The sequence below is a fragment of the Phocaeicola abscessus CCUG 55929 genome (assembly GCF_000312445.1).
GTDB lineage: Bacteria > Bacteroidota > Bacteroidia > Bacteroidales > Bacteroidaceae > Phocaeicola > Phocaeicola abscessus.
Genome location: NZ_HE997184.1, coordinates 67017 through 297702, shown reverse-complemented (window position 1 = coordinate 297702; position 230686 = coordinate 67017). Strand labels below are relative to the sequence as shown.

The 230686-nt window shown below is 48.2% G+C and carries 184 protein-coding genes, 7 tRNA genes and 3 pseudogenes (2 of these 194 only partly in view); 81 read left to right on the top strand and 113 right to left on the bottom strand.

The window, feature by feature from the left end:
* The 3 genes in view from BN102_RS07700 to BN102_RS07690 are tightly spaced (at most 4 nt apart) and all read right to left on the bottom strand, a layout consistent with a single transcriptional unit that may run on beyond the window.
* Nucleotides 1-120: the 5' end (the start) of an acyl-CoA dehydrogenase family protein gene (locus tag BN102_RS07700; RefSeq protein ID WP_019208544.1), read on the bottom strand. Its footprint begins 1587 nt before the window's first position; only the first 120 of its 1707 coding nucleotides appear in the window; the start codon lies at nt 118-120; its stop codon lies beyond the left edge, outside the window.
* The gene (locus BN102_RS07695) at nt 120-1139 is read right to left on the bottom strand and encodes an electron transfer flavoprotein subunit alpha/FixB family protein (protein ID WP_019208543.1); all 1020 of its coding nucleotides are present in this window, start codon (nt 1137-1139) and stop codon (nt 120-122) included. Before BN102_RS07695 ends, BN102_RS07700 begins: the two co-directional genes overlap by 1 nt.
* Before the next feature lie 4 nt (nt 1140-1143).
* Nucleotides 1144-2037 carry an electron transfer flavoprotein subunit beta/FixA family protein gene (locus BN102_RS07690; RefSeq protein WP_036787621.1) on the bottom strand — a complete coding sequence of 298 codons (894 nt, stop codon included), beginning with the start codon at nt 2035-2037 and terminating at the stop codon, nt 1144-1146.
* Between the two features lie 361 nt (nt 2038-2398).
* Here BN102_RS07690 and BN102_RS07685 point away from each other — a divergent pair, with 361 nt between their 5' ends.
* From BN102_RS07685 to BN102_RS07665, 5 genes are read left to right on the top strand one after another with little or no spacing between them, the layout of a single operon-like run.
* On the top strand, nt 2399-3028 hold the full coding sequence (locus tag BN102_RS07685; protein ID WP_035456318.1) for a PASTA domain-containing protein: 630 nt from the start codon (nt 2399-2401) through the stop codon (nt 3026-3028).
* Nucleotides 3029-3039: 11 nt separating this feature from the next.
* Nucleotides 3040-4116, top strand: coding sequence for an RluA family pseudouridine synthase (locus tag BN102_RS07680; RefSeq protein WP_019208540.1), 1077 nt, complete (start codon nt 3040-3042; stop codon nt 4114-4116).
* On the top strand, nt 4113-5102 hold the full coding sequence (locus BN102_RS07675) for a D-alanine--D-alanine ligase (RefSeq protein WP_019208539.1): 990 nt from the start codon (nt 4113-4115) through the stop codon (nt 5100-5102). Before BN102_RS07680 ends, BN102_RS07675 begins: the two co-directional genes overlap by 4 nt.
* Entirely contained in the window at nt 5102-6256 is a 1155-nt protein-coding gene (locus tag BN102_RS07670) for a 1-acyl-sn-glycerol-3-phosphate acyltransferase (RefSeq protein ID WP_036787729.1), read from the top strand. The genes BN102_RS07675 and BN102_RS07670 overlap by 1 nt, the downstream gene beginning before the upstream one ends.
* A 3-nt stretch (nt 6257-6259) precedes the next feature.
* On the top strand, nt 6260-6925 hold the full coding sequence (locus BN102_RS07665; RefSeq protein ID WP_019208537.1) for a NigD1/NigD2 family lipoprotein: 666 nt from the start codon (nt 6260-6262) through the stop codon (nt 6923-6925).
* Here the strand turns inward: BN102_RS07665 and ccsA are convergent.
* From ccsA to BN102_RS07640, 6 genes are all read right to left on the bottom strand, one after another.
* On the bottom strand, nt 6910-7698 hold the full coding sequence (ccsA, locus tag BN102_RS07660) for a cytochrome c biogenesis protein CcsA (protein ID WP_019208536.1): 789 nt from the start codon (nt 7696-7698) through the stop codon (nt 6910-6912). The genes BN102_RS07665 and ccsA overlap by 16 nt on opposite strands.
* Nucleotides 7695-8921 carry a cytochrome c biogenesis ResB family protein gene (locus tag BN102_RS07655; RefSeq protein ID WP_036787727.1) on the bottom strand — a complete coding sequence of 409 codons (1227 nt, stop codon included), beginning with the start codon at nt 8919-8921 and terminating at the stop codon, nt 7695-7697. Before BN102_RS07655 ends, ccsA begins: the two co-directional genes overlap by 4 nt.
* Before the next feature lie 306 nt (nt 8922-9227).
* Nucleotides 9228-10790 (bottom strand): RagB/SusD family nutrient uptake outer membrane protein, encoded by a 1563-nt coding sequence (locus tag BN102_RS07650; protein WP_021311705.1) that lies wholly within the window; start codon nt 10788-10790, stop codon nt 9228-9230.
* Nucleotides 10791-10805: 15 nt separating this feature from the next.
* A complete protein-coding gene (locus BN102_RS07645) occupies nt 10806-13253 on the bottom strand; it encodes a SusC/RagA family TonB-linked outer membrane protein (protein WP_245545351.1) in 2448 nt (815 codons plus the stop codon).
* 71 nt (nt 13254-13324) lie between these two features.
* Complete coding sequence (locus BN102_RS11170; protein WP_245545348.1) at nt 13325-14047, bottom strand: TonB-dependent receptor plug domain-containing protein; 723 nt, start codon at nt 14045-14047, stop codon at nt 13325-13327.
* Nucleotides 14048-14147: 100 nt separating this feature from the next.
* Nucleotides 14148-14927 (bottom strand): DUF6261 family protein, encoded by a 780-nt coding sequence (locus BN102_RS07640; RefSeq protein WP_019208533.1) that lies wholly within the window; start codon nt 14925-14927, stop codon nt 14148-14150.
* Between the two features lie 765 nt (nt 14928-15692).
* Between BN102_RS07640 and BN102_RS07635 the strand changes: the two genes are divergently transcribed.
* On the top strand, nt 15693-16457 hold the full coding sequence (locus tag BN102_RS07635) for a nitrilase-related carbon-nitrogen hydrolase (protein WP_245545346.1): 765 nt from the start codon (nt 15693-15695) through the stop codon (nt 16455-16457).
* A gap of 13 nt (nt 16458-16470) precedes the next feature.
* Here BN102_RS07635 and BN102_RS07630 read toward each other — a convergent pair whose 3' ends face one another.
* From BN102_RS07630 to BN102_RS07620, 3 genes are all read right to left on the bottom strand, one after another.
* Nucleotides 16471-16773: a DUF8442 family protein gene (locus BN102_RS07630; protein ID WP_019208531.1), complete on the bottom strand. Its 303-nt coding sequence runs from the start codon at nt 16771-16773 to the stop codon at nt 16471-16473.
* 61 nt (nt 16774-16834) lie between these two features.
* Complete coding sequence (locus tag BN102_RS07625; RefSeq protein WP_019208530.1) at nt 16835-17380, bottom strand: 1-acyl-sn-glycerol-3-phosphate acyltransferase; 546 nt, start codon at nt 17378-17380, stop codon at nt 16835-16837.
* Nucleotides 17377-17634 carry a hypothetical protein gene (locus tag BN102_RS07620; protein WP_035455511.1) on the bottom strand — a complete coding sequence of 86 codons (258 nt, stop codon included), beginning with the start codon at nt 17632-17634 and terminating at the stop codon, nt 17377-17379. Before BN102_RS07620 ends, BN102_RS07625 begins: the two co-directional genes overlap by 4 nt.
* Before the next feature lie 148 nt (nt 17635-17782).
* Between BN102_RS07620 and BN102_RS07615 the strand changes: the two genes are divergently transcribed.
* The 3 genes from BN102_RS07615 to BN102_RS07605 all read left to right on the top strand — a co-directional run bounded on the left by BN102_RS07615 (nt 17783) and on the right by BN102_RS07605 (nt 21303).
* Nucleotides 17783-19429 (top strand): diphosphate--fructose-6-phosphate 1-phosphotransferase, encoded by a 1647-nt coding sequence (locus BN102_RS07615; protein ID WP_036787718.1) that lies wholly within the window; start codon nt 17783-17785, stop codon nt 19427-19429.
* 135 nt (nt 19430-19564) lie between these two features.
* On the top strand, nt 19565-20458 hold the full coding sequence (locus BN102_RS07610) for a glycoside hydrolase family 25 protein (protein WP_019208527.1): 894 nt from the start codon (nt 19565-19567) through the stop codon (nt 20456-20458).
* 158 nt (nt 20459-20616) lie between these two features.
* Nucleotides 20617-21303, top strand: a complete 687-nt coding sequence (locus tag BN102_RS07605) for a porin family protein (RefSeq protein WP_019208526.1) — start codon at nt 20617-20619, stop codon at nt 21301-21303.
* Between the two features lie 6 nt (nt 21304-21309).
* Here BN102_RS07605 and BN102_RS07600 read toward each other — a convergent pair whose 3' ends face one another.
* From BN102_RS07600 to sppA, 5 genes are all read right to left on the bottom strand, one after another.
* Nucleotides 21310-22326, bottom strand: coding sequence for a Rid family hydrolase (locus tag BN102_RS07600; protein ID WP_019208525.1), 1017 nt, complete (start codon nt 22324-22326; stop codon nt 21310-21312).
* 242 nt (nt 22327-22568) lie between these two features.
* Entirely contained in the window at nt 22569-23612 is a 1044-nt protein-coding gene (thiL, locus tag BN102_RS07595) for a thiamine-phosphate kinase (RefSeq protein ID WP_019208524.1), read from the bottom strand.
* Nucleotides 23596-24423, bottom strand: a complete 828-nt coding sequence (locus tag BN102_RS07590; RefSeq protein ID WP_019208523.1) for a purine-nucleoside phosphorylase — start codon at nt 24421-24423, stop codon at nt 23596-23598. The genes thiL and BN102_RS07590 overlap by 17 nt, the downstream gene beginning before the upstream one ends.
* Nucleotides 24368-25486, bottom strand: coding sequence for a tetraacyldisaccharide 4'-kinase (gene lpxK, locus BN102_RS07585; RefSeq protein WP_019208522.1), 1119 nt, complete (start codon nt 25484-25486; stop codon nt 24368-24370). The genes BN102_RS07590 and lpxK overlap by 56 nt, the downstream gene beginning before the upstream one ends.
* 3 nt (nt 25487-25489) lie before the next feature.
* A complete protein-coding gene (gene sppA / locus BN102_RS07580) occupies nt 25490-27265 on the bottom strand; it encodes a signal peptide peptidase SppA (protein ID WP_019208521.1) in 1776 nt (591 codons plus the stop codon).
* 400 nt (nt 27266-27665) lie between these two features.
* Between sppA and fkp the strand changes: the two are divergent.
* Nucleotides 27666-28133: pseudogene (fkp, locus tag BN102_RS07575) on the top strand (bifunctional fucokinase/fucose-1-phosphate guanylyltransferase); the annotation flags it as partial.
* A 124-nt stretch (nt 28134-28257) separates the two neighbouring features.
* On the opposite strand, the gene BN102_RS07570 reads toward fkp, so the two are convergent.
* The 12 genes from BN102_RS07570 to BN102_RS07515 all read right to left on the bottom strand — a co-directional run bounded on the left by BN102_RS07570 (nt 28258) and on the right by BN102_RS07515 (nt 38019).
* Entirely contained in the window at nt 28258-29634 is a 1377-nt protein-coding gene (locus tag BN102_RS07570) for an aminopeptidase P family protein (protein WP_019208519.1), read from the bottom strand.
* 11 nt (nt 29635-29645) lie between these two features.
* Nucleotides 29646-30278, bottom strand: coding sequence for a cytidylate kinase-like family protein (locus tag BN102_RS07565; RefSeq protein WP_036787715.1), 633 nt, complete (start codon nt 30276-30278; stop codon nt 29646-29648).
* 213 nt (nt 30279-30491) lie between these two features.
* Nucleotides 30492-30809, bottom strand: a complete 318-nt coding sequence (locus BN102_RS07560) for a TfoX/Sxy family protein (RefSeq protein ID WP_019208516.1) — start codon at nt 30807-30809, stop codon at nt 30492-30494.
* A 29-nt stretch (nt 30810-30838) separates the two neighbouring features.
* On the bottom strand, nt 30839-31627 hold the full coding sequence (locus tag BN102_RS07555) for a class I SAM-dependent methyltransferase (RefSeq protein ID WP_019208515.1): 789 nt from the start codon (nt 31625-31627) through the stop codon (nt 30839-30841).
* 25 nt (nt 31628-31652) lie between these two features.
* Nucleotides 31653-32183 (bottom strand): HXXEE domain-containing protein, encoded by a 531-nt coding sequence (locus tag BN102_RS07550; RefSeq protein ID WP_019208514.1) that lies wholly within the window; start codon nt 32181-32183, stop codon nt 31653-31655.
* A 15-nt stretch (nt 32184-32198) separates the two neighbouring features.
* Entirely contained in the window at nt 32199-32759 is a 561-nt protein-coding gene (locus tag BN102_RS07545; protein WP_019208513.1) for a GNAT family N-acetyltransferase, read from the bottom strand.
* A gap of 36 nt (nt 32760-32795) precedes the next feature.
* Nucleotides 32796-33665: a DNA damage-inducible protein D gene (gene dinD / locus BN102_RS07540; protein WP_036787711.1), complete on the bottom strand. Its 870-nt coding sequence runs from the start codon at nt 33663-33665 to the stop codon at nt 32796-32798.
* Entirely contained in the window at nt 33652-33936 is a 285-nt protein-coding gene (locus BN102_RS07535; RefSeq protein WP_019208511.1) for a hypothetical protein, read from the bottom strand. The genes dinD and BN102_RS07535 overlap by 14 nt, the downstream gene beginning before the upstream one ends.
* A gap of 143 nt (nt 33937-34079) precedes the next feature.
* A complete protein-coding gene (locus BN102_RS07530) occupies nt 34080-35072 on the bottom strand; it encodes an Acg family FMN-binding oxidoreductase (RefSeq protein WP_425357568.1) in 993 nt (330 codons plus the stop codon).
* A gap of 38 nt (nt 35073-35110) precedes the next feature.
* A complete protein-coding gene (locus BN102_RS07525; RefSeq protein WP_036787705.1) occupies nt 35111-35704 on the bottom strand; it encodes a TetR/AcrR family transcriptional regulator in 594 nt (197 codons plus the stop codon).
* Between the two features lie 228 nt (nt 35705-35932).
* Nucleotides 35933-36316, bottom strand: coding sequence for a VOC family protein (locus BN102_RS07520; protein ID WP_036787702.1), 384 nt, complete (start codon nt 36314-36316; stop codon nt 35933-35935).
* Nucleotides 36317-36645: 329 nt separating this feature from the next.
* Nucleotides 36646-38019: an MATE family efflux transporter gene (locus BN102_RS07515; protein ID WP_019208506.1), complete on the bottom strand. Its 1374-nt coding sequence runs from the start codon at nt 38017-38019 to the stop codon at nt 36646-36648.
* Between the two features lie 112 nt (nt 38020-38131).
* On the opposite strand from BN102_RS07515, the gene BN102_RS07510 reads away from it, so the two are divergent.
* The 8 genes and pseudogenes from BN102_RS07510 (at nt 38132) to BN102_RS07475 (ending at nt 45686) form a co-directional block, all read left to right on the top strand.
* Nucleotides 38132-39493 carry a S8 family peptidase gene (locus tag BN102_RS07510; protein WP_019208505.1) on the top strand — a complete coding sequence of 454 codons (1362 nt, stop codon included), beginning with the start codon at nt 38132-38134 and terminating at the stop codon, nt 39491-39493.
* 6 nt (nt 39494-39499) lie between these two features.
* Nucleotides 39500-40804, top strand: coding sequence for an exodeoxyribonuclease VII large subunit (gene xseA, locus BN102_RS07505; protein WP_019208504.1), 1305 nt, complete (start codon nt 39500-39502; stop codon nt 40802-40804).
* Nucleotides 40804-41019 (top strand): exodeoxyribonuclease VII small subunit, encoded by a 216-nt coding sequence (xseB, locus tag BN102_RS07500; RefSeq protein ID WP_019208503.1) that lies wholly within the window; start codon nt 40804-40806, stop codon nt 41017-41019. The genes xseA and xseB overlap by 1 nt, the downstream gene beginning before the upstream one ends.
* A gap of 69 nt (nt 41020-41088) precedes the next feature.
* Entirely contained in the window at nt 41089-42114 is a 1026-nt protein-coding gene (locus BN102_RS07495) for a branched-chain amino acid aminotransferase (protein WP_019208502.1), read from the top strand.
* A 71-nt stretch (nt 42115-42185) separates the two neighbouring features.
* The gene (gene trmB / locus BN102_RS07490) at nt 42186-42944 is read left to right on the top strand and encodes a tRNA (guanosine(46)-N7)-methyltransferase TrmB (RefSeq protein ID WP_019208501.1); all 759 of its coding nucleotides are present in this window, start codon (nt 42186-42188) and stop codon (nt 42942-42944) included.
* A 49-nt stretch (nt 42945-42993) separates the two neighbouring features.
* Entirely contained in the window at nt 42994-44097 is a 1104-nt protein-coding gene (locus BN102_RS07485) for an Mrp/NBP35 family ATP-binding protein (RefSeq protein WP_019208500.1), read from the top strand.
* A gap of 172 nt (nt 44098-44269) precedes the next feature.
* Complete coding sequence (locus BN102_RS07480) at nt 44270-44884, top strand: glutathione peroxidase (RefSeq protein WP_019208499.1); 615 nt, start codon at nt 44270-44272, stop codon at nt 44882-44884.
* Between the two features lie 3 nt (nt 44885-44887).
* Nucleotides 44888-45686, top strand: a pseudogene (locus BN102_RS07475) (TerB family tellurite resistance protein).
* 276 nt (nt 45687-45962) lie between these two features.
* On the opposite strand, the gene rlmH reads toward BN102_RS07475, so the two are convergent.
* From rlmH to BN102_RS07460, 3 genes are all read right to left on the bottom strand, one after another.
* Nucleotides 45963-46436, bottom strand: coding sequence for a 23S rRNA (pseudouridine(1915)-N(3))-methyltransferase RlmH (rlmH, locus tag BN102_RS07470; RefSeq protein WP_019208497.1), 474 nt, complete (start codon nt 46434-46436; stop codon nt 45963-45965).
* A gap of 262 nt (nt 46437-46698) precedes the next feature.
* A complete protein-coding gene (gene recA / locus BN102_RS07465; RefSeq protein ID WP_019208495.1) occupies nt 46699-47727 on the bottom strand; it encodes a recombinase RecA in 1029 nt (342 codons plus the stop codon).
* Between the two features lie 29 nt (nt 47728-47756).
* Nucleotides 47757-48950 carry a saccharopine dehydrogenase family protein gene (locus BN102_RS07460; protein WP_021311220.1) on the bottom strand — a complete coding sequence of 398 codons (1194 nt, stop codon included), beginning with the start codon at nt 48948-48950 and terminating at the stop codon, nt 47757-47759.
* A gap of 378 nt (nt 48951-49328) precedes the next feature.
* Here BN102_RS07460 and BN102_RS07455 point away from each other — a divergent pair, with 378 nt between their 5' ends.
* From BN102_RS07455 to BN102_RS07420, 8 genes are all read left to right on the top strand, one after another.
* Nucleotides 49329-49898, top strand: a complete 570-nt coding sequence (locus BN102_RS07455; RefSeq protein WP_019208493.1) for an RNA polymerase sigma factor — start codon at nt 49329-49331, stop codon at nt 49896-49898.
* Nucleotides 49899-49980: 82 nt separating this feature from the next.
* Nucleotides 49981-51198 (top strand): FecR family protein, encoded by a 1218-nt coding sequence (locus BN102_RS07450; protein ID WP_019208492.1) that lies wholly within the window; start codon nt 49981-49983, stop codon nt 51196-51198.
* Nucleotides 51199-51316: 118 nt separating this feature from the next.
* On the top strand, nt 51317-54949 hold the full coding sequence (locus tag BN102_RS07445) for a TonB-dependent receptor (protein WP_019208491.1): 3633 nt from the start codon (nt 51317-51319) through the stop codon (nt 54947-54949).
* Nucleotides 54950-55067: 118 nt separating this feature from the next.
* Nucleotides 55068-56798 (top strand): RagB/SusD family nutrient uptake outer membrane protein, encoded by a 1731-nt coding sequence (locus BN102_RS07440; protein ID WP_019208490.1) that lies wholly within the window; start codon nt 55068-55070, stop codon nt 56796-56798.
* A 24-nt stretch (nt 56799-56822) separates the two neighbouring features.
* Nucleotides 56823-57746, top strand: a complete 924-nt coding sequence (locus tag BN102_RS07435) for an endonuclease/exonuclease/phosphatase family protein (RefSeq protein WP_036787611.1) — start codon at nt 56823-56825, stop codon at nt 57744-57746.
* Between the two features lie 360 nt (nt 57747-58106).
* A complete protein-coding gene (locus BN102_RS07430) occupies nt 58107-61259 on the top strand; it encodes a SusC/RagA family TonB-linked outer membrane protein (RefSeq protein WP_245545345.1) in 3153 nt (1050 codons plus the stop codon).
* 11 nt (nt 61260-61270) lie between these two features.
* Nucleotides 61271-62854 carry a RagB/SusD family nutrient uptake outer membrane protein gene (locus BN102_RS07425; RefSeq protein ID WP_019208487.1) on the top strand — a complete coding sequence of 528 codons (1584 nt, stop codon included), beginning with the start codon at nt 61271-61273 and terminating at the stop codon, nt 62852-62854.
* Between the two features lie 76 nt (nt 62855-62930).
* Complete coding sequence (locus BN102_RS07420; protein WP_019208486.1) at nt 62931-66041, top strand: glycosyl hydrolase; 3111 nt, start codon at nt 62931-62933, stop codon at nt 66039-66041.
* A 61-nt stretch (nt 66042-66102) separates the two neighbouring features.
* Here BN102_RS07420 and BN102_RS07415 read toward each other — a convergent pair whose 3' ends face one another.
* The 10 genes from BN102_RS07415 to BN102_RS11295 form a co-directional block, all read right to left on the bottom strand.
* A complete protein-coding gene (locus BN102_RS07415) occupies nt 66103-68820 on the bottom strand; it encodes a family 78 glycoside hydrolase catalytic domain (protein WP_019208485.1) in 2718 nt (905 codons plus the stop codon).
* 88 nt (nt 68821-68908) lie between these two features.
* Nucleotides 68909-69463: a helix-turn-helix domain-containing protein gene (locus BN102_RS07410; RefSeq protein ID WP_019208484.1), complete on the bottom strand. Its 555-nt coding sequence runs from the start codon at nt 69461-69463 to the stop codon at nt 68909-68911.
* 210 nt (nt 69464-69673) lie between these two features.
* Complete coding sequence (gene dnaK, locus BN102_RS07405; protein WP_019208483.1) at nt 69674-71593, bottom strand: molecular chaperone DnaK; 1920 nt, start codon at nt 71591-71593, stop codon at nt 69674-69676.
* Between the two features lie 177 nt (nt 71594-71770).
* Nucleotides 71771-73888, bottom strand: a complete 2118-nt coding sequence (locus tag BN102_RS07400) for a KamA family radical SAM protein (RefSeq protein WP_019208482.1) — start codon at nt 73886-73888, stop codon at nt 71771-71773.
* Nucleotides 73889-74357: 469 nt separating this feature from the next.
* On the bottom strand, nt 74358-75995 hold the full coding sequence (locus tag BN102_RS07395; RefSeq protein WP_036787690.1) for a RagB/SusD family nutrient uptake outer membrane protein: 1638 nt from the start codon (nt 75993-75995) through the stop codon (nt 74358-74360).
* Between the two features lie 20 nt (nt 75996-76015).
* The gene (locus BN102_RS07390; protein ID WP_019208480.1) at nt 76016-79273 is read right to left on the bottom strand and encodes a SusC/RagA family TonB-linked outer membrane protein; all 3258 of its coding nucleotides are present in this window, start codon (nt 79271-79273) and stop codon (nt 76016-76018) included.
* Between the two features lie 495 nt (nt 79274-79768).
* A complete protein-coding gene (locus tag BN102_RS07385) occupies nt 79769-80026 on the bottom strand; it encodes a hypothetical protein (protein WP_019208479.1) in 258 nt (85 codons plus the stop codon).
* A gap of 221 nt (nt 80027-80247) precedes the next feature.
* Nucleotides 80248-80934 (bottom strand): class I SAM-dependent methyltransferase, encoded by a 687-nt coding sequence (locus BN102_RS07380; protein WP_019208478.1) that lies wholly within the window; start codon nt 80932-80934, stop codon nt 80248-80250.
* 150 nt (nt 80935-81084) lie between these two features.
* Nucleotides 81085-82053 carry a ketopantoate reductase family protein gene (locus BN102_RS07375; protein ID WP_019208477.1) on the bottom strand — a complete coding sequence of 323 codons (969 nt, stop codon included), beginning with the start codon at nt 82051-82053 and terminating at the stop codon, nt 81085-81087.
* Nucleotides 82054-82346: 293 nt separating this feature from the next.
* The gene (locus tag BN102_RS11295) at nt 82347-82526 is read right to left on the bottom strand and encodes a FecR domain-containing protein (RefSeq protein ID WP_412102415.1); all 180 of its coding nucleotides are present in this window, start codon (nt 82524-82526) and stop codon (nt 82347-82349) included.
* A 16-nt stretch (nt 82527-82542) separates the two neighbouring features.
* Here BN102_RS11295 and BN102_RS07370 point away from each other — a divergent pair, with 16 nt between their 5' ends.
* The gene (locus BN102_RS07370; protein WP_198006554.1) at nt 82543-83121 is read left to right on the top strand and encodes an RNA polymerase sigma-70 factor; all 579 of its coding nucleotides are present in this window, start codon (nt 82543-82545) and stop codon (nt 83119-83121) included.
* Between the two features lie 111 nt (nt 83122-83232).
* On the opposite strand, the gene BN102_RS10570 is transcribed toward BN102_RS07370, so the two are convergent.
* From BN102_RS10570 to BN102_RS07355, 3 genes are read right to left on the bottom strand one after another with little or no spacing between them, the layout of a single operon-like run.
* Nucleotides 83233-84759 carry a DUF3857 domain-containing protein gene (locus BN102_RS10570; RefSeq protein WP_019208474.1) on the bottom strand — a complete coding sequence of 509 codons (1527 nt, stop codon included), beginning with the start codon at nt 84757-84759 and terminating at the stop codon, nt 83233-83235.
* 7 nt (nt 84760-84766) lie between these two features.
* Nucleotides 84767-86752 (bottom strand): DUF3857 domain-containing protein, encoded by a 1986-nt coding sequence (locus tag BN102_RS07360; RefSeq protein WP_019208473.1) that lies wholly within the window; start codon nt 86750-86752, stop codon nt 84767-84769.
* A gap of 43 nt (nt 86753-86795) precedes the next feature.
* A complete protein-coding gene (locus BN102_RS07355; RefSeq protein WP_019208472.1) occupies nt 86796-87356 on the bottom strand; it encodes an FKBP-type peptidyl-prolyl cis-trans isomerase in 561 nt (186 codons plus the stop codon).
* Nucleotides 87357-87829: 473 nt separating this feature from the next.
* Here BN102_RS07355 and ilvD point away from each other — a divergent pair, with 473 nt between their 5' ends.
* The 5 genes from ilvD to ilvC all read left to right on the top strand — a co-directional run bounded on the left by ilvD (nt 87830) and on the right by ilvC (nt 93787).
* Nucleotides 87830-89635 (top strand): dihydroxy-acid dehydratase, encoded by a 1806-nt coding sequence (gene ilvD, locus BN102_RS07350; RefSeq protein WP_036787607.1) that lies wholly within the window; start codon nt 87830-87832, stop codon nt 89633-89635.
* A 16-nt stretch (nt 89636-89651) separates the two neighbouring features.
* Entirely contained in the window at nt 89652-91349 is a 1698-nt protein-coding gene (gene ilvB / locus BN102_RS07345) for a biosynthetic-type acetolactate synthase large subunit (protein WP_019208470.1), read from the top strand.
* Nucleotides 91350-91362: 13 nt separating this feature from the next.
* Entirely contained in the window at nt 91363-91935 is a 573-nt protein-coding gene (gene ilvN / locus BN102_RS07340) for an acetolactate synthase small subunit (protein WP_019208469.1), read from the top strand.
* The gene (locus tag BN102_RS07335; RefSeq protein ID WP_019208468.1) at nt 91919-92671 is read left to right on the top strand and encodes an acyl-[acyl-carrier-protein] thioesterase; all 753 of its coding nucleotides are present in this window, start codon (nt 91919-91921) and stop codon (nt 92669-92671) included. Before ilvN ends, BN102_RS07335 begins: the two co-directional genes overlap by 17 nt.
* 72 nt (nt 92672-92743) lie before the next feature.
* Complete coding sequence (gene ilvC, locus BN102_RS07330) at nt 92744-93787, top strand: ketol-acid reductoisomerase (protein ID WP_019208467.1); 1044 nt, start codon at nt 92744-92746, stop codon at nt 93785-93787.
* A gap of 415 nt (nt 93788-94202) precedes the next feature.
* On the opposite strand, the gene BN102_RS07325 is transcribed toward ilvC, so the two are convergent.
* On the bottom strand, nt 94203-97838 hold the full coding sequence (locus BN102_RS07325) for a glycosyl hydrolase 2 galactose-binding domain-containing protein (RefSeq protein ID WP_019208466.1): 3636 nt from the start codon (nt 97836-97838) through the stop codon (nt 94203-94205).
* Nucleotides 97839-98917: 1079 nt separating this feature from the next.
* Between BN102_RS07325 and BN102_RS07315 the strand changes: the two genes are divergently transcribed.
* The 4 genes from BN102_RS07315 (at nt 98918) to BN102_RS07300 (ending at nt 103125) form a co-directional block, all read left to right on the top strand.
* On the top strand, nt 98918-99538 hold the full coding sequence (locus tag BN102_RS07315; protein WP_036787604.1) for a hypothetical protein: 621 nt from the start codon (nt 98918-98920) through the stop codon (nt 99536-99538).
* The gene (locus BN102_RS07310; protein WP_019208462.1) at nt 99535-99834 is read left to right on the top strand and encodes a winged helix-turn-helix domain-containing protein; all 300 of its coding nucleotides are present in this window, start codon (nt 99535-99537) and stop codon (nt 99832-99834) included. The genes BN102_RS07315 and BN102_RS07310 overlap by 4 nt, the downstream gene beginning before the upstream one ends.
* 187 nt (nt 99835-100021) lie before the next feature.
* Nucleotides 100022-101416, top strand: a complete 1395-nt coding sequence (locus BN102_RS07305; RefSeq protein WP_019208461.1) for a hypothetical protein — start codon at nt 100022-100024, stop codon at nt 101414-101416.
* Nucleotides 101417-101484: 68 nt separating this feature from the next.
* A complete protein-coding gene (locus BN102_RS07300; protein WP_035456359.1) occupies nt 101485-103125 on the top strand; it encodes an OmpP1/FadL family transporter in 1641 nt (546 codons plus the stop codon).
* 200 nt (nt 103126-103325) lie between these two features.
* On the opposite strand, the gene BN102_RS07295 is transcribed toward BN102_RS07300, so the two are convergent.
* The 14 genes from BN102_RS07295 to BN102_RS07240 all read right to left on the bottom strand — a co-directional run bounded on the left by BN102_RS07295 (nt 103326) and on the right by BN102_RS07240 (nt 116841).
* Nucleotides 103326-104528, bottom strand: a complete 1203-nt coding sequence (locus BN102_RS07295) for a DUF4421 domain-containing protein (protein ID WP_390939957.1) — start codon at nt 104526-104528, stop codon at nt 103326-103328.
* Between the two features lie 12 nt (nt 104529-104540).
* Entirely contained in the window at nt 104541-105530 is a 990-nt protein-coding gene (locus tag BN102_RS07290; RefSeq protein WP_019208458.1) for a Gfo/Idh/MocA family protein, read from the bottom strand.
* 70 nt (nt 105531-105600) lie between these two features.
* Complete coding sequence (locus tag BN102_RS07285) at nt 105601-106461, bottom strand: transporter substrate-binding domain-containing protein (RefSeq protein ID WP_019208457.1); 861 nt, start codon at nt 106459-106461, stop codon at nt 105601-105603.
* An 11-nt stretch (nt 106462-106472) separates the two neighbouring features.
* Entirely contained in the window at nt 106473-108566 is a 2094-nt protein-coding gene (locus BN102_RS07280; RefSeq protein ID WP_019208456.1) for a putative porin, read from the bottom strand.
* A 23-nt stretch (nt 108567-108589) separates the two neighbouring features.
* The gene (locus BN102_RS07275; protein WP_019208455.1) at nt 108590-109135 is read right to left on the bottom strand and encodes a 2-oxoacid:ferredoxin oxidoreductase subunit gamma family protein; all 546 of its coding nucleotides are present in this window, start codon (nt 109133-109135) and stop codon (nt 108590-108592) included.
* 5 nt (nt 109136-109140) lie between these two features.
* On the bottom strand, nt 109141-109953 hold the full coding sequence (locus BN102_RS07270) for a thiamine pyrophosphate-dependent enzyme (RefSeq protein WP_019208454.1): 813 nt from the start codon (nt 109951-109953) through the stop codon (nt 109141-109143).
* Between the two features lie 18 nt (nt 109954-109971).
* Complete coding sequence (locus BN102_RS11030) at nt 109972-110136, bottom strand: hypothetical protein (RefSeq protein ID WP_019208453.1); 165 nt, start codon at nt 110134-110136, stop codon at nt 109972-109974.
* A 10-nt stretch (nt 110137-110146) separates the two neighbouring features.
* Nucleotides 110147-111232 carry a 3-methyl-2-oxobutanoate dehydrogenase subunit VorB gene (locus BN102_RS07265; RefSeq protein WP_019208452.1) on the bottom strand — a complete coding sequence of 362 codons (1086 nt, stop codon included), beginning with the start codon at nt 111230-111232 and terminating at the stop codon, nt 110147-110149.
* Nucleotides 111233-111243: 11 nt separating this feature from the next.
* A complete protein-coding gene (locus tag BN102_RS10745) occupies nt 111244-111474 on the bottom strand; it encodes a 4Fe-4S dicluster domain-containing protein (protein ID WP_083867216.1) in 231 nt (76 codons plus the stop codon).
* 10 nt (nt 111475-111484) lie between these two features.
* Nucleotides 111485-111760, bottom strand: a complete 276-nt coding sequence (locus tag BN102_RS07260; protein WP_019208451.1) for a tetratricopeptide repeat protein — start codon at nt 111758-111760, stop codon at nt 111485-111487.
* A 115-nt stretch (nt 111761-111875) separates the two neighbouring features.
* On the bottom strand, nt 111876-112976 hold the full coding sequence (locus BN102_RS07255; RefSeq protein WP_019208450.1) for a DUF4468 domain-containing protein: 1101 nt from the start codon (nt 112974-112976) through the stop codon (nt 111876-111878).
* A gap of 136 nt (nt 112977-113112) precedes the next feature.
* On the bottom strand, nt 113113-113556 hold the full coding sequence (rpiB, locus tag BN102_RS07250) for a ribose 5-phosphate isomerase B (protein WP_019208449.1): 444 nt from the start codon (nt 113554-113556) through the stop codon (nt 113113-113115).
* Nucleotides 113553-115571 (bottom strand): transketolase family protein, encoded by a 2019-nt coding sequence (locus BN102_RS07245; protein ID WP_019208448.1) that lies wholly within the window; start codon nt 115569-115571, stop codon nt 113553-113555. The genes rpiB and BN102_RS07245 overlap by 4 nt, the downstream gene beginning before the upstream one ends.
* Nucleotides 115572-115698: 127 nt before the next feature.
* On the bottom strand, nt 115699-116841 hold the full coding sequence (locus BN102_RS07240; RefSeq protein WP_019208447.1) for an aldose epimerase family protein: 1143 nt from the start codon (nt 116839-116841) through the stop codon (nt 115699-115701).
* A 553-nt stretch (nt 116842-117394) separates the two neighbouring features.
* Between BN102_RS07240 and BN102_RS07235 the strand changes: the two genes are divergently transcribed.
* Nucleotides 117395-118096, top strand: coding sequence for a DNA alkylation repair protein (locus BN102_RS07235; RefSeq protein ID WP_019208445.1), 702 nt, complete (start codon nt 117395-117397; stop codon nt 118094-118096).
* A 128-nt stretch (nt 118097-118224) separates the two neighbouring features.
* Here BN102_RS07235 and BN102_RS07230 read toward each other — a convergent pair whose 3' ends face one another.
* Nucleotides 118225-119406 (bottom strand): beta-galactosidase, encoded by a 1182-nt coding sequence (locus tag BN102_RS07230; RefSeq protein ID WP_019208444.1) that lies wholly within the window; start codon nt 119404-119406, stop codon nt 118225-118227.
* A gap of 392 nt (nt 119407-119798) precedes the next feature.
* On the opposite strand from BN102_RS07230, the gene BN102_RS07225 reads away from it, so the two are divergent.
* From BN102_RS07225 to BN102_RS07195, 7 genes are all read left to right on the top strand, one after another.
* Nucleotides 119799-121052 (top strand): site-specific integrase, encoded by a 1254-nt coding sequence (locus BN102_RS07225; RefSeq protein ID WP_004352001.1) that lies wholly within the window; start codon nt 119799-119801, stop codon nt 121050-121052.
* Nucleotides 121053-121064: 12 nt separating this feature from the next.
* Nucleotides 121065-122348 carry a site-specific integrase gene (locus BN102_RS07220; protein WP_004351954.1) on the top strand — a complete coding sequence of 428 codons (1284 nt, stop codon included), beginning with the start codon at nt 121065-121067 and terminating at the stop codon, nt 122346-122348.
* Nucleotides 122349-122402: 54 nt separating this feature from the next.
* On the top strand, nt 122403-122888 hold the full coding sequence (locus BN102_RS07215) for a DUF1896 domain-containing protein (RefSeq protein WP_019208443.1): 486 nt from the start codon (nt 122403-122405) through the stop codon (nt 122886-122888).
* A 659-nt stretch (nt 122889-123547) separates the two neighbouring features.
* Complete coding sequence (locus BN102_RS07210; RefSeq protein WP_004351902.1) at nt 123548-123817, top strand: helix-turn-helix domain-containing protein; 270 nt, start codon at nt 123548-123550, stop codon at nt 123815-123817.
* Nucleotides 123818-123820: 3 nt separating this feature from the next.
* Nucleotides 123821-124135, top strand: coding sequence for a helix-turn-helix domain-containing protein (locus BN102_RS07205; RefSeq protein WP_004352047.1), 315 nt, complete (start codon nt 123821-123823; stop codon nt 124133-124135).
* Nucleotides 124123-124758, top strand: coding sequence for a DUF3408 domain-containing protein (locus tag BN102_RS07200; protein ID WP_006950437.1), 636 nt, complete (start codon nt 124123-124125; stop codon nt 124756-124758). Before BN102_RS07205 ends, BN102_RS07200 begins: the two co-directional genes overlap by 13 nt.
* Before the next feature lie 201 nt (nt 124759-124959).
* On the top strand, nt 124960-125379 hold the full coding sequence (locus tag BN102_RS07195) for a plasmid mobilization protein (RefSeq protein WP_006950436.1): 420 nt from the start codon (nt 124960-124962) through the stop codon (nt 125377-125379).
* A 163-nt stretch (nt 125380-125542) separates the two neighbouring features.
* Here the strand turns inward: BN102_RS07195 and BN102_RS07190 are convergent, their stop codons facing one another.
* The 7 genes from BN102_RS07190 to BN102_RS07160 form a co-directional block, all read right to left on the bottom strand.
* Nucleotides 125543-126100, bottom strand: a complete 558-nt coding sequence (locus BN102_RS07190) for a hypothetical protein (protein ID WP_023925222.1) — start codon at nt 126098-126100, stop codon at nt 125543-125545.
* A 5-nt stretch (nt 126101-126105) separates the two neighbouring features.
* On the bottom strand, nt 126106-127725 hold the full coding sequence (locus tag BN102_RS07185; RefSeq protein ID WP_004351965.1) for a hypothetical protein: 1620 nt from the start codon (nt 127723-127725) through the stop codon (nt 126106-126108).
* Between the two features lie 161 nt (nt 127726-127886).
* Nucleotides 127887-128237, bottom strand: a complete 351-nt coding sequence (locus BN102_RS07180) for a hypothetical protein (RefSeq protein ID WP_004351919.1) — start codon at nt 128235-128237, stop codon at nt 127887-127889.
* 11 nt (nt 128238-128248) lie between these two features.
* Nucleotides 128249-128998, bottom strand: coding sequence for a LytR/AlgR family response regulator transcription factor (locus BN102_RS07175; protein WP_004351945.1), 750 nt, complete (start codon nt 128996-128998; stop codon nt 128249-128251).
* The gene (locus BN102_RS07170) at nt 128995-130011 is read right to left on the bottom strand and encodes a sensor histidine kinase (protein ID WP_004351949.1); all 1017 of its coding nucleotides are present in this window, start codon (nt 130009-130011) and stop codon (nt 128995-128997) included. Before BN102_RS07170 ends, BN102_RS07175 begins: the two co-directional genes overlap by 4 nt.
* Nucleotides 130012-130214: 203 nt before the next feature.
* Nucleotides 130215-130409 carry a helix-turn-helix transcriptional regulator gene (locus BN102_RS07165; protein ID WP_004351958.1) on the bottom strand — a complete coding sequence of 65 codons (195 nt, stop codon included), beginning with the start codon at nt 130407-130409 and terminating at the stop codon, nt 130215-130217.
* A 312-nt stretch (nt 130410-130721) separates the two neighbouring features.
* On the bottom strand, nt 130722-131588 hold the full coding sequence (locus BN102_RS07160) for a hypothetical protein (protein WP_156810954.1): 867 nt from the start codon (nt 131586-131588) through the stop codon (nt 130722-130724).
* Nucleotides 131589-131867: 279 nt separating this feature from the next.
* On the opposite strand from BN102_RS07160, the gene BN102_RS07155 reads away from it, so the two are divergent.
* Nucleotides 131868-134330 (top strand): S9 family peptidase, encoded by a 2463-nt coding sequence (locus BN102_RS07155; RefSeq protein WP_019208439.1) that lies wholly within the window; start codon nt 131868-131870, stop codon nt 134328-134330.
* Between the two features lie 99 nt (nt 134331-134429).
* Complete coding sequence (feoB, locus tag BN102_RS07150) at nt 134430-136790, top strand: ferrous iron transport protein B (RefSeq protein ID WP_019208438.1); 2361 nt, start codon at nt 134430-134432, stop codon at nt 136788-136790.
* A 277-nt stretch (nt 136791-137067) separates the two neighbouring features.
* Here the strand turns inward: feoB and BN102_RS07145 are convergent, their stop codons facing one another.
* Genes BN102_RS07145 through BN102_RS07125 form a run of 5 tightly spaced genes read right to left on the bottom strand, consistent with a single transcriptional unit; the run spans nt 137068 to nt 142741 of the window.
* A complete protein-coding gene (locus BN102_RS07145) occupies nt 137068-138387 on the bottom strand; it encodes a TolC family protein (RefSeq protein ID WP_035456343.1) in 1320 nt (439 codons plus the stop codon).
* A 2-nt stretch (nt 138388-138389) separates the two neighbouring features.
* A complete protein-coding gene (locus BN102_RS07140) occupies nt 138390-139487 on the bottom strand; it encodes an efflux RND transporter periplasmic adaptor subunit (RefSeq protein WP_019208436.1) in 1098 nt (365 codons plus the stop codon).
* A gap of 29 nt (nt 139488-139516) precedes the next feature.
* Nucleotides 139517-140758 (bottom strand): ABC transporter permease, encoded by a 1242-nt coding sequence (locus tag BN102_RS07135; protein ID WP_019208435.1) that lies wholly within the window; start codon nt 140756-140758, stop codon nt 139517-139519.
* 1 nt (nt 140759) lies between these two features.
* On the bottom strand, nt 140760-142019 hold the full coding sequence (locus BN102_RS07130; RefSeq protein WP_019208434.1) for an ABC transporter permease: 1260 nt from the start codon (nt 142017-142019) through the stop codon (nt 140760-140762).
* A 5-nt stretch (nt 142020-142024) separates the two neighbouring features.
* A complete protein-coding gene (locus tag BN102_RS07125; protein ID WP_019208433.1) occupies nt 142025-142741 on the bottom strand; it encodes an ABC transporter ATP-binding protein in 717 nt (238 codons plus the stop codon).
* 143 nt (nt 142742-142884) lie between these two features.
* Here BN102_RS07125 and BN102_RS07120 point away from each other — a divergent pair, with 143 nt between their 5' ends.
* The 3 genes from BN102_RS07120 to BN102_RS07105 all read left to right on the top strand — a co-directional run bounded on the left by BN102_RS07120 (nt 142885) and on the right by BN102_RS07105 (nt 146629).
* A complete protein-coding gene (locus BN102_RS07120; RefSeq protein ID WP_019208432.1) occupies nt 142885-143862 on the top strand; it encodes an ROK family protein in 978 nt (325 codons plus the stop codon).
* Nucleotides 143863-144065: 203 nt separating this feature from the next.
* Nucleotides 144066-145367, top strand: coding sequence for a FimB/Mfa2 family fimbrial subunit (locus tag BN102_RS07115; protein ID WP_036787667.1), 1302 nt, complete (start codon nt 144066-144068; stop codon nt 145365-145367).
* A gap of 494 nt (nt 145368-145861) precedes the next feature.
* A complete protein-coding gene (locus tag BN102_RS07105) occupies nt 145862-146629 on the top strand; it encodes a DUF6261 family protein (RefSeq protein ID WP_019208429.1) in 768 nt (255 codons plus the stop codon).
* Between the two features lie 174 nt (nt 146630-146803).
* Here BN102_RS07105 and BN102_RS07100 read toward each other — a convergent pair whose 3' ends face one another.
* Nucleotides 146804-147901 carry a TlpA disulfide reductase family protein gene (locus tag BN102_RS07100; RefSeq protein ID WP_019208428.1) on the bottom strand — a complete coding sequence of 366 codons (1098 nt, stop codon included), beginning with the start codon at nt 147899-147901 and terminating at the stop codon, nt 146804-146806.
* Between the two features lie 157 nt (nt 147902-148058).
* A complete protein-coding gene (locus tag BN102_RS07095; RefSeq protein WP_019208427.1) occupies nt 148059-149000 on the bottom strand; it encodes a ribose-phosphate pyrophosphokinase in 942 nt (313 codons plus the stop codon).
* A gap of 474 nt (nt 149001-149474) precedes the next feature.
* On the opposite strand from BN102_RS07095, the gene BN102_RS10935 reads away from it, so the two are divergent.
* The 10 genes from BN102_RS10935 to BN102_RS07050 all read left to right on the top strand — a co-directional run bounded on the left by BN102_RS10935 (nt 149475) and on the right by BN102_RS07050 (nt 156386).
* A complete protein-coding gene (locus BN102_RS10935; RefSeq protein ID WP_019208424.1) occupies nt 149475-149621 on the top strand; it encodes a hypothetical protein in 147 nt (48 codons plus the stop codon).
* 28 nt (nt 149622-149649) lie between these two features.
* On the top strand, nt 149650-150720 hold the full coding sequence (locus tag BN102_RS07090) for a hypothetical protein (RefSeq protein ID WP_019208423.1): 1071 nt from the start codon (nt 149650-149652) through the stop codon (nt 150718-150720).
* A 324-nt stretch (nt 150721-151044) separates the two neighbouring features.
* Nucleotides 151045-153369, top strand: coding sequence for an ATP-dependent helicase (locus BN102_RS07085; RefSeq protein WP_021311742.1), 2325 nt, complete (start codon nt 151045-151047; stop codon nt 153367-153369).
* A 14-nt stretch (nt 153370-153383) separates the two neighbouring features.
* Complete coding sequence (gene nspC / locus BN102_RS07080) at nt 153384-154547, top strand: carboxynorspermidine decarboxylase (protein ID WP_019208421.1); 1164 nt, start codon at nt 153384-153386, stop codon at nt 154545-154547.
* Between the two features lie 157 nt (nt 154548-154704).
* Nucleotides 154705-154777: transfer RNA gene (locus BN102_RS07075), tRNA-Gly, on the top strand.
* 5 nt (nt 154778-154782) lie between these two features.
* Nucleotides 154783-154863: transfer RNA gene (locus BN102_RS07070), tRNA-Leu, on the top strand.
* Between the two features lie 9 nt (nt 154864-154872).
* Nucleotides 154873-154945 (top strand) — tRNA-Gly (locus BN102_RS07065).
* 9 nt (nt 154946-154954) lie between these two features.
* Nucleotides 154955-155038, top strand: a tRNA-Leu gene (locus BN102_RS07060).
* A 9-nt stretch (nt 155039-155047) separates the two neighbouring features.
* A tRNA-Gly gene (locus BN102_RS07055) sits at nt 155048-155120 on the top strand.
* A gap of 255 nt (nt 155121-155375) precedes the next feature.
* Nucleotides 155376-156386 carry a YitT family protein gene (locus tag BN102_RS07050; RefSeq protein ID WP_019208420.1) on the top strand — a complete coding sequence of 337 codons (1011 nt, stop codon included), beginning with the start codon at nt 155376-155378 and terminating at the stop codon, nt 156384-156386.
* Nucleotides 156387-156432: 46 nt separating this feature from the next.
* On the opposite strand, the gene BN102_RS07045 is transcribed toward BN102_RS07050, so the two are convergent.
* A complete protein-coding gene (locus BN102_RS07045) occupies nt 156433-157809 on the bottom strand; it encodes an amidohydrolase family protein (protein ID WP_019208419.1) in 1377 nt (458 codons plus the stop codon).
* Between the two features lie 380 nt (nt 157810-158189).
* Here BN102_RS07045 and msrB point away from each other — a divergent pair, with 380 nt between their 5' ends.
* A complete protein-coding gene (gene msrB, locus BN102_RS07040; protein WP_019208417.1) occupies nt 158190-159236 on the top strand; it encodes a peptide-methionine (R)-S-oxide reductase MsrB in 1047 nt (348 codons plus the stop codon).
* 38 nt (nt 159237-159274) lie between these two features.
* Here msrB and BN102_RS07035 read toward each other — a convergent pair whose 3' ends face one another.
* The 7 genes from BN102_RS07035 to BN102_RS07005 all read right to left on the bottom strand — a co-directional run bounded on the left by BN102_RS07035 (nt 159275) and on the right by BN102_RS07005 (nt 168435).
* The gene (locus tag BN102_RS07035; RefSeq protein WP_019208416.1) at nt 159275-160057 is read right to left on the bottom strand and encodes a ZIP family metal transporter; all 783 of its coding nucleotides are present in this window, start codon (nt 160055-160057) and stop codon (nt 159275-159277) included.
* Nucleotides 160058-160237: 180 nt separating this feature from the next.
* Nucleotides 160238-160834 (bottom strand): hypothetical protein, encoded by a 597-nt coding sequence (locus BN102_RS07030; protein WP_019208415.1) that lies wholly within the window; start codon nt 160832-160834, stop codon nt 160238-160240.
* Complete coding sequence (gene murQ, locus BN102_RS07025; RefSeq protein WP_035456216.1) at nt 160831-161664, bottom strand: N-acetylmuramic acid 6-phosphate etherase; 834 nt, start codon at nt 161662-161664, stop codon at nt 160831-160833. Before murQ ends, BN102_RS07030 begins: the two co-directional genes overlap by 4 nt.
* Before the next feature lie 71 nt (nt 161665-161735).
* The gene (locus tag BN102_RS07020; protein WP_019208413.1) at nt 161736-163070 is read right to left on the bottom strand and encodes an MFS transporter; all 1335 of its coding nucleotides are present in this window, start codon (nt 163068-163070) and stop codon (nt 161736-161738) included.
* A gap of 10 nt (nt 163071-163080) precedes the next feature.
* Entirely contained in the window at nt 163081-166011 is a 2931-nt protein-coding gene (locus BN102_RS07015) for a golvesin C-terminal-like domain-containing protein (protein ID WP_019208412.1), read from the bottom strand.
* A 377-nt stretch (nt 166012-166388) separates the two neighbouring features.
* A complete protein-coding gene (gene yihA, locus BN102_RS07010) occupies nt 166389-166988 on the bottom strand; it encodes a ribosome biogenesis GTP-binding protein YihA/YsxC (RefSeq protein ID WP_019208411.1) in 600 nt (199 codons plus the stop codon).
* The gene (locus BN102_RS07005; protein WP_019208410.1) at nt 166954-168435 is read right to left on the bottom strand and encodes a sodium:solute symporter; all 1482 of its coding nucleotides are present in this window, start codon (nt 168433-168435) and stop codon (nt 166954-166956) included. Before BN102_RS07005 ends, yihA begins: the two co-directional genes overlap by 35 nt.
* Nucleotides 168436-168536: 101 nt before the next feature.
* Here BN102_RS07005 and recR point away from each other — a divergent pair, with 101 nt between their 5' ends.
* From recR to BN102_RS06990, 3 genes are read left to right on the top strand one after another with little or no spacing between them, the layout of a single operon-like run.
* On the top strand, nt 168537-169151 hold the full coding sequence (recR, locus tag BN102_RS07000; RefSeq protein ID WP_021311613.1) for a recombination mediator RecR: 615 nt from the start codon (nt 168537-168539) through the stop codon (nt 169149-169151).
* A gap of 10 nt (nt 169152-169161) precedes the next feature.
* Nucleotides 169162-169620 carry a hypothetical protein gene (locus tag BN102_RS06995; protein ID WP_019208408.1) on the top strand — a complete coding sequence of 153 codons (459 nt, stop codon included), beginning with the start codon at nt 169162-169164 and terminating at the stop codon, nt 169618-169620.
* Nucleotides 169617-170150, top strand: a complete 534-nt coding sequence (locus BN102_RS06990; RefSeq protein ID WP_019208407.1) for a GNAT family N-acetyltransferase — start codon at nt 169617-169619, stop codon at nt 170148-170150. Before BN102_RS06995 ends, BN102_RS06990 begins: the two co-directional genes overlap by 4 nt.
* 7 nt (nt 170151-170157) lie before the next feature.
* Here BN102_RS06990 and BN102_RS06985 read toward each other — a convergent pair whose 3' ends face one another.
* Nucleotides 170158-170748 carry a YqgE/AlgH family protein gene (locus BN102_RS06985; RefSeq protein ID WP_019208406.1) on the bottom strand — a complete coding sequence of 197 codons (591 nt, stop codon included), beginning with the start codon at nt 170746-170748 and terminating at the stop codon, nt 170158-170160.
* Nucleotides 170749-171456: 708 nt separating this feature from the next.
* Here BN102_RS06985 and BN102_RS06980 point away from each other — a divergent pair.
* The gene (locus BN102_RS06980; RefSeq protein ID WP_019208405.1) at nt 171457-172965 is read left to right on the top strand and encodes a butyryl-CoA:acetate CoA transferase; all 1509 of its coding nucleotides are present in this window, start codon (nt 171457-171459) and stop codon (nt 172963-172965) included.
* 232 nt (nt 172966-173197) lie between these two features.
* Here the strand turns inward: BN102_RS06980 and BN102_RS06975 are convergent, their stop codons facing one another.
* From BN102_RS06975 to BN102_RS06960, 4 genes and pseudogenes are all read right to left on the bottom strand, one after another.
* Entirely contained in the window at nt 173198-174463 is a 1266-nt protein-coding gene (locus BN102_RS06975) for a sugar MFS transporter (protein ID WP_425357567.1), read from the bottom strand.
* Between the two features lie 51 nt (nt 174464-174514).
* A pseudogene (locus tag BN102_RS11290) lies at nt 174515-175126 on the bottom strand (3-keto-disaccharide hydrolase); the annotation flags it as partial.
* Between the two features lie 756 nt (nt 175127-175882).
* Entirely contained in the window at nt 175883-176818 is a 936-nt protein-coding gene (locus BN102_RS06965) for an NAD(P)H-dependent flavin oxidoreductase (RefSeq protein ID WP_035455748.1), read from the bottom strand.
* A gap of 682 nt (nt 176819-177500) precedes the next feature.
* Nucleotides 177501-177576 (bottom strand) — tRNA-Pro (locus BN102_RS06960).
* A gap of 294 nt (nt 177577-177870) precedes the next feature.
* Between BN102_RS06960 and BN102_RS06955 the strand changes: the two genes are divergently transcribed.
* Nucleotides 177871-178215 carry a hypothetical protein gene (locus tag BN102_RS06955; RefSeq protein ID WP_019208401.1) on the top strand — a complete coding sequence of 115 codons (345 nt, stop codon included), beginning with the start codon at nt 177871-177873 and terminating at the stop codon, nt 178213-178215.
* Nucleotides 178216-178232: 17 nt separating this feature from the next.
* On the opposite strand, the gene aroB is transcribed toward BN102_RS06955, so the two are convergent.
* Nucleotides 178233-179291, bottom strand: coding sequence for a 3-dehydroquinate synthase (gene aroB / locus BN102_RS06950; RefSeq protein ID WP_019208400.1), 1059 nt, complete (start codon nt 179289-179291; stop codon nt 178233-178235).
* Between the two features lie 137 nt (nt 179292-179428).
* On the opposite strand from aroB, the gene BN102_RS06945 reads away from it, so the two are divergent.
* The gene (locus BN102_RS06945) at nt 179429-179839 is read left to right on the top strand and encodes a hypothetical protein (RefSeq protein WP_019208399.1); all 411 of its coding nucleotides are present in this window, start codon (nt 179429-179431) and stop codon (nt 179837-179839) included.
* A gap of 73 nt (nt 179840-179912) precedes the next feature.
* Nucleotides 179913-182816 carry a TonB-dependent receptor gene (locus BN102_RS06940; protein ID WP_019208398.1) on the top strand — a complete coding sequence of 968 codons (2904 nt, stop codon included), beginning with the start codon at nt 179913-179915 and terminating at the stop codon, nt 182814-182816.
* 265 nt (nt 182817-183081) lie between these two features.
* Here the strand turns inward: BN102_RS06940 and BN102_RS06935 are convergent, their stop codons facing one another.
* Entirely contained in the window at nt 183082-184269 is a 1188-nt protein-coding gene (locus tag BN102_RS06935) for a hypothetical protein (RefSeq protein ID WP_019208397.1), read from the bottom strand.
* 91 nt (nt 184270-184360) lie between these two features.
* A complete protein-coding gene (gene alaS, locus BN102_RS06930) occupies nt 184361-186979 on the bottom strand; it encodes an alanine--tRNA ligase (protein ID WP_019208396.1) in 2619 nt (872 codons plus the stop codon).
* A 128-nt stretch (nt 186980-187107) separates the two neighbouring features.
* Between alaS and BN102_RS06925 the strand changes: the two genes are divergently transcribed.
* A complete protein-coding gene (locus tag BN102_RS06925; protein WP_019208394.1) occupies nt 187108-188076 on the top strand; it encodes a M23 family metallopeptidase in 969 nt (322 codons plus the stop codon).
* Nucleotides 188077-188089: 13 nt separating this feature from the next.
* Nucleotides 188090-188440 (top strand): MerR family transcriptional regulator, encoded by a 351-nt coding sequence (locus tag BN102_RS06920; RefSeq protein ID WP_019208393.1) that lies wholly within the window; start codon nt 188090-188092, stop codon nt 188438-188440.
* Here the strand turns inward: BN102_RS06920 and BN102_RS06915 are convergent, their stop codons facing one another.
* From BN102_RS06915 to BN102_RS06895, 5 genes are all read right to left on the bottom strand, one after another.
* Nucleotides 188441-190723 (bottom strand): RelA/SpoT family protein, encoded by a 2283-nt coding sequence (locus tag BN102_RS06915; RefSeq protein WP_019208392.1) that lies wholly within the window; start codon nt 190721-190723, stop codon nt 188441-188443.
* Between the two features lie 82 nt (nt 190724-190805).
* Entirely contained in the window at nt 190806-192083 is a 1278-nt protein-coding gene (locus BN102_RS06910) for a lytic transglycosylase domain-containing protein (RefSeq protein WP_019208391.1), read from the bottom strand.
* Nucleotides 192084-192092: 9 nt separating this feature from the next.
* Entirely contained in the window at nt 192093-192905 is an 813-nt protein-coding gene (locus BN102_RS06905) for a DUF5683 domain-containing protein (RefSeq protein ID WP_019208390.1), read from the bottom strand.
* 3 nt (nt 192906-192908) lie between these two features.
* Complete coding sequence (locus BN102_RS06900) at nt 192909-193793, bottom strand: ParB/RepB/Spo0J family partition protein (RefSeq protein WP_019208389.1); 885 nt, start codon at nt 193791-193793, stop codon at nt 192909-192911.
* A gap of 1 nt (nt 193794) precedes the next feature.
* Nucleotides 193795-194562, bottom strand: a complete 768-nt coding sequence (locus BN102_RS06895) for a ParA family protein (protein WP_019208388.1) — start codon at nt 194560-194562, stop codon at nt 193795-193797.
* 252 nt (nt 194563-194814) lie between these two features.
* On the opposite strand from BN102_RS06895, the gene surE reads away from it, so the two are divergent.
* The gene (gene surE, locus BN102_RS06890; protein WP_019208387.1) at nt 194815-195582 is read left to right on the top strand and encodes a 5'/3'-nucleotidase SurE; all 768 of its coding nucleotides are present in this window, start codon (nt 194815-194817) and stop codon (nt 195580-195582) included.
* Nucleotides 195582-196730 carry a lipid-A-disaccharide synthase gene (gene lpxB, locus BN102_RS06885; protein WP_019208386.1) on the top strand — a complete coding sequence of 383 codons (1149 nt, stop codon included), beginning with the start codon at nt 195582-195584 and terminating at the stop codon, nt 196728-196730. The genes surE and lpxB overlap by 1 nt, the downstream gene beginning before the upstream one ends.
* On the opposite strand, the gene BN102_RS06880 is transcribed toward lpxB, so the two are convergent.
* The 7 genes from BN102_RS06880 to rsmA all read right to left on the bottom strand — a co-directional run bounded on the left by BN102_RS06880 (nt 196710) and on the right by rsmA (nt 204802).
* Nucleotides 196710-197549, bottom strand: a complete 840-nt coding sequence (locus BN102_RS06880) for a phosphatidate cytidylyltransferase (RefSeq protein WP_021311256.1) — start codon at nt 197547-197549, stop codon at nt 196710-196712. The genes lpxB and BN102_RS06880 overlap by 21 nt on opposite strands.
* Nucleotides 197539-199536, bottom strand: coding sequence for an ATP-dependent zinc metalloprotease FtsH (gene ftsH, locus BN102_RS06875; RefSeq protein WP_019208384.1), 1998 nt, complete (start codon nt 199534-199536; stop codon nt 197539-197541). The genes BN102_RS06880 and ftsH overlap by 11 nt, the downstream gene beginning before the upstream one ends.
* 17 nt (nt 199537-199553) lie before the next feature.
* Nucleotides 199554-199913 (bottom strand): ribosome silencing factor, encoded by a 360-nt coding sequence (gene rsfS, locus BN102_RS06870; RefSeq protein WP_019208383.1) that lies wholly within the window; start codon nt 199911-199913, stop codon nt 199554-199556.
* Between the two features lie 499 nt (nt 199914-200412).
* Nucleotides 200413-200483: transfer RNA gene (locus tag BN102_RS06865), tRNA-Gln, on the bottom strand.
* Nucleotides 200484-200588: 105 nt separating this feature from the next.
* The gene (locus BN102_RS06860) at nt 200589-202520 is read right to left on the bottom strand and encodes a DUF349 domain-containing protein (protein ID WP_019208381.1); all 1932 of its coding nucleotides are present in this window, start codon (nt 202518-202520) and stop codon (nt 200589-200591) included.
* Nucleotides 202521-202634: 114 nt separating this feature from the next.
* Nucleotides 202635-203975 (bottom strand): magnesium transporter, encoded by a 1341-nt coding sequence (gene mgtE / locus BN102_RS06855; RefSeq protein ID WP_019208380.1) that lies wholly within the window; start codon nt 203973-203975, stop codon nt 202635-202637.
* Nucleotides 203972-204802 (bottom strand): 16S rRNA (adenine(1518)-N(6)/adenine(1519)-N(6))-dimethyltransferase RsmA, encoded by an 831-nt coding sequence (gene rsmA / locus BN102_RS06850; protein ID WP_019208379.1) that lies wholly within the window; start codon nt 204800-204802, stop codon nt 203972-203974. The genes mgtE and rsmA overlap by 4 nt, the downstream gene beginning before the upstream one ends.
* 150 nt (nt 204803-204952) lie before the next feature.
* On the opposite strand from rsmA, the gene BN102_RS06845 reads away from it, so the two are divergent.
* A complete protein-coding gene (locus BN102_RS06845) occupies nt 204953-205972 on the top strand; it encodes a lysylphosphatidylglycerol synthase transmembrane domain-containing protein (protein WP_036787584.1) in 1020 nt (339 codons plus the stop codon).
* Nucleotides 205956-207413 carry an aminoacyl-histidine dipeptidase gene (locus tag BN102_RS06840; RefSeq protein WP_036787660.1) on the top strand — a complete coding sequence of 486 codons (1458 nt, stop codon included), beginning with the start codon at nt 205956-205958 and terminating at the stop codon, nt 207411-207413. Before BN102_RS06845 ends, BN102_RS06840 begins: the two co-directional genes overlap by 17 nt.
* 312 nt (nt 207414-207725) lie before the next feature.
* On the opposite strand, the gene BN102_RS06835 is transcribed toward BN102_RS06840, so the two are convergent.
* The 3 genes from BN102_RS06835 to rpmH form a co-directional block, all read right to left on the bottom strand.
* Nucleotides 207726-208619 (bottom strand): carbohydrate kinase family protein, encoded by an 894-nt coding sequence (locus tag BN102_RS06835; protein WP_019208376.1) that lies wholly within the window; start codon nt 208617-208619, stop codon nt 207726-207728.
* A 2-nt stretch (nt 208620-208621) separates the two neighbouring features.
* On the bottom strand, nt 208622-209779 hold the full coding sequence (locus tag BN102_RS06830; RefSeq protein WP_019208375.1) for an MFS transporter: 1158 nt from the start codon (nt 209777-209779) through the stop codon (nt 208622-208624).
* A gap of 164 nt (nt 209780-209943) precedes the next feature.
* Nucleotides 209944-210099 (bottom strand): 50S ribosomal protein L34, encoded by a 156-nt coding sequence (gene rpmH, locus BN102_RS06825; RefSeq protein ID WP_019208374.1) that lies wholly within the window; start codon nt 210097-210099, stop codon nt 209944-209946.
* Between the two features lie 272 nt (nt 210100-210371).
* Between rpmH and efp the strand changes: the two genes are divergently transcribed.
* From efp to BN102_RS06800, 5 genes are all read left to right on the top strand, one after another.
* Complete coding sequence (efp, locus tag BN102_RS06820) at nt 210372-210935, top strand: elongation factor P (RefSeq protein WP_019208372.1); 564 nt, start codon at nt 210372-210374, stop codon at nt 210933-210935.
* Nucleotides 210936-211050: 115 nt separating this feature from the next.
* Complete coding sequence (locus BN102_RS06815; RefSeq protein WP_019208371.1) at nt 211051-212040, top strand: glycosyltransferase family 2 protein; 990 nt, start codon at nt 211051-211053, stop codon at nt 212038-212040.
* A 50-nt stretch (nt 212041-212090) separates the two neighbouring features.
* Nucleotides 212091-212777 (top strand): RadC family protein, encoded by a 687-nt coding sequence (radC, locus tag BN102_RS06810; protein ID WP_019208370.1) that lies wholly within the window; start codon nt 212091-212093, stop codon nt 212775-212777.
* Nucleotides 212778-212812: 35 nt separating this feature from the next.
* A complete protein-coding gene (locus tag BN102_RS06805) occupies nt 212813-213133 on the top strand; it encodes an iron-sulfur cluster assembly protein (RefSeq protein ID WP_019208369.1) in 321 nt (106 codons plus the stop codon).
* A 6-nt stretch (nt 213134-213139) separates the two neighbouring features.
* Nucleotides 213140-213907: a UDP-2,3-diacylglucosamine diphosphatase gene (locus BN102_RS06800; protein WP_019208368.1), complete on the top strand. Its 768-nt coding sequence runs from the start codon at nt 213140-213142 to the stop codon at nt 213905-213907.
* 95 nt (nt 213908-214002) lie between these two features.
* On the opposite strand, the gene carB is transcribed toward BN102_RS06800, so the two are convergent.
* Nucleotides 214003-217224: a carbamoyl-phosphate synthase (glutamine-hydrolyzing) large subunit gene (gene carB, locus BN102_RS06795; protein ID WP_019208367.1), complete on the bottom strand. Its 3222-nt coding sequence runs from the start codon at nt 217222-217224 to the stop codon at nt 214003-214005.
* 288 nt (nt 217225-217512) lie between these two features.
* On the opposite strand from carB, the gene trpS reads away from it, so the two are divergent.
* From trpS to glgP, 3 genes are all read left to right on the top strand, one after another.
* Complete coding sequence (gene trpS / locus BN102_RS06790) at nt 217513-218607, top strand: tryptophan--tRNA ligase (protein ID WP_019208365.1); 1095 nt, start codon at nt 217513-217515, stop codon at nt 218605-218607.
* A gap of 162 nt (nt 218608-218769) precedes the next feature.
* Nucleotides 218770-220443 carry a glycogen/starch synthase gene (locus tag BN102_RS06785; RefSeq protein WP_019208364.1) on the top strand — a complete coding sequence of 558 codons (1674 nt, stop codon included), beginning with the start codon at nt 218770-218772 and terminating at the stop codon, nt 220441-220443.
* Between the two features lie 25 nt (nt 220444-220468).
* Complete coding sequence (glgP, locus tag BN102_RS06780; RefSeq protein ID WP_019208363.1) at nt 220469-223033, top strand: alpha-glucan family phosphorylase; 2565 nt, start codon at nt 220469-220471, stop codon at nt 223031-223033.
* A 246-nt stretch (nt 223034-223279) separates the two neighbouring features.
* Here the strand turns inward: glgP and BN102_RS06775 are convergent, their stop codons facing one another.
* The 6 genes from BN102_RS06775 to BN102_RS06750 form a co-directional block, all read right to left on the bottom strand.
* Nucleotides 223280-225046, bottom strand: coding sequence for an SGNH/GDSL hydrolase family protein (locus BN102_RS06775; protein ID WP_036787576.1), 1767 nt, complete (start codon nt 225044-225046; stop codon nt 223280-223282).
* Nucleotides 225047-225073: 27 nt separating this feature from the next.
* Entirely contained in the window at nt 225074-226906 is a 1833-nt protein-coding gene (locus BN102_RS06770; protein ID WP_019208360.1) for an ABC transporter ATP-binding protein, read from the bottom strand.
* An 81-nt stretch (nt 226907-226987) separates the two neighbouring features.
* Nucleotides 226988-228226, bottom strand: coding sequence for an ABC transporter permease (locus BN102_RS06765; protein WP_019208359.1), 1239 nt, complete (start codon nt 228224-228226; stop codon nt 226988-226990).
* An 11-nt stretch (nt 228227-228237) separates the two neighbouring features.
* Nucleotides 228238-229413 carry an ABC transporter permease gene (locus BN102_RS06760; RefSeq protein WP_021311241.1) on the bottom strand — a complete coding sequence of 392 codons (1176 nt, stop codon included), beginning with the start codon at nt 229411-229413 and terminating at the stop codon, nt 228238-228240.
* A 6-nt stretch (nt 229414-229419) separates the two neighbouring features.
* On the bottom strand, nt 229420-230406 hold the full coding sequence (locus BN102_RS06755) for an HlyD family secretion protein (protein ID WP_035455742.1): 987 nt from the start codon (nt 230404-230406) through the stop codon (nt 229420-229422).
* Between the two features lie 6 nt (nt 230407-230412).
* Nucleotides 230413-230686 carry the end of a TolC family protein gene (locus tag BN102_RS06750; protein ID WP_036787571.1) on the bottom strand. 1193 nt of this gene lie beyond the right edge of the window, so 274 of the gene's 1467 nt are visible here — the last part of the coding sequence; the start codon falls outside the window, past its right edge; its stop codon occupies nt 230413-230415.

The following is a 230686-nucleotide window of genomic DNA, read 5'->3' as shown; positions in this document are numbered from 1 at the left end:
GGCGTCGGCATATTTCTCCTTGTCGCTGTAATCGCGTTCTTTCAATTGACAGATACGCTCCATCATCGGATGATTCAAATGATATTTGAGTTCCGGGATTTCTGTATAAAAGTTTTCCATTATTTGCTGTTCTTTTTGTAATACTTAATAAGTTTGGGGATCACTTCTTCGACGGTGCCGTCGATGACGTAGTCGGCGATGGCATTGATCGGGGCGTTCGGGTCGTTGTTGATCGAAATGACTATGCCTGCGTCCTGCATGCCGGCGATGTGTTGAATCTGTCCGCTGATGCCGCAGGCGATATACATTTTCGGATGAACAGTCACACCGGTCTGTCCCACTTGCCGGTCGGCTTCGCAAAAGCCGGCATCGACGGCGGCGCGGCTGGCGCCCACTTCTGCATGGAGTTCTTTCGCCAGAGCGAAGAGTTGATCGAAACCCTCCTTCGACCCCATACCGTAACCGCCGGCGACGACGATCGACGCCCCCTTCAGGTTGTTCTTCGACTGCTGTACCTGCCGGTCGATGACCTTTACAACGTAATCTGTTGCGGGTACGTATTTTGCTACGTCGTGCTCGACAATCTCTCCTCGGTAGTGCTCGTCCAGAACTTCCATCTTCATCACGCCCGGCCGTACCGTCGCCATCTGCGGACGATGTTCCGGGTTGACGATGGTAGCGATGATATTACCGCCGAAAGCGGGACGGATCTGATACAACAGGTTCTCGTACATTTTCCCCTGTTTCTTGTCTTCGTGATGGCCGATTTCCAGCTGGGTGCAATCAGCAGTCAGGCCGCTCGTCAATGAAGAAGAGACACGGGGCCCGAGATCGCGGCCGATGACGGTAGCACCCATCAGGCAAATCTGCGGTTTCTCTTCTTTGAAGAGGTTGACCAAGATCGCCGTGTGAGGAAGCGAAGTATAGGGGAACAATCCCGGTGCATCGAATACGTGCAGACGGTCGACGCCGTATTTCATGATTTGCTGTTCGACGCCTTTCATATCGGTGCCGGCGGCGACGGCTTCCAACCCGCAATGCAATTGATCGGCTAATTTCCGACCTTTGGTTAGTAGTTCGAGACTTACTTCGGCTACCGTTCGGCCTTCGATCTCGCAATATACAAATACGTTATTCATGATCTTATCCTATTTCGTGGTTGGCTATCAGTTCAACAATCAAACTTTCGATATCGGTGTCCGAAGCTGTCAGCGCCTTGCTCTCTTTCGCTTGGAAGCTGATGCTTTCGACGGTTTTTACCTTCGTCGGAGAACCGGCTAGCCCGCATTGGCTCAAGTCTGCGTCTACATCCGCGGCCGACCATTCCGTCAGGTTTAGATACGGGCGTTTCGCGTACAAATCGGCGTAAGGCAGGGCGGATCCGTCTTTAGTCATCGCATTCTTTTCCTGAGCGCCCAAAGCGCGTTTGTATTTCATGACCAATTTCGCTTGGCGGGGACGGCAGGGAGCGGCGCTCCCGTTGACGGTTAACACGATGGGCAAGGGACCTTCGACCATTTCGACTCCGCCGTCGATCCGACGGCGACAGGTGATGCGACGCTTCTTTTCGTCCACCTTCAGAATTTCTTCCGTATAAGTAATCTGAGTGAGTCCTAACTTCTGTGCCACCTGCGGGCCTACCTGAGCCGTATCGCCGTCGATAGCCTGACGCCCGCCGATGATCAGATCGCAGTCGCCTATTTTTCGGATAGCCGTGGCTAATGCGTAGGAGGTAGCCAAGGTGTCGGCGCCGGCAAAGGCGCGGTCGGTTAACAGGTAACCGTTATCTGCACCGCGATAGAGCCCTTCGCGGATAATTTCCGCCGCCCGTCCTGGTCCCATGGTCAGAATGGTAATTGTCGATCCAGGGTGCGTATTTTTTAACCTGAGAGCCTGTTCCAACGCATTCAAGTCTTCCGGGTTAAACACTGCCGGAAGTGCAGCACGGTTCACCGTACCGTCGGCGTTCATCGCATCCTTACCCACCTGACGGGTATCCGGTACCTGTTTCGCCAAAACTACAATTTTTAAACTCATATACCTATTCTTTTTCTTTATATTATTGAATCACGTTCATGAATTCTGCTTTCCCTTCGAGGGGTGGAAATTCGCGGCAAAGGTAGACAAAGTATTTTATTGACGAAAGAATAAACTTAAAAATCTGCACAATTCAAACGGATTTGCGCAATGTAAAGCGTCCCGACAACAGAGGTAAAGTCGTGCCGTTTATTTGGAGAATTCGATTCTCGCCGATCGGGATGACCTTACTCTGCTATGATACGTATAACAGATTGCTTCCCGTGCCGCGATGTTTTTAATTCTGTTTTCGAACCGTCGCGGAATGTTGGCGGAAATGAAAAAATATCGTATCTTTGAACGCAAATATAAGCAAGTAGTTATGATTTCGCTGAAAGATTTTTTTTCGTTCAGGCATAACCGTTCGTTCTGGATGAATATCATCGGAATGGTCGTGGTCGTGATTGCGACGGTGTGGGGAATCCTTTGGGGGCTCGATGTTTATACCCGTCATGGAAATGCCGTCGTCGTCCCCGATGTGAAAGGAACGTTGTTAAACGAAGCGGCGCTCCATGTCTCCCGGCAGCAGCTGAAAGTGGCAGTCGTCGACTCCAATTATGTCAAAGGATTAGAACCGAATACGGTTCTCGATCAGCATCCCGCCGGCGGAATGAAAGTTAAGCAAGGACGCATCGTCTACCTCACGATCAACTCAGCCAGCGAACCCTTGATCACCGTTCCCGATGTGGTGAACAACAGTTCGTATCGGCAGGCCGAAGCTCGCTTGAAAGCGTTGGGATTCAGGTTGACCGAACCGAAATTGATCGCGGGAGAACGTGACTGGGTCTACGGACTTAAGATGGGCACGCATGCGTTGGCGGCCGGGAACAAGATTTCCAGCGAATCGGTACTTACGCTGGAAATAGGAAACGGTCTGGATTACGTGCCGGAGGATTCGCTGGCGAACGATTCCGTGAAAAGGAAGCTGGACACGGATGATTCTTGGTTCTAATTGCGGAAAAGATGAAACGGGAAGAGGATTTTGACGAGATGGCAGACGATTCGATAGACGATATAGAACCTGTCCGTAAAAACTCGACGGAACTTTATGAACATTTCAGAGTTGTCGTCGATAAGGGGCAGTATCCGGTGCGGATAGACAGGTATTTGTCCGATCGGTTTGCCGCTGTTTCGAGAAACCGTATTCAATTGGCTGCCGAGGCGGGCTATGTGATGGCCGACGGCAACCCCGTCAAATCCAGTTATAAGGTGAAAGGCGGCGATGTACTGACCGTCCTGATGAACCGTCCGCGTTACGACCACGATGTCAAGCCCGAAAATATCCCCTTGGAGGTGGTCTATGAAGATGGGGACATTATGGTGGTCAATAAGCCTGCGGGAATGGTCGTTCATCCTGGATGCGGGAACTACTCCGGAACGCTGGTGAATGCCATCGCCTGGCATCTGAGAGATAACCCCCGCTATGATCCGAACGATCCCGATATCGGGTTGGTTCACCGTATCGACAAAGACACCTCAGGTTTATTAGTGGTGGCCAAGACGCCGGAAGCGAAAACCCTCTTAGGATTGCAGTTCTTTAACAAAACGACCGAGAGGAAGTACGTAGCTTTGGTGTGGGGCCTTGTCGATAAAGACGACGGAACGATAGCAGGAAACATCGGTCGGAATCCTAAAGACCGGATGCAAATGATGGTGTTGAACGATCCGGAACAGGGCAAATACGCCGTCACCCATTATCATGTATTGGAGCGGTTGGGCTACGTTACCCTCGTAGCATGTGTTCTCGAGACGGGACGGACTCATCAGATAAGGGTACACATGAAACACGTCGGGCACGTGCTTTTCAACGATGCCCGTTACGGAGGAGACCTGCCGTTGAAAGGAACGAACTTCAGCAGATATAAACAATTTATAGAAAACTGTTTCAAGACTTGTCCGAGGCAGGCTTTGCACGCCATGACCTTAGGGTTCGTCCATCCGCGCACGAAAGAGGAAATGTTCTTTACCGCCCCTCTTCCGCAGGATATGGTGGGTCTCATCGACAAGTGGAGAAACTATATCAGTCACAGAGAGGTATGAAACGAACCATAGCCATCGTTGCCGGAGGAGATTCGAGTGAACTTCCCGTTTCGCTGCGCAGTGCGCAGGGGCTTTACACTTTTATGGACAAAGCACGTTATCAGTTGTATATCGTCGAAATGAAGGGGCACCGTTGGACGGTTCATTTGCTCGACGGATCGCTGACTCCTATCGACCGGAATGATTTCGGTTTCATAGAAAACGGAGAAAAGAAACATTTTGACTTCGCCTACATTACCATTCACGGCACGCCGGGAGAGAATGGTCTGTTGCAAGGTTATTTCGACATGATGGGCATTCCCTATTCCAGCTGTAATGTATTGGCCTCGGCCCTTACCTTTAATAAGTTCTCTTGTAATCAGTACCTGAAAAGTTTTGGCGTAAAAGCGGCGGATGCCATCCTGCTCCGAAAAGGGCAGTCGATCAGCGATCAGGAGGTCATAAATAAAATCGGCCTTCCCTGTTTCGTTAAACCGAATGCCGGCGGATCGAGTTACGGCATTACGAAAGTGAAGCGCAAAGAACAGATCCGACCGGCCATCGAGAAAGCCGCCCGAGAAAGTCCGGAGGTCGTTATCGAAGCGTTTATGCAAGGGACGGAGATCACCTGTGGTTGTTATAAGACGACGAAAAAACAGACCGTTTTCCCTATCACCGAAGTCGTTTCGCATAACGAATTCTTCGATACCGATGCCAAATATAACGGAGAGGTCGAAGAAATCACTCCCGCTCGTATCCAGGAGGAGACGGCGGAGCGGATTCGTAAACTGACCTCTTCCATTTACGATATTCTCGGTTGTTCCGGCATCATCCGCATCGACTATATCCTTACCGAGGGAGATGTTATCAACCTGTTGGAAATCAATACTACTCCAGGCATGACGACTACCAGTTTCATTCCGCAACAGGTTCGTGCGGCCGGTTTAGACCTCGGAGACGTGCTCACCGATATTATAGAAGATAAATTCAACGAATGTAGAAAATGATGAATATACCTGCAGAATTCGATTCGATCCGCCCGTATTCGCCGGAAGAATTGCCTCAGGCGTACGAGGAATTGATTGCGGATACTGATTTTCGCCAAGCGGCTGTCGCTATGATGTCGCTTCCTTTTGAAATGATCGCAGCGAAAATGCGTCGATGCAAGACGAATCTGGAATTCCAGAAAACGTTCTTCTACGATCTGATCAAACAACTGCTGCGTAAAAATTCGGAAGGTTTGACCGAAGACTTTTCCGCTTTGACCGACTGGTCGAGGCGTTATACGTTCGTATCCAACCATCGGGATATCGTGATGGATCCTGCCCTCCTATCGATTGCGCTCATCGATGCGCAATGGTCTGATACCACGGAAATCGCTATCGGCGATAACCTGTTGGTTTATCCATGGATCAGGCGATTGGTGCGTATACTGAAAGCATTCATCGTGGTTCGTGGCTTAACGGGACGGAAACAGTTGGAAACGTTGAATACCCTGTCGCGTTATATTCATTTCGCCATTTCTGAAAAACATGAAAACGTTTGGATTGCGCAACGGCAGGGAAGAGCGAAAGATGCGAACGACACGACGCAGGAAAGCATTCTGAAAATGTTAAGCATCGCTGGTGAAGGGACGCCGGAAGATCGGTTGGCCGAGCTGAATATCGTTCCGCTGGCCTTCTCGTACGAATACGATCCTTGCGATTTCCTGAAAGCGGGGGAATTGCAACGACGACGGGACGAAGCCGATTTTCATAAGGCAGAAGGAGAAGATATGATCAGTATGAAAACGGGAATCTTCGGTTATAAAGGCCGTGTGCACGTGAAGGCTGCGCCTTGCATCAATACCGAGATGAAGGAACTGGCGTCGAAATATCCGAGGAAGACCGATTTTTTCCCAGCTCTCAAAAGGTGTATAGACAAACACATATTCAGCAATTACAAGTTGTATGCGGTGAATTATATCGCGCTCGACTGCCTGGAGGATTCTCGTCGGTTCGAGAAACACTACACCGACGCCGAACGGGAGAAGTTCGAACAGTATCTTCGCAATCGCTTGGACAAGATCGAATTGCCCGACAAGGATGAACCTTTCCTTTCGGAAATGCTATTGAAGATGTATGCGAACCCGCTTATTAACTACCTTGCAGTTAAAGAATAAAGTATGAAAAGACAGATCGTACATCCCTTCATCGCGTATTGGTTCATCCTGACGGCTATCGCCTGCGGCGGCGATCGTGATTTCGAATATCCCGACATGCGGACGGAGTTGGCGGAAATGCGGACGGACAAGGAGGGCAATGCACAAACCTTGATTACCGACCGAGGGCAGGAATGGACCATCCGCAATGAGAAGAAGATCGGTGGATTGGTGCCGGATAGCCTGTATCGGGTCTTGGCCAGGTATGCGCAGGCCGGCGAAGGTACTTCCACTGCGACGGTTTATTCCGTTGCACGGACCGTTTCGGCGATCCCTATTCCCCGAGCACATTTTAAAGCGGTGCCCACCGATCCGGTAAAGTTTCAAAGCATGTGGATGTCCGACCGTTACCTGAATGTAAGCGTTGTTGTGCAGGTAAAGGATTTGCCGCATGTTTATTCCTTCGTTCAAGACAGCATTACCATGCAGGTCGGCGGATGCAGATCCCTGTATCTCACCCTGCTTCATGATCGCAATAATGATGTGGAAGGGTATGGTCGGACGGTTTACCTGTCGGTTCCGCTTTGGATTTATAAACTGAAAGCGGGCGATCGGGTGATTTTCTCTCTGAACACTTACAAAGAAGGCAAGATCAGCCGCACCTTCGACTTTCCTCAGCCCACATTGTAAGTGTGAATGCTTACACCTTGCGCAGCGGGCAAGTAGTTGACGCCCCACCAACACATTTGTAATAGTAGAAAGCAGCCTATCAGGCCCCAGAGAGCTATTCGCACATTTTTTCTGTTATTCAACCGGTAATGGATGTAGGCGAGGTAGCCGAGCCATGTAGCGGCCGCCCAAGTCTCCTTCGGATCCCACGCCCAATAATGTCCCCACGCCTCCTTCGCCCATAAGGCGCCGAAGAGCATGCCTATCGTCAGGAACGAGAGGCCTACATACACTAAATTATCCGATATTTCCATTTCGTGAACGGTCGGACTTCCCTTTTTGAAGAAAAGCAAATATACCGCCATCACGGTAGCCGCTCCCAGCAATGCATAGGCAAACATGTAAACGATCACGTGTGGAGCGAACCAAGGGCTCTGTAACGCGGGCATCAAGGTCTTGCTATGAATCTCCGGCCGGAGGATGTTGATGACGATGAAGATGACGGCGAGGAGTGTGCTGAAACTCAAAATCCATTTATAATGCCAACGACTGTATATCATCAGCCCGGCGAAAGGGAGGAAGAAGCTGTACCAAAGGCGTGTTTCGCCCATGGTGCGCAGCGGTGGACGTTCCAGCGTTATCCACATCGTCAGTATATAGCTGAAAAATACGGCGAGACCAGCGAGGGTTGATATGTATGTCGTTCGGCGGTTTCCTTTCCATGCGGCGATAGCGCCTGTGATCCAACCGATAGTCGCCACCGCGGCGAATAGGATAAAATAATTCCAACTCATCGTTTCCCTCTCTTCCTTTTCTGTGCAGTAATGAATAGCAGCACGGCGCCGAGGAGCATCAGGCATATCCCGGTGTAAACGACAGGTTGCCAAGGGGCGGTCACCAATTGAAAGACGCTGGTATCGCTCCATCTGCCCATCTGTTCGTTATAACTAAGTTGATAGATCTTCCAGCCTTCCACCTTTGCCGGCTTGTTGACCTCGATCGTCGTTTCGATATGCGCACCCTTCGCGGTCATGATCTCTACTTTCGAAGTGAAGCGTTCGGGGTCGCGATTCGGCATTACGATATTTTTGTCGTCTAAAGCGAGTGCTTGATAAGGGAAATAATAGCTGCCGCAGGTGATCCATCCTTGTCGGACCAATCGACGATCAGGCGAGGTGGCCTCGATCAGCACGGCGCATACCGCTCCCAAGGATGGCCATTCCACGTAATAAACGGTGTCTTTGGTCATCACCGGCGCGGCGAGTTCCAATTTCTGTTTCAAGGTTATGTTCCAGCCTAAGAGTTTGCCTTCTTTAAAAGTGTCGTCGAGCAGTAGCGTAACGGGTTTTTTCTCCGGCAGGGGAATGCCGATGCTATCGATTATCATCAGTTTCGGAGGGTATTCGTCGATGGTGAACGCATTGAGCTGGATCGCCAAGGGAAGTTCGTGGAGCTTTCCTTTTTCGTCGTATGCCCGCCATTCCGGAGTACCTACTTTAGTCGTCATGGTCAGCTTCTGTATGTCGGCACTGCCTAAAGTGGCGGCGACCAGAACCGAGAGCAATCCGATGTGGCTGACGAGCGAGGGAAGCGATCGCCACTTGAAATGGTGCAGCTGGGAAAGTGCGACTTGCGCTACGATCACCGCTATCCATAGGTATATTATCACGAATGGCCAGAACGAAAGCATTTTCGTGAAGCCTATCTTATCGGCAGCAGGCTGTGTGTCGCCTACCTGACGGATCAGTCCCATGAATGCCGTCAATGCGACTGCATACACCAAGGCGGAGACGGTGGCCGCCCCTGTGGTCAGGAAACGAAAGGCATAGACTTTTTTGCGCATCGCGTAGAGGATCGATACGCCGATTATCCATACGACGAGCACGATCAGATTGACCGGCCATGCGAATGCTTGCCAGTCGACGGGGCCGACGCTCAACTGCAACAATTCTCCGGTAATGAGCAGGCCTGCGCCCATTACGAATCCTTCCTTAACGGTCCATGGTTTCTCCCACATAAAGATATAATTTCGGCCGATTTCCTTGCCCTCTCTCCGCATGGTACCACACGAACTTTCGCCCGAGAACGAGAAGCGCTTTATGCGATGAGCGGCAAATTTTCATAGCATTCGATTTAGTGCAAATATAAGCGTTTTATCGTCATAACCCATTGAATGGAATGGAATTTTCCGCTTCGTTCATCAATTTTGAAGTAATCTAATTAACGACGAGGAAAACGGATTAAAAAATCCCGCCCGGCGCATGCTTGACGGCATAGCGCCCGGCAGGATCGCATGGACCCATTCAAAATCCGTATCGTAATGTTACAATTCGTTTTGTTCGCACAGATTATTCCCTTTGATTTCATCGTAAGGGATCACGAATTGCCATTCTTTCGCATCCTCTGTCTTAGCGATTGACTTGGCGTTTTCTCCCGAATTACGTGAAATCAGTTGTTCTAAATCTTTACCTTTCAAATAATTGGCATTCGCTGCGTGGAGGCGATCGGGTACGATCCCGAGCCGTTTCATGTCATAGAAGCGGAGGCCTTCCATGTAAAAATCCAATCGCTTATTTCGGAAGATTTCCTCAATCAGTTCGTCGCCGGAAAGATTCGATGCGTCGTACTCGGGATCTCGGGTGATCATAACGGTATGGAGCGTTTGGATCGCTTCCTCGAACTTTCCCTGTCTGGCTTGGGCTTCGGCTTTGTTGTAATACATTTCGCTCAGTCTCATCAACACGTTATCCCCTACCGTCGTCTTGTTGTTGATGGATTTGAATTTGATGCATTGCCCGGTTATTTCCCAATTGGGGCGGGTCATACCTCCTTCGAAATAACCCGAATACGCGTCTTCGGGAATCTTATCGCCCTGATCGAGGCACACCCACCAGTTTCGTCGGGCGTCTTTTTGGCCCATTTTATCGTATAATCCGCGATTGATCGCATATCTTAACGACTTGTTATATCCGGCGAAATTGTATGAGTAGTTGGCATTGAATCCATGGAAATAAATATTTTGGTCGGCCGCCTGATGATAGCCCCACATCCATTCGGATGCGCCGTAATCGTTGAATCCGTCGCACAACTTTTGTCCCTGCTGAAGGGCGATGCCCATCGAGGCGGATTTGGTAATGGCCCAATCGGCATATGTTTCCGCCTTGGTCCAATCGGATTGTGCCAAAGCGATTCGGGAAGCGATGCCGCACGCCGTATTGTAATTGATCCAATTCTTTTTCCTTACTGTCGAAGCTTTCGATAAATAGGCCAACCCTTCGGACAGATCCTTATTGATTTGGTCATAGCATTGCGCTACCGACGAACGAGCCATCGGGTCGTAGTTCGGCTCCAACCTCAGAATAACTCCCAGGCTGTTGTTATCCTCTCCTTTTACATACCGTTTGCCAAAAAGTTGCACGAGTTTCGCATAGCAGTAAGCTCGGAAGAGTTGCGCTTCTCCGGCTATCAAAGCTTTGTCTTCTTCGGAGACATCCAATTTTTGCACTCCCTGCAACACGGCATTGGCATGTTGGATGACTGTGTAGTAGAAGTCCCACGCTTTATAGTTGATGCTGCCATACGGATCGCGATGTTCCTCCCAACGATAAACGCCCATGAAAAAGGCCGGTTTGGTGTTAATCATATCGTCGCCCAACATATCGATTTGGGCATTCAGCGATGCTTCGCCGTTGCCGAAGAAATGGCCGAACGTATACAGGTACATCATGTTGTGCATTCCTTCCAAAATGGTCTTAAGCCCATCCACGCTCTGCGAAGCTTGATCTAAAGAGATTTTGTCCGAGGGTTCGGTCTCCAAAAAGTCGCTCGAGCAGCCTGCGCTCCCAAGCAGCATTATTGCTAAAAATAATATATTAATCTTTTTCATCGTATTTCCGTATTGTTAGAATGAAATTGAAACACTTGCCGTAATTACTTTTTGATAGTCGTAAAAAGCGCTGCCCGTAGTTCCCGCATAGTTCATCATCGGATTCAACCCTTTGCGCTTCGAGAGCAAGAAGAGGTTTTCGCAGGCGATGCTGCATCTCAATCCCGAAAGGGCGAACGGGCTAATCCATTCTTGGGGGAAGGAATAGCCTATGCTCAGCGATTTCAACATCAGCGCGGAGGACGAAATCAGATAGCGGTCTGAGGTAAGATTGTCGTATCGTCCGCTGCTTCCCGAATCGAGTCGGGGGATGTTCGTGATGTCTCCGGGTTTTCTCCATGCTTTTTTCATATCGCTGTGCATGGCGAGTCCGCTTGACAGGGAACGCCCCATGAGGATTTGGTAAGCGCCGTCGTACGTTTTGCCGCCTAACTGGTAGGCGAACAGCATATTTAGGTCGAAGCCTTTAAAGGATACGTTCGTGCCGAAGCCTCCGTACAGATCGGGGATGGAAGAGCCGCAAAAATGTTTTTTGGCGAAACGGCCGTCTTTGGTCCACGTGGCTTTCTCGCCTTCTTTTTCCATGCCTACGAAGTTGGGATTGGACGGATCCGCCTGTTTGGGATAATTGATGTCGTCGATACGATAGATAGCCAAGCCGTCGTCCGGATCGACGCCGATGTATTCGTTCAGATAGAAATCTTGGATGCTGCCTCCTTCGACGTATTTCTTATAAGTCAGTTCGATTCCCTTTTCTCTGTTTTCTTCGGGGAGTCTGATGATTTTATTCTTGTACGTCGTGCCGTTTACGTTCACATCCCAAGAGAGCGTGCGACGACGGATGATTTCGTATTTCAGATCGAATTCGAAACCGTAATTCCTGACTTTCCCGATATTTCGGAATACGGAACTGACTCCGGTCGAGATCGGCAGGGGGAAGGAGAAGATCAGATCTTTGGATTCCTTGTTGAAGAATTCCACCGAGCCTCTTAGCCGGCCGAAGAGGCCGAATTCGACGGCGAAGTCGTAACTGGTTTGGGTTTCCCATTTCAAATCGGGGTTCCCCAGGGAGGAGAATCGGGCTCCGAGCGTTTCGAAGTTGTTGTTCCCCAGGATGTACAGCGATTGATAGGCGTAGTATGTTCCGATACGATCGTTCCCCGTTTGTCCGATGGAGAAGCGGAGCTTGAGCTCGTTCAGCCAGGAAGCGGCACCTTTCATGAAGGATTCGTTCGCCAGATGCCAGCCCGCACCTACCGACCAGAAATCTCCCCAGCGATTATCCTTATGGAAGCGGGACGAACCGTCGCGGCGATACGAAGCCGACAGGTTGTAGCGGTCGCCGTAATCGTAATTCAAACGGGCGAAGTAACCTTCTTTGGTATAGGTATCGGTCTTCGAATTGATATCCGACATCTTCGAGAGGTTGGGCATTTCGTCGATACCCAAAATGGCCATGTTTTCCTTGTTCATCGTCGAAACCGCCTGTTTCATTTCGTAGCTTTCATGTCCCAGCAAGGCTTCGAGACGATGGGCGTCGAAGTTCCGGCGATAGGTCACCAGTTGGTTGAACGTCACGGTGGTGATGCGTTGGTTTTCGATTTCCAACATCCCCTGCGGCTGATCGCCCATGGAGTTGTTGTAGCGTATTTTCTCGGTCGCCCGATACAGGTCGTACGAGAGATTGGTGCGGAAGGTCAGTTCCGGCAACGCTTTTATTTCCGCGAAGTTTCTGCTGGTAATGGCGTCGCGTTCCGCGTACGATTTATCCAGATAGGACTCTTCGATGGGATTGAATTTCCCGTTGTAGGGTCTGGTCGAAGCGTGGTCGTAGATCTTTTCTCCGTTTTTCAGCACGTAGTTGCCTTGGGCGTCGTGCACGTGAATGGGGTAAATGGGAGCGATGTTCCTGACGAAATGGAACGAGTTGCTCGAGTAATTTCCCTCTGCCCGTTTGGGCGATTCGATATGCGTCTTGGTGAATTGAGAATTGCTTCCCACCGTGAGGTATTTGTTGATCTCGTAGGTAAGGTTGGCGCGCGAGGAGAATCGGGTTAAATTCGTTTTGATTTTGTAACCGTCTTCATCCAACCAGCCCACTGAGATATAACTCTTCGATTTGTCGGTGTTCAGGCCTCCGCTGAGAATATATTCCTGCCGGTAACCGGTTTTGAACAGATCTTTTTCCCAGTCCAAATCGTCTCCCCACAACAAACCGTTGACTTCGGCATTCAGCGTGCCGTCAGGCATCACGAATTGCGGAAAGGAGAAGGCTTGCGGATTGGGGGTTTGCGTGAGATGGATTTCTCCCGTTTCGGGATCTTCTTCGTAATACGACTTGATGCCCGCATAGGGATTGTATTTCAGGTCGTTGAATACCAGATAATTGGCGTACAGCGCCGATTCGTCGTCGCTCTTCTTTTTGTCGTATTTATATTCGTTGAACCATTGCAGCCATCTCATCGGGTAGAAATCGTAGATCCCTACTTTGTCGTAATCCTTTTGCCCTTTGCGGCTCGTACCTTGATTGATGGTCAGGTTGAAGGACGGTTTCCCCCCCCCCCCCGGGTAGCTCCGCTCTTGGTCGTAATCATGATGACGCCGTTGCCGGCGCTCGATCCGTAGAGGGCGGTAGAGGCGGCATCTTTCAAGATGCTGATGCTTTGAATGTCTTGCGGAGCGATGTCCGAAATCGCACCGTTGTAAATGCTGCCATCCACGATGTACAGGGGCGACGAAGATGCGTTGATGGAACCGAAACCGCGAATGCGGATGCTGCTGCTGGCTCCAGGCTGACCGGTGGAGGTGGTGACTTGAACGCCGGGAGCGAGCGCACTCAGCGCGTTCGACACGTTGGTAATCGGTCTTTTCTCCAATTGTCGAGCGCTGACGGACGCCTGGGCGCCTACCAGCGACTGTTTCTTGGCCGTGCCGTAGGCGATGACTACCACCTCGTCCAACGCTTTCGTGTCCGGTTCGAGTACGATGCGCATGACCGGTTCGATCGCCACCGTCTGCGTCGTCATACCTACGTAGGAGACTTTTAGGAATTTGGCATTCGCCGGCACTTTGAGTACGAAATTTCCGTCGCGATCGGTCGAGGTGCCGATGGTACGTTGGCCGCTCACCACTACAGAGGCCTGAATAACCGGGGCATTGTCCGTGGATAGGACGACGCCTCTCACTTCTCGCTCTTGGGCAAAGATCCCTACGATGCCTGTAAACAGGCAGTAAAGGATTGGAAATAGTTTTTTCATAGATATTTTTTTAAGTGTTTTATGTTATAAATATAAGGTTCTTTCCAACATGGATGTACGAGCCGGGCTTTTCCGGGCCCGGCTCGGTATGGACGCCGCTTTAAAGTTCGTCGGCGAGCGGGGGTTGAGGCGTTTCGCCGCTGCCCCGCTTTTTCTGTCCCATACTCAGGTTGTAGGCGGTCTTCGCCTCGCCGATGAGCTGGTTCATGCGGAGGATGAGCGACTCGATCGCGGTTCGTACCTCGGGCGTGCCGAGCACGTAGCTGCCGTCGATGTAACGGCACACCAGGTAGTAGGCGGCGTCGGTTTGGGGGCGGATTTCGCGCGCGGAGGGCAGCTTGCTTTCCACGCGGAGGGTCATGCGTTCCGTCTGCAAGTCTTGGTACTCCTTGTTCACCGTTTTCAGTCGGGCTACCGTGGGCGCCAGGCCCAATTTCTGCACGTCGGGCTTCGCCTCCGTTTTGTCCAGATCCTCCAAGAGTCCGATGATGTGCAACGTTTCGGCATCGTAGGCCTCACCTTGCAAGCCTCTGTAGGGGTCGACGGCGTAGCCGATGCGTTCGGCGGCCTCTCTGGCCTCGTTATCGACGCTGTTGAGCCGTTCGTTGCTCACCGTGTTGAAGAGGTAGCTCAACAGTTTGTCGCGCTCCCCGTCTTTTTCCAGCATTCGTTTGGAGAGGATGCTCGCCTCCGCCTCTCGGTTGATGGAGACTTCGGTGTCGATGTACTCGCGCCATTCTTTCAGCAGCGCGTCGCTGAGATGCAGGGTGGCAAGCTCTTCGCCCGCGATGAGGGCGTGCATGCGGTTGTGGAACTGTGCGTGCAGCGCATTGGGGTACCTGCCGCAATTGCTTCGGTCAATTTTCAGTAAATTTTCCATGACAGTTAGTTTTTATGGTTAATAATAGTCGGCGAATCGCTCGCCGGAAATCAAACATCGGGTTCGGCGTTGCCGATCGGCTCGACGGGATCTAAAATCCATTTTAGGCGTTGTCGATCCGCTCGGCGGGACCTAAAATCCGTTTTAGGCGTTGTCGATCCGCTCGGCGGGACCTAAAATCCATTTTAGGTGTTGTCGATCCACTCGGCGGGACCTAAAATCCGTTTTAGATGTTGTCGATCCACTCGGCGGGACCTAAAATCCGTTTTAGGCGTTATCGATCCGCTCGGCGGGACCTAAAATCCGTTTTAGGCGTTGTCGATCCACTCGGCGGGATCTAAAATCCGTTTTAGGCGTTGTCGATCCACTCGGCAGGATCTAAAATCCGTTTTAGGTATTGCTGCTTCGTGTTGCAAAAGTAAAACTTCCGTTTTGGTGTCAGTACATAATGCGCGGGAGTAATGTTCCCCGCTCGCTTTTGTCGGCTGGCCGGTTGGGTATCAATCAGGCAATCGGTGTAGCCGGGCGTCTATTTTTTCATTTGTGCAGTTGCAAATATAGTCAATCTTTATAAAGAACCAAATAAAAAAGGAAGAATTTTGAAAAAAAAATCGTGCGGCGAAAAACGGTTGGTCGGCGGAGGATGTGGATGTAGGGAACGGGAAGGGAGGGAATAATCTCTGCGATTCGGTTGCGGTTCCGGCGAAATCTTCATAGTTTTGTAACCCGAAGGGCCTCGAGATTTACTTTTTAATGAACGGAAAGATGATTCCTTACCGAATGAACGTAACCCTGCTGCAGCGGGATATCGTCGCAGCCGCTCCGGCGGAGAACCGCCGACGGATGGAAGGGCTTTTGGAGGGCTTGCCCGAAACAGACCTGGTGGTCTTGCCGGAGATGTTCTCTACCGGCTTTTGTACCCTCGATCGTCGAGACACGATTGTCTACGATGACGGAGAAACTTTGCCCTGGATGCAACGGATGGCGGAGAAATATCGGTTTGCGTTGGCGGGAAGCCTCGCCTGTCGGGTAACGGAGGCGGTGCGCCGTAACCGTTTCTTTTTCGTCATGCCGGACGGTGCCGTTCGGTTTTACGATAAGAAACACCTGTTCTCCTATGCCGGCGAAGAGAGGTATTTTACGGCGGGGGATCGGCGCGTGGTGGTCGAGTATAAGGGTTTTCGCTTCCTTCTGCAAGTGTGCTACGATATCCGTTTTCCCGTCTGGTCGAGGTATCGCGGCGATTACGATGCCATCATTTACGTAGCGAATTTCCCCGCTTTGCGGATCGAGGCTTGGCGAACTTTAGTGAGGGCGCGGGCGATAGAAAATCAGTGTTATGTGATCGCAGTCAACCGGGTAGGGTCCGATCAGGCGACGAGCTACAACGGATACAGCGCCGTGATCGATGCGTACGGAGAGCCCTTGACGGCATGCGCCGACGAAGCGTGTATCGCCTCCGCCGACCTGGACAAACGGCGGCTCGACGTGTTCCGCCGGCAATTTCCCGTCTGGAGAGATGCCGATTGAGCGTCGCCATGCGTCAAGTTGGTTGTCGGCCTTTCCAGTCAGTATAAAGAGCGATTAAGTTCTTTAATCCGAAAACTTTCATGTTGTCGTGGTAGACCACATCGATGCAGAGGTCGAGCAAATCCTTGCAATTGCCTTCGGCTCCTGCGATGAGCGAACGAATATTCAATTTCAGCTTCTCTAAAACCGATTCGTCGATGATGCCGTTACTGTCTATCAATTGGTCGAACAGGGCGTACTTGCCGATGGTTTGAAGATTTTCTTCCGAAATGCGGATACTCCTTGTGCCGGAAGCATTGGATAGTATGGTATACATGGTGTTCAAAAATGTTATGTTTCTTTTATTGATGGTGCAAGCGTTTCTCACCGGCCGGCATTTAAACGGCGAAATTCTCCGGGTGTTTCCCTGTGAATCGGGAGAAATACCGTTTGATTTTCCGCATGTCGGCTGTGGCGTCTCCGCCGGGTTGTAAAATCATCTCCGCCACGATGCTTTTTGTTCTGTAGTCGATGGCCACCGGAACGATGGGAATTTTTGCCCCTAAGGCTATGTAATAAAAGCCGTGTTTCCAGTTCGGGTTGGGCTTTCGCGTACCTTCCGGCGTGATGCCGAGGTGAAAGGTCTTGGTGTTTTTCGCCATCTCGACGGTTTGTTCCACGGTGGAGGTCTTGCGGCCGCGATCGATCGGAATCCCTCCCATTTTCTTGAGAAGAGGTCTCAAGGGCCAGAAAAACCACTCTTTTTTCATCATGAATTTCGATTTCCATCCGTAGGTATGCGCAAAGAGTTCCCCGATCAGAAAGTCCCAGTTCGACGTATGTGGTGCAATCGCGATGATACATTTGTCGGGAAGCGCGACGGAGATCCTGCCCGTCCATCCCATGAGCTTATGAAAGATAAATCCGAAAAAGACTTTCTTCATGGTTCCGTTCGGTTGCCCGCTTTCTCCAATTCGTCGATTACGATTTTTATCTCTTTATCCAAGTCGGCAGTCAGGGCTTTGTAGAAATCTTTGACATTGCCCGGTTCGGTATGACTGACGCGCGGAATGAGCTTCAATACGCGGTCGACGGCATCGACTATCTTTTGGCGGTCGACACCCGCTACCAAACTCGCAGTCAATAATTCTCCCGCCATGTAGGAGAGTTTCTTTTTAAGCGCTCTTCTCGTTGCCATAATCAATCGATCTAAAGGTGATTACTATATTTCGGCGTAAAGGTAGTATTTTTTTTACAGTCTTCCTTTTCATATTTCCGAAAAAAAAGCGAAATTTGCCGTTGCTTAACGAGAAGAATATTTTTTTCAAAAGATTGATTGTAAAATGATAACGAAAAGTGCATTACAAATGGCGAGAGCCGCTTATCAGCCGAAGCTTCCCAAAGCTTTGCAGGGGGCGGTAAAAGTAAGAGAAGAAGAAGCTACACAGGCTGTTGCCGATCGGGAGGAAATCAAGTCGCTCTTTCCCAATACTTATGGGATGCCTCTAATCCGCTTCGTGGAAGGTGAGAAGAGGGAATCGCCCACTTTTAACGTGGGCGTAATCTTGTCGGGAGGACAGGCTCCCGGTGGGCACAATGTGATTTCCGGCTTGTTTGACGGCATCAAACGATTGAATAAGGACAACCGCCTTTACGGCTTCCTGATGGGGCCGAGCGGTTTGATCGAACATCGTTATACGGAATTGACCGCTGATATCATTGACGATTATCGGAATACCGGCGGTTTCGATATGATCGGCTCGGGGCGCACCAAATTGGAAACGGAAGATCAGTTTGAAAGCGGTTTAAAGATAATTCGTAAATTGGATATCCAGGCGATTGTCATTATCGGTGGCGACGATTCGAATACCAATGCTTGTGTGTTGGCCGAATATTATGCGGCGAAGAAATACGGTGTCCAGGTGATCGGTTGTCCTAAAACCATCGATGGCGATTTGAAGAATGCCATGATCGAGGCCTCTTTCGGTTTCGATACGGCCACCAAGACTTATTCCGAGGTAATCGGCAATATCTTGCGCGATTGTAACTCCGCCCGCAAATACTGGCATTTTATCAAACTGATGGGGCGATCGGCATCGCATATTGCCTTGGAATGCGCGCTGCAGGTTCAACCGAACGTCTGTTTGATTTCTGAAGAAATTCAGGAAAAGGATATGACTTTGGACGACGTGGTGACCTACATCGCCGAGATTGTCGCCCTGCGTGCCGCCGAAGGTAAAAATTTCGGTACGGTACTGGTTCCGGAAGGCTTGATTGAATTCATTCCCGTCGTGAAACGGCTGATCAGCGAGTTGAACGATTTTTTGGCGAAGAACGGCGAAGAGTTCGCTGCCATCGAACGTGCCCGACAACGGGAATACATCGTGTCCCGGTTGTCGCAGGAAAACGCCGAACTTTATGCCTCCCTTCCAGAAGAAGTCGCCCGGCAACTTTCTCTGGATCGCGATCCTCACGGCAATGTCCAAGTTTCTTTGATCGAAACGGAGAAATTGTTGAGCGATATGGTCGGCTCGAAATTGGCCGAATGGAAACGGGAAGGGAAATTTGTCGGTAAATTCGCTGCCCAGCATCACTTCTTCGGTTACGAAGGACGTTGCGCAGCTCCTTCCAATTTCGATTCCGATTACTGTTATTCGTTAGGGTATACGGCTTCCGTATTGATTGCGAACGGTAAGACCGGCTATATGGCTTCCGTCCGGAACTTAACCGCCCCTGCTGCGGAATGGATTGCCGGCGGTATCCCCATTACGGCGATGATGAATATGGAGCGTCGCAACGGAAAGATGAAACCGGTTATCCAAAAGGCGCTGGTCGAGTTGGAGGGAGAACCGTTCAAAAAGTTTGCCGCTCAGCGCGACGTGTGGGCGAAGGAAACTGCTTACGTCTATCCGGGCCCGATTCAATATTTCGGCCCGAAAGAAGTTTGCGATCAGCCTACGAAGACTTTGCAGTTCGAGCAAGGTAAACCATAGGTGTCGCCTGCCGACGGGAACGTATGAAAAGATATTCGATCGGCGCTGAACTTCGCGAAAGTGAACGAGGTGTATCAAAGGTATCGGGGATGAAAAGACGAGGCTTGATACACCTTTGTCTTTTATAGTAAGAATATGAAACGGATGATCAAATCGACCGAGAACATCGGGCCCAAAACGCTCCGAAAGAAGATGAAGCGGAAGGTCGTTGCCGGAAAACGGAAAAGTGCTTCCCGACAAAGGAAAAAGCCGCCTCGTCGGGATCTTCCACCGGGATTGTTTTATCTGGTGTCGATCGGGATTGCCGTACTCTTTCTATACTTTTTCTATGCCTTTTTCATCCGTCCCTATTCCTATCGGTGGAAACCTTGTTATGGAGTAAAAAGCTACGGTGTCTGCATGCCTGCCGGCGACTATGTACATGGAATGGATTTGTCGCATTATCAAGGAGAGATAGATTGGCGCAGGTTGGACGATGCCCGAACGGGATCGTTCCCTATTCGGTTTATCTTTATGAAAGCGTCGGAGGGAGGCGATTTGGAAGACAAAACGTTTAAGGCGAACTTCGATTCTGCACGAGCGCATGGATTTATCCGCGGCGCCTATCATTTTTATAATCCCAAGACCGATCCCCGCAGACAGGCCGATTTCTTTATTCGGCACGTAGAGTTGGATTCCTTGGATTTGCCTCCCGTATTGGACATAGAACAGAAACCGGAGGATAGAGCACGATTTGAATCGGATGTGAAAGTTTGGCTCCGCAGAATCGAAGCGTACTATGGAGTAAAACCCATTATTTACGCTTCTTATCGGTATAAGACGAAGTATCTGAACGATTCCGTCTTCGATGCTTATCCTTATTGGATCGCCCATTATTACGTGGATTCAGTAGCATATAAAGGGGCATGGAAATTCTGGCAGCATACCGATGTCGGCACTCTGCCCGGCATTGAGGAGAAGGTCGATCTGAATGTATTCAATGGAACTTGGGAGGAACTCATGGCTATGACCGTTCGGCGTCGACCTTGATTATGGACTGAGTTTCGCTGTACGGCTCGATGGTAAGTTACTTCGGTATATTTTAGCAATTTGCGGATGATATTGCAAAGTTGGATTTAAATTCGTATTTTTAGGCGATTTGCAGGCAGCCTTTCGCCTACTTTAATAACATACATAAAGAAAAGATCATGAAAAAGTTATGGGTAATAGGCATAGTGCTGATTAGCACGCTCGGCGTTTCGGCGCAGGTTGAATTCGGTGTCAAGGCGGGGGTGGGATTCAGTACGCTTTCGGGGCCTTCGGAGATGAGGCTGGCGTATAAAGTCGGCGTAGAGAGTTACATCCCTCTTACCCGACAGGACAATTGGACTTTCAACCCGGGACTTTTCTTCGCTGCAAAGGGGATGAACTTCAAAGGCTTTTACGGTAAGGAACAAATCGTCAGGGCGAATCTGGGGACTTATTTGGATTACCTTGAGATGCCGCTTTACATTGCTTATTCGTTGAAGTTCGGTCGGAGGATGCCTGCGGGAATCTTTTTCAAGGCGGGACCCTATATTGCTTACGGGCTGATCGGAAAAACACAGATAGAAGTTCCCGATTTTGAAAACTTCCGAGGAACTTTCGGCACGAATCATTTTGCAGGAGCATGCGATTACGATCGTCTCGTTCGTTACAAAGAGACTGAAACGGTGACGATGCCGCCCTTGCATCGGTTCGATGCGGGACTGGGCGTAGCTGTCGACTTCGTTGTCCGTCATCTGACGATGGGGATGGAGTGCACTTACGGCTTGACGCCGCTTTGCGCCGACATGTTCTTAGGCGCTCATCCCCGCAATGTGATGTGCATCTTTAACGTCGGATATCGATTCTGATTGCTGCTATTTCTCCGCAATGCACTCCATCTCAATCAACCACTCCGGCCGACAAACTTTTGCGCCGACTATCACGTGCGGAACGGTCGGGTAACGGTTGCGCATGTAGGCTTCGGTAGCCGAATAGTCGGATACATCGCGTAGATAGATGATGAAATACCGGATGTCGTCCATGCTCGCTTCTCCCTCTTTAAGCAAGGCTTCGATATTCTCTAACAAACGGTTTGTTTGTTTTTCCAAATCGCCCAAGTAGAGTACGTGTCCGTATTTGTCTATGCTGGCCGTACCCGAGATGTAATATATCTTTTTGCCGGGCAGCGAGAGGCGCGTGCCACGCTCGAACGATACGCCGTAGTCGTGCGTGGGGCTCAGGTGGTCTAATGCTTTCAAATAGAATTTGTCTTCTTCCCGGATGTTCGGATAGGTCAGGAAGTCCATCGCCACGAAAGCATTCCGCACGCAGGAGTTCCCTCCGATGCCGGTGCTGGCTATGAAGTGGGTGTCCACCGATAGGCCGTATCGTTTGAATACGTCATTCCGCGCTTTGACTACTCCGTTGTAATTATTATCGATGTCGTTCACGTAAATCCATGTGCGCACCAGGTTGCGATCCATCGGCGAATCCTGATCCTTTTGCGATTTCAGGTATTTCTCGAATAAGATCATGGTTTCCAAGTAAGAGTTGTTGCAGCTGGCTTCCTCTTCCGTCAGGCGGAAAGGCTGGAAAACGAACGGACACACTTCATCCGAAGTCTTCAACAGGAGGGTTATCTTAGAGCCGTCCAGCGGCACTTGTTCGACGATGGTGGGAGCCGCATCGGAAAGAATCTCCTGATATAGTTTGGATTCGATTAATTGCCGATATTGATTTTGAATATCGCTGAGGAATACCTTGCAGTATTGAAGTCGACGATGGTGCTTTTGTTCTTCGGTGAGGTATGAAATGGTTCTGGCGCTTATCTCTTCCATGCGTTCTGCAAAAGAATCCCTGCTTCGGCACGCTATTATTTCGTATTTATCCATAAGAGTTATATTTCCGGGTCGCAAAGATACTGTTTTTTTTCTGTACAGGAAAGGTTCGAAAGAAAATACCTATAAAAGGGGATACATCTCCTTTGCTTTCGGTCAAAGTCTGTTCCGGGCGAGGGCAAACGAATCGATTGCTATTTCTCTCTACACTCTTCTTCGCTAAGTCTCAAGCTTCCGATTTAACAACTCCCACGGTTTTCTATGTAAAGGAGGAGACGGAGTACTTTTGCGCCATCTTAGCTGGTTTCTTTCAGGGGATTCCACCCTTGTGCTTTCAATTCCAGCTCCTGGCCGTCTCGCGTAATGAGCGCACGCCCGAGCTCAGGTTCCGTGATGTATCCGATCTCCTTTACTCCCGACATGTCTTGGATTTTCTCGTGCAAGACGAGAGGAACGGTAAAGAGCAATTCGTAATCTTCACCTCCGTTCAGCGCGCAGGTGGTTACGTTCATGTTGAACTCTTCTGCCATGACTGCGGTTTGGTAGTCGATGGGGAGGCGATCTTCGTAGATGCGGCACCCCGTGTTGCTTTGCGAACAGATATGCATCAGTTCGGAGGAGAGCCCGTCGGAGATATCCATCATAGCGGTAGGCTTTATGCCTGCCTGGGCTAATGCTGCGACGATGTCCTTGCGGGCTTCGGGCTTCAGTTGACGTTCGAGGATGTATTCTTTTCCGGAGAAATCGGGGTCGATCTCCTGTTTCCCTCGGAATACTGCTTTTTCCCTTTCCAATAATTGCAATCCCATGTAAGCGGCTCCCAAGTCGCCGCTCACGCAAATCAGGTCGGTGGTCCGGGCACCGTTGCGATAAACCACTCGTCCTGGCTCCGCTTCGCCGATGCAAGTGATGCTGATGGCCAGTCCCGTGACCGAAGGCGCAGTGTCCCCGCCCACCAAGTCAACGTTGTACGCTCGGCACGCCAATCGGATTCCGGCATACAGCTCTTCCATATCCTCTACGCAGAAACGTTTGGAGATGGCGATGGAGACGGTCATTTGCTTCGGAGTTCCGTTCATGGCGTAGATATCGGAGAAATTGATGATGGCCGCCTTGTATCCCAGATGTTTCAGTGGAGTGTATTGCAGGTCGAAATGAATCCCCTCCATGAGCAGGTCGGTGGTTACCAGGACTGGTTTGTCGGGGTAGGAGAGGACGGCGGCATCATCTCCGATACCGTATCGGGTTTCTGGATGAACGGGTTCGATACCTGTTGTCAGACGTTTGATGAGTCCGAATTCGCCGAGGGTGGAAATTTCCGTTCTATTGATTTGTTGCATCTCCGCTTCGCTTTATCATTTCGCGCATGAGTTCGGTCATCTTTTCCTGAGAAGCGTCCGCCGCTTTCTGAACGTCTTCGTGAGAGATTTTTTGAATTCGGTTTTCGACTCCCATGTCCGTCACGACCGACACGCCGAATACTTTCATACCGCAATGGTTGGCCACAATCACTTCGGGGACGGTCGACATACCTACGGCGTCGGCACCCCATAAGCGAAACATTTTGTATTCGGCTGGTGTTTCGTACGTAGGACCTTGTGTTCCCAAATAAACGCCTTGCTGTACGTGTATGCGCTTTTCTGCTGCAATCTTCAAGGCGAGGGCGATCAAATCTTTCGAATAGGCTTCGCTCATATCGGGAAAACGGGGCCCGTCGCCTACGTTCGGGCCGTGCAGCGGGTGTTGCGGAAAGAAGTTGATGTGGTCGGTGATGATCATCAGGTCGCCCACGTCGAACAGCGGATTGGTACCGCCTGAAGCGTTGGATACGAACAGCGTCCGGATTCCCACCTCGTTCATCACTCTGACAGGGAAGGTCACTTCGTGCATATCATATCCCTCGTAGTAGTGAAAACGGCCTTGCATGGCTATGATGTCTTGCCCACCCAACTTGCCGAAAATAAGTCGGCCGCTGTGGCCTTCCACCGTCGAAACGGGGAAGTGCGGAATGTCTTTATAGTCAATGCAATAGGGAGCGACGATCTCATCGGTTAAACGTCCCAATCCCGTACCTAAGATAATGGCGATTCGGGGATTAGAACGTATGCGCTGCTTGAGAAAAGCGGCTGTTTCTTTGATTCTTTCTAACATAGTCTGATATATTTGAATTAAATGATTCTGCTTGGTTCTGAAGAAAAGCAATTTCGATCGGGAGCACGTAGATGTAAGGCTTAAGCTGTTCGTCCAAAAGCGGATGATGTTCCAAACGAGCGGCATCTTTTTCTGTGGTAATGATCATGCGCCTCTTTTCGGGCAGTTTCAAGAAACGTTCTTTGAGCATGCTCAAATCGGCTGCTGTAAAGTCGTGGTGATCGTGAAAAGCTAACAGTGAGGTGTGCTTATTATATACCTTCAGATCTTTGACCATCTTTTCGGGGGATGCGATACCCGTAAGCAGGAGTATGTGTACATCCTTGTTGACACAACTCAACGGATAGGTTTTTCCGATCTTGGAGAGCGGATAGAGCTTCCCGTAGTTCAGCATGGTGAAATATAACTGCTGGTAGCGGAAAAGATCCATCTTTTTGGTGAGGATGCGGAATTCCATCGGGTTGATTTCCTTGTGGCATTTGGTAATGATCACGATGTTCGCCCTCGTTTTTCCCGATTCCGGCTCGCGCAGCCTGCCGGCGGGAAGTAGGGCATCGTCGCAAATCAGTCTGTGATAGTCGACTAACAGAATGTTCAGCCCGGGTTTGACGTACCGATGCTGAAAAGCGTCGTCGAGCAGAATTACGTCCAGATTTGGAGCGACGGATTCCTTCATCAGCATTTCGATCCCCTGCCTGCGATCGGTATCCACGGCGATGTAGGTCTCGGGAAACTTTTGTTTCATCTGGTAGGGCTCGTCGCCGATTGTCGAATGGGGAGTATCGGATTTTGCCAGGATAAATCCTTTCGATTGGCGTTTATATCCCCGGCTGAGGACTGCTACTTTCCACTGGCGACTCAATAGCTTTATCAAATATTCCGTATGAGGTGTCTTGCCTGTTCCGCCGACCGTGAGGTTTCCGATGGAGATGATGGGTATCGGGTAGCTGCGTTCTTCCAGCACTCCCCAATCGAAGAGTTTGTTGCGCAGCTTGACGCCCAGCCCATATAACCACGCAGCTGGTAAGAGCCATTTGTTTATTTCGATAAAGTTATCTTCCATGCCTCATCTGATGTTCGGCTCGAAAGACAATCTGGCCTGAATAGGATATGCGTTATCCAGGTGTTTCAAGAATTGGAACCCACTGTAGAATTCTCCCAAGTATTCTTTCAGTTCGCTTTGAACCATTCTGTCTTTTTGATTGGTTATCAAACTGCTCCAGAATCCTTTTTTCCCCGGATAACTCAGTATCGTATAACTTTCGAGGTTTGCTTTTTTCGCTGCTATCTCCAATGCCTTATCCAAGCCGCCGATTTCGTCTACTAAGCCCAATTCCTTGGCGCGAAGTCCAGTCCAAACCCGGCCTTCCGCAATTCGTTCGATCGCTTCGGGCGACATACCTCTGCCTTCGGCGCATCGTTTCACGAAAAGGGCGTATCCGAGGTCAACATAGTGCTGAATGACAGCTCTTTCGCTTTCGTTGAAAGGTCGTTCGGGGGAGCCGAAATCGCTCATGCGGTTCGTCTTCACCACGTCGAAGCGGATGCCTAATTTATCCTTCAACAGCTTGCTTGCATCGGGGAACATGCCGAAGACTCCGATAGAGCCTGTCAGGGTGGTTGTTTCCGCCACGATGGTATCTGCGGCGCACGAAATGTAATAACCACCGGAGGCGGCGTAATCTCCCATGGAGACTATGATCGGTTTGACGCCTTTCGTCTTTTCTACTTCGCTCCATATCTGTTCCGACCCGTAGGCGCTGCCGCCGGGAGAGTTTACCCGAAGCACGATAGCCCGGATGTTTTTATCTTCGCGCAATCTTCTCAAATCCTTTGCCACTTTCTTGGAATCGATATCTCCCGCACCTGCAAAGGGCAATCCTCCGTTCAGATCGATTTCGCCACAGGCATAATAGACGGCGATGACATTGCCGCTTTTGTCTTTCGGAACGTTCCGCCTCACATTCACCATGTCTTCCAGCAGGAGCGTACGCAAGTTCTCGTCTTCCGATCTGCCCGACAATTGTTTCAGATAGTTGCGGACTTCATCTCTGTAGAGTAGCGTATCTACCAGGCCGCATGTTACATATTCCTGCGCCGGCTGAAGATCCATTAGCCTGTCGGCGTATGCATTCAGCGAGTCGACAGGGAGATTCCTGCTTTCGGAGACCTCGTCGATCATCTTTCCCCACAAGTCGTTGAGGAGCAAGGTAACCTGCTCGCGATTCGCATCGCTCATCTGTGTGGAGGTGAAAGGTTCCACCGCCGATTTATAAGTCCCGACTTTGAAGACCTGCATCTGAATGCCAATCTTATCTAGCAACTCCTTGTAAAAGACGGGTTGAGAAGCCAAACCGTGCCAACTCAACGAACCTTGCGGATTGGCGATCACCTTGTCCGCCACGCTCGAGAGGTAATAGTTCGCCTGATTGTATTGATCCGCGTAGGCTACGATGAACTTGCCGCTTTCTTTGAAATCGAGCAAGGCCCTGCGGATCTCCTCGTTTGTGGCATAGGAAGAATAACCGAGAATCGAGGATTCCAGATAAATTCCTTTGATGTTTTCGTTTTCTTTCGCTTTTTTGATAGACGTCAGGATATCGTCCAAGCCGTACGTGGGGTAATTTTCCTCCAGCAGCGTCGACAGCGGATTATGTTGCGACCGTTCTGTAATGATACCGTTCAACTGCAACTCGAATATCGAATTTTCTCTTACTTTCGTTTCCGAATCAGACGAAGTGAATATCCCGACAAACGATACAATTCCTATGATACAAAAGACGATTCCTGCCAACACAATGCCGACCAGTGTAGCAAGTGTATACTTTAGAAAATCTTTCATTATAACGAAGAATTAAATTAATGATATGCCTAATTTGCAAACAAAAATAAGATATTGTATTCGGAAATGCAAAGAAAATGTCTGATTTCGTATGTAAATTTAGCTGTGTATGATTTAAACTATATTTTGTACGGTGAAAATTTAAATCGGAATGAGAAAGTCATTGTCTCTTCCACTTAATTTGCTGGGTAAGTTGACTCAAACGCACCTGTTTTTAGTGGACGTAGGTATCTGACTGTTGAGTGATAGGGCGGTGGAGTTGCTGGTGAAACAGACTGAGAAGGACGGCAAGATTTCCTATTATGATATGTATGCTCAGTTCGGCCTTGCCTTAGGCGAACATCTGCAGATCGAAGACGAAGTACTGAACCGGTTGAGCGTTGCCATATTGTCGTTGCCCGGCGACGTATTGCGAGGCGTCAAGTGGTTGGAAACGGCTTCCGGAATGGAACAGCATCCGCAGGTGCGCTGGCTACCGGATTATCTATTTACCAATCCTGAATATCAAAAGTGCCATTTGCTCTATTATACCGGTATTACGTGTACGGCAAAAGGAATTTTGACGGAGGTCGTCCGAAACATGTTTCTCAATGTCACCCAACATCTCGACTTGCTGGCCCGGATGAAGCGTCATACCTTGGATGTGTACGAAGCGATTCAGCGGGGAGACTTGGAAGAGACAGGTCGACTGGTTCGGAAGATGTGGGAACAGGACAAGAGATTGGATGTAGGCACCGATCCGCCTCAGGTCGAGGCCATCATCCGGTTGATCGACGATTATTGTTTGGGATACAAGTTGCCGGGTGCCGGTGGCGGCGGATTCCTGTACATGATAGCGAAGGATACGGAAGCATCGGCGCGCATTCGGTAAGTGTTGCCCCGGCAACCGAAGGTTCAAGGAATCGTTGGTTTATTGACTTTACGATGGATAACCATGCCTGCGCATTCCGATTTTCTCCTGTCACGGGGATCTGTGGGACGATTTAGGGCGATTATCTCAGCGCTTCCACTTCGTCGGCGGCGAGGGGAACATAGATGTGTCCCAACCGTCTGGCTCCAGTTTCGGTGATCAGATAATCTTCCTCGTTACGCAGACCGGTAAAATCTTTGTACGTTTCCAACTTCTCGTAATTGATAAAGTCGGCGAAGCGATGTTCGGATTTCCAGTAATCAATCAACTCCGGGATGAAGTAGATTCCCGGTTCGATGGTCAGCACGAATCCCGGTTCCAAAGGTCGGGCGAGGCGCAACGACTTCAGACCGAATACGGTGCTTTTGGGTTGTCCGTTATAGCCTACCCATACCTCACCCAAATTTTCCATGTCGTGCACGTCCAGTCCCATCATGTGCCCTAGTCCGCAGGGGAAGAACATCGCATGGGCTCCGGCTTCGACCGCCTCGTGAGTGTCGCCTTTCGTGAGGCCCACAGCTTTCAACCCGTCGAAAAGAGTACGGCAGGCCAGTTTATGAATGTCTTCAAAAGGAACGCCCGGTTTTAAGGCGGTCACGGCCGCTTGATGGGCGGCCACCTGAATGTCGTAGATTTCTCGCTGGCGGTCGGAGAACTGTTTGCCGGCGGGGATTGTCGACGACATGTCGCCCGCGTATCCCATCGATGTCTCGGCTCCGGCGTCTACCAGTAACATGTCGCCTTCTTTGACAGAGTGAATATGGACGTGATTATGCAGGGTCTGACCGCATACTGTAGCGATCGTCGGAAAAGCGAGCGGACATCCGTTTTGCTGGGCGGCGGCTTCGATAACTGCGGTCACTTCGTATTCCTTCATGCCGACTTGCAGCGTCTTCATCGCGGCCGTGTGCATTTGGGCGGTCACGTCGCAGGCGCGATCGATCTCGGCGATTTCTTCCGCACGCTTGTGGTTTCGCATCTCAACGATGGCTCGGATGAACGGCACGGACGGTCGTTCCGTACCGGGCTTCACATTTAATAAGTGGAAGAGTTTCACCTGATGCTCGGGGCGGTAAGTCGGCAGGTAATGTACGGGCTGCCTTTTATCGATCGCTTTTTTTACATACTTTTTCAACTCGGCGGTAGGGAGCGTATGATCGACTCCTATCCGTTGCGCTTTCTCGTGCAGGGTGGGTTGCGTTCCCATCCAAACGATGTCGTCGATGGTGAGTTCATGGCCAAAGACGATTTCTTTATCCTCGTCGATATCGATCACGGCGCTCAGGCCTGCGAAATTCAGTCCGAAGAAATAAAGAAAGGATGAGTCTTGACGGAACCGGTAAGTATTGTCCGCGTAGTTCATTCCGCTTTCTTCATTGCCTAAAAACAGCAACAGTCCGCTGCCCATTGTTTTTTTGAGTTGAGTGCGGCGATCGATATAAATTTCTTTTGCAAACATGATATGGAGATTTAATGAATGTGCAGTTTCACTTTGACGAACTCTTGGACGAAATCGACGGTCTGGTCGATTCCCAATGCAGAAGAGTCGATGCAGAGGTGGTAAGTGGCGGCCGCTCCCCACGTTTTATAGCTGTAGTAATTGTAGAAGTCGGCTCGTTTTTTGTCCGTTTCTTCCATCAGTCTTTCGGCTTCCTCTTTCGGAATGTGATGCATGCCGGTCAGTCGTTCGATGCGGGCTGCTTTGGACGCCGAAATGAACACGTTGACGCAACGCGGGAAATCCCGTAATACATAGTCGGCGCAACGTCCTACGAAGAGACACGACTGTTTTTCCGCCAATCTGCGGATGACGTCGCTTTGAATCTTGAATAGGGAATCGTTACTCAGACAATTGGTGTAAGGGATCGTTCCTTCGCCGATGAAGGGGAAGCGGGTTCCGAACATGCTCCCGAGGATATGTTGTTGGGCTTTCTCGTCGGCTTTTTCAAAGAATTCCTTGCATAGACCGCTTTCGTCGGAGGCTAACTGGATGAGTTCCCTGTCGTAATAGGCGATATCGAATGCTTTCGACAGTTTCCGGCCGATCTCTCGCCCGCCGCTACCTAGTTGGCGTCCTAAGTTGATTACAAAATGTTCGTTCATGAGGCTTCTGCTTTTATTCATAAAGCAAAGATAAAATAAATTCGCGGAAAAGCATCGAAAAGTAGCGCGTAAACTTTCCTGTAATCCCGATTTGTGGAATCCCCGTGAGAGCAGGATGGACGGCAAGAGCCTTCACCAAGACGGTTGAGTCAATGTACTCCATAAAGAAAGCCACAGCCACGAGGGCAATGACAATTCGTGAGATATGATTTTTTATCTTTTCTTTGGTTTCGGTTCGGGCAAATCGTTGTAGGTGGCCCGAACGAGGGAGACGAGGTATTCGCGGTCGTCAACGTCGGAAATATGGAAATAGTCCTTTGCGCCGGGGTATGGCGGATGCATATCCTCGTCGCGCAGCAATCCTCTCGCAGCCTCTGTCGGCTTGATGTAGAGTCGGTCATCGCAAATGAGTCCGAAGATTTTACCGTTGCAATAAATGCCGTAGTCGCCGAACATTTTCCTGACGGTTATTTCGCCCGCACCAGCACATTGGTCGGCAACGTATTGTACAAAATCACTGTTGCATGCCATAGTCTATCGGTTTAATTCATTCTCAATAATTATTTCACCACTGCAACAGAAAACAGCATCGGTATCTCGCCATTCTTTCCTGCGATTTTGAACGTTCCGTTCTTTTCAACTGTCATATTCCCAAATAGGTTGAAAGGCGAGTAATCATACTCTCCGAAAGACTTTATCTGCAAACCATTACAGAGCAAACCATTCAGCACTACAGCCAGCCCGTGATTCCACGTAACGGTCTTTTGCCGATTGTCATTTTCCGAATCTGTGTAGGTTGCTTCTTCCACAACGTAAGGTTCTTTGCGCGAATAAGCATATCGGACTTGAGAAAAATCTTCATTGAACATCCATAATACGGGGTGAAATTCCACGATAACGAACCTTCCACAGTCTTTCAGCATTTGTGAAATTACATGTCCCCATTGGATTAAGTCGGGCAACCAATTGACAACACCGTAAGACGTATAAACGATGTCAAACTGTTGCCCTTGCAGCACGACAGGCGCATCGTATATGTTGCAGCAGCAGAATTGTGCATTCAGTCCTAATTCCTCATTCAAAGACTTTGCCGTTTGTATAGCTTCTTCTGAGAAATCTACCCCCACAATGTCAGCTCCCATCTTTGACAGGGACAGCGTATCCATGCCGAAATGACATTGAAGATGCAGAATAGACTTTCCCCGAATGTCTCCCAACAAAGACAAATCCAAGTCGGGAACAGACTTTACCTCTTTCTTGAATTTATCCAAGTCGTAAAACGAGGAATGCAGGTGTATCTTTGTCCTTGCATTCCACGCCTCTTTGTTTGTTTTATAATAATCTTCCATTGTTTGTTTCTTGTTGATTTGCTATTTATCTTTCCTTTTCCCATCGTTGAAATTTGTCCATACAAAAGAATGCAGAAAACAAACTTAATACGGTTAGAACAATGCCAATAGCTGCCCATAAAACCATTTGGGAGGAGGATAGAACTGTGATTTTTGAAAATTCAGCAAAAGCATAGATGCAATAAGGTAATGTTAGGAGGCTGGTAATGATAACCGGCACATACTTTCGATACACAATCCATTGCACGATATGTATTAAAAGGTGAACGGAATACCCTGCCAAGGCGGCAAACCACCATTGATACTCCCCTGTCCAAACGGAGTAAAACGAAACAACAGAAATAAGTATGAACTCGTGAGCAGTGCCAACAGCGAAGGTAGAAGTGGAATAATCGAAAACTCCTTGTCGGGTAAAGAACGATTCGATTTTAGGGAATCGTTTTCTTAACTCTTCCCTGTTCCTGTCAATCCAACGTCTAAACATCATAATTTCCTCGTATTCGTGAACCATGAATACGACAGGGAGAAGCATCATTATTAAGTTTATTTTTGTCATAACCTCCCTTGTTATTTATTTCAAGTTACCGATGTTGTTTTTCCAATCTTCTAAAGTGATTTTGGTGAAGTGCGCTGTGCGAGTATCGTTCATCAATGGTACGGGGTTATTATGTTCGGTGTGATGGTATATGAACCCGCATTTCTCTTGTGCACGATGCGATTTTTCATTGCCGTCGTAATAACCGCACCAAACGGAAGAAAGATGCAAATCCTCGAAGGCGTGACGAAGTATTTCGCGTATGGCTTCGGGAATCAATCCTTGTCCCCAGTAGGGTTCGCCAATCCAATAACCAATCTCGCATTCAGTGTCTGAAATCTTCACAGTGTGAATTTCGCTTCTTGCGGTCATTATTCCAATGCTGCCAATGGGTTCGCCGGTTTCTTTCAATACAACTGCGTAGGATTCTTCGCCCGAGAGGACGGTTTTGATTATTTCTCGGCTGTTTTCAACGCTTGTGTGTGGCGGCCAGCCTGCAATCGGCCCAACGTTGGGATTGCAGGCATAACGATAAAGTGCCTCGGCATCATCTTCGTGCCAGGGGCGCAGCAAGAGGCGTTCTGTTTGTAGTTCCATATTTTATCTACTGTTTGTACTCATCTACTTAACTTTTTACTTTTTATTCTTCGGAAGTTTCCGTGAGGCTCGCTCTATCTTTCTCTCATCTCGCGCAACCTTGCGTTCCAGTTTCTTAATATCTTCGGCAGGTGGAAGTTCTTCAGGTTTGATGCCGCGCTGTCCCAACATATCGCGCACACTTTGGTTGTTCTGTATGTGTTCGCGCGTAATGGGCTGTTCTCCGTACAGGTTTTTGTTTTCTACGTTGTAATTGGTCATTTCCGTAGCAAGGTTCTTGGCAGCTACGGTAAGTGTGGGCAGAAAGTCTGCCAACGGCCTGTTGGATTTTACGCCCAGTCGGTTCTTCATATCTTCGGTGGTGTGTCCTCCGAAAAGTGCCGTGTCGCCTTTAGATCGTATGCGCCCAAAGCCTTTGTCGTCAACGCCTCGCTGATATATGTTCTGTGACAATTGTTTTTCTGCCATTCTTAATTTATCGCGGGTTTCTAAGCGAGACAGCAGGTTTAGTCGTTCTTCTATTAATTCTGCTTTTCGTGTTTGTACGGCAAAGTAGCTTTGAGCGAAGGCAATTTCTTCTTTCTTTGGGTCGCCGTTTTGAGCGATGAGGTAGCAGGCATAGCGGGTAAGCATAAAGTCGGATACTTCTCGCTTGGCTCCACTACCTAATTCGACCATTTTCGTGACCTCACGAAAATGGTCATCAACGTTGATACCTTGCGCTTTACACGAATCTACTGCCCGTCGTATGGCAACAAGAAAGTTCTCCCAGCGCGCATAGCCCAATATCGTTTGTAGTTCGCGTGCAAACCACACTTCTACTTGTTCTTTTGCATCGTCGCTTTCAATATATCGGACGATGTTGTCGAACGATGATTTGTATTGTAATATGCTATTTTTGTCCATTGTCTTTTTCCTCAATCCATTTTGTATATTTATTATATTCATTATCCTGCAAAGTTTTCTTATCTTCTTTGCTCATTATTCCTTTTTTAGTTTCTTCTCTCATTCCATACCATTCAAGAGCAAGCCATGTTTGCATTAGTGTTATTAACTTATCAATATCTTCTGCTTTATTTTCTGCTTGGACTATTTTATCAATCATTTCAATTTTAAAAGTATAGTTAAATCCATCTTGCTGTGCACCCTCTCGAAATTGTCTTATAGGACTCTTCAAAAAGTCTTATAAGACAATTTTAATTCTCTTATAAGACAATTTTGGCTTCTTGCTAAGCATTGATTATCAGCGAGTTATGAAATCGCATTTTTAAGCCTTGAAAACGGTGTTCCCGACACATGGAAAGACAGAAAGAGACATACTCATGGTAAATGCTCAATTGGTAAGATACAGGATTCTATATTTCTTCTCAATGAATACGGCATCTTTTTCCCATAACCGATACGTATGAGTATGGTAGGATATTCATTTGAGATGCCCAGTTTCTGTGCCATTTCCAAAGACAAATCGCTTACTTCATTAGGTTGATTCAGGTAGGCATGCGAAATTCCCATTTCCGTAGTCCTCAGTAATATGCGTTCCAATACCCTGCCTAAGTTTATCCACTGCTCAATCGTGTTGTTTAAAGTAGTAAGCAGAATAAAATGAGAGGAGGATTCTATCTTTTTCCTATCATTTTTGTTTTGGGATTTTTCATTGATGACTCCACTGATAATCGGTTTAGCAATAAAACGAGGAATATTGGGAGCTCCAAATACGGCATAGCTCAAACCGTCTTTCGTTGTATCCTGATGCTTTTTGTTATAGCGCATCCATTGCTGCAATTCACTCTTAAATTCTCTATTGTTCATTTGTATGCTATTACCCGTATAAACCATTTTTGAGATGATTTCATATTCTGGTGTACCATTCTTGAAAAAGTGTACCCCTATACAAGGCCCTGTATCAATACCCTTTAATATGGCTATACTGTCATCAGGTACGATTTTCCCATTATAGACGCTTCGGTTTGTTTGTCTTATAGGTATTTGAGGAAATAAGGATGATGCTATATTTAGGTTTTCTTGCGAAAGTCTGATTTTTATAACACCATTTTCCGTAATCGTCACATTTGTCCCATATCCTTTATGGCTCGCCGCAATACAGAGGTTTTCGGCAGCACAACCAAGACTGACAAACAATTCTCGGTTGTTTGGATCCACGGCCGGCAGCGATTTTGTGAAGTCTGGATAAATGTCTATCTCCGATTTAAATATCTTAAACAACCACGGCTGAGTGTTATGTCCGGATGGAGCTTTTACCGCATGTTCTATCATAAACAGATAATCTGTGTTTTGGGCGAATATGTTGCTCATTGTTCCTATGAATATAATAAATGTTATAAATATTTTTCTCATTGTTGAATTTCTTTTATCCATAAGTCTATTATTAAATCTATCCCCTTTATTATCTGTTCCCATCCGTTATCGCTTCGCAAGTCGATACCGTTATATATCGGATTTCGTTCTTCCATCAGAGCCAGATAACTGATAGATGCGGAAATGATACTTGCCAAAGAAGCCACTTCCGAATTCTGAGAACATGTCAGTTGACTTATTCTTTTTATCAAATTACAGCCATTCTGTTCTCTTTTTTCACGTAAACAGCGAATATTTTCATTTTCAGTGGAGAGTTCCCATCTGCACAATCGCTTTAATGTAATATCATTCCTCAGCCGTATGACTTGCTCTCTGAACAGGCGTTTAAGGCTTCCTCCGATGTCAGACGGTTTGATTATGTCCATATCCGTATTCGCCCAATAATCTTTTTGGAAGAGGTATTGTGCAATCAATTCATCAATCCCTCCGAAATATCTGTATATAAGCACTTTGGAAACTCCTGCCCTTTGAGCTATTGCATTCACGCCTAATTTCTCAAAACCATCGTTTTCGATAATATTCCCGACCGCTTCAAGTATTATCTTTTCTGTAAGTTCTCTGTCTTTCATTTCTTTCTTAAATAAAATGTTACCATTAAGTAACGGCAAAGATACGTTACTTGTCGGTAACACGCAAAGAAATATACGAAAAATCACTCTTTTTGTATAAAATTTAACATTTGGTCAAAGCGATGATTGAAAGGAATTAGAGATTATCCATATCGAACTTGGCTACCTCATTATAAGTCGCGTTTTTGAGCCTTGAAAACGGTGTTTCCGGCATATGAAAAATTTCATTTAAACGGTAATCTCTATCAAATTACCTTCAAAGCCCACAATACAGCTCTCGTAATAACCATCACCGGTAGTTCTTGGTCCATCGGCCACTTCGAAGCCATCTGTCTTTAATTGAGCCGTTAGCGTATCCACTTGTTCTTTACTTCCTACGCTGAAAGAAAGGTGAATAAAGCCCGTTCTGTTCCTCTCTTTTTCACCGTCTGTCATTTGCGGTTTGGTCATCACCTCCAATCGTACATTATCGTCGAAAGACAAGAAGAAAGAGCGGAAACCTGTCTGTACATTATGGTAGCCGGCATTGGGCTTTGCCCCGAAATATCGTACGAAGAAATCCCTTGCACCTTCGAGGTCGCATACATACATTGCAATATGGTCTATTTTTATTTTCATAAATTATGTTTGAGAATTATTCTATCTTTTTTCTACCGTTACAATTGCAAAGATAAAATAAAAGGCAGAGTTCACAATATATAGTTTAAGAGCTTTTAATATCGAAATGAAAATATCTACTTTGTATTTTATCAAAAACAGCACTTGAAGCAGATGTATCTCTGCCCAAGTGCCACATTTCAGCATGACAAATCGAATGCTGTCTACCATTTTAGTATGGCTACCGCAGAAGTGTCTATTGATTCAGTTAATGAACAGAAATAGTGGCTTGTATAAGTCGGCTTCTTTTAAAACAGCATATGCCTTCGCCCGATACACTCTCTTTATCCGTTGATCGAAGTCGCCTTATGGGCGTTGAATGTTCGGAACTGGTGGATGAGGAGGAAGGACGCTACGACACTGGCCAACAAATCCGATACGGGCATGCTCCACCAAATGCCGTCTCCTCCCATGAATAGCGGAAGGACAATCAGGCAGGGTAGCAGAAATAACAGCTGGCGGGTGAGAGAAAGGAATATGGCCTTCCCTGCCATGCCGATGCTCTGGAAGAAGTTTGACGTGACCATCTGGAACCCAATGATGGGGAAGAAAGTAAAGGCGATGCGCATGCCTTTCGTCGAGATACGGATCAATTCGTCGGTGGAAGTAAAGGCTTTCGATGCTAATTCGGGAAGAAACTCTCCGATAAAGAATCCCGTCGTCATGACAAGAGTGGCATAACAGATGGTCAGTTTCAGCACTCGATCGACACGGTCGTATTGCTTCGCCCCAAAGTTGAAGCCGGCGATAGGCTGCATCCCCTGATTCAGCCCCATGACGAACATGGTGAAGATGAATGCGATCCGGTTCACGATTCCGAAAGCCCCGATGGCCAAATCTCCTCCGTACAACTTCAGGCCTCTGTTGATGAAGATGACGATCAGGCAGCTGGCCAAGTTCATCAAAAAAGGCGATAGGCCGATGGCGAGGATGCGTTTGACGATATCTTTCTTTAACATATAAATACCCTTGCTGAAATATACTATTTCGTTCTTGTTGGTGAAGATCTTTATCTGCCAGCACAAAGAGATCACCTGAGCCAATACGGTGGCGACGGCGGCTCCTCTGATTCCCCAACCTAAGCCGAAGATGAAGACAGGATCGAGGATGGTATTGATTACGACGGTGTTGATCGTGGCGATCATGGCTTCTTTGGGATGGCCGGATGCCCTCAATACGGCGTTTAGCCCGAAATACATGTGAGTAAAAATGTTGCCTGCCAGAATGATCACCATGTATTCTCTTGCATAACGGATCGTGCCCTCGCTGGCTCCGAAAAAGTAAAGAATAGGATCTAAGAATAGCACTGCGAGGACAGCAAATCCGGTGCCGATGAGCAGATTTAAGGATACGACGTTCCCCAGCACTTTCTTGGCTGTATCGTAATCTTTCTGACCCAGCCTGACGGAAATGAGCGTCGAGGCTCCCACGCCTACTAACGTTCCGAATGCCGTCGACAGATTCATGAAGGGAAACGTGACGGCCAGTCCGGAAAAGGCCAATGATCCGACACCGTGCCCGATGAAGATGCTGTCGATCATGTTATACAACGAAGCAGCCGTCATAGCGATAATAGAAGGCAGTGCATACTGTGCCAAGAGTTTGCTGACCGATTTGGTGCCGAGTTCTTGGGCCCTGCTCAATCCTGTTTTCGTCATATCCGTCTTTCGTCTGATGAATCGTCTGCAAAGTTAATAAAATATGTCGTCTCATCAGCGGTTTGAATATCTTTTTCGTATCTTTGCCCTGTAATTGTTAGGGTAGGGCAAGATGAGTTTGAGAAGAGTTTTGGGCATGGCGTTCATCGCACTGAGCATATACCCTTTGTTGGCGCAGAAAGTTTCGCGATATCGCATTTATTTGCGCGATAAAGTGGGGACGTCTTATACTTTGGATCATCCGCAGGCTTTTCTGTCGATGAAAGCCTTGGAAAGAAGGGCAAGACAGCAATTGTCGGTCGACAGTACCGATCTCCCATTGAATAAGGCCTATGTGGATGAGATTAAGCAGGTAGGCGTCGACATTGTCACCCGAAGTAAATGGAATAATACCGTCCTCATTCAAACGGCCGATTCCATCCTGGTGGATCGGATCGCAAGTCTCCCTTTCGTACTGAAAACCCGCCGGGTTTGGGTCGAACCGGATAGTGTTCCCGAACGGAATAGTCGGCGGAAAGAGCAAGTCAAGAAGCAAGTCGAAAAGACGGGGAATTATTACGGAGACGCTTTCCGGCAGATCGCCCTCCACCATGGCGATAGTCTCCATGCCGCCGGTTTTAAAGGGAAGGGGATGGAAATCGCTGTGATCGATGCCGGTTTTTATAATGCGGATGTGATACCGGCGTTTAAGGATATCGACTTGTTGGGAACTCGTGATTTCGTGAATCCTCGTTCGGATATCTATGCCGAACATGCTCACGGCATGATGGTGTTCTCTTGTATGGCAGCCCGTATGCCCCATAGGATGGTGGGTACGGCGCCGGAAGCATCTTATTGGTTGCTTCGCAGCGAGGATAATGATACGGAACAACCTGTCGAGGAGGATTATTGGGCGACTGCAGTCGAATTCGCGGATAGTGCGGGTGTCGATGTGATTAACACTTCCTTAGGATACGATGCGTTCGATGACCCGGCGGACACGTATCGATATCAGGATTTAGACGGGCATTGCTCCTTGATGTCGAATACTGCCTCCATGGTGGCGCAGAAAGGGATGGTACTGGTTTGCAGCGCAGGCAACTCCGGTTCCAAACCTTGGAAAAAGATTACTCCACCTGGTGACGCCGAAGAGATCGTTACGGTTGGCGCAGTGGATGGGAAAGGCATCAATGCAAACTTCTCTTCCGTAGGAAATACGGCCGATGGAAGGATAAAACCGGATGTAATGGCCTTAGGCGTTTATGCATGTGTGCTGGGAGCCGACGGGCAGCCCTCGCACGGAAACGGCACATCCTTTGCTACACCTACGTTGTGTGGGCTGATTGCTTGTTTTTGGCAAGCTTGTCCCTATTTGACGGCCAAACAGGTGATCGAAGCCATTCGCCGAAGCGGCGACCGGAAAGATTATCCCGATAATATCTACGGCTACGGCGTCGCTGATATTTGGAAAGCTTATCGGGAGAACAGAAGATAACCGTTTATGAAGCAATCGCCATTCTCTTTATACGAACTGAATTCGTTGGTAAAACAGACGTTGAAAGAAACTCTGCACACTCCTTGTTGGGTGCAGGCCGAGTTGAGCGAGGTGCGTATCAATTATGCAGGACATTGCTATGTGGAGTTCATTCAGAAGGAGGAGGGAAGCAACGCTTTGCTGGCTAAGGCCAGAGGGAATATTTGGAAGAATGTGTTTCAACTGCTGAAACCATATTTCGAACAGGAGACAGGGCAACCTTTTGTGGCGGGGATCAAGGTGTTGGTCGAAGTCGTGGTGGACTTTCATGAATTGTACGGTTATTCGCTGACGATAGTCGATATCGATCCTACGTACACCTTGGGCGATATGGCCCGGCAGAGGCGGGAAATTCTCCGGAGATTGGAAGAGGAAGGCGTCTTGCACCTTAATAAGGAGTTGGATTTTCCGTTGTTTGCCCAGCGGATAGCTGTGATTTCTTCGGCTACGGCGGCGGGTTACGGTGATTTTTGTCATCAGTTGCGGAATAATCCTTATGGATTCGTCTTTTATCCTCGACTGTTTCCGGCCGTCATGCAGGGTGATTCGGTGGAAATATCCGTGATCGATGCCTTGAATACCATCTATGCCCAGGCGGACAATTGGGATGCGGTCGTCATCATTCGTGGTGGCGGAGCGACCTCCGATTTGAGCGGTTTCGATACTTACGATTTGGCGGTGAACTGTGCGCAGTTCCCCTTACCCATCATTACGGGTATCGGGCACGAACGAGACGATACGGTATTGGACAGCGTAGCCCATACCAAGATGAAAACTCCGACGGCTGCCGCCGAGTTCCTGATCGAACATCTTCGTGAGGTTGCCGAGAATTTGGAGAATGTTGCCGCTGCCCTCGTCCGCTCGATTTCGGAGAGAATTCGGGAAGAAAAGGAGCGTCTTTTCCGTTTGACAGAGCGTATTCCGATTCAGGTGTCGAAACGATTGGATCGGGAACTCTTTCGACAGGAACGCTTGGCTCGGCGGATGCTGACTTCCGTCAAAGTTCGCTTGGAAAAAGAGGAACACGCGCTTCTGCAAATAGATCAGCGATTGGATGCCGTTATCCGCTCGGGAATGGAAAAGGAAAGACATCGACTCGATCTGTGGGAACAGCAGGTGAAAGCTGCATCGCCGGAGCTCCTGTTCAAACGTGGGTATAGCATTACCCTGTGGAACGGGAAGGCGGTTACGGATGCCGCTCGGGTGAAGCCGGGAGATCGGTTAGAGACTCGTGTGATGTATGGAAAGATAACAAGTACGGTAACAGAATAATGGAGAAGAAAAAACAAACGTATGAAGAAGCGATGCGACGATTGGAAGCGATCGTATCGAGCATCGACGATGGAGAGTTAGACATAGATGTTATCGGCGAAAACCTGAAAGAAGCACAGGCTTTGATTAAGTTTTGCCGGGATAAGCTATACCGGACGGACAGCGAAATCCGGAAACTGTTGGAGGAACACGAAACAATTGAAAATGATGCCTGAAAAATAACGGCGATTTGGTTGCTTTATGAAAATATTCACTGTATTTTTGTAGAAGATCGGAAAAAAGGAATGTATATGAAAGAAATTGATTGGAAAAATCTGGCTTTTGGTTATATGAGGACAGATTACAACGTGCGTTGTTATTATCGTGACGGAAAATGGGGGGAATTGGAACTCTGCTCCGAAGAGACTATCAACGTGCACATGGCAGCGGTTTGTTTGCACTACGGTCAGGAAGCTTTCGAAGGACTGAAGGCCTATCGCGGCAAGGACGGAAAGATCAGAGTCTTCCGTCCGGAAGAAAATGCCGCTCGCCTCCAAAGTACGTGCCGCGGCATCCTGATGCCCGAACTCCCGACGGACACTTTCGTGAAAGCCGTGAAGATGGTCGTTAAAGCCAATGAACGTTTCATTCCTCCTTACGAGAGCGGTGCCACCTTGTATATCCGTCCGTTGTTGATCGGCACCAGCGCGCAGGTGGGTGTCCATCCTTCGAAGGAATACTTGTTCGTGGTTTTCGTCACACCTGTCGGTCCATATTTTAAAGGCGGCTTTGCGGCAAATCCTTACGTTATCATCCGCGAATACGATCGTTCCGCTCCGCTGGGAACGGGCATGTACAAGGTCGGCGGTAACTATGCAGCCAGCTTGAAGGCGAATAAGATGGCTCACGACCTGGGCTATAGCAGCGAGTTCTATTTGGATGCTAAAGAGAAGAAATACATGGACGAGTGCGGTGCCGCCAACTTTTTCGGGATCAAGAATAACACGTACGTGACACCGAAGTCTACGTCCATCCTCCCGTCAATTACCAACAAGAGCCTGATGCAGTTGGCCGAAGACCTCGGAATGAAAGTCGAACGCCGGCAAATTCCTGAAGACGAATTGGCGACCTTCGAAGAGGCGGGTGCGTGCGGTACCGCTGCCGTGATCAGTCCTATCGCGAGGATTGACGACTTGGAAATGCAGAAGTCGTTCGTCATTTCGAAAGATGGGAACCCAGGCCCTGTCAGCACGAAGCTGTACAACAAGCTGCGAGCCATTCAATATGGCGACGAACCGGACGTGCATCATTGGGTGACGATGGTGGACTGACAGATCGAATCTTTCGCTCGGATGCGGCAGAGTTGCCGTGCCTTGGGCGAAACGTTGATACCGTTGCTTTTATGGGAAAAGGAAAGTTAGCGAAGTTCGCCGATATGAAAACGTATCCTCACGTTTTCGAATGTCCTTATTCGGTGGTAGAGGCAGCCCCTTTCGAACTGAAAGGGTGCTGGAGTGAAGATTTTTTTCATAACGATCACCCTCTTGTACTCGAGTTGGGCTGTGGAAAAGGGGAATATGCCGTTGGGTTGGCCCGGCTCCATCCTGAAAAGAACTTTATCGGTGTCGATATTAAGGGGGCGCGAATGTGGACCGGCGCTACCGAGTCTCTTGCAGGAGGTTTAACGAACGTCGCCTTTCTGCGGACCGACATCTCGATAATCGACCGTTTCTTCGCAGCGCGCGAGGTGAGTGAGATATGGTTGACTTTCTCCGATCCCCAGATGAAGAAGGAGACCAAGCGACTGACCTCGACTTTTTTTATGGAGCGATATCGGAAATTTCTCATCCCCGACGGCCTCATTCATCTGAAAACAGATAGCAACTTCTTGTTTACCTATACCCGATGTATGGCGGAGGCGAATCGCTTCCACATGGAGGCCTGCACCGACGACCTCTACCGGTCGGGTGCGGCGGAGGAAGCGCTGCATATCCGTACCTGTTATGAGCAGCAATGGTTAGACAGAGGGCTGAAGATAAAGTACCTCCGATTCCGTTTACCCGAAACGGTCGACTTGCACGAACCGGAGGTGGAAATCCCTCTGGACGATTATCGCAGTTATAACCGGCACAAACGAAACGGATTGTTGACGAGTAAATAGCAGCCATGTACCGTATTAGGAATGTTGATTCTTTTAAAAAGATAAAATCATGACATTATATCCGAAATTAATCGTTGATGCATTGGCAACCGTCCGTTATCCGGGTTCTGGAAAGAACTTGGTTGAGGCGGGAATGGTGGCGGACAACATTCGTATCGAGGGGATGTCGGTTAGTTTTTCATTACTGTTTGAAAAGCCGACCGATCCCTTCAGAAACTCTATGGTGAAAGCTGCCGAAACGGCTATTCGTACGTACGTATCGCCCGATGTGCGGGTTGATATCCGCGTTGAGAGTCTTCAGGAAGCCCGCCCCGAGCCGGGAAAGTTATTGCCCCAGGTGAAGAATATCATTGCCGTATCGTCGGGTAAAGGCGGTGTAGGAAAATCGACTGTAGCTGCCAATCTGGCCGTAGCTTTAGCCGGAGCGGGATACAAGGTGGGGCTGCTTGACGCCGACATCTTCGGGCCTTCCATGCCGAAGATGTTTCAGGTAGAAGAAGCTCGTCCCTATGCTGAGAAGATTGGCGGGCGAGATCTCATCGTCCCGATCGAAAAGTATGGCGTCAAGCTCTTGTCGATCGGTTTCTTCGTCGATCCCGACCAGCCTACGTTGTGGCGCGGCGGAATGGCCAGCAATGCCCTCAAACAACTGATCGGGGATGCCCAATGGGGGGCGTTGGATTATTTCATTATCGATACTCCCCCCGGAACGAGTGATGTTCATCTCACGTTGGTACAGACGTTGGCCATCACGGGGGCAGTGATTGTCAGCACTCCGCAGGAGGTGGCTTTAGCGGACGCTAGAAAAGGTATCCACATGTATACGGCCGACAAGGTGAATGTACCGATCCTCGGCTTGGTGGAGAATATGGCCTGGTTTACGCCGGCGGAATTGCCTGAGAACAGGTATTACATCTTTGGTCGCGAGGGCGTGAAGAAGTTGGCCGAGGCGATGGATGTGCCGTTGTTGGGGCAGATTCCTATCGTACAGTGTATCTGCGAGAGCGGGGATCGAGGCGCACCTACTGCTTTGGACAGGAATTCTGTTGTCGGGAAGGCGTTTCTCCGATTAGCGGAGAACGTAGTGAGGCAGACCGAACTCCGTAACCTCACTGAACCTCCTACCCGCATCGTGGAGGTAAAGAGAGATTGAACGTCTCTTTTGTCAGTAAGCTCAACGACTTACCAGCGTTTCCGAAACAGCGATGGCTCTCCCGTTACGGAGAGCAATGAAAGGAAAAGTTACGGATCTATAAAAGAAACGGCGGTGAAAAGGGAAGATTTGTTTTTATTCGTATCTTTACGGGCGATAAATAATACACGATATGAAAAAGTTTATTTTAATGTGGCTGATCTGGTTTCCCTTTACGATGTCCGCACAGACCGACATTTACAGCTTCACGGCAAAGGATATCGAAGGTAAAGATGTGTCGTTCGGTCGCTACAAAGGGCAGGTGCTGCTCATTGTCAACACGGCTACCAGGTGTGGATTTACGTCGCAGTACAAAGAGCTTCAGGCCTTATACGAAAAGTACGGACCGATGGGATTCATCATCTTGGATTTTCCCTGTAACCAGTTCGGAGAGCAGGCTCCAGGCTCGATCGCCGAGATTCATGCGTACTGTACGGCGAACTTTGACATCCGCTTTCCGCAATTTGACAAGATCGATGTAAACGGCAAGAACGAGCTCCCACTTTACACCTACCTCAAACGTCAGAAAGGGTTCGAGGGGTTCGATATCTCCGATCCGATCGGTAAATTCCTCGATGAGAATCTTCGAAAAAAGGATCCTGATTATCGGAAAAATCCCGATATTAAGTGGAATTTTACCAAATTCCTTATCGATAAGCAAGGGAAGGTGGTAAAACGCTTTGAGCCGACAGCCAAGATGATCGATGTAGAAGTGGAAGTGAAGAAACTCTTATCGCAAGGAGGTTGATCGATGGGTGCGGCGAAGTGGATCGGCGGCATTTTCGGCTTTGTTACCCTTGGTCCTTTGGGAGCATTGCTGGGTTATTTCATCGGTTCTCTTGTCGACGAAGAGACGATTTCCGTCGGTTCCGGCGGCGCTTCGTCCGGCAGGACGACAAGCGGATATTCCCGACAACAACGCACTTATCAGGGTGAACGGAACAACTTTCTGTTTTCCATGTTGGTGTTGGCTTCGTACATCATCAAGGCCGATGGAAAGGTGATGCATAGCGAAATGGAATACGTACGCAATTTCCTCCGCATGAATTTCGGGGAATACGCCGTGCAGCAAGGCGAGCAGATATTGTTGACGCTGTTCGAGCGACAGAAAGAGATGAACCGTCGTAATCCCGAAGCGTTTAAAAATACTATTCGCGACTGTAGCGCCCAGATTGCTGCCAATATGGACTACGGGCAGCGCCTTCAACTATTGGATTTCCTCGTGCGCATCGCCCGAAGCGATGGGATTGTTGCGCTCGAAGAGCTCGTCGCCCTGAGAGAAATCGCTGGTTACCTGCAACTCTTGCAAACGGAGATCGATTCACTGTTGAACCTTAAGGGCGACTCGTTGGAAGAGGCGTATAAAGTGCTTGAAATCTCATCGAACGTTACGGACAGCGAGGTGCGGGCGGCATATCGCCAGATGGCGTTGAAACATCATCCCGATAAGGTGGCGACATTAGGCGAGGATATCCGTAAGGCGGCGGAAGAAAAATTTCAGGAAATCAACAGCGCGCGCGCGTATCTACCAAGCTAGGGGGATGAAATGAACTATCGGTATTCCCGTCAAAACGAATGACGTTCCATAATGCCTTCATTGCAAGTGTTCCAAACGTTTCAGATGGAGGAGGGAAGACTTGTTTATCATCGATCATTATAATCGGCGATCTTATCTGATTAATTAATAAAAACTCGTAAAATGTTAACCGATCACCTCTTCGGTTGACGGAAAACGTGGAAAATCTTATCCGTGGAAGTCTCATATCCTCTCCGCGTGTTCTGTTGGAAAAAATTGGCAACATTTTAGCGGACGGACACTGCTCTGATCATTCATGATGATAAGGTTCGCCTTTTAGAATGGTCATCGCCCGGTACAGTTGCTCTATGAAGATCAAGCGGGTCATCTGGTGTGAGAAGGTCATTTTCGATAAGGCGATTTTTTCCTGTGCCGCAGCATATACTTTTTCCGAAAAGCCGTAAGGGCCTCCGACGATGAATACCAACCGTTTGTTGGTAGTCTGCATTTGTCGGTTGATCCATGCGGCGAATTCGACGGAACGAAATTCTTTTCCGCGTTCATCTAATAGGATGGGAACGTCTCCCTGTCGTAGGACTTTCAGGATCGAATTCCCTTCTTTTTCCTTCTGTTGATCTTCGTGGAGGTGTTTCGCGCTTTTGGGTTCGGGGATGATTTCCGTTTCGAAGGGAATGTAGTGCTTGATGCGTTCCGTATAGTCGGAGACTCCCCTCAGGAAATGTTTTTGTAGCGTGCGTCCGACGACGAGTAATGTAAATTTCATTTGCGTATGAATTATTTCGTTCTCGGTGCAAAAATAGGAATTGGTCGACAGAAAATGCCCGTTCGTCGATTTTATTTTTTAGGAGGATCGTTTAAGCCTATTTTTGTATGCAAAGATGAAACAAGGGAGATGCTTAATCAATAGGTTGTATACTGGATGTGGATAAAAATGTAATATAATAGGGTGGTTAAGTGTAGGATAATAACATTGGTTAAATGAAAGAGGAAAGCGATCCGAGAGGACCGCTTTCCTCTTTCATTTTTCATTCTTTATCCTTCAGCGCGGCGAATAGTTGAGTCTCCAATTCTTCTGCCAGTTCTGGATTATCTTGTATTACTTGTTTGGCTGCATCGCGTCCCTGCGCGAGCTTCGTGTCCTGATAACTGAACCACGAGCCGCTCTTCTTGATAATGCCCAGTTCCGCTCCCAAGTCAATGATCTCTCCTGATTTGGATATGCCTTCGCCAAACATGATATCGAATTCCGCTTTGCGAAACGGTGGGGCAACTTTGTTCTTCACCACCTTTACGCGTACTTGGTTTCCAATCACTTCGTCGCCGTCTTTCAATTGTCCGATACGACGAATATCCAAGCGTACCGACGCATAAAATTTCAGGGCGTTGCCGCCGGTAGTGGTTTCTGGGTTGCCAAACATGATGCCTATCTTCTCACGTAGCTGGTTGATGAAGATGCAGGTCGTATTGGTCTTGCTGATGGACGAAGTGAGCTTGCGTAAAGCTTGTGACATTAGACGAGCTTGCAGTCCGACCTTATTTTCGCCCATGTCACCTTCGATCTCCGCTTTTGGAGTCAATGCCGCCACTGAATCGATCACGATGATATCGATGGCTGACGAACGGATCAACTGTTCGGCTATCTCCAAGGCCTGCTCACCGTTATCCGGTTGGGAGATCCATATATTATCGACGTCGACACCCAATTTGGCGGCGTAAAAGCGGTCGAATGCATGTTCGGCATCGATAAAGGCGGCGATACCACCCTTTTTCTGCGCTTCGGCAATGGCATGAATGGCCAAGGTTGTCTTGCCCGACGATTCGGGACCGTAGATTTCAATGATTCGTCCTTTCGGATAACCGCCTACGCCTAATGCTGCATTCAACGAGATGGAACCGGTAGGGATCACGTCGACCTGTTCCACATTATTGTCACCCAATTTCATGATCGAGCCTTTTCCGTAGTTCTTCTCGATCTTATCCATAGCGGCTTGCAACGCTTTTAATTTTTCCGAGTTATCGGATTTCTTTTCTGTTTCTGTCTTTTCTTTTACCATGATTGAAATTTTAATAGTTGAATAGTCAGTTATAATTCCAAATTGCCATCGAATACTTCCTGCCAGGGCAACCCCTGCCGGTTCAGTTGTTCCATGAATGGATCCGGGTCGAAATCTTCTACGTTCCATACGCCCGGTTTTTTCCACAGGCCTTGTAAGCATAGCATTGCGCCGATCATGGCTGGTACGCCGGTGGTATAGCTGACCGCCTGCATGCCTGTCTCCTTGTAGGCGGCCTGATGACTGCAATTGTTGTAGATATAATAAGTATGTTCTTCGCCGTTCTTCAAACCGCGGATCCGGCAACCGATGGATGTTTCGCCTTCGTAGTTCTTTCCTAAATCCTGCGGATTGGGCAGCACGGCCTTTAAGAATTGCAGGGGAACGATATCCATGCCATTGTATCGAATCGGTTCGATACTGGCCATGCCTATATGTTGAATTACACGTAAGTGAGTGAGGTATTCCTCGCCGAAAGTCATCCAGAATCGTGCTCGTTTGATGGTTGGATAATGCTTTACCAACGATTCGAGTTCTTCGTGATGCAGTAAGTAACTTTCCCGAGGACCGATATTCGGATAGGTGAGTGGTCTGTGGATTTCCAAGGGGGCTGTCTCGATCCATTTGCCGTCTTCATAATATTGCCCTTTTTGAGTAATTTCACGGATATTGATTTCCGGGTTGAAGTTCGTGGCGAAGGCTTGGTGATGGTCGCCCGCATTGCAATCGACGATATCCAAATAGTGTATCTCGTCGAAATAATGTTTGGCTGCATACGCTGTATACACTCCGCTCACTCCAGGGTCAAAACCGCATCCCAGAATGGCGGTCAATCCTGCTTCTTCGAAACGTTTCTTGTAAGCCCATTGCCAGCTGTATTCGAAGTGAGCGACATCCTTCGGCTCATAGTTGGCCGTATCCTCATAATTCACGCCGCATTTGAGACACGCTTCCATGATGGTCAGGTCTTGATAGGGCAAGGCTAAGTTGATGACTATTTCAGGTTTATAACTGTTCAAGAGCTTCGCTAATTCGTCGACGTGGTCCGCATCTACCTGTGCCGTTTTAATGGCGGGATTTCCGATCGCTTTTACAATGGCATCACATTTTGCTTTAGTACGGCTGGCAATCATAATGTCGGTAAAAACGTCGGGGTTCTGATTCACCTTGTGTGCAGCGACGGTCGCTACGCCACCGGCACCGATAATTAATACTTTGCCCATTTCTTGTTTTTCAAAATTATGCATGAAGAATCGCAGTATTTCTGCTTGACAAGCAAAGGTAGCATTTTCTTTTTACTTCCGTAAAATTTCTTCAGATATTTTTTATTCGCTACGCAAAGTAAGGAGAGAATTGCTGCATGTCATTTCTTTGAAAACATCTGAAAAATGATGAGTGGGGTATATCTGGGACAGGTTTATCCATCTTTTATCTTCCGTTATTTGCTTTTTAGTATCGTATCTGCCATACGGATCGGTGTAAATTTCAATTCTTCCAAAGTGATTGAAGAAATAAAAATGTTGAAGCCGATGTTTTGAAATCGAGAAATAAGATGTTAGTTTTGTGAATCATAAAGAAACTAATATTTTCTCAAAATAGGCATGGAGGATGAGAGTCAGAAGAAGTGGAAGGCATTTATATCCGGCGATGATGATGCTTTTGGTTGGATATATTCCACTTATGTAAAAAGACTCTTTCAATACGGTACTTGCCTTTGTACGGATAAAGAGTCGGTAAAAGATTGCATCCAGTCTTTATTCACTGATTTGTTCCGAAATCGAACTCGCGTCGATCGACTGCAAAATGTAAAGGTTTATCTGTTTTCTGCTTTGAAGCATAATCTTGTCAAAGCGATACGACGAAAATCAATGGTAGAGGATTTGACGGAAGACATGCCTTTTCTGTTAGCCCTTTCCACGGAAGAACAGTTTATCGCGGATGAGAAATATCGTCGGGAAAAAGAAGAAGTCGCTCAATTATTGACTTTACTGACACCTCGCCAGAAAGAAATCATCTATTTCCGCTTTATTCAGGAAATGAGTATGGAGGATATCTGTTCTATCATGAAGATGAATTATCAGTCGGCCCAGAATCTGATACAACGCTCGTTGAGAAAACTTCGCGAACGGCGAAGCAGTCTTTCTATTCTTTTCGTACTCTTTCTTTGCTGAAAGTTGAAATTATTGGAAATAAATTCCATTCAATGAGTATATTTTCGAAACGAATGACTCTTATAATTGAATAAGAGAAATTATGCTTTCAGAAAAAGATCATAAGGGATATAAAGCGGAAGAGCTTTTAAACGATGATAATTTCGTGCGGTGGTGTCTATCGCCGACGAGTGAGAGTGACGCCTATTGGGTGACCATGAAGGAAAATGATCTGTCGTTAAGCGAAGAGATCGTTAAGGCGCGTACCTTCATTATGTATTTACGTCGGGATTTGCATACTCCTGAGTTTACCGAAAGGGATGAACAAGAATTGTGGCGACGTATTCGACATAAAAATGAATGGTACTTATCGCGAAAAAAAATTGTTCATAACTTTAGATGGGTGGCTGTAGCCGTCCTGGTTGTATGTGTCTGGGGATTGTGGAAGTATAAATCCGTCAGTGTATTGGAACCGAACTACTTGGCGGTTATGGAATCGATAGAGAACGTGACAAATGCTTCGAATGATGTACAATTGGTATTGGGCGAAGGTAAAAAGGTTTGTATTCAGGAGAAGGAGAGCCGGGTGGAATATACTTCGGACGGTGAGGTGACAGTAAACTCCAAAGCGGTAAACAGCATGAAAGAAAGTGCGGCGGCGTACGCACCGTCCTCATTGAGTCAACTCATTGTTCCGTACGGAAAACGTTCTTCCATTATCTTTTCGGATGGCACGATGATTTGGGTGAATTCCGGATCGAAGGTGATTTATCCGACTCATTTCAATCGAAAGAGACGGGAAATATTTATCGAAGGAGAGGCTTACTTGAAGGTAGCCCATGATTCGTCGATTCCTTTCGTCGTCAAAACACGATTATTGGACGTATTGGTCCATGGCACCACCTTTAACGTTTCTGCTTATAAAAATGATGCCAATTTACAAGTTACCTTGGTAGAAGGGAAGGTAGAAATTAGTGCTAAAGGTATTTCGACAGAACTGAAACCGAGTCAGCAATTCGCATTGAATACGGCGGATGGAAAAGCAAAGGTCAGGACTGTCGATATCAATAATTATATAGCGTGGAAGAAAGGTTATTATATTTTTGAAAAGGAACCACTATCGCAAGTGTTTAAACGATTGAGTAGGTATTATGACGTGCAAATTGAATGTGATGAGCAGGTGGGTAGGATGACCTGTAGCGGTAAATTGGATTTGAAAACTCAAATCGACGACGTGCTCGGATATCTGCAGAAGGCTGCACCTATTCAGGTAAACGAGAAGGGAGAAAAACTAATTGTAAGTCGAATCTATAAAAAGTGAGGAAGTAGCCTATGGAGTAAGTGTGGATTGAAAAATGAGCCGAAAGGTACTGGTACTATCCTTCGGCTCGATGAATTATAAGTTAACCCAATTATTAACCTACAATTTTTACAAATGTATGAATTTTAAATCTAAACTCAGTGCTAAAAGTGCTGAAGAAAAACAATTCTTTCGAAAAATGAAGTCATTCGTATTGTTCTGGTTTATGGGAATGAGTGTTTGTTTCGCTTCGAGTATCTATTCACAAGGAACGCTTATGTCTATAAAAGCTTATGATCAGACAGTCAAAGAGGTCTTTAACTTGATAGAACAAAACAGCGAATATATTATTTTCTATATGGATAATACGGTTGATCTGAACAGAAAAGTGAAAATCCATGTCAAGAATCAGCAGATAGAAAAAATTCTGGATGAGCTCTTCAAGGGAACCGATACGGCTTATGCAATCAATGATCGTCAAATTGTAATTTATAAGAAAGAGCTTTCTCCGATAGTAAGAGAAGTAACCGAGATAGAACAAACCTATAAAATCTCTGGTAAAGTAGTTGACAGTCAAGGAGAACCGATCATCGGCGCTAATATCTTAGAAAAAGGTACTACGAACGGAACCATCACCGATACGGACGGAAACTTCTCTTTGAATGTTAAGAGTATCACTGCCACGTTAGTCGTATCTTATATTGGTTATAAAACCAACGAGGTTAAGGTGGTTGGCGGAAAGTCGACAATCATCGCCCTGAATGAAGATAGCGAAGCATTGGACGAAGTGGTGGTGGTAGGGTATGGGACACAAAAGAAGGTGAACTTGACAGGATCGGTAGATCAGGTAACAAGTGATGTTTTCGAAGGACGCCCATCTTCTAATGTTACTCAAATGTTAGAAGGTGTTGTCCCTAACTTAAATATATTATTATCAGATGGTAAACCTGGGCGTACTGCTGATTTTAACGTTCGCGGTACAGGATCTATTAATGGAGGTAGTGCTTTAGTTCTAATTGATGGCGTAGAGGGTGATCCTTCTTTGTTGAACCCAAATGATATTGAGAGTGTTTCTGTTTTAAAGGATGCAGCAGCTTCTGCAATATACGGAGCACGTGCACCTTTTGGTGTGGTTTTGATCACAACGAAAAATGCGAAAGAAGGAAAACCTAAAATAATCTATTCTTCAAATTATACATTACAGTCTCCTCAGAATGTTCCTGATATCGTAGCTGATGGTTATGTTTGGGCTGAACATTTTTATGAAGCTTATTATAATTATAATCATTCAAATCCTTCAGGTATCAATAAAACTCAACAATTTTCAGTAGCTTGGTTAGAAGAGTATAAACGCCGTCATGATACGGGTGATTTCGGTACTATCATTTCAGATGGTACTATAGGGACGAAGGGTCGTTACATTTATTATCCCAAAGGAACAGATTACTATGATTTGTTATATAAAGATCATGTCTTTAGTCAAAGCCAAAATTTGTCGATTTCAGGTTCTGACGGAAAATTCGATTATTATTTATCTGGTCGTTTCTTTTCTTATAATGGGTTATTTGACAGTAAAGAACAAACCGATAAGTATAAAACTTACAATCTACGCTTTAAAGGTGGGTATCAGTTAACATCTTGGTTGAAGGTAAATAATAATTTTGAGTTATCAGATAATAAATATTATAATCCTATTACTTATTCTGAAGGTTCTGGTGTTATATGGAGAAACATTGCCGATGAGGCTCATCCTTCTTCACCGATGTTTAATCCTGATGGAACTTTGAGTTATTCTGCTGTTTATACAGTCGGTGATTTGTTGTATGGAAAAAGTGGTATCACTACAAAAAATATAGCATTGAAAAATACAACTTCTTTTAACGCTATTTTTTTTAATGATAAATTGCGTATTAACGGCGATTTTACCTACAAAAGAACATCTATTGAAAGAACACGCAAAAATGTTCGTTCTCCATATGCCAGATCTGTAGATGATGATGGTAATAGTATTATAGAATATATAACAGGGACACGTTCTTCTTTATCAGAGACCGTTAGTCGTCAAAATTATTTGGCTACAAATATTTATGCAGAATACGAAGAGTTATTTAAAGAAAGACATAGTTTTAAAGCAATGGCTGGTTGGAATTACGAGAAATCTAATTATAAAAGTATTTATGCTAAGAATGACAATTTGTTAACCGACGGTGTTGAGAATATTAATTTAGCTATGGGTACTGATAATAAAAGTATTACTTCCAATTGGACAGCTTATCAGTTTGGTGGTGCATTCTTTCGCTTAAATTATGCATATGATGAACGTTATTTATTAGAATTTAATGGGCGTTATGATGCTTCTTCACGTTTTCCGAATGATCAACGTTGGGCATTTTTTCCATCTGCCTCTATCGGGTGGAGGATCTCTCAGGAACCTTGGTTTAAAATTGATCCTAAATATATTTCAAATGCAAAATTACGTGCTTCTTGGGGAGAATTGGGTAACGCTGTAGGATTAGGTAATTATCAATATAAACAGGTATTATCTGTATCAACTTCTGATTATATATTGAATGGATTAAGGCAAAGTTATATGTCGTCTCCTCTGGCTTTACCAAGTGGTTTAACATGGGAAACGGCAACGACATACGATATTGGGACTGATTTGGTTTTTTTCGATAATCGATTGACTTTAAATGCAGATTATTATGTTCGCAAAACAACGGATATGATAGTAGCGGGTCCAACGGTTCCAGATGTTTTTGGTGCTTCTTCGCCTAGAGGCAATTATGCAGATATGTCAACTTATGGTTATGAAGTATCGTTGGAATGGCGCGATCATTTTGAGTTGGCGGGGAAACGACTCAATTATAGTATCAAAGGGACATTGGCTGATTATTATTCGAAAATTGATAAATATAATAATATAAATAAATCTTTAAATACACATGCTAACCAGTCTCTATATGGTAACTACTATGAAGGTATGCGGATTGGAGAATTGTGGGGATTTGTATCTAATGGCTTATGGCAGGATCAAAGTAGCATAGATGCTGCGGAAATGAAAGCGCAAGCGGCGGGGCAGAAATATTATAATCCTTTAATGTCTACTTCGAAAACCTATAAATTATATCCTGGTGATATAAAGTTCGAGGATTTAAATGGGAATGGCTATATAGATAGAGGACAGAATACCGTAGATGATTCTGGTGACCGAATCATTATTGGAAATGAGGAGCCTCGCTATATCTATAGCTTTATGTTCTCTGCTGATTGGAATAATATTTGGTTTAGTGCTTTTTTTCAAGGTGTAGGTAAGCAAGATTGGTATCCATCAAATGAAGCATCAATCTTTTGGGGACAATATAATCGTCCTTACAATCAAATGCCAAGTTGGCATCTAAATAACTATTGGACGGAAGACAAACCTAATGCATTTTTGCCTCGTTATACGGGATATTATTCTCCGTTCTTTAATGGGCATTATAATGCAAATACTCGTTATTTGATGGATGTATCCTATTTACGTTTAAAAAATCTTCAAATCGGTTATAATTTGCCAACTTCATGGATGAAAAAAATACGCTTAAGTAATATTGGGATTTATATCTCTTGTGAAAATTTATTTACGTGGTCACCTCTTTATAAATATACTAAAGATATAAATGTGTCAAATATAGGCCCTTCTGATATCGATTTGAACAGTGGTTCGGGTGATGGTTATAATTATCCTATGATGAAGTCGATAAGTTTAGGTTTAAATATGACGTTTTAATTAATAAGAGCTTTAAGATATGAAAAATATATATTTTTTAGGTACATTATTCGTATTTGGATCGCTGTTAACAAGTTGTGATTTTGATGAAGATCCTCAGTCTTCAGCTTCTGTTTCAATGGTGTTTAGTTCAGAGAAAGGTTTGGAAACATATGCTTATTCTTTTTATAATGTTTTGCCAGGAAGAAGTAGCGCATTTAAGAGAAATTCTACTATAGACTATGGAGTTAAAAACACGTTGGGAGGCATGGAAGTAGGTGCGTATACTGTAAATACTTCAACAAGTTGGTCATGGACGGAGTTGAGAAACATTAATTTCTTTTTAGGAAATAACATCGATAAATCGTTAAGTGAAAGTATACGTAATAATTATACTGGTATAGCACGATTATTTCGTGCACGTTTCTATTTTGACAAGTTAGTTACCTACGGACCTGTACCTTGGATAGATAAAGTATTTAATGATTCAGATGATCCGGATTTGTATAATTCTCAAAATACGCGTGATGTGATAATTCGTTATATTATTGAAGATTTAGATTATGCGTACAATAATATTACTCAATATAGTACTACCTATAATTCCACTACTGTAAATAAATGGACGGCAATCGCATTTAAGTCGAGGGTCTGTTTATTTGAAGCGGCATGGAGGAAATATCATGCTAATGATGAATTGGACGTTGCCCGTACAGGCTGTACTGAATATACAATTGAAAAATTGTATCAATTAGCTGCTGATGCAGCTAAAGAAGTAATGGATAAAGGTCCATATAAACTTTATACTATAGGTGATTATGAAAATGGACGCGGTGCTTATCGTGCATTATTTATTTCTAATAAAACTATTACAACAGAAGTTATGATGGCAATTGAGACGGACAAAGAATTAGGGTTGGGAGAACAAAACTGGTGGTATAATTCTTCAACATTCGGCCCTCATTTATGTATGAGTCGTAAATTCGCAAAAACTTATTTGAATATTGATGGATCCCCATATAATGAAAAGAAATTAGATGGGACTTATAAGTCTTTTGTAGAGGAAACGACAGGACGTGACACGCGTTTAAATCAGACAATTCGTGGAGCTGATTATACTCGTAAAAATGCGTCTGGAGTATATGAGAGAACTTCAGCAAACTTTACAGGACATTCTTTAACCGGATATCAATTTACAAAGTATGTTATGGATGATGTAGCTTATGACGATGCTGCAACTAATGATAATGACATCCCTATTATGCGATATGCTGAAGTTTTATTAAATTATGCAGAGGCAAAAGCCGAATTAGGAAGTTTCTCTGATAATGATTGGGCTATAACTATTGGAGCTCTACGGGCACGTGCCGGTATTACGGGAGGGACGGATGAAACTGGTACATTAACTACTAAGCCAACAGCAATGGAACCGTATATAGCTTCTTACTATCCAGGCATAACTGATCCTACCATTTTGGAAATTCGTCGTGAGAGGGAAATAGAATTGTGTTTGGAAGGATTTCGGCTGAATGACTTGAAACGATGGAATTGTTGTGATCTATGGGTTAATGACCCATGGGAAGGAGTATTTATCCCTACGTTGAATACTCCATTAGATATGAATGGTGACGGTGTTGATGATGCATATTTCTACAATACAGATAATATTGATGATCCTAATTATTCAGTAATAGGCGTATATGTCGGAACGAATAAAAATAATGTACTAAATGTTGTGGAAGTAAATGGTGGTTATTTGATGAAATATAATTATTCGGGAAGAAGTTGGCCTATTCGACAATATTTGTATCCTATTCCAGAAGTAGTTATCCAATTGAATAGTAATTTGAAACAGAATCCAGGGTGGTAATATTAAACTTAGAAAATAAAATGTATGAAAAAAATGCGATTATTCAATATTTTATTATTGACGCTTATTTTTATGGGATGTAGATCTGTAGAGAGAATTAAATGTTGGCAACCATCTTCTTTCTCAATAGCAACCTATAATGTTCGGTATGAAAATATTGGAGACTCTATTAATGGTAATGGTTGGAGACAACGCTATCCATATATTGCTAAATTAATACAGTTTCATGGTTTCGATATTTTTGGTACAGAAGAAGGCAAATATAATCAATTACAAGATTTAAAAGGATCCATGAGTAATTATGATTATATAGGTGTGGGACGTGACGACGGACAAAAAGGGGGAGAGTTTTCAGCAATCTTCTATCGAACAGATAAGTTTGAAGTTTTAGAACACGGAAATTTTTGGTTATCAACTATAACGGATAGACCCAATAAAGGATGGGATGCTGCATTGCCTCGTATTTGTACATGGGGGAAATTTCGTTTAAAGTCGACAGGTTTCATTTTTATGTATTTCAATTTACATATGGATCATATAGGTAAACAGGCTCGGATTGAGAGCGCTAAGTTGATTTTGCAAAGGATTAGAGAATTACCGAAAAAGTTCCCTGTCATATTATCTGGGGATTTTAATGTGGATCAGTTTAGTGATTCTTATAAACTGTTGGTTAACTCTGATATTTTTAAAGATGCTTATCAAGAAGCAGAGTTTATTTATGAACCTAATGGAACATTTAATAATTTTAATCCTAATTTGAAGACAGATAAAAGAATTGATCATATTTTTTTAACGGATGAATTTGTCGTTAAAAAATACGGTATATTAACTGATACCTATTGGTCTGAATCAAATGTCAAAGATAATCTAATCACTTATCAGGCAAGAATGCCATCAGATCATTTTCCTGTTATGATTGTAGTTGAAATAAAGATTAAATTAAAGTGAGACTTGAGCTATAACATTAGTTATCCGCCATTGATGATGGATACTTCAATGGCGGTTTTCTGTTCACTATATAGGTATCTTTGATCTTTAAGCCTGAAATTAATATCCATTAAAGAATCACAATAGTTCGTAAACGATGATGTTCCCCCAATCTCAACGACGGGATATTTGCCCTTGCTGGATCTATCTTTAACCTCGTCGGCGGTATCTTTTCCCTGTTCGGTTTAGGGGTCGAAACTTCTCGATCGTATTACTAGCATAACCAGGCTGTCGCCCGAACAGTAACCGAAACGAGAAACCGAAGTACGTCACTGTATATCCATCACACGAATGTCGAACCTTAAAATTATATGTAAAAGTATGAACGTTCTATCTGGTTACAAAACGTGGAAACATTTCTTGCGCGGTATGAAAATGACCGCTTTGCTGCTATTCCTTTGCGTCGGTTCGGCTTCGCCATCTGGAAGGTATTCGGATGGCGTGCTCACTTCCCGAGCGGAGGAATCGTGCGATGCGAACGGGAGGGAATCCGTCGATCAGCATCGCCGCATACGTGGGAAAGTCGTAGATTCTTCGGGCGATCCCGTCATCGGTGCCAATGTGCTGGAGAAAGGCACTGCGAACGGTACCGTCACCGACGTGGAGGGCAACTTTGTCTTGACAGTTTCCGACCACCCGACCCTGGTGGTTTCTTATATCGGTTATACCACCGTTGAAATCAGACTCGGAGATCGGCAAATCGTAAACATCGTCTTGAAAGAAGATGCGGAAGCATTGGACGAAGTGGTGGTAGTGGCTTACGGTACGCAGAAAGCCAGATCAGTGACGGCAGCGATGAGTAAAATTAATGCTGATGAGTTTAAAGATATGCCTGTGTCAAATTTATCACAGAAACTCCAAGGTAAAATTTCTGGTGTACAAATTCTCCAAAACTCAGGAGAACCAAATGGTAATCTTTCAATCAGAATAAGAGGTCAGGTTTCTATCAATGGTGGTAATAGTCCTCTTGTTGTTATTGATGGATTCCCAACAACTTCAGGTTTGGAGAGTCTTTCTCCAGATGAAATAGAGTCTATATCAGTGTTAAAAGATGCGGCATCTACTTCCCTTTATGGTTCTCGTGCTGCAAATGGTGTAATTTTAGTTACAACAAAACAAGGTAAAGCAGGAAAAACAGTAATTAACCTGACTGCTGATTATGGTATTTCTTCTGTTTCAAGTAGAGGAATGCCTGATGTAATGAACGCGCAGGAATTCGCACAGTTCAAGAAAGAGTTTTATGAAGATGCTCAGCGTTATGAAGGGTCCACTACACCAGTACCAGAATGCTATGCTCATCCAGAATCAGTGAAAGAGGGTACAGATTGGTTTAAGATATTATTACGTACAGCTCATATGCAAAATTATAATCTGGCATTGCAGACAGGAAATGATTTTGCTAAGTCATCTGTAAACGTTAACTATCATGATCAAGAAGGTGTCATTGTTAATTCTTATGCAAAACGTTTGTCAGTTCGTTCAAATAATATATTTAATGTAGGTCCAAGGTTGACGTTTGGATTGAATCTTTCTGGTTCTTATATCAAGCGTCAATTGCAGGAAGGCTTAGGAGATGGACGCAATATTATTGAAAGCTCATTTTTGATGGATCCGCAGTTGAAATATAAGAATGATGATGGAACTTATCCTATTGCTTATAATCCTCCTGGTATGTTTGCCAATGCTAATTATTATTTGGTTTTACGCGATAGAAAGAATCCAAGAAAGACGATTCGAGGAACAGCATCAGGATATGTTAAAGTGAAATTAATTGATGGATTGGAGTATCAGCTTAGTGCAAACGGTGATGTTGGAAATTTTTCTCAAGATCGTTGGGTTCCTTCTTATGTAAATGGAGGTATGTTTTCTGCGCCACCTAATCCTGCTTATGGTAGGCATTCCTCTTTTAACTATTATACTTGGATGGTCGAGAATTTGTTTATGTATAAGAAAACTTTCTTTGGTATACATAATATAGATGCTTTAATTGGATATTCAGCCCAGCGTTCAGATGATATCAGTTCCACTATCAAAGCGTCGGACTATGCGGACGATTCCATCGGCTTTTTCAATGCGGCCGTGACGAAGGTTGGTAGGGGTAGCAAATCTGCATGGTCAATGGCATCATGGCTGGCGCGTTTAAATTATGATTATAAGAATAAATATATACTTTCATTAGCTTTTAGACGAGATGGTTGCTCTCGTTTTGGATCGAATGCCAGATGGGCAAGTTTCCCTTCTATTTCTGTAGGATGGGTCTTGACAGAAGAAAAATTTATGAAAAATATTTCTCAAATTAATTTTCTGAAATTGCGTGGTAGCTGGGGCAAGGTGGGTAATAATAACATTGGTAACTATTCCTCTTTATCTACAATGTCTATCAGTAATTATGTCAATAGTGGTGCCATTGTTCCTGGACGTGCATTAAGTGGCATTAGTAATTCTAGTTTGACTTGGGAAACAACTAAGTCATGGGATATTGGTTTGGATTTGAGTTTTCTTAAAGGTAGAATTTTCTTGATGTATGACTATTATTTTAAGAATACAGACGGTTTGTTATATCAAGTTGATCTTCCTTATACTTCAGGTTTCTCTAGTATCATGTCAAATGTAGGAGAATTCCATTTTTGGGGTCATGAATTTACGTTACAAACAAAAAATTTAATTGGTTCATTTAAGTGGAATACAGATTTTAATATTTCATTTGATAGGAATAAAGCCGTTAAATTAGGAACGAACAATAGTCCTATTGGTGGGTATAATAATCAAAATGATTATAATCGTACAGCTGTTGGACATCAAATAGGATTATTCTATGGGTATGTTTTTGATGGAGTATATATGACGCCAGAAGAACTCGAAAGCCAACCTAAACATGAGACCTCTGAAGTTGGAACAGCAAGAATGAAGGATATAAATAATGATGGTAAGATTGATGTTAGCGATAGAACTTTTATTGGTAATCCGAATCCGGATTTCTTATTTGGTATTACTAATACATTTAAGTGGGGAAACTTTGATGCTAGTATGGTTATATCAGGTTCAGTCGGTAATGATATTCTGGATGAGACTTATGAATCTACGGAGAACATTGATGGCGTGTTCAATGTACGCAAGTGCGTGAAAGATCGTTGGCGTTCTTTGGAAAATCCAGGGAAAGGTGAGATCCCACGAACAAAAGCTGGTACAACGGAATTGTTTAGGTTTACAAATTCTCGTTGGGTTTATGACGGGTCATACCTTATGCTTAAAAATTTAACAATAGGATATACATTTTCTTTGAGACATAATCCTTTTGTAAAAGATTTGCGTTTATATGTTTCTGGACAAAATTTATTAACTTTTACTAATTATCCAGGAATGAATCCAGAGGTAAGTACAGGCGGTACAAATGGATGGAATGGCTATGGTGTTGATTATACCTCATATCCTGTTTCACGTATTTATACTGTTGGTTTGAATGTAACATTTTAAATGGTAGAAAGATGAAAAAAGTTCTATTTATATTCTTATTAAGTATAGTTTGGTTATTGGTTCCTTCATGTTCTGATTCTTTCTTGGAATTGTATCCAGAAGCAAATCAGGTAGCTAATGAATTTTACCAAACGAAAGATCAATTTGACCAAGCACTGAATTCTGCTTATCGTGGTCTCAGAGACATTGCATATTATGGTATGTTTATGGATGAACAACGCTCGGATAATGCTTTTTTTGACCGATATATGGGTGATAGAGGTCCTTTTAATTGTCGCGAAAAACTTGCATTATTTATAGATGATGCTGTTTCAGCAAATGGTACTACTCATGCCTCTATAAGAGAAAGATGGATTCAAGATTGGGCTAATGTAGCGAGAATAAATGCTATATTGGATAGGGTAGACAATGCAACAGAGATGGTCGAAGCAGATAAATTGGCAGTCAAAGCAGAAGCTTCGTTTCTAAGAGCATATTATTATTTTGATTTAGTAAAAAACTGGGGTGGAATGCCATTAAATATTCATGAGATACATGCGCCTAATGAAGCTTTTATTCCACGTTCCTCCGTAGAAGAAACTTATAATCAGATTTTGTCAGATCTAGATACTGCTATTTCTATAGGGCTACCTATTCCTTCAAATTTTCCTGTGGATAATGGTGGTCGTGTTACTATGGGAGCTGCAAAGATGCTAAGAGCTGAAGTGAATATGACTAAACCAAATCCGGATTATAGTATAGCGGAAAAGGATTTGAAAGATATTACGAATATGCATTATGATTTATTATCTAATTATGCTGATTGCTTTGATCCTTCGAAAAAGAATATGGAAGAGACGATCTTTGAAGTACAATATACAGAGGATGGTTCTTCTGATCAATATAGTGTTTTCGCTTATAAAATGGCCCCCAAGTGTTCTAATTTAGAGGAAATGATGGGAGTAGGTGGGACTAACTATGCTGGAGAAAGTGGCGGTTGGGTAGTTCCAACTCAGAAAATGATAGATTCATATGAAGATGGTGATTTAAGATTGCCAGCATCCATTGCTATTGTAGAAGGACATTCTGACGGAGATCTTTTCTATTTTGAAAAACTAATTCATCAGCCGAAAGGATATGTATGTCCTGAGGGGAAAGATTTTAGAATGATGGTAATTAAATATTATCATCCGCCCTATGCTTATAGTGTACGAACAAAAGAGAATTTCCCTATTTATCGTTATGCAGGTGCTTTACTTCTTTTATCAGAATGCTTAGTTCAAGAAGGAAAAAGTGCAGAGGCTTTACCATACATTAATAAAGTCCGTGCTCGTGCTGGACTAGATGATTTGGTGACTTGTTCCTTGGAGGATGTCTCTAATGAGCAGAAGCATGAGTTAGCTTTCGAGAATCATCGTTGGAGTGATTTGAAGCGACAGGGGATGGCTAAGGAAGTTATGACTGAATACGGAAAATATATAAAAGAAAGCTATCCATGGGTGAAAGCAACTAATAATGATGGATGTTTTAAAATAGAAGATTTCAGAATGATTTATGCGATTCCTACGAGAGATATTGAACTCTTTCCTGACTTGACGCAGAATCCGGGTTATTAAGAAAATAAGTTGTTTTGTTGTCCTTGTAGCATGGAATATATAATTCCTGCTATAAGGACTTTTTTATGGTAAAGTTATGGAGACATTTAAAAGAAAGAAGCGACTGTTGTTGTTTATCGCATTTGCATTGATAGGTGTCATGTCCACTTTTGGACAAACGGAAAGGACATTAGATTTTAATGCATTGCTTTCCAATTTTGCCGATCCCCCTTCTGAATACCGTACTGCACCATTTATGGTGTGGAACTACAAGGTGACGAAGAGCGACATTGCCCGTATGATTGACGAATATAAGTCGCAGGGATCGGGGGCAATTATCATCCATCCGCGTCCAGGACTGATAACGGAATATCTCTCTGACGAGTGGTTTGACTTATATGCTTATGCCATAGAGAAGGCAAAGGAGAAAGGAATGACGGTTTGGATTTATGACGAGAATTCCTATCCTAGTGGATTTGGAGGCGGGCATGTTCCTGCCGATATGCCAGAATCTTTTAATCAGGGACAAGGACTGAAGTTGGAGAAAGTCATGTTGTTACCAGAAGATATTGACAGTTATTTTCTTTGCTTACGAAAAGAGGAGGATAAATGGATTGATATTACGGGAGATAAGGCTTCTTATAAAGGGGAAACAGGTGATTATTATCTCTATAAGAAAACTTATTATAGCAATTCCGATTGGTATGGTGGTTATTCGTATGTTGACTTAATGATTCCCGGCGTAACAGAAAAATTCAACGCGGTTACGATGGATGGTTATCAAAAAAGATTCGGTCAGGAATTTGGTCGATCAATACTGGGTGTGTTTACCGATGAACCGGAAATTCCATCTTCTGGAGGGATAAGATGGACTCCTTTATTATTTGATACGTTTAAAACTCAATGGGGGTATGATTTAAAAACTCTTTTGCCTTTACTTGATGAGGAAATTGGTGATTGGAAAAGAGTACGACACGATTATTTCTCAACCTTGCTTAGCTTGTTCATTAAGCATTGGTCGAAGCCTTACCATGACTATTGTGAGAAGCATAACCTAAAATGGACAGGGCATTATTGGGAACATGATTGGCCGAATATCGATTCCGGTCCGGACAACATGGCTATGTACGAGTGGCATCAGATGCCTGCTATCGATATGTTGTTCAATCAACTGAACGAGGACAGTCTCCAAGGGCAGTTCGGCAATATTCGCAGCGTGAAGGAGCTTGGTAGCGTAGCCAACCAGAAAGGATTCAAGCGCGTGTTGAGTGAGACGTATGGCGGAGGCGGCTGGGACGAATCTCTACGCGACTTCAAGCGGTTGGGCGACTGGGAATATGTGCTGGGAGTCAACTTTATGAATCAGCATCTTTCCCATATGACTTTGACAGGAGCTAGAAAATATGATTACCCACCAGAGTTCTCTTCTGTCTCTCCTTGGTGGAATGATTATTATGTTGTGAATGATTATTTTGGTCGGCTGTCCATGTTATTAAGCAATGGGATCCAAAAGAATAAGATACTTGTTATTGAACCTACTACTACCATTTGGTGCCATTATTCCGTGAACAACTGTTCTTCGATTATATGGGACATTGGTGTTGCTTTTCAACGCTTCGTGACCAAATTGGAGATGGCGCAAGTGGAGTATGACTTAGGTTCTGAGGCTATCATAAGAGGTAACGGCAGTGTAATGAACGGAACACTGAAAGTGGGTGAGGCATCCTACACTACCGTGGTGCTTCCTCCTATGATGGAGTCAGTCGACGTATCCACATTTTGGCTACTGAAGGATTTTGTTGCACAGGGAGGTCAATTGATCGCTTTTTCTCAGCCGAAAGAGGTGGGAGGTAAAGCGAGTTCTGAACTTTCCTCGCTCTTAGACGAACCGTCGGTAATCCATCTGACAGAATTGGAGCCCGATGTCGTAAGGCGATACTTATCAGACAAAGACTTCGGCATTTCTTATCATAACGGAGACTTGTATCATCAGCGAAGAGAATACAAGGGTGGCGAACTTGTATTCATGGTCAATTCATCATTAGATCAACCAACAAGAGGTATTATTCGAATGAAAGGTACTGCTTTACTGAAGTTGGATGCCTTGGAAGGAAAAGTCTACGGTTATCCGAGCCATGTTTCCGATAGAGGTTTAGAGGCTTCCTTTGAGATTGAGCCTTGTGGAAGTTTGATCCTGTATGTCTCGCATAAACCGTTGGAAAAGGAATATCCGACAGAAGTCAAATTTGAGAGAGGAACGAAGCTGGAAGCATCGTTCCCTGTAAAGGTTACGCGTTTACAGGACAATGTGCTGCCGATAGATTTTTGCAATTTGAGTCTGAAAGGCAAGGATTACCGGAACATCTACTTCTACAAGGCGGCGGATTTGGCATACAAAGCGTACGGGTTCAGGAGCGGGAACCCGTGGAACCATTCCATTCAGTACAAGCGGAATGTGATGGACAAGGACACGGTGCGGAGCGGTGGATTTGTGACCACTTATCACTTTAACGTTGTCGGAGCCGCCGACTTTGAAAACATCCAGTTAGTGATAGAGAATTCCGGTTTGTTTACGGTTAAGATGAACGGAATGGAAATCAAGTCCATTCCTGGAACATGGTGGTTGGATCGTCATTTCGGAGTGTATGATATTCAGAAGAGTGTTCGATCGGGGATGAATGATGTGGAAGTGAGTATCAATTCGATGAGTGTGTATGCCGAAATTGAACAGATATATGTGGTAGGTGACTTTTCTGTCATCCCTGGCAGTGACAGATGGAGCATCAGTCAAGTTGTTCCGACGTTTGGTCTTGGAAGTTGGAAAGATCAGAAGTTGCCGTTTTATTCTTGGGGTATGAGTTACTCGAAATCCTATCGTGTGGACAAGGGCAACGTTCATTATTTCATACAGTTGAATAAGTGGAACGGAACAGCTACAGAAGTGTTTGTCAATGGAGAAAAGGCTGGTGTCATATTTAAAGAGCCCAATAATCTAAATATTACACCGTATTTGAAATCGGGAGAAAATATGATTGACGTTCATGTGATTGGTAGTTTGTATAATCTCTACGGGCCGCATTATAACAATCCGTCCAAAGGATTAGCTTCTCCATGGAATTGGAGGAACGTTGAGAAACCTATTGATCCTTCAGCTTATAACTTCATAGATTACGGTTTGATGGAAGATTTTGATGTATATTCCGATTAAGTTGGATATGGTTATAGAAAGAGGAAAAGGCATCCTTTTGATTCGGTAGGATGCCTTTTTGTTATAAGCAATCTATGATATAGTTGCCGCTTTTCAATTGTCGTGTATTTGCTACGCCGTCCTTTCCGGGAGGTATAACAGTTGCCGTACAACCCACTGGCACAATTATTTGCAGTTTATATCCTGTAGTGATCTTGTCCCATCTTACGGCTACTTTGCCGTATGGGGTCTCGTTGCTATATTCTGCCCAGCTTACATTCTTCGGCGGATAGGGCTTGATGACAAAGTGGCGGTCACCATTTTTGATGAAATCAATGTCGATACCTACCAAACAGCGATAAAACCATGTCAGCCCACCGCCGAACATCGGGTGGTTATGCGATGCACCGCCGTTCCACTGTTCCCATGTTGTCGTTGCTCCCTGTCTGATCCAGTTGCCGAAACTGGGGAAGTCGATCTTGGTCATGGCTTCATAGGCCTCCTCGTTAAGACCATAACGGGTGAGTACTTCGAAGAACAGTTTCGTTCCGAAGATTCCAGTATTGAGGTGTCCGTTGTTCCGTTTCAATTCATCTTTCAGGGTATTCAGTACGTCAGCCAACTGATTCCTATTGTCAATGCCCATGTCGAGAGCGAAGATGTTGCTTCCGGCTTCGCCGTAGGTGCGCAGGTCACGGTCGTAGAACCGCTTGTGAAATGCTTTGCGTGTATGTTCCGCCAGTTCTTCATATTGCTTTGCATCCTCGTATTTGCCTATGGCGGCGGCGATTCTTGAGATGTTGCGGGCACATAGCCAATAATAATAGGTATGGATAAGAGCTTTTCGAGGCAGTACGGATGTTGGGGCACACCATTCGCCTAAGTTCAGCCATTGTGCCATAGGATTGTCCCAGTCCCAATAGTTATGTAGCATGATACCATCTTCGTCTACCCAGTTGCGAAAATACTTCATCAGTTCAACCATACCTTTATAGTTATTGTTTAGTATATCGGCATCGTGATACATTTGATAGAAAGTGTAGGGGATAATGATCATGGCTGCTCCCCATTCCGGACCGCCTCCTGCTCCCGATTCCCAAGGTGCAGCGTTGGGCGCGTATCCGGTAGTAGGGTTTTGAGCAAGTAGAATATCGCGCATCCATTTGGTGTAGACGGCTCGTCCGTCATAGTTGTACATCACGGTCTCACATGCTACTTGCCCGTCACCAGTGTAGCCGATGCGTTCGCGGTGTGGACAATCGCTGAATATACCTCCATGCGTATTGTCAAGGAGACTGCGACACCAGATTTTTTGTATCTTGTTAATCAGCGTGTCGGAACAAGCAAAGTGTGCGGTTTGTGGCAATTCTGTATGTATATCCTCTGCTGTTATCTGATCTGCTTTCAGCTCACCTTCCCATCCGTTGATTATGACTTTACTAAACACAAACCAAGCGAAATGTGCGTGATAATCCTCATTTTTGTTTCCATTTAGAGTATAGCTGTTAGTGCCTTGCGGCGGTACATTCTCGTTCCCAGGAGATGCGTTTGAATTTTTGTTTGGTATAGGGCTGTTAGTTTCATATATATAATGTATGTCTATCCTTTGTCCTGGTTTACCATTCATCTTTTTCAGATGTATCCAGCCGGCAATCTCTTCGCCGAAATCGACGAACCATTTGTCACTGCTAATCTTTTGGATGCTCAAGGGTTTCATTTCCTTATTCACTCTGTCTGAATATGCCATCTGTGCTTCAAGCTGTCCATCAGGTGACTTGCGTTCCACGGCTTGTTGCCAGCCTTCAGTGGAGCAGCACCAGTTACGGTCAATAAGTCGTCCGTCAGCGTGCTCACCCGTATAGATACCGTTCGAGACGATAAAGCTCTTTTTGACTTCCCACGATGTGTTAGAACATATAGTTTCTTTAGTTCCGTCGTTGTATTCAATCTCCATTTGGGCTATTATGCGTGGGGAGGCGTATGGAATGATGAAGTCGCCAGGATTGAAGGAGTTAAAGAACCCGCATCCGAGCAGGCATCCGATGGCATTGTTTCCCTTACGTAGATATGGCTTCACATCGTAACACAGATACAATACGCGGTAACCTTTGAATTTGTTGTCTATCCTGACTCGTTTCCGTTCTATGTCGGGACGGTGCGTGTAGTCAGTTTGGTTGGGCACCAGCACGTCGTCTCCCACTTTCTTACCATTCATGTAAAGTTCGAAATATCCTAAGCCGCTAACGTAGATGTGTGCTTTCTCTACGCTTTTGCTGATATCAAAGCGTTTCCGCAGTAATGGCGCAGGCTTGTCATTTTTGTCTATCGAGCGCACCGTGGCATCTTCCTCATCCCACGGCGCACCAATCCATTGGGCTTTCCAGTCGCTTTTGTCGAGCAGTCCCATGTGCCAGTTTGCCGTATTGCTCCATGCTGATGCCTTACCGTTTTTGTCCCATACGCGTACACGCCAGTAGCAGTCTTGTCCTGACCGTAATGCTTTGCCAATGTATGGGATGATAGTGGACGTGTTACCGTCAGTCCGTCCGGAGTCCCACAGATCAGCTTTTCCCTGTGCAAGCGATTGGGGCAACGAGGCTACCTGTATCTGCCAGGCGGTTTGCCATTGGTCATTCTCATTCTTGTCGGCGATGTTAATCCATGAAAGACGTGGATGCTGTGCGTCAATGGTCATGGGATTCTCTAAATATTCGCAAGTCAGTTTTATAGGCCTGATAGCTGCTGTTGCCGTGATGTAGCTTACTGTGAGTAAGGCAATAATAATATTTCTTGGTTTCATAGTTTTTGAAAATTGATTTTATACAAAGTTACTGAAAATAAACGATGATAACCCCCAACAAAATGAATTTTCTCCTGTATGTCGTAGGTTAGTGCTTATACAAATTATCAATCTCAGATTTTGGGGCATAGACATAGTTGCCAATCTGCCTTATGGGAATGGAAAATTTCCTGATATGCTTATATACTGTCCCTTCCGTAACACCAAACTTGGCTGTTATTTCACCAATCGTGTAACAATACTCTGGCTCAAGGTTGTAGAGTTTAGCCCCATTTCTTCTCGGCTTTTGCTCACCAACAGGCCTCAGATTAAAGTTGCGTTCTAAATCCTCTCTACAGATGCGAGTCATCCTTTTTCCTAAGTTATAACTTCGGAGAGCCTTACTTCTAACGAGTCGGTATAACGTATCTCTGCAAACATCGTATAGAGCAATAGCATCGGAGATAGAGAGGTAGGGTTGATCCTTGGGAACCTTTGCGGCCTTCTCTCGCCGCAGCTCTTCCAACTTTTCCTCTCGCTTTTTTTGTGAATACGCAGACCTTGAGCATTGTATAGAACAATATCTCGATGTGATTGTCTTGGCAAGAAAGGTCTCCCCACACAATTCGCACTTTCGCTCAATCTGAAATTTTGCAGCTGGCATATGCTTTTTTTATCTGTCTGATAATCAATTACTATTTTTATTTAAGTCGCACGTTATACACTAATAAGTCGCGGCACAAATATGGTACAAATATAAGACTAAAATCGATGAAAAACGAAGAAATACGAGAAACTATAGAAAATAAAAATAGCAGTAAGTTGTTATCTTACTGCTATTTACTATTTGTTTGATGCTCGTTTGTGAGCGTAATTATTTCACTTCCTCGAAGTCGGCATCTTGGATATTCTCGCCGTTCGTGTTATTGGTTGTGCTCTCTTGATTATTAGTCTGCTGTTGACCTTGTTGGGCCTCTTCTTGAGAGCCTTGAGCACCGCTCTGCGAATACATCTGAGCACTTGCGGCCTGCCATGCGGCATTCAATTCATTCATGGCGGTGTCGATCCCGGCTAAATCCTGTGCCTTATGCGCATCTTTCAACTTTTGCAAGGCCGTTTCTATTGTCGGCTTTTTATCTGCGGGAACCTTGTTTCCCAAATCTTTCAATTGGTTCTCCGTCGTGAAGATCATGGAGTCGGCTTGATTCAGTTTATCCGCCTTCTCCCGTTCTTTCTTGTCTGCCTCGGCATTAGCTTGAGCTTCCGTCTTCATACGTTCAATCTCATCCTTGCTCAAACCAGACGAAGCTTCGATGCGAATAGCCTGTTCCTTGCCCGTTGCCTTATCCTTGGCAGAGACTTTCAGAATACCATTCGCGTCGATATCGAACGTAACCTCAATTTGAGGAATTCCTCGGCGGGCCGGTGCAATACCTGTCAGATTAAACTGACCGATACTCTTGTTTTGAGCCGCCATCGGACGTTCGCCCTGCAATACATGAATAGTAACTTCCGTCTGGTTATCAGCTGCAGTAGAAAAGACCTCGCTTTTTTTGCAAGGAATGGTAGTATTGGCATCGATTAATTTCGTCATAACTCCGCCCATCGTTTCGATACCCATCGACAATGGTGTCACATCTAAGAGCACAACGCCCTTAATCTCGTCCGTCAAAACCGCACCTTGAATAGAAGCACCGACAGCCACTACCTCATCTGGATTCACGCCTTTAGAAGGAGCTTTCCCGAAGAAATCCTGAACCAACTGCTGCACTGCAGGGATTCGAGAAGAACCGCCTACCAAGATGACTTCATTGATATCGCTGGTCGACAGGTTTGCGTCAGCCATTGCTTTCTTGCAAGGTTCCAAGCAAGCTTGAATCAACTCATGACACAGCGATTCAAATTTAGCGCGCGTCAACGTTTTGACCAAATGCTTCGGCATTCCATCCACCGGCATGATATACGGCAAATTGATCTCCGTCGATGTGGAAGAAGACAATTCTATCTTCGCCTTTTCCGCAGCTTCTTTCAGGCGTTGCATCGCCATCGGATCGGCCCTAAGGTCTGCTCCTTCATCATGCTTAAACTCCTCAACCAGCCAATCGATAATCTTCTGATCGAAATCATCGCCTCCCAAGTGCGTATCGCCGTTGGTCGAAAGAACTTCGAAGACGCCGCCGCCGAAATCCAAGATAGAAATATCGAACGTACCGCCGCCAAGGTCGAATACGGCAATCTTCATATCCCGATTCTTTTTATCCAAGCCGTAGGCCAATGCCGCGGCCGTGGGTTCGTTGACAATGCGCTTCACATTCAGCCCGGCTATTTGTCCGGCCTCTTTGGTGGCCTGGCGTTGCGAATCCGAAAAATAGGCGGGCACGGTAATCACCGCATCCGTTACTTCCTGTCCGAGATAATCCTCTGCCGTCTTCTTCATTTTCTGAAGGATCATCGCCGATATTTCCTGCGGTGTATAAAGTCGGCCGTCGATGTCCACACGAGGCATATTGTTCTGATTCACCACTTTATAAGGTACGCGAGCGACCTCTTTCTGAACCTGTTCCCAATTCTCTCCCATAAAGCGTTTGATCGAGAAGATGGTTCGTTTCGGATTCGTAATGGCCTGACGCTTAGCCGGATCGCCGACTTTACGTTCGCCGCCATCTACGAATGCGACGATAGAAGGAGTCGTACGCTTGCCCTCACTATTTGCAATTACCGTCGGTTCATTCCCTTCGAATACAGCTACACACGAATTTGTAGTACCTAAGTCAATACCTATAATCTTTCCCATATTTCATATTTTTATTTGTTTTTTTGTTCTATTTGTCTCATGCCCTCAGGACACGCCTGTAAAAGAACAAAGGTTATGCCATTTATCGTTTTAAGGGAAACATTTTAATCGGCTGACAGTTTGGCAGGATTCCGTAAGTTTCGTCTCATTCGAAGCAAACGGACGAGAGTTCGGCATTCAGGCTTCATCTTTCGAGAGGATCGGTTCGCTACGGATATGATTATATTCGTCGGTCGTACGGAGGCCAGTCTCAGGATATTCGTACAAAGGGAAACGAGGTTCGGTCTCCCCTTCCGTATATTGCCAAATAGAACGATATTCATTGCGATTTTCACCCATCTGGGCGAGTTGTCGGAGATATTCGCCGACGGACTTGTTTTCACAGATATACACCTTAGGAAATCTCTCGATGACCGGACTGTGTTTTCGCGTGTGATCGTGGTCAAACTCGAGCAATCGGCGTCCATCAGCCATGATGCCCACCAGCCGGAAGGTCATGCTTTTGCCGATGCCGGGCAGATTGAGCACATTCCGATCGGAAGCCAGGAACGGCACCCGATGAGTTCGACAGAAACGGCTTATCACTCCCTGCGAGCCGCCTGCCGCAAACAAGGTACGGATCAGTTCTCGTTGCGCCGCCCTGTCGACCTTGCCCCACACCTTTTCTTCCTGTTGCTCCTGAAGAGAGCGACTGTTGGGTGCGAAGACGGCGTGATTCTCTGCGAAGCCCTTTACGGAAAAAGTATAATAGCATAGCACGTCGAGCGAGTTGAGGATGCGGCGAAGCTTGGCCGTATGTCCACGCCGAGAGGCGGCCACATTATACACCAGCTGATTAGTGACGATCCATCCTGCCGACTGCAACCTCCGGATGGCTTTTTTCGCTTCAGGGGTCACCTCGAGTGGTGTTTGGAAATGCGTCTGCACGTAGAATTGACGCACACCTACGACAGAGGCTTTGCGCCGGAATTCGTCCAGCAGGCGCGTCAACGCTTCGGTCACCCTCATGGGCAAATAGGCGGGCAGACGCGTACCAATTCTCACTCGTTGAAGTTCAGCGTATTTTTGTCCATCCGGGCGTTTCTCATTGCGCTTGCGTTTACGCATGGCCATGTTGCAAAGGGCGCTGAAAATCACGCGCAACGAGGCATCCTGACTCATCAGTGCATCGCCGCCGGTGATGAGGATGTCGCGTATCTGCTTGTCTTCCTCCATGTATCGCATGAGCCTGTGCAGCTTCGTCTGCCACGTTTCCTTTGGCCGAAGTTCATCCAGTTCGAAGTTCAGGTTCCCTTTCTGAAAGCCGTACATGCGTTGACAGGAGGCACAGAGCCCGCCGCAAGCCCTTCCCATGGAGTCGGGTATCAATACGACTACATCAGGATAACGTCGGTGGATATTGTGCCCTTCCGGCAACAACCACCCCGCTGCATTCGGTTCGCCGGCACGCACTCGATCTTCACGCTCCCAAGCCTTGATATGTCCGAAAGCATCTACGAGCTCGGGCGAATACATCACGTAAGAGCGGATGGCCGCATCGTCGTACCCTCGATTGTCGTCCACATTCAACAAGGAGAGATAATAAGGCGTCACAAACACGGGCATCCCTTTATTCACCGCTCGACGGTAGAGATCAAGGACTTCTGCCGACAGTTTCCCGCCTAAAAAGAAGTTGAGTTCGCGAGGAGAACGGATAGCCAACGACAGATGGAAACGATAATCGTCCCACCAGGCTTCGACCTGTCGACGTTTCTGCCCCAGCGAGAAGCCTTCGGGAAACACGTAAGGGCTGCGGTGCGCATGGCGATGCTCGATCTTGGCAATCAGGCAGTCGACAATACGCTCCCGGTTCGTTCGCCGGATTTCCGACACCTGTTTATCGAGTCCGCTGGGCCATCGCTCCATCCATTGAAACACTTCTTGTTTGGCAGGTTTATCCGATTCGCCCGCGTAGAGTCGCTCAAACTGATGATACATGTCCCAGAGGAAGTCATCAGTTACGCCGATTTCGCGGGCACCGTCGCGAAAAGATTGCCACAGCAGCTCAATCGTCGATATTTCGACCTCACGTTCTTCCGACAATTCCCAAACGGTTCTTCCGTCGTATTCCATCAGGCGGAAAAGATTCTCCTTCGCATCCTGATCAATGATCCTTTCATCTGTCAATAGGTTTGCAGCCAGCTTTTCCTTAAACTGAGCGACGTTGCTGCAAGCGATTGCCAATTCGCCAATAAACGGCAAACGGGTTTCAAACAGGTCTCTGATATTTCCCGGCGGGTGTTTCTGATGCTTCATTGGCGATATATTTAACGGTTAGCGAAACATGCTTTGCAAGGGCGATGGACGCCTTTTTTCCCAAATATACGTAAAAGTTTTTGATTTTACGTCCGTTCGAATAAAAATATCGAGGCTTTGAACAACACATCTGTCCGAAGGGTGGTCGAAGGTTGCTCCGAAATATGACTATCCAAATTTCGGATGTAAGGGTATGGGGATTGAATGTTAGTCACGGTTTCAAGAACCAACGTCTTATCGATCTTTCTCCATACCCGTATCAAAGTTATAAATTATAAAATTATCAATCAATGTACAGGTGTACGATGTCATATTTTCCATGCGCCGCTATCGGTTGCGGGTACAGCAGATTTTCTTCCTCTTTGCGAAAGGAGGAAGAACAACCGCAAGCGTCCATAGGATAAGAAAACCTTGCGGTCAAGAATCGGTCATGAATCGCCTACCTCCTTCGCACTTCGAGGAAAGAGAATCAATGATAGCCTTCGTTCTGTTTCAATCGGCCGTTCGAGTTGATCACTTGTTTGGACGGGTAAGGGAATACCATCATGTAATCCTGATAAGCGGCCTTATCCTTGTAATCTTCGTAATCGCCCACCGTACAGTCCGATGTCGGATCTTGCCGATTCGTGTAATGACGTACCTGCGGATGCGCTTTCAGCTCGGCAGCGGCCAAAGCTTTGATTTCGACATTCACAGAACGATGCCAACGCTTGAGGTCGAACAGGTGGTCGGTGAATTCGAAAGCCAGTTCACAACGGCGTTCATGATACAAATCGTTCATCGTAGCCGTGCCTATCAACGGAGCGAGTCTGGAGCGAAGGCGCAGTCGGTTGAGGTCGGCGGTGGCCTTGTCCGCCCGGTTGGTCATCAAGTAGGCCTCGGCGCGAAACAACAGCATCTCGGCAAAACGAATCACGGGAAAATTAAGGCGTGTTGTCGGCCAGTCTCCGTTCGTGCTGATGTATCCGTTATCAGCGGCATCGGCATGCTTGAACGGATCCATGTACTTGTTGATCATGAAGCCTGCCTCGACATCGGAGGTAGACCAGAACAGGCGCGTTTCTCCAAGGAACGGGAATGCTTGCCCGTATTCCAGCACCGTTCGCAGCAAGCGGTCGTTGCCCTTACCGTCTTTCAGCAGTTCGGCATAGATGTCATACGACGGTTTATTTTGCCCCCAACCGTTATATTTACCCCAACCCTTGTTTTCGAGAACAACGCCCGGGAACTCGGAACCGCCGTTTGTCGAGCCGCCGGTACTGGGGATACTCCACAGGTACTCTTTGTTCCAGAAGTCGGCAAAGTCCGAAGAGAACACCTGTCCGAAGGTATCAGCCAAACCGCGTGCATATACGTTTTCCAATTCATCGACCATGCCGATGACTTGATTCCATTGCGTCGCATCCCACGTAGCCCAATAAGCATATACTTTCGCTTTGAAAGCCACGGTCGCCGCCTTATGAGCGCGGCCTCTGTCGTCGACCTCGTATTCTTCGAACTTGGGCAGATACTCCGCCGCCAGATCCATGTCCGCGATAATCAGTTTATAATTATCGACGACGGATTCCCGCTGGGGTGGTATGGAATTATCGTAGCCACCATCGAAATCCTCATAGCGTACGAAGGGCACTCCCTGCTTGTCGGTACCGTACCGATAAGCGATCAGGAAATGCGCCCATCCACGCGTGAAGTAAGCTTCTCCCAAACTGCGCTTTTCAATGGCGGACAAGGCTGACGAGTTGGCTTTGCGCAGCAATTGCTCGATCACCCAATTGGAACGCGCCATGACAGTGTACATCCTGTCGAAGACAGTTCTCAAAGGAGATTCATCGCCCGTGTATTTGAAGGTAGCCAATGTGGGGTAGCTACGCGTCCTTCCCCATACCACATCGCAAGCGGCGCCTTGTTCCCAAAAGAGCTCGCGCCCATAAACCGCTTCCTGATGAAATCTCTCGTACAGTGCATCCACGGCATCGATAGCCTGCCGGTCGCTCGTAAAATAAGTCGTGGTAGTGGCGTCGCCTTCGGGCTGCACGTCGAGGAAGTCGCTGCACGAACTCATAAGCAATGCTGTACCCATTGCGATATATGCTATAATCTTTTTCATCGTTTTCTTTCCTTTCATACTTAGTAAGTTAACTTTACTCCTACGGAGAATACCCTCGATACCGGATACTTCATGGCATCCCAGCCACCGCATTCGGGATCCATGCCCGAATAGTCAGTAAAGGTAGCCAGGTTCTCACCGCTGAGATATACCGTTATGCGGCTGTTACGCTCTTTCAGATGAGCGCATCTGCGGAGCAGATCGGTCAAGTCGTAAGAGAGAGTCACATTTTTCAGACGAAGATAAGAGGCGTCTTCCAAATACCAGTCGGAAGCTTTGGAGAAGTTTCCGTTCGGGTCATTCTTCGACAGGCGAGGGATGTCGGAACCGGTATTCCTCGGGCTCCACGCATTCAGGATCTCGCTCGAGCGGTTGAAATTCCCTTCCACGTCGCTCAACAACATGTATTTCCCCACGTACAACGCCTGTGCACCGCCTACGCCCTGTAACATAGTGCTGAACGAGAATTTCTTATAAGTGAATCCCAACGTAAAGGCGAAAGTCGTTTTGGGAGTAGCGTTGCCCATATACTGCCGATCCGCGTCGGTGAGCATACCGTCCTGATTAGTATCGACAAATCTCAAGTCGCCAGCTTTGGCGTTGGGTTGAATCCCTACCCATTCCTGTTTCCCTTCGGCGTTGATCTTGTATGTTCCGTGCGCGGCATTCCATGCAGCCGCCTCTTCATCGCTGTGGAAAAGTCCGTCCGTTTTATACAGATAGTAAGAATTCAACGGCTGGCCTTCGCCCGTTTGATAGGTATAGGGAACGGCTCGGAAACTACCGTCAGTTTCGGCACCGTATCTATCCGTCGTCCCTGTCCACACTCCCGGCGTTCCGTCAGCATTCTTCACGCCGATATCGGTCACTTTGTTCTTCAGGTAAGAGAAGTTTCCCGATACAAAGTACGAGAAGTTTTTATTCACCCTGTCCTTCCAATCCAACTGCATTTCGAAGCCGCGGTTGCGCACCTCTCCTCTGTTTACGAACATCGGATCTATCCCAATGGTCGAAGGCCAGTTCATCGTTTCCTGTTGAATGAGGTTATACGTACGTTTGTTAAAGTAGTCTGCTGAGAGCGACAAGCGTCTTTTGAACATTTCCAAGTCAATACCCACGTCAATCTGTTCGGAGGTTTCCCATGTCAGGTGAGGGTTCAACGCGGTGGCATTGTACACGAAGTTATCCCACAGTTTGTTAACCTCTACGCCGTATTGCGCCTGCTCCGCCCAGGATGACTTGTTCAACAAAGCGGATCTATAGTTGAAGGGAATAGATCCCAGGTTTCCTACGCGCCCCCAAGACGCTCGTAATTTCAGCAGGTCGATCATAGCGCTTCGCTTAAAGAACTGCTCATTGGAGATTTTCCATCCGAGCGTCACTGCGGGAAAGTCTCCGTAGTTGTTCTCTTTCGGTAAGCGACCAGCGTAATCGCGACGATAGGAAGCCGTCAAAAAATAACGATCATGGTACGAATAGGCTAAACGGGCAATCAATGACACATTAGCGTCGGGACCGACTAAATAATCGATGGCCTTGGTCGTCCCCGCATAAGCCAAATATTGCAGGAAAGCCGACTCATCGGCGAAATCTTTACCGTTCGCTTCGAAGCCTCGTCGACTGTAATGATCGGCCGTAGTGGAGAGCAAGGCGCCTAACGTGTGTTCGCCGAAAGTCTTATCATAGATCAACGTATTCTCCGTTTGCCAAGTATCGACGCGAAAGGTGGTCTCCGTCAGACTGTTCGAGAGCACCGGCTTGCCTACTTCGTCGCGGATGGGGTTGAAATTCTTATAATGATTGTTATCCAAGTTATACGTGAAACGACTGGTAAACTTCAGCCCGGGAACCAGATTGGCAATCTCCAGACTGGTCGTACTCCAGAGCTCGCTGGTCTTATCATATCTGTTTTCCGCTTTCAACAGGCGGACGGGATTCACGGCATCGCCATGAATATCGGCGAAGTTCGAACCGTATTGAGCGATATATGCAGGATCTTCAGTCGTAGTACCGCCGTAACTACCGTCGAGCACATTGTAGACGGAGGCGCTGGCAGGCATATAAACAGCGGAAAGAATAGGGCCGGTATATCCATCGTTATCCGTATCCTTGGAACGTACTTCGGTGTTTTTCCACACGAAATCCTCGCTGACGGTCACCCATTTATTGAGTTTGATCTTGCCGTTATAGCGAAGAGAAAGATTCTTGTTGAACGTGTTGATCAATACGCCCTCATCGTCATCGTAAGCAAACGATAAGCGGCTTTGATAATTCTCCGCACCTACGTTCAGAGCGATGTTGTGACGTTGATAAAAAGCTTTGCGGAAGATAGCGTCCATCCAATCCGTACGCGTAGTCCCCACCCAAGGATTCTTAGTTACATCCCATCCCGTAGGAAGCGTCAGCCCCGCATTGGCATACGAGAGTTTGCGCATCTCTATTTGCTGTGGTGCATTCAACGGTTCTATCAGATTAGTGGCTTGACGAATGCCGTAAATACCATCGTACGACAAAGCGGGAGTACCTTCGTTAGCCTTTTTAGTCGTAATCAACACGACTCCTCCCGCACCTGACTGCGCGCCGTAGATGGCAGCCGAAGCGGCGTCTTTCAGTACCACGATATTTTCGATGTCGTTCATCGAAGCGATGGGAGCGCCGGGTACGCCATCCACTACCCAAAGCACATTGTCTCCCTTCTGCGAACCTTGTCCGCGAATAACGATATTGAGCGAATGAGTCGGGTCACCGCCGTTCGATTGAATGGTGACACCCGCCAACTGCCCCTGCAACATGCCTTCGGTAGAGGTTACCGGCCGAACGGCTAATTCTTCGGCATTACTCACCACACCCACCGATGCCGACAAATCTTGCTTACGAGCGTTGGCCCCATAACCCAAGACGACCACTTCGCCCAACAGTTTGGCGTCCTCTTTCAATATGATCGAAAGAGCACTCTTACCCTCCATGGAGACCTCCTGAGTATCATACCCGATATAAGAAATAATTAAAGTGATATTTCCAGAAATATCCAAGGCGAAGTTCCCATTTATATCGGTGACAGTACCGTTCGTCGTTCCTTTTTCCAACACATTGGCACCGACAATCGGCTCGCCCGACGTATCTTTCACTATACCGGTTACACGCCTTTGTTGTTGAGGGATATCGACCTCTACCGGCAACCAAGATGTCGATGCAGCTAATGCCTGATTCCACGGTAAACCGAGAAAAAGCATCAGTTCGATGCATACATCGATTAAATTCTTTCTTTGTCTTTTCATTTAATTAGATATTAAGGTTGATAATTAGAGGGACTTACAAACAGGAATCAGGAACATACCCTCTTTATGTTCAATCATTCTCATCGGTCGTCATGCAATCGCATTTACTAATCGTACTAAAATTCGGTTCTTATACATTTTACAAATAAACGAAAGTTTACATTGGTCGGGAGTAAAATTAATATTTTTTATGAAAAGTAACTGCTCGGCCAAGATGACTGTCGCATTCTTCCAATTCGCCACACCGTCTCTCAGCCCCACCTGCCTGTAGGATGAAGGATCCGTACATCAAACATCTTGCAAGTTCTCGAATGCTATCGGTTCAGCCAATCGCTTCATCATTCTGGTCGTTATAAAGCACAGACCGATATGTCCTTTTGCAAGGGATATGTCGTCCTTGGATAATCGTGTCGTTCTTCAGAAGCTCTACCTGCGAGATAGCCTGAAGGCGATCGTTTTCGTGAGGGGGGAACTTTATTGCAGCATTCCGACTAATCACCCTTGACAGGGCGTACTGAACGGCCTTGCCCTATAAGGGTTTCTACGACCGGTACACATATTACTTTGTTGAAGTAAAACGAATAGGCAACGTTCATAGCCACACTTCCGCGATCGGGCATTTTGGGCAAACTCCGATTCGCGAATGAACTCTTTGGCTTTCTCTTGCGCCGTTTCCAGCAGGCATTCATACTTCTCGCGTTCGTCGTAGCGGTTATTTACTCCGGTCAGCATCAACAGACCGATTTTCGGCATTGGGAAATATCTCCCAAAAGTCTTTTTCTACTCTTACTTCCATTATATATTAATTAATCGTTGTTTATCTATTTAATCGATTAAAATGTTATTGATATAAATTCGCTGCGAAAGTCTCATCCACTGCAGTGAAAGAAATAGGGATTTTCTCCGTCGTTGGTACCGACTGTTTTCATTCACCAGCAAATATACGAAAATATGATGTCATATTTCCTTGAAAATCACAACTGTTTTCGTGAATAACTATCCGTATCCGGCTTGACACATTTGAAAATCAGTATGGATCGTTCGTTTCTTACTTCCACGTTTGCTCCGAACAGGGAACGCAGTTTCTCCTCGGCTTGCTGTCGTGTATAATGAGGAGGTATGAACAGTCCCTTTTTGTCCAAAACCTTTCGGACAAACCAGTCGGCAGGCTTACGTTCTCCCTTGATGTAAAAACATCCACAAAACGTGCCGCCGGATTTGAGTACGCGGGAGACCTCGGCAAATGCCAATTCTTTATCGGGGAAGGCATGGAAGCCGTTCATCGAGAGCACGAGGTCGAAATGGTCGCCGGGAAAAGGCAAATCGCATACATCGCCCTGCTGCAGAGCAACATGCCTTATTCCCGCTTCGTCGAAGCGCAAACGTGCAATATTGAGCATCTCCTGAGAATAATCCAACCCCGTAATCCCAGCCTTTGTCATCCGACGGTATTTGTCGCAGGTAAAAACGGCCGTACCCACAGGCACGTCAAGCATCTTGCCGCGAAAATTGTCTGGAATCATTTCCAGCACTTCTCGGGCAACGGCATTGTCGTCGGTTTTCCAGAGGCAGTGCATATACAGCCACGACCACCATTTACGACCTGTCAGAACATCGTCGTAGCGATTTATCAATCGAGTATAGGAATTTTTCTGTGTCATATCAATTATTTAAATCGGTCGTTTCAAATTCTACAAGAACGTCTCAGCTTTCCCAGTGAATTACCCATTCTGTATGTATACATTATAGGGATTGAGAACTATCTGCATTATTGCGATGCGTCAGCACTGCTATCCGTATGCCTTATGCGGTCATCTCACAGCGCAAATACAGCCGACTTGTTCCCTCATTGCAGTAAGGTTAGGCGTGTCTACGCGGTACGTCTTTCCGCCTTCAATCATATCATCCAGCATTTGTCGGATTTCGTCGGGTGAATGAGTGACATGCCCGTCGAACATTTTTTGCAATGCTTCGTCTGCATATATTTTTTGGGCGATGGGCACGGCAAGGAACAAGGGGAGACGGTAGAGTCTGTTCGCTTTCTCGTCTTTGGGGGCTATTCTTTTCTTCCGACAAATGGCAAACCCTTCGCGGATGGCGCGTATTGCTGTTTTGAGCATATCTATGTTTTTGATGAATTTCGACGCACCTCCTGCACACATGACACCTGCGGAGAGTCCGGCAGCTGTGGCGTAATGGGAGATGAGCCAGACTGAAATTCGGTCGGATATATAAGGCTTCAGGTTTGCGTTTTTCAATATTTCCGCAAAAGTTTTTACCCTTTCGGTCACGCTTCCGTCCGTTTCGCCCAAAGGAGTACAGGAATATTTCAGTCCGGAAATATAACTGTGTATCTCTAAACCGTTCCTTTCCCCGCCCACCATAAAGGGAAAGCCGAAGAAATACTGTTCGGGGCGCAGATAAGATGCAATCTCGTCGAAAGCATCCCAGTTGTGCTGGAAGAAAACGATGTTTGCCTTGCCCGCACCGGCTTTCAATGCAGGTAGCACGCTCGGAAGCTGCAACTTGTTCGTGGCCACGATGATGTAGTCGAAATCGTTGTCTGCTGGCAATTCGTCTATGACATGTGGCTTGAACACAACATCTGACACACCCTTTGTGTCATTTCTGAAATCTTGGCAGACGATATGGATACCGTTTCCAGCCAAAGCAACTTTCTTCTCCTTGCGGACAAGTACGGTCACGTCATTTCCGTTCTCATGGAGCAGCCAACCGTATGTACTGCCCACAACACCTGCTCCGTAAATCAAGATTTTCATTGCGATATATGTTAAGGATTTGTGCAAATATAATATAAATCTCTGTAACTTTAGACTCTGTGAATATAGTAGTAATCGTTTAAATGCTATGTTTGGCACTATAAATTTAATATTTTATCGCTATGTTCCTATTATTCAATCAAATAAATTCAGATCTTATATCGAACTCACGTTAATTATGTCCCAAGTTATTCCATAGAGTCACTAAACGTAATGAATCTTCAGCAATTAACAGAAGTTGATTTCGAGATAACTTCTGCAATTATTAAATCAATCCCGGAAGAATTAATATGTTATTCGATTTCCATTGAGATAACAAATCCTTCGGAGACCCTCTTGAAATGAAAAGGGATTACATTTTGAAGACTTTTCAGCACATTTTCCAGCGAATCTTCCCGTGCGACAGCTCCCGAATATGTTTTAACAAAAGGGGCATCCGGCATCAATTGCAGGATAATCCGCTCGCCATAGATGTATTCGAGTTTTTCGATGATCTGTTTGATTCCGATGCGTTCAAAGGTGATGAATGCATTTTTCCATGCTTATTTCCCGCGCCTGTTGTACTATGCATGCCGGTTTGTGGATAAAGAAACCGGCGAAGATATTGTGCAGGACGTTTTCATCTATGTGTGGGAAAACCGGGAAAACATCGTCATGGAGGATTCATTTATTTCGTTGCTGTATGAAATGGTGTACAATAGAGCGTTAAACGTATTAAAGCATCGACAGGTAAAGACGGAGAGACATGCAGAAATGGAAATCATGCAAAAGGCGCTGGATTATTTTTCACCCTACGACAATCCCGTTTTCGAACGGATAATCAACCATGAGCAATACGAAGAATTGAAAACGGCCATCGCTAAGTTGCCTGAAAAAGGAAGACTGTGCATCCGCATGAGTTATTTACAGGGGTTGAAAGCGAAAGAAATCGCCCAAATTCTGCAAATATCGCCGCGAACGGTAGAAACACATATTTATAAATCCATGAAGATCTTGCGCGAAATGTTTAATAATGAAGACAATCTGTTTTTACTCTTGTCGTGCATTTATTTTTCGGTATCGTGTTAGAGATGTTTATACATTAAGTAAACATTGCTGACATCGAAGCGTGTTTAGGAAGTGTTTCTCCGGTATTGTAGGACCCGGGGAAACACTTCTTTCACCAAAGAACGGTCTCGCTTACCTGAGGATAACGGATCGGTAAGCCGGATTATTCCATAAGTTGGCTAAGCTGCGGAAGGCTGCGTAATAGGATGTCGGGATGAGGTACTCGTTCAGTCGGATATGGCGAGCGATTTTCACTTTGTTCTCCTCGCGAACGAGTTGGAGTCTGACTTCGCCGACCTTGTTGCGGATCGTCCGATCGTATGGCTTGGTGGCTAACGTTCTTCCTTCGGGCAGGACGAGGGTATACTCGCAAGTCTCGTCCAGCATCGTGGGAATTTCGTAAGTCTGCCTGCGTTCCGTGTTCAAGGTTTTGATTCTCCACGTATCGAAGCCTTTGTCTGGAACGGGTAAGGTATATACCAGATAGTCGCCGCTTTGGGACAGTCCCGCTTCTTCCGTATTCAAATCTTTTTCTACCGCATAAGTTACTTGCTCGGGAACGAGATCGATCTTAAGTCGGTTTCCATCGACCCACAGCTGATTGTGGTAGCTTAGCCGGCTCGTTTCGTTTTCCGAACCGTCGACCGGCGAGATGAGTTTATTACCCGACTTGATGTAAATGTTCGAAAGCGTGAGTAGGCTGGGGGAGACGTTCTTTGGGAAAGTGCAAACGATGCTCCCCTCGGTACCGGTGGTTTTCAATAGCGAAGCGAAGAGGGCGGCCTTTTCCGCTGCCGTGCCGTAAGCGCTGTCGGCAACGTCTTGCGGGGTGCGGATCCTGTTTGCCAAATAGAGCGGTACTCGACTGTTGTCGACCTGTTTGCCGACGTATTTCGCGATGCCGCAGAATTCGGTTTTCCCCACGTAGTTGTCTACCGTACCGCGGGCAGCTTCGGCGATCATATCGCCGATTGCTTTGGCGCGCGCCTCGTCGCTTCGTTCCGTCGAGGCGAAGAAGAAGGGGATGGTGTTCGAGGCGATGTTCGATTCGGGAAATACGGCCGGAATATTTTTGAATTTCCACATATAGGTGCGACCGTTTCTCTGAGGTTCGATACCTGGCTTGACCGTTTGTCGATAGAATAAATCGCTCGGAGCGGTAATGCTCAGTTGGTATTCTTCGATGGGGCTGTGATCGTTGAATGAGCGGTAAAAGTCGGTTGCGGCCAGATAACCGGTCTTCGTCGAAATCGTATAATCCAAGTATATCGTACAGCCCAATTCGAGTCCTGTATGGGTAACTATCATTTCCATCAAGCGATTGTATGCCGGAGCGTCGGAGGCAAAGCGCGGGAGCGAAGGGTTGAAAGCATTGTCCGGCGTTTGGACGATCGTTCCGTCGGCCTGCTTCGTATAGGCTTCGTTAATCTTCAACGTCTGATACGCAGGGTTGTAGGCGATGAATGTTTCTCCGTACAGGTTGTTGAATGCCAAATGGGTGTTCAGTTTCAGCACTTTCCGGTAGCGGTATTCGGAACTGCCGTCGCCGTTGATGGTATAGGCTTCGTCAATACGGTTGAATACGGCTTCGTAGGCCTGTCCCTTCGCAGATAAGACGAGGGGCCAGCTTAGGATGAATAACAGCATATATTTCTTCATGACTCATTTATTTTTGGAACACCAGCATGTTGTCCGAGAGCGCTTTTGTCGCAATGACGGCCGATCGGAATCCGCTCCAGTCTTCCGCTTGGTAAATGCGCTTTTTCAATGCTAATGTCTGGTTGATGGAAACTTTGTCGCCTTGTTGCTCGATCGAACCGACGAAGTCGGCTACATTGCTTTCCTCCTTCAGGCGCTGTGCTTCTTGTACCATCTTATAGCCTTTCGGCAGAGAGAGCGTTTCGTGCAGCTCCAAGAGGCGCGAGCAATTGTCTCTGAATCCGTAGTTGCGGGATTCTTTGTCGGTATCGATGCGTAAATAAGTCTTGACCCAGTTGTAGAGTTGACCGCTGACGGGTTTGAGCAGTAAGGCGCCCTCGACGGTGGTCAGGGCGTAATCGGGGATGGCGAATTTCATGGTGATCCTCATCGGTCCGGCTTGATAGTTTTTCGGATCGTGGCCGTAGTCGACGCTTATTAATTGGGCTTGGGGAGCAACGCGAAGCAACTCGTTTTCCATCGCATTTCTCCATTGCGTCATGAAACCGCTGGTAAAGACGCGGCGGACGGAAGCGTCCGTCTGTCCTTCGGCTTGAACTGTAAACTCGCCTGTCAGCGTCCCCTGGACATCGACGGCGCCCTTTACGTTCAGTTTCAGGTAATGATTCTCCGGCGCCGAGACGGGAGTAATGCACAAGTCGGAACCTTCGGGGATACCGGGCAGGTAGTTCTGTTGCTGTTCGGCGCTCGACCATAGTTCCCGATTGAATGGCACCCAAGTCGGGTCGAGAGGGGTGTAGATCCCGTCCGCTAATTTGACGACAGTCACGCAATGGTTGAAATGATCGGCTGGAATACGTTCGATTCGCGAGCCGGCCATCGTCATTGCGGGATAGGCTTCGAATCCTGCCATCCTCAGCATGGAGATCAGCAGGGCGGCCTTATCTTTGCAAACACCGCAGCGGTCGGTATAGTTCGTTCGGGTATTGTGCAAGGTATAGCCTTCGCCTTTTCCCATCGGGATGCCGGAGTACCGCATGTTATCCGCCACCCAATGCGTCAGGACGGCGATCTTTTCCATGTCCGTTCGCTTGCCTTTGATGAGTTCGTCTACTTTTTTCTGCGCTTCAGGCATTGCATCGAAGCTGCCGTAGTCTTCGTTCACTTTGTGGAACCACAGCGATTTGTCTTTCCATTCGGGGGTGGAGGAAAGCATTAATTTAGGAGCGACATCGAACAGAGCGACCATGTTCGGCTCCGTCTCGAAAGGCAGGACGTTCGAGATGGAGAATGTCAAGAACTGACGATCTTTCGTCATGCGGACCGCAGCATGGCATTCCCCTTGATAGAACTCGTATTGAATGTGCTTATCCTTCGGCGCATCGAGAGAGTAAACCTTGGAAACCGTGGGATAGGTCACCCAGAAGGGGACGATGTCGTAGAAATGTCCCCGCATAGGCGGGACGAAACGTTCGTCGATATCTCCTCCGAGGCCTGCTCCGACACTGGTGCCGGGATTCGCGCCGAGCAATGCATAGGTGAATCCTTTTTTATTGATTTCGTAGTCGACAATATCTCCGTTGTCCAATTTCCCGACTTCGAGCATGATCTGGCGTGCTCCCCAATAGATTGCGCGTGCCGGAGCTACATAGTCGCAGGCTGCGTTTACATCGAGGTCCCTGATGCTTCCGTCGGCCTTATAAACGGTAACCCGTGTAAATTTCGCAAAGGCGGTCAACGGATCGTAATCGTATTTAAGTACGCGGTAGTGCAAGGCTCCCGTAGGATTTTGCACCTGCACCACTTGATGAATGTCGAAGTTGCCCGAACCGTTTTCATCGACCGTTACGCCGATACTGTCGAGCAATACGACCACCTCTTGCTTTTGCAAAGCCGGTTGTTTGTCGAGTTGTTTCTTCAACATCCCCCAGCTTTGCGCCCTCCCCGGCATGAGCGATGCGGCGAGGATCAGAGAAAGAAATAGCTTTTTCATGGTTTATTTTATTAATTTCGGTAAGCTCGAAAAATCGCTCGAATTACTGTTCGCATCCGCACCCGCATCCGTGGGAATGATGCCCGCATTCACCACCGCAGTCTCCGCACCCGCATTCGTGGTTCATCTCGTCGAGTATTTCCTGGATTTCCTCCGGCGCAGCGTCCCGTAACGTCGTAATTTCTCCGTCGAAAGTGAGGTCTTTTCCCGCATAAGGATGGTTCAGATCGACTGTGACGGAATCCGATTCCACTTTTTTGATCGTGGCGTAAAAGTGATTCCCTTCGCTGTCTTGCAAGGGTACCATCGCTCCTTCGAAAATATGTTCGTCGTCGAACTTCCCGTCGATAAAAAACATATCTTTGGATACCGTACGCATGCCTTCCGGCAGATATTCTCCGTAAGCTTCTTTAGACGGGATGGTAATGCAGAAAGTATCGCCCTGTTTTAAGGCAGTGATTTCATTTTCGAACCGTTCCAGCGTGGTTCCCATTCCCGAGACAAATTGAAATGGCTGTGCTGGCGTCGCTTCTTCAACCAATGTTTTCTTACCGTCTTGCATGACATACAGTTTATATGCCACGGCGATGTACTTATTTTCCATATAAACAAGATATAATGAGTGAATATTCTAAGTCAAGTGCCAAAGTTACAATTAATTTTCAACTTTACGGAAGAGAGGCGAAGTCTTTTTCTTTTCAGCGTCTCCACAAACGGGTGTTTTGCATAAAACAGTCCAATTGGAGGAGGAAGGAAACGGCGGGTAACTATTAATATGGTGTTAATTTTGAGAGATTTCTTTCGAATTATAATTTTCCGAGAAAATTTTCTTTAAAATGTTTGTGTCTTATCAAAGAAGCCTTTATCTTTGCCTCCGTTAATAAAAATACGGAAGATGTATGAAGCATCTATTTCTACATAACTTAGCAGTGTTGCATATTATGCTGATCGTCGTGGTGATTCTGCCGTGAGGACGAGAAAGGCTGTGAGTTATATAGAAATAAGTGAAGCGGATAGATAGAGCCTTTCTCGTGAAGAGGAAGGCTTTTTTTATGAAAGTAAGTGTAAAATTCTATAATGAAACATCCATTACGCAGTACGGTTTGTACGCAAGGGAGGAGAATGGCGGGGGCACGAGCCCTCTGGGTGGCCAACGGGATGAAACGCGAGATGTTCGGAAAGCCCATCATTGCGGTGGTGAATTCGTTCACGCAGTTTGTTCCGGGACATACGCACCTCCACGAAATCGGTCAGATTGTTAAAGAAGAGATAGAACATTCGGGCTGTTATGCGGCGGAGTTCAATACGATTGCCATCGACGACGGTATTGCCATGGGGCATGACGGCATGCTTTATTCGCTTCCCTCGCGCGATATTATCGCTGATTCGGTAGAGTATATGGTGAACGCCCACAAGGCCGACGCCATGATTTGTATTTCGAATTGCGACAAAGTCACGCCAGGCATGTTGATGGCTACCATGCGACTGAACATCCCCACCGTCTTTTGCAGCGGCGGCCCGATGGAGGCCGGGCGTTATAAGGGGGAAAATGCGGATTTGGTTACGGCTATGATCAAAGGGGGCGACTCGTCCGTGAGCGATCGGGAATTGGCGGAAGTGGAGAACGTTTCGTGTCCGGGTTGCGGATGCTGCTCGGGGATGTTCACGGCTAATTCCATGAATTCCCTGACCGAAGCGATCGGGTTGGCTCTTCCGGGCAACGGAACGGTTTTAGCTACTCATACCAATCGTATACGGCTCTTTAAGGAGGCTGCCCGGCTGATCGTAAAGAATGCGTTGAGGTATTATGAAGAGGGCGATGAACGCGTGTTGCCGAGAAATATTGCGACGCGCGATGCTTTTTTGAACGCCATGACGCTCGATATCGCCATGGGAGGCAGTACCAATACGATTCTGCATCTGTTGGCAGTGGCTCAAGAAGGGAATGTAGACTTTAACATGAAGGATATCGATGCGCTCAGCCGCAAGGTCCCCTGCTTGTGCAAGCTGGCTCCCAATACGCAACGATACAGTGTGCAGGAATGTAATCGGGCGGGCGGCATTCTGGGTATTTTGAACGAACTGAATCGGGGAGGTTTGCTTCGGACGAATGTCGGACGCGTGGACGGAACTACGCTGGACGAAACGTTGAAACGCTACGATATTACGGGCATTTCTGTCGACGAAGAGGCTAAGCGTATCTATTCGTCGGCTCCGGCGCATCGGTTCAGTACGCGCATGGGAAGTCAGTCTGCTGTCTATCCGACGTTGGATACGGATCGGACTAACGGCTGTATTCGCGATATAGCCCATGCTTATACGCAGGATGGCGGTTTGGCCGTTTTGTTCGGTAATATCGCGCAGGACGGGTGTGTGGTAAAGACCGCCGGTGTGGATGCGAGCATTTGGACATTTTCCGGCCCTGCAAAGGTCTTCGATTCGCAGGAAGCTGCTTGCGACGGTATTCTCGGCGGGAAGGTCGTCTCGGGAGACGTCGTCGTGATTACGCATGAAGGGCCGAAAGGCGGGCCGGGTATGCAGGAAATGCTTTATCCGACGTCCTATATCAAATCCAAGCATCTGGGGAAAGAGTGCGCGCTGATTACGGACGGCCGGTTCAGCGGCGGTACGTCCGGATTGAGTATCGGACATGTTTCGCCCGAAGCGGCTGCTGGCGGCAATATCGGTAAATTGATCGACGGAGATGTGATCGAAATCGATATACCGAATCGTACCATCCGAGTGAAGCTGACGGACGAGGAATTGGCCTCGCGCCCCATGACTCCGATGACTCGCCGTCGGGCCATTTCGAAAAGCCTGAAAGCGTATGCCGCTGCTGTCAGCTCGGCGGACAAAGGAGGAGTAAGAATGATTGAAGACTGATATTAACATTTAGAATATGGTAACAGAAACTATAACCGGCGCGGAAGCGCTGATACGTTCGTTGGAACATCAGGGAGTCAAAACGCTCTTCGGATATCCGGGCGGCGCTATTATGCCTACGTTCGACGCACTTTATATTCATCGAGCTACATTAAACCATATATTGGTGCGCCACGAACAGGCTGCCGCCCATGCCGCAGAAGGCTTCGCCCGTACTTCGGGCGAAGTCGGCGTTTGCTTAGTGACGAGTGGGCCGGGTGCGACCAATACGTTGACCGGTATCGCCGATGCGATGCTTGACAGTACTCCCATCGTTGTCATTGCTGGTCAGGTGGCCTCTACCTCGATGGGGACGGATGCTTTTCAGGAAGTCGACTTGGTAGGCGTCACTCAACCCATTACCAAGTGGAGCTATCAGATTCGCAACGCTTCCGATATCCCATGGGCTGTGGCGCGTGCATTCTATATTGCCAAAAGCGGACGTCCGGGTCCCGTCGTGCTCGACTTTACCAAGAATGCACAGGTCGAGAAATTCGAGTACGAACCGGTCGCATTGGATTTTATCCGCAGCTACGATCCGGATCCCACGCCGGACGAAGTACAGGTGAAGGAAGCCGCCGAATTGATTAACCAGGCGAAGAGACCTTTCGTTTTAGTCGGGCAAGGAGTGGCATTGGGCGAAGCGAACGAGGAACTCCGTTCGTTGGTGGAAAAAGCGGATATGCCTTGCGGGAGCACCTTGTTGGGATTGTCGGTTCTGCCCTCAGCCCATCGTCTGAACAAAGGGATGCTCGGGATGCACGGGAATCTCGGCCCGAATGTGAAGACGAACGAATGCGATGTATTGATTGCCGTCGGCATGCGCTTCGATGACCGAGTGACCGGTCGGTTGGACACGTATGCCAAACAGGCGAAGATCATTCAGTTGGATATCGACGGGTCCGAAATAAATAAGAATGTGAAAGTCGATGTCCCAGTCATCGGCAATTGTAAGAAAACCTTGTCCTTGTTGACCGCGCTGGTGAACGAAGCTCGCCATACGGAATGGATCGACAGCTTCGCTGCCTATGAAAAGGCGGAATATGACCGAGTGATTCGCCGGGAGATTCATCCCGTATCCGGCCCGTTGCACATGGGAGAAGTGGTCGATGCCGTCAGCGAGGCCGTCGATCACGATGCCGTTTTGGTAACGGATGTCGGGCAGAACCAAATGATGGCTGCCCGATACTTCAAGTTTTCCCGATGCCGGAGTATGGTGACATCCGGCGGATTGGGGACGATGGGGTTCGGACTTCCGGCGGCCGTAGGATGTACGTTCGCCCGTCCGGAGAGAACGGTATGCGTGTTTATGGGAGACGGTGGCTTGCAGATGAATTTGCAGGAATTCGGAACGATTATGGAGCAAAGAGCTCCTGTAAAGATGATCCTGTTGGATAATAACTATTTAGGCAATGTACGCCAGTGGCAGGCTATGTTTTTCGGTCGCCGTTATGCCTTTACGCCGATGATGAATCCCGATTATATGAAGATTGCGAAAGCCTACGATATTCCTGCACGGAGGGTTATTGATCGGGGAGAATTGGGCGATGCCGTCCGCGAAATGCTGCTCACGGAAGGTCCTTTCTTGCTTCAGGCCTGTGTCCTCGAAGAGGGAAATGTGTTGCCGATGACTCCTCCGGGTTCTTCGGTCGACGAAATGTTGTTGGAAATATAATTTAGCAGACGATATGGATAAGACATTATATACCTTGATTGTGCATTCCGAGAATATAGCGGGCTTGCTGAATCAGATCACCGCCGTGTTTACGCGTCGGCAAATCAATATAGAAAGTTTGAATGTTTCGGCGTCTTCCATCAAAGGTATTCATAAGTATACGATTACCACGTGGACGACGAAAGATCAAATCGAAAAGATCGTCAAACAGATCGAGAAGAAGATCGATGTCATTCAGGCGAATTACTTTACTGACCATGAGATATATCAGCGGGAAATCGCCTTGTATAAATTGTCTACGCCGATATTCGTAGAGAATCCGGAAGCTTCGAAGATCGTTCGTCGTTTCGATGCCCGTATCGTGGAAGTGAATCCGACTTTCCTGACCGTCGAAAAAACGGGAATGGACGATGAGATTACTGCACTTTACGATAAACTGAGAACCTTGGACTGCGTGCTTCAGTTCGTTCGTTCGGGCAGAATAGCCATTACGACTGGCGGTTTGGAACGGGTCAATTCTTATCTTTGTATGCGCGACGATAAGTATAGAAAACAAAAGGGAGCGTGTAATGAGCGAACGGAATAAAAGCAAAATAGGGCAGTATGAGTTCCTGGCAGAACCGTTTCATGTAGACTTTAACGGGCGGCTTACCATGAGTGTCTTGGGGAATCATTTGCTCAATTGCGCCGGTTTTCATGCATCGGACAGAGGATTCGGCATCGCCGAACTCAACGAACATCATTGTACGTGGGTGCTCTCTCGCTTGGCCGTCGAATTGAAAGAACTGCCTCGCAAGGGCGAACCTTTCAGTATACAGACATGGGTGGAAGCGGTGTACCGCCTCTTTACCGATCGTAACTTCGCCGTATTGGATAAACGGGGAGAGGCTATCGGATATGCCCGCTCCGTGTGGGCGATGATCGATATGGAAACGCGCAAACCCGTCGATTTGATCGCGGTGCATCACGGACGGATGGCGGAATATGTAACCGATAAAGCCTGTCCGATCGAGAAACCGGGACGGATGAAAGTCGCGGCGACGGAATCGATGGCGCAGTACGTCACGAAATATAGCGATATCGATATCAACGGCCATGTAAACAGCATCAAGTATATCGAACATATCCTCGACCTGTTCCCCATCGAAACTTTTCGACGAAAGCGCGTGAGGCGGTTTGAAATGGCGTATGTGGCAGAGAGCTATTTCGGCGATAGGCTCGACTTTTATTGCGACGAGGAAATGGACGGAAACGAATATAAGGTAGAAGTAAGGAAAGCGAATCGGGAAACGGTAGTCAGAAGCAAAGTGCTATTCGTATAGGTTTTCTTTCGAGAGAATGGTAACATAGTATTCACAATAGGGCAACGGTGTTGTCCGTAAAAAAGTAGTAAAATGGCAAAAATGAATTTTGGCGGGGTGATCGAAAATATCGTTACCCGCGAAGAGTTTCCTTTGGAAAAGGCGCGTGAAGTGTTGAAAAACGAAACCATAGCTGTTTTAGGGTATGGCATTCAGGGACCGGGACAGGCATGCAACCTGCGCGATAACGGATTGAATGTGATTGTCGGACAACGGGAAGGTAAGACTTACGATAAGGCTGTGGCCGACGGTTGGAAACCCGGCGAAACCTTGTTCTCCATCGAAGAAGCCGTTAAACGCGGCACGATCGTTTGCATGCTGCTCTCGGATGCGGGACAGATGCAGGTATGGCCGCAAATCAAGGATTTGGTGAAGGCTCCGAAAACCTTGTATTTCTCGCACGGGTTTGCCATCAACTGGAACGATCGCACGGGCGTCGTTCCTCCTCGAGATATGGATGTGATCATGGTCGCTCCGAAGGGGTCCGGCACGTCGCTCCGTACGATGTTTCTGGAAGGGCGCGGCATCAACTCCTCGTATGCCGTTTATCAGGATGCCACCGGCCAGGCGGTGGAAAAGGCGCTGGCTTTAGGCGTAGGCGTAGGGTCGGGGTATCTGTTCGAGACGACTTTCCAGCGGGAGGCCGTATCGGACCTCACGGGCGAACGCGGTTCCTTGATGGGAGCCATTCAAGGATTGCTCTTAGCCCAGTATGAAACCCTGCGGGAACACGGGCATACGCCCTCCGAAGCCTTCAACGAAACGGTGGAAGAGCTCACGCAGAGCTTGATGCCTTTGTTTGCAGCCAGAGGGATGGACTGGATGTATGCCAACTGTTCCACTACCGCGCAGCGCGGCGCACTGGATTGGATGGGACCTTTCCACGATGCCGTCAAACCGGTGATGGAAAAACTCTACCGCAGTGTCGAGACGGGCGAGGAGGCTCAGATCGCTATCGACTCCAATTCCAAACCCGATTATCGGGAGAAACTGAACAAGGAACTGGAGGCTATGCGGCATAGCGAGCTGTGGCGAACGGCCGAAACCGTTCGCCGGCTTCGGCCCGAAAACAATTGAGGAGGCATATCCCCCGTGGAGGTCGCACCACCTCCACGGCGGGGTTCCGAATCTTGCCATTTGGGTTGAAGGACATAAACGTTGAAGTTCGGGAAGATTCCTTGCTTCCAGCAATCCGTCATTCTTCACCCGCCGGGCATTATCGTAAGGAGCTTCGCTAAACCCGACGATGGCATCGTATGCTATCGGTAGTACTTTATTATGACTGTATTCCCTTTTTATCGATGTATTTCCTTTTTCTGCTGAAGTCTGTCACGTAGGCCAGTCCGCAACTGAACTGATAGGCTTAGGGTTATTGTCCTGCCCGTAACCGACGATACGGAAGATGAACATGAAAAGCCGTAAACGGATAAATGCTCGATGCCCTTTTCATGGCGATCGGAGGTTTTAGAATTAGATCGTATACTTACGTATATTATTTCACATTGAATCCGGTAACGGAAAGGTGCGGTCGCTTGCCCCGTGTGTCTTCCTCTTTCCATTGCAGAGCGACTTCTTTCTTTTCGCCCGGCATCAAGCTGAAGTAATTGTCGCTGTAAATCAGGGGGAGGATCTGTTCGCCGTCCTCGCCCAAGACATTCAATCGGGTCAGCAAGGAAGGAATTTTCGTCTGGTTCCCGATGTGAACCTTACCGTTCCAGGTGTTTCCGGTTTTCGAATACTCGAAATCAACGGTCGGGGTCATCTTCGGAAGTTGATTCAAGGCCTGGTAGTTGCCGTATTCCTTTCCTTTTAAGTAGAAATTCTCGGAGAGGATCTCACCGTGCTCGTCGTAGAGTTTAAGGTCGATGTAAAGGACGTCGGTCTGCTCGGTGTAATTCTCTGCCAAATCTTCGTATTTTCCTACCTTCGTGATCGGAGTGGTGGTATCGTTCCGGATGTCCAACGGGCTGATAGTCGTCGTTTTGAGGGCTTCTCCCCTCATGTTGCGTACGGTCAGTTCGGCTTTCAGTCCTTTCCGATCGCCGGCATAAAGGTCAACGACTTCGATAGAATCTGTCGCTTCGTTCCATTGGATGTGCAAAGGCTCGCAGGCTTTCTTGGCGCCGAAGTACGCGGCGGTCGGTTCGAAGAAATAGTCGTAGGTCTGCCAGACCATGCTGGGCCAGCACGGATGACTCATCCAGATGATCAGACCCCAGCGATTCACATTGCTCGACTCGTACATGGCGCGATAGCCGTTGTAGTTGATCCATTGGGCGAGTTCCGTAAATTCTTTCGCGCTTTCCGGCTTCCTGAAGCCTTTTGCGATCAATTCGTTGAACGATGCGCCTCGCTGTGCGCCTTCCATCGTGTAGTCGTGCTGGCCCCATCGGTCGTCCTGCGGCCAGAGCGTTGCCGGCGAGAGCGTTCGGTTCAGACTTTCCATGTTCATGACGTTCGGCATGCCTCTTTCCGAATGAAGCTTGGCAGGGACGAGTTCGAAATACGTTTTGGCCGAAAGTGCCCGGTAAGGGCCGTGTCCGCTTACGCCCTCGTCGGCAGAGCTGGAAATGTATGCGATATCGGGATGCAGCGTGCGGACGTATTTCCGGAAAGCACGGTCGAGCGTCGGGGGGGGATAACCTTCGTTGCGTCCGCAATAGAGTCCGATGCTGGCATGATTCCGGATGCGTTTCACATAGTCCTCGGCGTTGGTCATGAACATCGGTTCGTCGTAGGGATCCGGCCCATCGACGGGGTTGGCCAGCCAGAAATCCTGCCAGACGAGGATGCCGTATTTGTCGCATGCTTCGTAGAACGGCTCGTCGCCGATTTGCCCTACCCAGTTCCGGATCATGTTGAAATTCATTTCCTGGTGGTATCGAACGGCGACGTCGTATTCCCGCGCCCGATAGTTCAGGTTGTGCTCGCTGAATCCCCAGTTGCCTCCGAGCGGAATGAACCGCTTGCCGTTGACGTAGAGCTTCAGCCGGGTATTTACATCTTGGTAGTCCATCTGGCGGATGCCCGCCTTGAAGCGGAGAGTGTCCGAAATCTTTCCGTCGACGGAGACGGTGAATCCGGCTTCATAAAGGTAAGGCGTGCCGTAGCCGTTCGGCCACCACAGCTTCAGTTGTCGGTTTTTGAGCTGTCCGAACTCTTCGGGCAGGAAATCGATTTGCTGCTTGCTGTTCGGCAAGAGTTCGATTTCTTTTTCGAAGCGGATCTCCCCGACAAATCCGCTTAATTTCCCTTTCACCGTCTCGGCGGCATGATTGATGACCACCGCCGAGGGGGTGAGGGTGGCCAGCGTGTCGGGCAAGGCGAGCTTTGAAACGATCAGGGGATCCTGTACGGTGATCTTGCCGGAAGCGCTGAGAAATACGTTGTTCCAAATTCCCATGTTCCGCCCCCGGACGGTCGAGATCCAATCCCATCCGATGGTGGCATGGAAGGTCGGATTGTCTGCCCCGAGGATTCCGCCGTTGAAGTCGGTGTTTTTCTCGCATTTCTCTTTTACTGCGCCGTAATGCGCATTTCGGATGATTTCGACGGCGAGCGTGTTCTTCCCTTTTTTTATTAAATGGCCGATAGGGAATTTCCCGCGGACGAACGCTCCGGAAATCGCATCCAGTTTTTTCCCGTTCAGGTAGATCTCGGCTTTCCAGTTGATGCCGTCGAAGTGGAGGCAGACGTTTTTTCCCGCGTATGCTTGGGGAATTTCGAATTCATTCCGATACCAGAAATTTTCGTGGAAGTACGATTCGGAAATCATCAGCAGGTTGTCGGCGTAATTGGGATTCGGCACGGCTCCGACGTTCATGTAGCTTGTCAGTACCGTTCCCGGCACGGTGGCCGGGATCCAGCCAGACGTATCGAAGTGTTCGGTGGAGATGGTTTCTCCTCCGGCCGTAACGGCCGATGCCCTGCACAGTTTCCAGTTGCCTCCGCTCAGAAAGTATTTCCCCGCGTGCATCCCTCTTTCCTCGGCGGGTAGTGCGGTCAGGCCGCCTTTCCCGTAGACTTCCATTTCGCTCAGCAGGTAGTGGCCGGACTCGTCGGGTTGTTGCATCAACACCCGGACGTAGCGGGCTTTCCCCTTGCACTCGATCTCGTCGGTCGCAGCCGTTCCTCCGGGCAACACGGCGATCTTCGTCCACGTCGTTGCATCGTCGGATATTTCGATTTGTCCTTGTCGGGCTTTGCGAATCCAGCAGAGCTTGATGCGGTCGAATTCGGCTTTCGTGCCGAGGTCGACGTATACCCATTGTTCTCCGCCTTCCGCACTCATCCACGTGCTGTCGAAGCGTTCGGAAGGGAGCACCGTGATTCGCGCCCGGCGCTCGTCCTGAAACTGTACTTCGGTAAGCGACCAGTAAGCTGCCCCTTTCATCCTGAACCGGAGGCGGAGGAAGGAAAAGGGTTTGTCGGCATTCAGCTCGAGCGCCGAGTTCAGCTTCCTTGTGGGGAGCGTCCGAACGTTTCCGTCGCTTTTGTTCGGGTCTGTGGGAGCTTTCGTATCGGTCGCTTCACCGGGCAATCCCCGCCCGCTCAACCGTCCGATACATTCCCAGTCCTTACCGTCGACGGAGACGAGGGCGTCGATTTCATAGCCGTTTACGGCCGTTTCCGCTTGATAGGCCACGCTGCCCTCGAGCTGCAAGCGCTTGCTCCGAAACGCCTCTTGCGTCCAGTGATATTCGAGGTAGGAGTCTTCGCCTTGGAGGTAGTTCCTCGAGAAGGGGCCGCCGTCGATCGTCCATTCCCGTTCGCGCTTTGGCAACGTGCCTTTGGGCGTGCTGACGACAAGGCGGTTCGGCTCGTCGGTCGCGATGATGCCGTCCGTAATCAGTTGAGCCGTCAGATTGTAATCGTAACTCGACGAATGATAGGCTGCCCGATGCAGGGCGATATTGCGGTACGTATCGTCTTTCACCATCTGCGGGGCGAAGTGCTCGGAAGGAGCGCCCGGATAGTTCCCGATGCCTCGCGTGTAATAGTCGGCGCGAAAAGCGGTTTTGTCCGTATATCCGCAACCGACGAGTACGAAGGCCGAACACGCCGCGGCAACCAGGGCGAAGCCCCGTATGGTTCGTTTGCTGAATAAAGCTGTTTCGACGGAATTCATAGCAGTCTGTATCTGATAAGGTTAAACGGGTGAAAAATTATCTCCGGCTAAAGGTAAGGAGAAATTTCGATTTATCGCGAGTATTTCGATTTTTATTTGCGATGGGGGCGGTCTGATTTCAGTTCCCTTCTTCGACGAATCGACTACGGGGAGTCGGCTATCTTCTATAGGCACGGCAGTCATATTCTCCCGTCAGAGTGTAGGCTGCCGTAGCTTTGGGGAACCCGTCGTCGACGTTCCGAACCCCGCCGGACACGTTCCGAACCCCGCCGGACACGTTCCGAACCCCGCCGGACACGTTCCAGACCCCGTCGGATACGTCCCGAACCCCGCCGGACACGTTCCGAACCCCGCCGGACACGTTCCAGACCCCGTCGGACACGTTCCGGACCCCGCCGGACACGTTCCAGACCCCGCCGGACACGTTAGGTAACCTCTCCGTCTACGTTCCGGACCTCGCCGGATAGGTTGTACAACCTCAAATTTGACGTCCCGGACGTATCCGGATAGGTTGTACAACCTATCCGACGGGATAAACAACCTCGCCGACGGGGTTCGGGACGTATCCGGACACGTTATAGGACGTATCCGACTACGTTATGGGACGTATCCGGACACGTTATAGGACGTATCCGACTACGTTATGAGACGTATCCGGACACGTTTATAGGACGTATCCGACTACGTTATGAGACGTATCCGGACACGTTTATGGATCGATTTCTGCAAATCCTATATGACGCCGTACCGGGCAAACGGCTGAGCTTATAACGCCACAGGTTGGAGCGACCTCTTTTCGTCTGCTCGTAAAAGTATCGGATACGATCCTCCTGTTTGAAAAACGAAACTCAGCCCATCCGTTCCGAATAGCTGTCCGATAGTTAATATTTGTGAAATATTAGCAGATTCTTCCTGAGACTTTTGGTTTACGATATAAACTTATTCATATTTGTATGCGAAAGCTGCAAAGCCTTTTTGGGAGAAGAGTTAATTTATAATACGAAACGAGCCTGTCGGGAGCGCATTGATCTCGCGGTCGGAGATGAGGGCGTAAAGATGGCTCTAACAGAGAAAAGAACATGGAAACAACAGAATTCAATGAGAGAGAAAGTTTAGCTTTGATTTCGAAGATGATCGAGGCGACTAAAGAACAAATGGACACGGATCGATGGAATCCTTTTATCGTGTGGGGTCTCTTTACCATGGCCTTGGGCATCGTTATCTATACGACTGTCATGCTGACGGGTAATCCGCGATGGAACTGGCTGTGGTTTCTGATGTTTGTCTTCTGGATCGGTTACGCGCTGGCAGACAAACGACGACCCAAGCGAGTGGTGACTTACAACAGTCGCGCTATCGATAGCGTATGGAAAGCATTGGGGATTCTCTTTGCGATGACTCCTGTTACTTTTACCGTGATGACGTTATTTCTCGATTTTTACCCTACCATTATGAACATGATCATGCCGCTGACCTTGATCTATATCGGTATCGGCGTATCGTTTACGGGCATCATGCTGCGGGAGCCTCTGATCGTTTATATTCCTATCGCGGGGATGATTTCGCCGTTCGTGATGATCAGCGCTATTTGCGCCGGTCAGTTCACGATGAACTATCTGCTGTTGTTCTGTCTCTCGTTCTTCGTCATGATGGTCGTTCCCGGACTGATTCTCAATTATAAGACGCGCCATAAGCAATGAGATTCAAGGAATTGGACCAGCTCATGCATTCGCCGTTGAGGTTGGCAGTCATATCGCTACTCATATCGGTGGAGGAAGCGGATTTCGTCTATCTCAAAGAGAAGACCGAATCGACGGCCGGCAATTTGAGCGTGCAGCTCGATAAGCTCTCGCAGGCGGGATACATTGCCGTTACGAAAGGGTTTGAAGGCAAACGTCCACGGACGATATGCCGGATGACCGACAAAGGACGCAAGGCGTTTGAAGATTACGTGGAGGCTTTGAAAAGCTATTTCCCCCCATCGCAACGGGAATAGCGCCCGATTCTTTTCGATCCGTACATCCGGCGAACAGGGTGGTAGCCGTTGTGCAAATGCGAAGCCGACGGACGAAAAATAGGGAAATCCCTATGATAAAGTAGGGATTTTCTTTTTCCGTGTGTTTGCACACCCGTTATTTTTGCATCAGGTAAAAAGAAAGAATCACTTTTAAATAGAGTAGCGTATGAAAAAGATTGTGTTAGTTTCGCTGATGTTGATGAGCTTACCGATGCTGGTAAAGGCTCAGGATGTGAACGACGACCTCTATTTCATCCCGACGAAGAAAACCGAGACGAAAAAAGAGGTAAAGCAGACCGATCGTCCTACTGTTGTGGTCGAAAGTAATCGTACGAATGTTTACTCCGGAAACGGGAAGACGGTAGTCGTCAATGATAAAAAGGGTTATACGCGGGATGTCGACGAGTACAATCGCCGTTATACGTCACGCGATAACAATTTTACGCTTCAGGACGATACGCTCTATATCGACGAGAAACCGGTCGGCGAACGCGGCGAGTGGGTAAATGGCTTTAAGGGTTCTCAAAGCGATTACGAATACGCCATGCGCTTGGTGCGTTTCCGCAATCCCCGCTTTGCCGTATCCATCAGTAGCCCATTGTATTGGGATATGATCTATATGCTTCCGTCGTGGGAATGGAACGTGTATGTAGACGACTTTTATGCCTATGCCTTCCCCACGTATTCGAACAGATTATGGTGGGACTGGCGCTTTAACTATCCTTATGGATACGGTTGGGGCTGGAATTCCCCGTGGTATTACAGCAGCTGGTATTCGCCCTGGTACTACGACAGTTGGTATTCGCCTTGGTATTACGGAGGCTGGTACGGTTGGGGCGGTTATTGGACCAGGCCGTGGTATTATGCAGGGTGGTACGGTCCCGGCTATTGGGGAGGCGGCCACGTGTACGGATGGTATGGCTCGAGTCGTCGATTCTCTGGTATTCACAATGATCGTTACGTCAATAATTACGATCGTGGACGTTCGAACTACTACGACAGAACTCCGGCTGCCCGTTCCAATTATGATCGTTCGGGAAGGTATACGCGCAGTAACGGCTCGGCTTACGACGATAATGGCCGAAACGCCAATAACTATCGCACGCGTAACAGCGGTGCGGACAGTTACACGCGAAGCGGAAACAGTTATAGCGGCCGTATCGTTTCCGGAAATGACAACGGGTCGGTTCGTCCTTCCAGCAGTCGGACACGGACGGGAGGCGGAGTCGTGTCGGGAAGCAATTCCGACAGTTATACTCGTTCGAGCGGAGGGACGTATAATCGCCCGAGTAGTACTCGCCAGAGTGCGAGGGAAAGCAACAGCTATAACGGCGCTGCCCAAAGAGGCGCCTATCGCAGTTCTGAGAGCGGCAGGTATAACCGTTCCTATACGCCGGATGCAGGCAGTGTGACTCGTTCGTCGAACAATAGCGGTTATTCCCCTTCCGGCAGCAGTTTCGGTGGCGGCAGCAACCGTTCGTCGGGAGGAAATTACGGTAGCGGAGGCAGTCGTTCGTCAGGTAGTTCTGGCGGCGGAGGCGGCGCTTCGCGTCGCAGATGAAAAGGCGAACGGGAAAGAAAGAGTGTTTTTTAGGTATGAGTATTATCGGTAGTATAAAACTTGAAGAGATGAAAAATAAATGGATAATTGCAGCTTTTATGTTAGGGGCTGTGACTACAGTAGAGGCGCAGAACTTATACGATGCGGAGCGCGTGATGAGCAATGAGTTGAACGGAACAGCCCGTTTCGTCGGGATGGGCGGAGCGATGGGTGCTTTGGGCGGCGATATATCGACCATCGGAACGAATCCCGCGGGTATAGGTATCTTCCGAAGCAACGATCTTTCCGTATCCTTCGGGTTTAATCATACGGGCGCCGAGGCCACGTTTGCGGGAACGAAGATCAATCAGGATAAAACGCGCGCTTCGTTTGACCAGATCGGATTCGTATACAGCAACAAGATCGGTAACACCACCTCCCTGCGGTATGTGAACTTTGCATTCAACTACCATAAGAGCCGAAATTTCAACCGACTCTTCGAGATGGGAGGCAATCTGGACGGTTTTTCGCAGACATGGCAGTTGGCCAACAATTTGAATAACGCGGGGATCACCGAAAAAGAAATAAATTCGATTTTCGAGTCGGAGGGAAATCCTTACACGCAAAACGCCTATTCCAAGTATTCCGTACTCGGCCTGATGGGCATCCGTACGGGTTTGGTAGGCTGGGAATCGAATAAAGCGTTGGGGTACGATAGTCCGGCCGGATGGAACGGGGCGAACAATAATTACTATAGCCGGGAAAAGGGCGGTATTCAGGCGTATGACTTCAATGTGGCCTTTAATCTCGACGACCGGTTTTATTTGGGAGCTACGGTAGGCGTTTACGACCTTAATTACAGCCGCTTTTCCACTTATACCGAAAATTTGATCGGTTTCAAGGGATCGGACGGCGGTATTTATTCCATTCCGCAAGAGGGCGACAAGCCGGTCGATAACGGTGGTTATACGCTCGACAATTATTATGAGCTGAGCGGAACGGGAGTCGACCTGAAAGTGGGTGCTATTTTTCGGCCGTTCGAAGAATCCCCTTTCCGCTTCGGTATAGCCGTCCATACCCCGACGTGGTACGACCTGTCCGAACATTACGACGCGGTGCTTTCTTCGAAAATCCATGCTTTCGACAATCGCGAAAAGAAACCTTTCAACTCCCAACGCTTGAGCGATTATTTGTCTCAGGATTACCTGACTTATGATTATCGTATTCAAACTCCATGGAAGTTCAACGTAAACATGGGAAGTACGGTCGGAACTTCCTTCGCCTTCGGGGCCGAGTACGAATACGCCGATTACGGCACCTGCAAGTTGAGGGATGTAGACGGCGATGAATTAGGCGATCAGGTCAGCGTGAAGAAGTATTTGAAGGGCGTTCATACGATGAAAGTCGGAGCGGAGTATCGCTTTGTTCAGGCTTTCAGTGTTCGTGCCGGATATAATTACGCTACCGCCGCCTTCGATAAGAATGCCTATAATGCATTGGCTCCATACAGCACGAATACAACTTTTCTGAACTCGAAGGATCGCCATACGGCGACGTGCGGTTTGGGTTATCGCGGAAATAGGTGGTACGCCGATCTGGCATACAAGTACGATGTGTATAAGACGGAGTTCTTCCCCTTCGACGATAAGTTGAAAGAGGCTACGCTTCCTGCCACCAAGATCGATTTTTCCCGTCATCAGTTGTTATTGACCATAGGAGCTCGCTTTTAAAAAGATAAGGATTGCATAGCGTAATAACCGCTTCATGGTGTCCTCGGGGGTGTGCCGGTGCGTATCCCCGAGTTTTTATAGCGTCGTGGCCTGATATCGCGTCGGCGGTCGAAGGAAGTGTTCTTTCTGCAATATGTCTTGTTGTGCCAAGTAAGCGACATCTGCAGGCGTCAACGCCTCGTGCCTTAATCGGGAAGGATTCAGCGTTTCCAGAAGTTGAATCCGGCGTAGATGCGCAGCGTTGCGAAAGAATTGGTGAGGGTGAAGCTCTCTTTTCTGTAATTGTAGGTGTGCGTGACGACGGATGCGCCGACGAAGTGTTTGCTGTCGTTCCACACGACGCCCGCCCGGCCTATCAGATCGAGGTTGACCTTCTTAAGCCATTTGAAATTGAGGAGCGAAGGCTCGTCTGCGCCTTGTTTGCCGGCGAATATTTTCGATTTCTTGTAACCGATGGCTGGCAGGAGGGAGAGATTGGCCGCACAGTGCTTGGCAAACACCCAGTTGTATCCGTAGCCGAAGTTCAGACTGTAGTTGGAATATTTGATTTCGCCGATGTGCATCGCCTCGTTGAGTTGGAGTCGCATGAGGTACGGCAATCGGGAAGGGTCGAACAGATAATGATGTAGGGAATAGGAGAAACCCGCCATCAGCGAGCCCGTACTTCGCTTCTGGTTCGTCGATTGGCTGTATACGGCCGGGTAGGAGAACCGTTTGTAATTGAAGATCCAGTAAGCGTCGATCCCTTTTATCCTGCATTGCAATCCGTCGAAGTCGCGATTCGGGTCGCGTCGCTGTTCGTTCGGGATGTCGAAGCCCTGATAGGAGCGTATCTTGAAGTTGCTTCCCGTTTTTCTGTAATACAGGTCTACGCCAAACTTGGAGCTGTAGATGCTGAGGGCGAACTCTTTCTTGTTTTTCTTCTTCTCGTTCTTTCCCAACACATCGTTCAGATCGAACGTATACCCGAGGAACAACCATCGCCACCCGAAGTAAATGCCTACCTTCATGTCGGGGTTGGGGCTGAAGGCGATACTTTGTCTGCTTTCCGCCGTGTTTCCTCCCAAGCGCACGTTCTCGTACCAATAGCTTCGTTCCAGCATGAAGGCCAAGTTGTACTTGTTCGGCGCGATGTAAACGGTATCGATGGCGTTGAACTTTTTTATTTCCTTGCGTACCCGCCGGCCCGACTGTCGCCAGATGCGAGCGATGTCGTCGGCCAAGTGAAGCAGATCGTACGGTTCGTTCGGGAGTCCGTTCGGTTTCAGGGTAGAGGTTTGCGGAGGGGCGGTCGGCGAGTTTTCGAGTGCATACCGGCTGCTATCTCTTACCTCCTGGCCGTGCAGTCTCAAGAGGCAGAAAAGCAGCATGGAGGGGAGGAGGATACATCGGCTCGACAGGATCATCTGGCATAATCAGATTTTGTTCAGGATACGATCCATAACCCAATTATCGGGGGTAGCGCTGATGTTGTCGCAGGTGCAAATGGCTTTGCCCTGCAAGTGTTCGACGATAAGTCGAATCAACGGCAGCTGCACGTACGGCGGGTTGGGCGGACAGTATTCTTCCTGCCCTTTTTCCGTGTGAAGCGTTATTGGGTCGTACGTGAATACCGAGAAGCTCATCATCCCCTTGTCTCCGATAATCTCGATGCGATCTTCCTTCGCCGATTCGTGGGCGACGAAGCACCACGACCCCGAGCCGGGCAATCCGGATTCGAATTTGAAACAGGCGCTTACCGTATCTTCGGCGGTGTACAGTCCGCCGCGATTGCTTTTGAATCCTTCGGCCTCGAGGATGCAGCCGAACATGTCTTGCAAGAGGTCGAGCTGGTGCGGTGCCAAGTCGTAGAAATAACCGCCGCCGGCAATGTCCGGCTGTACGCGCCAGGGGAGGTTGGTGCTGTTGTAGTCCAGATCTCTCGGAGGTTGGGCGAAGCGGATCTGTACGTTCATCACATGGCCTATCCCGCCGCCTTCGATGATCTCTCTTACTTTTTGGAAGTAAGGGAGATAACGTCGGTAATAAGCGACGAAACAGGAGACCCCCGTCTCTTTCGAGATGCGGTTGATGCGGCAGCAATCTTCGTAATTGGCAGCCATCGGTTTCTCGATGTAAACGGGTTTCCCCGCTTTCATGGCCATGATGGCGAACGTGGCGTGCGAAGAAGGCGGAGTGGCGATATAGATGGCGTTTACTTCGTCGTCCTCGATTAGCGCTAACGGATCGGAATACCATTTGGGGATGTGATGCCGTTCGGCGTAGGATTCGGCCTTTTCCTTATCGCGGCTCATCACCGCCACTACTCGCGATCCTTCGACCAGGGAGAAAGCCGGACCGCTTTTCTTTTCCGTGACCGTACCGCAACCGATAAACCCCCAATTAACCATTTTCAGTGACTCCATAGTTACTCCTTATCATGAGTTTTTCATACGCTTCACAAAGATAGTAAGATTTTGGTATTTTTCCGAACCGCTATCGAAAGTATTTTTCTTTCAGCCTCCTGAAGTCTCTCGTGGGGAGGAAGTGGTCCAACCAGCTGTTCAGGCTGTCTAACAATATGGGGGATCGTTTGTTGACACCCCACGAGTAGAATTGCGAGAAGCTGATATCCATGCCGATGTCCAGGTTGGGGAAGTCGACCAGCGAGGCTTTGGCCGTATTTTCGTCGCAGACGGCATAGTCGATATCACCGTTGGAGACCAGTGCCAGTAATTGTTCCGGTCCGTATCGTTCGATTTCCTTCACTTGGATGTTCTCGCCGATCTCGTTGCTTAAGTTCCGGATGCGACTAATTACCGGTGAGCCCTTTGCTACATGAATGATTTTGTTTGCCAGCTCTAAGTGGTTGTGGATAAAGGTCGTGTCGTTTCCCTCGAGAGCCATCCGTTGTACAAGAATCTGTTTGCTTACGAGGATCGGATGGGTAAAGCTCAGGGTGTCTGAGAGTTCGCTGGTGGTGGGCGTGCTGTTGGCCAATAGGTCGTACCTCCCGGAGAGAACGCCCTTCAGTCGCTCGTCGAAGTTCATTTTTGGAACGATCTCCACTTTCAATCCTTTACTCTTGGCAAAAGCCTGCAATAGCTCGTAATGGAAACCTTCCACCGTGTCCGTACGGGCATAGAAGCTGATGGAATTGTATTCGGTGACGGCGTGGAGCACGCCCGAAGTCAAGATTTCCGGATAATCTCTCGGAACATATTCATGTTTGCTTTCTCGGCACTTGATAGAAAGCAGCGAGAGAGTCCCCGACAGAAGAATCGACAGAAATAGGTATCCGTTTCTCTTTAATTTCTTTTTTCGGAGTCTTCTTTCCGGCTTGACAGGTACGATCATACGTATTAGAGTTAGTCGAAGAAATTCCACGACAATCCGATCTTAAAGATTTTTGGATTAATGGGGTAGTGAGGAGCGAGGAAGTAATTCGAACTGCCTGACCCCTCATTGAGGTGCGACATCATGACGAAGATTCTCGTTCGTTTCAGGTGCATGTTCACATAGGCGTTGACGATCGGATATCCCCCGATAGAGACGATGTTGTCGGGGTTCTGCAAATAATATTGCCCCATAGCCACGGCATAGTCGGGGGCGTTGTATTTGGTGAAGTAACGCACGTCGGCGCCCAATTCGATGCGGAGCACTTTTTTGGCAAGCGCCGTCTGGAGGTAGATATTTCCGTACACCGATAAAGGCGGCAAGGGGAGCGCGTCTTTTTTGCTCGATTTCTGGTAAGTAGCTTCCGCATCCACGTGCAGAATGCCTACGTGGAAGCGCTGTTGAATCTGAGCTGTCAGTACTTGGATATTCCCGTCGTCTTGTTTCACGGCGGCATCGTTTAAGAATCTCGTGGTTTTTCCCTCCGAATCAGTCACCGCGCTGCTCGTGTTGGTCAGGTAAACATAGTTTTTGATATTCTCGACACCCGCCCGGACTACGGTTCCGAACTTGTCGAAACTCAATTTCCCTTCGATACGGGTTCGCATCGTCTTATCCCATTCGTTATCCCACCAATAATGTTTGGAATGGAAGTGCCGGAAATAGAAGACCGGATGTTGGTTCTTTACGAAGCCGTTCAAATCCAGCCGGACCGTATCGCCAAGCAGTCGGATGTTCAAGTCGGCGTTTCCTTCCAAAGTGAATTGTCCGGCATCTTCGCCGGCTATCGCCAGTTCGCCCAAGGCTTTGTAATGGATGGTTTTCCCTAAGCGTTTGGCCAATCGACCTCCTACCGAGATCACGTTCTCCTTATAGGTCGTTCTTTGCCGGACGTTTTTGTTCAGAACACTGTCGGGCAGCGAGAAACTGCGGTACTCGTGGGAGATGAAAGCGGTCAGACCGACCTGCGCCCATTTGTTGAAACCCTCTTTCAATTCGAGGGCGAACGTGTTTTTGACGGATATCCGGTGAGTTTGATCCACGGAATCGTTTCCTAAATACTGATTCTTCCAGTATGTCTGATTTTGCTTGACGTTGTACGAGATGTACTTCCGTTGATTGGTATCGTACTGGAAAGTGTGAATAAAGCTGGTGACCGGAACGAATATCCGGACGGTTCTGACGGAATCTTTTGTTACGGAATCGGTCTTCTCCCTGTGAAAGCCGAGGCTGTACCGATGAGTTAAGAAAGCGTGATAGCTCGTATGGTGATTCCAGACCTGTTGCAGGTTCACGGGGATATCGTACGATTTGTATTGTCGCTTCCCTTCGGCCATATCCAACGGATTGGTGATGTATCTGTCGTCCGAGATGCCTCCGTTTTCGGCTACTTTCAAGTTATCGTTGTTAAAGATGAAGTGCATGGCGTATTTGTCGCCTCTATACGACGAGAATACGCCGCCGTTGAACAAAGCGGTGGATTGATCGGTATAATGTCCGCGTCCGTAGATATAGTCGGCATAAAAGCCGAAGTTCAATTTCCTGTTGGCGTTGATGGCGAAATACGATTTGAAGCGTTCTTCGCCGTTTTGACTGTCGAATTCTTTGTAGTAGCTCAGATTGGTAAAAGGCGATTTCGTATTTGTAAAGATCAGGTCTTCCGGACGGATGACACTGAAATCGTAAGGATCGGTAAAGATGAATTGGCTCCAATCCCGCCGATCGAAGTAGATGCGACTTAATCGCGGAGCACCTAAGTTCCCCAAAAAGTTGTATTGACCGGTCATTCCGTCCGTCATATTCGTGTTTTGGAACTGATGTTCGAGCGTATCGACGGGAACGTTGGCGACGTCGCCGAAGCGGCGGTCGATCTTCCACGAAAACAACCCGATGGGGACGGTATTGGCATCCACCACAGCCGTGGTATCGATCGGGTTGCCGTTCCTGTCGCGATTTCCCATCGACAACCCGCTGGCCGATGAACCGAGGCCGTTGTTTAGCTGCGCCATTAAACCGGCTTGACAGCACCAGAAAGCGACGGTGAGGAAGAACCCCTTTCTTTTCATGAGCGGGAACAAAGCACGCAAACTCATTCTACTTTTCTGATAATGTCCATACCGATGCGGATCGCTTCTTCGTTCTCGGGAATCAGGTGGTGATGTCGTTCCGGCAAGGTCTTGCGCAGGGCCTTTATCACGCTTTCGATAGATACGACCGGCCTCAGTTTCAGCAGCCCTCCCAGGACCATCATGTTGAACGTTTTCGCCATTCCCCGCTCGTTGGCCTCGTCCATCGCATCGATCCGATAGACTTGAATGTCTTTGCGCGTAGGAGGTTCGATGATGCCGTAACCATCGTAAATGAGGATTCCTTCGGATTTGACTTTGCTTTCGAACTTGGCCAATGAAGGTTGATTGAGGATGATGGCGGTATCGTATTGGCTCAAGATGGGAGAGGAGATGCGGTCGTCGCTGACGATGACCGTTACGTTGGCGGTACCGCCGCGTTGCTCGGGGCCGTAGGCGGGCATCCAGGTCACTTCTTTGTCTTCCATCAGTCCGGAGTAAGCCAGGATTTTGCCCATCGACAAAACTCCTTGTCCTCCGAATCCTGCTATGATTATTTCTTGTTTCATGTTTTTTAATTATTTTCTGCGAGAGCTAAATTGAATACATTCGGCGTGGTAACCTGTGCGACATCTTTTAAATCGCCCAAAGGGTAAGACGGAACCATATTCTGTTCCAGCCATTGGTTTGATTTTACCGGACTCATTTTCCAACCGGAATTACACGTCGAGACGATTTCGACGAGGTTGGAACCTTTGCCCTGCATGGAGTTGTCGAACGCTTTCCGAATCGCTTTTTTGGCGCGACGGATACGGGCGACGGTGTCGACCGATTGCCGGGTCACATAACAAGTACCCTCGAGCTGGGCGGCGATGTCGGCCATCTTTAACGGATAGCCGTGGAGCTTCGGATCGCGGCCGTAGGGGCACGTCGCTGTCTTCATGCCGAGCAAGGTCGTCGGGGCCATCTGTCCGCCAGTCATCCCGTAAATAGCGTTGTTGATGAAGATGATCGTGATGTTCTCCCCGCGATTCAAGGCATGGATGGTTTCGGCCGTACCGATGCAGGCCAAGTCGCCGTCGCCTTGATAGGTAAAGACCAATCTGTCGGGCCAAAGCCGTTTGACGGCGGTTGCCAGTGCCGGCGCTCTGCCGTGAGCGGCTTCTTGCCAATCGATATCCAAGTAATTGTAGGCAAAGACAGAACATCCCACGGGCGAGATGGCGACAGTTTTGTGCTCCATGCCCATCTCTTCGATAACTTCCGCAATGAGTTTGTGAACCACTCCGTGACTGCAGCCCGGGCAGTAGTGCATGGGGTTATCGTTCATGAGGACGGGTTTGGTATATACGATATTCTCGGGCTTTATGATTTCTTCTCTTGTCATAATCTAATCTCCTATTGGTTAAAACATGAATCGTAAAGAGAATTCTATCAATTTCACGAAGATGGCGACAGCGCATACATAGATGAATACGGTAAATCCTGCTGTGAAGTAAAGGATGACCGCCACGATCGCCAAGGCGAGAAAGATGATATTCAATACGTTTCTGAGAGCAATTGTATTCATACGATTCGATTTATTTCACGATTTTCTCTTTCAATGCGGCGATCACTTCATCCGGATCGGGAACGATGCCGCCTAATCTGCCGAAATGTTCGACGGGGATCTTGCATTCGACGGCAAGTTTGACATCTTCAACCATTTGTCCGGCATTCAGCTCGACGACAAGTATTCCTTTTACCCGTTTGGCTCGTTCGGCAATCGTCTTGTCCGGAAACGGCCACAACGTGATGGGACGGAGCAAACCGACTTTAATGCCTTCGGAACGCGCCCCTTCGACGGCCTTTAACGCAATACGCGCGCACGATCCGAACGCTACGATAAGATATTCGGCGTCTTCGCATGTTATCTCCTCAAAGCGCACTTCTTTCTCCTGAATCGTTTTGTATTTCTCCTGAAGGTGAATATTGCGCTTCTCCATGATAGCCGGGTCGAGCTCTAAGGAGGTGATAATATTGGGAGCTCTGCCGTTCGTCCGCCCGTTCGCAGCCCAAGGGCAACGAGCGATGACTTCTTCGTCAGTCAATCGGCGGCGGGGGGGGGGTAAAACGACTTTTTCCATCATCTGACCGATGACTCCGTCGGCGAGGATGATGGCCGGATTGAGATATTTGAAAGCCAAATCGAAAGCCAGACCGACATGGTCGGCCATCTCCTGAACGGATGCCGGCGCTAAGGTGATCAGGCGATAATCGCCGTGCCCTCCGCCTTTTACTGTTTGAAAATAATCTGCCTGACTGGGCTGGATCGTCCCCAGTCCGGGACCTCCCCTCATCACGTTGACGATTAAACAGGGAAGTTCCGCACCTGCAAGGTAGGATATACCTTCCTGTTTTAAGCTCACGCCCGGACTCGAGGAGGAGGTCATGCACATTTTCCCGCTTCCGGCGCCTCCGTACACCATATTGATAGCTGCTAATTCGCTTTCCGCCTGGACTACTACCATACCTGTCGTTTCCCACGGTTTCAAGGCGGCGAGCGTTTCCAAAACTTCCGACTGCGGAGTAATCGGATAACCGAAATAAGCATCCACGCCGAAGTTGATGGCTGCTTGGGCGATGGCTTCATTGCCCTTCATTAAAACTACATCTTCTGCTGCCATAGTGAGTTCCTTTATTGTTCTTTGACCCTATAAACCGTTATACATGCATCCGGGCAAACGATAGCGCAGGATGTACACCCCGTGCAGGTATCGTCCTCCACTTGTTGCGCGAACACATATCCTTTTTTGTTGACTTGCTTTGTAGTGAGTGCAACGATGTGTAACGGGCAAGCTATTACACATAGTCCGCAGCCTTTACATCGCTCCGTATTTACCACGATTGCACCTTTGATCTTCCCCATAAGTCAGTTATTATTGGTTATACATATCCTTGTTGTAGAAATTTAAAATATCCATTAACATGGAATAGGCTTGAACGGCTGGACCATCGGGATTCCTTTCGATAGCTTCTGAGTAGTTGTTTAGCGCCATTTGCCAATTCCCTTGTTTCCGATACAGATTGCCGAGAAGATAATAAGCCTCATCGTTTTCCGGGTTACGGCTGATGTAATTTTCGAGGAGCATGATGGCGGTGTTTACTTCATCTTTTCGAATTAAATCTTTTATTTCTAACAGCCTATTCTTCATGATCGCTCTCTTTTTTATTTCTTACAAATATACACTAAATTTACATAAACTATCATGAGCCGAACAGAAAAATAAAATATTTTTTCCGTAAATACCTAAGTATTTGTTTCCTTTCTTATTCTATAATTTCACCTACATACATGTTATAGGCGCTTCGGGGATTGGCATTCCCGTTTATTTTGGTTGCTTCGGCGCCTTCCATAGTTTGTTGCATGAACTTTTTGCATTTTATGATTGACGAAGGTTCGTGATGTCCGTCCTCCTGATAGAAACGAATTTCGTAAGTTTCATTGCGGACGAGCATCATATTGGCCATGGTCTTTTGCGTGTCGATCAGAATGAATGCGACTTTCTTGCCGAACATTTCTCCGAGTCCGCCCCAAGCATCGTTTCCTAAAGTGAATTCCTCGTCATTTGCTACGACCGTTATATGAGATGTCGTTTTAATCCGGTTTTCCGTAGCGGACGATTCCTTTGCGGCTTCGGAGGTGGTTACGGCGGCATTCGAAGTCTCTCCGTCGACTTGTTCCCTTAGGTCGTTTCCTGCGTTTTGCGTTAAAGTTACTGCCGGGGCAGTCGGTGTCTTAGCCGTATGCATCTGCGGGTTCTTCTGCTGGTCGAGACTGATGAGATAAGTTCCGATAGCATTTTGAGCCGATTTGAAAAGTTCCTCTTTCAAATCGATCGTTTTTCTACGAAATTTTCCGCAGAGAGGGGCAAGTTTCGTCTTCTTTTTATTCAGAGCGGTCTTATCGTCGATCCACGTGTCGGCATCGTATTTGATGCCCCCGTCACGCTCTTCGTCGTAGAGGTAATGGATGTGTGTCATCGACAACTCGCATCGGCCGTTGCTACATGTAATAAAGAAGTGATAGTTGATGCGCGTGCGGTCTAATGAGAGGAATGAGGAATTGAAGATCATATATTCTTCGCCATAAGCGGCGATCGAGCCATCTGCTTCGTTGCTCAACAGGATACGGGGGATTAATTTCTCTTTGTCGGCAGCTTGGGGCTTGAAATAATCGGTCGCCCAATTTTTCATCACCCTAAAAAGTTCTTCTTTGGTAAGCGTAGGGGCATTGATCGTCGAATTGAATGTAACTTTCCCATCGATTACAGGGACGGCCCCTGCTAAGTATTTGCTGTCGTCTTGTGCGAAGGCGATGTTCGAGAGGGCTGCGCCACAGCATATCATAAGTAAAACTTTTTTCATCATCGTACGTTTATTTGCGGTTTTTCATAGCAAATATAAGCAATTAAAAAAAGAGAAGTGAGAAAGCTTCTCTTTTTTTACTTTTATTACTATTCTTTTTTAAAAGCCTAGATGGAAAGTGATCGAGACGATTTCACCTTCACGGGCGAGGGAATAGTGGGATCTTTTTTATCCGACGCAGATGGCGTCCTCCCTCAAACTCGCTATCGAAGAATGCTTCCAAGACAGGAACTGTTTCCTCTTGAGAGATGAATCTTCCCGGAAGGACCAAGATGTTGGCGTCGTTGTGCTGACGGGCTAAGCGTGCGATCTCCGGTTTCCAACATAGGGCGGCTCGAATGCCCTGATGTTTGTTGACCGTCATACCGATCCCTTCTCCCGATCCGCAAACGGCTATGCCGAAGGCGCATTCTCCTGATTCGACACTGAAGGCCAATGCATGTCCGTAATCGGAGTAATCGCAGCTTTCGGTACTGTGTGTACCGAAGTCTTTGATTGCATAACCTTTCGTTTCCAGCCATCGCTTGGCGAATTCTTTCAATTCGAAGCCTGCATGGTCAGCTGCTAATCCGATTGTTCTCATTTCAGCATGTCTTTAACTTGATGGTATACGTTTTCGGCCGTGAAGCCTAACTTCTCGTCCAAAACTTTGTAGGGGGCGCTGAACCCGAAGGATTCCAAACCGAATACCTGGCCGTTTGCACCGACTAAGCCTTCGAGATTGACGGGCAGACCGGCGGTCAACCCGAATATTTTGGCCTTTGGGGGGAGTACGCTTTCCTGATAGGCTTTCGGCTGCGAACGGAACAGGCCTTCGGAAGGTGCCGACACGATGCGTACTTTGATGCCGTCTTGGCGCAGTAGGACTGTACCGGCTTCCAATGTCGATACTTCGGAACCCGAGGCTACTAAAATCACGTCGGGGTTCTCGTCGGAACCTTTCACGATATAGGCGCCTTTTGTCGCTTGGTTGTAGTCGTTCCCTGGAGGCAGCATGTCGACGTTTTGCCGAGAAAAGATCAGTGCGGTAGGGGTATCTGTATTGTCCATCGCCAATTTCCATGCGACGGTCGTTTCTTCCGCATCGGCGGGCCGGACGACCAGCATCGAGTTCTTGCCATGATGATTCTTCAGTTTTTCCATCAAGCGGATCTGGGCTTCCTGTTCTACCGGCTCGTGGGTGGGGCCGTCTTCTCCTACGCGGAAAGCATCGTGTGTCCAGATGAATTTCACCGGGATTTCCATCAATGCGGCCATGCGGATAGCTGGTTTCATGTAGTCCGAAAAGACGAAGAAGGTGCCGCATGCCGCGATCACGCCGCCGTGCAACATCATTCCGATGCAGCAACAGGCCATTGTCAGTTCCGAAACACCGGCCTGGAAGAAGGCACCGCTGAAATCGCCTTTCCGGAATGCTTGCGTCTTTTTCAAAAAACCATCCGTTTTGTCGGAATTCGACAGGTCGGCGGAGGCGCATACCATGTTCGGCACTTGTTCTGCTAAAATCCCGAGGACGGTGGCGGAAGCGTTGCGCGTGGCGACACCTGCCTTTTGCCGAATCGCTTGCCAGTCTACTTTTGGCGCTTTACCGCCGAACCATTCGGCTTGTTGGACGGCCATATCCGGATTCAACGCAGCCCATTCGGCTTCTTCTCGATGGCGGGCGTCCGTTATCTTTTTCAGTTCTTCCTTTCGTTGGGCGTACAATTCCTTTACCTCGTCGAAGACGACGAATGGGTTTTCCGGATCGCCGCCCAAGTTACGGACTGTATGAGTATAGGCGCCCTCGCCCAACGGGGCTCCGTGAGTCTTGCAATCCTTTTCGTAAGAGGAGTTATCTGCTTTACGCGCCCCTTTTCCCATGATGCATTTGCCGATGATGATGGTCGGGCGTGCCGTCTCGGCTTTTGCTTTCGATAGCGCTTCGCGTATTTGGTAGCAATCGTTACCGTCGATTTCGATGACGTGCCAGTTCCATGCCCGGTATTTCATGGCCGTATCCTCGGTGGTGACGTCCTTGGTCTCGGTAGAGAGCTGAATATCGTTCGAATCGTAGAACATGATCAAGTTATCGAGCCCTAAGGCTCCTGCGATTCTTCCTGCGCCTTGCGAGATCTCTTCTTGGATGCCGCCGTCCGAGATATAGGTATAGACGGTTTCTTTGGCGAAAGTAGGGTTTCCCGTACGGGCGGCGAGGAATTTGGCGGCCATGGCGGCGCCTACGGCGAAGGTGTGGCCTTGCCCGAGCGGTCCGGAGGTGTTTTCGATGCCGCGATTCACATCGCGCTCGGGGTGTCCGGGGGTAGGTGCCCCCCACTGCCGGAATTCCTGAAGCTCAGTCAAGGTGAATTTTCCGGTTAAGGCGAGTGTGGCGTAAAGCATGGGCGACATATGGCCGGGGTCTAAGTAGAAGCGGTCGCGCCCTTCCCAATCGGGCTTTTGCGGATCGTATTGCAAGAACTCAGTAAACAGTACATTGATGAAGTCGGCGCCTCCCATTGCTCCGCCCGGATGCCCGGATCGGGCTTTTTCCACCATGGAAGCAGCTAAGATACGGATGTTATCGGCTGCATGATTCATTAATTTCTGGTCGTTCATGATGATTTTGGTTTTATTACCACAAAGATAGGCAATTCTTTTGCATCAAGCATGGTTTATGCAATGAATATTTATATCCATCACCTATTCCATGCTTGCCTGCTATGCTGTTTTTGCTGTTGGATACTTATTGAACTACGCCGAACTTAAAGATGCAATGGCTGTGATAGGTTTTTCCCGGTTCCAGGTAGGCGGAAGGCCATTGTGGTTTATTGGGAGTATCCGGATAATGTTGCGTCTCCAAACACACGGCCGCTCGTTGCGGATAAGTGATACCGTCTTTGCCCGTTACGGTATCATCCAAGAAATTGCCGGTATAGACTTGGATGCCGGGTTCGTCGGTATAAACCTCCAACGAGATGCCGGTGACGGGGCTCACTAATCGGGCGGCTATCCGGCTGTCGTCGCCTTTTGTGTTCAATACGAAGTTATGGTCGATTCCGTGACCGAACCTGATCTGTTCATGATCGAAGGCTGTGACTCTGTCGGTCAACGGAGCAGGGGTGCGGAAATCGAACGGCGTGCCGGCTACCGCCATCATTTCGCCTGTGGTCATGAACGTGCTGTCGACGGGAGTGATGCTGTCGGCGGCTACGTAAAGGATATTGTTCATAGTCGCCTCGGCAGGGTTTGCATTCAGGTTGAAATAAGAGTGGTTGGTCATGTTGATGACCGTCTTCTTGTCGGAAGTGGCTTCGTAACGGATGTCGATGGCGTTGTCTTCGGTTAATTGATAGGTGACGCTTACCGATACGTTGCCGGGAAAATTCATATCTCCGTCGGGAGAAGTCATCGTTAACTTCAAAGTGTGATCGTCCGTTTGTGTCGCCTCGTAAACGCGGTATTGCCAGCCGTCTGGCCCGCCGTGCAGCGTATGCCCGTAATTATTGGTCGGCAATTGGAAGGTACGGCCGTCGACGGTGATCTTCCCAAATGCGATACGGTTGGCATATCTGCCGATGATGGCACCGAAATCGCTGGGGATCGTTTGATAATCTTTGATATGATCGAAGCCGAGCACCACATCTTTCATCTCGCCGTTCTTATCCGGCACCCAGATCGAAACGATCCGCCCGCCGAAGTTCGTAATGCATACTTCCATACCGGTCTTGTTCTTCAATGTATATAGGCGAACTTGTCGGGTACCGACGATGGTCTCGAAATTTTCGGGATTCAATCCCGATTGGGTCAGTACTGTCTTCTGCTGTGACGGAGTGCAAGCGTTTAGCATAGCGAATACCAAACCTGCTGTCAATGATGTTTTTTTCATGAACGTGTGATATAAATTAAACGGATATGTATTATGAACAACGTAAAAGTAGTGCTTAGTTGAAACACTTGAACAGGATGCGATATGTTATTCAACATAAAAGTGTATCTTTTATACTCGTTGATGGAAGATTGGATTCCGAATCGCGTCGTGGAAATTCGAGATCGATCCGTTGAGATTGAGGTCATCGGATCGGCTTGGTTCTTCGTTGGGAATGAAAATTTCCCGATTTCGCCTCTCTTTATCATACCTGCGAACTAAAATTATCGCAGGTAAAGAGTGAAGTTGTATCTTTGCGGAGCTATTCATCGAGAAGACGACCTGAAAACGGTTTGGAGCGGCGGTTGATAGCGGTGTTTGACAAAAATGTTTTTTACTGTTGGTTAGTCATGGGATTGTGTGCGATATCCGCTGTTCCGTATGGATATGTGAACTATAAGAATTATTCAGATTAGGATTGGAAGATGATAGTAGTACCGTCAAAGGAAAAAGACGTCATCGTTTTCGGAATTCGCATTTCCATGATCGAGAAATCCTCCTTATATTTGTCGCGATGAATATGGAAGAACAACTAATGACAGTATTGCAGGCGTATGCCAAAGAGGAGAAACGCTTGCATTTGCCCCGTTTCTTCAAGACGGGGAAGGGCGAATATGCGGAAGGTGATCGGTTTCTCGGCGTGGTAGTGCCGGATATAAGGGCTGTTGCGAAACGGTATGGGAAGGCTTCGTTCGAAGAATTGAAACCCGCGATCGTTTCGAAATGGCACGAAGTGCGGTTATGCGTACTTCTTATCCTCGTGTTGAAGAGCAGGCAGGGAACGGAAGAAGAGCGGGAGGACGCGTACTCCTTCTATTTAGCTCATTCGGCATATGTCAACAATTGGGATCTGGTCGATTTGTCCGCTCCTACGGTAGTGGGGGAATACCTGCTGGGCAAGTCGCATGAAGTGCTTTACCGCTTGGCTGAGAGTGCATCGCTGTGGGACAATCGGATCGCTATCGTTTCGACATACGCTTTTATCCAGAAGCATGAACTGGACGACACGTATGCCTTGGCTGCGAAACTGATGCCTCATCCCCACGATTTGATTCATAAAGCAGTGGGCTGGATGCTCCGCGAAGCTGGCAAACGGGATGTGCAGCGACTTTTCTCTTTTGTGGAACGATATCGGCACGAGATGCCTCGCACGATGCTCCGATATGCCATCGAGAAGTTTGATGAGGGGCAGCGGAGCTACCTCATGAGGCGTTAGGTTCTCCGCAAAAGCCATACGGCTTCGCAAGGTTGCCGCACCCTACGTCCGTCGGTCACGAGAAAGACTGCGTTTGACTTTTGCGGAAGTCGCATGTCGGCCTTTATAGTTGATTGACGATGCTGAAATTAATAATGTATGGCCGGAGTCGGAGGAATATCTTTGCGATACGGCTGGGCTTTGCCGGTAGCCACTTCGTAGATACGTCCGTTGGTTTGCTTCATCCCTTTCATCAGTTCTTCGTAAGGGATGTCGGCTGTGTTGACGACTCCGATGTTGTAGTTCTCTCCGTCGAACCGGCCGGTGTAAGGCTGATCTACCCACTGGAAGTAGTGCATTCCTACCAACTCCGGTCGTGAAAACCCCTCTTCCATGTAATTCCGATAAGCGGCCGCCCGATCTTCCTGAGACAATACACCAATGATGCCGGTGGCAGGCAAGGCGCGATCGACGGCTCCGTGATGGAATTCGCCGATCATGACCGGTTTCCCGCTTTTCTTTGCTATCTCGGCCGTTGGGGGAGGAAACATTCCGTATCCGTTGATCGAGAAGACGTCGAATCGTTCGCCGGCTTTATAAAGCAAATCCGAACTGATCCAGGCGTAACGCATGCCCAAGTTCAGGTGATGCTTGTCGACTTTCGCGACTTCATCGCATGGGACGTCGACGTATTTCTTGACCATGACGGAGGAAAAATCGTTGAAGTCGGTCTTTGCCGTTTCCGACGGGTAATTCTTGAAAGTTTCCGCTTTCAAGGCCTCGAAGTCCTTCAGATTCAATCCCCAGGTTTCGTTGAGGGCATGGATGTTGCCCCCGTACCTCGTTTTCAGCCAGTCGATGAAGGTGTTTTTCGTCTCGGAAGCTCCGGGGGTGGCGAACATTTCATAGGCGAGGTTATGATAACCGAAAGCCCATTGGGGTTCGTTCCGGAGGAAATAGCCGATCAGATAAGGATCGTCTTTGTAGTCGTTCAATTGTTGTGCGAAGATTTCCGCATTCCGTCTGTATTCGTCCGAGAATACATCGGGAAAATCGCGATAGACAACGGTTGCGGTCGACGGGAAATCTCTCAGGGGAAGCACGTACGGAATGCCGCTATGCTGGGCGAAGGAGAGATCCGACCAGTTCCCCACCGTGTTGAAGCGGAGACTCTTCAGAAGGTCGACGGTAAACGCCGACCACCGTGCTTTCCAGTCTTTTCCGAAGATACGGATCAGATTCGCTACGTAAAAGTCGACGGCGGGGAGGTCGTGCCTTTCCGATACGGCTTCCCGGAAGGCTGGATCGCTGTCGGGCAACCATTCGAACAAGTCTTCGATCCCGATGACCGGCCCGCTTGCCGAGGCGGATATGCAATCGATGCCGGCGCTCAGAAAGGCGTAACCTTCGGGATCGACCAGCCACCACCGTGAACCGTCGTATTGTGTTCGGAAGTATGGGAGTAGAAAGCAGAATATGGCATAAAATTCATATCTGACTGAAATACAGCGGATATTGCTTGTTTCTTCTTAGGGTTGCATCATAGAAAACAGGCAGAAAAGGGAGCGAAAAGGAGGGAGTTCAGTTACCAAATCGTTCGACAAACGATGAAAGGAAAAGGACGGCTGAAAGTGGTAACTAAAACGGTGTTTTCTCTTTCATTATCAATGTTTTGCATCGCTCAAAGTTCCTCAAAGAAGTGTAATTTTGCAAGTAAAAAACAATGGAAAAAGAAAAATTCAAGCTGCTTTTCTACCTCAAGAGAGGTACGCAGGACAAAAACGGAAAAAGTCCCATCATGGGACGCATCAGCGCAGGACGCTCTATGGTACAGTTCAGTTGCAAATGCTCGTGTACTCCTCGTTTGTGGGATAGTCGCAAGAACCGACTGCTGGGCAAGAGTGCCGAAGCCGTATCGGTAAACAAGGAACTTGACCGCCTACAAGTGAGCATACACAAGGTTTATGAGTCTCTTTCGGGTAAATCCGATGCTCCCATCACGGCAGAGCGAGTACGGGAATTGGTGTTCGGGCTAAACAGCGAGGCGCAGGGACTGCTTTATCATACGGACGAGTATATCGACCGCTTCCGTGAGCGTGTGGGCATAGACCGCAGCGAACGCAGACTAAAATGCCTGTTGCTCTTTCGCAAGCATCTGGCAAACTTCGTCAGGTATCGCTACCATGTGGAGGATATTCCCGTACAGAAAGCCGATGCCGCCCTTGTCAAGGACTTGGAAGACTACTTCGCCAAAGAAAAGGGCTTCAAGCTCAACACTTCGGCTGGTTATCTCTCCATGCTGGCTTCCTTGCTCAAAGACCTGCATAAACGGCATATCATTGACACCTATCCCTTCATCAACCATTCCATTCGTTGGGAAGTGGGTACTCCACGTTACATCACGAGGGAGGAGGTAAGTCGTATCGCAGCCTTGGGAGAAGATAAATTGCAAGGCTATGAAAAAGTGTCGAGGGATATGTTCCTTTTCTCCTGCCTGACGGGACTTTCCTATACCGACGTGTATCACTTGACGGAGCAGCACATCTTTCACGAAGCGGGAATGACTTGGATACGCAAGCCGAGAATAAAGACGGGCAACGTGTGCCACATCCCCCTACTTCCCGAAGCCGCTGCCATTATCAAGCGTTATCGGGGCATTCACACGAGGGCTTTCCGACACGAACCGCCCAAGGGGTATCTGCTGCCCATACCCGGATGCGACACGGTAAACATACACCTCAAAAAGATAGCACGGCTTTGCGGTATTCAGAAAACGCTGACCTATCACATGGCACGGCATACCTTCGCATCGCAGATGACACTGTCGAAGGGCGTGTCCATTGAGAGCGTTTCCAAAATGCTCGGACACAGTCAAATCAAAACCACGCAAGTGTATGCGGAGACTTCTCCCGAGCGTGTCTTTCTGGACATAGAGAAAATACTTCCACAACTCGCACATTATCAACTGACCAACTAAAACCGCAGCACAATGAAAAGTACATTTTCCATACTATTCTACACGGACAGAAGCAAGACCAATGAACACGGAGTATGCGTAATCCGTTGCCGTATCACCTGCAATGGTACGTCCTCATCGTTTTCCACGCAGTTGCAAACTTCCCCCGATGAGTGGCTTGCCCGAAAAGGGCGCATCAAGGCGACAGCAGGTAATTCAAGCGGCATCAATCTGCAACTGAACTCAATCGAAGAGTGCTTGCATTCACTCTATGAACGTACACTAAGGGAAGAAAACTATATCACGGCGGAATACCTCAAGGAGCGTTATATGCAGCAAAGTCGCCCTATGCCAACACTTGCGGAGCTATATCAATCCGTTTGTGAATACAAGGAGGAATTGCAGGGCAGAACCTTAAGCAAGGCAACCGTCAGGGCTTTTAAGGACAGCTACAAGAGTTTTGTTCATTTCCTGCAAGTAAGGGACAGGGCAGACTGTATGCCCACAGAGGTGGACAAGACTTTGCTTGAGGACTATCGCCTTTTCATGCTTCGGGACTTGGGAAACAAGGAAAGCAGTGTCGGCAACCGCCTACGCCACTTGCATCAGGTCATTCGCAAGGCATTGCAGGAGCGATACGTTCGTGAAGACCCTTTTGAACTCATAGACATAGAAACGCCTACCTACGAGCGCAATGCACTTACGGCGGACGACCTGCAAAAACTCTTGGCTTACCGTCCGCACCGCTCAGTGGACAACCATTGCAGACTTATTTTCCTCTTGGGCTGTTTCACGGGGCTGGCATTCTCAGACTTAAAGAAACTCCGAATGGACGATGTTTATACATTCGGGGATGGGCGTAGGTACATATCGCTCTGTCGCACAAAGACACAGAACAGAAGTATTGTCCCGTTACTGCCCATTGCCGAGAAAATACTCGCCATAGTGAGCCCCGGACGAAGGGAGGGGCTTTTCTTTCGAGAGTTTCCCAGCAACAGTAATTTCAATAGAACTATTCAGGAGATATGTATTAAGGCAGGACTGCCACCGCATACCCAAGCGACCTCGCACACCGCACGGCACACCTTTGCCACGACCATCTGTCTGGAGAACGGACTTCCGATAGAAACGGTGAGCAAGATGCTGGGGCATCGCTTTATCTCCACGACCGAGATTTATGCACGGGTGACCAAGAGCAAGATTGCCAAGGAAATGCAACCCCTGATGGGTAGTGAGCATACAAGGGTACTGCGTAAAGCCTTACGGCTGTGTCCGTCAAGAACACCGAAAAAGTCAAGTCCCATAATTGGGATGTAACAGCCGTAATGAATGATTCAAAAAAAGAAGTCCAACTTTTTAACAAGAAGAACAATGAAACAGAAGAACAAAAAGGAAATTTCCTACTTCCGATTGAAGTTGGAAAGCTATATGAGTGAACATCACCCCGAGCGATTGGGAGACAAGGAGCTTATCACGGCAAGAGCCGACATGGCACTGACAGCCTACTGCGATGCCGTGGCGCAAGGTTTTAATCATTTAGAAGCAGAAAGAATAGCAAGTGAAGTGCTTTTCAGTGGACTGCATTTCTCAAAGTACGATACCCTTGTTTCTGTCTTGGAGGACGAGTTTGAGAGGGAACTTCCTACACCGCTCCCCGAGAGGCTTTCGCTTTTATTGTTGGCGGACAAGGCTGTTCAAGCCACATTCGCCAAGTATGAACTGACGGACGCATTTGCCGCAAGCGGACAATACGACCGTCTTTACACCGAACTGACAGGCACGATAGTGCTGCTCATCGAGAGCAACAACCTGCCAACGGTCAAACAGACGGAGGAGGCAAGCCCGAAGGCGTTGTAGGCAAAGGCGCACGCAAAGTTCCTGATGCCGTTTCTTATCGTGCAAAGGTACAACGGCAGCCTGTCTGCCCTGCAAGGTCGAGTCCTGCGGATGGAGAGAAGAATCTCCACCGTAGGATTTTTCTGTTTCAAGGTGGTATTGCCATTTTCTATATCCATGCGGTCGTATTCATCTCTCCCAACCTTGCAGGGCTGGGCTGCCGTAGAGAGTATAGGCACGACAAGAATACGGCATACTCAGGCTCTTTGGACGCAAGGCGTAACAACTAACAACAGATAGGACTGACGATAATACGGACAATCTATTGTTTGTACAATTTGTTGTCATGACTATCTGTTGTCAAAACTATATATCGTCAAAATAATCTATCGATAAAACTATCTATCGACACTTCGACATCTCGATTTGTCGAACTATCGAATTATCGATAAAACAACAAAATAATAAAAGGAACGAACCGGCACCTCATCTCATTACCGCAATAACACAGACGGATTTCCTTTGTTTTTCTATTGCTTTCTTTCTATTTCCCTGCTTATCCTCATTTCTTGCAGCGGTGCTTCCGAGGGTTTACTTTTGCACCCGAGAAGTACGGCAATGGACTGCATAACAGTTTGTTTGCTGAGTAACAATAAAGTAATCAAAACAAAATTAAGGCAATGAAACTCATTATCATCGACCGCAAAGCGTGGGAGCGACATCGCTCCGAATTTGCAGACTTTATCCATCGTGTGGAGAAACTCATCGGTAATCCTCCTGAGACCGAGCAATGGCTCGACAACGAAGCCGTGTGCAAGCGTTTGGGCATCAGCAAGCGTACCCTACAATCATACAGAGATACGGGTAAAATTCCTTATTCAATGATTGGACATAAGTGCTATTACAAGGAGAGTGACATCATGGAGATACTGAACTCAAAAAATGAATAAACAATGGCAGAGAACGAAATCATTACACAGCAAGACCCTCAGATGCAGATGTTTGCACAACTGATGGAGGGCATCTTAAAGAAACTGGAGCGTTATTGCGCCACTGCCCGTCCGATGTTGGGTGGAGAGGTTTACCTCACTGGTGAAGAGGTTTGCAGCCAATTACAGCTCAGCACACGTACGCTCCAAGAGTACAGAAACTCAGGAACGCTTCCTTTCTACAAAATCGGAGGGAAGATACTCTACAAGCAGAGCGACATACAAGCCATGCTTGAAAAACACTATAACCCGATACCCAAGAAATTATGGCAAGAATAGATGAACAAAGGAAACAGCGCTTGGAACAAGCCATTAGAGATATGGGAAATTATGGCGTTAAGCTCCGCAAGCCCGAAAAGTTGCCCGATTTTGACCAGCCCTCCGATTATGAAGAGGAGAAGAATAGATTTGAGCCTATAAAAATGGATGAAGATGATGAAGAAGAGGCTTTGTCCGAAGAGCCATTGACAGCGGAAGAGAAGCGAGAAAGAATATTGGAAGAAGCACTGAAACGGATGGCAGAGGACGGAACTACCGGGATTCCTTCACGGCGCACTGCGATGTTTGACCCTTCAGATGATGAAGATGCTTCGGAGGAAAAAATAATCAGCTCAGAGAAAATTAAAACGGGCACGGAAGAAGTTTCTCGTCAAGTGGGTAAGAGCAAGACGAAAGGCAAGGACAGAGAGGACTTAGCCCGGTTTCAAGGGAAATACCTCCGCCCCTTTCGCAACAGCCATCGCAAAGCTGTGTATGTGTCAGAGGAAACCCAACGAAGATTGGACTTCGTGGTGCGGAAAATCGGTGAGCAGGGAGCGAGCGTTTCAGGATACGTGGAACAAGTGCTTCGGGAACACCTCGACCAATACAAGGAGGATGTGGAAAGATGGCGGAAACTCTGAACCACTGCATTCCTCGAATGCAAACCCCTGCCGAGTTACCGCATTCACAGAATGCAGTAACACAGCTGGGGCTTATCAACCTCTTTCTTGATATTGGCAAGGTGTGTCTTTGTACCACAAATTGCCATTTGTCCCACAAAGACCCTTGCCCCGAAAGGGGATTAAATCACTCCAAAGTCGTGATTAGAAAACATAGAAACAATGAAAAGAAAGAAAACAAACAAGCCTGATGGCAAATGCACCACCTGCCCCAAATGGAACAGATGGCATATCAGAATACCTAATCCCAAAGACCAGCAAAAAGTCATCGAATTATATCGAAAGTCTGGAGCAAAAACAAAGAGCGATTATCTAAGGGCAAGATTACTTGGAGAATCTTTCAAGGTTATCACAGAGAATTCTTCTAATGAGAAATACATGCGTGAACTCACTAACATAATATCCCAAATTTATAAGATTGGTGTTCTCTATAATGAAGCAGTCAAGACACTTAACTGCTACCACTCAACAGCTACCGCCCAAAGAATGCTCCGCAAAATCGAAACTTATTCTGAAGCAATCATTAAACTGCAAGTGCAAGCGATAAAACTAACAGAGGAGTATTCCATGATTGTTGGGTAAATCATAATTTAACGTGAGTTCGACGGATTAAAACATCTGATTTTGTCGAACTCACGTTAAGTTACAATTTATTTTCTGTTTAATACAGATAAAAGATGGATAGAGGATAAGTAGTATTGCTGTTTTTACTTACCCTCTATCTTTATAACAACAGTTCTTACATTTAGTTCTTATTAGGTCGTCCACCCAAGACTAATCCAAGGGTTAAGCCATAGGTGTTAAATCCTTTACGTGTTACCATGACATGTGTGTTAACTCTAATTATATGCCATAATTCCACACCAATTTTAGGCATTATTACAGGGGATGTTGCATTTATATCCATGAACTCATCTCCCACGGTTTGATTAAAACCAACACCTAAGGCGACATTGATGAAAGGATTTACTTTTTGCCCCTGTCGAAAATTGTAACCACCCGTAGCGGCCAAAATCATAGTTCTGTTAGTCTGCCATTTATCGCTATTCCTATCATGCCAGAAATCACGCCGTGCTCCATCCGTCTGCAGTAGAAAGCCACAATCCCAAGGTGTGTTCTTGATGTTGTATCGAAGATTCACTGCTAATGATGGTCCAACTAATTTATCCCCACCATGATACTGGTCAAGAGGCAAAGTAATACCAAAGCCAAATTCAGTTTCAAGACATTTGACAGGTATCTCTTGCGCGTTACACGCAAAAGATACCATTATCATGATTGAAAAGACAATACATCTTAACATAATTCTTAATATTTATAGAAACGTACTCCACGCCATTGATTGTCATAATAAGCGGCACCAAACACATCCAGTTTATTAATGTCAAACTCGGAAGGAAGGAAACCTGTAATGCCTCCAGCATTAGTAAACGAAAATCCGAATGATCTATCAAAGATTACCGATTTTGATTTACAATTAGTGTATTCTTTCACTCCTGTAATATACGGATGTTCCTTATTAAACTCAATATTGGTATTACCCCATACTAAGTAAGCCATCATAGGATCTGTTGGTGTAATTCTTTTCTTTACTGGAGAATAGATATACTTATTCTCCAATGATTTTAATTGAGAATAGACGGCCTTCGCTGGTGCTTCATAAAGTTTGTTGCCTACCTTCTCACGCCAATCTTTATCTCCAATCTTAATTTCGGGAATCAGGCATATTATATCGTCTGTCCAATCTTTTATGAACTTCAATTTATGATAGTTACCATAGAAGAATTTTGACTGAATATTATTTATTGCACCCGTGAAAGTATTCCAATTCGTATTCATTGTAGGGTTAATGGTGGAATAGTTTCTTGGATTGTTGTATTTCATAACTCCATCTAAACCATTAAATCCAATTACGATCTTGGAAGCTTTTTCACCTTTCCAATATGGGATGCCTAAGAACTTTTTCCTTTTCTGCATATTTACTTTTATACCAGCACTAGCATAAAATCCATAGTTCACATCAAACACTTTCATCTGAACACGATGTTTTTTAGAGAAGTTGTTTTCGCGAGACACATCCTTGCCCCTGAGCCAATCGAAAAACTTTTGTACCACGCTATGATTCTTCCATAAATATGAGTTCGTATTATAACCCACGTGAAAAGCATTCTCTGTATATGTGTCATTAGATGCTGCTCGAGTTAGAGTTGCTGTTATTGGTTCGTCTACAGCCTCAAATTCAGAATATTGAATACTTTTATCAGAGAATGTTCTTGTGAAAGTAACATTCTCATCAAGAGCGACAGAAGCTCCTGGATTTACTTTAAGCTTAAGTTCAGGATTAAATGTTCTGATAGATTCATCAAGCAGCTTCTCTTTCTTGACATCAATGGAGAATGTCCCCTGATCTGTGATTTTATAAAGTCTACCTTCCACGCATACACGAAGAGTTGTGTCAACCATGTGTGTCATAATATCATCAAAGAGCAGATTCTCTGCCTTCATAACATTATATTCGTCTTGGGTCATCTCTTCCAACTCATCCAGTCCTTTTAGGTCCTCATTGGATATGCTGTTGACTTTTTGATCAATACTAGCTTCAGAGTTCGCGCGTGTTATATGGCGACCATTAGCAAGACGTTCACTCAAATCTGCTACAGATTCAAAATGAGCCCCACCAATTGCTCTTGTGTTAGGGAGAAATTTTTGACACGCAGAGGCTCCTGCGCCGTCTTCCGAATATTGCTCCACGAAATTTTGTAGACTCTGGACTGTGGGAAACACCAAGTAACCCTCGTTCGAAACTGAAACTGACGAAGTCGCAGATTGGTTAGTGGTCTGTGCTGTTTCAGCACCTGGACTAAGGTCTTCTGACGAACAAGCTGTAATGAGACTTGCAGTCAACATAAGAAATACTAATTTTTTCATGTTGAGTTTTATTTAGGATTAAACGATTAGTGTCCCAAAAGTAAATTATATATAGTATTCTGCAAGTCGAAATGTCATGAAACGGAAATAAATGACGGTGAAACGGAAGAAATCGCGTTCAAACTTTTTATCTACTTTCTAATAATTGGCAAGTTTTGCTACTATGGATCGATTTTTTGAGCAGATTCCGTAATTTTGCACTTGCTTGTTGAATCCGCTTTTATTTGTTGCGCACTATCGGTCTGTTCTATCTCGTAATTCTCAATTAATTCCCTTTTCTTTTTCTTCTTTTGTTCTTTCCTGGCCCTTATGATTTCTCCAACATTAATTTGATAAGGTTTCGTGTCATACTCTCGCGTGAAAACAGGGGTACCTGTTTTGGGGTCAGTGATTGATTCCACGACCTCCTCCTTTACTATTTCTTTAAAAGTGTTGCATGATGACATTAATAGTAAAACTATCAATGAACCAAAAGCATAAAAACACAAAGAAGTTTTCTTTACTTTTCCCATAAGGCATGAGTTTATTTGTTAAGCCATTGCTTGAATTTGCTGGCTCTGGTTTTGCTGATTATTATATTATTATCGCTGCATCCCTTGATCCTAACATGAAGTTTAGAGCTGAAAAAGAATGAAATCTTTTCTAAGTAATTGATGTTGGCGATATATTGTCGATTAATACGAAAAAATATGTCAGGATTGAGGGTTGTTTCTAAATCTGACAGACCGTCGTTCATGACATAGACTTCACCATCATGTGTATAAGCCACTACTTGACGTTCTCCACTATAAATGCAACTGATTTCGTCAGCTTTCAATGGGACTAACTCGTCACCCTTGGTAACCAAAAAGCGTGAGCGCCATATTTGCATATCCCGTGCCACTGCAGACAGTGCGGTAGGTGGAGTAGCTTTATGTAATAGCATATTGATTTTATCCAAAGAGTTGAACAGATCTTTACTATTCACAGGTTTAAGCAAATAATCTATGCCATTTGATTTGATAGCATTCATTGCATATTCATCATATGCAGTTGTAAAAATGACGAAGGAGGTTGGCATGTTCAACTCAAAGGCTTCAAATACAGTATGTGCACCAAGCCTTATGTCTGATATGATTAAATCATAATCGTGGTCACTTGTAAGAAAGTTCTTGACCTCATCAGTTGTTTGGAATGGACCAAGGATAGTAATGGAATCATCGTAATCCTTTATCAATCTAATGAGGCGATTGGCACTTAATGTCTCATCTTCTATAATAACAATCTTGTTCATTTTTCAATAATTGGAACGTATACTGTAAATTCTGTGTTGCTCTCCCTAATATCAATACCTGTCCCTGTCTCGATGATGTATCTTTGTTGCAAATTTTGCAATCCCATACCTAAGGAAAAGGAAGGTTTCGTCACATTGTCTTTGTTTGTTTGAATATTGTTTGAAACTAAAATTTTATTATCCTTGCGATCTATACATATAATCAATGGGCTTTCACGGGAAGCCAAATTATGTTTAATCGCATTTTCCACAAGGACTTGTATGCTCATTGGCAACATATACTCATTACTATTTATAGGGAAATCAGCAATACGGAATACAACTGACTCTCCGAACCGCACATGCAATATCCCGGTATAATTCTTTGCAAAAAGCATTGCTTCTGACAACGGAACTATATCCATGTCAATTGTTTTTAATACATGTCTGTACACATTTGCAAGACGAAGCGTAAATTCTTCAGCCTTAGCCCCGTTTTCTCTTGTCAACTCAGCCAAGACACTTAGGCTGTTGAATAGAAAATGTGGATCTAACTGAGCTTTGAGAGATTTCTTCTTAAACGATATATATTCATTATAGTGACTTTCAACGATCTTTGTATAGTAATGATTCACGTTGATCAATCCTATGAGAGATGCAATTAAGGCAAAGATATAAGAGTTTCCCCAAAAATCATTATCAGGGACATTGCTACAAATTACGCCCTCATAAATAAACTCACAAATAAAAGCAAGAATTATATTTATAAAAATCACGCACCATGCAATTCCTGTTAATTGCTTATTTGTTATATGCTGACGTTTCTCAGACAGTTTAATAAGCTGATTACATATAAAAATGCTTGTCAAGGAGAATAATGAGCAATAAACAAAATCTTCAATAATTTCACTTGAATGGTTTAAAACACTCCGTGAAAAATCATCATAATCTCCAGCAAGCCATATCACATCATAAAGAAAAAATGTTATGATAGTGATTAGCAACCATTGTTTAATCTGATGTTTTGTTTTCATTTTTTGCTCTAAATTTATAACGAATTGTCAAAACACTCAATTTTATGATTAAATAAGTGCAGGAAGGTACTGACATACTTCGTTTTTAGACCTTTAAAGGAAACATACTTGATTCATACCCATAAGATACATGAGAGTTGGAATTTCACCCTGACGTCCTCGCAGGAAACAGACTTTAATATTTTATCTTCCATACCTACTTCTTATTTATCGACAATTAAGTCCTTGATATTCACGGATAGATATTCCGCTATTTTATTCAGCAAGTCTAAAGAGGGTTGTTTGCGATTGCTGCAATACGCATTGATTGTACTGAAACTCTTGCCAAGTTCCTTTGCCAATTGCGTTTGGGAAATTTCTTTTTCCACAAGCACAAGTTTTATTCTGTTCAGTTTCATCTTCCAAGTCTTTGATTTACAATTATCAAATGCAAAGATAACAATTATATTTCATCAAACCGCTTGTTTTACGATATATTTATAGCTTTATTTTGTATATCTATCCTTTTGTAATTATTTGAAAAGTAAAAAGAATGGAACAACAAGCACTTTTTCTCTAATTCCTACTGCTTTTCATAAAGAAATCATTATCTTTGCAACATAGAATTAACGTGTTCTTTGAAGCATTGCAGAATAAAGAAAGGAAAAGAAACTCGCTCGTTTCTTAATCGTTCACCTTATTATATCATATATTCTGTTTTCTATTAGTAATCAGCCGATTACATTCACAGGTACTACTTTTATCCGGAAGAACCCGGTAGCCGCGAACCTTTTCGCTTTCCATCCTCCGTACTTGCTCCACGAGGCAGGGTAGGCCGCCCCTTTCACTCTGTCGGCCGCATGCTGGTGCTGTCGGATCATATCCTCTTCATGCTTCAGCTTGCCCGGCCATGCTTTATCCGTGCGCTGTCCTAGCGGATCGATCATCGGATTGCCGGGTTCGTAGGCTGCCGGCAGTTCATCGGTAAGTGAAATGGACGCTATTTCGTAGCTCGTCTGATAAGATGTGTCGTCGTACGGGCCGAATCTCAGGATGACTTTGGAGATGTCGGCGGGAGCTAACCGATTGCCCGTTACCGTAGCTTTGAGTTGACGAGGGAACCGATTCAGAAAGATTTGTTGCGCATCCAGATGCGAGAGCGGAAAGACGATTCGGGTTTTCAGTTGCGGCAAGACGCCGATCATGCACGAAATCCACGGTGATTCGGTTGCCGTTCCCGCCCTTTGTCCTCCTTGTACGACCACTTTTTCGGAAACGGTATCGGTCTTGTAAAACTCCAAATGGATCACGCCGCTGTGCTCCGCTTTATCGTATACTTCGGCTGTCAGGTAACGGGCGTCGGTCCAATCCGGTCGGTCTCCTTTCCTCCAAATCACAATACCGTCGTTCCCGTCCGAGGGTGCCAGCTGCAGCACCTGCCTCCCGAAGATTTCGCTTTTCGCCATTCCTGAACGTTTATCCTTTAATGATCGAGAAATCTTCTGCATATCGAAGGGCTGTACGCCTTCTGGCGTCCGGCTGCAAGAACAGGTCCAGACGATGATCGATACGCCTAACAGAGCAAAAATCCTTTTCATACTGTCGTCGTTCTTAGTTTGATTTTCCAAAACTACTAAATGTTTTTCGAAGAAATGAAAGATATCCGCTGAAATTTTGCGATGCAAGCGGGCAGGCCGAGGGCGAAAACATTGGTTAATAATTCTATGATTTATAAGATGGGTATGGACCAGGGCTGATGAGACGTTGGTTCTTAAAACCGTCATATTTGCTGGGAACCGCTTGCAGATTTTTTCGGTTTGTCTGCGCCGATTTATTCGAACTTTCCGTATATTTGAGCAAAATTAATCATTACTATCATGAATAAATTGCTTTTTGCGGCCTTGACCTTTAGTTCCGCACTGACGGCTTCGGCCGGAGATATCGATATCACTGCGGTGAAGTACGTCGGTCCGTATGAGGTGCGCACGCCGTGGATGGTCGACAGCGTGGATGTGAATTCGAACCTGTTCGCTTTCGAGCGTTTCTTGGATTTGCCACTTCCCTCGGCCGATGTTTTCGCCTCTTCGAATACATGGATTGGTGACGAGAGAGGCATCGCTTTGCCGGATACTGCTCGCGGGCTGTATCTATTGGGATTTAGCGTGCAGAATACGCGCTTTTCCAAGACGAAACTTTCCGTAGATGGCTTGAAGGATTATCGACTTTTTATGGACGACCGGAAAGTGTCGGCGGGGGAATTGCTTCTGGAGCCGGGGGTGCACCGGTTCGTCCTCGAATACTTTGCGGACGGTAAGCAGACGGATAAACTCCGGATCCGCATTTCCGCCGAAAGAGGCGGACCCGTCTCGGCGATCGATCGGGCGACGGGGAGGCCGATCACCTTGCACGATGTGACCGACGGCAGACGCGTCAGTGCCGTTTCGGTCTCGCCGGCCGGAACGCATCTGCTATCGAGTTACACCACCATCCTGCCGGGAGGAGCCACGAGCCGTTCGCAGCGTTTGACGGAATTGGCGACCGGGCGCGTATTGGCTGAGCGCAGCGATCGGTTGACGTGGATGCCGCACTCGAATCGTTACTATTATACCCGAAAGGGTGCGCACGGGCGGGAATTGATCACCGTCGACCCGGCGGACGGAAAGGAAACCGTCGCAGCTCGGAATCTACCCGAGGGAACGCTCACATTTGCTCCTACCGAAGAGTATCTGATCGTGGGGATGACACAGGAAGGGCCGAAAGAGAGAACGGACATTTACGAGATCCTAACGCCTGACGACCGGCAGCCCGGATGGCGTACCCGCTCGTACCCCGCCAAGTTCGATCTGAAAACGGGGACGCTCCAACCTTTGGCTTATGGCCATCATAACGTCTACGTCTCCGACATATCGAAGGATGGCAAGTACCTCTTGTTGCGGAAATCGGAGACCCGACTGACTCGACGACCCACTACCTTGACTTCCGTGTATCGGATGAATGTCGAGACTTTGCAGACGGAACTGCTCGTGGATAAGGACGGATTCGTGGGACATGCGCAGTTCTCGCCCGACGGAACGCAGGTGTTGATTTCGGGAACGCCGGAAAGTTTTGCCGGCATCGGGAAAAACGTGAAACCGGATCAAATTCCGAGCATGACGGACAACCAACTGTTTTTGATGAATCTGTCCGACAAGCGGGTGACGCCGTTGACGAAACACTTTCATCCGAGCGTCGGTCACACTGTGTGGAGCGATTATGACAACCAGATTTACTTCCAGGCGGAGAACAAAGATAGTCTCAGCCTCTATCGCTTGAATCCGAAAGACGGCAAGATCGTACGATTGGACGAACCGGAGGAGTTGGTAAAGGCTTTCTCTTTGGCCGGAAACGCTCCCGTATTGGTATACGTCGGACAAGGTGCCATGAATTCCGATCGTGTTTATTCGATGAATTTGAAGCGTACGAAGTCCGTATTGATCGAAGATTTGAGTGCCGTGCTTCTGAAAGGCGTCGAGTTAGGTCTCTGTCAGGCATGGAACTTCGTAAATTCCCGCGGCGATACCATTAGCGGACGTTATTATCTGCCGCCTCGTTTCGATCCGTCCGAGAAGTATCCGCTCATCGTCAATTATTATGGCGGGTGCAGTCCCACGAACCGGAATTTTGAGAGCCGTTACCCGCAACATCTTTACGCTGCGATGGGATATGTGGTGTACGTCATTAATCCGAGTGGTGCGACCGGCTTCGGTCAGGAGTTTTCCGCACGCCATGTGAATACCGCCGGCGAGGGAGTGGCTCAGGATATCATCGAGGGCACGAAAGCATTCTGTCAGCAACACTCTTTTGTCGACGAAGGGAAGATCGGATGCATCGGCGCTTCTTACGGAGGTTTCATGACCCAGTATCTTCAGACGAAGACGGATCTTTTCGCCGCGGCCGTCTCCCATGCCGGGATCAGCGACCATACCAGCTACTGGGGCGAAGGGTATTGGGGGTATTCGTACAGCGAAGTGTCGATGGCCGACAGCTATCCTTGGACTCGTAAAGACCTGTTTGTCGACCGCAGCCCTCTGTTCAATGCCGATAAGATTCGTACTCCGCTGCTGTTTTTGCACGGAAGTGCCGATACCAATGTACCGATAGGCGAGAGTATACAAATGTTTACCGCCTTAAAGTTGCTGGGGAGACCGACCGCTTTCGTTGTCGTCGATAATCAGGATCACCATATTCTGGACTACGACAAACGCTTCCGCTGGCAAAATACCATCTTCGCCTGGTTTCAGAAGTATTTGCAAGACGATGATACGTGGTGGGAGCAACTTTATCCCAAGAAATCGCTATAGCAAGAAGTAGGTATATTGGATCCAATTTCCCGGATTTGCATTCGTATTGCGAAATAGTTGCAGTATCTTTGCACGACGAATAATCAAGGAAGGGATGATATGACACTGAAAGACTTGGGAATAGGTCGGACAGCGACGGTGGAAACCGTAGGCGGAGAGGGTGCCCTAAGACAACATTTCTTAGACATGGGGCTTATCCCGGGAACGGAAATCACGCTAAACAAATACGCTCCGATGGGAGATCCCATGCAACTGCAGGTGCAAGGCTACGAGTTGACCCTCCGCCTGGCCGATGCGGAGAAGATCGCAGTCGTTCCTTGTGAGAAATGTCTGAAGAACGAATCTCATACGCATCGACGGCCCGCAACCGATACGACCGAACAGGAACACCCCGGTTTGGGAGAAACCGGACGTTTTCATCGCAAGGAAACGGAACATCCGCTGCCCAAAGCGACGAAGCTCACTTTTGCCTTGGTCGGCAATCAGAATTGCGGAAAAACGACCCTCTTCAACCAACTGACGGGAATGAATCAACACGTAGGAAATTTCCCCGGCATTACCGTCGACCAAAAGATCGGACCTATCAAGGGACATCCCGGTACCTTGGTGACCGACTTGCCGGGCATTTATTCCCTCTCCCCGTATACGAACGAAGAAGTCATCTCGCGCGAATTCATCCTCAAGTCCAAACCCACGGGAATCATCAACATCGTCGACGCGACCAATATCGAGCGGAATCTATACCTGACGATGCAACTGATGGAACTGGACGTCCCCCTCGTCCTCGCTCTGAATATGATGGATGAGGTCAGAAACAACGGCGGAACCATCCGTATCAATGAGATGGAGGAGTTGCTGGGTGTGCCTGTCGTCCCTATTTCCGCCACGAAGAACGAAGGAGTAGCCGAGCTGGTGAACCATGCCGTTCACGTGGCCAAGTACCAGGAGCGACCGGAACGTCAGGATTTCTGCGATCCGAACGAACGGGGAGGCGCCCTTCATCGATGTATTCACGCGGTCATGCATCTGATCGAAGATCATGCGAAGGCTGCCGACATCCCCCTTCGCTTCGCCGCCGGCAAGCTGGTGGAAGGAGATCGCCTGGTGAAGGCGGCGTTGAAACTGTCGGAAAATGAGCTCGAAACGCTCGAGCATATACGCAAACAATTGGAGCAGGAGAGGGGACTGGATCCGGCCGCAGCGATGGCCGACATGCGTTTCTCCTATATCCGTCGCGTCTGCGAGCGTACGGTGGTCAGGCCGCAGGAAAGCAAGGAGCACCGACGCAGCCGACGGATCGATCGTATCCTGACGGGAAAATATACGGCGCTTCCCGCCTTCCTCGGCATGATGATACTGATGTTCTGGCTGACATTCGAAGTGATCGGCGGAGGGCTGCAGGGATTGCTGGAAGACCTGATCGCCGAATTGACGGATTATACCGATGGGTTGCTCGCTTCCTGGAACATTGCCGAAGCCGTTCATTCTTTGATTGTTAACGGTATCTTCGCCGGCGTGGGCACCGTACTCAGCTTCTTGCCCATCATCGTCACGCTCTTCTTCTTCCTTTCGTTGCTGGAAGACAGCGGGTATATGGCTCGTATCGCCTTCGTCATGGATAAGCTCTTGCGCAAATTAGGACTTTCGGGACGTTCCATCGTACCCTTGTTGATGGGCTTCGGATGCAGCGTCCCGAGCGTGATGGCTTCGCGGACGTTACCTTCGGAGCGCGACCGCAAGTTGACGGTCATGCTGACTCCTTTCATGAGTTGTACGGCCAAGCTCCCTATCTATGCTTTCCTGACGGCGGCCTTCTTCCCCGAGCATGCGGCGGCGGTGATGGTCGGTCTGTATTTCATCGGCATAGTGGTGGGCATTCTGGTGGCCATCGTGCTGAAAAAGACGATATGGAGAGGCGAAGCCGTTCCCTTCGTGATGGAATTGCCCAATTACCGGATGCCGGGCGCCTTCAGCGTGGCGCGTCTGCTTTGGGATAAGTCGAAAGACTTCATCCAGCGGGCTTTCTCCGTCATCTTCATTGCTACCATCGTGATCTGGTTCTTTCAGACTTTCGATTTCCGTTTGCAGCTCGTCGAGAATTCGCAAGACAGCATCCTGGCAAGTCTCGCCGGCGTGATAGCTCCTGTCTTTGCTCCGCTCGGTCTCGGCGATTGGAAGATCGTAACGGCATTGATCTCCGGTTTTATGGCCAAGGAAAGCGTGGTATCTACGCTCACCATCCTGTTCGGCAGTCAGGCGGGGCTCGCTACGGTATTGACGGCGGCTTCTACGTGCTCCTTGCTGATCTTCTGCCTGCTTTATACTCCGTGTGTGGCAACGATCGCCACCGTGCGGCACGAGATGGGCGGACGCTATGCTTTCGTCATGGTGATTTGGCAATGCACTGTGGCGTGGATCTGCGCTTTTGTGGCCTACGAGGTCGTCCGATTGTTTATATAGAGTGAGATGAATACACAGAGCATGCTTATCGCCGGAATTATTCTGGTACTCGCTTGTGCGATGGCCTGGCGGCAGTGGAGGCGTCGCTGCAGGCACAAGGACGCGCGGTGTGAGCATTGCGAGTCGGAGGGATGCCTCTTTCGGAAAGAATGGCCGAAAGAGCCGGAGTAAAACCGCAGTCTTTCGTGGTTTAAACTTCGACGGGTACTTCGGCAGGGAGTTCTCCGAAGAACCTTCGACAGTCCGAGCCGTGAGCCCCTATCGAATTTCTGCGATCTTACTTTAAGACGATCGGCGTCCCTTTGTAAAAGTCCAGGATCTTGGTGCGGAACAGGTATTCGTACTTGGCTTGCGCCCAGTCGGATACGGCTTTCATCCAGCTGGTGCGTACCTCGTTGTATTCCGTGGCGGTTGCTTTTCCTTCGGCGTATTTGGCTTTCGTCAGGTTGAACGAAGCTTCGGCCGCTTCGGTAGCCGCTCGACTGCTTCGGTATTTGCTTTCGGCGGCCACTGCATTGTAATAGGCCTGTTGGATCTCCTTGTACAGCGTTTTCTTGCTCTCTTCCAACTGCCACGACAGGGCGGAGCGATCGATATGCGCCTTCCGGATATTGTTGCGTGTCTGAAAACGGTTGAAGAGCGGTACGCTGAGATTGAAGCTCAGGTATTTGGAAAAGTTCTGATGCCATTGACTGCTGAAGCTGGCGTTCTCGTGACCGGAGACATTGTAGTAATTGCTTCCCATTCCGGCGGAGAAGCTCAGCTGTGGGAATAAGGCGCTTCGGGCGATCCCGATATTCCTTTTGGCGCCCTCCAAGCGGTATTGGGCAGCTTTGACGGACGACTTCGTAACTACTGCCTCGTTGTAAATGGCATCGGGGAGCGCCAGCGCTTCGAAAGGATCGTCGGTGGCGGGCGACACGATGCTGAATCCTTCCGGCGAGGGAAGCTCCAGGAGTTGCGTCAGGTCGAGGATGGCCAACCGGTAGTTATTGTCGGCTTGCGTAGCGGAAAGCTCGTCCTGAGCCACTCTGGCACGAGCTTCGTACACGTCCGACTCGGCCGCTTTGCCGTTCTTGAAGAATTCGATCTTCGCGTTCAGTTGTTCTCGGCTGAGTTCCACCTGTTCGCGGGCGATGCGGGTGAGTTCGTCCGTAAACAGCACTTGCAGGTAATACGAGGTTACCTGGATGCTGATGTCTTCTTTCGCCTTGTTCAAGTCCTCGATCGCGGCTTTCAGGTTCAGCTTGCTGAGAGCGATGGCATGAGGGATTTGCATTCCCGTAAATAGCGGGATGTTGGCACCTACCGAGAAATTGGAGCTCCGGGTATTGCGGTTGGCATACGTATTGTCGGCTTTCAGTCCGCGCCCGAAATTGAACGACTGTCCCACATTGGCGTTCAGATTCGGCAGTCGGCTCCATTTGGCCGTATTTACATCCACTTCGCGCGAGTCTCTTGTCGTTTCCTGTTGCTTGATGCCCAAGTTGTGCGCGATGGCGTAGTCGATACACTTTGTCAAGCTCCATTCTGCTTGTGCGAACAAGGGAAAAGCGATTGCCCAGACAAGGGCTGCTGAGAAAGATCTGTATTTCATGGTCATTTTTCTTTTTGTTTATCGCGAACGGTTTCATCCGCCGTTAATCCGCTCTTGATCTCGATGCTGATGCCGTCGCTCAGTCCTGTAGTGACGAGGCGCCGGTGAAATTGCTGGTCGGGAGATTTCGCGTTCAGCACGTAGACGTAGGCAGAATCTCCGCTGAACTCGATCGTGCTTTCGGGAACGGTCAGCGCCTTTGTCGCACTGGCTAATACGATCTCCGCATTGGCACTGTATCCCGAGCGGATGGTCACGCTGTCGGGCACGATGATGGCGGCTTTTATCTCGAACTGGTTGGCGCCGTTCTCTTCTACGCCCTTCGGCGAGATGTATTCCAGTTTGGCAGCGAATTCCAGGTTCTGCAGGGCTCCGATGGTAATCTTAACGGGCATGTTTTCGTGGATTTGCCCGACTTCCGTTTCGTCGATTTTCCCGCGGAAGATGAGGTCGTTCATATCGGCCACGGTGGCGATGGTGGTGCCGTCGTTGAAGGTGTTGCTCATGATCACGGAGTTACCCGCCTTCACGGGAACGTCGAGGATCAGGCCGGTGATGGTAGAACGGATCAGGGTGCTGCTGAACGATGCGCTGTGCTTGGTAATCCCTTCTTTCACGATTTCTAAGTTGTCTTTGGCCGTTTGCAGTTCTTCGCGTGTCTGTTTTACGGTGACTTCACTCTTCTCGTATTCTTCGCTGCTGATGAGTTTGTCTTCATACAATTTCTTCATCCGTTCGAAGTCCGTTTCCGACTGTTTGGCGCTGATCTCGGCCAAGCGGACGCGGCTTTCCGCCGAGTTCAATTGTCCCAACTCGGGAATCACTTTCACCTTTGCGATCACCTCTCCCTGCTTGACTTGCTCGCCGGCTTCCTTGTACACTTCCGCGATGATGCCTGAGATTTGCGGTTTGATCAGGATCTCGTCGCGAGGTTCTATCTTGCCGGTCGCAATGGTCGTCTTCTGCAGATCTTTTATTTCCGCCTTGACCGTGTCGTAGGTAATCGTTTTCGGTTTCGACTTGTTATAGAGGAATGCGAATGTTCCGATAAAGATGAAGGCGATGATTCCAAGTGCGATAAATTTGAAATACTTTTTCATATAGGTACGATTTGATTATTAGTTTTTCGTTATTCGTCTCTGATGGCATCGATCGGTTTGATCGCCATGGCGCGATAGGCGGGAAGCAATCCGGCCAACATGCCTAAGACTATCAGCAATGCGCAGGCGCCGATAGCCATCCAGAAACTGATCTGGAAGTGGCCGGGATTGTCGGATTGTGCCGTTCCCATCTCCAGCATCTGCAGGATAAACACGCCGAAGCAGATGCCGAACATGCCGGCGATGGCAGTCAGTACCAGGCTTTCGGAAAGAATCTGGCTCAGGATGTCTCTCGGACGTGCTCCGATGGCTCTGCGAATACCGATTTCGCTGGTGCGTTCTTTCACGGTGACCATCATGATGTTGCTTACGCCGATGGCTCCGGCCAGTAAGGTGCCTAACCCGACCATCCAGGAGAGGAGGCGGATCCCGGCAAACAGGTTGTCGACCATTTGGAACATGGCCTCGGTGTTTACCATGATGACGGCCTGCTTGTCGTCCGGATGAATGTAATGAGCTCGTTTGATGACCGCTTCCACTTTCGGCGCGATGTCCGTGGCCTTGTAGCCGGGTTTGGCGGTGATGCAGATGATGTCTACTTTCTTGCCTTTGTTGTAAGCCTGTTGCATGGTGGTAATAGGCAGTACTACGCTCTGCTCCGAACCGCCGTTGATGTTCATGTTGCTCGTCGAAAGGCTCAGTCCGACGATCTGGTAATAGATGCCGTCCATCCGGATAAATTTACCGATCGGATTTTCCTTATTCGGAAAGAGTTTTTCGTAGATCTGTTTCCCGATGGTGCAGACTTTGCGGCGATCCCGCACGTCCACCTCGTTGATGAACCGTCCCATACTGATATTTTGAGCTTCTATTTTTTCATATTCCGGATATAGTCCCTTGACAATACATTCCGAACTCCTATCGGCATAGACGGCCCCTCCCCAGTTGCTGACGTTCGGCGTAACGACGTCCACTTCGGCGACTTGTCGTTTGATCCGGTTGATATCGTCCAGTTCCAAGTTCCACGTACGTCCTTTCCGAAACCCCTTATACGGTTTGCTGGTCTTGTCCGCACCGAAGATGGCCGAGTTGGTGGCAAAGCCTTTGAAGTTGGCCGACATCACCTCTTGCAGACCTTGCGCTCCTCCCATCAGGGCTACGAGCATGAAGATTCCCCAGAAGATGCCGAAGGCGGTGAGCAAGCTCCGCGTTTTATTACGGGTGATGGTAATCAGTATCTCTTCCCATTTGTCTATGTCTGTCTTCCACATGTTATTCTGCTTTTAAGGCTTCGATCGGTTTTATCATCACGGCTTTCCGGGCGGGGAAGAATCCCGCCAGCGTACCTGCAATAATTAACGTCAGCGTGGCCTGAATGGCGATACGGATATCGACGGTCGGATTCGAGAACACGGTGAACTGAAAGATACCTATGTCTACGACTTTACTGCCTGCCACGGCGTTCATGTATTCCGTGGCGGCAATACCTATGACCATGCCGACGTAACCGAAGATCGTCGTGATCGCGATGCTCTCCACGATAATCAACCGGAGAATGGAGATCGGCTTGGCGCCCAAGGCTTTGCGAATGCCGAATTCGCGGGTTCGTTCCTTGACGGTGATCAGCATGATGTTGCTCACCCCCACGATGCCGCTCAGGAGGGTGAAGATGCCGATCACCCAGATGGCTATCCGAAGGATGGACATGCCCTTCTCCTGCTGTTGGAGCTGTTCGAACATGCCTCCTATCCAGACGGCGCTTTGATCGTCGGGGGCGAATTCGTGCCGAGCGCCTAACGTTTCGCGGATGTTTTTTTCGAGCCGATCGAAATGCGCCTGGGTGCTGATATGCTTTGTCAACAGATTCAGCTGACTGATGTCGTTGACTTTGTTATAAATGAGTTGAGCCGTCGTAAAGGGGATGTAAACGCTCGGACGCATATTGCCCGCATCGGAATAAATGCCGATGATGCGATAGGCTATGCCGCCCGCGGTGATATATTGCCCGACGGCTTTCGCTTGTTCCTCCTTCTCGAAGAGTTGTTCGATGGTTTTGGTATGCAATACGATGACCTTGCGATGCTGTCGAATGTCGAAGCTGTTGATCAGGCGCCCCTCCTTCAGTTTGTATCCTCTGGAGGAGAAGTAATTCGGGTATATGCCGCTTAAGTTCGTAGAGCTGTGATTTTTGCCGTGGCTGATGTTCATCCTCCCCTGGGAGATAGTGGCTCCGATTTCCTCCAACCTGTCGTTCAGTGCTTCTTGCGTCAGTCCGATGTCTTTCATGTCGAACCGGATGTTGCGGCCTTCCTTGTAACCTCTGAAGGCCTTTGTCGTCCTTCCCGGATATACGTTCACCGAATTGGAAGCGATATCGGCGGTCGCCTCGGTGAAGGCATGAATCAGTCCGTTGCCGGCGCCGAGCAGCACGATGAGCATGAATATTCCCCAAGCTACGGCGAAGCCCGTAAGAAAGGTGCGAAGTTTGTTCCGCTTGATGGTACCGTATATTTCCTGTGTAAGGTCGATCATGCTGGTTATTTCAATAGTCCGTTATCTCCGAATCGCGAATTATGGCCGGTGTTTTCTTCGATTCGTTCGATAAGACCGTCTTTCAGACGGATGATTTTGTTCGTTTCGTTGGCTACGCCGCTTTCGTGAGTAACCACGATGATGGTCAGGCCCTCCTGCTGGTGAAGTTCCTTCAGCAGCGTCATGACTTCCACCGAGGTCTTGCTGTCCAGCGCGCCTGTGGGTTCGTCCGCTAAGATCACTTGAGGTTTCGTAATCAGAGCTCTGGCAATGGCTACGCGTTGTTTTTGTCCTCCGGAGAGTTCGTTGGGCAGGTGATGCGCCCATTCCTTCAGACCGAGTTTCTCTAAATATTCCATGGCCATCGTATTGCGTTTCTTCCGGCCTATGCCTTGGTAGAAGAGAGGCAGTGCGACATTTTCCAGCGCATCTTTAAAAGCGATCAGGTTGAACGATTGGAAAACGAACCCGATCATGCGGTTCCGGTATTCTGCGCTCTTCGTTTCGCTCAAGTCTTTGATGAACACGTTGTTCAAATAATATTTGCCCGAATCGTAATTGTCGAGGATGCCCAATATATTCAATAAGGTGGATTTGCCGGAACCGGACGCTCCCATGATAGAGACGAATTCGCCTTTATCGATATGCAGATCAATCCCTTTTAACACATGGAGAGGGCTTCCGTTGTGATAGGTCTTGTGTATATGCTCTAAGTGGATCATAAGTTGTTCTGGATGGTCTCAATTGCTCATTAGACAGGGCAAAAGTACAAAATGTTACAGCAATAATTCAAATAATGAGTTAAAAATTTGCTCTTTCTCGTAGTTTGCTTATTTTTGCTAAAAAATTATTTAACTCATATATCATGGCAACAAGTGCAGAAAAACTCTATGTATTAGGGATGGATATCGGCGGGACGAATTCCGTCTTCGGAGTGGTGGACCAGAGAGGCAATGTATTGGCTACCGATTCCGTTAAAACGCAACAGTATACGCATGTCGAGGATTATGTAAAGGCGATCTCGGAGAAAGTGAAACCGTTGGTAAAGAAATTCGGCGGCATCGACTCTTTCAAAGGGTTCGGCATCGGTGCACCCAATGGAAACTATTACAGCGGAACGATAGAGTTCGCGCCGAATCTGCCTTGGAAAGGAGTGATCCCCCTGGCCGCCATGTTCGAAGAGGCGGTAGGCATCCCCTGCGCGTTGACCAACGATGCGAATGCGGCCGCTATCGGCGAGATGACTTACGGCGTAGCTCGCGGTATGAAAGACTTTATCATGATTACGCTCGGGACGGGCGTGGGAAGCGGTATCGTGATCAATGGCCAGCTGGTGTACGGGCACGACGGCTTTGCCGGCGAGTTGGGACACGTGATCGTCCGTCGCGAAAACGGCCGGCTATGCGGTTGCGGGCGTAAAGGCTGCTTGGAAGCTTACTGCTCGGCCACAGGCGTGGCCCGTACGGCACGCGAATTCCTCGTGGCCCGTCCGGGACCGAGTTTGTTGAGAGAAATCTCGGCCGAGGAGATTACCTCGAAGGATGTGTACGAGGCCGCCGTTAAGGGCGACCAGCTGGCAAAAGACATCTTTAACTATACGGGAACCATTCTGGGAGAAGCCTTGGCCGACTTTATTGCGTTCTCCAGTCCCGAGGCGATCGTGCTGTTCGGCGGCCTGGCCAAATCGGGCGCCTACATCATGAAGCCTATTCAAAAAGCCATCGACGAGAACGTGTTGAAAATCTTCAAAGGCAAGACCAAATTGCTAGTATCGGAACTGAAAGATGCCGATGCCGCCGTCTTGGGAGCAAGCGCCTTGGGCTGGGAAGCAAAGAGCATCTGATGGAAAGAATGTTCCGCTTGTATCGATAAAGCGGGTTCGAGGATGCCGACACCCTCGAACCGCTATTTTACTTATTGCACAGACAAACTGACTTCAACCTTGAAGCGAAGTATTTACAGAGATGCGCTACGGAAAAGAAAGGAGGTAAAACCGCTCGTCTCGGATACGAAAGCATAAAAACTATTACTATTAATGAAAAAAACATGAAACAGATTACAAGAATCTTTGCAAGGACGGTACCCCTGATCCCCCTCTTTTTGCTGATCGGATCATGCCAGAAATTAGCTGAAGAAGACACCGTCGACGCACCCGTTTCGCTGAAAATTTCTACAAGAGCCCCGGAAGAGGCCGACATCCATTTCCCCGTTTATATCTATGCGTTTTCTTCGAAAGGAAAGTATATAGATAGGCAGCAAATAGCATCGAACGAGGAAGAAATGAATTTCCGACTTCCCGAAGGAAGCTATCGATTAGTGGCACTTGCAGGTATCGGCGAGGAATATATAATTGAAGAAAAGCCGCAATTGGACGATGTGATTCGCATCGCCGACCGCGGATATGCGAAAACACCTTTGATGCACGGCATGGCAGATGTCACCCTGAAAGGCAAGAGCGCCAAAGCCGTGATTACGTTGGGATACGCGGTGGCTGCAGTCCATGTGAACTTGAGCGGTATAAAGGATGCGGACGAGGTGAAGGTAAGCATCTCGCCCCATTATCCCCATTTGTCGTTAGCCGGAAAATACAGCGGAGACGGAACGAAATTGGAAGCGGACTGCACCGAAGACGGAGAGGGAAACTGGAGAGCAGGCCCCTGTTACATCTTCCCGGGAAGCGCGAGTAAGACCGTTTTCTCCATCACCGTGATCCGGAACGGGGAAACGCAGGTGTACGGGTATACGTACTCCGGCGCTCCGCAGGCGAATCGCCCCTTTAATGCCACAGGCACTTATAACGGAGTGTTGGATATCAGCGGAACGTTGGTGGCCAAAGGGTGGGAAGAACCGATCGACGTGAACTTCACATTCGGAGAGAAAGGAGACGAAGACCCGCTTCCGGACGACCCCGAAGAAAACGGGGAGATACCGGCTGCGGGTACTATTTGGAACGACTGCATCGTGGTCGGCGCGGATCACGTCACTGCTACCGGTGCGGATTTGCTTTTACTCAGTATGAAGGAGTGGAGAGGAAAGGCTGCCGACACCGAGCAGCTGATCCGGGACTATTCGGTGAACGGGATCGGGGAATGGAGACTTCCTTCGGCTGATGAAGCCAGGGGGATGCGAAAGATTTTCCTCGGGCCCAAGTTGAGGGCGCTGAATGCCCGAATCGTCGAACGCGGAAAAAACGAATCGGAGATCGCTATCGACCGACGATATTTGTGTAAAAACGAAAAGGTTTACTATACCTTCCAGTTTGCAGAAGGCAAGAACATCATACGAGCCGGCACCAAAACCACTTATCTGATCCGCGTAGTGAAAAAATATCGTTTCACCGTACCGTGAGATCCCTGAAAAACTGTTCGAGAAGGATCGAATAGACTGGGAAGGAGTTATTTTCCAAAAATTCTCCCCCTTTCGTTTGCCGTTTGGAAAAAAGGTGTATATTTGTTGTCCATGACTAAACGACGACTGAATGATGCGCAGCTCTTACATATCTCCTATGATCTCCGACTCGGGCAGGCGGCCTTCTTCGTCCGCGCGGCGAGTCGTATCCCCGTCAGGCGGCCTTCTTCGACCGCGCAGCGAGTCGTATCCCCGTCAGGCGGCCTTCTTCGACCGCGCAGCGAGTCGTATCCCCGTCAGGCGGCCTTCTTCGTCCGCGCGGCGAGTCGTATCCCCGTCAGGCGGCCTTCTTCGTCCGCGCGGCGAGTCGCATCCCCGTCAGGCGGCCTTCTTCGACCGCGCAGACTGCAGGTTTTTCGCCGGCCCGTGCGCCGTCGAACAGATCGATTCTTACGAACAAAAACAGGCTATTGTTTAACTAAAATATAATGAGTATGGAAAAAAGAATGACCATTGAAGGCAGTAATTGCACGAGTTTCTCGAATGCGCTGCACGCGCAGTTTCACAGTCGGATGCGCACCATCGTATCGACGGTGGCGTTGGAAAAGATTCACGTCAGTGCCGAGCTGATGAAAGAATGGAACGATCTGATCGAGGCGGAGATCTCGATCAATCGCGAGGCCACGGCCGACATCGTCACCCGGCAGCTGTTGGAAAAGGATGGCGAGCGGGACTCTTTGGTGACCTACCTCTTCGACGGGATCCGTCACGAGGGAGGAGCGTTCGATGCGGAAACGCGCGCTGCGGCCGAGCGACTGAGCTATGTGACGGGCCCGTATGCGGGCTTGCAGAAAGAGGCGTTCGACGTGGAGACGCTCCACATCGTCGGACTGTTGGAAGATCTGGATAAGGCGGAGGTAAAGCCCGACGTCACGAAGCTGCGACTGACGGAGACGGTGGAACGCCTGCGTACGGTGAATGCGGAATACCAGCAGTTGCGTGCGAGCCGGACGGAACAGCGCGGCGCCGCCCATTTGCCCGTAGCCAAGAAAGTGCGTCCGCAGACCGACGAGGCCTACTATTCGGTTTGCGCTTACATCGAGGCGAGCTGGCTGCTGGGCACGGCGGAAGACCGTGCGCTCCTCGCCCCGCTCATCGACCATGTAAACCAGTTCGTCCGCGAGATGAAGACGGCCTACCGGCAGAGTCAGGCGCAGAAGAAACGCGGCGGTGACGAGCCCTCAGAGCCTGCCTCCGAATAGTTGCTCCGGACACGAGGCCTGAATGAGAGTTGGGAAATCCGTACGTCTGCCGGTTTCGCGGGGGCGTGTGGCCTTCCCTCCGTCGTCCGACGACGGGAGAGGGCGAGAAATGAGAGCAGGAGGTAACCCCGCGGGGTTACCTCCTGCTTCGACGGTGGTTCCGGGCGTTTCCGCTTATCGGAACAGTTCGTTCAGCCGTTGGATCAACGCTTCTCCGCGGAGATCGCGCTCCACGATCGTGCCTTCCCGGTCGACCAGCACCGTGGCGGGGATGCCGTTCACGCCGTAGAGGCGGGAGCCCTCGCATTCCCAACCTTTCAGGTCGGACATCTGTGGCCACGTGATATGCAGGTCTTTGATGGCCTGCTTCCACTTGTCGGCGTCGTTATCCAACGATACGCCGACGATGCCGAAGCCCTTCGGAGCGAAGGTTCGATAAGCGGCGACCACGTTTGGCATCTCGGCGCGGCAGGGGCCGCACCAGCTCGCCCAGAAATCGATCAGCGTATATTTGTACTTGCCGATGAAATCGGACAGCCGTATCGGTCGGCCTTCCGGATCGTTCATGCCGAAGTCCAGAAATTGCTTGCCCACCGCTGTACGGTCGAGCGTAGCGATATGCTCTTTCAGCTTCCGAATGTCGGCGTTGGCGGTGTATCGTTCGGGGACTTTCTCCAACAGGGTCCGCTGTCGCTCGATGGGTAGAGAATAGGCGTATCGGGGGAGGAGGAGCAGGCCGACGGGATTGTCGATGTGCTCGTCGATAACCCGATAAATCAGGTCGGTACCGAGGCTGTCTTTTCTGTCGAGTTCCTGCATGATCGCGTCCACCTGCTCGGCGGTGAGCGTCGAGTCGGTTTTCGTCTTCCTGTAAGTCTCGCGGATCTCGTTTTGCAGGGCGACGTACTTGTCTTTGAAAGCCTGATAGACGTCGTTGTTCGCCGTGCCGGTGGCGCTGCCGTTCTCGCTCAGCACGGCGGCGATCTGGCCGTTCTCGAGGAAGAAATCGGTGAAAAGGCGCTTCTCGCCTTTCATGTAAGTGAGGTAGCGCACCGCCGCCGTGTCCTGTCTTCCCGTGAAAGTGAACTTGCCGTTTTTGACGATAGCCGAATCCAGTTTCGTCAAGAGGCCGTCCGAGAGTTCCTGCAGGTATACGGTGTCGCCCTCGGCGATGCCTTCGACCGTCCCCGTTATGCGATAGCCCGGAGTTCGGTTGCACGCAGTCCATGCAACGATGCTGCATGCTGCCCAAATGTACATGTATTTTTTCATATGGCTGTAATGATGATTCGAGGCAAAGTTACGGACTTTTTTCGGGAAAATTCCGCTTTTGCGCGAAGATAATTCGCGGCGTCAGGCAGTCCGATGAGCGCGAAGGGCGGTCGAACTCTGTCCGACGCGCCCTTCGCCTGTTTATTGTTATGAATGTTCAGATGATGTATTGGTCGGAGATGGACTCGTTGTTCATCACGCGGCGAATGGTTTCCGCAAACAGGTCGGCGATAGAAAGCTGCTTCACTTTCGGGCATTTCTCCCTGTCGAAGGGGATGCTGTCGGTGAAGACCATCTCCTCCAACTGCGAACGCATAATGCGTTCGGAAGCGGGGCCCGACATGACGGCGTGGGAAGCGATGGCCCTGACGGACAGGGCGCCGGCCTCCTTCATCACGTCGGCGGCTTTGGTGATGGTGCCGGCCGTGTCGACCATGTCGTCCATGAGGATGACGTTTTTCCCCTTCACGTCGCCGATGATCTGCATGGTGCCGACCACATTCGCTTTTTCCCGCGTCTTGTGGCACAGTACCAAGGGTACGTCGAGGAACTTGGAGTAGGTGCTCGCCCGTTTCGATCCGCCCACGTCGGGGGTGGCGACCGCCAGATGGTCCAGGTGCAGGGATTCGATGTACGGCACGAAGATGGCGGAGGCGTAGAGGTGGTCGACGGGGATGTCGAAGAAACCCTGTATCTGGTCGGCATGCAGATCCATCGTGATCAGCCGGTCGATGCCGGCCACCCTCAACAGGTCGGCAACCAACTTGGCGCCGAGGGAAACGCGGGGCTTGTCTTTACGGTCCTGACGCGCCCAACCGAAGTAGGGGATGACGGCGATGATGCTTTTGGCTGACGCGCGCTTGGCCGCATCGATCATGAGCAGCAGCTCCATCAGATTGTCCGAGTTCGGGAAGGTGGATTGCACTAAAAAGACATCGTTGCCGCGGATGGACTCTTCGAAAGATACCGCGAACTCGCCGTCGGCAAAGTGCGTGACGATCAGGTTGCCGAGTGGGCAGCGAAGACTTTGGCAAATCTTCTCCGCGAGGTATCTCGACTTGGTCCCCGAGAAAACTTTGAAAGGAGATATCGAATTCATGGTGTAATATTACCTGGGTTTTAATTGCAGTGCAAATGTACGATATTATATTATGAAAAGGAAGAGGAACAGTTGAAATATTTTTTGTTTTCGTCTTCCCCCATCTCGGGCGACGCGCCCGACGGAGGCGTTTCTCGCAGACACTCCCTCGACGGCGCATTTCCCCGTATCACGTAGAGGTTTTCCGATAAAGGGGTCTAAAAAGAGGTACGGTACTATTTTTCTCCGCAAAAAGCCTTGAAATTTTGTTTATTTTAAAAAATATAGTTATCATTGCCCCGTCATTAACCGAAAAACGCAGATGAGCCACGCCGTTCTCACGATATCCGCTTCCCTTTCTCCTCGCCGGGCTTCCCGGGTCGAGGCGGCGAGAAGACGTGTCGCTCCGTTGTTGCGGAGACGCCAATGTCCGGCGGGGTAGACCGTATTCATCGAGTTCAATCACAACTGTTTTTATAATTTAATTTTTATTTTATGGAAAAGAAGGACAAATCCCTCCATCTCTGCAGAGCCGCCGAAGGCCAGTACGCGTCTCCTCAAATCGAAGTCATCGAAGTAGAAACCTCTCAGGTGCTTTGCGGAAGCGGTACGCTGCCGGGACTGCCGGGTGAAGACTGGTAATGTAAAACTCATTAAACCAACGAGTAGTATGAAAGTAAAATTGACCCTCGCAGTCCTTGCCCTGATTGCGGCCGGCTGCTCCAACCAAGACCTGACAGAGGCTGTACAAGACAGCCAAGAGAACAACGCACGTGTCGTCAACTTGCAAGTCACCCTACCAGAGACTACGGACGACGCATTTGCCACCCGTGCCACGTACGAGAGCGACGACAGAATACCCGCTGGCATCGTCATGAAGTGGAAAGCCGGTGACAAGCTGATGCTTTGCTTCAAATACGGTGAAAACTATTACAATGTAGACGCACCCATCGTGCCGACCAGTATCAGTGCCGATGGCAAGAAGGCAACGTTCATGTTGACCGTACCCGATGAAATACCTGCTGCCGATGCTTTCGACTTCTATGCCGTGTATCAGCAGAACCTTAGAGCCGAAAATTATAGTGGTTGCTTCAAAACCGGCACGGCGAATTATCAGTTTGAAAAAGAAGAAGAAGAAAACATCACGCTGAAAAAGAAAGGAACAAATTGGACCGAAACCGGCATCATCAACCCCATGCTGCTCTTCTCCCGCAAGAATACGACGAAAGCACGGCTAAAGACACTCCAGCTGGATCTGAAGCATACCGGCTGGATGATGGCGCTTCACCTGAAGAACGGCACCGACGCGGAGATGGACTTGCCGCTTAAGGTAAGGATGCAGTATGACAGTCAATCTGCCACCTCCTTTATATGGAACGGTTTTCATGGCTCTTCTAATACGGTGCAAATGGATGTGACTACCGGTACGGTGACCGCCGGTGCTTTGGATTGGGAGCATAAAGCATGCGTTCATTTTTCTGTCAATAAAGATGGTTGGCTGCCTCTCTACGGGCAAAAGCTGGGTGCCGGTGCCCAGCAGGTTTTCTACCGCTGGGTAGTCAGCACCGACAGAGTCGAGAAAATGGGCGCACATATGCAACGAAAAGATGTCGTAGATGAGGATTACTCCTTCAACAGCCTCCCCGCCAAGACGGTGGAAAAAGGGAAGGTGTATCACGTTTATCTGAATTGGAACGGCAGTGTGCTGACGCTCACCAAGCAGGATGGCACTGTGTTGTAAAGGCTCTCTCCCCTGACCCCTCCCCCCCCATAGGGAGGGGAGGGAATAGATAAGACGGCGGCGCCCCGATGATACGGGGGCGCCGCCGGTTGTTTTTAGGCGTCTAGACGTTGGTGATGGGTTTTCCTGATCGATCGAGAAGATTGAAAATCGCTTCAACAACAGACCTGGAAAAATCTGAGTTTCAGATTTCCCTTGAAGTTTCATCCTGAATTTACGTGGACATCACACTTGAGACCGGCATCTGCGTGGTCGGCTAAGGCGCTTTTCATGGGGTTTTATTTGATAATTATCATTATATTTGTACCGAAAAAACAGAAAGAAATGGCTGATTATTTGGATGAGTTGAACGACAGTCAGCGAGAGGCCGTATTGTATAAGGACGGTCCCGCGCTGGTAATTGCCGGAGCAGGTTCGGGTAAGACCAGGGTGCTGACGTACAAGATCGCGTACCTGTTGGAGCAGGGGTACGAACCATGGTCGATCCTCGCCCTGACCTTTACCAACAAGGCGGCGCGAGAGATGAAAGAGCGCATCGAACGGCAAGTGGGGAGCCGGGCTACCTATCTGTGGATGGGTACTTTTCATGCCGTCTTTTCCCGTATCCTGCGGCGGGAGTACGAAGCGGTAGGCTTCTCCCCGAATTTTACCATTTACGATGCGGCGGATTCCAAGAGCATGCTGAAGACCATCATTCGGGATATGCGGTTGGACGATAAGACGTATCGGCCCGGAACGATTCAAAGCCGTATTAGCATGGCGAAGAACTGCCTCGTCCTGCCTCGCGATTACGGGCAGGATGCGGAAACGTTGCGGCGCGATGCCGACGATAAGATTCCGCTCACGCATCTCATCTACCAGCAGTATGTCGAGCGTTGTCGGCAAAGCGATGCGATGGACTTCGACGATTTGCTGGTTTACACCTACCGGCTGTTTCGCGACCGCGAGGAGATCCGGAAGAAGTACGCCGACCAGTTCCGGTACGTGCTCGTCGACGAGTATCAGGATACCAACTATGCGCAACACTCCATCATCCTTCAACTGACGAAGGAACATCAGCAGGTGTGTGTGGTCGGAGACGATGCGCAGAGCATTTATTCTTTCCGCGGAGCCAACATCGATAATATCCTTCAGTTTACGAAACTGTATCGGAACGTCAAACTGTTCAAGCTGGAACAGAACTATCGGTCTACGCAATTGATCGTGAATGCTGCCAACAGCTTGATCGCGAAAAATGCCGATCAGATCCGGAAAGATATCTATTCGAAGAACCTTCCGGGAGAACCTTTGCGCGTTTTCTCCGCTTACAGCGATACGGAGGAGAGCGCCATCGTGGTGAACCGGATCGCCCGTCTGCATGCCAGAGAACATTACGCCTATAGCGACGTTGCCGTGCTGTACCGTACCAATGCGCAAAGCAGAATCTTTGAGGAAATGCTCCGTAAACAAAATATTCCTTATAAGATATATGGGGGCTTGTCGTTCTATCAACGAAAGGAGATCAAGGATGTGATCTCGTATTTCCGCCTGTCGGTCAATCCCCACGATGAGGAGGCTTTCAAGCGTATCGTCAATTACCCGGCGCGGGGGATTGGAGAGACTACTTTGACGAAGATTACCTCGGCTGCCTCGCAGCACCATGTCAGTTTGTGGACCGTGTTGACCGACCCGTCGACATACGGGCTTTCGGTCAACAAGGGGACGATGTCGAAATTGGACGAGTTTCGGAAGCTGATGGAAGGCCTGCGCGAACGGGCGGCGACGGAGAATGCTTACGAAGCCGGCATGGACACGATCCGGCGATCGGGCCTTATCGGCGATATTTATCAGGGCAAGGATCCGGAGGATGTGAGCCGGCAGGAAAATGTGGAGGAGCTGATGAACGGAATGAAAGATTTTGTGGAAGGGCGACGGGAGGAAGGGAGCGAGGACGTCCGCCTGGCCGATTACCTTTCCGAAATCGCCTTGCTGACCGATCAGGATAATGAACAGGAAGAGGATGCGGAGAAGGTGACCCTGATGACCATCCATTCGGCTAAGGGCTTGGAGTTTAAAAACGTGTTCATCGTCGGTTTGGAAGAGAACCTCTTCCCGAGTCCGATGTCGCTCCGCTCTGAGCGTCAGTTGGAGGAGGAACGACGGTTATTCTACGTGGCGATCACCCGAGCTGAAGAACATTGTTACCTTTCGTTCGCCAAGATGAGGTATCGGTACGGGCAGATGGAGTTCAGCAGTCCGAGCCGCTTTCTGAAGGATATCGACGCCCGCTACCTGGATTTGCCGCAAGCTCGCGAGGGGGAAACGGTTGAAAAAACGGGCGAGACGGCATTTCCGCGCCGCCTGCTTAGACCCGTGGGACGCAAACCGTCGAAACAACTGTCGGGTTCTTTCTTTCCCGCATCCGACACCGCCGGGGAAGCGGAGCACCCTTTGAAGCAGAGGAGTGTCGTCGCACCGGGGGTATGCGCGGAAGATCAGGCTGCCGGCGGATTGGCCGTTGGACGGGTCATCGAACACGAACGGTTCGGCATCGGCGACGTGGTGCGGATAGAGGGAAGCGGAGACAATTGCAAGGCCACGGTGAGCTTCCGGAACGCCGGCGTGAAACAGCTCTTGTTGAAATTCGCCAGATTTAGGATAATCGGATAAAATTTATTTCAGACATGTTAGATATCAATAAGGTGCCATCGCCTTGCTATGTGATGGAAGAGGAATTGCTGAGGAACAACCTGAAACTGATCCGACGTGTGGCCGACGAGGCGGGCATAGAGATCATTCTGGCATTCAAGGCTTTTGCCGTGTGGAAGTCGTTCCCTTTGTTTCGCGAATACATCCGCCACACTACCGCCAGTTCGGCGTACGAGGCGCGCTTGGCTTTCGAGGAGTTCGGGAGCAAGGCCCATACTTATTCTCCGGCCTATACGGAAGACGATTTCTCGGAGATCAGGAGATGTAGCGTATCCGTGACGTTCAATTCGTTGGGTCAGTTCGACAAGTTTTATCCGATGACGAAGATGAATTCGGAGAAGATTTCCTGCGGAATCCGGGTGAACCCCGAATACTCGGAAGTGAAGGTGGCACTGTACAATCCTTGCGCATCGGGCTCCCGGTTCGGCGTTACTTCCGACCGGCTGCCAGAAAAACTCCCTGAGGGAATAGAGGGCTTCCATTGCCATTGTTTATGCGAGAGCGATTCCTATGCCTTCGAGCGGATTTTGCGACAGGTGGAAGCAAAGTTCTCGCCTTGGTTTCCCCAGTTGCAGTGGATCAATTTCGGTGGAGGGCATTTGATGACCCGTCAGGGGTATGATGTCGAGCATCTGATAGCGATATTGACCGATTTCCGGCGTAGGTATCCGCAGTTGAGAGTGATCCTCGAGCCCGGATCGGCTTTCGTCTGGCAGACGGGACCCTTGATCGCCTCTGTGGTGGATATCGTCGAAAGCCACGGCATTCGGACGGCCATCCTGAATGTAAGTTTTACTTGTCACATGCCCGACTGTTTGGAGATGCCTTATCAACCGACCGTCAGGGGGGCGGAAACCTTGCCTGCCGATGTGGTTAGGACGGCCGGAAGTGGAGAACATATTTATCGCTTGGGCGGGAATAGTTGTCTGAGCGGCGATTACATGGACTGCTGGCGGTTTGATCACGAATTGAGGATCGGAGAACGACTCGTGCTGGAAGATATGATTCATTACACGATGGTGAAGACGAACATGTTCAACGGTGTTCGTCACCCGTCGATCGCGATGTGGCATACGAACGATACGTTGGAGGTGTATCGCGATTTCCGTTATGAGGATTACCGGGACCGGATGTCGTAGACGGACAAACGGAGCTGTCGGGAGCGGATCGACAAAGCATCTGCAGCATTGAAAAAATGGCTAAAATCTTTGGTCGTTTAGAAAAACAACATTACCTTTGCCTCCGCAATCGAGAGATTTAAGGAGTTAATGATGGGGTTCGGTTGTATATTGCTTTGCGGAAATAGCTCAGTTGGTAGAGCACGACCTTGCCAAGGTCGGGGTCGCGAGTTCGAGTCTCGTTTTCCGCTCAGGAGCCCAGGTGGCGGAATGGTAGACGCGCACGTTTCAGGTGCGTGTGTCGCAAGGCATGCAGGTTCGAGTCCTGTTCTGGGCACATTATCGTGCGGAAATAGCTCAGTTGGTAGAGCACGACCTTGCCAAGGTCGGGGTCGCGAGTTCGAGTCTCGTTTTCCGCTCATAATATCGGAGGAATGGCGGAATTGGTAGACGCGCTACTTTGAGGGGGTAGTGACAGTTTTGTCGTGTGAGTTCGAGTCTCATTTCCTTCACGGATTATTGCGGAAATAGCTCAGTTGGTAGAGCACGACCTTGCCAAGGTCGGGGTCGCGAGTTCGAGTCTCGTTTTCCGCTCGTCGAGATGGCTTTCTTCGGCCGTGACGAAGTATCAGTCCGTCCCTGTTTCTTTTTCAACCGGTTGTCGTTGTCGAGGCACGCAGAAAATCCGTATCGCAAGTTTTTGGGGAGTGCCCGGTGAAAAACTTGTACCGAAGGCGGAAGAAGGGTGAGGAAGCGATTATTCATTTTTTCCAAAGAATTTTCGAAAGTTTCAGAGATATTAAAGAGATTGTTTGTATATTTGTTGGATTTAAAGTCAGAATGCGATATATGATGAAGAAAGTTTCTTTGAAAAAGCTTTTAGGACCTACGAAATGTGTAAACTGGTGGCTCGAGTGGGGGAAATTGTTTTTGGGCTGTCTGGCGATGGCCGTGGGTTTCGTCTATTTTATCAATCCGTATAAGCTCGTTCCTGGTGGTGTTTATGGAGCGAGTATCGTTTTGCACAACGTGATCCCGAGTATTCAGGTCGGTACTTTCGGTTATATGTTCGATATTCCGCTGCTTTGCATTTCGATGTTGCTCTTAGGATCGAATATCGGCGGACGGACGATCGTCGCCGCCCTTACTACACCGATGATGATGAATATCCTTTCCAAAGTATCATACCCTACTCAGGAAGCCTTGGAAGCATTGGATCCTTCCGTTCTGTTGGGAGGAATCATGAATTTTTCCGATCATCTGATTCTGACTACCATCATAGGTGCGGTGATTATCGGCATAGGAAGCGGTTTGATCGTTCGTTCGAAGGCTACTTCCGGAGGTACGGACATCGTTGCCATGATCATGCAGAAATATCTTCATATTCGGTTTTCTACGGCCATCCTGATGGTCGATGCCGTCGTAGTTCTGTTCGGGTTGGTAGTCATCGGATTCGGAGTCGGCAGCGCTCAAGCCATTGATTCGGAACCTTCTATCTATTTGTCGCTATATTCGTTGATTGCCATCTTCGTTACTTCGCGCGTGATAGCTTTCGTGCTGAATGGCACCAAAGACGACAAGATGATTTTCATTATCAGCGATAAAAATTTGCCGGAATTGCATCAGTATATCCTGCATGATATGGATCGTACGGCGACCCTGCTAAAGAGCAGCGGATTGTATTCGGGAAAGGAAAAGGAATTGCTTTTCTTAGTGGTCAGTCACAGGGAAGTGATTTCTATTAACAGGAAGGTCAAGGAGGTGGATCCGACGGCTTTTGTCATCGTTACCGATGCTTACGATACGTATGGCGAAGGCTGGAAGTCGCTTCCTTCGAAGAATGACATCCAACCCGAATAATCTCGTTCGAAGACCTTCGACGCCGTATCGCGCACACGTTCGACTGTTAGGCGATTTGTCTGAGCAAGTTCAGACCGTCGCCCTTTTTACCGCATCTTCGTAAAAATTCCTCGCATCGATTCCGGGTCGAGGGTTGGAGGTCGTTCAGCTTCAACGACTTTACCATTTTCATCGTACCCTGCTTGTAATTCAGGAAGTGCGGCGTCCGGATGTGATGTTGATAGGCTTCTTCGGAGGCATAGATCTCAAGGATTCGGATTTGCGTGCCGTCCTCTTTCATTCGGTTCGGGAAAAGGCAGATTACGCCTTTTTCCTCGGTGAGGCTGAGGCGTTCTATTTCCCGCGCAGCTTCCAGATACGCGGTAAGGTATTCGGGATAAACCTCTATCTCGGCTATTCTTACGACCGTTTTGTTCTTGTTCGTCTCCGCTGTCGGTTTTTCCGGTAGGTCACCGAACAGCCAGCGGGCGTTGTACTCCAGGATCATCTTGCGGAATGGTGCCAGGTCGGGTTCGTCGGCGAGATACTGTTTCATTCGCGCGAGGCTCGACGTGAGAAGCTGCGGAGCGACGTATGGGTAGTCGGAGCCGTAGAGCAGGCGGTCGGGCGTGGTGATGGTGAGCAGCATCCGGACGGTTTCGGGTGAGCGGGCGCCTGCCAGGTCGTAATAGAGTGCGGCGAGGTTTTTCTCCCAGTCGGTTTCTCCTATCATGCCGTTCTGACGCATTACGGGCGCGAGCGATTTCATTCTCGGTACGGCCAGCGGCAGATAGGCTCCGCAATGAGGTACGACGATGCGGATGTTCGGGTAGCGGGCGGGCACGTTGCGGCTTATCAAGTTCGAGACCGCGCGCGTCGTTTCCGAGAGATATTCCTGCATGGCGAGGGGTGTCTGGCACATCACTTCCTTATTTACGGGGTCGGGTTTGTGCGGATGGAGTATGACGATGGCATTTCTTTGGTGCAGTACGGAGAAAAGGGTGTCGAGCTCAGGTGCACCAAGATATTGCCCACACGCATTGGTGGCCAGTTTGATACTGTCGGCTTTCAATACGTCGAGCGCATATGTCGTTTCCTCGATCGCGGCGTTCACATCGGGTAGGGGCAACGCGGCGCAGAACTTGAAGCGGTCGGGATACGCCGCTTTCAGTTTGGCTGCTGCTTCGTTCGTCTGCCGGATGAGCCTTGCATTCTCGGCGGCATCGCCGAAGTACGGATGCGGCGCAGCCAGCGTCAGCACGGAAGTCTGCACGCCCGTCTCGTCCATCCACTTCAGTTGGTCGCCCACGTTCCATTGGGGCAGAGGAACCCCTTCGTCCAGCAATGCGTCGTGCCGTTCGAGGTAAGCGAGATATGGAGGAGGAATGATGTGCGAATGTACATCCATTATTACCTCCTGCGCCGTTGCTCCGATCGTAATCATAGCGAATATCGTTGTCAATAGTTTGCACATGGTTTATTCCCTCGTATGTATTCCCTCGTCGCAAGTATCGATGCTCGTTGCGTCAGGCGGCCGTTCCGAACGGGGCATTTCCGAAGTCCCTTCAGGACGGCTTTGTCGCTGGTGGGCGTTGAAGTGACGCTGTATTCCAATCTGCAAAGATAGACTAAATCCGTTATTTTCTGCTAACTATTTTACCGAAAAAATTCTCTCGTTTACTGATTTCTCGTTTTTTATTCCTCTTTCGGCTTGAGCGAAGGATGAGCAACGACGAGAATACAAGCGGCACAGATTACGTTAATCTTTCTTATTCTTTCAATTTTTGCGGCGATTTATCATATTTTTGAAAAAACAAAATTTGTATGAAAAACTTTTTTTACTTCTTTTGGATAGTGTTGTTTGGATTGTACGCATGTCAGGGTAATGCACAGAAAAATGTGGATAAGGAAAAGATGAGGAAAGAAATTTATTTGGCCGGAGGATGCTTCTGGGGGACCGAGCATTTTTTTAAACAGATTAACGGCGTAAGGAAAACGGAAGTAGGGTATGCTAACGGACGTACGGCAAATCCTTTGTACGAACAGGTTTGTCGTAATAATACGGGACATGCCGAAACGGTGCGCGTAATCTACGACGAAGAAGAGGTGACGCTGCCCCTGTTATTGGAACTGTATTTTAAGACGATCGATCCGACAAGCCTCAACCGTCAGGGCGGCGATGTCGGAACGCAGTACCGAACTGGGATTTATTATACCGACCAAGTTGATCGCCCGGTTATCGAGGCGGAAATAGCCAAGTTGGCGAAAACTTATGCGAAGCCGATAGTCATCGAAGTCCGACCCTTGAAGAATTTTTATAAGGCGGAGGAGTATCATCAGGATTATCTGGATAAAAATAAGAATGGGTATTGCCATATCGCGCCCGAATTGTTCGTCATGGCACGTGAGGCGAACAGGAAGATCAAGAAATATGCGCGCCCCGACGAGGCGACTTTACGGCGGACGCTCACCGAAATGCAATATAACGTGACGCGGAAAAACGGGACGGAACCTCCTTTTCGGAATGCGTATTTCGATGAATTCAGGGAAGGTATTTACGTGGATATCATTTCAGGCGAACCGCTTTTCGTTTCGACCGACAAGTTCGATTCGGGGTGTGGTTGGCCGGCTTTCTCCAAGCCTATCAGCAAGAGTCTCATCACGGAGAACGTGGATAAGTCGCACGGGATGACGCGGGTAGAAGTGCGCAGCTCGAAAAGCGATGCCCATCTGGGACATGTTTTTACGGACGGACCGGCCGATAAGGGCGGATTGCGATACTGCATCAACAGCGCCTCGTTGCGCTTTATCCCGAAGGATAGGATGAAAGTCGAAGGGTACGGCAGCTATTTGAATTTATTCGACAAATAAGCGCGTCCCGATCGAAGGATTGCTAAATTGCGCCGGACTCAGCCCAAAGCTACGTCGAGCACCATCATAATACTGAATCCCACGGCAAAGGCGACCGTTCCGATATTGGAATGGTTACCTTCTGACATTTCGGGGATCAGTTCTTCTACTACGACATAGATCATGGCTCCTGCCGCGAAACTTAACATATAAGGCAGGAGCATCAGCATGGTTCCTGTGATGAGGATGGTCAACACCGCTCCCACAGGTTCGACCACGCCGGAGAGTACGCCGTAGAGAAACGCTTTTCGCGTTTTCATGCCGGCCGACTTCAGCGGCATAGAGATTATGGCGCCTTCGGGGATATTCTGGATGGCGATTCCCAAGGCTAAAGCGAAGGCTCCCGTGACGGTGACGTAGGTATTGGCTTCGAGCAAACCGGCATAGATAGCCCCTACGGCCATCCCTTCGGGAATGTTGTGTAAGGTAACGGCGAGCAGCAGCATCGTAGTTCGTTTCAGATGAGACTTCGGCCCTTCCGGATTTTTCGCATGCTGATGCAGGTGAGGAACCACGTGGTCCAACACCAAAAGGAACAGAATGCCGATCCAAAAGCCGATGGTGGCTGGGATGAACGACCATTTTCCCATATTGGCCGACTGTTGGATAGCGGGAATCAATAAACTCCAGACGGAAGCCGCCACCATAATGCCGGCTGCGAAACCAATCAACATGCGTTGCACCCTCGTGCTGATTTCTTTTCGCAGACAGAATACGAATGCGGCCCCCAAGCTCGTTCCTATAAAAGGAATAAGTATTCCCCAAATGATTTCTTTTACCATATATGTTTTTTAACTGTTGCAAAAATACAGACTTGCCACGATTTTTCAAATGCCGGCGACTGTAAAAAACGTCGTTCCGGCAGTGTATTTCGACGGATATGTTCCTTAACTTCGGCGGTGGCAAATTGCTCTGCCGGACACACCTCAGGAGGAATAGACAGCGAGTATTTGCTCCGGGCATCAGTTTTCCGGCTGTATTTGGTTATACCAGACAATCTTTTGGATCAGTTTCCGGATTTTTTCCGCTTTTTCCCGTTCCGTCCCTACTTCCAAACGAATGAAAGAACGGTCGAAGCCTTTTACTTTAACCGTTACGGTATATTCGCGATCAAATTTATCCGTTTCCGTGTTTACATCCAGGATGTCACGCCATTCGTAGTCTAGCCCGTCGATCAGGATGTGTCTGGGCTTTTTGAAAACGAGGATCGTATCCACCATGCCGCCGTACCGTTTCCGGTTCAGGTCGATTCGTTGGTCCTCCTTCCCGTATTTCTTTACGAAGCGTTCGTATGCTTTTTCTTCGTATTCCCGCATCGCTTTCCGACGCTTCTCTTCGACTTCTGCAGAAGCGGTATTTCCTTTCGAAAGGCGCTTTTTTCTTTTCGCCTCCATAGCGAACCCCCATCCGAAGAAAAAAAATAACAACGAGCAACTAAGCGACCCTTCCGCCTGTTTTAAAACGAAGGCGAAGATAAGCGCTGCTGTGCCCAGCACGAAACAACTGCCGGACAATTTGCGATACAGCCTTATTTTTCGGTGCATGCCGTCTGTTTTCATCCTATACTTTCCTGGTGTCCGTTACCATATGCTTCGATCGCTTTTCGAACGGAGCCATGCATCAACAGCAGGGTATGTGCCTTGCCGTAATCCACACCTAATTCTTCTACGATCATTCGCGTACCGCGATCGATCAACTTTTGGTTGGTGAGCTGCATGTTGACCATCTTATTCCCCTTGATCCGTCCCAATCGAATCATGACTGCCGTCGAAATCATATTTAAGATCATCTTTTGTCCTGTTCCCGACTTCATTCGCGAACTGCCCGTAATGAATTCCGGGCCTACGATCATTTCGATAGGTACGTCGACTTCCGCCGCCATCGGCGTATCGGGATTACTGGTGATGCACCCCGTAAGGATGCCGTGTGCATGCGCTTCGTGCAGGGCAGCGATGACATAAGGGGTGCTACCCGAGGCGGCGATTCCGATTACGGTGTCTTTGGTATTGACATGGTGGTTCATTAATTCTTGCCAGCCTTTTAGCTCGTCGTCTTCCGCATGTTCTACGGGATGGCGCAAGGCCGTGTCTCCTCCCGCGATCAATCCGATAATCAGGGTCGGGGGCATGCCGAAAGTCGGAGGTATTTCCGACGCGTCCAATACGCCCAAACGTCCGCTGGTGCCGGCGCCTATATAAAAGATACGACCGCCTTTCTTCATTCGCGGCACGATCAAATCGACTAACGTTTCAATTTGCGGAATAGCCTTTTTTACTGCTAAGGCTACCTTTTGATCTTCCGTATTGATTTCTTCCAACACTTCGCGAACCGACTTTTTTTCCAGATCATTGTAGAGAGAAGGTTCTTCCGATATTTTTTCGAATTCCATCATCTTATTCGTTTAAAATTTATCTCGCGCGGGATAATTCCGTCGCTTATTCTTATGGTAACGCTATTTCGTCATTCTCTGCCGTTTTTAAGTCCGTAATGACGATCGACTTTTTGCCTTACCAGGAAGGTGACGATCACTGTAGGCAGGCAGCACAGCATGACCATCCAGAAAAACAGCTCGTACCCTAACCATTCCTGTAGGTAGCCTGCAAACATTCCCGGAATCATCATGCTGAGCGCCATAAAAGCCGTGCAGATGGCATAATGGGCTGTTTTGAATTCGCCTTCGGCAAAGTACATCATGCACAGCAGGTAGGCGGTGAAGCCGAATCCGTATCCGAACTGTTCGACGGCCACGCAGATCGCTACGAGGACAGCGTTTGTCGGGAGAAAAATGCTCAGGTATACGAAGGTCAGGCAGGGAAGCGTCATACAGGCTGCCATCGGCCAAAGCGATTTCTTCAGTCCCCAGTACGAGGCGGCGATCCCTCCAATAATGCCTCCGATCGTCAGAAACAATACACCGATCGTACCGTAAATGATACCGACTTCTTGTGTCGAAAGCGCTAAACCTCCGTTTTCGGCCGATCCTAACAGGAAAGGATTCACCATCTTGAGCAAGAATGCTTCGGGTAACCGGTAAAGCAACATGAAAAGAATGGCTAACCAGATGCTCGGCTTTTTGAAATAGGTGGAAAAGGTACGGCCGAAAGCCCGAAAAATCTTACCCGCTTTTCTATTCGCCTCGTTTGCTACGCGAGGCGCATCGGCTTTCGGTTTCGGAATAAAGAAGAGATGGTAACAGGAGATCGAGGCGAAGATGATCGCCGTCAAGCCCATTGTGATAGTCCAGGCCATCGGGATATGATTCGTTTTCGTTTCCAACACGCCTGCAATAAAGACGAGCACCCCTTGACCGAAGATGGATGACAGCCGATAAAAGGTGCTTCGGATACCGACGAAAAAAGATTGTTCTTTCTGCGTGAGCGCCAACATATAAAACCCGTCGGCGGCGATGTCATGCGTAGCGGAAGCGAAAGCGGTGACGATGAATAACAGCAGCGTAAAGTCGAAGAGCTCGATCGGTGTCTGCATAGCTTGAATGATTGTCGAATCGGGGTGGGGGATGGACAGCGTCAGCAGGACGAATGTGACGGCGATCAGTATTTGCATGGCGAATATCCACCATCGCTTGGTCTTGACGATGTCTACAAAGGGGCTCCATAGTGGCTTGATGGTCCACGGCAGATACAATAAGCTGGTAAACAGTGCCATTTCTCCGTTGGGTACTCCCATCCTCGTGAACATGGTCACCGAAATGGTATTGACAATGAAATAAGGGATTCCTTCGGCAAAGTAAAGTGTCGGGATCCAAGCCCATGGCGAAATATGCTTTCTTTTCATCCCTGTCAGATTAATCGGCGTTAAAGAAGTTCAATATCTTTTCCATCAGTAGATCGCGTGCTTGCTCTTCCCGTATCGATTCGAAAGGGAATCCCCATACGACGATCTTGTACGGCCCTTTATAGGCGATACCTGCTCCTAAGCCGTTTTCCGCATAACGCAATACGATTTCGGCGCCTTTTCCCACGGGGCGGATCGCGTCTGGCGCTTCTACGGCATACGACTTGTCATTCAACTTGTTATAATAAGTAAAGTTGCCGCTGAAAAGCGAATAGCCGGCATCTTCGCTCTCGATTTTCCCCTCGTGGGCAGCGTTGCTCTTTTCCCATTTGAATTTCAGCACTTGCTGCGTAAACCGCTGATCGGTTTCGTTCGGTTGCACGTATCGATTGTTCCATAAATCGCTGGCAACGAAAGCGCCCGACACGAACAGGTTCCCCCCTTGGGCGCAATATGCTTCAATAACATTTTGCATGTCGTGATCGAACGTCGCAAATTCCAAGGGATAGATACCTCCTCGTCCCATCTTCGAACGATATTGTTTCCCGAGTATTAGGTCTACGAACTGGTACTGATTCAGGGATACGCTCCGGTGGCTGACAGCCTCGTTGCTGCACGAGGTGAACGAGTATCCCGCACGTAACACGGCTGCCCCGTGCAAAGCGGGGTAATCGAAACGATTGCCGGCGACGACTGTTGTTTCATAATCGCTTTCGCTGTTTCCGAAACCGGTTTCATCATTCGACACGAACTCCGCACTCCGGTCGAACACATTCATTTTTCCGGTATAACTGATATCTTTCAGATAGGCTACACCATGATCTTCGTAGTCCAGAAAACCGGCGCGTAACGAGTCCTCCGGGTCGATGAAGTCGGCAGGTGCGCTGATACGGTCGAAACCGTTTACGATCAGCACGGTGCCTTTACTGCGACTGGCTCTTCCTACGGATAGAATTTCGGAAGGGAAGCTTTCTCCACCTGCATTTACAGCGGCGACTTTAAAGCTGCACACCGTATCCTGGGGGATGACGGTGCGGAAGGTTTGACTTTCGACTAAGACGCCGTTGTCGAAAGCGCCGTCTCCTGTACGGCGATAGACAATGTATTTCGTCGCTTTGGCCGTCGGTTCTAAGGGGTCGTCCGTCGGTTGCCAGCTCAGGGTCGCTTCGTTTTCGTCCGTCATGGATATTTCGAAATGGTTTACGGGCAGAGGCTGTACGATATAAGGCTGATGATATTGCCAGCAAAGAAATTGCAACATGCCTTTATAGATTGCTCTGCTTACCAGAAATCGGAAGCGAGGGTCGAGCCCATACCGCATGTCTGCGAAATTCTGATGCGAAAGGATTTCCAGCAGCATTGTCGGGACATGGGGGAAACGCGCCTCGTGGTACGGCTTGTCCCACTTTTCCCGTCTTGTCCAGTTCGGTTCGTAGGTCTTCCGTATGTCCCGGACTACCATTGTTTGGATGAGGTCGGTCAAATCGTGTGCCAAGTATCGCGACGCTCCGTTTTCATAGCGTCCTTTCCACGATGCGGTCTGATAGATGCCTAAGGTGCCGATGATCGAGTCGTTGTCGGTCAGTCCGGCATCCGAATGTAGTGCGAAAGCCATGTTTATCGGTATATGAAGGCCGTCTTGTTTTCTGAGCGCTTGCGAACCTCCGGCCAAGTAATTCACCCAATGTCCGCGACTCTTGAAATCGTCCAAATAGTCGTTTTCTCCCTTCGATTCCGAATAGATACTGTCCGGCGCTCCCGCCCATTGCAACCAATAGCGTGCTCCTTCGCAGAAACGCGGGTATCCGCTTGTCAAATAGTCGGCCTCTTTCTCACGGAGTGGACGGCGGGCTATATTGCCCCTTCCTCCGCCGATCTTGACTGCATCTGCCGTAACGATTTTACCGGTTGTAGCGGAACGGTTGGTGAGCGTCACCTTACACGCATCGCGCAACCCTTTTTCAAAGGTGAAAGTTCCCAGGTAGATCCAGGTGCCGCCGCCCATTTGCTGGTTGACTTTGAACTGCGTCTGCCCACCTTGGTGGTAAACGGTATATAAGGCGTCTTTCGTGCTGTTGGCAAGGGTTTTGTAAGCGACGTATACGGCATATTCTCCTGTTTGGGGGATGGCGGGAATCCATGTCGCCGTGCTCTCTTGCTCTTTCGTTACCGTTTCTGTTTGCCGATAAGTCCCGTCGTGAAACGGATTTTCGAATTCTATGTACGCCTCATGCAGGTGTGCGAAGCCGTATCCCGCTCCGTCTTGCCATTTTTTCAAACCGACCGTTTCTCTGTATTGAGAATCGGGATCTACGCCTTTATCGTTGTCTACGATGATTTCTTCCGTATTGGTGTCTCGTTCGCGGGGAATCAGTACGTTGGCGCCGGCATTCTCCAACATCGGAACGAGGAAAGGCAGCACGTAACTCTGCGTATAGAGATCTTCGACGGTTTCGAAAAGTCGTCCGCGCTGCCATTCCCAGCGAGGCTTCTTTTGATTGTAATAAAGTCCGTGACTTTGCCATAGGGCGATATGTCTGCAATGTAAACCTTGAGTGGGTCGATACGGTTTCGAAATGTTGGTCACCAATGGTGTGACGGGTGTCGGTGCAAAGAGCTTTCCTTCCGCCGTCTTTCGAGTTCGCAGAGGGGGAGGGATCAGGCTTTCGATAGTTCGCTTGTTAGTGATGATTTCAATTTTATGATTCGCATACTTCGTCGGCAAGAGTTGTTTAATTCCTTTATAAATCTCTGCTACGTTATCTTCACGGAAAGGGATATACGAGCAGTCGATGCCGGCGTTGAGGATAATCTTTTTCTCTACGACTCTCGTCGAAATAATTTTTATAGGATTCTTTAGGGCGATTTCTCTTCTTCCGATCGTTTCCAAGTATTCGCCGATGCGATTGCAAACAGAGGCGGGAAGTTGCTGGGCAGCCATCCGACATGGTAAAAACGGTAGTATAGAAAAGATAGGAAGAAGATATATTAGTTTCATAAGATCATTCGATTGTACCTACAAAACTATGTATTATTTCGATGCTGTGCAAAATTTTTAAGTCTTTGTTGCTATGGTTGCGGATGTTTGGTATAGTGCTACGGTTATCGCCCCAACTGTCCGGACAGAAAAAAGATAGGTAATCGTCTGAGCTGATATTATGGCACATTGACATAGCTGTTTCCAGGATGATCGTTCAAGAAGAACGAGATCGGTGAAAAGGTGGCATAGAATGCATGACGACTATAAATATCGTCGATAAACAGTTTCCTCAATACGGAGTTGCTACTTTCGACGCCGAAACCTTCGCTCGTATCCTCTCATCGAATGCTTCGATTGATTTGTTCAATGTAATGGAGGATTTCGTCTCGCCCGGTTTTCTTTTCGGCCGACGAGATAAAATAGGGCGGAAGTTCTTCCCACTGTTCCTGCAATCGGTTTAAATAAGCCTTTACCCGTTCCTTCCCACGATTCACGCTCAATTTATCTGCCTTGGTGAAGATTATAGCGAAAGGAATGCTATTTTCGCCTAACCATTCGATGAATTCCATGTCGATCTGCTGAGGGTCGTGCCGGATATCGATCAGTACGAACAGATTTGTCATCTGTTTTCTGTAGATGATGTATTTCTCAATGATTTCCTGAATCTTGGCGGTGGCTTCTTTGCTTCGTTTGGCGTATCCGTATCCCGGAAGGTCGACTAAATACCATTCTTTATTCACTAAGAAATGATTGATCAGCAGTGTTTTCCCGGGCGTCGAGGAGGTCAGGGCGAGTTTGGCATGATTGGTCAACATATTGATCAAACTCGACTTTCCTACATTGGAACGACCGATGAAAGCATATTCCGGCAATCCGTTCTGAGGACATCGGGTGTAGTCCGTATTACTGATTACAAATTCTGCGCTCCGTATTTCCATAATTATTGTTTTTAATGCTTAGACAATATAATCCGATAAAAGTAAGCGAGCCGTTGAATATCAGCATTTCGTATCCGAACTGGTAACCGGTCAAGGCAGATGCCGCGACATGGACCAGGTAGCAGATAAACGGGGAAGCTACGGCTATGTAAGGAACGTATCGATCCCTTGGGTGCAGTCTCGTGAATAACCCGAAAACAAATAAACCCAACAGGGGCCCGTACGTATAAGAAGCCATGATGTATAGCGCGTCGATGACGCTCCGATTGTTCAAGACTTTAAAGATCAGGATGCAACCGATAAATACCAGGGAGATGAGGAGGTGCACCCGTTTCCGCTGTTTCTCCGCTCGGGCTTTCGGCAAATCTTTGTTCCCGAGAATGTCGATGCAGAAACTGGTCGTCAGCGCAGCCAACGCCGAGTCGGCGCTGGAGAACGCTGCGGCAATGATGCCGATGGTAAAGAAGATCAGCACGGGGTAACCTAAATATCCGTTGGCGGCAAAGAAAGGTAATATGTCATCCCCCGCCTCGGGCAGAGCCAATCCCATCTGAGGGCCTGCGATCAGTAACAAGATGCCCAAGATCAGGAACAGGAAATTGACCGGCACGAAGGAGATGCCATACCAATACATGTTTTTTTGGGCGTCTCTCAAATTTTTGCAAGAGAGGTTTTTTTGCATCATGTCTTGGTCCAAGCCGGTCATGACGATCGTGATGCAAATGCCGCTGAAGAATTGCTTGAAGAAATTCTGTTTGGAATGCCAATCGTCGAAGACGAACATCCGGCTGTGTTCGTTATCCCTTACGGTCTGAACCAATCCGCCGAAATCGAGGTTCAATTCTCGACATACGCCGATAAGGATCAAAACCAACGTGGCCAACAGGCAAAACGTTTGGAAACTGTCTGTCCAGACGATGGTACGGATGCCGCTTTTACGGGTATAGAGCCAAATTAAGATGACGATGGCCACCACCGTTGCTGCAAACGGTATGTGCATGCTGTCGAAAACGAAATGTTGGAGGATAAGACAGACCAAGTACAGACGGATGGCCGCGCCGAGAATCTTGGAGAAAAGAAAGAACGAGGCTCCCGTCTTATAGGAACGTTTTCCCAACCTTCCTTCCAGATAAGTGTAAATGGAGGTCAGGTTTAGTTTGTAATACAGCGGCAACAGGATATGAGCAATGATTAAATAGCCGAAAAAGAAACCGATGCACGTCTGCATATAAGTCATGTCGATGTGCCGAACTATACCGGGAACCGATACGAAAGTGACGCCCGACAAAGAGGCGCCTACCATGCCGAAGGAGACGACGTACCATGGCGACTGGCGGTTACCTCTGAAAAAGGCGTCGTTGTCACTTCGCTTCCCCGTCAGACGGGAAACTATCAGTAAAATACCGAAGTAGGCGACGATCGTCAATAAGATGTAAATCGGACTCATGGAGTAAAATTTGAGCACAAAGATAGGAAAAATCGCGTAACTTCCATAAGTTTCCCGTATCTTTGCCCTTAAAAAGAGCAAAGGAAGGAAGAAATGAACCTATGAACCGACCATATCCTTCGGCATTATTGCAGAAAGCGATCGATGAATTTGCCAAACTGCCCGGCATCGGAAGGAAAACCGCCATGCGATTGGTGCTTCATCTCCTGCGGCAGGAGGTGGCTGAAGTGGAAGCTTTCGGCCATGCCGTTATCCATCTGAAACATGAGGTGAAGTATTGCAGAGTCTGCCATAATATTTCGGATACGGACCTTTGTCGGATCTGTGCCGATCCGTCGAGGGACCGTTCGACCGTCTGCGTGGTGGAAAATGTACAGGATGTAATGGCCGTCGAAGCGACCCAACAGTTTCACGGACTATATCACGTGTTGGGAGGAATTATCTCGCCGATGGACGGCATCGGGCCGTCCGACCTGCAGATCGACAGTCTGGTGGATCGGGTGAAAACGGGGGAAGTCAAAGAAGTGATCCTCGCCTTGAGTTCTACCATGGAGGGCGATACGACAAACTTCTACATCCATCGCAGACTGGCTGATTATGAGGTGAAGTTGACGGTCATTGCGCGAGGTATCTCCGTAGGCGACGAATTGGAGTACACGGATGAAGTCACGTTGGGGCGTTCGATTGTCGACCGAATATTGTTTATAGGAAATTGAACCGTGACGTATGGACGAACTGATCGAAAAAACGCTGTGCTGGCTTAAGCTGGAATTTATGGCCGTATGGGGCTTGTTTTTCCTGCTCGTCACGCTGTATGAGACCGGCTTCATGCCCGAAGGTGCTTTGGCGGGCGATGCGAGGACGGATTTCGTGCTGCAAACCGCAGGCATCTTGTTGACGGTGGGAATGATTCCGGTGAGTCTACGACTGTTCAGTCGGAATCTGACGAAACGGGTCCGGGAATTGTCCTTACCGGAGGCATTGAAGAGCTATCGGCGCTGGAACGAAGTCCGATTGAGTCTGCTCTTCGTCGCCGCGATCCTCAACCTCTCGTTCTATTATTTAACCATGAATACCACCGGACTGTTTTGCGGCCTGATGGCGCTTTTGGCCACTTTGTTTTGTTTGCCCACCCGCGACAGGCTGCTCAGGGAATTGGATATCGTCAAAAACGAAGGAGAATGAACTCTTTTCTGCAGGATAAAGACATAAAACTTCGCGCGCCGGAGCTGGAAGATCTCGAGGCGATGTACCGATTGGAGAATACGACGGACTTGTGGCAATATGCCAACGTGACCGGACCTTATTCGCGGTATGCCTTGAAACGGTTCATCGAGCAGTCGCAGAATGATTTGTTCTCGGACCTCCAGCTGCGGCTGATGATAGAGATTGCCGCGAAAGAAGTGGTCGGGATCATCGATCTTTTCAATTATGATCCATTTAATCGCCGAGCCGAAATCGGCATTATCGTCGAAGCAACCCGGCGTCGGCAAGGAATCGGCCGCACGGCCCTGACTCTTTTGACCGACTATGCTTTCCGTCGTTTGGCGGTGCATCAACTCTATGCGTATATCGATCGGACGAATACCGCTTGTCTTTCTTTGTTCGTCTCGTGCGGATATCGGGAATGCGCATGCCTTAAGGATTGGATACGTGCTCACGAGGGCGGATTCAGGGATGCGAGCATGCTTCGACTGATAAGTTCCCTCCCTTAGCAAGAGGTTAGTTGAGAATCGGGTAAAGCGGATAGGTTGCCCAAAGGGCGTAACGCCCGCCCATCTTGTCCAAGCAGTTCTTCCACAACTGTCCGGCGTGCAGGCTCAAGAGCAATTCGCTGTAACCGGAGCCCACGACCCAAGTGTTCTCCTCGATCTCGTGTTCCAATTGCCCTCTCTCCCAACCGGCGTATCCGGTGAAGAAACGGAACACTCCCTCCGTGACTCCGCCCTCGCGGATGTAATTCTTCACGGCCTCGAAATCGCCGTTGAGGTATAAACCGTTCGACAATTCGATGGCGCCTTCCAAGTCTTTCAGCCTATGAAGGTAAAAGAGCGTATCGGCACTTACCGGGCCGCCTTTATAGATCGGTATCCGTTGCGAATAAGCCAGGTCGGGAATGAGGTCGTTCAAATAGATATGCATCTTGAAATCTTTATTCATGACAAGCCCTACGCTTCCTTCCTCATTATGTTCGATCAATAAGATGACGGATCTTATGAAATGAATGTCATGAAGAAAGGGAGACGAAATAAGGATTTTTCCTTTTACAGGTTCCACCTTATTTACTTCGACTTGAAAGATTTGCATGTCCATAGAGAGTCTCCTCAAAATTGCCCTACTAATATACACATGTATTTTGAAATAAAAAACATTACCTCCCAAAAATATGTTATAATTTATTCGACGCAAATATTCGTCCTCGTCAGGAAGTTCTTTCCGATACGGGCCGGGCGACCTAATCGATACCTCCCTCAACCTATCCGGACACGTTCCCTAACCTATCCGGACACGTTCCCTAACCTATCCGGACACGTTCCCTAACCTATCCGGATACGTTCCCTAACCTATCCGTCTACGTCCGGAACCCCGCCGGCGCGGTTCTTTATCCCGTCGGATACGTTATACAACCTATCCGTCTACGTCCGGAACGTCAAATTTGAGGTTGTACAACCTATCCGCCTACGTCCGGAACGTCAAATTTGAGGTCCCTCAACCTCTCCGGCGAGGTTCGGAACGTCAACGGACAGGTTCCTCAACGTAGACGATTCTATTTTGGACGTCGACGGCGGGATCCGGAACGTCAAATTTCAGGTTGCCCAACATATCCGACGGTAGAATTTGAGAGTAATAGTAATCCGAAGATGGTTCAGACCCCTGGGTACTGATCTTATGTTTTTTAATTGTCATTCAAATTGGAAAACCATGATATAGATTTGAGACTTTTCTGTGATTTTAGAAAAAAGTATATAACTTTGCATCCGGTCTGATAAACTAATAACCTACTAAAACAATCTTATAAATATGGCTTATAAACGCTTATCGGCAGTTGAGGCTGCATCGTTGATCAAAAATGGAGAGAATTTGGCGCTTAGCGGTTTTACGCCGGCCGGTACGGCTAAGGCTGTGACGAAAGAACTGGCTAAAATTGCCGAGATGGAACACGAGGCGGGGCGCCCTTTTGCGGTGGGAATCCTTACGGGGGCTTCGACGGGACAGAGTACGGATGGAGATTTGGCCAATGCGCATGCGATTAAGTATCGCGCGCCGTATACCACGAATTCAGACTTCCGCAAGTATGTCAATAAGGGAGAGATACCGTACAATGATCTTCATTTGAGTCAGATGGCTCAAGAGCTTCGTTACGGCTTTATGGGAGCCGTGGATTGGGCTATCCTCGAAGTCTGTGATATCGAGGAAGGAGAAAGTGTTTGTAAAGCTTATCTGACGGCAGCCGGAGGAATCAGCCCTACGGCAGCTCGGTTGGCGAAACACGTTATTTTGGAGTTAAATTCGTTTCACAATCCCAATGCCAAATTTATCCATGACGTGTACGAACCGCTCGATCCCCCTTCTCGCCAGCCGATTCCCATCGTAAAGGTAGGCGATCGTATCGGTACGCCTTACGTGAAGATCGATGCGAAGAAGATTGCCGGCGTAGTGGAATGCTGCATCCCCGACGAAGCCCGTGCCTTTAAAGATAACGATCCGGTAACGGATACGATCGGCCACTTGACGGCAGAGTTTCTGGTCGACGACATGAAACGGGGAATCATTCCCGCTTCGTTCCTACCTTTACAAAGCGGCGTAGGCAGTACGGCGAACGCCATACTCGGCGCGTTGGGCAAAGACAAGCATGTGCCCGACTTCAACATCTATACCGAGGTGATTCAGAACGCTGTGATCGGGATGATGTTAAACGGTCGGGTGAAAGATGCTTCGGCCTGTTCCCTGACTGTTTCGAACGAGTGCCTGATGCAGGTATACGATAATATGGATTATTTTAAGGATCACCTGACGCTTCGCCCGAGTGAAATTTCTAACTCGCCCGAGGTTATTCGCCGATTGGGCGTTATTGCCATCAATACTGCCATAGAATGCGATATCTATGGTAATGCGAATTCTACGCATATCAGCGGAACGAAGATGATGAACGGCATCGGCGGTTCCGGCGACTTTGAGCGCAATGCTTACATCAGCATCTTTACCTGCCCTTCTACGGCGAAAGGAGGTCTTATCAGTTCCATCGTTCCTTTTGTCAGTCATCAGGATCATTCGGAGCACGATGTAAACATTATCATTACCGAGCAGGGCGTAGCCGATTTGCGAGGGAAGAGCCCTATGCAACGGGCCGAAGCAATCATCGAAAATTGTGCTCATCCCGATTACAGGAAGTTGCTCCGGGATTATCTGAAGATTGCCCAGGGCGGTCATACGCGGCATAATCTGCCCGTTGCATTTGCAATGCATGATACCTTGTTCCGGAAAGGGGATATGCACCTCACTGATTTTGCAGAGTATGTGAAAGAATAATGCTGTTTCCAATCAGAAAAGCGAGTGAATTGATCGTTCACTCGCTTTTTATATCCTTATACTTCAACAGCTTATCGGAATTTCGAATATCTCTTCTGTCAACATCGATCGCAGAAAGATTCATTTCGGTTATTTATTTCGTCGGAGTCTGTTTTGACCTCGGCGAGAACGGGCGATAGCATTTTCTTGATAATAAGGAAAGAAAAAATTTGGCAATGCCGATAAAGCCTCCTTATATCCGAAGCAATTTTTTCAGACTGATTGTCTTGTTGTTGATTAAAGGGTTCGCCCACAATCCGATAACCGTTATGTATCCCATAAAGACGAAGATGGTCATCATGCCCATGCGCAAAGAGGTCGAATCTGCAATTTGAGAAATCAGTAACGGGCCGACCGCCCCGCCTGAAAGGGCGGAGCAAAGAATTCCCGCAAAGGCGCCGTGATGTACCGCCACCGTGTTCAATGCCAACGAAAAAATGATGGAGAACATCATGGAAATGCTGAACCCGATCCATGGAAAAGCCCAGCGCGAAACCTCGGCCGGGCCGAATAACGCTGTTGCAAGCAGAATCATGGAAAGGATACCTGAACAGCACAGCAACTTCCGGCTGTCGATAAGTTTCAGCAGGATCATGCCCAGGAGGCAGCCCGCCATCATCAATCCCCAGAAAAGACTGACACTCTGAGCGCCTAAGGTGGTATGCTCGATGCCGTGATACTGTTCTAAAAACTTGCTCATATAGATGGCGATTCCCTGTTCGGCACAAACGTAACTGAATACTCCCAGAAAGAAGAGCCAAACGTGTTTTTGCCGAATTAACATCTTGTAGGAGGAAAACGTGTTGGTTTCGTCGGCAGAAGTTTCGATTTTCGGGAAACGGATGAAGATTACCGCCACGAGCATGATGAACAGAATGGCTGTAAAGACCCAGTATAAGGCCACCCATGGCAATTCTTTCGGAGTGACTTTAGCGAACAGATCGAGCAGGACGTTCGTTCCCGGCCGATAAGTGTGTGGGGCTAACGCATGCACTAAATAAATATAGACTAACGGACCGGTACTCGATGCGATTCCGAAAATAAATTGGGCCAATTCGGCTACAAATGCGTAATTCTCTTCACCGCCGACGGCTCTTTGCAACGGGTTCAATACGGTTTGGAGCATGGCCATTCCCAAGCCTATGATAAAAGAAGAGGTCAACAGCATGGGATAGATAGGACAGCAGGCGAAAGACAATGCCCCGATGAAAGGCATCAGAAAACCGGCGATCAACACTCGTTTCTCACCGTACTTGTCGATCAGGATTCCCGCAGGAATGGACATGACGGCGTAAGCTATAAAAAAAGAGGTAGGGATGAATCCGGCCATCGTCAGATCTTTCAGTTTGAAATTATCGATAATATCCGGAATCAACGGCCCTAGGATGTTGGTTATAAACGCAATCGAAAACCAAAACATCATGATTACCGCTAACATCCCCACTCTCCGTGCCGTCATCTTTTCCTTCTCCCGGCTGTCTTGCCTTTTTTCTTCTGGGGATTGCTGTTATAGTTCCTTTACGTAGATATTTTTGAAATAAACTTTGCTACCGTGTGCCTGAAGTTCTATCTGTTCCTTCGGGAAAATCGGCGACTTACGGTCCCAGAAATTTTCTAAGGGTACGTTGTCAACTACCAGTACGCCGTTGAGATAAACGGTTACCTTGTCGCCGATCATCTTGATGTAGAAGCTGTTCCATTCGTTCAACTTATTGTCGGCCACTTTCAATGGGGTGCTCCTGTTCTTTTGGTTATTGTAGAGTCCGCCGGAACCGACCTGAGCGCCGGCATTGATCCGTGTAACATCCCAGATCTGCACTTGAGGCGTTCCGCGAAGATAGATGCCTGCGTCCGGTTCGCTGCCGTGAGAGTCGAGTTTCCAGTCTACGTACATTTCGAAATCGCCGTATTGCTTGACGGTACAAAGGTTATCAAATCCTTTGCCGATATAGGTCAGCGATCCGTCTTCCACCGTCCAGTCGTTTCGCATGGCTTCGTCCGCTTTGATTTGTTTCTGCGTAGATTCTTTTTTCGTCATCTTCGCTCGCTGGATCGGATTTTCCACCAGGCCTTTCCAACCGGTCAGGTCTTTTCCGTTGAAGATGGCGACATAACCTTTCTCTTTAGTCGAAACTCTTTTCAAATAATGCTGTATTTCTTGTTTAGCCTGCTTGTCATTCAGGATCTTCTGGGCCTGCTTCAAATAATTTCGCGTGTTGACGCCGTTATATTCCTCGTGGTTGAGCGCGATGTCTTTGACTGCTTCGGCAGCGGTCTGTTTCAACATTTCGTCGTTCATGTATTTGGCGATATATACCATCGCCTGGAAGGTACCTGTTTGGCCGATGCTTTTCAATAAGTCTCTCTTTCTCTCCGTCGAAGAGGTTTTCTCTATTTGTTCTTTCAAGCGAATCAACCGATTTTCCGGCGTTTGGGAGATCTTAGCCTTTTCTTCGGCGTATTTCTTTGTGGTAATGATCACTACGCCGTTTTCGGCTTCTTTTCCGTAATGAGTCATCGGGGTATCTTCTTTTAATAGTTGTACCGATTCGATAGAGCCGAGCATCAGTTTTCCCACAGTTGCCTGATCGACCAGGACGTCGTCGATTAAGTAAAGCGGTTCTTTCCCTTCGGGGGTATACTGATGAAGTACTTTCGAAATGCAGATCGTCGTGTCCGAAGCGGCCGTTGCATCCGTTTCATTAACAGTCATAGCGATCGTCGTCGAGCAACCTATCAGAGGCAGTGCGAGCAGAGTTTTTAGTTTTAGCATACTTGTTTTCATTTATTTTGATTTAAAAAGTTTGTTAAAGATAAGGAATATGTTTCGATGGAAAAAGCGTTTGGATCTGAATTTTCTTGAAAAGAAAAAGGTGGATCACAATTTGAGTCGGGTTGCCTCATAATCGCTTATCAGTTCCCAGATGATTCGGGCTACGGGCTTGATTTCGCGAATGGCCGATGCGATTTGTCCGATTTCCAATTCTCCCGTTTCCACCTCTCCTTCGAATATTCCTCGTTTGGAAGAGGCTTTTCCGAGTATCTTGCGTAACTCGTCTGCATCGGCTCCGCGGTCTTCGGCTGCCGCAATTTTTTCGTAGAGCGCATTCTTGATAAGGCGGGTAGGCGAGATCTTTTTTAAGGCTAACATCGTGTCGCCTTCATTCAGCATGATACAACGCCGTTTGAAGGCTTCGGAGGCGGAGCTTTCTTCGCTCAGCGCAAACAAAGTGCCTATCTGTACCCCTTCCGCTCCCAATGCTTTCGCGGCTAACATGGCTTTGCCCGAGCCGATGCCTCCCGCTGCAATCAAGGGCAGGGAAGTAGCTTCGCGTACTTGAGGAATCAGCGTCATGGTGGTCGTTTCTTCGCGACCGTTATGTCCGCCGGCTTCAAAGCCTTCGGCCACAACGGCATCTACTCCCGCCTCTTCACACTTACGGGCGAACTTGCTGCTCGATACCACATGTATTACTTTCATACCTGCTTCGTGGAAGCGATCCGTATATTTTTTTGGATTTCCGGCCGAGGTAAATACGATTTTTACGTCTCTCTCGATCACCAAATCCACCAGCCTATCGATTTCCGGATACATCAACGGGATATTGATTCCCCACGGCTTGTCGGTCGCAACCTTTATTTTGTCGATATGTTCCATTAGCGTTTCGGGATGCATGCTCCCTGAACCGATCAGTCCTAACCCTCCGGCATTACTTACGGCCGAAGCCAATCGCCAGCCACTGCACCAAACCATTCCTCCGGCTATAATCGGATATTTTATTTCGAAAAGCTCTGTTATTCTATTTGCTTCCATTATATTGTTGTTCTTTTTCCTGTCGCCACGGTTCATGAGACTAATAAATCATTGCAAACTTACATAAAAATCTTCGTTTTTTGTGCCGGTGTAATAAAAAATCAAGCCCTGTGGACTTGTAATACTTGTTCCGCCACCATCCGAGATTGCATTCATTCAGGTTGGCACTGCCTATCCGAATGCTTCCGTTCAATGGCACATAGAGAATCCCAGAAGTAGTTTGATAAGTGTGGTTTTTCTGCTTCCGCTTGTCCAATACAAAGTTAATTAATGGTGGGAGCCTTCGGTCTCTCTTTTCTTTTTTTGTATTGCTGTCGTTACTCTTTACACTTTCTCGAATCCCACTTCGTCATATTTTTCTCTTCTGTGTAGCGCCGCAGCGCTACACAGAAGAGAGGCTCAAAGCATTGCGTTTCTATTTGGATCCTTCATTTTTTCTTTATAAGACAAATGAAGGTTCGGATATGATGTTAAGAGTTGCTTATTCCTTTGCAGATAATTAGTAATCGAATATTACAGTTATTTACAATATTTTTATGCGGTAATTCCATGACAGGGGCACCGCTTTTATTTTATCGCTACGAGAAAGTTATTGTTGAGATTTACCGGTATTGCCTATCATACCGTAATAGTAATACGTAAAAAGGAGCTAAGCCGATCGCCTAACTCCCCTATGCACCGGTCGGGGTGACTGGATTCGAACCAGCGACCACACGCCCCCCAGACGCGTACTCTAAACCGGGCTGAGCTACACCCCGAAAAATGTGAGGACAAAGATAGTTTTTATTTTTCTATTAGAAAAGAAAATGCCTATAATTTTCTTTGCCTTTGATTTTATCTTTCCATATTTTCGCTGTAAAAGTGGCATGAGAAGAGTTTGTAACTTGTTTAGTATTTAATGCTAATTGTGATGAAAATGAAAGGTTTTAATAGAGAAAGATTTGCTCGACTTGCCGATTCTTTACCTGAGTAGATACGTCATTGATAATAAAGCGGAATACTACAAGTAGATACAAGATGTCCGCGAGACGGTGATTACCTGAGAAGAGAGCATGAAATTGATAACATATCCTAAATATCAAGAAGATAGGACTGGCAGTTTAGTGATCAAAGAGGCAAAACTGAGCCCGACAGAAACAAAGATTACCTTTAAAAGTATTGACTCTTCGAAAGAGAATGTAAGAATTCAACACACGGCATCTTTGATAGCCGGTGATGAAAAGTATGCGATTCAAAGAGTTGAAGGAATTTCGACAGCTGATTTTGAACCTTTTTCGGATGTGACAAATATGGAATTTTCTCTCTATTTTGAACCTCTTCCTCTAATTGTGGAGGAGTTTGACTTTAAAGAAGGGTGTAATGATTGGCAGATTCTTGGAGTAAGCTTGGAGCCATAATTTTTAAGAAGCAATCATTAAAACCCGGCATCCCTGAAGAAATCAAATACCGAACATATTTCTTCTTGAGTGGCGGGTTGGTTGATATGGATTTCGCCAATCTCGCCTAATAAGGTAAAATAGATGATACCGTCCGTGTTTTTCTTGTCGTGCGTAATCAATTCGTATAAGCGGTCGTATTGCTTACAATCAATGTTGTAAATGCCGTAGTGCTCTTTGATGAATTGGACGGTCTGTACTAACTTATCTTTCGGAAAACCCCATTTCAAGAATGAAAAATAAAGTTCGCAGATCAGGCCGAACGCTACGGCATAACCGTGGAGCAGCGGATGATGGGTTTCCATCGACAGACTCTCGAACGCATGCCCGATGGTATGGCCGAAGTTCAACGCTTTCCGGATACCGTATTCGTACGGATCTTCTTCCACGATTGCTTCTTTTATACGAACAGATTCCGCAATCAGGTGCTGTAACTTTCTGAAATCAGGTTCGTGCCAATCGAAGTTCAGCAATGCTGCCCAATGTTTCGTATTGCTGATAAGTCCGTGCTTTAACATTTCGGCATAGCCGGAAAGCAGGTTGGGCATGTCCAATGTCTGCAAGAAGTCGGCATCCACGATAACGCTTTCGGCCATATTGAATACGCCGATTTCGTTTTTCAGTCCGTTGAAATTGATGCCGGTTTTTCCTCCTACCGAAGCGTCTACCATGGCGAGTAAAGTGGTGGGGATGTTGATGAATGTGATACCGCGTTTGAAGGTAGAGGCTGCAAAGCCTCCCAAGTCGGTAACCATGCCGCCTCCTAAGTTGATGAGTAGCGACTTGCGTGTCCCCATCAGCTCGCCCAAGGCGTTCCACACTGATTGCAGAGAGGTGATGTTTTTGTTCAAATCGCCCGAAGGAATTGTAATGAAGTTGGCCTCTTGCAGACAAGGGAAATCTTTTATCCGCGACGCACAAGCTTTTAATGTACTTTCATCCGTGAGGATGAAGAGTTTGTCGTAAGGCCGACGGTGGAGTGCGTTTGTCAGATCGTTCTCTATATCCTGCGTGAAGATGATTTTCTGTTTTTGCATAAATCTTATATTTGGCCGTAAAATTAAGGAAAAATATAAAATAATACATCGCTTTTACGAGTAAATGCTGTATGTTTGTATCTAATTGAAGATAAAAGATCGTCCGACTTTTTTAACACGATTAAATCATTGAGAAAATGAATGGAATTTTACCTCCCTTTTGCCGAATTTTAGGATATGGACTCCTTATCCTGTCCGTATTCGTTCCTGTCGTGATGTTTATGGCAGGCGCCATCCATGACAGCAATCTGCTGTTGACGAAAACCGCTATAAAGTTGTTCGTCTGGTTCTCCCTCTTTATGATATTCTTCGCCCGCATGAAGAAAGAAAACGAGTCGACGGCGCGGATACGCCTGAAAGCGGTATATTATGCTATTTATCTGTTAGGCGTTTACTACATCGTGGCATTGATCAGAAGTTTGTACCAAGGGCATGCAGAGAGCGCCGACAATTCCATTGCAATCATTTATATGGCTTTTAACGTCGCATGTTTTGAATTTTTTATGCAAAAACAGCGTGTCGATAAATTGTTTAAGAATAAAAAATAATTATTGAATTAAACTTTTTCATTATTTCTTTATCAAAGAGGAGTTATTCGTATAATCAGCTAACAAAGAATTAATGAAAAAAATATTTTTTACGTTGCTGTTGTCGATGATCGTAACGATTTTACTCGCACAATCCGGTAATCAGGTGACAATGGTAGGAAAGATTGTAGATAAGGATTCGCAGGAGCCCGTTATTCTGGCCACGGTACAACTACTTTCTCCTAAAGACAGTGCGATGGTGAATGGAAATGTAACCAATGCGGACGGGAATTTTGTCCTTCGTGCCAAGCCGGGGAAGTATATCTTAAAGGTTTCTTTCGTCGGTTACGTTCCACAATATAAACATTATTCCTTATCTTCCGACCGGTCGCAAGTAAGTGTCGGAACCATCACTTTAGCAGCCGATGCCGTTATGTTGGGTGAAACCGTAGTCACTGCTGAAGCGCCGATGGTTTCCGTTTCGAAGGATACGATGTTGTATAACTCTTCGGCGTATCGTACTCCGAAGGGGGCTATGTTGGAAGAATTGGTAAAGAAATTGCCCGGTGCGGAGGTTGATGACGACGGTAATGTAAAAATCAATGGGAAGGAAGTTAAAAAAATCATGGTCGACGGCAAAGAGTTCTTCGGCGGTGATGTGAAGACGGGCTTGAAGAATCTGCCTGTCGATATGGTGGAGCGGATAAAGGCTTATGATAAGAAGTCGGATTTAGCCCGTATCACCGGTATCGATGACGGGGAGGAGGAAACCGTACTCGATTTGAGTGTGAAGAGAGGTATGAATAAAGGTTTGTTCGGAAATGCGGATGTGGCGATCGGTAATCAAGATCGCTATGCTGCTCGCAGTATGATAAACTATTTTAAAGATCGAACGCAGTACTCGATTGTCGGGTCGTCCAATAATGTCAATGATGCCGGATTCTCGGGAGGCGGCCCCCGTTGGTTTCGACCGAACGGACTGAATGCCCAAAAGATGCTTGGAGCGAACTTTGCAACCGAAACGGAGAAGTTGGAGTGGGGAGGTAGTGCCCGCTACAATTATAGTGATCAGGACGCTATTGCTCGCGGTTATTCAGAACGTTTCCTTCATCAAGGAAGTTCTTATTCGAATATGAATTCAAATATCAGGAATAAACAGCATTCGTTCAACCTCGACTTCCGTATGGAATGGAAACCGGACAGCATGACCAACATCATCTTCCGTCCGAACCTGAGTTACAATACCTCGAAGAACAATAGGGCAAGCGAATCGGGGACATTTGCTGACGATCCGTTCGCGACAGTTGCCAATCCGAACGATTATTTGGATTTCGACGTCATCAGTGAGACCGATCCATTGAAAAATATTCGCGTCAATGCCTCGAATGACTTGTCGTATATCCAAACGACAGACTTTGCGGTCAATGCGACGCTGCAATTGAATCGTAAGTTAGGGACAAAAGGACGGAATATCACGTTCCGGGGGCGATTCGGATACGGTGATACGGACAACGATTCGTATACGGATGCTGAAACTCGTTATTATCAGTTTAATTATCATCCGGACTCGACCAATTATCGTCGCAGACATATTACCAGTCCGACACGTAATTATACCTATGCGGGACAGTTGGCCTATAGCGAACCTGTGGGCAGAGGGATCTATTTCCAGTTCAGTTACGAATGGCAGTATCGCCGTAGTACGAATGACCGTTCGACTTATAATTTGGATGGTTTCGGATGGCGTTTGGGGGAACCGTTGCCGGCGAACTATACGGACGGTTTTGACCCAAACTTAAGTAAAGAAGCTACGTATGACTATTTCAACCATAACGTAACAGTCGGTTTTCGTATGATGCGTAGCAAATACCAGTTGGATGCAGGGTTTTCCTTCCAGCCTCAAAATACAAAACTCTCTTATGCTCGTGGAAATTACCTGACGGATACGTTGCGACATGTCTTCAATTTTGCACCTAATCTGCGTTACCGTTATAAATTTTCCAACATGAGTCGATTGGAAATCACCTATCGCGGACGAAGCAATCAGCCGGGCATGGAAAGGCTTTTGCCTATTGTCGACGATTCCAATCCCTTGAATATCAGCGTGGGTAATCCAGGTTTAAAACCCTCGTTCTCGCATAATGTCCGCGCTTTTTTCAATACGTACGATGCCGAGAGACAAAGGGGTATGATCGCGCATCTCATGTTCAATGCCACGCAGAATGCTATCAGTAACAGTACGCGATATAGTGCAGAAACCGGCGGCAGAATCACTACGCCGAAGAATATAAACGGAAACTGGAATATATTTGGCATGTACGGCTTCAATTCGGCCTTGAAAAATAAGAAATTCAACATTCATTCTTTCTCTCGTGCGAACTATGCCCATAATGTTGCTTACTTGTTTAATGACACCGACCGAATGGATGATCGGAATAAAACTACTCATTGGGTTCTTGCCGAAAATTTGAATGGCTCTTATCGCGACAAATGGCTCGAGCTGACATTGACTGGCACGATGGAGTACAATTGGGAACGGAGCGTGTTGCGTCCGGAAAATAATCAGGAGCCGTATACTTATTCTTACGGTGTCAGTACGAATGTTACCTTACCTTGGAGCATGACACTTTCTACCAATCTGGTCAATCAATGCCGCCGAGGATACAGGGATTCCAGTATGAATCGCGACGAACTGATTTGGAACGTCCAGATCGCCCAAAGCATGTTTAAGGGAGCCGCTACCTTGAGCTTTGAGTTGTACGATATCTTGCATAACCAGAGCAATATTTCCCGTCAGTTGACAGCGGAAATCCGTTCTGTCAACGAGTATAACAGTATCAACAACTATTGCATGGTACACTTTATTTATAAGTTTAATCTGTTCGGCAGCAAGGAAGTTCGTGATCGAATGGGAACGGAGCCGGAAGAATTTAGACGGCGGCGCACTCCTGACGGAGGTCAGGGAAGAGGTTTCGACCATCCCGGTAGAAGTTTCTAACCTTGTAAGGAAAATTACTCATTGAGTAAACAAAAAACGTATGTGGTTTTTTCCGTTATTTGGATTTCGAAGATCAACCAAAGACGAAGCCCGTTTACAATGAGTTAAAAGATAGTCATTGATTTCGAAGAACTTTTCGCCAAGTACCACGACTTACGACGGTTTTTCGCCCGTTTAACGGCGAATTTTCTCTCGTTGACCGTCTCCGAATAGGTTCCGGAACATCATCGTTGACGTTATAGGATGTCACCGAACTTTTGCCGCCTTACTCCATCACGAGATATGTCGCATACGACGTGTATTCGTCGACCGGAGTCAAAGGCAAGTACCCTTTCCTGATACGGCCGTGCTCCGTCAAAAACGGATGTTCCTCTTGCAACCGGTGATGAGCGCTCAGAGCCTCTCCCCGATGCGGATAATGCTCCACGTAGAGGTAGCCTGTGGAACGGTCCGCGAGATAACGGTCGAATAGTATACGAGAAAGGATTCCCATATTCATGCGCAGATTGAGCTCCACGCAGGGGTGCAACAATTTTCCGCTGATGAACATGTCTATGCCGAGGTAACCTTGATAAATACCACCGATCGTGCGGGACAACTCTTTTTCCAGCTTCTCTTTCACGAAAAGTAGGACCGGTGCGGGGACGAACTTAGTCAGTCGGTTTTCCGTCGCCTTGTCCGAGGCTAATACATTCCGCTTGTATGCCCCGTTGTCGTCCGTCTCGAAAAGCGAATAGCCTGTGAAGCGGACGTTCCCGTCAGCTTCCGATTGGAATTCCATTGCGAAGTCGAGTGTTTTCATATAACAGGGTTCGGCGATGAGGACATGTTGAGTGCGTATGATATGTTCGGCCCAACTCCTTATCGGTACGTTCCACGATGCTGGTGAGACAAATTGAACGCCCCTTCCGCTCCCCGACCAGGGAGCTTTCAGTACGGACTTTTCGTGCGAGAAGACAAAACGTGTCGCTTCTTCCGCACTATGAAGAACGGTGGCTGCACCGGTCAGGAATGGATGGCCTTCGAAGTGACTCAACAAGTGGACGGCAGTCTCCCGACTCGACAATTGCCGAATAAGATCCATCTGTGTTCGAGACGGAAAAAGGTGGGCGGGCAAGCCTCTTTTCGCCAACCGATGGCATAGCGAATGATTCCACCCCCACGGCCTTACCGCATTGCAATCGGAAGGAATCCCGGTTACGAACGAAACGCCTAAGTTGACAGGGCAGTACTTTTCGAACAATTCGATTCGCCATTCCGAGTCCACCTGCACAAAGCTCCCCCGGTCGGCATACCAAGCTGGCAAGAAAGACAGATCATCTGCCATTTTCCCGATGCTGCGACGCATCATGAAGTGCGGCTTTCCGTAAGCCAAAGCCATGTCATTTTCCGGATTGAACAGGTAAATCGGTTTCATCGATACAAAGTTGACGGAGTTGGTGCTCTTTTTCATCGAGAGAGGTCTTTTTGACTGTCGTATCGGCTAAAAAAGGGTATGTCAAAATAAAAGCTTCTCTTCTGAGTGGCAAAGGCGTTTCAACAGTTTACAGATTCGCTAATGCCAGCACTTTGTCGATGGCCATGCTTAAACCGTCCGCCAGCTTGCCGCCGGCCGTGGCGAAGTGCGGCTGCCCGCCTCCGCCACCTTGTATTAGCGTAGCAGCCTCTCGAACCAATCGACCAGCGTCCAATCCGCCCTTTACCAAGTCCTCGCTGATCATGACCGTCAGTGTGGGACGTTCATTTTCGATACTGCCGATCACGACGAATAGATCGGAGGCGATTTCACCTTTTAGCTGGAAAGCGATGTCCTTGGCCACGGCAGGCGGGACGGGCAAAATGGTGCTGATTACTTTTACTCCGTTTTTCTCGACAGCATTGGCCAGGAGTTTGGCCTTGACGAGCGCCGTCTTTTCTTTGAGGAAGTCTTCCACTTGCTTTTTCAGTTCGGCGTTCTCTTCAATGTGTTTTTTGATGGCGCTTTGCAGATCCGGTGCATGGTTGAACAAGGTTCTCACGCCGTTCAGCACGTCCTGTATCGTATTCATCCATTCTTCTACCTTTTCGCCCGTGATGGCTTCGATTCGGCGGACTCCCGCAGCGACGGAACTTTCGCTGGCGATACGCGCCATTCCTATTTTCCCTGTGGCCGTGACGTGCGTGCCACCGCAGAATTCGACGGAGGGCCCAAATTTAACCACCCGGACCTCATCGCCGTATTTTTCCCCGAAGAGGGCGATCGCTCCCAGTCGCTTCGCCTCGTCGATGGGCATGTGGCGATGCTCCTCCAGTGGGATGTCGTCCCGGATTAGGGCATTGACGATGTGTTCGACTTCGCGCAGTTGTTCATCGGTTACCTTTTGGAAATGGGAGAAGTCGAAACGCAGTCCTTCCGATGTTACTAATGAGCCCTTCTGCTCCACATGGTTGCCCAATACACTGCGCAGGGCAAAGTCGAACAGGTGCGTACAGGAATGGTTCGCCGCACAGGCCGCCCGTTTCTTTTCGTCCACGCAGGCGACGAACGTCGCCGCTATGTGTGCGGGCAGTTTTTGGGTGAGGTGAATGGGCAAGTCGTTTTCTTTTTTTGTATCGATGATTTCGATCGTTTCGTCGGCGTTTTTCAACACGCCTGTATCGCCCACTTGTCCGCCGCTTTCCGCATAGAAAGGCGTCTCTTTCAGGACAATTTGGTAGAAGGTTTGTTTCTTTTGCACTACTTCACGGTACCGGAGGATGCTCGTCTCGCATTCGGTGGTGTCGTAACCGACGAAATTCGTTTCCCCCTCCCGCACAATTACCCAGTCGCCCGTTTCGATGGTGGCGGCATGGCGAGCGCGCTGTTTCTGTTTTTGCATTTCCGCATCGAATGCACTTTCGTCGACTGTCATGCCATTTTCCCGAAGGATGAGTTCCGTTAGGTCTAAGGGGAAACCGAAAGTATCGTACAGCGTAAAAGCGTCTGTACCGCTGATTTCCCGTTTGCCGACGGCTCGGGTTTCGGTCATCATCTTTTCCAACAGGCGGATGCCGGTGTCCAAGGTGCGGAGGAAGGCTTCTTCCTCTTCTTCGATGACTTTCTCTATCAGCCGTTCCTGCTTTTTCAACTCCGGATATGCTCCCCCCATGTCTGCGATTAGGACGGGGACGAGCTTATACAGAAATGCCTGCTTCTGGTTGAGGAATGTATAGGCATAGCGGACGGCGCGGCGCAAAATGCGACGAATGACGTAGCCAGCCTTGGCATTCCCCGGCAACTGCCCGTCGGCGATGGAGAAAGCGATGGTGCGGATGTGGTCGGCCACGACCCGCATGGCGATATCCGTTTTTTCGCCGTCGCCGTATCTTTTCCCCGACAGTGCTCCGATCGCCCTGAGCATCGGCTGAAAAAGGTCGGTATCATAGTTGGAATGTTTGCCTTGCAGCATGCGAACCAAGCGTTCGAAGCCCATCCCCGTATCGATGACATGCATCGGAAGCGGTTCGAGCGATCCGTCGGCCTTCCGGTTGAATTGCATGAACACAATGTTCCATATCTCGATGACTTGCGGATCATCTTTGTTCACCTTTTCCCGGCCGGGGACCTGTGCCTTTTCTGCCGGTGTGCGAGAGTCGACATGGATTTCGGAACACGGTCCGCAGGGGCCCGTGTCTCCCATCTCCCAGAAATTATCGTGTTTGTTCCCATCGATGATGTGATCGGCGGGAAGGTGCTTGCTCCAATAGCGTGCCGCCTCCTCATCGCGTGGAATATTTTCGGAGGGGGAGCCTTCGAAAACGGTAACGTAGAGATCGTTCGGATCTACGTGCAACACCTCCACCAAATATTCCCAGGCGAAGTCGATCGCACCTTCTTTAAAATAGTCACCGAAGCTCCAGTTTCCTAACATCTCGAACATGGTATGGTGGTACGTATCGTGACCCACTTCTTCCAAGTCGTTGTGTTTGCCGCTCACGCGCAAGCATTTTTGCGAGTCCGCCACTCTTTTATACTTGGCGGGGTGATTGCCCAGAATAATATCTTTCCACTGGTTCATGCCGGCGTTCGTAAACATTAGGGTCGGGTCGTCCTTTACGACCATTGGGGCCGAAGGAACGATCTGATGTCCCTTGGAACGATAAAAATTTTTAAATGATTCTCTGATTTCGTTAGCTGTCATCATTTCGCTATCTGTCTGTAGTTAATATTCCGAAAAATGATTTTGCAAAGATAATCGGTTTTATTATTTTTGTCGTTAAGATTGATGAAATTCTTCGAGTACACACTGGTTAACGACAAAAATGAACGCTGATGCGAAAGGTCTATTACATATATAATCCGCAAACACGGACTTTCGATCGCATTTATCCTACTATTCGGCAGCGGGCGCTGAGTTATGCCCGCCGATTATTCGTAGGCATGGGGTTGGGGGCCGGTTTCTTTTTATTGTTGTTGCTCATTTTCGGCTCTCCGTCAGAGAAAGAACTTCGAATAGAAAATGCGAGACTGTTGGCGCAGTATCATGTCTTGTCGCATCGCTTGGACGAATCGTTGGAGATCATGCAGGATGTTCAGCAACGAGATGATAACCTGTACCGGATGATGTTGATGGCTGAACCGGTGTCGGAAGCCGTTCGCCGAGCCGGTTATGGGGGGACCAACAGGTATGAACAGCTGTTGGATATGGCGAATTCGGAACTGGTGATCCATACCACCATGAAGATGGATATGCTTAACCGCCAACTGTATATTCAATCCAAGTCGTTCGACGAAGTGATGGAATTGTGTAAGAACCACGACGAGATGTTGAAGTGCATCCCCGCTATTCAGCCCGTATCGAATAAGGACTTGAAGATGACGGCCTCCGGCTACGGAATGCGGATAGATCCTGTCTATCAAACGCAAAAGTTCCATGCCGGGATGGACTTCTCCGCTCATATCGGCACGCCGGTATATGCTACGGGGAACGGACACGTGATAGGCGCCGGGAGAAAGAGCGGATACGGCAATTTAGTGCAGATCGATCACGGATTTGGATACGTGACGTGGTACGCTCATCTGAGCGCAATCAAAGTGCGGGTTGGACAGCAGGTATTGCGCGGACAGATCATCGGGCAGGTGGGGAATACGGGGAAAAGTACGGGACCTCATCTGCATTATGAAGTGCGTGCGAAAGGTAAAATCGTGAATCCCGTCAATTACTATTTCATGGATTTGAATGCAGACGATTACGATAAGATGATTCAAATAGCGGCGAATCACGGAAAGGTGTTCGATTAAGGAAAGAGGTCATATGGTATTGAATCTTGATAAGGATTTGAAGAGATATTACGCTATCGGCGAGGTCGCCGATATGTTGAAAGTGAACGAGTCGCTGTTGCGGTACTGGGAAAAGGAATTCCCGACGATGATATCGCCTAAAAAAGCCGGAGGGAATGTTCGGCAGTACCGAAGGGAAGATATAGAAAACATCCGCTTGATTTATCACTTGGTGAAAGAATGCGGCATGACTCTCGAAGGCGCTCGCAAACGGTTGAAAACGAATAGGGAGGCTACCGCCCGGACAGCCGAAATCGTCGACCGATTGAAAAATATAAAGGTGGAGCTGGAATCGATGAGAAGAGAGTTGGACTATCTCACCTGATCAGGTCGGAACGGCATCGAACTGATCGATGCGGGTGACGGTCTTTATTTCCGCAATCTTTTTTAGCGTAGATAGGATGATTTTTACATCGTTGACATCGTGGACGAACAATTCGATGCGTCCTTCGAAAATTCCGTCGTTCGTGTGGATGGTCAGCCGATGGATGTTTACGTTCAACCGATCGGAAATGAGTTGGGTGACTCTGTTGAGCACACCGATCCGATCGATTCCTTTGATGTATAGGAATACCGAGAAATAGACCGACTTTCCGGGTTCCCAATTTACCGCCAAGAGCCGGTTGCCGTAGCCGCTTTTCAGCTTGGTCGCCACGGGGCATTGCCGCTTATGGATAACGATGTGATTCTTATCGTCGATAAAACCGAGTACATCGTCGCCGGGAATCGGTTTGCAACAGTTTGCGATGATATAATTCTTCTGGATATCGTCGTCTTCGGTGAGCGTGATGATTTGCTTGTTGTCGATCTTGGAGACGGTTGCTTCTGCTTTCTCCTCTTCAACTTTTTTCCCATTCTTATTCGATTTGTTGCCGAAGGCGAAAGTGATGTATTTTTTCCAGTTCTTCCCCGACGATTTTTCTTTTAATTCATTTTTGTCGTTCTCGCCAAGTACAATGTCTTTTCTGCCAATGGCGGCAAAAAGTTCTTCCGGCGTATCCAATCGATGGAAATCGCACAACTTCTTAATGTTGGTTGAGGTGTTTTCTATTTCGGTTTCGTCGAAGAATTCCTGAAGCATCTCTTCGCCGTCTTGTTGCGCGCTTCTTTGTTCTCTTCGCAGGATCGCCAGTATCTTCGACTTGGCTTTGGCTGTGGTGGCGAAGTTGATCCACGAGGGTTGCACGTGCTGCGAATTGGAGGTAAGAATCTCCACTTGGTCGCCGCTCTTGAGTTTATAGCTCATGGGTACCAGCTTGTGGTTTACCTTGGCCCCAATACAGTGACTTCCTAAAAAGGTATGGATGGAAAAAGCGAAATCTAAGGCCGTACAATTCTGTGGCATGGTTTTCAGTTCGCCTTTAGGAGTGAATACGAAAATTTCCGAAGCGAACAGATTGAGCTTGATGGTATCTAAAAAGTCCATGGCGTCAGGTTGCGGATCGTCCAAGATTTCTTTAATGGTATGCAGCCATTTGTCTAATTCTCCCTGATCTTCTGTATAGCCGCCTTCCTTGTATTTCCAGTGTGCGGCGAATCCTTGTTCGGCTACGTCGTTCATCCTTTCGCTGCGAATCTGGACTTCTATCCATTGCCCCTTATTGCTCATCAGGGTGACATGTAAAGCCTGATATCCGTTCGATTTGGGATGACTTACCCAGTCGCGTAACCTGTCGGGGTGCGGCTTGTATATTTTGGTAATATTGACGTAGATATTGAAACATTCGTTGATCTCCTCTTCGATATCCTTGGGCGTGAAGATGATGCGGACGGCTAAGATATCGTAAATTTCTTCAAAGCTGACATGTTTGGTCTGCATCTTGTTCCAGATGGAGTAGGGAGTTTTGATGCGGGCGACGATGCGGTATTTGATACCTATTTTATCCAATTGTTCCCTGATGGGAGCGGTAAAGTTGTCGAACAGTTTCTCGCGTTCGGCTTGGGTTTCTTTCAGTTTATGCTGAATTTCCTTGTATGTTTCGGGATGCTCATACCTGAAGCTCAAGTCTTCCAGTTCCGTTTTTATTTTGTTGAGGCCTAAGCGGTTTGCGAGCGGTGCATAGATGTAGAGCGTTTCTCCCGCAATTTTATATTGCTTGCTCGGGAGCATGGAGCCCAAGGTACGCATGTTGTGCAGACGGTCGGCCATCTTGATGAGAATGACCCGAATATCGTCGCTCATGGTGAGCAGTAATTTCTTGAAGTTCTCAGTTTGGGCGGAGACGCGGTCTCCGAAGATGCCTCCGGAAATTTTTGTCAATCCGTCGACAATCTGTGCGATCTTGGGGCCGAAGAGGTTTTCGATATCTTCTACCGTATAATCTGTATCTTCGACCACATCGTGGAGTAGGGCCGAACAGATGGAAGTCGAGCCTAAGCCTATTTCTGTACACACGATTTTGGCCACGGCGATAGGATGCATGATATACGGTTCACCCGAGCGACGGCGTACGCCTTTGTGGGCTTGCTTGGCGAAGCTGAACGCTTTTGTAATGATTTCTGTTCTTTTCCGATGCTTGGTAGCCAGATAGGCATTTAACAGTTCTTGGAAGGCGTCGTTTATCATCTTGTCTTCCAGCTGTTCCTGTATTTTCGCTTCCGAGGGCATTTCCTTATTCTCTAATGATCGTTGCAAAAGTAAAGAAAAAACGGGTGGGTGCAAGCGCTTTCCCTCCTTATTCTTTTAAGAATTATTTTACTCTGATAGACTTGCCTGCGACGATGTTGTTCCCTTTGATGCCGTTCAGCTTGCGCAATTGTGCGACGGTAGTACGGTATTTATCGGCAATCCCGCCCAGGGTGTCACCTTTGCGGACTTTATAATATTGGGCATCCGGGTTGGAAGCAGATCTATCTTTGTTCCTTCCTCTTTTGCTTTGTTCCTGAACGGCGACGGTTTGTCGTTTGCTTAAATATTTGTCTGCTTGATAGGCCGCGATGCTGTCTTGTTTTTCTATGAAGCAGCTGGTGAAGGTGTTAGGCAGTCGCAATGCGCACCATTCGCTCTTGCCCGGAATAATGTCTCGGCGATATTGCGGGTTCAGGCCTCTGAGTTCGTCGATGTCGATATGGCAGATTTCCGCGATTTGGCGTAAGTGAATGTCTCTGTCGACCATGATGGTATCGGTGGAGGTAGGCAATTCCGCTTCCATCGGACAGATACCGTGTTCGCAGTAATAAGTCATGATGTAGTTCGCGGCAATGAAGGCCGGCACATAGCCCCTGGTCTCTTTGGGGAGGTACGGATAGAGTTCCCAATAATCGGTCGCTCCTCCCGAACGTTTGATGGCTTTGTTGATGGTTCCGGGCCCGGCATTATATGCGGCTAAAACCAGATTCCAATCTTGGTAGATATCATAGAGGTCTTTCAGGTAACGCGCTGCGGCCCAAGTCGATTTTATGGGATCTTGTCGTTCGTCCAATAAACTGTTCGTCTTTAAGTCGTAGAGTTTGCCTGTGGATAACATGAATTGCCACAAACCTGCGGCTCCCTGTCTGGAAATGGCGTTCGGATTCAATGCCGATTCGATGATGGGAAGGTATTTCAGCTCGAGAGGCAGGTTGTACAGATCCAAAACTTCTTCGAACATCGGGATATAAAAGTTGGTGGCTGCCAACAGATAGGATACTTTCGTTCTTAGCGAGATAGCGTATAAGTCGATGAATTTCCTGACGGCTTCGTTGAACGGCATTTCGATGACGGACGGGATGCGGGAGAGGCGATCGATCAGGATAGAATCGTCGACCGTCGGGTTGGTCGATGTCGTCTTACAGCTTTCGTCGGCATTCACATAGTTTTTCAGTTGCCAATTCAAGAGTTTGGTATCCAGATCTTTTTGCAGACTTTCCGGGATATCGATGATTTCTTCTTTTCCCGTTGTTTGAGAATGGACTGTAATGGTGGTGTTTTGAGCTTGGACGCTCCGTGCGACCGATAAGGCGAACAGTACGAATAGAAGTTGTTTCATGGTAAATCTCTAAAATTTAATGCTACATTGCAAACCGATGCTGTGCGAGGTATTGCCGTAGCTGTGATTGATTAAAGTCGGTTCTATCTTCAATCCTAAATCATGGGATATGTCGAAGTCGGATAATTCTGCGTCCACATACGCATCGATGATGGATAGGACGTAAACGCCGATGAAAGCGAAAATGCTCAAATCCCGTTGCCGGCGAAAGATATCTTTCTTTTTCTTGAAACGTTCTTGAAATTGTGCTTCCTGCCCGGTGATGTCGTAATTAGGAGGTAAAAAATTTTCATAGCTTCTGGTATTGGGGTCGTCGTCCATGATGTCGATGTAGGCTTGTTTGTAATCTTTATACATATTATTGCACCAATGTAAAGCATAAGCGCAGCCTACGAAGCCCCCGTAGAAAATGGGCAATTTCCAGTATTTGCGATTGTAGATTTGTCCTCCTCCGGGAAATACTATCGCTGTCCAGGTTGCCTTTTTAGCATCGGGGATAAAGCGTTTTTTCAGAGATGAGGAGGCCGCGTTGTTGTAGAGAGAATCCCGTTGTCGGCTCAATAGGGTGGTATTTGCAGGAGCGGAGAGCTTTTCTGTGGTAGCCAGCTTGGTCTGGGTAATGCTATCGGTCATATGATCGGGAGCGATCACATCCATTTTCATCGTGTCGGCTGCGTTCGGTCGGATAGCGAGCGTGTCATTTTGAGGAGTTTGCGTGCGCCGTATGCGTGCGTTTTGAGCATATATGTTCGTATTGTCCAATCCGAATAGGGTCAGAAAGAGTATTGCTATAAGTTGAAATATGGAATTATATCTTTCCAAGTCTTATTTCTTTTTCAAGGTATCGAAAATTTCGACGATCCGTTCCAAATCTTCCTCATTGTCAAACGGAATGCTGATCTTTCCTTTTCCTTTTGAACTATAGGACAATCTGACTTTTGAGCCGAAGAAACCAGAGAGCTGTTTTTGCAAAAGTAGATATTCTTCCGTCAGCTTTGTTTTTTTCAGCATATTGTTCTGTTTTTCTTTTCTACCTTGAGAAAGCATTTTTACAATCTCTTCGACTTTCCGGACGGAGTACCCTTGCTCCTGTATTTCCTTGAAGATTCGGATTTGTTGTTTCGGATTATCCAACGCCAGTAATGCTCTCGCGTGTCCCATGTCTATCAGCCGGTTTTTCAAGGCGACCTGAATTTGCGCGGGGAGTTTTAGTAAGCGCAAGTAATTGGCTATGGTCGTACGATTTTTTCCCACGCGTTCGCTCAGTCGTTCTTGAGTGAGTTCATACTGTTCCAGTAGGTGCTGGTAGGCTAATGCAATCTCAAGCGAGTTCAGATCTTCCCGTTGAATGTTCTCGATGAGTGCCATTTCCATGACGTTTTCGTCGTCTGCGGTCCGAATGTAAGCTGGAATCGTTTTCAATCCTGCCTGGATGGAAGCGCGGTAGCGACGTTCACCGGCGATAATCTGATATGAGTTTTCATTCAACTGCCGTAACGTAATCGGCTGGATGATGCCGATTTCAACGATCGAGTCGGCCAATTCCTGGAGCCCCACCGGGTCGAACTCCCGTCGCGGTTGGTTCGGATTGACGGATATTTTGCTTAATTCTATCTCATTGATGGAAGAAGACCCCGACGTCTTTACTTCGTCGGTAGAAATAAGTGCGTCCAAACCGCGTCCTAAAGCGAATTTCTTCTGTACTACCATATTATCTCCTGTTTCGTTCTATGAGTTCTTTTGCCAAAGTCAGATAATTTCTCGCTCCGGTAGAATCGGCATCGTACAATATCGCGGGGATGCCATGACTCGGAGCTTCGCTCAGCTTTACGTTCCGTTGGATGATGGTTTTGAATACCAATTCCTGAAAATGTCGTTTCACTTCGTCGTATATTTGATTGGCCAAGCGCAATCGAGAATCGAACATGGTCAAGAGGAATCCTTCGATCTGCAAGGACGGGTTTAGTTTCGATTTAATAATCTTGATCGTATTCAGTAATTTGCTGATGCCTTCCAAGGCGAAGTATTCGCATTGAACGGGGATTATGACGGAATCCGCGGCAGTCAACGAATTGATTGTGATCAACCCCAAGGAGGGAGAACAGTCGATGAGTATATAATCGTAGTCTTTAATCATCGGGGCGATGACCTTTTTCATGATCTTTTCCCGGTGATCCAAGTTCAACATTTCTATTTCTGCCCCCACCAAGTCGATATGCGAGGGAACGATGTCCAATCCGTCGATGTCTGTGGTATAGATCGCTTCGTGAATAGCTACGTGATTGATAAGGCATTCGTAAATGGAAGTTTCTACTTCCTTGATATTTACGCCTAAACCGGAAGACGCATTCGCCTGAGGGTCTGCATCGACGACCAATACTTTCTTTTCCAATGTGGCTAATGATGCAGCCAGGTTGATGGTAGTGGTTGTTTTACCCACACCTCCTTTCTGATTGGCTAAAGCAATAACTTTTCCCATACTGATCTGTTTTTAATACATCGCGAAATAATGAATAATCATTAAATCTACCTTAAAAACGGGCAAGACATTACCCGAACTGTTGATAACTCTTCCGTTTTGTTAATAACTCGTTAGGCTGCAAAGATATATAATTCCATTGAATTGGACGGACTTTTTCCTCGCCCGTTGAATAACATTAAGTTAATTTTCTTTTATTCCCTACGTTTATGCGGAATGTTGTCGTATCTTTGTCCGCAAATAAAGTGGGATATGAATAGAGAGAAACCCTTATTGCTGATTTCGAATGATGATGGGATTGCTGCCAAAGGGCTGAATGAATTGATTCGTACATTGAAGGGGATAGGCGAGATGCTGGTGATGGCGCCGGAAAGTCCCCGTTCCGGTTATTCGATGTGTTTTACTACCGAGAACGCCATTCATTACGAGACGATTCGCCAGGAAGAGGACTTGACTGTCTGCAAATGCAATGGTACGCCGACTGATTGTACGAAGTTAGGACTGTATGTCTTAGCTCCGAGAGTACCGGATCTGGTTATCGGCGGGATCAATCACGGTGATAACTCGGCTGTCAATGTGCATTATTCGGGAACGATGGGAGTTGTGAAGGAAGGGTGTTTGAAAGGTATTCCCTCAGTGGCTTACTCCTTGTGCAATCATCACCTCGATGCCGATTTTACCCCTACGCTTCCGTATGTGAGAACTATCACGGAGAAGGTCTTGCAACACGGTTTGCCGAGGGGAATCTGTTTAAATATAAATTTCCCGGATATTCCTTATTATAAGGGCGTCAAAATCTGTCGCCAGACCGACGGCGATTGGATTAAAGAGTTCGTGCCGTGCGTTCATCCTTATCGCGATCATTATTTCTGGGTGACGGGCGAATATATAAACTTCGAACCGGATGCGGAAAATACGGATCATTGGGCGATGGATCACGGTTATGTCGCCGTTACGCCTACTTCTATCGATGTGACGGCTTATCACTTTATGGAAGAGTTAAAAGACTGGCATCTTTAATGAAGTACTATTTGGTAGTAGGAGAAGCGTCGGGCGATTTACATGCCTCGAATTTGATGCGGGCATTGAAGGAGGAAGATACGGAAGCTGAATTCCGTTTCTTCGGAGGAGATTTGATGTCGGCTGTCGGAGGCACGAAGGTGAAGCATTATAACGAATTGGCTTATATGGGTTTTATCCCCGTACTGACACATCTGCCGACCATTTTTCGCTATATGGATCTGTGCGAGCGAGATATCCTCGCTTGGCGACCGAATGTCGTGATCTTGGTAGATTATCCCGGATTTAACTTGAGAATCGCTGCTTATCTAAAGAAACATTCGTCCGTTCCCGTCTATTATTATATCTCTCCCAAGATATGGGCGTGGAAAGAATATCGCATAAAGTATATAAAGCGCGACGTGGACGAACTTTTCTCTATTTTGCCTTTTGAGGTCGATTTCTATGATAAACATCAGTACCCTATTCATTATGTAGGGAACCCTTGCGTGGATGCGGTCGACGAATTCAAACGATGCCGGGCCGAATCCTTCGATTCGTTTATAATGCATAACGGATTCTCGGATAAACCGATCATCGCTTTGCTGCCGGGCAGCCGAAGACAGGAAATAAGAGACAATCTTCCCCTGATGCTCGAAGCGGCCTCTTCGTTCGAGGAGGATTACCAGCTGATCGTGGCCGGGGCGCCCGGTATCGACGAAAGTTTTTATCGGGACTGCACCGAGGGGGCTGCCTCTTTACGGCTTGTCCATTGTCAGACTTACGGATTGCTTCAACAGGCGGCGGCGGCTTTGGTCACTTCCGGTACGGCTACATTGGAAACCTGCCTGTTTCGCGTCCCGCAAGCGGTTTGTTATTACACGCCTGTCGGAAAGGTGATCGCTTGGCTGAGGCGGCATATCCTGAAAGTCCCCTATATTTCATTGGTAAATCTGATTGCTGGCAAAGAAGTGGTGGCGGAGTTAGTTGCCGATAAGATGCGCGTAGCGAATATCCGTTCGGAATTGAAGTCCATACTCTATGACACGACATATCGGCGCACGATGTTGGAGGAATACGATCGGATTATCTGTCTTATCGGTGAACCGGGAGCTTCGCGAAGGGCTGCCCGGCAGATGATAGCCTGTTTAAAAAGCAATTGCCCATAAATAGAGTAAAACGGCGGGCACGGCAAGCAGCATACTGTCGAATCGATCGAGCATTCCTCCGTGTCCGGGAAGGATGGCGCCGGAGTCTTTTATTCCCCAATGCCGTTTCATCAGTGATTCACAGAGGTCGCCCCATGTTCCGAATACGATGACGGTCAATGCAAATCCTATCCATTTGCCCATGCTCAGCGCCGGATAGAAATGAGCTATGACGGCTGCGGCGACGAGGCAAAAAATCGCTCCTCCGAGGGAGCCTTCCCACGACTTTTTGGGCGAGATTCGTTCAAACAGTCGGTGTTTCCCGAAAGTCACGCCGATGGTGTAGGCGCCGGTGTCGTTCGCCCAAATGAATAAGAACAGCGCTAAAGGAAGTACGGGATAGTACGTCGACATACCGCCAGCGTCGTCCGTGCGGAAAGCCAAGACGTTGAGTAGGGAAAAGGGGAGGGCTACATAGATCTGACTTAGAACGCTGTACGCCCAATTGCCGACGGGATTGGCTCTCTTCCCGTAAAGTTCGGAGACGGTGATTCCTATCAGAATAATCAGGTAGGGGATCAAGAGGCCGTTTACGTACGGAGTCATTTCATGCAAGAAGAAACTGAGAAACAAGACCCCTCCTCCCATGACACACAAGCCGGTATTGGTTCGGATCTCTTTCTCATATCGATTGACCAGTCGGCAGAATTCGTAGACCGACAGCAAGGTGATAAGGAAGAACAGCGCACCGAACGAAACGGCTCCGCCCATGATGCAGCCGACCGTCGCGGCCACGAAAAGAATGCCGGTCGTCGTCCGTCGTACTAAATCACTTCTCATGGGTGTGCTTCTCTTGGTCTTCTAAGGTCGTCTTTGCTTCGACGGCTTTCTTGGGGGCGTTTTCTTCCTCCGATAGAATTTCTTCCGTACGGGATACCCATGGTCGTTTTCCGAAGATTTTCTCTACGTCGTCAGCCATGATGACTTCCCGTTCGATTAAGACTTGCGCCAATCGGTCATGTCCTTCTTGGTGTTCGGAAAGGATTTGTTTCGCCCGGGCGTATTGGCTGTTGATCATCCGTTGCACTTCTTCGTCTATGAGCTCTGCCGTTTTGTTGCTGTATGGTTTCTGGAAAGAGTAGTCTTCGTTGCTGCTGTAATAGCAGAGATTCGGCATTTTCTCGCTCATTCCCGCATAAGCGATCATGCCGTAGGCCTGTTTCGTAACTCTTTCCAAATCGTTCATCGCTCCGGTTGAGATATGTCCGATAAACAATTCTTCCGCTGCGCGACCGCCTAATAAGGCGCACATTTCGTCGAGCATTTGCTCTTTGGTGGTGATCTGCCGTTCTTCGGGCAAGTACCAGGCGGCTCCCAAAGCTCTGCCTCTGGGAACGATCGTAACTTTTATCAACGGATTGGCATGTTCGAGGAACCAGGAGAGCGTGGCATGACCGGCTTCATGAATGGCGATGGAACGCTTCTCGTCTGCGGTCATTATTTTCGTCTTTTTTTCCAAGCCTCCTACGATACGGTCGATCGCATCGTAAAAATCCTGTTTTCCGATAGCGCTCTTGCTGTGACGCGCCGCAATCAAGGCTGCTTCGTTGCATACGTTGGCGATGTCGGCGCCGCTGAATCCGGGTGTCTGACGGGCTAACAGGTCGATGTCTACGGTATGGTCCATTTTTAAGGGGCGCATGTGCACTTTAAATACTTGCACGCGTTCGTTCAAATCCGGCAGATCGACGTGGATTTGGCGATCGAATCGTCCGGCGCGGAGTAAAGCTTTGTCCAACATGTCGACCCGGTTGGTTGCTGCTAAAATGATCACGCCCGAATTCGACTGGAATCCGTCCATTTCGGTCAGCAATTGGTTCAGCGTGTTCTCCCGTTCATCGTTTCCTCCCATGTTCGGATTTCGTCCTCTGGCCCGGCCTACGGCGTCGATTTCGTCGATGAAGATGATGCAGGGGGCTTTCTCTTTCGCTTGGCGAAACAAATCGCGCACGCGCGATGCTCCCACGCCTACGAACATTTCCACAAAGTCGGAACCGGACATCGAGAAGAAGGGAACGTTGGCTTCGCCGGCCACAGCCTTGGCCAAGAGGGTCTTTCCGGTTCCCGGGGGGCCGATCAGCAATGCTCCCTTGGGAATCTTGCCTCCCAATTCCGTATATTTCTGCGGACTTTTGAGGAATTCTACGATCTCCTGCACCTCTTGTTTGGCTTCAGCCTGCCCGGCTACGTCCTTGAAAGTGACACGATCTTTTTCATTGACATTTTCGTAGACTTGCGCCTTGCTTTTGCCTACGGTGAAGGGATTCGCGCCTCCAGTGCCTCCCGCACCGCCGCTCATGCGCCGCATGAGCCAGATCCATACGAGTACGAGCAAGAGCAGAGGAACCGTATTCCACAAAATAACGTTCCAGTAGCCGCTTTTCTTTTCGTATTTGACGGAACCGTCGAATTGGCCGTCTTTCTGAGCTTGGGTGATGAATTCGTCCAAAGCGCTCATCGAGCCCACTTCCACATGCACGGCCGGGTTGCGCCCTACCCGTTTATAATCTTCTTTGAATACTTTCTGGACGTATTCGGGCTTTACGAACATATCGAGGCTATTGTCGTTATAGGCAACGATCTTGTCGGCATATCCGTTTTGAACCATTTCTTTAAACTCCGAATAAGTTACTTCCTTCGAGGTACCGCTATTGTTGTTTGCGAACCAGAGGATGAAAAAACTTACGGCAATGATGATGTACAGCCAGTTCAGATTGAACTTCGGCATATTCATTTTGGGTTTGTTGTTGATATTGTTGACTGGCATCTTTATGCTGTTTTAGGTCAATTCAGGTCTGGGATACGAGTGAGTTTCGCATCGGCCCAAAGGTGTTCCAAGTCATAGAAAGCGCGTATTTCAGGGAGGAAGATATGAACCAGCACATTGCTGTAGTCCATGCCTACCCATTGGGCATTCCGTAGTCCGTCGATCGAAGTGGGTTTATCGCCTGTATGTTTTAAAACCTGCTCGTAAACAGACTCTGTCAATGCATTGACTTGTGCAGGCGAGTTTCCTTGACAAATCACGAAGTATTCGCCAATACTTCCGTCGATTTCATTCAGATCTGCGATAATAATTCCTTTGCCTTTTTTCTCTTGAATCCCGTCAGTGATTGATTTGATTAATTTTTCCGTTTCACTCATTCTAAAAGGATAAATGTTTTTGATTAATGAGAGACAAAGATACGCAGTTTTCTCGTTTTTACGAAAGATCGTGACGGAAAACGATTTTTTTTTTATTTTTTAGAAATCCGATGACGTCCTCCTACCTATCCGGATACGTTCCCTAACCTATCTGGATACGTCCGGAACCCCGCCGGCGCGGTTCTTTATCCCGTCGTTGACGTCCGAAACCTCGCCGGCGCGGTTCTTTATCCCGTCGTTGACGTCCGAAACCTCGCCGGATAGGTTGTACAACCTATCCGCCTACGTCCCGAACGTCAAATTTTAGGTTACTCAACCTCTCCGATGAGGTTCCGAACCTCAACGGAGAGGTTGCCTAACCTCAACGGATCTATCTTGGACCTAAACGACGGGATCCGGAACGTCAAATTTCAGGTTGTCCAACGTCGTTGGAGAGGTTCGGAACTTCAAAGGATAAGTAGCGGACGAAAAAAACTTCACTGCGAAAGTGAAGTTTTCGTTGGAGTACCAGGATTCGAACCTGGAATGACAGGACCAGAATCTGTAGTGTTACCATTACACCATACTCCAATCTCGGGCTTTCCGAAAGCCCTCCGGATAAGCCGCCGCAAATATACGGTTTTTACATAAACCGGCAAAAAAATATGCTGTTTTTTTCTGAAATCCGCTGTTTTCTTATAGCTGTTCCTCTTTCGGGGTTTCCTCATCCAGGTTGCTGATCTTCTGACGGATTTTTTCCGCTTCAGCTTTTAATTTTTCCACTTTTCTTTTCATTTCGTCCAAGAGTCCGCTGCCTTTCTCGGAGGAGGTGTTGAAGAACCCTAAATTATTCTCGTAAGTTTGGATTTCGTTCTTCATGTTTTCGTACAGCCGTAACAACTTGTCGCGTTCTTTGCCTCCTGTGCCTTTGCTGCCGGCGTACAGACTGCTTGGAAAATGTTTCGCCGAAATGTTCATTTTATTGGACAGGCTGTCGATGACCGTATGGTATTGTTTATAGATCCTGTCTTTTTCGCGGAACGGGACATGTCCCGTTTCGTTCCATGTTTTCATCAGCTCGCGTACGTTGTTTTCATCGCCTTCGTTCAGCTCGTCTCGGGCATCTATTTCGTTTAATTGCTGGATAATGTTTCTTTTGGCTTTTAGGTTATTTTGTTCTTCCGTATATTGCGAAGAGGTTGCTTTGTTCCGTTTTTCAAAGAAACGATCGCACGTGTCGATGAATCTTTTCCAGATGACGTCCGAATGTTTTTTGGGTACCGGGCCTATCGTCTTCCATTCTTTTTGCAGTTCGGTCAAGGCTTCGGTGGTTTTCTTCCACTCGGTACTGTCTTTCAACGCTTCCGCTTTTTCGATCAATGCACGTTTTTTCTCTAAATTAGCGTTCATCTCTTCCTTCATTTGTCTGAAGAATTCGGCTTTCCGTTTAAAGAATTCGTCGCAGGCTGCGCGGAAGCGTTCGAAGATTTTTACGTTTATTTTGCGCGGAGCGTAGCCGATGGTTTTCCACTTGGCTTGCAGGGCCAATATTTCTTGCGTCTTATCGCTCCAATCGCGGAAATTTTTGAATTTGTCGTATTCCATGCCTTCGGCGATTTCGCAGATCACGATCTTGGCGTCCAAGTTTGTTTGCTCTTTTTCCTTGAGTTCTTCAAAATGTTGTTGATGGCGGCGATTTACTGCGGTCGATGCCGCTTTGAATCGCGTCCAGATCGCTTCGCGCAAATCTTTCGCGATGGGGCCTGTTTCGCGGAATTCTTGATGGAGCTTCTGCAGCTGATGGAAAGCGGATACCACATCCGGTTCGTCCGCCAGTCGTTCGGCAGCTTGGCAAAGGTGGGTTTTTATTTCAAGGTTCTTTTTAAAGTCGTATTCGCGAAATTCGTTGTTCAGCTTGATCAGATCGTAGAATTTCTCTGCGTAGAGCTGGTAGTTGCGCCACAGCTCGTTCACCTTATTGGCTGGGATTCGTCTGATGCTGTTCCATTCCTGTTGCAGTTTCTTGAATTCGTTGTACGATTTGCTGGAATCTTCCTGACTTTCGGAGATCGTTTTCAAGCGTTCGATGATATGAAGTTTCTTCAGTAGATTTTCTTCTAATTCTTTTTCTTCTTTCGCTGCAAGGGCGTTTCGTTTTTCTTTGATATCACCCAGTAAGGTTTTGAATCGGTTTTCGGAGTCATCTTCCGGCATGGCGAAGGCTTCGGGGGTACCGCCTTGTTCTTCAAAGCTTTTACGGGCGGCGTCGGTTTCTGCCTTTTGTAGCTTGTAAAATGTTTGCTTTAAGTAATCGATTTCTTGTCTTTCTGCTTTTCCTCCGTTGGCGTCGATTTCTTTCAGGCGCTCGATGACTTCTTCTTTTGTCTGTTTGGGTTCGTACTTGAGAAGAGCCTCTTTTTCTTTTTCGTTGACAAGTTCGTCTTCCGAAGAAGTTGTCGTTTCCTCAAGTTGAATATTCTCTTCCGTCGGCAGCGTAACGGCAGCTGCTTCTTCCTCGGCGTTGCCCTTCACGGGTTGAGCATTGGCAGAAGATGTATTTGTCTCGGTTTCAGGCGTTTTATCAGCTGGAACTTCGGCTAAAGGGTGAGTTGTTTCGTTCGATTCCATTGTATAGGTTTTAATTTTTATCCGACTTATTGAGATTCAAAACACAAATTAAAAGAAATAAATTATCTTTTCATAATAAAATGAAGTATTTTTTGTTTTCGTGTCGATCGGCGGTTAGGCTAAAGCGACGGTAATACCCATATATAAAAGCATTCCGATAATATCGTTGGTAATTTGGATAAACGGGCCGGTGGCTATTGCCGGATCTATTTTTAATTTCTCCAAAGTCATCGGAACTAAGGTCCCGAAGATACTGGCAAACATAACCACTGTGAATAAACTGAGGGATACGGAGTAGGAAACCGTTTCCTGCGCTCCGTACCGGATGAAGTTGTAGACGTACACCAACATGGAAATAATGGTGGCGTTGATCAAGGCGACGACCGATTCCTTCACCACCTGTTTGAACGTGTTCTCAGAATGAAGCGAGTGGTTGGCCAAACCTTGTACGACGATGGCGGAAGATTGCGTGCCCACGTTACCGCCGGTACCGCCGATCAAGGGGATATACAGAGCCATCTCGGGATGGGCGGCGAAGGTGCTGTCGAAATTGCCTAAGATCATCGAGTTGCCTATCCCTCCCAACATGCCGATAATCAGCCAGGGCAGACGCGCTTTCGTTTGTTGGAAGACGTTGTCGTCGGTTTCCACATCCTGCGACAAACCGGAGGCCAATTGGTAGTCGCGATTTCCCCGTTCGCGAATCTCATCCATGACATCGTCGACGGTGATCCGTCCTACGAGGCGGCCAATGCTGTCGACTACCGGGATGGCTACCAAGTCGTATTTCTCGATCAGTTGGGCTACTTCGTCGATAGGCGTATCTTCCATCACCGAGACCGGATCTTTTTTCATCACGTGTTTCACCTTCGAGACGGATGGGCTGGTAATCATCTTCTTCAATGGAAATACGCCTTGCAAACGTTGGTCATCGTCGACCACATAGACGTAGTAAATCTCATCCATGTCTTCTGCTTGCTGCCGCATTTCTCGCAGGCATTCCGGCATACTCCAGTTTTCGTTTACGACAACCATTTCCGTCCCCATCAATCCGCCGGCAGTATCTTCGTCGTATTTCAACAGGTCCACGATGTCTCCCGCCTGGTCGACGTCGTCGATTTGCTGCAAGACTTCCTGCTGCTTTTCGTCGTCCATATTGCGGATGATTTCCACGGCGTCGTCCGTATCCATGTTGTCGACAAAACGTTTGGCGATGACCTCCGAAGGCAAGATGTTCAGAAAATCGTTTCGGGCGTCCTCGTCCATCTCGATGAGGACGTCGGCCGCCTTTTCGTTATCGAGCAACAAGTAGATATAACGGGCATCCTCTGCGTTGAGTTCGTTGCAGAGTTCCGCAATATCGGCAGGATGCCATTCGTTCAATATCGCTTTGAGTCGTTCGGCGTCTTTTTGCTCGATAAGTGCTTTGATGTGCTCTAAATCTTCTTCTTTCATAGGCTGGAGGGATTAATGGTTTCTGGATGCTCCTCTTCGCGGGTTTCGTTCAAAACCGGTTTTATCCGGTTGGTCAACTCGACGAATTCCTGTACGGAGAGTTGTTCGGGACGTCGGTTGAATATCGGATCGTTACTCAGCGGGTGGTTCCTGGGCAAGATCGTTTGAATGCTGTTACGCATTTGCTTGCGACGCTGGTTGAAAGTTGCCTTGACGATCCGTTTGAATAGTTGTTCGTCGCACCCTAAATCCATGGTCGAGTTTCTGGTCAGTCGAACCACGGCGCTTTTTACCTTCGGCGGAGGATTGAAGACGTATTCATGGACGGTAAAGAGATAATCGACTCGATACCATGCCTGGATCAACACGCTTAATATGCCGTACGTCTTACTTCCGGGACCGGCGGCCATCCGCTCGGCTACTTCCTTTTGGATCATCCCCGTACAGCAGGGAATCAGATCTTTGTATGCCAGCATCTTGAAAAATATTTGGCTGGAGATGTTGTAAGGATAATTCCCCGTCAAGACGAATGGTTCGTTTTCGAAAACCTTGCGTAAGTCGAGCCTGAGGAAATCGCTTTCGATAAGCTGCCCTCTCAATTGCGGGAAGTTCGTCTGTAAATAAACGATGGATTCGGCGTCCAGTTCTACTACTTTTACCTTCCGTTCTTTCTTTAGCAGGAATCGGGTGAGCGTACCCATGCCCGGCCCCACTTCCAGAACGGGGATATCAGGACACACATCGACGGTATCCGCTATTTGTTGAGCAATGTTTAGATCCGTTAAAAAATGCTGCCCTAACGATCTTTTCGGTCGAACCCACGCCATTCGGTTAAAATTTCCAATTAAATAATCAATATTTCTTTTAAGAAACTATCTTTGCAAGAAGATTTCGTGCAAAGATAATATAAATCTGAGGAATTTGGACATCACTCTTCGAAAAATCGGTCGAAATGTCGATGAAGGAGGCGATAACTCGTGGTAACGTTTGGACAGACAGCGAAATATGGCTTGCAGATACTGCTTCCATTGATCTTGGGAGGGAGTATTCTGTGGTGGATGTACCGGGACTTTGATTTCTCTTCGATATGGACGTTGATGGAATCGGGGATGAATTGGAGCTGGATGCTCTTGTCCCTGCTTTTCGGTGTGTGGAGTCACGTCCTCCGCGGGTTGCGGTGGAAGTTGACATTGGCTCCTCTCAACGAATATCCCCGAACGAATAATTGCATTTATGCGATATTCTTTTCGTACGCGGCGAATTTAGTCATTCCCCGTGTCGGGGAAATTTCGCGTTGCGGAGTATTGCATAAATACGACGGAACTTCTTTTTCGAAGTCGTTGGGAACCGTCGTTACGGAACGCTTGATCGATACGGCTTGCATTTTGCTGATCACTGGTTTGGCGGTATCGCTTCAGGCGACTGCATTTGTGTCGTTCTTCGCGAAAACGGGGACGAATGCTTCTACCCTCGAAGAGATGCTCACTTCTCCCGGTTTTTATATCATTTTGCTGAGCGTCTCGGCCGTTTTGCTGCTGCTGTATTTCATGCTGCGCAAGCTAACTGTTTTTGGAAAGTTGAAAGGTATTCTGATTAATATTCGAGAGGGTATCCTCTCGTTGAAACACGTAAAGCGGCTGCCTTTATTCTTCCTCTACACCGTTGGGATTTGGCTTGGTTATTTTCTGCAATTCTATGTGACCGTCTTTTGCTTTCCGTTTACCGATCAGTTAGGCCTCACGGCCGTGCTGCTGATATTTGTCGTCGGATCGATAGCAGTCGTAGTACCTACGCCCAACGGGGCGGGCCCCTGGCATTTCGCCGTTATCACCATGCTTGTGTTATATGGAGTAGGGAAGGAAGAGGCCGGAATTTTTGCCTTGATCGTGCACGGAATACAAACCTTTTCGGTAATTTTGCTGGGCGTATATGCGATGATAGCTTTACCTTTTACTAATCATATTAAAAACAAAAAACATGATGAATTCAATCCTTAACCTCGCTCCACAAAATGTGTGGAAACATTTTCATGAATTGTCGCAAGTACCGCGTCCGTCGGGACATTTGGAGCAAATTCAAAAATTCTTGCTGGATTACGGAAAGAAGATCCACGTAATCTCTTTTAAAGATGATGCGGGAAATGTGGTATACAAAAAACCAGCTTATCCGGGGATGGAAAATCGGAAGGCTGTGATCCTGCAGGCTCACATGGATATGGTTCCGCAGAAGAATAAAGAGAAAGTGCACGATTTTGAAAAGGATCCGATCGAGACGGTCATCGACGGTGAATGGCTTTATGCCAACGGAACGACGTTAGGCGCCGACGACGGTATGGGGGTGGCTGCCATTATGGCTATTATGGAAGATAAAACGCTGAAGCACGGTCCCTTGCAAGCCTTGATTACTGCCGACGAGGAGACGGGGATGTTCGGCGCTTTCGGCCTGAAGCCGGGAACGGTGGAGGGCGATATCCTGTTGAATCTCGATTCGGAAACGGAAGGAGAATTGTATATCGGCTGTGCAGGAGGTATCGATATAACCTGTACGATGGAGTATAAAGAAACACCTGTGGACAAGAAGAAAATCGCTTTGAACGTTACGCTGAAAGGACCGCGTGGCGGACACTCCGGTATGGAAATCAATCAGGGCAGGGCAAATGCGAATAAGCTGATGGCCCGTTTCCTGAATCGGGTAGCGGCGGAGAACGGTATTTGCTTGGTAAGTTGGGACGGCGGAAATATGCGTAATTCTATCCCTCGGGAAGCGGAAGCGGTGATTACTCTCGACGAGAATCAGGTGAGTGCCGTCGAGAAAACGGCCGAAGCTTGCGCTCGAGTCTGGAGCGAAGAATTTAAAGAAACGGAAAACGAGATTACGTTAACTGTTGAACCCATCGAAACTCCTGAGAAAGGTGTCCCGCAGGAGATCTCAGATAATATCATTGATGCGATCTTGGCCTGCCCGAATGGCGTGCTCCGTTATATCCCTACCGTTCCCGATACGGTGGAGACTTCTTCGAATTTGGCTATCGTGAATGTGAAGGATGGTCGGGTTTCGGTGAAATTCCTGACTCGCAGCTCGCGCGACAGCATGAAGGATTACATGGCTCAGAGCATTGCGGCTACCTTCCGTATGGCGGGCATGAAGGTGCAGTTCTCGGGCGCTTACGGCGGCTGGGAACCCGACGTGAAGAGCCCTATCCTAAAAGCTATGAGGGAGGCTTATAAAAAGCAATTCGGCAAGGAGGCTTCGGTCAAAGTGATCCATGCCGGTTTGGAATGTGGCATTATTGGAGCCATCATGCCGGGATTGGATATGATCTCTTTCGGACCGACGTTAGAGTCGCCGCATACCCCCAACGAGCGCTGTCTGATAGCCAGCGTACCGTATTTTTACAACTTCCTGATAGCTACGTTAGAGAATACGCCGGTGAAATAACCGGGATGTTCGTGATTCGAACAATCCCTCTTCTCTCAAGAAGAGCTCACCTGGTCCAAGATGGAAGTCCAATTGCTTTTTAAAGCTGTCGCCCTTTGTAGGGGAGCTGTTGCAGAGCGTCCGGCGGTCGGGAAATAATTTGTTTTTCCGCTGCGGAGTACCGAGGATCCGGGAATAATGTTTGCCGGTGTCTAAATTTGCTTTCAGGCCTCGGCGAAGGAGGGGCATTTAGACACACCTTCCTCTTTTCGATGATAGGTGCATTGTGGCTGACGCAACCGAATTTCTTTGTGCGGCACAGAAAAATTGCTCTTATTTGGCGAATTTCCTCAACGCTTCTGGGATCTTCGGCATGGCTCCTTGCTGCGTGCAAACGTACGCTGATACCTTTACCGCCAGCTCATGGGCTTCCGTTATGGGGAGATTATTCATGATGGCAGCGGTGAAAGCTCCCGTGAAGGAATCGCCAGCTCCGACTGTATCGGCCACTTTCACGTGAGGCGTAGGTTGGAAAGAAGTGAAGCGAGGCATAAAGACGTAGCTTCCGTTTACGCCGCAGGTGAGGATGACCATCTTCAGACCGTACCTCTCGAGGAGTTTTCGACAGACGGTTTCGAAGCCGGTTTCTTCCCATTCGAATAACGTCTTTACCTGCATGATTTCTTCTTCGTTAATCTTGAGTACATTGCATCTCCTGAGCGAAGCATCGATCACCTCCTCGGAATAGAACTCTTGTCGGAGATTGATGTCGAAGATCTTCAGTTGTTCGCGATCTTCCGGCATGGTGTCGAGGAATTTGGCGATCGTTCTGCGAGAGATGTTGTTCCGTTGCGCCAGCGAACCGAAGCAGACTGCCCGGCAATGTTGGGCAAGTTGCTTCATGCTGTCAGTGTAAGGGATGTTATCCCATGCCACCCCTTCTTTGATTTCATAGTGAGGGATGCCGTTTGCGTCGAGTCTTACTTGGACTGTTCCCGTCGGGTATTCGATCCGCTCGATATAATAATCCAGTCCTTTGCTTTCGAGCGCCCGAAGGGTTTCGTCGCCTAACGGGTCCTGTCCGATCGCGCTGACAGCCATGGCGTTTAAACCGAATTGCGAGGCATGGTATGCGAAGTTCGCCGGAGCGCCTCCCAATTTTTTCCCCTCGGGTAAGACGTCCCATAATATTTCGCCCAAGCCGATTACTAAATTGTCTTTGATCATGGTTATTTATCGATTTTATTCATGTAATAGAGCAAATAGATTACGCCGGCGATCATGACGAGTACCGCGCCAGCCTGCCCGAGGGCATCGCTTGCAAAGCCCATGATCAGGGGGAAGACAGTTCCGCCGAAAAGTCCCATGATCATCAGGCCGGAGACTTCGTTTTGTTTTTCCGGAACGGAGAGCAAGGCTTCCGAGAAAATGATGGAGAATACGTTCGAATTGCCGAAGCCTACCAGGGCGAAAGCTACATAAAGCAGCAGGTGGTGACTCGCACCAATCATCAACAACATGGCGACGCCCATGATCAGGACGCTGAACAGGAAAAATCTTTTATGACTGAATCGGGTCAGGGCGTACGAGCCAAACAGGCATCCGATAGTTCTGAAGATGAAGTAAACGGTCGTTGCGAAGGCGGCTTCGTTCAGCGACATGCCTACCTTTTCCATTAAGAGTTTCGGGGCGGTGGTGTTCGTGCCCACGTCGATACCTACGTGACACATGATGCCGAGGAAAGAGAGTAGTACGATGGGTTTGCCCAAGAGCTTGAAACATTCGGCGAACGTAGATGCCTTGTCGGTCGGCTCTTTTTCTTTAATCGACGTAACGGACAAGAGAATGGAGGCCAGGATGCCGATCGTCGTGTAGATAGGAAACAAGATGCGCCAACCCAAGCCCGAAGCGGGAATGCTGGCCTGAGCGCCCCATGCGGCGATAAGCGGAGCCATGAACGAGGCGATGGCTTTTACGAACTGCCCGAAAGTTAATGTACTGGCCAAACGGTCGCCCGTGATGATGTTGGAAATGAGCGGATTCAGAGAAGTCTGCATCAGTGTATTGCCGATGCCTAACAGAGAAAACGAGACGAGCATCAGCCCATAGGTCTCTCCGAAGATGGGCAACAGCAGGGAAACGATGGTAACCGCCAAACTCACCAATACGGTTTTCTTCCGTCCGATCCGGTTCATCAACATACCTGTCGGGACCGAGAAAATAAGAAACCAGAAAAAAACGAGCGAAGGAAAAACATTGGCGGAGGAATCGCTTAGGTTCAAGTTCTCCTTTACGTAATTCGAAGCGATTCCTACCAGATCCACGAAGCCCATGGCGAAGAAGCAGAATATGACGGGGATCAGTTTTAAGGTCTTATTGTCTTTCATATAGGGTAAAATCTTATTGATGCAAAGATATTTAATTCTCGGAATAAATCTATTTTCTTTCCACCTTTTCGTTTCGCTGAGGCATATCTTCTGCTGGAAAAGACGAAAAAAGCTGATTTCACATCCATGTTGAAATCAGCTTCTCTGGGTCTTTTATCGGGGGATTATTTCCCGTGAGTTTCGTCGGAAACCGTTAATTTCTTGCGTCCTTTAGCACGACGGCTCGCCAACACGCGGCGCCCGTTGGCCGTCGCCATTCTCTCCCGGAAGCCGTGCTTGTTCTTTCGCTTTCTGTTAGAAGGTTGGAATGTTCTTTTCATGTCAATATACTATTTATTGTTTTCAATCGAAATTACGGATGGCAAAATTACGTACTTTTTTGAAATAAACAAAGTTTTGTTTCTTTTTTGCTGAAATCTTTTTGTGTTTTCTCTTCCTTTGCATTAATTTTGCCTGCGCAAATTACCGTACGAACCATGTTGCGGCATAAAAGTGCGCAACCTCTTGGGGGATACTCCAATCGTGCTGTCTTTGCTGTGTCAACGATTCGTTGGCGACTGATTGGAAATGACAGATAATTAAAATAAAAAGTATGATTAACGCTCAAGACATTAAGATCGGAACAGCTATCCGTATGGACGGGAAGTTGTATTTCTGCATTGATTTCCTTCATGTGAAGCCCGGTAAAGGCAACACCTTTATGCGTACCAAACTGAAAGATGTAGTGGAGGGCTATGTGCTGGAGCGCCGCTTCAATATTGGCGAAAAATTGGAAGATGTGCGTGTGGAACGTCGGCCGTATCAGTTCCTTTATAAGGATGGAGAGGACTATATTTTTATGAATCAGGAAACATTCGACCAGGTTCCTATTTCGGGAAAGATAATCAATGGGGTAGACTTCCTTTTGGAGGGTTATATCGTGGATGTGGTTTCCGACGCTTCCACCGAAACGGTGTTGTTTGTCGATTTGCCCGTGAAGATACGGCAAAAAGTCGTCTATACGGAACCCGGCCTCAGAGGCGACACGGCCACGAATACGTTGAAGCCCGCCAAGGTCGAGTGTGGTGCGGAAGTTCGGGTACCTTTATTCATCAACGAAGGGGAAACGATAGAAATCGATACGCGCGACGGTTCTTATGTAGGCCGTGTGAGATAAGATCGTGCAAACAGGATAAATTAAGGTGGAACGCTTGCTCGCTCCGCCTTTTTTTTATTTCTTTGTGGGGAGATAGATGTTTGCTTGTTGAAAACCCGAAACGACTTGACCGCCTATGAAGTATTCCTTTATCATTCCTGTTTACAATCGTCCCGATGAGGTGGAAGAATTGTTGAACAGCCTGACGCGACAGACTGTCCGCGATTTTGAAGTGATCCTCGTAGAAGATGGGTCTGACGTGCCGTGCGGTGCGGTAGCGGAGGCCTATACTTCAACGTTGAAGATTCGTTATTTCTATAAGCCGAATTCCGGCCCCGGACAGACTCGGAATTTCGGGGCTATGAAGGCTCAAGGCGAGTACCTCCTTATCTTGGATTCGGACTGCATCCTTCCTCCCGATTACCTGAAAGCCGTCGAAGACGCCTTGCAACATGATCCAGTCGATGCTTTCGGCGGACCTGACCGAGCTCATATGTCCTTTTCCGATATGCAGAAGGCGATCAATTATGCCATGACTTCGTTCTTTACCACCGGTGGTATTCGTGGAGGAGAAAAGAAATTGGATCGGTTTTATCCCCGAAGCTTCAATATGGGAGTTCGTGCGGATGTATACAATGCCTTGGGAGGGTTCTCGAAGATGCGTTTCGGCGAGGATATCGACTTCAGCATCCGAATTCTTCAAGGTGGCTATCGTTGTCGACTGTTTCCGCAAGCGTGGGTATGGCACAAACGACGGACGGACTTGAAAAAATTCTTTAAACAGGTGCATAACTTTGGCATCGCTCGCATCAATCTGTACAAAAAATATCCCGATTCGTTGAAAGGGGTACATCTGTTGCCGGCCGCCTTTACGGTCGGGGTGATGATGCTCTTGCTCGGGGCGGCCTTTTGCTGGTGGAGTTTGCTGCCCATCGTGCTCTTTGCTTCGGTCGTTTTCGTCGACGCGAGCTCACGCAATAAGAGTGCGAAGATCGGTCTTGTGGCGGTAGGTGCGTCCTTCGTGCAGCTTATCGGGTACGGGACGGGATTCCTCCGCGGATGGTGGAAGCGTTGCGTACGGGGAAAGGACGAATTTTCAGCCTTTGCTGAAAATTTCTATAAATAGCGAATTTGTCGCTGTGTACGCTTTTCGTTCATTTAAATGAAATGACTGTAATGGAGAGACTGACTATTCGAGAATGGGCGCAGGAGGATCGCCCCCGTGAAAAGATGATCTCGCACGGCATTTGCTCCCTTTCGAATGCTGAATTATTGGCCATTCTCATCGGCTCGGGGAACGGAGAAGAATCGGCAGTGGAACTGATGCGGAAGATTTTGGGAGATTACCATAACAATCTGAACGAATTGGGAAAATGTTCCGTCGACGAGTTGTGTGCTTACAAAGGTATCGGACCGGCCAAGGCCATTTCCATTCTGGCAGCCCTGGAAGTGGGCAAGCGCCGTAAAGAAGAAGCCGTTCGGAAACGGACGGTTGTTCGGAGTGCAGTGGACATCTACGAGATCTTCTATCCGCTGCTGTGCGACTCGCCTGTCGAGGAGTGTTGGGTGCTGCTTTTGGACCAGGCCTCAAAGGTCATAGAGCGGGTCAGGATCAGTGTCGGAGGAATTGCGGCTACTGCCGTCGACATCCGTTGCGTTTTGCGCGAGGCCTTGCTGAAGCGAGCGGTTTCCATGGTGCTCTGCCACAATCATCCTTCGGGAAACATTCGCCCGAGCAAAGAAGACGATAACTTGACCGACCGATTGATGAAGGCTTCGCAGGTGATGAACATCCGTTTGCTCGATCATGTCGTTCTTGCCGAAGGCAAATTTTATAGTTATGCGGATGAAGGGAGATTGTAAAAATAACTATCTTTGCCATAAGTAATCGAAAAAATATGGACGAGAAAACGCGTTTGGATTTGGAAGAGAAGGTCGTAAAGATGTTGAAAACGGTATATGACCCGGAGATCCCCGTAGATGTGTACGATTTGGGATTGATTTATCGGATTGAAGTGAAGGATGATTATTCCGTAGAATTGGATATGACCATGACGGCGCCGAACTGTCCGGCCGCCGATTTTATTATCGAAGATGTCCGGCAGAAAGTCAATTCGATCGAAGAAGTCGGACAAGTTACCGTCAACCTGGTATTCGAGCCGGAGTGGAATAAGGACATGATGAATGAAGAGGCCAAGTTGGAATTAGGCCTGATGTAAACGCTTATGAAGAACGTATACTTTCTCTCGGATGCACACCTCGGCTCGCGGGCTATCGCTCACGGCCGAAATCAGGAACGCCGCCTGGTGAATTTCCTCGACAGTATCAAGTACCAGGCCACCGCCGTATACCTCTTAGGCGATATGTTCGACTTTTGGTACGAGTTTAAGCTCGTCGTGCCGAAAGGGTATACCCGCTTTTTAGGGAAAATCTCCGAACTGACTGACATGGGGGTCGAAGTGCATTTCTTTACCGGTAATCACGATATTTGGTGCGGTGACTATTTGGAGAAGGAGTGTGGCGTCATCCTTCATCGCACTTCGCTCACGTGTGAGATTTACGGAAAAGAATTCTTCCTTGCCCACGGCGATGGATTAGGAGATGATGATTCGAAGTTCAAGCTCCTGCGCTGGATGTTCCATAACAAAACGTTGATTCGTCTGTTCGCTACATTGCATCCTCGGTGGAGCGTAGAATTCGGCCTGAAGTGGGCTAAACACAGTCGGGAAAAACGGGAGAACGGTAAAGAACCGCCGTACCAGGGAGAAGACAAAGAATCGCTCGTGCTCTTCTCAAAGGCCTATTTGAAAGCACATCCCGACATCAATTTTTTTATATATGGGCATCGCCATATTATGCTCGATTTGATGCTCACGCATTCCGCCCGCATGATGATCGTCGGCGATTGGATTGAGAGTTATTCGTATGCCGTATTCGATGGGGAGAACCTGTTCCTCGAACAATACGTGGAGGGAGAAAGTCGCTTGTCTTGATACGCTCCTGCCCAATCGTGCGGAGTGACCAATGCGTCGATTCGCTTGCGTTGGGCTGATTTGAGTTGCCTTTGCGGACGTTTTCCGTTGCGCTTTTATTTATATTCCTGCCAACTCTTTATCTGGATGTCTTCCACGCCCATGGTGCAGAAAGCATTGATGAAGGCGCTTGCCAAACGGGCATTCGTCATCAGCGAGATGTTGTGGTCGATGGCGGCGCGGCGGATCTTGTATCCGTTGGTCAGTTCACGCTTCGTCTGGTTCTTCGGGATATTGACGATCAGTTCGAAGCGATGTTCTGCAATCATTTTCATCACGTTCTCTTCGGCGTCGGGGCACTCGTCGGGCCAGTACACCTCTTTGGCGTTTACCTCATGCGCTTGCAGGAACTTCGCCGTGCCTTTCGTGGCATAGATCTCATACCCGCGCTCGGCGAGCATCTGGCTCGCTTCCAAGAGATCGACTTTCGATTTGGCCGGTCCGGAGGAGAACATGATCGTCTTCTTCGGGATACGGAGCCCGACGGAAATCAGTGCGTTGAGTAACGCCTCGTTAAAGTCGTCGCCCATGCAGCCAACTTCGCCAGTCGACGACATGTCTACGCCTAATACTGGGTCTGCGTTGTGTAATCTTGCAAAGCTGAATTGCGAAGCTTTTACGCCGATCCAGTCGATGTCGAATTCCGATTTGTCGGGCTTTTCATAAGGAGCGTTCAACATGATGCGGGTGGCGGTCTCAATGAAGTTCCGCTTGAGAATCTTCGAGACGAAGGGGAACGAGCGGGAGGCACGGAGGTTGCATTCGATCACTTTGACCTCGTTGTTCTTGGCGAGGTACTGGATGTTGAACGGTCCGGAGATGTTCAGCTCTTTCGCGATTTGCCGACTGATTCGCTTGATCTGCCTTGTGGTAGCGAAGTATACCTTTTGAGCCGGGAAGACGAGGGTGGCGTCGCCCGAGTGTACGCCGGCGAATTCGATGTGCTCGGAGACGGCATATTCCACGATCTCGCCGTTCTGAGCCACACCGTCGAACTCGAGTTCCTTCGTCTCTTGCATGAATTGCGAGACCACCACGGGAAATTCCTTCGAAACTTCGACGGCCAGCTGCAGGTATTCCTTCAGTTGCTCTTCATTGTAGCAGACGTTCATGGCCGCTCCGGAGAGCACGTATGACGGCCGCACCAGCACGGGATAGCCGACGCGCGCCACGAATTCTTCCATTTCTTTCATGCTCGTCAGCTCCTGCCAAGCCGGTTGATCGATTCCCAGCTGGTCGAGCATGGCCGAGAATTTGTTTCTGTTCTCCGCACGATCGATCGAGACGGGGGAGGTGCCAACTACGGGGACGGACTGCCGGTAGAGTTTCATCGCCAGGTTGTTGGGGATCTGTCCACCTACGGATACGATCACCCCGCTTGGCTCTTCAAGATCGATTACGTCCATCACCCGCTCGAAGGAGAGCTCATCGAAGTAGAGGCGATCGCACATGTCGTAGTCGGTCGAAACTGTCTCGGGGTTGTAGTTGATCATAATGGTTTTGTATCCCAACTTTCGGGCCGTGTTCGTGGCATTGACCGAGCACCAGTCGAACTCCACGGACGAACCGATGCGGTACGCGCCTGATCCGAGTACGACCACCGAGCGGATATTTTTGTAATAGTTGACGTCGTAGCCCGCCGTACCGTAAGTCATGTACAGGTAGTTTGTCAGCTCCGGGTGTTCTGAGGCCACTGTGTTGATGCGTTTGACCGCCGGGAGAATCCCTAATTCTTTCCGGCGTGCCCGGACTTTTAAGTTTCCGCTTTCCATGTTCTCTTTGAGTTTCAGTACGAAACGGGCGATCTGGAAGTCGGAGAATCCCAATGCTTTCGCTTGTTTCAGGGCTTCGGCTGGCAATTCGTCCAGCGAATGGTAGGAAGAGAGTTTTATCTTATAGTCGACGATGTTTTTCAATCTCTCGATGAACCATGGATCTATTTTCGTGAGTTCGCAGATGTGGCGAACGGTATAGCCGGCTTCCAAGGCGGCAGCCAGACCGAAAATGCGTAAGTCGGTAGGGTTGGTCAATTCTTCGTCCAGGTTCTCGAATCGGATATGTTCGTTGCCCACGAATCCGTGCATCCCCTGCCCGATCATCCGGAGACCTTTCTGGATGACTTCTTCGAACGAGTGTCCGATCGACATGATTTCTCCGACCGATTTCATACTGGATCCGATCTTCCTCGATACTCCCGCGAATTTCGTTAAGTCCCAGCGAGGTATTTTACAGATGAGGTAATCTAATTGTGGGGGCGTGTAGGCCGAGTTCGGGGTATCCATCTCGCCGATCTGATCGAGGGTATAACCCAATGCGATCTTCGCTGCGACGAAAGCCAGCGGATAGCCGGTGGCCTTGGAGGCCAAAGCGGAAGAACGGCTTAGGCGAGCGTTGACTTCGATGACCCGATAGTCGTTGGTCTCTGCATGGAATGCGAATTGGATATTGCATTCGCCGACGATGTTCAAGTGACGGACGCATCGAATGGACAATTCTTGCAACAGCTTCACCTGTTCGGGTGTCAACGAGCAGGTGGGTGCCACCACGATGGATTCTCCGGTATGAATGCCGAGCGGATCGAAGTTTTCCATGCTCGCTACGGTAAAGCAATGATCGTTCGCATCGCGGATGACTTCGAATTCTATTTCTTTCCAACCTTTCAACGATTCTTCTACCAGAATCTGATTCGAGAAAGTGAATGCGCTTTCAGCCAATTCCTCGAATTGCTCTTCGTGCTGGCTGATACCGCTGCCTTGTCCTCCTAAGGCGTAAGCCGAACGGATCATGACGGGGAATCCCAAGTCGTGAGCTGCTTTTATTGCTTCTTCCATCGATTCTACGGCATGGCTTCGCGGCGTTTTCATCGGGATCTTGTTCAATTCTCCGACGAAGCGCTCACGGTCTTCCGTATTCATGATTGCTTCGACTGAAGTACCCAGAACCTGAACCTGGTATTTGTCGAGGATACCTTCTTTATATAGAGTCGTTCCGCAGTTCAGTGCGGTTTGTCCACCGAAGGCCAGCAGTATGCCGTCCGGACGTTCTTTTTCAATAATCCGTTCGACGAAATAAGGGGTGACGGGTAGGAAATAAACCTTGTCGGCAATGCCCTCGGTGGTCTGAATGGTAGCGATGTTCGGATTGATCAGTACGGAATGGATGCCCTCTTCGCGTAAAGCCTTGAGAGCTTGTGATCCTGAATAGTCGAATTCTCCGGCTTGTCCGATCTTCAATGCACCGGATCCTAAGACCAATACTTTCTTTAAATCTTTTTTCATCAGAAATATTATTTTATTTGATTGCGTTCATCTTGCACAATGTATGGAAAGGAATAAAAAAAGCGTCCATCCTCCTTAAGGATAAACGCATCGTATTTACCTCGTATGGTTTTTTCTTTCTCTCGGGATACATCGTCATTTTGTTTGCGCAAAGTAAACACATATTTTGAACATGTCAAAATATTGCTCGAATTAATTTTATACGAATTCGTTCGTTGCCGATTCGGAATAAATAAATTTGGTTTTCCATTCGGTTTGCGTTATCTTCGCACACAAATTCGGATAGATATGGAAAAGAAAAAGATAATATTGACCGGCGATCGTCCTACAGGCCGTCTTCACATCGGTCATTATGTGGGGTCGCTGAGGAGGAGGGTAGAGCTTCAGCAGGCGGACGAGTATGATAAGATTTTTATTTTTATTGCCGACGCTCAGGCTCTGACCGACAATATCGACGAGCCGGAAAAGGTTCGACAGAGCGTGATAGAAGTAGCGTTGGATTATTTGGCCTGTGGGATAGACCCTGCCAAATCGACCATCTTTATCCAATCTCAAATTCCGGAGTTGTGTGAGCTGACTTTTTATTACATGGACTTGGTTACGGTAGCGCGCTTGCAACGTAATCCTACGGTCAAGACGGAAATTCAGATGCGCCACTTTGAGGCGAGCATTCCGGTTGGCTTTTTTACTTATCCCATCAGTCAGGCTGCCGATATCACTGCTTTTAAGGCGACGACCGTTCCCGTAGGGGAAGATCAGGAGCCGATGCTGGAGCAGACTCGCGAAATTGTCCGTCGTTTCAACCATATTTACGGGGAAACCTTGGTGGAACCGGAGATTTTGCTCCCAGACGGCACTGCCAGCAGACGTCTGCCGGGAACGGACGGCAAGGCGAAGATGAGCAAATCGTTAGGGAATTGCATTTATCTTTCCGATACGGCCGACGAGGTGGCTGAAAAGGTCAAGGGCATGTACACGGATCCTACTCACCTGAAGGTTTCCGATCCGGGAAGGTTGGAGGGGAATGCTGTATTTACTTATTTGGACGCGTTCTGCAAACCGGAACATTTCGAACGTTATCTGAACGAATACCCTGATTTGGAGGCACTGAAAGCTCATTACACACGGGGAGGTTTGGGCGATGTGAAAGTGAAGAAATTCCTGACAGCCATACTCCAGGAAGAATTGACGCCGATTCGCGAACGACGTAAGGTGTTCGAGAAGGATATTCCCGCCGTATACGACATGTTGAGGAAGGGAAGCGAGGCAGCTCGCGAAACCGCTGCCCAGACACTGGGTGACGTCCGCCGAGCCATGAGGATCAATTATTTCGATGATCAGGATTTGATCCGGGAACAGGCGAAGCGCTTCGGGCGGGAGTGATCCGTTGAGCGTTGCCGGAGCCGAAGCACCGCGTAGCAGGCCTCGTTCGTCGCCGCGGGATCGGAGGCCAGGTCGGGCTTTTCCCGTAAACATAAAAATGGGTTAAAGCTTGAGCAAGTTGGAGGTTTTATTTACTTTTGCAATAAATTTCTACGAGGATCAATGACTAATGAATGGATGACACCCGATTACATTTTTGAAACCAGTTGGGAGGTATGTAATAAGATAGGTGGAATATATACGGTTTTATCGACGAGAGCTAAAACGTTGCAGGAAGCTTTGACGGATAGAATATTCTTTATCGGACCGGATATTTGGGGTAAGAAGATGAACCCCACCTTCGCAGAGGATACGAATCTGCTGACCGCATGGAGGGAGCACGCTTGGCGGGTCGACGGATTAAAAGTCAGGACGGGACGGTGGAATGTTCCGGGGTATCCGGTGGTCTTTCTGGTCGATTTCCGTTCTCTTTTTGTCGAGAAGGATACGATCTATGCCCGGATGTGGGAAGATTTTCAGGTGGACTCGTTGCACGCTTACGGAGATTATGACGAATCGTGCATGTTTGCAGTCGCTGCGGGAAAAGTGGCGGAAAGTTTTTATCGCTTCAATTTGACGGAGTTTGCCAATGTCATCTTCCATGCCAACGAATGGATGACGGGTATGGGAGCGCTGTATATCCAAAAGCATGTTCCCGAAATAGCCACCGTGTTTACCACGCATGCCACTACGGTCGGCAGGTCTATCGCATGCAACCGCAAACCCTTGTACGATTATCTTTTCGCCTACGACGGCGATCGGATGGCAGAGGAACTGAACGTCCGATCGAAACATTCGATCGAAAAACAGACGGCTCATTATGCGGATTGTTTCACCACGGTGAGCGATATTACCGACAGGGAATGCAAGGAACTGCTCGATAAACCGGCTGACGTAATCTTGAGGAACGGTTTCGACGATAGCTTTGTCGCCAAAGGAAAGAGCTTCGACGACAAAAGGGGGGAGGCCAGGGCGGCGGTCCTGAATCTGGCAAACAAATTATTGGGCGTTTCGTTGGACGACGATACGCTCATCGTCGGCACGAGTGGGAGATATGAATTTTACAATAAGGGAATCGACGTCTATCTGGAAGCGCTGAGCCGCTTGACGAAGGAACACGACTTGAAGAAGAACGTACTTGCCTTCATCCATGTGCCCGGATGGGTGAGCGACCCCCGGGCAGACCTGCAACAGCGCCTCATGAGTGACGAATGCTTCATGACTCCTCTCGAATGCCCCTGTATTACGCATTGGTTGCATAATATGGAACACGATCAGGTTTTGGCTATGATGAAGGACAAGGGGCTGTCGAATGCCGCCGATTCCAACGTAAAAGTCATCTTTGTTCCCTGCTATTTGGACGGAAAAGACAGCATACTGAACATGGCGTACTACGACGTGATTATCGGCAATGATTTAAGCGTGTATCCTTCTTATTATGAGCCGTGGGGATACACCCCCCTCGAGAGCATCGCTTTCCGAGTTCCAACCCTCACGACCGACTTGTCCGGCTTCGGACGCTGGGTGGATAAGGAATTGGGCAAGCCGGGGGAATTGACGGACGGGGTGAAAGTCGTTCACCGTTCGGACTACAATTATTCCCAGGTGGCAGACACGATAAAGGAATCTGTCGTCGCTTTTTCGCAGTTGACGAAAAACGAGGTCAGACAAATCCGAAAACATGCTTGGACTTTGTCCCAAAAAGCATTGTGGAAAGACTTCATACCCTATTATTACGATGCGTACGACATCGCTTTGCACAAGGCGCATCTGCGACGAGTGAAGCATAAGAATTAATGACATTATTTTACAGTTGAGCGATATGAAAATCAAAATTAGTAATGCGAATACGCCCGTTTGGCAGTCGGTGGTGGTGAAATCCCACATCCCCGCCGAGCTCGGGAGGTTGGAGGAATTGTCTCGCAACATCTGGTGGGCTTGGAATTATGAAGCTACCGAATTGTTCAGAGATCTCGATCCAGAGCTCTGGAAAGAATCCGACCGCAATCCGGTCGTCCTATTGGAACGGTTGAGTTACGAGAAGCTGCAGGCGTTGGCCGCCGACAAATCGATCTTAAAACGCATAAACGACGTCTATGCCCGGTTCAAGGCCTACATGGATGTGCAGCCGGACAGTTCCCGCCCGTCCGTGGCATACTTCTGCATGGAATACGGACTGACCAACGTCCTGAAAATATATTCAGGTGGTTTGGGAATTTTAGCGGGTGATTATATGAAGGAGGCTTCGGACAGCAACGTGAACATGTGCGGCATCGGCTTCCTCTATCGGTACGGTTACTTTACCCAATCCTTGTCGATGGACGGACAGCAGGTGGCCAATTACGAAGCCCAGAATTTCGGAAGCCTGCCCATCGAACGCGTGAACGATCGGAACGGACAGCCCATGGTCTTGGACGTTCCCTATATGGATTACTTCGTTCACGTCAACGTGTGGAAAGTCAACGTGGGGCGCGTCCCCTTGTATCTGATGGATACCGATAACGACATGAACAGCGAGTACGACCGTCCGATCACCCATCAGCTTTACGGAGGCGATTGGGAGAACCGGTTGAAACAGGAAATACTGCTCGGCATCGGCGGCGTGCTGTTATTGAACAAGTTGGGCATCAAGCAGGATATTTATCATTGCAATGAGGGGCACGCAGCCCTTTGCAACGTCGAGCGTCTGTGCGAATATGTCGAAAGCGGCCTGAATTTCGAGGAAGCGATGGAGGTGGTGCGTTCTTCTTCGCTCTACACCGTCCACACGCCGGTACCTGCAGGCCACGATTACTTCGACGAGGGCTTGTTCGGTAAGTATATGAGCGGTTATCCGCAGCGCATGGGTATCAGCTGGCAGGACTTGATGGATCTGGGCCGCACCAATCCCGGCGATTCGAGCGAACGCTTCTGCATGTCTACTTTCGCCTGCAATACCTCGCAGGAGGTGAACGGCGTCAGCTGGCTGCACGGCAAGGTCTCGCAGCGCATGTTTTCCGGGATATGGAAAGGGTACTTCCCGGAAGAGACCCACGTGGGCTATGTCACCAATGGCGTGCATTTCGAGACGTGGAGCTCGACGGAGTGGAAGAAACTTTACGACCGACACTTCGACCCCTCGTTCTGGCAGGACGAATCGAACGAAAAGATATGGGAAGTAATCTACGAGGTGCCCGACGAAGAGATTTGGGCAACGCGGTGCACCCTGAAAAAGATATTGGTGGATTATATCCGCAAGCAATTCCGGGAAAGTTGGCTGAAGAATCAAGGCGATCCTTCGCGCATCGTGTCGTTGATGGAGAAAATCAATCCGAATGCCTTGCTCATTGGTTTCGCTCGCCGGTTCGCCACCTATAAACGTGCTCATTTGCTGTTTACCGATCTCGACCGTCTGGCCAAGATCGTCAACAATCCCGAACGTCCCGTGCAATTCCTCTTCGCCGGGAAAGCGCATCCGCACGACGGGGCGGGGCAGGGGCTCATCAAGCGCATCGTGGAGATTTCCCGCCGTCCGGAGTTTTTAGGCAAAATCATCTTTCTCGAGAACTACGACATGCGTCTGGCTCGTCGCCTGGTCTCGGGCGTCGACATCTGGATGAACACGCCCACGCGCCCCTTAGAAGCCTCGGGAACCTCGGGTGAGAAAGCTTTGATGAACGGCGTGGTCAATTTTTCCGTGTTAGACGGTTGGTGGTACGAAGGTTATCGAGAGGGAGCCGGCTGGGCCTTGACCGACCGACGTACGTATCAGAATCAGGACCATCAGGACCAACTGGATGCGGCGACCATCTACAGCCTTCTCGAAAACGAAATCGTTCCTCTGTACTATCGACGGAACGAACAAGGATATTCCGAAGAATGGATCAAGACGATCAAGAACTCGATCGCGCAGGTGGCGCCGCACTATACGATGAAGCGTCAGCTGGATGATTATTATGAGAAGTTCTACATCAAGGAGGCTGCCCGCAACCGCGAATTGACAGCGGATCGTTTCGCCAAGGCGAAGGAAATCGCCGCTTGGAAAACCCAGGTCGCCGCCGTGTGGGAGCAAATCCGAATCGTTTCGGCCGAAAAGACGGAAGGCTTCGTGGCGGGTAGCATGGAAACGGGTAAACAGTATGATGTCACCTTCGTCGTCGACGAAAGAGGGTTGGACGATGCCATCGGCATCGAGATGGTCACCACCCGCCAGTTGCACGACGGCACGGAGACGCTCTATGCCGTCGAACCCTTGGAAGTGATACGCCGGGAGGGGAATCTCTTTACGTTCAGAGGAAAAGTCAGCCTGTCGAATTCGGGGAGCTTCAAGATGGCATTTCGCATGTTCCCGAAGAACCCGGCGCTGCCTCATCGGCAGGATTTCTGTTACGTGCGTTGGTTCAATTGACCGTCGGCCGGGGCGAGTACGAAGCAGGGGGAAGGTGCTGGAACCTTTCCCCCCTGCCGCACATTTCGAAAGGGGCGGAATCGCACGATTCTCCGTTTTCGCCGACAACGATGATCTGCAAAGCGGATATGCTTTTTTATAAGGTGAATCTCCGATGAGGATTTCTTTCTGCGCGCACCGACCGATAGCGTTACTTTCTGAAAACAAGGGAGGAGTGAAAAAACGAAGCGGTTGCGTCGGAATAATTTATTCTTTCACGTACGGTTCCAAGTTTTTGGCTTCACGCTCATAACCTTTTGCATTGGGGTGTACCCCGTCTCCAATGAACAGCGATTCTATCAGTTTTCCGTTTTCGTCTAAAAAGCCGGTCGACATGTCCACGTAAGTGACTGCTGTGCTTTGCAATTTTTCTTGCAGCGTTCGATTGATACGGGCAATACGCTGTTCGTGATGCCTTTCCGGCATGATACCCACCTGATAGATCTTGGCGTTCGGTTGCCGCTGCTTGACAGCCCGTATCAGTTGCAACATGCCGTCGACGATTTCCTCATCAGTGTTCAGGGCCACGTTGTTCGCTCCTAAAAGGAGGAAGATCTTTTCGGCTTCGAAATCGTCCAATTCTCCGTGATAGATTCTCCAGAGTCCGTTTTCTATGCGGTCCCATCCGTAACCTTGATTGCGGACGATCTTCCCTTCGAAGAGCTTGTCCCAACTCTTTGCGAACGCTTTCTTTGCTTTTCCTGTTTTTCTGTGATCGTCGCTCCAGAAGTGAGTGATGGAGTTGCCGATCAGTACGATTTGCGGCGCCTGCTCCCTGTTCCGGGCGATTGTCAGGTTGTGGCGCTCTTTCCAGTCGTAGAAGTCGCGCTGTTGGGTGCAGGGCTTGAAAATCGTCCGGTTTTCGTCGTCTTCCCGAAAAATCTCCTGAATCTTTCGGATGTAGGCATCGGCATACTGCCGCATGCCGAGATCGTTGGGGTGGATACCTTCGACCATCGAATCGAAACTGAAATCGAAATCTTCGCGACTGAGGTAATAAACGTCTTTCACCCCTTTGGTCTGCAGCATTTCGTAGGCTTTTCGAAGTTCTTTATTGGTCTGCTCGTCCTGTTCTTTGGCCGTATCCGAACTCTCTCGGTTGGCATAGTTGTGTTCGACCAAAAGGATGGGAGTCTTGTTTTTAGCGCGGAGGATGTCGATCCCTTTCAGCGTGCGATCGCAGATGAGTGGGCGGAGATTCTTGTCGGTCATGTTGGGCAGGCAGTCGATGATATAGAGTTTCGAATCGATCTCCGAGAGATAGCGGAATACCTCTTCTTCGAGCCGTCCGTTTCCCGAGAAGGCCAGATTGATCAGGGGGTGTTCCGTCTCCCGTTCCACGATATTGGTCCAGGCCATTCCCGGTCGGGAAGCGCAGGCCCCTTGAGCGATGGAAGTTCCGTAGACTACGATCGGCTTTTCTTCCGATGAGGGGGTGAAGCGGATGAAGTGCTCTTCGGGCACGCCGATTTCCAGCCACGTCACTTCGTTATAAAGCGGGAGATAGAGGTGGAATTCGTATCCCGAACGAACGGGCGTGCGGAAAGTCAAGTCTTCAAAGTGGTAACCGATGGTATCGCCTCTCCAGTTCCAGTGGAAGCGGTTGGCGCACCAATAGCGTTTCCCGTTGGCATCCGTCGCATAGAGATCCACACCCGAGACGCCGGTCGCCGGCATGTGTACCATCTGCCGATTGCCTGACACTTTGTAGCGAACCTTTATGTCGGTTGCATCGGTGCGAAAAACAATAGAAAGCCCTGCAGACTCTTTAGATAAGTCCCATACATCTTTTCTGACCTCTTTTTCTGCTCGCTCCGGCATCCGGTGATAGGTCGATTTCAATTCAGTTGGCCACCAGCGTCCGTGAACGGTCTTCGCTCCTTGTTCCAAAGGGTTCACCCATTTCGTCTGGGCGGATAGAGGCGACACCCAACAAGCGGTCGCCAGCAAGAAAGGTAAAAGTAACTTTTTCATGTTTCTTCTGTTTTTCAGTATTCGTATTTATTTCATCTGTTGCATGTCGCAGAGTTTTTTATAGTATCCGTTCAATGCGAGCAGTTCTTCATGTTTCCCTCTTTCGACAATTTGTCCTTCATGCAGGACGCATATTTCATCCGCATGGCGGATGGTCGACAGGCGATGGGCGATGGCGATGGTGGTACGGTTTTTCATCAACCTCTCCAGGGCGTCTTGCACCATGCGCTCGCTTTCCGTATCGAGGGCGGAGGTCGCCTCGTCGAGGATGAGTATCGGGGGATTTTTCAGAATGGCTCGGGCGATGCTGATTCGTTGCCGTTGTCCGCCCGAGAGTTTTCCTCCGCGGTCGCCTATCACCGTATCGTAACCGCGTTCACTCGCCATGATGAATTCGTGTGCATTGGCGATCTTGGCGGCTCCGATCACTTGCTGTGCGGTAGCGTTCTCTACGCCGAAGGCGATGTTGTTATAGAACGTGTCGTTGAACAGAATGGCTTCCTGATTTACATTGCCCATCATACTGCGCAATTCGAACAGCGTAGTGTCTTTGATGTCGATGCCGTCGATCAGCACCGTTCCTTCCTGGACGTCATGAAAACGGGGGATCAGATCCACCAGTGTCGATTTGCCGGATCCCGATTGTCCGACCAATGCGATCGTCTTGCCTTTCGGAATGTTCAGGTTGATGTCGCGAAGCACCCATTGGTTCTCGTATTTAAAAGAAACGTGCCGGAACTCGATCCGGTCTGTGAACATACCGATATGAACGGGATGCGGGTTGATCTTTATCTTGTTCTCCGCTTTCAGGATTTTGTCTACCCGTTCCATACTGGCTAATCCCTTGGGGATGTTGTAACTTGCTTTCGAAAATTCTTTCAGCGGGTTGATCAGGCTATAGAGTATGACCAGATAGAAGATGAACGAGGGGGCGGTAATGGTATTGTCGTTGTGTAGGATGAGTATGCCTCCGAACCACAGCACGATGATGATGAGTACCGTACCTAAGAATTCGCTCATGGGGTGTGCCAGTTGTTGGCGCATATTTACTCTTCCTATCGTTCGGCGAAACAGATTGTTGATCTCTAAAAAGCGTTGGCTCATCTTTCGTTCCGCATTGAATGCCTTGATGATGCGAAGTCCTCCCAACGTCTCTTCTACCTGCGACATCAGATCGCTCCATTGTCCCTGAGCTATCAGCGATTTGCGTTTCAACATCTTGCCCACTTGCCCCATGATCCATCCCATAAACGGGAGGACGATCAGCGTGAATAGTGTGAGTTGCCAACTGATGGCGATCAAAGTCCCGAAATAGAAGAGGATCAGGATAGGGTTTTTGAACAGCATGTCGAGCGACGACATGATGCTGTTTTCTATTTCGTTTACGTCGCCGCTCATGCGGGCGATAATGTCGCCTTTTCGTTCTTCCGAGAAAAAGCCGAGCGGCAAGTTGAGAATTTTATCGTACAGTTGGGTGCGTATATCGCGGACGATACCGGTTCGGGTAGGGATCATCGCCGCCGAGGAGAGAAAATAACTTCCGGTTTTAAAGAGGGTCATGACCGCCAGAAACAATCCCAGCAGCAATAGCGTGGTGCTGGCGCCATAAGTGTCGATCAGTTGAGTAATATAATAATAGAAATTGTTGACGGCGATATGTTTCAGGGAAGCCCCCGAGTCCCATGCCATATACGTATAGTTCGCTTCTTGAATCTTAAAGAGAATTTGGAGAATCGGAATGATCGTCATGAAAGAAAAGATGTTCAGTACGGCGGACAGTACGTTGAACAGGATGTTCAATAATAAATATTTCTTGTAAGGCGGAACGAAACGGCGTAGTACCTGTAAAAACTCTTTCATGCTGATGCTTCTATTAGACTGCCAAAGATAAGGAAAAGTGCGGAAAGATGGTTATCCTTTTGCAGAAAATAACAGAGGGAGTTATCTTTTCCTAATCTTTCTCCGCAATTCGATCAGTCGTCTATGAATATGTTTTTTACTGGTAATGATTTGCCAGCGATAAACGATACAGGTCGTGATAAAGTAGCATCCGGCCTGCAGCCATAAAATCTGATACTCCCGCATAACCTCGTTGAACGAAGCTCCCATGTTATTTATCTGCACGAATCCGTTGACACCCCATGTAGAGGGGAAGATCCACGAAACGACTTTCCAAAAGGTGGGGATGGCGGTCGACGGCCACGAAATTCCGGAAATGAAAAGGAGAGGTACGGAAGTACAGACATAGATGATGAAACAAGCTTCGCGGTGATGGATAAAGATGGAGCATGTCATGGCGAAGAAGATGCAGGCTATCAGGTAAGGAAACATGAACACCGCCAACGTCGTCGGTTGAGCGATTTGCACCAGACCGAACATCTTAGGTATCAGACAAAGCATGTAGGCGGTCATGAGTACGTAAACCATCAGGTACGCCGACGATTTTCCCAAGACGATGCGCAAGGTGCCGTGATAGTGGCGGCTCATCGGAATCAGGTCGCGGAAGCGATTGCTTTCTCTGGCTGTTCCGGCGGAGAGTCCGATCCCCAACAGCAACGTCTGTTGAATAATCAACATCAGTACGGCAGGGATGAGAAAACTGGCAAATCCGTTTTGAGGATTGAAGAGAGAGACATCCTCGTATGCCAAAGCGGTAGCACTGACTGCCTCTTCTCTCGCGGTGGTCTTTCCGGCATGTGCTATTTGGATACGGTTGTTCATTTCCAGCGACACGTTGGTCGTGGCCGTGAGCATGGCTTTGTAATACAGCAATCCGGCCATGTTGCAATAGATCGTAACGTAGGTTTGTGCCTCTTTGACGATTTGGTCGCTGAAGTCTTCGGGGATGTAGATGATGCCGTATATGCGGGTATCTTTCATCAGAAGTTTAGCTTCTTCCATATCGCTGCAATAGGAAGTGATCCGGATGTCGGAAGTGGCATCCACTTTCCTTATGAATTCGCGGCTTAACGAAGAGTGACTGCAGTCGACTACGGCGGCCGGGACTTCGCGGACGACCTCGTTGGTATAGATGAAAGCATACAGGATGGGATAGCCTAAGGGCACCAGTATGAAGAAAATCAGGATTCCTTGATCCTTGAAGACGTGCTGCATTTCTTTCCAGAAGACATAGCACGTATCGATAAAACCTTCCGATATTATTTCTCTGAGTTTCTTCATGTCCGAGCTTGCTAAGGAATGTATTTGTATTCGGTGATGATGGTATTCAAATGTTTGATGATAAGGAAAGGCAACAGCATAAACAGCAGTAGCGCTACGACGGAATGCCAGGCATAGATCATCGGATAACCGTTGAGTGCCAAATCGACGTACAGCAGATAGTAATGCCTTAAAGGAAAGATATAGGCCAGGCCCTGGAGGATGGGATGCATGGCCATCGTAGGAAAACTCATTCCGCAAATGGAGAACGAGAGGACTCCCCAAAGGGATGCCACGCTCAATGCCATGCGCATCGTGCCTATTGCGCCGAAAAGGAAAATCCCGAACGCTTGGGAGGCCAACACTAAAAGCAACCCTGTAAAAAGCATCGGGATGATGCCACTGTTACAGGGAAAATGTAGAAATCCGTACAGGTAGGCATTGAACCCCGCAGCCATGATGAAATAAGTAACGGTCTGAGGCAATAATTTCCCCGTAAGGGCTACCGTGATGGAGTTATTGGCCATGCGCATCCATTCTTTCTGCGTTCCTTGCTTCAATTCGCTGCCTATCGTGTAGATGGTAGTCAGGAAAATCAGCAACATCAGTATGCCGGGAATCAACGTATTGCTGAGGTATACGGAGTAGTTCAGCCAAGGGTTGTGGAGCGCATGCGTATCGATGACGATGGGCTGCAAAAGCGCCTGAGCCTGTTCGTCCGTATAACCTTTGGCTCGGAGTGTCGCTCTTCCGATCGCGCCGTTAGCCAATTCCGTCATGGTACGTTGATCTTTGTACAGCAATGAACCGGCGATCAGATAGGAATAATTCATGTAGAAAGAAACTTTGGGTTGCCGACCGGCGAGGGCTTTTTCCGTAGTGCCTTCCGGAATGTAGTAGAAAGCATAGATAGAGCCCTTTTGCATGTCGAGCCGCGCATCGGTGAAGCTCGGATAGCGTTTGGCGATCTTTGTCTGCTGGAAAGCGTCCAGATTGCGGATGATGTTTCGAGTAGTGGCGGTATTGTCTAAATCTACGATGCCCAGAGGCATATCGGTGGGAAGTCCCTTCCCCATTAAGGTGGTGAAGAAGAGATAGCAAAACAGAGGCGCTATGATCATGCTGAACATGTATAGCGGTCTCGTGGCGATGAAGAAGATCTCCCGCTTGGCGATTTGTACTATGCGAACGAGTATCGAAATGCGCATGACGCTTTATTTTTCGATAATGGCGCTCATACCGGGACGCAGTCCTTTTGTTCGTTCGACGGGTACGGCTTTCACCTCGAAAGTCTTCATGTCATACTGTCCTTGCGTTTTTGTCGCTTTCCATGCGGCATAAGTGCCCAGATCCTTCATGTAAGTAATCTTCAGTCGAATCTCTTTTTGGAAAGCGGGGACGAAGGCGTTCACTTCGGCGCCGACTTCGAAGTCTTTTAGAAAATCTTCCCGCACGTTGAAGGTAATCCACATATCGTCCAAGCGAGTGATGTTCATGATCGGCGCGCCCGTTCCGACTAACTCTCCGACTTTGGGAAAGATTTCGGTCACCTCTCCGTCAGCTGCCGCCGTCAAGATCGTTTCGTTCATATAGGAAGCGACTTCTGCCACGGCGCCTTTCGCCCGTTCCACCTGGGCGGCTGCGGCGGCTTTATCTTCTCTTCGAGCGCCGTTTTTAGCCATTTGGTATTGCGAGTCGGCCGCCTTTTCCGTAGCGATCATCGCGTCGTAGTTGGCTTTTGCCTCATCTCTTTTCTGAGCGGACATGACTCCCTGTTGGAATAACCGATCGACGCGGCGATACGATTTCTCTGCGATCTCGAGGCCGGCTTTCGCCTTTTGCCAGAGCTCGTAAGCCGCTTGTAACTGTTCTTCGCGCGTGCCGCGCTGCGCTTTGTCGCTGATGGCCTGGGCGGCGCTTTCGGCAGCGTGTGCCTGCTTTAACTTTGCCATGACCTCGGGTGCTTCCAGGATGACCAACGTGTCGCCGGCTTTCACCTTGTCTCCTTCCCGAACTTTAAGTTCCAGTACACGCGAGGGAACTTTGCTGGATACGCGGTATTCGTCCGCTTCGGCTTGTCCCTGAATGATTTCCGGGCCTTTGCTGAATGTAAAGAAACCGATGAGCGATACGATAACAATGACTGCGGCTAATGCGAGAAATGCGATCAACATATTGTTGATTTGTGATCTTTCTGTCATATCTTTTTAATGATTTAATGTTCCTAACGACTTGCGCAAATAGACGTCCGTCAGCCTGACGTCGATCTGAGCATCTATTTTTTCCGATCGCGCCGACAACCATGCCGTTTGCGCTTCGAGCAGATGGCTTACGGGAATCACTCCTTCGTTGAATCCTACGTTGGCGTAATGGAGATTTTCGTCGGCTTTTTCCAAGTTCTTGATGGCCAGGGCTAATTTTTTGTGGGCTTCGTTGACCTTGAAAGAGGCTTGATTGACTTGCAATGCTACTTTCTCCCTC

Bases quoted from the DNA above. Each gene is read 5' to 3' on its own strand.
- BN102_RS07695 (WP_019208543.1), bottom strand. From the start codon at position 1,139: ATGAATAACGTATTTGTATATTGCGAGATCGAAGGCCGAACGGTAGCC.
- BN102_RS07690 (WP_036787621.1), bottom strand. From the start codon at position 2,037: ATGAGTTTAAAAATTGTAGTTTTGGCGAAACAGGTACCGGATACCCGT.
- BN102_RS07685 (WP_035456318.1), top strand. From the start codon at position 2,399: ATGATTTCGCTGAAAGATTTTTTTTCGTTCAGGCATAACCGTTCGTTC.
- BN102_RS07680 (WP_019208540.1), top strand. From the start codon at position 3,040: ATGAAACGGGAAGAGGATTTTGACGAGATGGCAGACGATTCGATAGAC.
- BN102_RS07675 (WP_019208539.1), top strand. From the start codon at position 4,113: ATGAAACGAACCATAGCCATCGTTGCCGGAGGAGATTCGAGTGAACTT.
- BN102_RS07670 (WP_036787729.1), top strand. From the start codon at position 5,102: ATGAATATACCTGCAGAATTCGATTCGATCCGCCCGTATTCGCCGGAA.
- BN102_RS07665 (WP_019208537.1), top strand. From the start codon at position 6,260: ATGAAAAGACAGATCGTACATCCCTTCATCGCGTATTGGTTCATCCTG.
- ccsA (WP_019208536.1), bottom strand. From the start codon at position 7,698: ATGAGTTGGAATTATTTTATCCTATTCGCCGCGGTGGCGACTATCGGT.
- BN102_RS07655 (WP_036787727.1), bottom strand. From the start codon at position 8,921: ATGTGGGAGAAACCATGGACCGTTAAGGAAGGATTCGTAATGGGCGCA.
- BN102_RS07650 (WP_021311705.1), bottom strand. From the start codon at position 10,790: ATGAAAAAGATTAATATATTATTTTTAGCAATAATGCTGCTTGGGAGC.
- BN102_RS07645 (WP_245545351.1), bottom strand. From the start codon at position 13,253: ATGAGATGGCTGCAATGGTTCAACGAATATAAATACGACAAAAAGAAG.
- BN102_RS11170 (WP_245545348.1), bottom strand. From the start codon at position 14,047: ATGAAAAAACTATTTCCAATCCTTTACTGCCTGTTTACAGGCATCGTA.
- BN102_RS07640 (WP_019208533.1), bottom strand. From the start codon at position 14,927: ATGGAAAATTTACTGAAAATTGACCGAAGCAATTGCGGCAGGTACCCC.
- BN102_RS07635 (WP_245545346.1), top strand. From the start codon at position 15,693: ATGATTCCTTACCGAATGAACGTAACCCTGCTGCAGCGGGATATCGTC.
- BN102_RS07630 (WP_019208531.1), bottom strand. From the start codon at position 16,773: ATGTATACCATACTATCCAATGCTTCCGGCACAAGGAGTATCCGCATT.
- BN102_RS07625 (WP_019208530.1), bottom strand. From the start codon at position 17,380: ATGAAGAAAGTCTTTTTCGGATTTATCTTTCATAAGCTCATGGGATGG.
- BN102_RS07620 (WP_035455511.1), bottom strand. From the start codon at position 17,634: ATGGCAACGAGAAGAGCGCTTAAAAAGAAACTCTCCTACATGGCGGGA.
- BN102_RS07610 (WP_019208527.1), top strand. From the start codon at position 19,565: ATGAAACGGATGATCAAATCGACCGAGAACATCGGGCCCAAAACGCTC.
- BN102_RS07605 (WP_019208526.1), top strand. From the start codon at position 20,617: ATGAAAAAGTTATGGGTAATAGGCATAGTGCTGATTAGCACGCTCGGC.
- BN102_RS07600 (WP_019208525.1), bottom strand. From the start codon at position 22,326: ATGGATAAATACGAAATAATAGCGTGCCGAAGCAGGGATTCTTTTGCA.
- thiL (WP_019208524.1), bottom strand. From the start codon at position 23,612: ATGCAACAAATCAATAGAACGGAAATTTCCACCCTCGGCGAATTCGGA.
- BN102_RS07590 (WP_019208523.1), bottom strand. From the start codon at position 24,423: ATGTTAGAAAGAATCAAAGAAACAGCCGCTTTTCTCAAGCAGCGCATA.
- lpxK (WP_019208522.1), bottom strand. From the start codon at position 25,486: ATGGAAGATAACTTTATCGAAATAAACAAATGGCTCTTACCAGCTGCG.
- sppA (WP_019208521.1), bottom strand. From the start codon at position 27,265: ATGAAAGATTTTCTAAAGTATACACTTGCTACACTGGTCGGCATTGTG.
- BN102_RS07570 (WP_019208519.1), bottom strand. From the start codon at position 29,634: ATGTTTGCAAAAGAAATTTATATCGATCGCCGCACTCAACTCAAAAAA.
- BN102_RS07565 (WP_036787715.1), bottom strand. From the start codon at position 30,278: ATGAACGAACATTTTGTAATCAACTTAGGACGCCAACTAGGTAGCGGC.
- BN102_RS07560 (WP_019208516.1), bottom strand. From the start codon at position 30,809: ATGGCATGCAACAGTGATTTTGTACAATACGTTGCCGACCAATGTGCT.
- BN102_RS07555 (WP_019208515.1), bottom strand. From the start codon at position 31,627: ATGGAAGATTATTATAAAACAAACAAAGAGGCGTGGAATGCAAGGACA.
- BN102_RS07550 (WP_019208514.1), bottom strand. From the start codon at position 32,183: ATGACAAAAATAAACTTAATAATGATGCTTCTCCCTGTCGTATTCATG.
- BN102_RS07545 (WP_019208513.1), bottom strand. From the start codon at position 32,759: ATGGAACTACAAACAGAACGCCTCTTGCTGCGCCCCTGGCACGAAGAT.
- dinD (WP_036787711.1), bottom strand. From the start codon at position 33,665: ATGGACAAAAATAGCATATTACAATACAAATCATCGTTCGACAACATC.
- BN102_RS07530 (WP_425357568.1), bottom strand. From the start codon at position 35,072: ATGAGCAACATATTCGCCCAAAACACAGATTATCTGTTTATGATAGAA.
- BN102_RS07525 (WP_036787705.1), bottom strand. From the start codon at position 35,704: ATGAAAGACAGAGAACTTACAGAAAAGATAATACTTGAAGCGGTCGGG.
- BN102_RS07515 (WP_019208506.1), bottom strand. From the start codon at position 38,019: ATGACGAAAACAGGATTGAGCAGGGCCCAAGAACTCGGCACCAAATCG.
- BN102_RS07510 (WP_019208505.1), top strand. From the start codon at position 38,132: ATGAGTTTGAGAAGAGTTTTGGGCATGGCGTTCATCGCACTGAGCATA.
- xseA (WP_019208504.1), top strand. From the start codon at position 39,500: ATGAAGCAATCGCCATTCTCTTTATACGAACTGAATTCGTTGGTAAAA.
- xseB (WP_019208503.1), top strand. From the start codon at position 40,804: ATGGAGAAGAAAAAACAAACGTATGAAGAAGCGATGCGACGATTGGAA.
- BN102_RS07495 (WP_019208502.1), top strand. From the start codon at position 41,089: ATGTATATGAAAGAAATTGATTGGAAAAATCTGGCTTTTGGTTATATG.
- trmB (WP_019208501.1), top strand. From the start codon at position 42,186: ATGGGAAAAGGAAAGTTAGCGAAGTTCGCCGATATGAAAACGTATCCT.
- BN102_RS07485 (WP_019208500.1), top strand. From the start codon at position 42,994: ATGACATTATATCCGAAATTAATCGTTGATGCATTGGCAACCGTCCGT.
- BN102_RS07480 (WP_019208499.1), top strand. From the start codon at position 44,270: ATGAAAAAGTTTATTTTAATGTGGCTGATCTGGTTTCCCTTTACGATG.
- rlmH (WP_019208497.1), bottom strand. From the start codon at position 46,436: ATGAAATTTACATTACTCGTCGTCGGACGCACGCTACAAAAACATTTC.
- recA (WP_019208495.1), bottom strand. From the start codon at position 47,727: ATGGTAAAAGAAAAGACAGAAACAGAAAAGAAATCCGATAACTCGGAA.
- BN102_RS07460 (WP_021311220.1), bottom strand. From the start codon at position 48,950: ATGGGCAAAGTATTAATTATCGGTGCCGGTGGCGTAGCGACCGTCGCT.
- BN102_RS07455 (WP_019208493.1), top strand. From the start codon at position 49,329: ATGGAGGATGAGAGTCAGAAGAAGTGGAAGGCATTTATATCCGGCGAT.
- BN102_RS07450 (WP_019208492.1), top strand. From the start codon at position 49,981: ATGCTTTCAGAAAAAGATCATAAGGGATATAAAGCGGAAGAGCTTTTA.
- BN102_RS07445 (WP_019208491.1), top strand. From the start codon at position 51,317: ATGAATTTTAAATCTAAACTCAGTGCTAAAAGTGCTGAAGAAAAACAA.
- BN102_RS07440 (WP_019208490.1), top strand. From the start codon at position 55,068: ATGGTGTTTAGTTCAGAGAAAGGTTTGGAAACATATGCTTATTCTTTT.
- BN102_RS07435 (WP_036787611.1), top strand. From the start codon at position 56,823: ATGAAAAAAATGCGATTATTCAATATTTTATTATTGACGCTTATTTTT.
- BN102_RS07430 (WP_245545345.1), top strand. From the start codon at position 58,107: ATGAACGTTCTATCTGGTTACAAAACGTGGAAACATTTCTTGCGCGGT.
- BN102_RS07425 (WP_019208487.1), top strand. From the start codon at position 61,271: ATGAAAAAAGTTCTATTTATATTCTTATTAAGTATAGTTTGGTTATTG.
- BN102_RS07420 (WP_019208486.1), top strand. From the start codon at position 62,931: ATGGAGACATTTAAAAGAAAGAAGCGACTGTTGTTGTTTATCGCATTT.
- BN102_RS07415 (WP_019208485.1), bottom strand. From the start codon at position 68,820: ATGAAACCAAGAAATATTATTATTGCCTTACTCACAGTAAGCTACATC.
- BN102_RS07410 (WP_019208484.1), bottom strand. From the start codon at position 69,463: ATGCCAGCTGCAAAATTTCAGATTGAGCGAAAGTGCGAATTGTGTGGG.
- dnaK (WP_019208483.1), bottom strand. From the start codon at position 71,593: ATGGGAAAGATTATAGGTATTGACTTAGGTACTACAAATTCGTGTGTA.
- BN102_RS07400 (WP_019208482.1), bottom strand. From the start codon at position 73,888: ATGAAGCATCAGAAACACCCGCCGGGAAATATCAGAGACCTGTTTGAA.
- BN102_RS07395 (WP_036787690.1), bottom strand. From the start codon at position 75,995: ATGAAAAAGATTATAGCATATATCGCAATGGGTACAGCATTGCTTATG.
- BN102_RS07390 (WP_019208480.1), bottom strand. From the start codon at position 79,273: ATGAAAAGACAAAGAAAGAATTTAATCGATGTATGCATCGAACTGATG.
- BN102_RS07385 (WP_019208479.1), bottom strand. From the start codon at position 80,026: ATGCCGAAAATCGGTCTGTTGATGCTGACCGGAGTAAATAACCGCTAC.
- BN102_RS07380 (WP_019208478.1), bottom strand. From the start codon at position 80,934: ATGACACAGAAAAATTCCTATACTCGATTGATAAATCGCTACGACGAT.
- BN102_RS07375 (WP_019208477.1), bottom strand. From the start codon at position 82,053: ATGAAAATCTTGATTTACGGAGCAGGTGTTGTGGGCAGTACATACGGT.
- BN102_RS07370 (WP_198006554.1), top strand. From the start codon at position 82,543: ATGATCTGTTTGATTCCGATGCGTTCAAAGGTGATGAATGCATTTTTC.
- BN102_RS10570 (WP_019208474.1), bottom strand. From the start codon at position 84,759: ATGAAGAAATATATGCTGTTATTCATCCTAAGCTGGCCCCTCGTCTTA.
- BN102_RS07360 (WP_019208473.1), bottom strand. From the start codon at position 86,752: ATGAAAAAGCTATTTCTTTCTCTGATCCTCGCCGCATCGCTCATGCCG.
- BN102_RS07355 (WP_019208472.1), bottom strand. From the start codon at position 87,356: ATGGAAAATAAGTACATCGCCGTGGCATATAAACTGTATGTCATGCAA.
- ilvD (WP_036787607.1), top strand. From the start codon at position 87,830: ATGAAACATCCATTACGCAGTACGGTTTGTACGCAAGGGAGGAGAATG.
- ilvB (WP_019208470.1), top strand. From the start codon at position 89,652: ATGGTAACAGAAACTATAACCGGCGCGGAAGCGCTGATACGTTCGTTG.
- ilvN (WP_019208469.1), top strand. From the start codon at position 91,363: ATGGATAAGACATTATATACCTTGATTGTGCATTCCGAGAATATAGCG.
- BN102_RS07335 (WP_019208468.1), top strand. From the start codon at position 91,919: ATGAGCGAACGGAATAAAAGCAAAATAGGGCAGTATGAGTTCCTGGCA.
- ilvC (WP_019208467.1), top strand. From the start codon at position 92,744: ATGGCAAAAATGAATTTTGGCGGGGTGATCGAAAATATCGTTACCCGC.
- BN102_RS07325 (WP_019208466.1), bottom strand. From the start codon at position 97,838: ATGAATTCCGTCGAAACAGCTTTATTCAGCAAACGAACCATACGGGGC.
- BN102_RS07315 (WP_036787604.1), top strand. From the start codon at position 98,918: ATGGAAACAACAGAATTCAATGAGAGAGAAAGTTTAGCTTTGATTTCG.
- BN102_RS07310 (WP_019208462.1), top strand. From the start codon at position 99,535: ATGAGATTCAAGGAATTGGACCAGCTCATGCATTCGCCGTTGAGGTTG.
- BN102_RS07305 (WP_019208461.1), top strand. From the start codon at position 100,022: ATGAAAAAGATTGTGTTAGTTTCGCTGATGTTGATGAGCTTACCGATG.
- BN102_RS07300 (WP_035456359.1), top strand. From the start codon at position 101,485: ATGAAAAATAAATGGATAATTGCAGCTTTTATGTTAGGGGCTGTGACT.
- BN102_RS07290 (WP_019208458.1), bottom strand. From the start codon at position 105,530: ATGGAGTCACTGAAAATGGTTAATTGGGGGTTTATCGGTTGCGGTACG.
- BN102_RS07285 (WP_019208457.1), bottom strand. From the start codon at position 106,461: ATGATCGTACCTGTCAAGCCGGAAAGAAGACTCCGAAAAAAGAAATTA.
- BN102_RS07280 (WP_019208456.1), bottom strand. From the start codon at position 108,566: ATGAAAAGAAAGGGGTTCTTCCTCACCGTCGCTTTCTGGTGCTGTCAA.
- BN102_RS07275 (WP_019208455.1), bottom strand. From the start codon at position 109,135: ATGAAACAAGAAATAATCATAGCAGGATTCGGAGGACAAGGAGTTTTG.
- BN102_RS07270 (WP_019208454.1), bottom strand. From the start codon at position 109,953: ATGACAAGAGAAGAAATCATAAAGCCCGAGAATATCGTATATACCAAA.
- BN102_RS11030 (WP_019208453.1), bottom strand. From the start codon at position 110,136: ATGAATACAATTGCTCTCAGAAACGTATTGAATATCATCTTTCTCGCC.
- BN102_RS07265 (WP_019208452.1), bottom strand. From the start codon at position 111,232: ATGGCAGCAGAAGATGTAGTTTTAATGAAGGGCAATGAAGCCATCGCC.
- BN102_RS10745 (WP_083867216.1), bottom strand. From the start codon at position 111,474: ATGGGGAAGATCAAAGGTGCAATCGTGGTAAATACGGAGCGATGTAAA.
- BN102_RS07260 (WP_019208451.1), bottom strand. From the start codon at position 111,760: ATGAAGAATAGGCTGTTAGAAATAAAAGATTTAATTCGAAAAGATGAA.
- BN102_RS07255 (WP_019208450.1), bottom strand. From the start codon at position 112,976: ATGATGAAAAAAGTTTTACTTATGATATGCTGTGGCGCAGCCCTCTCG.
- rpiB (WP_019208449.1), bottom strand. From the start codon at position 113,556: ATGAGAACAATCGGATTAGCAGCTGACCATGCAGGCTTCGAATTGAAA.
- BN102_RS07245 (WP_019208448.1), bottom strand. From the start codon at position 115,571: ATGAACGACCAGAAATTAATGAATCATGCAGCCGATAACATCCGTATC.
- BN102_RS07240 (WP_019208447.1), bottom strand. From the start codon at position 116,841: ATGAAAAAAACATCATTGACAGCAGGTTTGGTATTCGCTATGCTAAAC.
- BN102_RS07235 (WP_019208445.1), top strand. From the start codon at position 117,395: ATGAATATGGAAGAACAACTAATGACAGTATTGCAGGCGTATGCCAAA.
- BN102_RS07225 (WP_004352001.1), top strand. From the start codon at position 119,799: ATGGAAAAAGAAAAATTCAAGCTGCTTTTCTACCTCAAGAGAGGTACG.
- BN102_RS07220 (WP_004351954.1), top strand. From the start codon at position 121,065: ATGAAAAGTACATTTTCCATACTATTCTACACGGACAGAAGCAAGACC.
- BN102_RS07215 (WP_019208443.1), top strand. From the start codon at position 122,403: ATGAAACAGAAGAACAAAAAGGAAATTTCCTACTTCCGATTGAAGTTG.
- BN102_RS07210 (WP_004351902.1), top strand. From the start codon at position 123,548: ATGAAACTCATTATCATCGACCGCAAAGCGTGGGAGCGACATCGCTCC.
- BN102_RS07205 (WP_004352047.1), top strand. From the start codon at position 123,821: ATGGCAGAGAACGAAATCATTACACAGCAAGACCCTCAGATGCAGATG.
- BN102_RS07200 (WP_006950437.1), top strand. From the start codon at position 124,123: ATGGCAAGAATAGATGAACAAAGGAAACAGCGCTTGGAACAAGCCATT.
- BN102_RS07195 (WP_006950436.1), top strand. From the start codon at position 124,960: ATGAAAAGAAAGAAAACAAACAAGCCTGATGGCAAATGCACCACCTGC.
- BN102_RS07190 (WP_023925222.1), bottom strand. From the start codon at position 126,100: ATGTTAAGATGTATTGTCTTTTCAATCATGATAATGGTATCTTTTGCG.
- BN102_RS07185 (WP_004351965.1), bottom strand. From the start codon at position 127,725: ATGAAAAAATTAGTATTTCTTATGTTGACTGCAAGTCTCATTACAGCT.
- BN102_RS07180 (WP_004351919.1), bottom strand. From the start codon at position 128,237: ATGGGAAAAGTAAAGAAAACTTCTTTGTGTTTTTATGCTTTTGGTTCA.
- BN102_RS07175 (WP_004351945.1), bottom strand. From the start codon at position 128,998: ATGAACAAGATTGTTATTATAGAAGATGAGACATTAAGTGCCAATCGC.
- BN102_RS07170 (WP_004351949.1), bottom strand. From the start codon at position 130,011: ATGAAAACAAAACATCAGATTAAACAATGGTTGCTAATCACTATCATA.
- BN102_RS07165 (WP_004351958.1), bottom strand. From the start codon at position 130,409: ATGAAACTGAACAGAATAAAACTTGTGCTTGTGGAAAAAGAAATTTCC.
- BN102_RS07160 (WP_156810954.1), bottom strand. From the start codon at position 131,588: ATGAAAAGGATTTTTGCTCTGTTAGGCGTATCGATCATCGTCTGGACC.
- BN102_RS07155 (WP_019208439.1), top strand. From the start codon at position 131,868: ATGAATAAATTGCTTTTTGCGGCCTTGACCTTTAGTTCCGCACTGACG.
- feoB (WP_019208438.1), top strand. From the start codon at position 134,430: ATGACACTGAAAGACTTGGGAATAGGTCGGACAGCGACGGTGGAAACC.
- BN102_RS07145 (WP_035456343.1), bottom strand. From the start codon at position 138,387: ATGAAATACAGATCTTTCTCAGCAGCCCTTGTCTGGGCAATCGCTTTT.
- BN102_RS07140 (WP_019208436.1), bottom strand. From the start codon at position 139,487: ATGAAAAAGTATTTCAAATTTATCGCACTTGGAATCATCGCCTTCATC.
- BN102_RS07135 (WP_019208435.1), bottom strand. From the start codon at position 140,758: ATGTGGAAGACAGACATAGACAAATGGGAAGAGATACTGATTACCATC.
- BN102_RS07130 (WP_019208434.1), bottom strand. From the start codon at position 142,019: ATGATCGACCTTACACAGGAAATATACGGTACCATCAAGCGGAACAAA.
- BN102_RS07125 (WP_019208433.1), bottom strand. From the start codon at position 142,741: ATGATCCACTTAGAGCATATACACAAGACCTATCACAACGGAAGCCCT.
- BN102_RS07120 (WP_019208432.1), top strand. From the start codon at position 142,885: ATGGCAACAAGTGCAGAAAAACTCTATGTATTAGGGATGGATATCGGC.
- BN102_RS07115 (WP_036787667.1), top strand. From the start codon at position 144,066: ATGAAACAGATTACAAGAATCTTTGCAAGGACGGTACCCCTGATCCCC.
- BN102_RS07105 (WP_019208429.1), top strand. From the start codon at position 145,862: ATGGAAAAAAGAATGACCATTGAAGGCAGTAATTGCACGAGTTTCTCG.
- BN102_RS07100 (WP_019208428.1), bottom strand. From the start codon at position 147,901: ATGAAAAAATACATGTACATTTGGGCAGCATGCAGCATCGTTGCATGG.
- BN102_RS07095 (WP_019208427.1), bottom strand. From the start codon at position 149,000: ATGAATTCGATATCTCCTTTCAAAGTTTTCTCGGGGACCAAGTCGAGA.
- BN102_RS10935 (WP_019208424.1), top strand. From the start codon at position 149,475: ATGGAAAAGAAGGACAAATCCCTCCATCTCTGCAGAGCCGCCGAAGGC.
- BN102_RS07090 (WP_019208423.1), top strand. From the start codon at position 149,650: ATGAAAGTAAAATTGACCCTCGCAGTCCTTGCCCTGATTGCGGCCGGC.
- BN102_RS07085 (WP_021311742.1), top strand. From the start codon at position 151,045: ATGGCTGATTATTTGGATGAGTTGAACGACAGTCAGCGAGAGGCCGTA.
- nspC (WP_019208421.1), top strand. From the start codon at position 153,384: ATGTTAGATATCAATAAGGTGCCATCGCCTTGCTATGTGATGGAAGAG.
- BN102_RS07050 (WP_019208420.1), top strand. From the start codon at position 155,376: ATGATGAAGAAAGTTTCTTTGAAAAAGCTTTTAGGACCTACGAAATGT.
- BN102_RS07045 (WP_019208419.1), bottom strand. From the start codon at position 157,809: ATGATTACGATCGGAGCAACGGCGCAGGAGGTAATAATGGATGTACAT.
- msrB (WP_019208417.1), top strand. From the start codon at position 158,190: ATGAAAAACTTTTTTTACTTCTTTTGGATAGTGTTGTTTGGATTGTAC.
- BN102_RS07035 (WP_019208416.1), bottom strand. From the start codon at position 160,057: ATGGTAAAAGAAATCATTTGGGGAATACTTATTCCTTTTATAGGAACG.
- BN102_RS07030 (WP_019208415.1), bottom strand. From the start codon at position 160,834: ATGAAAACAGACGGCATGCACCGAAAAATAAGGCTGTATCGCAAATTG.
- murQ (WP_035456216.1), bottom strand. From the start codon at position 161,664: ATGGAATTCGAAAAAATATCGGAAGAACCTTCTCTCTACAATGATCTG.
- BN102_RS07020 (WP_019208413.1), bottom strand. From the start codon at position 163,070: ATGAAAAGAAAGCATATTTCGCCATGGGCTTGGATCCCGACACTTTAC.
- BN102_RS07015 (WP_019208412.1), bottom strand. From the start codon at position 166,011: ATGGCTGCCCAGCAACTTCCCGCCTCTGTTTGCAATCGCATCGGCGAA.
- yihA (WP_019208411.1), bottom strand. From the start codon at position 166,988: ATGGAAATACGGAGCGCAGAATTTGTAATCAGTAATACGGACTACACC.
- BN102_RS07005 (WP_019208410.1), bottom strand. From the start codon at position 168,435: ATGAGTCCGATTTACATCTTATTGACGATCGTCGCCTACTTCGGTATT.
- recR (WP_021311613.1), top strand. From the start codon at position 168,537: ATGAACCGACCATATCCTTCGGCATTATTGCAGAAAGCGATCGATGAA.
- BN102_RS06995 (WP_019208408.1), top strand. From the start codon at position 169,162: ATGGACGAACTGATCGAAAAAACGCTGTGCTGGCTTAAGCTGGAATTT.
- BN102_RS06990 (WP_019208407.1), top strand. From the start codon at position 169,617: ATGAACTCTTTTCTGCAGGATAAAGACATAAAACTTCGCGCGCCGGAG.
- BN102_RS06985 (WP_019208406.1), bottom strand. From the start codon at position 170,748: ATGGACATGCAAATCTTTCAAGTCGAAGTAAATAAGGTGGAACCTGTA.
- BN102_RS06980 (WP_019208405.1), top strand. From the start codon at position 171,457: ATGGCTTATAAACGCTTATCGGCAGTTGAGGCTGCATCGTTGATCAAA.
- BN102_RS06975 (WP_425357567.1), bottom strand. From the start codon at position 174,463: ATGACGGCACGGAGAGTGGGGATGTTAGCGGTAATCATGATGTTTTGG.
- BN102_RS06965 (WP_035455748.1), bottom strand. From the start codon at position 176,818: ATGGAAGCAAATAGAATAACAGAGCTTTTCGAAATAAAATATCCGATT.
- BN102_RS06955 (WP_019208401.1), top strand. From the start codon at position 177,871: ATGAAATTGATAACATATCCTAAATATCAAGAAGATAGGACTGGCAGT.
- aroB (WP_019208400.1), bottom strand. From the start codon at position 179,291: ATGCAAAAACAGAAAATCATCTTCACGCAGGATATAGAGAACGATCTG.
- BN102_RS06945 (WP_019208399.1), top strand. From the start codon at position 179,429: ATGAATGGAATTTTACCTCCCTTTTGCCGAATTTTAGGATATGGACTC.
- BN102_RS06940 (WP_019208398.1), top strand. From the start codon at position 179,913: ATGAAAAAAATATTTTTTACGTTGCTGTTGTCGATGATCGTAACGATT.
- BN102_RS06935 (WP_019208397.1), bottom strand. From the start codon at position 184,269: ATGAAAAAGAGCACCAACTCCGTCAACTTTGTATCGATGAAACCGATT.
- alaS (WP_019208396.1), bottom strand. From the start codon at position 186,979: ATGATGACAGCTAACGAAATCAGAGAATCATTTAAAAATTTTTATCGT.
- BN102_RS06925 (WP_019208394.1), top strand. From the start codon at position 187,108: ATGCGAAAGGTCTATTACATATATAATCCGCAAACACGGACTTTCGAT.
- BN102_RS06920 (WP_019208393.1), top strand. From the start codon at position 188,090: ATGGTATTGAATCTTGATAAGGATTTGAAGAGATATTACGCTATCGGC.
- BN102_RS06915 (WP_019208392.1), bottom strand. From the start codon at position 190,723: ATGCCCTCGGAAGCGAAAATACAGGAACAGCTGGAAGACAAGATGATA.
- BN102_RS06910 (WP_019208391.1), bottom strand. From the start codon at position 192,083: ATGAAACAACTTCTATTCGTACTGTTCGCCTTATCGGTCGCACGGAGC.
- BN102_RS06900 (WP_019208389.1), bottom strand. From the start codon at position 193,793: ATGGTAGTACAGAAGAAATTCGCTTTAGGACGCGGTTTGGACGCACTT.
- BN102_RS06895 (WP_019208388.1), bottom strand. From the start codon at position 194,562: ATGGGAAAAGTTATTGCTTTAGCCAATCAGAAAGGAGGTGTGGGTAAA.
- surE (WP_019208387.1), top strand. From the start codon at position 194,815: ATGAATAGAGAGAAACCCTTATTGCTGATTTCGAATGATGATGGGATT.
- lpxB (WP_019208386.1), top strand. From the start codon at position 195,582: ATGAAGTACTATTTGGTAGTAGGAGAAGCGTCGGGCGATTTACATGCC.
- BN102_RS06880 (WP_021311256.1), bottom strand. From the start codon at position 197,549: ATGAGAAGTGATTTAGTACGACGGACGACGACCGGCATTCTTTTCGTG.
- ftsH (WP_019208384.1), bottom strand. From the start codon at position 199,536: ATGCCAGTCAACAATATCAACAACAAACCCAAAATGAATATGCCGAAG.
- rsfS (WP_019208383.1), bottom strand. From the start codon at position 199,913: ATGAGTGAAACGGAAAAATTAATCAAATCAATCACTGACGGGATTCAA.
- BN102_RS06860 (WP_019208381.1), bottom strand. From the start codon at position 202,520: ATGGAATCGAACGAAACAACTCACCCTTTAGCCGAAGTTCCAGCTGAT.
- mgtE (WP_019208380.1), bottom strand. From the start codon at position 203,975: ATGAAAGAAGAAGATTTAGAGCACATCAAAGCACTTATCGAGCAAAAA.
- rsmA (WP_019208379.1), bottom strand. From the start codon at position 204,802: ATGGCGTGGGTTCGACCGAAAAGATCGTTAGGGCAGCATTTTTTAACG.
- BN102_RS06840 (WP_036787660.1), top strand. From the start codon at position 205,956: ATGAATTCAATCCTTAACCTCGCTCCACAAAATGTGTGGAAACATTTT.
- BN102_RS06835 (WP_019208376.1), bottom strand. From the start codon at position 208,619: ATGATCAAAGACAATTTAGTAATCGGCTTGGGCGAAATATTATGGGAC.
- BN102_RS06830 (WP_019208375.1), bottom strand. From the start codon at position 209,779: ATGAAAGACAATAAGACCTTAAAACTGATCCCCGTCATATTCTGCTTC.
- rpmH (WP_019208374.1), bottom strand. From the start codon at position 210,099: ATGAAAAGAACATTCCAACCTTCTAACAGAAAGCGAAAGAACAAGCAC.
- efp (WP_019208372.1), top strand. From the start codon at position 210,372: ATGATTAACGCTCAAGACATTAAGATCGGAACAGCTATCCGTATGGAC.
- BN102_RS06815 (WP_019208371.1), top strand. From the start codon at position 211,051: ATGAAGTATTCCTTTATCATTCCTGTTTACAATCGTCCCGATGAGGTG.
- radC (WP_019208370.1), top strand. From the start codon at position 212,091: ATGGAGAGACTGACTATTCGAGAATGGGCGCAGGAGGATCGCCCCCGT.
- BN102_RS06805 (WP_019208369.1), top strand. From the start codon at position 212,813: ATGGACGAGAAAACGCGTTTGGATTTGGAAGAGAAGGTCGTAAAGATG.
- BN102_RS06800 (WP_019208368.1), top strand. From the start codon at position 213,140: ATGAAGAACGTATACTTTCTCTCGGATGCACACCTCGGCTCGCGGGCT.
- carB (WP_019208367.1), bottom strand. From the start codon at position 217,224: ATGAAAAAAGATTTAAAGAAAGTATTGGTCTTAGGATCCGGTGCATTG.
- trpS (WP_019208365.1), top strand. From the start codon at position 217,513: ATGGAAAAGAAAAAGATAATATTGACCGGCGATCGTCCTACAGGCCGT.
- BN102_RS06785 (WP_019208364.1), top strand. From the start codon at position 218,770: ATGACTAATGAATGGATGACACCCGATTACATTTTTGAAACCAGTTGG.
- glgP (WP_019208363.1), top strand. From the start codon at position 220,469: ATGAAAATCAAAATTAGTAATGCGAATACGCCCGTTTGGCAGTCGGTG.
- BN102_RS06775 (WP_036787576.1), bottom strand. From the start codon at position 225,046: ATGAAAAAGTTACTTTTACCTTTCTTGCTGGCGACCGCTTGTTGGGTG.
- BN102_RS06770 (WP_019208360.1), bottom strand. From the start codon at position 226,906: ATGAAAGAGTTTTTACAGGTACTACGCCGTTTCGTTCCGCCTTACAAG.
- BN102_RS06765 (WP_019208359.1), bottom strand. From the start codon at position 228,226: ATGAAGAAACTCAGAGAAATAATATCGGAAGGTTTTATCGATACGTGC.
- BN102_RS06760 (WP_021311241.1), bottom strand. From the start codon at position 229,413: ATGCGCATTTCGATACTCGTTCGCATAGTACAAATCGCCAAGCGGGAG.
- BN102_RS06755 (WP_035455742.1), bottom strand. From the start codon at position 230,406: ATGACAGAAAGATCACAAATCAACAATATGTTGATCGCATTTCTCGCA.